This is a genomic window from Nitrospira sp. Nam80, assembly GCF_965152575.1.
Genome location: NZ_OZ224216.1, coordinates 114,422 through 345,107 on the forward strand (window position 1 = coordinate 114,422; position 230,686 = coordinate 345,107).

Annotated in this window: 209 protein-coding genes, 1 tRNA gene and 5 pseudogenes (1 of these 215 only partly in view); 130 read left to right on the top strand and 85 right to left on the bottom strand. The window is 57.9% G+C overall.

What is annotated here, in order from left to right; genetic code table 11:
* The 7 genes and pseudogenes from ACWGXE_RS00550 to ACWGXE_RS00580 form a co-directional block, all read left to right on the top strand.
* Window positions 1-27: the 3' portion of a MoaD/ThiS family protein gene (locus ACWGXE_RS00550; protein ID WP_447600441.1), read on the top strand. Its footprint begins 270 nt before the window's first position; 27 of the gene's 297 nt are visible here — the last part of the coding sequence; its start codon lies beyond the left edge, outside the window; the stop codon is at window positions 25-27.
* Between the two features lie 415 nt (window positions 28-442).
* Window positions 443-1,054, top strand: coding sequence for a DUF1579 domain-containing protein (locus tag ACWGXE_RS00555; RefSeq protein WP_447600442.1), 612 nt, complete (start codon window positions 443-445; stop codon window positions 1,052-1,054).
* A 96-nt stretch (window positions 1,055-1,150) separates the two neighbouring features.
* A complete protein-coding gene (locus ACWGXE_RS00560; RefSeq protein WP_447600444.1) occupies window positions 1,151-1,285 on the top strand; it encodes a hypothetical protein in 135 nt (44 codons plus the stop codon).
* Window positions 1,286-1,569: 284 nt separating this feature from the next.
* The gene (locus ACWGXE_RS00565) at window positions 1,570-2,484 is read left to right on the top strand and encodes an SDR family oxidoreductase (protein ID WP_447600446.1); all 915 of its coding nucleotides are present in this window, start codon (window positions 1,570-1,572) and stop codon (window positions 2,482-2,484) included.
* Window positions 2,485-2,636: 152 nt separating this feature from the next.
* On the top strand, window positions 2,637-3,086 hold the full coding sequence (locus ACWGXE_RS00570; RefSeq protein WP_447600447.1) for a hypothetical protein: 450 nt from the start codon (window positions 2,637-2,639) through the stop codon (window positions 3,084-3,086).
* A 3-nt stretch (window positions 3,087-3,089) separates the two neighbouring features.
* Window positions 3,090-3,719, top strand: a complete 630-nt coding sequence (locus tag ACWGXE_RS00575; protein WP_447600449.1) for a DNA-3-methyladenine glycosylase I — start codon at window positions 3,090-3,092, stop codon at window positions 3,717-3,719.
* Window positions 3,720-3,851: 132 nt separating this feature from the next.
* Window positions 3,852-3,956: pseudogene (locus ACWGXE_RS00580) on the top strand (DUF7002 family protein); the annotation flags it as partial.
* 282 nt (window positions 3,957-4,238) lie between these two features.
* Here the strand turns inward: ACWGXE_RS00580 and ACWGXE_RS00585 are convergent.
* From ACWGXE_RS00585 to ACWGXE_RS00595, 3 genes are all read right to left on the bottom strand, one after another.
* Window positions 4,239-4,964, bottom strand: coding sequence for an endonuclease/exonuclease/phosphatase family protein (locus ACWGXE_RS00585; protein WP_447600451.1), 726 nt, complete (start codon window positions 4,962-4,964; stop codon window positions 4,239-4,241).
* A 75-nt stretch (window positions 4,965-5,039) separates the two neighbouring features.
* Window positions 5,040-5,345, bottom strand: coding sequence for a hypothetical protein (locus ACWGXE_RS00590; RefSeq protein ID WP_447600452.1), 306 nt, complete (start codon window positions 5,343-5,345; stop codon window positions 5,040-5,042).
* Between the two features lie 11 nt (window positions 5,346-5,356).
* Window positions 5,357-6,115 (bottom strand): toll/interleukin-1 receptor domain-containing protein, encoded by a 759-nt coding sequence (locus ACWGXE_RS00595; protein WP_447600453.1) that lies wholly within the window; start codon window positions 6,113-6,115, stop codon window positions 5,357-5,359.
* 224 nt (window positions 6,116-6,339) lie between these two features.
* Between ACWGXE_RS00595 and ACWGXE_RS00600 the strand changes: the two genes are divergently transcribed.
* From ACWGXE_RS00600 to ACWGXE_RS00645, 10 genes are all read left to right on the top strand, one after another.
* Complete coding sequence (locus tag ACWGXE_RS00600; RefSeq protein ID WP_447600454.1) at window positions 6,340-7,974, top strand: hypothetical protein; 1,635 nt, start codon at window positions 6,340-6,342, stop codon at window positions 7,972-7,974.
* Window positions 7,975-8,174: 200 nt separating this feature from the next.
* On the top strand, window positions 8,175-8,303 hold the full coding sequence (locus ACWGXE_RS00605; RefSeq protein ID WP_447600456.1) for a hypothetical protein: 129 nt from the start codon (window positions 8,175-8,177) through the stop codon (window positions 8,301-8,303).
* Window positions 8,304-8,448: 145 nt separating this feature from the next.
* A complete protein-coding gene (trxA, locus tag ACWGXE_RS00610) occupies window positions 8,449-8,895 on the top strand; it encodes a thioredoxin (protein ID WP_447600457.1) in 447 nt (148 codons plus the stop codon).
* A gap of 187 nt (window positions 8,896-9,082) precedes the next feature.
* On the top strand, window positions 9,083-10,555 hold the full coding sequence (locus ACWGXE_RS00615; RefSeq protein ID WP_447600459.1) for a protein adenylyltransferase SelO: 1,473 nt from the start codon (window positions 9,083-9,085) through the stop codon (window positions 10,553-10,555).
* Window positions 10,556-10,801: 246 nt separating this feature from the next.
* Complete coding sequence (locus tag ACWGXE_RS00620) at window positions 10,802-14,110, top strand: hypothetical protein (RefSeq protein WP_447600461.1); 3,309 nt, start codon at window positions 10,802-10,804, stop codon at window positions 14,108-14,110.
* 245 nt (window positions 14,111-14,355) lie between these two features.
* Entirely contained in the window at window positions 14,356-15,072 is a 717-nt protein-coding gene (locus ACWGXE_RS00625) for an alpha/beta hydrolase (protein WP_447600462.1), read from the top strand.
* Between the two features lie 73 nt (window positions 15,073-15,145).
* Complete coding sequence (locus tag ACWGXE_RS00630; RefSeq protein WP_447600463.1) at window positions 15,146-15,967, top strand: alpha/beta hydrolase; 822 nt, start codon at window positions 15,146-15,148, stop codon at window positions 15,965-15,967.
* 11 nt (window positions 15,968-15,978) lie between these two features.
* A complete protein-coding gene (locus tag ACWGXE_RS00635) occupies window positions 15,979-16,149 on the top strand; it encodes a hypothetical protein (RefSeq protein ID WP_447600464.1) in 171 nt (56 codons plus the stop codon).
* Between the two features lie 104 nt (window positions 16,150-16,253).
* Window positions 16,254-16,517 carry an AbrB/MazE/SpoVT family DNA-binding domain-containing protein gene (locus ACWGXE_RS00640; protein WP_447600466.1) on the top strand — a complete coding sequence of 88 codons (264 nt, stop codon included), beginning with the start codon at window positions 16,254-16,256 and terminating at the stop codon, window positions 16,515-16,517.
* On the top strand, window positions 16,507-16,959 hold the full coding sequence (locus tag ACWGXE_RS00645) for a PIN domain-containing protein (RefSeq protein WP_447600468.1): 453 nt from the start codon (window positions 16,507-16,509) through the stop codon (window positions 16,957-16,959). Before ACWGXE_RS00640 ends, ACWGXE_RS00645 begins: the two co-directional genes overlap by 11 nt.
* A 59-nt stretch (window positions 16,960-17,018) precedes the next feature.
* Here the strand turns inward: ACWGXE_RS00645 and ACWGXE_RS00650 are convergent, their stop codons facing one another.
* Together ACWGXE_RS00650 and ACWGXE_RS00655 are read right to left on the bottom strand one after the other, a co-directional pair.
* Window positions 17,019-17,426, bottom strand: coding sequence for a WD40 repeat domain-containing protein (locus tag ACWGXE_RS00650; RefSeq protein WP_447603831.1), 408 nt, complete (start codon window positions 17,424-17,426; stop codon window positions 17,019-17,021).
* Window positions 17,427-17,669: 243 nt separating this feature from the next.
* Window positions 17,670-18,407 (bottom strand): lipid-binding SYLF domain-containing protein, encoded by a 738-nt coding sequence (locus ACWGXE_RS00655; RefSeq protein WP_447600469.1) that lies wholly within the window; start codon window positions 18,405-18,407, stop codon window positions 17,670-17,672.
* Between the two features lie 244 nt (window positions 18,408-18,651).
* Between ACWGXE_RS00655 and ACWGXE_RS00660 the strand changes: the two genes are divergently transcribed.
* On the top strand, window positions 18,652-19,455 hold the full coding sequence (locus ACWGXE_RS00660) for a HugZ family pyridoxamine 5'-phosphate oxidase (protein WP_447600470.1): 804 nt from the start codon (window positions 18,652-18,654) through the stop codon (window positions 19,453-19,455).
* Window positions 19,456-19,534: 79 nt separating this feature from the next.
* Window positions 19,535-21,220 (top strand): energy-dependent translational throttle protein EttA, encoded by a 1,686-nt coding sequence (gene ettA / locus ACWGXE_RS00665; RefSeq protein ID WP_447600472.1) that lies wholly within the window; start codon window positions 19,535-19,537, stop codon window positions 21,218-21,220.
* Between the two features lie 66 nt (window positions 21,221-21,286).
* Here ettA and ACWGXE_RS00670 read toward each other — a convergent pair whose 3' ends face one another.
* Window positions 21,287-22,321, bottom strand: a complete 1,035-nt coding sequence (locus ACWGXE_RS00670; protein ID WP_447600474.1) for an IS481 family transposase — start codon at window positions 22,319-22,321, stop codon at window positions 21,287-21,289.
* An 83-nt stretch (window positions 22,322-22,404) separates the two neighbouring features.
* Window positions 22,405-26,370: an NB-ARC domain-containing protein gene (locus ACWGXE_RS00675; protein WP_447600475.1), complete on the bottom strand. Its 3,966-nt coding sequence runs from the start codon at window positions 26,368-26,370 to the stop codon at window positions 22,405-22,407.
* Between the two features lie 757 nt (window positions 26,371-27,127).
* Here ACWGXE_RS00675 and ACWGXE_RS00680 point away from each other — a divergent pair.
* The 4 genes from ACWGXE_RS00680 (at window position 27,128) to ACWGXE_RS00695 (ending at window position 30,741) form a co-directional block, all read left to right on the top strand.
* Complete coding sequence (locus ACWGXE_RS00680; RefSeq protein WP_447600477.1) at window positions 27,128-27,970, top strand: hypothetical protein; 843 nt, start codon at window positions 27,128-27,130, stop codon at window positions 27,968-27,970.
* A gap of 168 nt (window positions 27,971-28,138) precedes the next feature.
* Complete coding sequence (locus tag ACWGXE_RS00685) at window positions 28,139-28,795, top strand: SDR family oxidoreductase (protein WP_447600479.1); 657 nt, start codon at window positions 28,139-28,141, stop codon at window positions 28,793-28,795.
* Window positions 28,796-29,063: 268 nt separating this feature from the next.
* Window positions 29,064-29,939: an SDR family oxidoreductase gene (locus tag ACWGXE_RS00690; RefSeq protein WP_447600481.1), complete on the top strand. Its 876-nt coding sequence runs from the start codon at window positions 29,064-29,066 to the stop codon at window positions 29,937-29,939.
* Between the two features lie 4 nt (window positions 29,940-29,943).
* Window positions 29,944-30,741, top strand: coding sequence for a DUF1295 domain-containing protein (locus ACWGXE_RS00695; protein ID WP_447600483.1), 798 nt, complete (start codon window positions 29,944-29,946; stop codon window positions 30,739-30,741).
* 48 nt (window positions 30,742-30,789) lie between these two features.
* On the opposite strand, the gene ACWGXE_RS00700 is transcribed toward ACWGXE_RS00695, so the two are convergent.
* Entirely contained in the window at window positions 30,790-31,014 is a 225-nt protein-coding gene (locus tag ACWGXE_RS00700; RefSeq protein WP_447600485.1) for a tetratricopeptide repeat protein, read from the bottom strand.
* Window positions 31,011-31,316, bottom strand: coding sequence for a transcriptional regulator (locus tag ACWGXE_RS00705; RefSeq protein ID WP_447600486.1), 306 nt, complete (start codon window positions 31,314-31,316; stop codon window positions 31,011-31,013). The genes ACWGXE_RS00700 and ACWGXE_RS00705 overlap by 4 nt, the downstream gene beginning before the upstream one ends.
* Before the next feature lie 156 nt (window positions 31,317-31,472).
* Between ACWGXE_RS00705 and hpnR the strand changes: the two genes are divergently transcribed.
* The 9 genes from hpnR to ACWGXE_RS00750 all read left to right on the top strand — a co-directional run bounded on the left by hpnR (window position 31,473) and on the right by ACWGXE_RS00750 (window position 40,119).
* Complete coding sequence (gene hpnR / locus ACWGXE_RS00710) at window positions 31,473-33,017, top strand: hopanoid C-3 methylase HpnR (RefSeq protein WP_447600487.1); 1,545 nt, start codon at window positions 31,473-31,475, stop codon at window positions 33,015-33,017.
* A 51-nt stretch (window positions 33,018-33,068) separates the two neighbouring features.
* Window positions 33,069-34,526: a TldD/PmbA family protein gene (locus ACWGXE_RS00715; protein ID WP_447600489.1), complete on the top strand. Its 1,458-nt coding sequence runs from the start codon at window positions 33,069-33,071 to the stop codon at window positions 34,524-34,526.
* A complete protein-coding gene (locus tag ACWGXE_RS00720) occupies window positions 34,523-35,869 on the top strand; it encodes a TldD/PmbA family protein (protein WP_447600491.1) in 1,347 nt (448 codons plus the stop codon). The genes ACWGXE_RS00715 and ACWGXE_RS00720 overlap by 4 nt, the downstream gene beginning before the upstream one ends.
* A gap of 211 nt (window positions 35,870-36,080) precedes the next feature.
* Window positions 36,081-36,665 (top strand): hypothetical protein, encoded by a 585-nt coding sequence (locus tag ACWGXE_RS00725; RefSeq protein ID WP_447600492.1) that lies wholly within the window; start codon window positions 36,081-36,083, stop codon window positions 36,663-36,665.
* 127 nt (window positions 36,666-36,792) lie between these two features.
* On the top strand, window positions 36,793-37,191 hold the full coding sequence (locus ACWGXE_RS00730) for a secondary thiamine-phosphate synthase enzyme YjbQ (protein ID WP_447600493.1): 399 nt from the start codon (window positions 36,793-36,795) through the stop codon (window positions 37,189-37,191).
* Window positions 37,192-37,328: 137 nt separating this feature from the next.
* Window positions 37,329-38,189 (top strand): M48 family metallopeptidase, encoded by an 861-nt coding sequence (locus ACWGXE_RS00735; RefSeq protein WP_447600495.1) that lies wholly within the window; start codon window positions 37,329-37,331, stop codon window positions 38,187-38,189.
* Between the two features lie 84 nt (window positions 38,190-38,273).
* Entirely contained in the window at window positions 38,274-38,759 is a 486-nt protein-coding gene (locus ACWGXE_RS00740) for a gluconokinase (RefSeq protein ID WP_447600497.1), read from the top strand.
* A gap of 51 nt (window positions 38,760-38,810) precedes the next feature.
* Window positions 38,811-39,440, top strand: coding sequence for a peptide-methionine (S)-S-oxide reductase MsrA (gene msrA / locus ACWGXE_RS00745; protein ID WP_447600499.1), 630 nt, complete (start codon window positions 38,811-38,813; stop codon window positions 39,438-39,440).
* 196 nt (window positions 39,441-39,636) lie between these two features.
* Window positions 39,637-40,119: a lytic transglycosylase domain-containing protein gene (locus ACWGXE_RS00750; RefSeq protein WP_447600501.1), complete on the top strand. Its 483-nt coding sequence runs from the start codon at window positions 39,637-39,639 to the stop codon at window positions 40,117-40,119.
* Between the two features lie 141 nt (window positions 40,120-40,260).
* On the opposite strand, the gene ACWGXE_RS00755 is transcribed toward ACWGXE_RS00750, so the two are convergent.
* Together ACWGXE_RS00755 and ACWGXE_RS00760 are read right to left on the bottom strand one after the other, a co-directional pair.
* Window positions 40,261-41,607, bottom strand: a complete 1,347-nt coding sequence (locus ACWGXE_RS00755) for an APC family permease (protein WP_447600502.1) — start codon at window positions 41,605-41,607, stop codon at window positions 40,261-40,263.
* A complete protein-coding gene (locus ACWGXE_RS00760) occupies window positions 41,604-42,164 on the bottom strand; it encodes a class I SAM-dependent methyltransferase (protein ID WP_447600503.1) in 561 nt (186 codons plus the stop codon). Before ACWGXE_RS00760 ends, ACWGXE_RS00755 begins: the two co-directional genes overlap by 4 nt.
* Window positions 42,165-42,305: 141 nt before the next feature.
* Here ACWGXE_RS00760 and ACWGXE_RS00765 point away from each other — a divergent pair, with 141 nt between their 5' ends.
* A complete protein-coding gene (locus ACWGXE_RS00765; RefSeq protein ID WP_447600505.1) occupies window positions 42,306-43,466 on the top strand; it encodes a pyridoxal phosphate-dependent aminotransferase in 1,161 nt (386 codons plus the stop codon).
* A 208-nt stretch (window positions 43,467-43,674) separates the two neighbouring features.
* Complete coding sequence (locus ACWGXE_RS00770; protein WP_447600506.1) at window positions 43,675-44,181, top strand: hypothetical protein; 507 nt, start codon at window positions 43,675-43,677, stop codon at window positions 44,179-44,181.
* 14 nt (window positions 44,182-44,195) lie between these two features.
* Here ACWGXE_RS00770 and ACWGXE_RS00775 read toward each other — a convergent pair whose 3' ends face one another.
* The gene (locus ACWGXE_RS00775; protein WP_447600507.1) at window positions 44,196-45,074 is read right to left on the bottom strand and encodes an NAD(P)-dependent oxidoreductase; all 879 of its coding nucleotides are present in this window, start codon (window positions 45,072-45,074) and stop codon (window positions 44,196-44,198) included.
* Between the two features lie 10 nt (window positions 45,075-45,084).
* Entirely contained in the window at window positions 45,085-45,888 is an 804-nt protein-coding gene (locus ACWGXE_RS00780) for a 3'(2'),5'-bisphosphate nucleotidase CysQ (protein WP_447600509.1), read from the bottom strand.
* 142 nt (window positions 45,889-46,030) lie between these two features.
* Between ACWGXE_RS00780 and corA the strand changes: the two genes are divergently transcribed.
* Window positions 46,031-47,089, top strand: a complete 1,059-nt coding sequence (gene corA, locus ACWGXE_RS00785; protein ID WP_447600511.1) for a magnesium/cobalt transporter CorA — start codon at window positions 46,031-46,033, stop codon at window positions 47,087-47,089.
* A 19-nt stretch (window positions 47,090-47,108) separates the two neighbouring features.
* Here the strand turns inward: corA and ACWGXE_RS00790 are convergent, their stop codons facing one another.
* The 3 genes from ACWGXE_RS00790 to leuC all read right to left on the bottom strand — a co-directional run bounded on the left by ACWGXE_RS00790 (window position 47,109) and on the right by leuC (window position 49,617).
* Window positions 47,109-47,456 carry a hypothetical protein gene (locus ACWGXE_RS00790; protein ID WP_447600512.1) on the bottom strand — a complete coding sequence of 116 codons (348 nt, stop codon included), beginning with the start codon at window positions 47,454-47,456 and terminating at the stop codon, window positions 47,109-47,111.
* Between the two features lie 50 nt (window positions 47,457-47,506).
* Window positions 47,507-48,124, bottom strand: a complete 618-nt coding sequence (gene leuD / locus ACWGXE_RS00795) for a 3-isopropylmalate dehydratase small subunit (RefSeq protein ID WP_447600514.1) — start codon at window positions 48,122-48,124, stop codon at window positions 47,507-47,509.
* Between the two features lie 89 nt (window positions 48,125-48,213).
* Window positions 48,214-49,617, bottom strand: coding sequence for a 3-isopropylmalate dehydratase large subunit (leuC, locus tag ACWGXE_RS00800; protein WP_447600516.1), 1,404 nt, complete (start codon window positions 49,615-49,617; stop codon window positions 48,214-48,216).
* Between the two features lie 145 nt (window positions 49,618-49,762).
* On the opposite strand from leuC, the gene ACWGXE_RS00805 reads away from it, so the two are divergent.
* From ACWGXE_RS00805 to ACWGXE_RS00815, 3 genes are all read left to right on the top strand, one after another.
* The gene (locus ACWGXE_RS00805) at window positions 49,763-49,954 is read left to right on the top strand and encodes a hypothetical protein (protein WP_447600517.1); all 192 of its coding nucleotides are present in this window, start codon (window positions 49,763-49,765) and stop codon (window positions 49,952-49,954) included.
* Window positions 49,955-50,081: 127 nt separating this feature from the next.
* The gene (locus tag ACWGXE_RS00810) at window positions 50,082-50,546 is read left to right on the top strand and encodes a hypothetical protein (protein WP_447600519.1); all 465 of its coding nucleotides are present in this window, start codon (window positions 50,082-50,084) and stop codon (window positions 50,544-50,546) included.
* Between the two features lie 96 nt (window positions 50,547-50,642).
* Window positions 50,643-51,113 (top strand): MEKHLA domain-containing protein, encoded by a 471-nt coding sequence (locus tag ACWGXE_RS00815; RefSeq protein WP_447600521.1) that lies wholly within the window; start codon window positions 50,643-50,645, stop codon window positions 51,111-51,113.
* On the opposite strand, the gene ACWGXE_RS00820 is transcribed toward ACWGXE_RS00815, so the two are convergent.
* Window positions 51,093-51,311, bottom strand: a complete 219-nt coding sequence (locus ACWGXE_RS00820) for a DUF1653 domain-containing protein (protein ID WP_447600523.1) — start codon at window positions 51,309-51,311, stop codon at window positions 51,093-51,095. The genes ACWGXE_RS00815 and ACWGXE_RS00820 overlap by 21 nt on opposite strands.
* A 258-nt stretch (window positions 51,312-51,569) precedes the next feature.
* Between ACWGXE_RS00820 and ACWGXE_RS00825 the strand changes: the two genes are divergently transcribed.
* From ACWGXE_RS00825 to xth, 6 genes are all read left to right on the top strand, one after another.
* Entirely contained in the window at window positions 51,570-52,256 is a 687-nt protein-coding gene (locus ACWGXE_RS00825; protein ID WP_447600525.1) for a tetratricopeptide repeat protein, read from the top strand.
* A gap of 82 nt (window positions 52,257-52,338) precedes the next feature.
* Entirely contained in the window at window positions 52,339-52,557 is a 219-nt protein-coding gene (locus ACWGXE_RS00830) for a hypothetical protein (RefSeq protein ID WP_447600527.1), read from the top strand.
* Between the two features lie 27 nt (window positions 52,558-52,584).
* Complete coding sequence (locus tag ACWGXE_RS00835; protein ID WP_447600529.1) at window positions 52,585-53,031, top strand: hypothetical protein; 447 nt, start codon at window positions 52,585-52,587, stop codon at window positions 53,029-53,031.
* A gap of 11 nt (window positions 53,032-53,042) precedes the next feature.
* Window positions 53,043-53,873: a mechanosensitive ion channel domain-containing protein gene (locus ACWGXE_RS00840; protein ID WP_447600530.1), complete on the top strand. Its 831-nt coding sequence runs from the start codon at window positions 53,043-53,045 to the stop codon at window positions 53,871-53,873.
* A 157-nt stretch (window positions 53,874-54,030) separates the two neighbouring features.
* The gene (locus ACWGXE_RS00845; protein WP_447600532.1) at window positions 54,031-54,408 is read left to right on the top strand and encodes a hypothetical protein; all 378 of its coding nucleotides are present in this window, start codon (window positions 54,031-54,033) and stop codon (window positions 54,406-54,408) included.
* 178 nt (window positions 54,409-54,586) lie between these two features.
* On the top strand, window positions 54,587-55,360 hold the full coding sequence (gene xth / locus ACWGXE_RS00850; RefSeq protein WP_447600534.1) for an exodeoxyribonuclease III: 774 nt from the start codon (window positions 54,587-54,589) through the stop codon (window positions 55,358-55,360).
* Between the two features lie 53 nt (window positions 55,361-55,413).
* On the opposite strand, the gene ACWGXE_RS00855 is transcribed toward xth, so the two are convergent.
* The 4 genes from ACWGXE_RS00855 to ACWGXE_RS00870 all read right to left on the bottom strand — a co-directional run bounded on the left by ACWGXE_RS00855 (window position 55,414) and on the right by ACWGXE_RS00870 (window position 61,086).
* On the bottom strand, window positions 55,414-55,596 hold the full coding sequence (locus ACWGXE_RS00855) for a hypothetical protein (protein ID WP_447600536.1): 183 nt from the start codon (window positions 55,594-55,596) through the stop codon (window positions 55,414-55,416).
* A 225-nt stretch (window positions 55,597-55,821) separates the two neighbouring features.
* Window positions 55,822-56,151: a P-II family nitrogen regulator gene (locus tag ACWGXE_RS00860; protein WP_447600537.1), complete on the bottom strand. Its 330-nt coding sequence runs from the start codon at window positions 56,149-56,151 to the stop codon at window positions 55,822-55,824.
* Window positions 56,114-59,383, bottom strand: a complete 3,270-nt coding sequence (locus tag ACWGXE_RS00865) for a DUF2309 domain-containing protein (RefSeq protein WP_447600538.1) — start codon at window positions 59,381-59,383, stop codon at window positions 56,114-56,116. The genes ACWGXE_RS00860 and ACWGXE_RS00865 overlap by 38 nt, the downstream gene beginning before the upstream one ends.
* Entirely contained in the window at window positions 59,380-61,086 is a 1,707-nt protein-coding gene (locus ACWGXE_RS00870) for a proton-conducting transporter transmembrane domain-containing protein (RefSeq protein ID WP_447600539.1), read from the bottom strand. Before ACWGXE_RS00870 ends, ACWGXE_RS00865 begins: the two co-directional genes overlap by 4 nt.
* 229 nt (window positions 61,087-61,315) lie before the next feature.
* Here ACWGXE_RS00870 and ACWGXE_RS00875 point away from each other — a divergent pair, with 229 nt between their 5' ends.
* The 5 genes from ACWGXE_RS00875 (at window position 61,316) to ACWGXE_RS00895 (ending at window position 70,503) form a co-directional block, all read left to right on the top strand.
* Complete coding sequence (locus ACWGXE_RS00875) at window positions 61,316-62,578, top strand: NAD(P)/FAD-dependent oxidoreductase (protein ID WP_447600541.1); 1,263 nt, start codon at window positions 61,316-61,318, stop codon at window positions 62,576-62,578.
* A 379-nt stretch (window positions 62,579-62,957) separates the two neighbouring features.
* Window positions 62,958-66,395 carry a molybdopterin-dependent oxidoreductase gene (locus ACWGXE_RS00880; protein WP_447600542.1) on the top strand — a complete coding sequence of 1,146 codons (3,438 nt, stop codon included), beginning with the start codon at window positions 62,958-62,960 and terminating at the stop codon, window positions 66,393-66,395.
* A 102-nt stretch (window positions 66,396-66,497) separates the two neighbouring features.
* Complete coding sequence (locus ACWGXE_RS00885) at window positions 66,498-67,787, top strand: 4Fe-4S dicluster domain-containing protein (RefSeq protein WP_447600543.1); 1,290 nt, start codon at window positions 66,498-66,500, stop codon at window positions 67,785-67,787.
* A gap of 304 nt (window positions 67,788-68,091) precedes the next feature.
* A complete protein-coding gene (locus tag ACWGXE_RS00890; RefSeq protein WP_447600544.1) occupies window positions 68,092-68,736 on the top strand; it encodes a CHASE3 domain-containing protein in 645 nt (214 codons plus the stop codon).
* Between the two features lie 234 nt (window positions 68,737-68,970).
* Entirely contained in the window at window positions 68,971-70,503 is a 1,533-nt protein-coding gene (locus ACWGXE_RS00895) for a sigma 54-interacting transcriptional regulator (RefSeq protein ID WP_447600545.1), read from the top strand.
* Here ACWGXE_RS00895 and ACWGXE_RS00900 read toward each other — a convergent pair.
* Complete coding sequence (locus ACWGXE_RS00900; protein ID WP_447600546.1) at window positions 70,493-70,621, bottom strand: hypothetical protein; 129 nt, start codon at window positions 70,619-70,621, stop codon at window positions 70,493-70,495. The two genes, ACWGXE_RS00895 and ACWGXE_RS00900, sit on opposite strands and share 11 nt — an antisense overlap.
* A gap of 162 nt (window positions 70,622-70,783) precedes the next feature.
* Here ACWGXE_RS00900 and ACWGXE_RS00905 point away from each other — a divergent pair, with 162 nt between their 5' ends.
* The 13 genes and pseudogenes from ACWGXE_RS00905 to ACWGXE_RS00965 all read left to right on the top strand — a co-directional run bounded on the left by ACWGXE_RS00905 (window position 70,784) and on the right by ACWGXE_RS00965 (window position 82,855).
* Window positions 70,784-72,814, top strand: a complete 2,031-nt coding sequence (locus ACWGXE_RS00905) for a sensor histidine kinase (protein WP_447600547.1) — start codon at window positions 70,784-70,786, stop codon at window positions 72,812-72,814.
* Window positions 72,793-74,202 carry a sigma-54-dependent transcriptional regulator gene (locus ACWGXE_RS00910; protein ID WP_447600549.1) on the top strand — a complete coding sequence of 470 codons (1,410 nt, stop codon included), beginning with the start codon at window positions 72,793-72,795 and terminating at the stop codon, window positions 74,200-74,202. The genes ACWGXE_RS00905 and ACWGXE_RS00910 overlap by 22 nt, the downstream gene beginning before the upstream one ends.
* Before the next feature lie 906 nt (window positions 74,203-75,108).
* A pseudogene (locus tag ACWGXE_RS00915) lies at window positions 75,109-75,201 on the top strand (tyrosine-type recombinase/integrase); the annotation flags it as partial.
* Window positions 75,202-75,557: 356 nt separating this feature from the next.
* A pseudogene (locus ACWGXE_RS00920) lies at window positions 75,558-76,712 on the top strand (IS3 family transposase).
* 60 nt (window positions 76,713-76,772) lie between these two features.
* Window positions 76,773-77,567, top strand: coding sequence for a hypothetical protein (locus ACWGXE_RS00925; RefSeq protein WP_447600551.1), 795 nt, complete (start codon window positions 76,773-76,775; stop codon window positions 77,565-77,567).
* A 38-nt stretch (window positions 77,568-77,605) separates the two neighbouring features.
* The gene (locus ACWGXE_RS00930) at window positions 77,606-78,061 is read left to right on the top strand and encodes a hypothetical protein (protein ID WP_447600552.1); all 456 of its coding nucleotides are present in this window, start codon (window positions 77,606-77,608) and stop codon (window positions 78,059-78,061) included.
* Window positions 78,062-78,164: 103 nt separating this feature from the next.
* Entirely contained in the window at window positions 78,165-79,307 is a 1,143-nt protein-coding gene (locus ACWGXE_RS00935; RefSeq protein ID WP_447600554.1) for a toll/interleukin-1 receptor domain-containing protein, read from the top strand.
* 121 nt (window positions 79,308-79,428) lie between these two features.
* The gene (locus tag ACWGXE_RS00940; protein WP_447600556.1) at window positions 79,429-79,686 is read left to right on the top strand and encodes a hypothetical protein; all 258 of its coding nucleotides are present in this window, start codon (window positions 79,429-79,431) and stop codon (window positions 79,684-79,686) included.
* A 295-nt stretch (window positions 79,687-79,981) separates the two neighbouring features.
* Window positions 79,982-80,203 carry a CopG family ribbon-helix-helix protein gene (locus ACWGXE_RS00945; RefSeq protein WP_447600557.1) on the top strand — a complete coding sequence of 74 codons (222 nt, stop codon included), beginning with the start codon at window positions 79,982-79,984 and terminating at the stop codon, window positions 80,201-80,203.
* Complete coding sequence (locus ACWGXE_RS00950; RefSeq protein WP_447600559.1) at window positions 80,200-80,598, top strand: putative toxin-antitoxin system toxin component, PIN family; 399 nt, start codon at window positions 80,200-80,202, stop codon at window positions 80,596-80,598. Before ACWGXE_RS00945 ends, ACWGXE_RS00950 begins: the two co-directional genes overlap by 4 nt.
* A gap of 424 nt (window positions 80,599-81,022) precedes the next feature.
* Window positions 81,023-81,742: an AbiU2 domain-containing protein gene (locus tag ACWGXE_RS00955; RefSeq protein ID WP_447600561.1), complete on the top strand. Its 720-nt coding sequence runs from the start codon at window positions 81,023-81,025 to the stop codon at window positions 81,740-81,742.
* 46 nt (window positions 81,743-81,788) lie between these two features.
* Entirely contained in the window at window positions 81,789-82,301 is a 513-nt protein-coding gene (locus tag ACWGXE_RS00960) for a hypothetical protein (protein WP_447600563.1), read from the top strand.
* 164 nt (window positions 82,302-82,465) lie between these two features.
* The gene (locus ACWGXE_RS00965; RefSeq protein ID WP_447600565.1) at window positions 82,466-82,855 is read left to right on the top strand and encodes a YybH family protein; all 390 of its coding nucleotides are present in this window, start codon (window positions 82,466-82,468) and stop codon (window positions 82,853-82,855) included.
* A 111-nt stretch (window positions 82,856-82,966) separates the two neighbouring features.
* Here the strand turns inward: ACWGXE_RS00965 and ACWGXE_RS00970 are convergent, their stop codons facing one another.
* On the bottom strand, window positions 82,967-83,995 hold the full coding sequence (locus tag ACWGXE_RS00970) for an LLM class flavin-dependent oxidoreductase (protein WP_447600567.1): 1,029 nt from the start codon (window positions 83,993-83,995) through the stop codon (window positions 82,967-82,969).
* 1,036 nt (window positions 83,996-85,031) lie between these two features.
* Here ACWGXE_RS00970 and ACWGXE_RS00975 point away from each other — a divergent pair.
* The 4 genes from ACWGXE_RS00975 to ACWGXE_RS00990 all read left to right on the top strand — a co-directional run bounded on the left by ACWGXE_RS00975 (window position 85,032) and on the right by ACWGXE_RS00990 (window position 96,902).
* Window positions 85,032-89,912 (top strand): multicopper oxidase domain-containing protein, encoded by a 4,881-nt coding sequence (locus ACWGXE_RS00975; RefSeq protein WP_447600569.1) that lies wholly within the window; start codon window positions 85,032-85,034, stop codon window positions 89,910-89,912.
* Window positions 89,913-90,362: 450 nt separating this feature from the next.
* On the top strand, window positions 90,363-91,532 hold the full coding sequence (locus ACWGXE_RS00980; protein ID WP_447600571.1) for an SGNH/GDSL hydrolase family protein: 1,170 nt from the start codon (window positions 90,363-90,365) through the stop codon (window positions 91,530-91,532).
* A gap of 505 nt (window positions 91,533-92,037) precedes the next feature.
* A complete protein-coding gene (locus tag ACWGXE_RS00985; protein WP_447600573.1) occupies window positions 92,038-94,986 on the top strand; it encodes a caspase family protein in 2,949 nt (982 codons plus the stop codon).
* Entirely contained in the window at window positions 94,983-96,902 is a 1,920-nt protein-coding gene (locus tag ACWGXE_RS00990; protein ID WP_447600574.1) for a peptidase M4, read from the top strand. The genes ACWGXE_RS00985 and ACWGXE_RS00990 overlap by 4 nt, the downstream gene beginning before the upstream one ends.
* Window positions 96,903-96,908: 6 nt before the next feature.
* On the opposite strand, the gene ACWGXE_RS00995 is transcribed toward ACWGXE_RS00990, so the two are convergent.
* Window positions 96,909-97,316, bottom strand: coding sequence for a cupredoxin domain-containing protein (locus ACWGXE_RS00995; RefSeq protein WP_447600575.1), 408 nt, complete (start codon window positions 97,314-97,316; stop codon window positions 96,909-96,911).
* 337 nt (window positions 97,317-97,653) lie between these two features.
* On the opposite strand from ACWGXE_RS00995, the gene ACWGXE_RS01000 reads away from it, so the two are divergent.
* The 4 genes from ACWGXE_RS01000 (at window position 97,654) to ACWGXE_RS01015 (ending at window position 100,346) form a co-directional block, all read left to right on the top strand.
* On the top strand, window positions 97,654-98,097 hold the full coding sequence (locus ACWGXE_RS01000) for a PilZ domain-containing protein (protein ID WP_447600576.1): 444 nt from the start codon (window positions 97,654-97,656) through the stop codon (window positions 98,095-98,097).
* A gap of 67 nt (window positions 98,098-98,164) precedes the next feature.
* On the top strand, window positions 98,165-98,764 hold the full coding sequence (locus ACWGXE_RS01005; RefSeq protein WP_447600578.1) for a LemA family protein: 600 nt from the start codon (window positions 98,165-98,167) through the stop codon (window positions 98,762-98,764).
* Window positions 98,765-98,788: 24 nt separating this feature from the next.
* Window positions 98,789-99,697 carry a TPM domain-containing protein gene (locus tag ACWGXE_RS01010; RefSeq protein ID WP_447600580.1) on the top strand — a complete coding sequence of 303 codons (909 nt, stop codon included), beginning with the start codon at window positions 98,789-98,791 and terminating at the stop codon, window positions 99,695-99,697.
* Entirely contained in the window at window positions 99,684-100,346 is a 663-nt protein-coding gene (locus tag ACWGXE_RS01015) for a TPM domain-containing protein (protein WP_447600582.1), read from the top strand. Before ACWGXE_RS01010 ends, ACWGXE_RS01015 begins: the two co-directional genes overlap by 14 nt.
* A gap of 428 nt (window positions 100,347-100,774) precedes the next feature.
* On the opposite strand, the gene ACWGXE_RS01020 is transcribed toward ACWGXE_RS01015, so the two are convergent.
* Window positions 100,775-101,314 carry a DUF3015 domain-containing protein gene (locus tag ACWGXE_RS01020; protein ID WP_447600583.1) on the bottom strand — a complete coding sequence of 180 codons (540 nt, stop codon included), beginning with the start codon at window positions 101,312-101,314 and terminating at the stop codon, window positions 100,775-100,777.
* A 193-nt stretch (window positions 101,315-101,507) separates the two neighbouring features.
* Between ACWGXE_RS01020 and murJ the strand changes: the two genes are divergently transcribed.
* From murJ to ACWGXE_RS01050, 6 genes are all read left to right on the top strand, one after another.
* Window positions 101,508-103,136: a murein biosynthesis integral membrane protein MurJ gene (murJ, locus tag ACWGXE_RS01025; protein WP_447600585.1), complete on the top strand. Its 1,629-nt coding sequence runs from the start codon at window positions 101,508-101,510 to the stop codon at window positions 103,134-103,136.
* A gap of 1 nt (window position 103,137) precedes the next feature.
* A complete protein-coding gene (locus ACWGXE_RS01030; protein WP_447600586.1) occupies window positions 103,138-103,644 on the top strand; it encodes a methylated-DNA--[protein]-cysteine S-methyltransferase in 507 nt (168 codons plus the stop codon).
* A gap of 90 nt (window positions 103,645-103,734) precedes the next feature.
* Window positions 103,735-104,208 carry a D-aminoacyl-tRNA deacylase gene (gene dtd / locus ACWGXE_RS01035; protein WP_447600588.1) on the top strand — a complete coding sequence of 158 codons (474 nt, stop codon included), beginning with the start codon at window positions 103,735-103,737 and terminating at the stop codon, window positions 104,206-104,208.
* A gap of 111 nt (window positions 104,209-104,319) precedes the next feature.
* A complete protein-coding gene (locus ACWGXE_RS01040) occupies window positions 104,320-104,886 on the top strand; it encodes a hypothetical protein (protein WP_447600589.1) in 567 nt (188 codons plus the stop codon).
* 50 nt (window positions 104,887-104,936) lie between these two features.
* Window positions 104,937-105,815, top strand: coding sequence for an isoaspartyl peptidase/L-asparaginase family protein (locus ACWGXE_RS01045; RefSeq protein WP_447600590.1), 879 nt, complete (start codon window positions 104,937-104,939; stop codon window positions 105,813-105,815).
* A 131-nt stretch (window positions 105,816-105,946) separates the two neighbouring features.
* A complete protein-coding gene (locus ACWGXE_RS01050; RefSeq protein ID WP_447600592.1) occupies window positions 105,947-106,378 on the top strand; it encodes a VOC family protein in 432 nt (143 codons plus the stop codon).
* A 151-nt stretch (window positions 106,379-106,529) separates the two neighbouring features.
* On the opposite strand, the gene mtgA is transcribed toward ACWGXE_RS01050, so the two are convergent.
* Complete coding sequence (gene mtgA, locus ACWGXE_RS01055) at window positions 106,530-107,270, bottom strand: monofunctional biosynthetic peptidoglycan transglycosylase (protein ID WP_447600594.1); 741 nt, start codon at window positions 107,268-107,270, stop codon at window positions 106,530-106,532.
* An 83-nt stretch (window positions 107,271-107,353) separates the two neighbouring features.
* Here mtgA and yihA point away from each other — a divergent pair, with 83 nt between their 5' ends.
* Window positions 107,354-107,956, top strand: a complete 603-nt coding sequence (gene yihA, locus ACWGXE_RS01060) for a ribosome biogenesis GTP-binding protein YihA/YsxC (RefSeq protein ID WP_447600596.1) — start codon at window positions 107,354-107,356, stop codon at window positions 107,954-107,956.
* Here yihA and ACWGXE_RS01065 read toward each other — a convergent pair.
* The 4 genes from ACWGXE_RS01065 to rfaE2 all read right to left on the bottom strand — a co-directional run bounded on the left by ACWGXE_RS01065 (window position 107,946) and on the right by rfaE2 (window position 113,996).
* Window positions 107,946-108,914, bottom strand: a complete 969-nt coding sequence (locus ACWGXE_RS01065; RefSeq protein WP_447600597.1) for a peptidylprolyl isomerase — start codon at window positions 108,912-108,914, stop codon at window positions 107,946-107,948. The two genes, yihA and ACWGXE_RS01065, sit on opposite strands and share 11 nt — an antisense overlap.
* Window positions 108,915-109,074: 160 nt before the next feature.
* Window positions 109,075-109,998: a peptidylprolyl isomerase gene (locus ACWGXE_RS01070; RefSeq protein WP_447600598.1), complete on the bottom strand. Its 924-nt coding sequence runs from the start codon at window positions 109,996-109,998 to the stop codon at window positions 109,075-109,077.
* A 22-nt stretch (window positions 109,999-110,020) separates the two neighbouring features.
* The gene (mfd, locus tag ACWGXE_RS01075) at window positions 110,021-113,449 is read right to left on the bottom strand and encodes a transcription-repair coupling factor (RefSeq protein WP_447600600.1); all 3,429 of its coding nucleotides are present in this window, start codon (window positions 113,447-113,449) and stop codon (window positions 110,021-110,023) included.
* A 46-nt stretch (window positions 113,450-113,495) separates the two neighbouring features.
* Window positions 113,496-113,996, bottom strand: coding sequence for a D-glycero-beta-D-manno-heptose 1-phosphate adenylyltransferase (gene rfaE2 / locus ACWGXE_RS01080; protein ID WP_447600601.1), 501 nt, complete (start codon window positions 113,994-113,996; stop codon window positions 113,496-113,498).
* Between the two features lie 116 nt (window positions 113,997-114,112).
* On the opposite strand from rfaE2, the gene ACWGXE_RS01085 reads away from it, so the two are divergent.
* Window positions 114,113-114,517: a response regulator gene (locus ACWGXE_RS01085; protein WP_447600602.1), complete on the top strand. Its 405-nt coding sequence runs from the start codon at window positions 114,113-114,115 to the stop codon at window positions 114,515-114,517.
* Between the two features lie 6 nt (window positions 114,518-114,523).
* Here ACWGXE_RS01085 and dinB read toward each other — a convergent pair whose 3' ends face one another.
* The 6 genes from dinB to ACWGXE_RS01115 all read right to left on the bottom strand — a co-directional run bounded on the left by dinB (window position 114,524) and on the right by ACWGXE_RS01115 (window position 119,956).
* On the bottom strand, window positions 114,524-115,687 hold the full coding sequence (gene dinB, locus ACWGXE_RS01090) for a DNA polymerase IV (RefSeq protein ID WP_447600603.1): 1,164 nt from the start codon (window positions 115,685-115,687) through the stop codon (window positions 114,524-114,526).
* 28 nt (window positions 115,688-115,715) lie between these two features.
* Window positions 115,716-116,429 carry a SprT-like domain-containing protein gene (locus ACWGXE_RS01095; protein ID WP_447600605.1) on the bottom strand — a complete coding sequence of 238 codons (714 nt, stop codon included), beginning with the start codon at window positions 116,427-116,429 and terminating at the stop codon, window positions 115,716-115,718.
* Between the two features lie 6 nt (window positions 116,430-116,435).
* Window positions 116,436-117,368, bottom strand: a complete 933-nt coding sequence (locus ACWGXE_RS01100; protein WP_447600607.1) for a hypothetical protein — start codon at window positions 117,366-117,368, stop codon at window positions 116,436-116,438.
* Between the two features lie 55 nt (window positions 117,369-117,423).
* Complete coding sequence (locus ACWGXE_RS01105; protein WP_447600609.1) at window positions 117,424-117,996, bottom strand: D-sedoheptulose-7-phosphate isomerase; 573 nt, start codon at window positions 117,994-117,996, stop codon at window positions 117,424-117,426.
* Between the two features lie 575 nt (window positions 117,997-118,571).
* Window positions 118,572-119,507, bottom strand: a complete 936-nt coding sequence (locus ACWGXE_RS01110; RefSeq protein WP_447600611.1) for an SPFH domain-containing protein — start codon at window positions 119,505-119,507, stop codon at window positions 118,572-118,574.
* A gap of 14 nt (window positions 119,508-119,521) precedes the next feature.
* The gene (locus ACWGXE_RS01115; RefSeq protein WP_447600613.1) at window positions 119,522-119,956 is read right to left on the bottom strand and encodes an NfeD family protein; all 435 of its coding nucleotides are present in this window, start codon (window positions 119,954-119,956) and stop codon (window positions 119,522-119,524) included.
* 133 nt (window positions 119,957-120,089) lie between these two features.
* Between ACWGXE_RS01115 and ACWGXE_RS01120 the strand changes: the two genes are divergently transcribed.
* Window positions 120,090-121,352, top strand: coding sequence for a TIGR02710 family CRISPR-associated CARF protein (locus ACWGXE_RS01120; protein WP_447600615.1), 1,263 nt, complete (start codon window positions 120,090-120,092; stop codon window positions 121,350-121,352).
* A 6-nt stretch (window positions 121,353-121,358) separates the two neighbouring features.
* Window positions 121,359-121,757, top strand: a complete 399-nt coding sequence (locus ACWGXE_RS01125; protein ID WP_447600617.1) for an acyl-CoA thioesterase — start codon at window positions 121,359-121,361, stop codon at window positions 121,755-121,757.
* Window positions 121,758-121,883: 126 nt separating this feature from the next.
* On the opposite strand, the gene ACWGXE_RS01130 is transcribed toward ACWGXE_RS01125, so the two are convergent.
* The 4 genes from ACWGXE_RS01130 to ACWGXE_RS01145 all read right to left on the bottom strand — a co-directional run bounded on the left by ACWGXE_RS01130 (window position 121,884) and on the right by ACWGXE_RS01145 (window position 125,151).
* Window positions 121,884-122,132 carry a hypothetical protein gene (locus ACWGXE_RS01130; RefSeq protein WP_447600619.1) on the bottom strand — a complete coding sequence of 83 codons (249 nt, stop codon included), beginning with the start codon at window positions 122,130-122,132 and terminating at the stop codon, window positions 121,884-121,886.
* A 262-nt stretch (window positions 122,133-122,394) separates the two neighbouring features.
* Window positions 122,395-122,661, bottom strand: coding sequence for a hypothetical protein (locus ACWGXE_RS01135; RefSeq protein ID WP_447600621.1), 267 nt, complete (start codon window positions 122,659-122,661; stop codon window positions 122,395-122,397).
* A 740-nt stretch (window positions 122,662-123,401) separates the two neighbouring features.
* Window positions 123,402-124,238, bottom strand: a complete 837-nt coding sequence (locus ACWGXE_RS01140; protein ID WP_447600623.1) for a hypothetical protein — start codon at window positions 124,236-124,238, stop codon at window positions 123,402-123,404.
* Entirely contained in the window at window positions 124,204-125,151 is a 948-nt protein-coding gene (locus ACWGXE_RS01145; protein WP_447600625.1) for a S8 family peptidase, read from the bottom strand. Before ACWGXE_RS01145 ends, ACWGXE_RS01140 begins: the two co-directional genes overlap by 35 nt.
* Window positions 125,152-125,231: 80 nt before the next feature.
* On the opposite strand from ACWGXE_RS01145, the gene ACWGXE_RS01150 reads away from it, so the two are divergent.
* Complete coding sequence (locus ACWGXE_RS01150) at window positions 125,232-125,465, top strand: hypothetical protein (RefSeq protein WP_447600627.1); 234 nt, start codon at window positions 125,232-125,234, stop codon at window positions 125,463-125,465.
* Here the strand turns inward: ACWGXE_RS01150 and ACWGXE_RS01155 are convergent.
* Window positions 125,458-125,958, bottom strand: coding sequence for a hypothetical protein (locus tag ACWGXE_RS01155; RefSeq protein WP_447600628.1), 501 nt, complete (start codon window positions 125,956-125,958; stop codon window positions 125,458-125,460). The two genes, ACWGXE_RS01150 and ACWGXE_RS01155, sit on opposite strands and share 8 nt — an antisense overlap.
* Window positions 125,959-126,293: 335 nt before the next feature.
* On the opposite strand from ACWGXE_RS01155, the gene ACWGXE_RS01160 reads away from it, so the two are divergent.
* Window positions 126,294-127,121: an IS1 family transposase gene (locus ACWGXE_RS01160; protein ID WP_447600630.1), complete on the top strand. Its 828-nt coding sequence runs from the start codon at window positions 126,294-126,296 to the stop codon at window positions 127,119-127,121.
* A 670-nt stretch (window positions 127,122-127,791) separates the two neighbouring features.
* On the opposite strand, the gene ACWGXE_RS01165 is transcribed toward ACWGXE_RS01160, so the two are convergent.
* From ACWGXE_RS01165 to ACWGXE_RS01190, 6 genes are all read right to left on the bottom strand, one after another.
* Window positions 127,792-128,754 (bottom strand): hypothetical protein, encoded by a 963-nt coding sequence (locus tag ACWGXE_RS01165; RefSeq protein WP_447600632.1) that lies wholly within the window; start codon window positions 128,752-128,754, stop codon window positions 127,792-127,794.
* 485 nt (window positions 128,755-129,239) lie between these two features.
* Entirely contained in the window at window positions 129,240-131,255 is a 2,016-nt protein-coding gene (locus ACWGXE_RS01170) for an alpha amylase C-terminal domain-containing protein (protein WP_447600634.1), read from the bottom strand.
* 290 nt (window positions 131,256-131,545) lie between these two features.
* On the bottom strand, window positions 131,546-132,229 hold the full coding sequence (locus ACWGXE_RS01175; RefSeq protein WP_447600635.1) for a class I SAM-dependent methyltransferase: 684 nt from the start codon (window positions 132,227-132,229) through the stop codon (window positions 131,546-131,548).
* A gap of 232 nt (window positions 132,230-132,461) precedes the next feature.
* Window positions 132,462-132,938, bottom strand: a complete 477-nt coding sequence (locus ACWGXE_RS01180) for a type 1 glutamine amidotransferase (RefSeq protein WP_447600637.1) — start codon at window positions 132,936-132,938, stop codon at window positions 132,462-132,464.
* A gap of 224 nt (window positions 132,939-133,162) precedes the next feature.
* A complete protein-coding gene (locus ACWGXE_RS01185; RefSeq protein WP_447600639.1) occupies window positions 133,163-134,542 on the bottom strand; it encodes an FAD-dependent oxidoreductase in 1,380 nt (459 codons plus the stop codon).
* A 60-nt stretch (window positions 134,543-134,602) separates the two neighbouring features.
* Window positions 134,603-134,923: a thermonuclease family protein gene (locus ACWGXE_RS01190; protein WP_447600641.1), complete on the bottom strand. Its 321-nt coding sequence runs from the start codon at window positions 134,921-134,923 to the stop codon at window positions 134,603-134,605.
* Between the two features lie 856 nt (window positions 134,924-135,779).
* On the opposite strand from ACWGXE_RS01190, the gene ACWGXE_RS01195 reads away from it, so the two are divergent.
* Complete coding sequence (locus ACWGXE_RS01195; protein ID WP_447600643.1) at window positions 135,780-136,010, top strand: hypothetical protein; 231 nt, start codon at window positions 135,780-135,782, stop codon at window positions 136,008-136,010.
* Between the two features lie 138 nt (window positions 136,011-136,148).
* On the opposite strand, the gene hemL is transcribed toward ACWGXE_RS01195, so the two are convergent.
* The 4 genes from hemL to ACWGXE_RS01215 all read right to left on the bottom strand — a co-directional run bounded on the left by hemL (window position 136,149) and on the right by ACWGXE_RS01215 (window position 139,334).
* Window positions 136,149-137,432 carry a glutamate-1-semialdehyde 2,1-aminomutase gene (gene hemL / locus ACWGXE_RS01200; protein ID WP_447600645.1) on the bottom strand — a complete coding sequence of 428 codons (1,284 nt, stop codon included), beginning with the start codon at window positions 137,430-137,432 and terminating at the stop codon, window positions 136,149-136,151.
* Between the two features lie 472 nt (window positions 137,433-137,904).
* Complete coding sequence (locus ACWGXE_RS01205; RefSeq protein ID WP_447600647.1) at window positions 137,905-138,315, bottom strand: YidB family protein; 411 nt, start codon at window positions 138,313-138,315, stop codon at window positions 137,905-137,907.
* Between the two features lie 14 nt (window positions 138,316-138,329).
* Window positions 138,330-138,866: a barstar family protein gene (locus ACWGXE_RS01210; protein ID WP_447600648.1), complete on the bottom strand. Its 537-nt coding sequence runs from the start codon at window positions 138,864-138,866 to the stop codon at window positions 138,330-138,332.
* A 9-nt stretch (window positions 138,867-138,875) separates the two neighbouring features.
* Window positions 138,876-139,334 (bottom strand): ribonuclease domain-containing protein, encoded by a 459-nt coding sequence (locus ACWGXE_RS01215; protein ID WP_447600649.1) that lies wholly within the window; start codon window positions 139,332-139,334, stop codon window positions 138,876-138,878.
* 543 nt (window positions 139,335-139,877) lie between these two features.
* Here ACWGXE_RS01215 and ACWGXE_RS01220 point away from each other — a divergent pair.
* Window positions 139,878-140,219: a hypothetical protein gene (locus tag ACWGXE_RS01220; protein WP_447600650.1), complete on the top strand. Its 342-nt coding sequence runs from the start codon at window positions 139,878-139,880 to the stop codon at window positions 140,217-140,219.
* Window positions 140,220-140,271: 52 nt separating this feature from the next.
* On the opposite strand, the gene ACWGXE_RS01225 is transcribed toward ACWGXE_RS01220, so the two are convergent.
* Entirely contained in the window at window positions 140,272-142,617 is a 2,346-nt protein-coding gene (locus tag ACWGXE_RS01225) for a 6-phosphofructokinase (protein WP_447600652.1), read from the bottom strand.
* Window positions 142,618-142,854: 237 nt separating this feature from the next.
* Here ACWGXE_RS01225 and pyk point away from each other — a divergent pair, with 237 nt between their 5' ends.
* The 18 genes from pyk to ACWGXE_RS01315 all read left to right on the top strand — a co-directional run bounded on the left by pyk (window position 142,855) and on the right by ACWGXE_RS01315 (window position 163,334).
* On the top strand, window positions 142,855-144,312 hold the full coding sequence (gene pyk, locus ACWGXE_RS01230; protein WP_447600654.1) for a pyruvate kinase: 1,458 nt from the start codon (window positions 142,855-142,857) through the stop codon (window positions 144,310-144,312).
* Window positions 144,299-144,919 carry a hypothetical protein gene (locus ACWGXE_RS01235; protein ID WP_447600655.1) on the top strand — a complete coding sequence of 207 codons (621 nt, stop codon included), beginning with the start codon at window positions 144,299-144,301 and terminating at the stop codon, window positions 144,917-144,919. The genes pyk and ACWGXE_RS01235 overlap by 14 nt, the downstream gene beginning before the upstream one ends.
* Window positions 144,916-145,569, top strand: a complete 654-nt coding sequence (locus ACWGXE_RS01240) for an HAD family hydrolase (RefSeq protein ID WP_447600657.1) — start codon at window positions 144,916-144,918, stop codon at window positions 145,567-145,569. Before ACWGXE_RS01235 ends, ACWGXE_RS01240 begins: the two co-directional genes overlap by 4 nt.
* Window positions 145,566-147,146: a M16 family metallopeptidase gene (locus ACWGXE_RS01245; RefSeq protein ID WP_447600659.1), complete on the top strand. Its 1,581-nt coding sequence runs from the start codon at window positions 145,566-145,568 to the stop codon at window positions 147,144-147,146. Before ACWGXE_RS01240 ends, ACWGXE_RS01245 begins: the two co-directional genes overlap by 4 nt.
* A 26-nt stretch (window positions 147,147-147,172) precedes the next feature.
* The gene (locus ACWGXE_RS01250; RefSeq protein ID WP_447600661.1) at window positions 147,173-148,678 is read left to right on the top strand and encodes a M16 family metallopeptidase; all 1,506 of its coding nucleotides are present in this window, start codon (window positions 147,173-147,175) and stop codon (window positions 148,676-148,678) included.
* 530 nt (window positions 148,679-149,208) lie between these two features.
* Window positions 149,209-149,715, top strand: a complete 507-nt coding sequence (locus ACWGXE_RS01255) for a macro domain-containing protein (RefSeq protein ID WP_447600663.1) — start codon at window positions 149,209-149,211, stop codon at window positions 149,713-149,715.
* 142 nt (window positions 149,716-149,857) lie between these two features.
* Complete coding sequence (locus ACWGXE_RS01260; RefSeq protein WP_447600665.1) at window positions 149,858-150,700, top strand: MBL fold metallo-hydrolase; 843 nt, start codon at window positions 149,858-149,860, stop codon at window positions 150,698-150,700.
* Window positions 150,701-150,712: 12 nt separating this feature from the next.
* Complete coding sequence (locus ACWGXE_RS01265) at window positions 150,713-151,729, top strand: site-2 protease family protein (protein ID WP_447600667.1); 1,017 nt, start codon at window positions 150,713-150,715, stop codon at window positions 151,727-151,729.
* A 169-nt stretch (window positions 151,730-151,898) separates the two neighbouring features.
* Window positions 151,899-152,471, top strand: coding sequence for a zinc ribbon domain-containing protein (locus tag ACWGXE_RS01270; RefSeq protein ID WP_447600669.1), 573 nt, complete (start codon window positions 151,899-151,901; stop codon window positions 152,469-152,471).
* A 164-nt stretch (window positions 152,472-152,635) separates the two neighbouring features.
* Window positions 152,636-153,115, top strand: coding sequence for an Lcl C-terminal domain-containing protein (locus ACWGXE_RS01275; RefSeq protein WP_447600670.1), 480 nt, complete (start codon window positions 152,636-152,638; stop codon window positions 153,113-153,115).
* Between the two features lie 250 nt (window positions 153,116-153,365).
* Window positions 153,366-154,586 (top strand): outer membrane beta-barrel protein, encoded by a 1,221-nt coding sequence (locus ACWGXE_RS01280; RefSeq protein WP_447600672.1) that lies wholly within the window; start codon window positions 153,366-153,368, stop codon window positions 154,584-154,586.
* A 288-nt stretch (window positions 154,587-154,874) separates the two neighbouring features.
* On the top strand, window positions 154,875-154,955 hold the full coding sequence (kdpF, locus tag ACWGXE_RS01285; protein ID WP_447603833.1) for a K(+)-transporting ATPase subunit F: 81 nt from the start codon (window positions 154,875-154,877) through the stop codon (window positions 154,953-154,955).
* The gene (gene kdpA / locus ACWGXE_RS01290; protein ID WP_447600674.1) at window positions 154,955-156,724 is read left to right on the top strand and encodes a potassium-transporting ATPase subunit KdpA; all 1,770 of its coding nucleotides are present in this window, start codon (window positions 154,955-154,957) and stop codon (window positions 156,722-156,724) included. Before kdpF ends, kdpA begins: the two co-directional genes overlap by 1 nt.
* 17 nt (window positions 156,725-156,741) lie before the next feature.
* Complete coding sequence (gene kdpB, locus ACWGXE_RS01295; protein ID WP_447603834.1) at window positions 156,742-158,865, top strand: potassium-transporting ATPase subunit KdpB; 2,124 nt, start codon at window positions 156,742-156,744, stop codon at window positions 158,863-158,865.
* A 57-nt stretch (window positions 158,866-158,922) separates the two neighbouring features.
* Window positions 158,923-159,495, top strand: coding sequence for a potassium-transporting ATPase subunit KdpC (gene kdpC / locus ACWGXE_RS01300; protein WP_447600675.1), 573 nt, complete (start codon window positions 158,923-158,925; stop codon window positions 159,493-159,495).
* A gap of 30 nt (window positions 159,496-159,525) precedes the next feature.
* Window positions 159,526-159,795: a hypothetical protein gene (locus ACWGXE_RS01305; protein WP_447600677.1), complete on the top strand. Its 270-nt coding sequence runs from the start codon at window positions 159,526-159,528 to the stop codon at window positions 159,793-159,795.
* Between the two features lie 107 nt (window positions 159,796-159,902).
* The gene (locus ACWGXE_RS01310; RefSeq protein WP_447600679.1) at window positions 159,903-162,608 is read left to right on the top strand and encodes a DUF4118 domain-containing protein; all 2,706 of its coding nucleotides are present in this window, start codon (window positions 159,903-159,905) and stop codon (window positions 162,606-162,608) included.
* Between the two features lie 27 nt (window positions 162,609-162,635).
* Complete coding sequence (locus tag ACWGXE_RS01315; protein WP_447600681.1) at window positions 162,636-163,334, top strand: response regulator; 699 nt, start codon at window positions 162,636-162,638, stop codon at window positions 163,332-163,334.
* A gap of 33 nt (window positions 163,335-163,367) precedes the next feature.
* Here the strand turns inward: ACWGXE_RS01315 and ACWGXE_RS01320 are convergent, their stop codons facing one another.
* From ACWGXE_RS01320 to ACWGXE_RS01330, 3 genes are all read right to left on the bottom strand, one after another.
* On the bottom strand, window positions 163,368-164,105 hold the full coding sequence (locus ACWGXE_RS01320; protein WP_447600683.1) for a hypothetical protein: 738 nt from the start codon (window positions 164,103-164,105) through the stop codon (window positions 163,368-163,370).
* A 62-nt stretch (window positions 164,106-164,167) separates the two neighbouring features.
* Window positions 164,168-165,088 (bottom strand): NAD(P)-dependent oxidoreductase, encoded by a 921-nt coding sequence (locus tag ACWGXE_RS01325; RefSeq protein ID WP_447600685.1) that lies wholly within the window; start codon window positions 165,086-165,088, stop codon window positions 164,168-164,170.
* A 12-nt stretch (window positions 165,089-165,100) separates the two neighbouring features.
* Window positions 165,101-165,562, bottom strand: coding sequence for an OB-fold nucleic acid binding domain-containing protein (locus ACWGXE_RS01330; protein ID WP_447600687.1), 462 nt, complete (start codon window positions 165,560-165,562; stop codon window positions 165,101-165,103).
* Window positions 165,563-165,986: 424 nt separating this feature from the next.
* Between ACWGXE_RS01330 and ACWGXE_RS01335 the strand changes: the two genes are divergently transcribed.
* Window positions 165,987-167,357: a M20/M25/M40 family metallo-hydrolase gene (locus tag ACWGXE_RS01335; RefSeq protein ID WP_447600689.1), complete on the top strand. Its 1,371-nt coding sequence runs from the start codon at window positions 165,987-165,989 to the stop codon at window positions 167,355-167,357.
* 542 nt (window positions 167,358-167,899) lie between these two features.
* Here the strand turns inward: ACWGXE_RS01335 and ACWGXE_RS01340 are convergent.
* The 3 genes from ACWGXE_RS01340 to ACWGXE_RS01350 are packed head-to-tail and all read right to left on the bottom strand — an operon-like array spanning window position 167,900 to window position 168,697.
* Window positions 167,900-168,160 (bottom strand): DNA adenine methylase, encoded by a 261-nt coding sequence (locus ACWGXE_RS01340; protein ID WP_447603835.1) that lies wholly within the window; start codon window positions 168,158-168,160, stop codon window positions 167,900-167,902.
* On the bottom strand, window positions 168,058-168,456 hold the full coding sequence (locus ACWGXE_RS01345; protein ID WP_447600690.1) for a PIN domain-containing protein: 399 nt from the start codon (window positions 168,454-168,456) through the stop codon (window positions 168,058-168,060). The genes ACWGXE_RS01340 and ACWGXE_RS01345 overlap by 103 nt, the downstream gene beginning before the upstream one ends.
* Window positions 168,434-168,697, bottom strand: a complete 264-nt coding sequence (locus ACWGXE_RS01350; protein ID WP_447600692.1) for an AbrB/MazE/SpoVT family DNA-binding domain-containing protein — start codon at window positions 168,695-168,697, stop codon at window positions 168,434-168,436. Before ACWGXE_RS01350 ends, ACWGXE_RS01345 begins: the two co-directional genes overlap by 23 nt.
* A gap of 326 nt (window positions 168,698-169,023) precedes the next feature.
* Between ACWGXE_RS01350 and zwf the strand changes: the two genes are divergently transcribed.
* Window positions 169,024-170,487, top strand: coding sequence for a glucose-6-phosphate dehydrogenase (gene zwf / locus ACWGXE_RS01355; RefSeq protein WP_447600694.1), 1,464 nt, complete (start codon window positions 169,024-169,026; stop codon window positions 170,485-170,487).
* 40 nt (window positions 170,488-170,527) lie between these two features.
* On the opposite strand, the gene ACWGXE_RS01360 is transcribed toward zwf, so the two are convergent.
* The 5 genes from ACWGXE_RS01360 to ACWGXE_RS01380 form a co-directional block, all read right to left on the bottom strand.
* Entirely contained in the window at window positions 170,528-172,045 is a 1,518-nt protein-coding gene (locus ACWGXE_RS01360) for a trypsin-like peptidase domain-containing protein (RefSeq protein ID WP_447600695.1), read from the bottom strand.
* Between the two features lie 425 nt (window positions 172,046-172,470).
* Window positions 172,471-173,517 carry an NAD(P)-dependent alcohol dehydrogenase gene (locus ACWGXE_RS01365; RefSeq protein ID WP_447600697.1) on the bottom strand — a complete coding sequence of 349 codons (1,047 nt, stop codon included), beginning with the start codon at window positions 173,515-173,517 and terminating at the stop codon, window positions 172,471-172,473.
* A 109-nt stretch (window positions 173,518-173,626) separates the two neighbouring features.
* Window positions 173,627-174,979: a glycosyltransferase family 4 protein gene (locus tag ACWGXE_RS01370; RefSeq protein ID WP_447600699.1), complete on the bottom strand. Its 1,353-nt coding sequence runs from the start codon at window positions 174,977-174,979 to the stop codon at window positions 173,627-173,629.
* A 175-nt stretch (window positions 174,980-175,154) separates the two neighbouring features.
* Complete coding sequence (locus tag ACWGXE_RS01375; protein ID WP_447600701.1) at window positions 175,155-176,147, bottom strand: glycosyltransferase family 2 protein; 993 nt, start codon at window positions 176,145-176,147, stop codon at window positions 175,155-175,157.
* Window positions 176,148-176,185: 38 nt separating this feature from the next.
* Window positions 176,186-177,481 carry an ABC transporter ATP-binding protein gene (locus tag ACWGXE_RS01380; protein ID WP_447600703.1) on the bottom strand — a complete coding sequence of 432 codons (1,296 nt, stop codon included), beginning with the start codon at window positions 177,479-177,481 and terminating at the stop codon, window positions 176,186-176,188.
* 25 nt (window positions 177,482-177,506) lie between these two features.
* Here ACWGXE_RS01380 and ACWGXE_RS01385 point away from each other — a divergent pair, with 25 nt between their 5' ends.
* Window positions 177,507-177,716: a hypothetical protein gene (locus ACWGXE_RS01385; protein WP_447600704.1), complete on the top strand. Its 210-nt coding sequence runs from the start codon at window positions 177,507-177,509 to the stop codon at window positions 177,714-177,716.
* On the opposite strand, the gene ACWGXE_RS01390 is transcribed toward ACWGXE_RS01385, so the two are convergent.
* From ACWGXE_RS01390 to der, 9 genes are all read right to left on the bottom strand, one after another.
* Window positions 177,705-178,652 (bottom strand): glutathione S-transferase family protein, encoded by a 948-nt coding sequence (locus tag ACWGXE_RS01390; protein ID WP_447600706.1) that lies wholly within the window; start codon window positions 178,650-178,652, stop codon window positions 177,705-177,707. The genes ACWGXE_RS01385 and ACWGXE_RS01390 overlap by 12 nt on opposite strands.
* Before the next feature lie 28 nt (window positions 178,653-178,680).
* Window positions 178,681-180,384 (bottom strand): hypothetical protein, encoded by a 1,704-nt coding sequence (locus ACWGXE_RS01395; protein ID WP_447600708.1) that lies wholly within the window; start codon window positions 180,382-180,384, stop codon window positions 178,681-178,683.
* Window positions 180,385-180,476: 92 nt separating this feature from the next.
* The gene (locus ACWGXE_RS01400; protein ID WP_447600710.1) at window positions 180,477-180,875 is read right to left on the bottom strand and encodes a c-type cytochrome; all 399 of its coding nucleotides are present in this window, start codon (window positions 180,873-180,875) and stop codon (window positions 180,477-180,479) included.
* Window positions 180,876-180,880: 5 nt separating this feature from the next.
* Entirely contained in the window at window positions 180,881-181,297 is a 417-nt protein-coding gene (locus ACWGXE_RS01405; RefSeq protein ID WP_447600712.1) for a cupredoxin domain-containing protein, read from the bottom strand.
* Window positions 181,298-181,373: 76 nt separating this feature from the next.
* Complete coding sequence (locus ACWGXE_RS01410) at window positions 181,374-181,670, bottom strand: anti-sigma factor family protein (protein WP_447600714.1); 297 nt, start codon at window positions 181,668-181,670, stop codon at window positions 181,374-181,376.
* Window positions 181,671-181,706: 36 nt separating this feature from the next.
* Complete coding sequence (locus ACWGXE_RS01415) at window positions 181,707-182,309, bottom strand: RNA polymerase sigma factor (RefSeq protein WP_447600716.1); 603 nt, start codon at window positions 182,307-182,309, stop codon at window positions 181,707-181,709.
* Between the two features lie 131 nt (window positions 182,310-182,440).
* Entirely contained in the window at window positions 182,441-183,493 is a 1,053-nt protein-coding gene (locus tag ACWGXE_RS01420) for a hypothetical protein (RefSeq protein ID WP_447600717.1), read from the bottom strand.
* A 105-nt stretch (window positions 183,494-183,598) separates the two neighbouring features.
* Window positions 183,599-183,937, bottom strand: coding sequence for a hypothetical protein (locus ACWGXE_RS01425; protein ID WP_447600719.1), 339 nt, complete (start codon window positions 183,935-183,937; stop codon window positions 183,599-183,601).
* Between the two features lie 304 nt (window positions 183,938-184,241).
* On the bottom strand, window positions 184,242-185,612 hold the full coding sequence (gene der / locus ACWGXE_RS01430; protein ID WP_447600721.1) for a ribosome biogenesis GTPase Der: 1,371 nt from the start codon (window positions 185,610-185,612) through the stop codon (window positions 184,242-184,244).
* 14 nt (window positions 185,613-185,626) lie between these two features.
* Between der and ACWGXE_RS01435 the strand changes: the two genes are divergently transcribed.
* The 4 genes from ACWGXE_RS01435 (at window position 185,627) to holA (ending at window position 190,689) form a co-directional block, all read left to right on the top strand.
* Entirely contained in the window at window positions 185,627-186,394 is a 768-nt protein-coding gene (locus ACWGXE_RS01435) for an HAD family hydrolase (protein WP_447600723.1), read from the top strand.
* A gap of 70 nt (window positions 186,395-186,464) precedes the next feature.
* On the top strand, window positions 186,465-188,900 hold the full coding sequence (leuS, locus tag ACWGXE_RS01440) for a leucine--tRNA ligase (protein WP_447600724.1): 2,436 nt from the start codon (window positions 186,465-186,467) through the stop codon (window positions 188,898-188,900).
* A 4-nt stretch (window positions 188,901-188,904) separates the two neighbouring features.
* Window positions 188,905-189,564 carry an LPS assembly lipoprotein LptE gene (gene lptE / locus ACWGXE_RS01445; protein WP_447600726.1) on the top strand — a complete coding sequence of 220 codons (660 nt, stop codon included), beginning with the start codon at window positions 188,905-188,907 and terminating at the stop codon, window positions 189,562-189,564.
* A gap of 18 nt (window positions 189,565-189,582) precedes the next feature.
* Window positions 189,583-190,689: a DNA polymerase III subunit delta gene (gene holA / locus ACWGXE_RS01450; RefSeq protein WP_447600728.1), complete on the top strand. Its 1,107-nt coding sequence runs from the start codon at window positions 189,583-189,585 to the stop codon at window positions 190,687-190,689.
* On the opposite strand, the gene rpsT is transcribed toward holA, so the two are convergent.
* Entirely contained in the window at window positions 190,670-190,948 is a 279-nt protein-coding gene (rpsT, locus tag ACWGXE_RS01455) for a 30S ribosomal protein S20 (RefSeq protein WP_447600729.1), read from the bottom strand. The genes holA and rpsT overlap by 20 nt on opposite strands.
* A gap of 129 nt (window positions 190,949-191,077) precedes the next feature.
* Here rpsT and pyrF point away from each other — a divergent pair, with 129 nt between their 5' ends.
* Both pyrF and ACWGXE_RS01465 read left to right on the top strand, forming a co-directional pair.
* Complete coding sequence (gene pyrF / locus ACWGXE_RS01460) at window positions 191,078-191,800, top strand: orotidine-5'-phosphate decarboxylase (protein WP_447600731.1); 723 nt, start codon at window positions 191,078-191,080, stop codon at window positions 191,798-191,800.
* A gap of 135 nt (window positions 191,801-191,935) precedes the next feature.
* Window positions 191,936-192,012 (top strand) — tRNA-His (locus tag ACWGXE_RS01465).
* A 221-nt stretch (window positions 192,013-192,233) separates the two neighbouring features.
* On the opposite strand, the pseudogene ACWGXE_RS01470 reads toward ACWGXE_RS01465, so the two are convergent.
* Together ACWGXE_RS01470 and ACWGXE_RS01475 are read right to left on the bottom strand one after the other, a co-directional pair.
* Window positions 192,234-192,359: pseudogene (locus ACWGXE_RS01470) on the bottom strand (hypothetical protein); the annotation flags it as partial.
* A gap of 112 nt (window positions 192,360-192,471) precedes the next feature.
* Window positions 192,472-192,636: a hypothetical protein gene (locus ACWGXE_RS01475; protein ID WP_447600732.1), complete on the bottom strand. Its 165-nt coding sequence runs from the start codon at window positions 192,634-192,636 to the stop codon at window positions 192,472-192,474.
* 248 nt (window positions 192,637-192,884) lie between these two features.
* On the opposite strand from ACWGXE_RS01475, the gene ACWGXE_RS01480 reads away from it, so the two are divergent.
* Window positions 192,885-194,384 (top strand): HD domain-containing phosphohydrolase, encoded by a 1,500-nt coding sequence (locus ACWGXE_RS01480; protein WP_447600734.1) that lies wholly within the window; start codon window positions 192,885-192,887, stop codon window positions 194,382-194,384.
* A gap of 59 nt (window positions 194,385-194,443) precedes the next feature.
* Here the strand turns inward: ACWGXE_RS01480 and ACWGXE_RS01485 are convergent, their stop codons facing one another.
* From ACWGXE_RS01485 to ACWGXE_RS01495, 3 genes are all read right to left on the bottom strand, one after another.
* Window positions 194,444-196,585 (bottom strand): CHASE2 domain-containing protein, encoded by a 2,142-nt coding sequence (locus tag ACWGXE_RS01485; RefSeq protein WP_447600736.1) that lies wholly within the window; start codon window positions 196,583-196,585, stop codon window positions 194,444-194,446.
* 230 nt (window positions 196,586-196,815) lie between these two features.
* On the bottom strand, window positions 196,816-198,195 hold the full coding sequence (locus ACWGXE_RS01490) for a FecR domain-containing protein (protein ID WP_447600738.1): 1,380 nt from the start codon (window positions 198,193-198,195) through the stop codon (window positions 196,816-196,818).
* A 418-nt stretch (window positions 198,196-198,613) separates the two neighbouring features.
* The gene (locus ACWGXE_RS01495) at window positions 198,614-200,212 is read right to left on the bottom strand and encodes a tetratricopeptide repeat protein (protein WP_447600740.1); all 1,599 of its coding nucleotides are present in this window, start codon (window positions 200,210-200,212) and stop codon (window positions 198,614-198,616) included.
* 646 nt (window positions 200,213-200,858) lie between these two features.
* Between ACWGXE_RS01495 and ACWGXE_RS01500 the strand changes: the two genes are divergently transcribed.
* The gene (locus tag ACWGXE_RS01500) at window positions 200,859-201,242 is read left to right on the top strand and encodes a hypothetical protein (RefSeq protein ID WP_447600742.1); all 384 of its coding nucleotides are present in this window, start codon (window positions 200,859-200,861) and stop codon (window positions 201,240-201,242) included.
* A gap of 102 nt (window positions 201,243-201,344) precedes the next feature.
* On the opposite strand, the gene ACWGXE_RS01505 is transcribed toward ACWGXE_RS01500, so the two are convergent.
* Window positions 201,345-202,670 (bottom strand): hypothetical protein, encoded by a 1,326-nt coding sequence (locus ACWGXE_RS01505; protein ID WP_447600744.1) that lies wholly within the window; start codon window positions 202,668-202,670, stop codon window positions 201,345-201,347.
* 327 nt (window positions 202,671-202,997) lie between these two features.
* On the opposite strand from ACWGXE_RS01505, the gene ACWGXE_RS01510 reads away from it, so the two are divergent.
* Together ACWGXE_RS01510 and ACWGXE_RS01515 are read left to right on the top strand one after the other, a co-directional pair.
* Window positions 202,998-206,684: a filamentous hemagglutinin N-terminal domain-containing protein gene (locus ACWGXE_RS01510; protein WP_447600745.1), complete on the top strand. Its 3,687-nt coding sequence runs from the start codon at window positions 202,998-203,000 to the stop codon at window positions 206,682-206,684.
* Between the two features lie 57 nt (window positions 206,685-206,741).
* Complete coding sequence (locus ACWGXE_RS01515; RefSeq protein WP_447600747.1) at window positions 206,742-208,520, top strand: ShlB/FhaC/HecB family hemolysin secretion/activation protein; 1,779 nt, start codon at window positions 206,742-206,744, stop codon at window positions 208,518-208,520.
* Window positions 208,521-208,547: 27 nt separating this feature from the next.
* On the opposite strand, the gene ACWGXE_RS01520 is transcribed toward ACWGXE_RS01515, so the two are convergent.
* Window positions 208,548-210,938 (bottom strand): CHAT domain-containing protein, encoded by a 2,391-nt coding sequence (locus tag ACWGXE_RS01520; RefSeq protein WP_447600749.1) that lies wholly within the window; start codon window positions 210,936-210,938, stop codon window positions 208,548-208,550.
* Window positions 210,939-211,146: 208 nt separating this feature from the next.
* Here ACWGXE_RS01520 and ACWGXE_RS01525 point away from each other — a divergent pair, with 208 nt between their 5' ends.
* The 6 genes from ACWGXE_RS01525 (at window position 211,147) to ACWGXE_RS01550 (ending at window position 216,129) form a co-directional block, all read left to right on the top strand.
* Window positions 211,147-211,491 carry a PilZ domain-containing protein gene (locus ACWGXE_RS01525; RefSeq protein ID WP_447600751.1) on the top strand — a complete coding sequence of 115 codons (345 nt, stop codon included), beginning with the start codon at window positions 211,147-211,149 and terminating at the stop codon, window positions 211,489-211,491.
* A gap of 226 nt (window positions 211,492-211,717) precedes the next feature.
* Window positions 211,718-212,083 (top strand): PilZ domain-containing protein, encoded by a 366-nt coding sequence (locus tag ACWGXE_RS01530; protein ID WP_447600753.1) that lies wholly within the window; start codon window positions 211,718-211,720, stop codon window positions 212,081-212,083.
* 226 nt (window positions 212,084-212,309) lie between these two features.
* Window positions 212,310-213,608 (top strand): glycosyltransferase, encoded by a 1,299-nt coding sequence (locus ACWGXE_RS01535; RefSeq protein ID WP_447600754.1) that lies wholly within the window; start codon window positions 212,310-212,312, stop codon window positions 213,606-213,608.
* Window positions 213,609-213,653: 45 nt separating this feature from the next.
* Window positions 213,654-214,361: a mechanosensitive ion channel family protein gene (locus ACWGXE_RS01540; RefSeq protein WP_447600755.1), complete on the top strand. Its 708-nt coding sequence runs from the start codon at window positions 213,654-213,656 to the stop codon at window positions 214,359-214,361.
* An 11-nt stretch (window positions 214,362-214,372) separates the two neighbouring features.
* The gene (locus tag ACWGXE_RS01545; protein WP_447600757.1) at window positions 214,373-214,621 is read left to right on the top strand and encodes a hypothetical protein; all 249 of its coding nucleotides are present in this window, start codon (window positions 214,373-214,375) and stop codon (window positions 214,619-214,621) included.
* Between the two features lie 167 nt (window positions 214,622-214,788).
* Entirely contained in the window at window positions 214,789-216,129 is a 1,341-nt protein-coding gene (locus ACWGXE_RS01550; protein WP_447600759.1) for a sodium:proton antiporter, read from the top strand.
* Between the two features lie 411 nt (window positions 216,130-216,540).
* On the opposite strand, the gene ACWGXE_RS01555 is transcribed toward ACWGXE_RS01550, so the two are convergent.
* On the bottom strand, window positions 216,541-217,497 hold the full coding sequence (locus tag ACWGXE_RS01555) for an HAD-IIB family hydrolase (RefSeq protein ID WP_447600761.1): 957 nt from the start codon (window positions 217,495-217,497) through the stop codon (window positions 216,541-216,543).
* Window positions 217,498-217,745: 248 nt separating this feature from the next.
* Between ACWGXE_RS01555 and ACWGXE_RS01560 the strand changes: the two genes are divergently transcribed.
* The 4 genes from ACWGXE_RS01560 (at window position 217,746) to ACWGXE_RS01575 (ending at window position 223,512) form a co-directional block, all read left to right on the top strand.
* The gene (locus ACWGXE_RS01560; protein WP_447600762.1) at window positions 217,746-221,897 is read left to right on the top strand and encodes a tetratricopeptide repeat protein; all 4,152 of its coding nucleotides are present in this window, start codon (window positions 217,746-217,748) and stop codon (window positions 221,895-221,897) included.
* Between the two features lie 287 nt (window positions 221,898-222,184).
* On the top strand, window positions 222,185-222,667 hold the full coding sequence (locus tag ACWGXE_RS01565) for an RNA polymerase sigma factor (RefSeq protein ID WP_447603837.1): 483 nt from the start codon (window positions 222,185-222,187) through the stop codon (window positions 222,665-222,667).
* Entirely contained in the window at window positions 222,664-223,014 is a 351-nt protein-coding gene (locus tag ACWGXE_RS01570; protein ID WP_447600764.1) for a hypothetical protein, read from the top strand. The genes ACWGXE_RS01565 and ACWGXE_RS01570 overlap by 4 nt, the downstream gene beginning before the upstream one ends.
* Window positions 223,015-223,020: 6 nt before the next feature.
* Entirely contained in the window at window positions 223,021-223,512 is a 492-nt protein-coding gene (locus tag ACWGXE_RS01575) for a DUF3106 domain-containing protein (protein WP_447600766.1), read from the top strand.
* 72 nt (window positions 223,513-223,584) lie between these two features.
* Here ACWGXE_RS01575 and ACWGXE_RS01580 read toward each other — a convergent pair whose 3' ends face one another.
* Window positions 223,585-225,294, bottom strand: a complete 1,710-nt coding sequence (locus ACWGXE_RS01580) for an ArnT family glycosyltransferase (RefSeq protein ID WP_447600768.1) — start codon at window positions 225,292-225,294, stop codon at window positions 223,585-223,587.
* Window positions 225,295-225,812: 518 nt separating this feature from the next.
* Between ACWGXE_RS01580 and ACWGXE_RS01585 the strand changes: the two genes are divergently transcribed.
* On the top strand, window positions 225,813-226,076 hold the full coding sequence (locus ACWGXE_RS01585; protein ID WP_447600770.1) for a hypothetical protein: 264 nt from the start codon (window positions 225,813-225,815) through the stop codon (window positions 226,074-226,076).
* Window positions 226,067-226,240 (top strand): hypothetical protein, encoded by a 174-nt coding sequence (locus ACWGXE_RS01590; protein ID WP_447600771.1) that lies wholly within the window; start codon window positions 226,067-226,069, stop codon window positions 226,238-226,240. The genes ACWGXE_RS01585 and ACWGXE_RS01590 overlap by 10 nt, the downstream gene beginning before the upstream one ends.
* Here ACWGXE_RS01590 and ACWGXE_RS01595 read toward each other — a convergent pair.
* A pseudogene (locus ACWGXE_RS01595) lies at window positions 226,237-226,443 on the bottom strand (polyphosphate kinase 2); the annotation flags it as partial. The gene ACWGXE_RS01590 and the pseudogene ACWGXE_RS01595 sit on opposite strands and share 4 nt — an antisense overlap.
* A gap of 32 nt (window positions 226,444-226,475) precedes the next feature.
* Here ACWGXE_RS01595 and ACWGXE_RS01600 point away from each other — a divergent pair.
* The gene (locus ACWGXE_RS01600) at window positions 226,476-226,805 is read left to right on the top strand and encodes a PqiC family protein (protein WP_447600773.1); all 330 of its coding nucleotides are present in this window, start codon (window positions 226,476-226,478) and stop codon (window positions 226,803-226,805) included.
* Between the two features lie 37 nt (window positions 226,806-226,842).
* On the opposite strand, the gene atpG is transcribed toward ACWGXE_RS01600, so the two are convergent.
* Complete coding sequence (gene atpG, locus ACWGXE_RS01605; protein ID WP_447600775.1) at window positions 226,843-227,739, bottom strand: ATP synthase F1 subunit gamma; 897 nt, start codon at window positions 227,737-227,739, stop codon at window positions 226,843-226,845.
* 370 nt (window positions 227,740-228,109) lie between these two features.
* Between atpG and ACWGXE_RS01610 the strand changes: the two genes are divergently transcribed.
* Both ACWGXE_RS01610 and pgi read left to right on the top strand, forming a co-directional pair.
* Entirely contained in the window at window positions 228,110-228,709 is a 600-nt protein-coding gene (locus ACWGXE_RS01610; RefSeq protein ID WP_447600777.1) for a histidine phosphatase family protein, read from the top strand.
* A gap of 88 nt (window positions 228,710-228,797) precedes the next feature.
* The gene (pgi, locus tag ACWGXE_RS01615; RefSeq protein ID WP_447600779.1) at window positions 228,798-230,438 is read left to right on the top strand and encodes a glucose-6-phosphate isomerase; all 1,641 of its coding nucleotides are present in this window, start codon (window positions 228,798-228,800) and stop codon (window positions 230,436-230,438) included.
* On the opposite strand, the gene ACWGXE_RS01620 is transcribed toward pgi, so the two are convergent.
* Entirely contained in the window at window positions 230,414-230,587 is a 174-nt protein-coding gene (locus ACWGXE_RS01620; RefSeq protein WP_447600780.1) for a hypothetical protein, read from the bottom strand. The genes pgi and ACWGXE_RS01620 overlap by 25 nt on opposite strands.
* Window positions 230,588-230,686 lie beyond the last annotated feature (99 nt).

Genomic DNA, 230,686 nt, shown 5'->3' on the forward strand with positions numbered 1-230,686 from the left:
ATCGTCGGAGCCATGGCTGGCGGCTAGCATAAAGCAGATGGCTTATCGCCGATGGCCGATAGCACGAAGATGCAAAGACATAGGCATGGAAGAATGTTTCACGAATGACACATTCGTCCAGCAACCTTTGGGCGGCCAAAGGATCAGCCAAGGAGCAAGATATGGCCAGTGCAAACGAAAGCCTTCTCAACAAAGCGCACTCTCTTTTGTACGTTGAGACTTTGAGCGAAGCGAGAACAAAGCTGGAGAGATTTTTTCAACATCCTATCAGAGAATACGGTTCCCATGTCTGAGGTCGGAGGATCCGTAGTCGCCTGGAGCGATGTTGAAATCTACGCGAAGAATTTCCTGTCCGCGGGTAGAAGAGCAAGTCACGAAGACAATTGGCGGAACATGGATAGGCCCCGAGAATAACTTGGTTGCCAATCACAAGGAGGCATCTATGCGTGTCACAAGCATCACACTGACCTGTCTGTTTCTGATCATGAACGCAGTTCCGGTATCGGCAAAAGAGAAGAAGTCGGAAAAGCAGATGGATCCCCAGGCGATGATGGAGGAGTACAAGAAACTCGCCACACCCGGCGAGCCCCATAAACAGCTGGCGAGCCTGGCTGGAAGTTGGGCCACAACAACCAAGGAATGGATGGAACCGGGGAAACCGCCGATGGAGTCCACCGGTTCGGTTGAAATGAAGACTTTATTAGACGGGCGGTTCCTTCAGCAGGAATTTTCCGGCAACATGATGGGACAACCCTACAACGGAATAGGGACTACCGGATACGACAACCTTCGCAAGCGCTACGTCTCGACCTGGATGGACTCCATGGGCACAGGGATCTTCACGATGGAGGGCACGGCCAGCCCCGACGGCAAGACGATCACGCTGAAGGGCCAGCACGCCGAGTTGGGCGGAGGACAGATGTCGCATCGCGCGGTCTGGAAGTTGATAGATGCGAATACGCAAATCTTTGAGATGTATGGCTCACACGGCCACGGCAAAGAACAGGGCAAGGAAATGAAGATGATGGAGATTACGTATACCAGGAAGCAGTAGGCGGACGGCACGCACAGAGGAGGTTTCGCGTCGCCGTCTATGTCGACGGATTTGTATTGCCGGTTCCCAAAAAGAAATCTCAAGGCGTATCGCCAAATGGCACAAAAGGCGGGGAAAATCCGGCGAGCGCACGGCGCGTCGGACTACAAGGAATGCGCGGAAGATGATTTCGATGTGAATTCGGCGTGCCGTTTTCACGCCACATCAAGCTCAGGCCAGGGGAGACCGTAGTCTTTGCGAGGCGGCGGCCTATTACACCCGCCCAAGCGCGCCAAGACGCGGTCTTTCCCGAGGCGATCGGGTCAACGCCAAGGTGATGAAGGCCCCGCTTGAGCCTCAAAAATATTGTTGAGGCTGGTAAAGGTGAGCCCTCCCCCGATGACATCAAAATTGACAACTGGAATTAGACAGACCTCCATAGCCGCGTTGATTCACAAGGCCACGGTGTTCTTTGTCGGACGCATGAAATTGATGAGGGTTCCCTTTCCATCAGCCATGAAGGCGACGTTAGAGAAATGAGTCAAGCCCTGAAAGGCAGAGTCGCTCTGGTCGCAGGAGGAACGCGGGGCGCGGGTCGAGGAATCGCAATCGAACTGGGCGCCGCAGGCGCGACGGTCTATGTGACCGGGCGGACAACCCGCGACCAACTATCCGAATATGCTCGTCCGGAAACCATAGAGGAAACGGCGGAGCTTGTGTCGGCGTCCGGCGGCGTAGGTCTAGCGGTTCGGATCGATCATCTGGTCGCCGCCGAGGTTGAGGGGTTGGTCCATCGCATCCGAACCGAGCAGGGTCGCCTCGACGTGATCGTGAATGATATTTGGGGCGGAGAGAACCTCAAGGAATGGGACACACCGGTCTGGAAGCATAATATCGAAAACGGCTTACGCATGCTGAGGCTCGGCATTGAGACACATCTGATCACGGCGCATCATGCCCTGCCGCTGATGATCGAGCGACCAGGGGGGCTGCTTGTCGAGGTGACGGACGGGACGGCCGAGTATAACGAGCAACATTACAGGATCAACCCGTTCTATGACCTTGCCAAGGTTGCGGTGACGCGTATGGCGTGGGCGCACGCTAAAGACCTGGCGCCGCACGGCGCGACCTCGGTTTCCATCACGCCGGGCTGGTTGCGTTCGGAGATCATGCTGGAAGCGTTTGGCGTGACCGAAGGAAACTGGCGGGATGCAGTATCAACGGTGCCGCACTTCGTGATTTCCGAGACTCCCCGGTTCATCGGCCGCGCCGTGGCGGCCCTGGCGGCTGATCCGGACCACTCACGCTGGAATGGACAATCGCTTTCCAGCGGTCAACTGGCGCAGGTCTATCGCTTTACCGACCTCGACGGGTCCCGTCCCGATGCCTGGCGGTACATGCGGGAAGTGGTGGATGCGGGAAAACCGGCTGGCGCCGAAGGGTATCGATAGAACTCGCTAGGACTTGCATCCCATCTACACTACAGCCTGGCGGAATCCATCATGTTTCCTCGCCGTTTCTTTCTCGTTCGGATACAATCCGCGAGCCAATGGTCCAGAACCCCGTGACGGACCCGTGTTCCTTAACCTTACTCAAGGAGAAAATGATGAAGAAGATCATCATGTGTTTAGTTCTTGCTATCCTGAACGGGGCTCCCGCATGGGCGGACATGGATGAGGCGCTGGAAGCTCAGGAACAAGCCAAGCGCAAGGCGATCGAGGCGGAGCAGAAACGCAAGGATGCAGAAGTCAAAGCGTTGAAGTCCAAAACCGAAATGACCGCCAAGCGGCAGTTTCTCGGGAAAGAGGCCGAGGGCAAGACTGATGCCGAGGTGCTTCGTCTCTACGAGAGAAAGCTCGCCAACATGCAGCAGGCGCCGAAAGGACTCGACGCACTGGGACGCCAGATGCAAACGAAGGAGATAGAAACCCGCTCCGAGCGGGATAGGGCCGTCAAGGACATGTATGGAAAATCGTTGAAGGAGCTGGAAAACATGTCCGATGACGACGCGGATGCGCTTGCCAAGGAACTCGAAAAGAAATACGGTCGATAGGAAATGCAAAAGAAGCCCAATAGTCGCCGTTGTCCGTGGGTCGATCTCAGCAAACCGGATTACGTCGCGTATCATGACGACGAATGGGGGGTGCCGGTTCATGACGATCGGCTGCTGTTTGAGTTTTTGATCCTGGAAGGCGCGCAAGCGGGATTGAGCTGGTACACGGTCCTCAGAAAGCGAGAGAATTATCGCGCGGCGTTCGACCATTTCGATCCCGAAAAGGTGGCCAGGTACGGCGAGCGCAAGATGCAAGAGTTGTTAGGAAATGCGGGAATCATCCGAAACAAAGCCAAGATCTTGGCGGCCGTCAATAATGCGCGCAAGTTTTTAGAGGTCCAAGAGGAGTGTGGTAGCTTCGACGCGTATAGTTGGAAGTTCGTCGACGGCAAGCCGATTGTGCATCAGATCAAGCATTTGAAAGGGTGTCCGGCGACCAGTCGCGAGTCCGACGCGATGAGCAAGGATCTCCGCCGTCGGGGTTTTCAATTCGTGGGATCGACGATTTGCTATGCGCATATGCAGGCGACGGGGATGGTGAATGACCATGTCCTCACCTGTTCGAGAAGGCAGGAAATCATTCAAGCGTATTCAACCCCACCATCGCGACGAGTCAAGACGCCGGGAAAGTGACCTGAAGCTTCCGGCTCATATCTTTCACCTTGCCGAAGAAGCGAACGTCCGGTCGATTCAACAGCAGGGGTTACTCAGCACAAGCATGGCGAAGAACGCGCTCAGTTCGAACGACGGCAGCGTCCGGTACATATCAGCCTACCGAACGGCGTGCACCTTCGTGATCGACAACCGATGCCTTCGCACGCGCTGAGGCGTTGTCTGATCGGCATGGACCCAGCAGGCTGGTATGGATTGATCAATTCCAAAGTGTTCTTTTGGCTGGTCACGGATCGATTGAACCGGCAAAGGCGGGCCTGTGATCCACGGGCGATCGGGTGCGATCCCGCTCGGGGCACAGGCTGTGTGGAGTTCGCAGCGCAGGGACTCGGCAACCTCCGGCTGCTGGGATTAATCATGGGTAGGGCCGAGATCAGCGCTTTCTTTCGCGCCAAGCTTCTTGGAAGAAGTTCGGATCGTTCAGCCTTGGAGAAGAGATCCATAGAGCATGTGTCAAGTATGCCTCAGCACGAAAGGGATTCAAAACACCGTGAAATCGAAATCCGCCCAGACGAGATGATGGTCCGACGCTTCTTCCGATGTTTTGGTCACCGTGTCGAACGGCTTCCATGTCTTTGGATGATACGACCCGCGTCGTTCGATTCCTGTATCGCACAGTTTGGCTTGTAACTGCGGCGACATGATCAGATAGTCGATCTTGTGATTAGGCAGACCGGTCTCATAGGTCCCTGGTCTGTCCTTGGGATAGTTGGGATGTGACTGAACGTCTTGAAATCCATCGCTGAACAGCGAGGGTAATGCCGGGCTGGTCGGCGAATCGTTGAAATCACCGCCCAGCAAGACAAACGGCGATCGGAATAATGCGCCGAGCCCAATGGCATGGGCTCTGTCCGCTTGTGCTTTCCGCCGCTGTTGCGTCGCGTTATCGTCGCCGTTGCGCTTCGATTTCAGATGATTGGGAATGAGGACCAAACGATCTCCGGTGGGGAGCATAATATCGTACTCCGGACAATCGCGGGAGAAGAGCCGTTTGCCGTCGGACCCCGGATCGTCCACGTGGCTTCGAATCTCGACGATGGGATACCGGCTCAGAATGCCGACGTCGATGCCCCGCGAATCATTTCCATCGACGACCATGGAGTGCGGATACGAAAATTGGAATTGCGCGCCCAGCACCTGACCATTGAATCGGTCCAGGGTCACGCGGTTTTCGACTTCCACGCAGATCAGGATGTCGGGCCGCACCGCGTCGATTACACGGGCCGTGTTGGACGTGGCTTTCCAATAGATATCCTCGCGGCGCAGTTCGAACCATCCGACTCAGTCGTTGCGGCCGCCGGCGACGACTTCCACCGGGCCGTTTTGAGGATCGCGAAACAGCTGCCCGCGAATCTTTTGGAGTTGCACGAGCGCGTTCTTCGGTGGGTCCAGATAATGCCATTTGTACGTGTCGGTGAGTTGGAGCAGCGTGGCCTTGTCGTTTGCCTCATACACGTCCTTCGCGACGATGTTGTTGGCGGTCGCATAGTCGTCGATCGCCTGCCGGGCTTTGAGTTCATTGTCTTGATTCATCGCGACCGGGCGGGTGAAGAGGTTCTCCATATTAAAAGTCGCCACTCGTATCATTATGCCCTCCTTCAGCTCCTTGCTCCGATATCGCGCGCCAGCCTGCTCCGGAGGGCGCTGCACAATTCCCGCACCGCATCGTAGTGCTCGTCCGTAATGACGCCTGAAGACTGTTCGGAGAAAATCGCCGTCAGAGAGTCCTGCAGAGCGGCGTAAGCCGTGTGTGCGCTTCGGGATAGGAACATGCCTCCGCCCTGATGAAAATACCAGTCCCGCAACGCTTGACTGAATTCACGGAGAGCCTGGTACGTCACATCCCGGGACCGCGGCCATTTCGGCAGAAGCTTGGTCAGTGTCCAAAGGTTCCGATAGGTCGCGATCCGTTCGCGTTGGAGCTCCGCGGTCGGTGGAACTTCCGATGGCTCTAGGTCCTTGTGCTCCAAGAGCGCAGAGGCTCCGGCGGCAACCTCCGCCGCGATGTTTCCGTAAGGATAGAGGATCGTGACGGCACGCAGGTACGCATCGATCCTCGAATCGAGCGTCGGGCTGACCATGACAGGGAGAATTCTTCCGGAGGGATTCTTCCACTTGTTCCTCGCGAAGCCAAGCTCGGTGAGGGCATAGGCGCCTCTCGCCAGCGACTGTGGAGAGATGAGAAAGACGAACAGGTCGCAATTCTCGACGGCCTTCTGGATGGTCCTATCATATTCGACGCCGGCCCTGAGGCTGGATCGATCGAAAAAGACCTCGTATCCGCGAACCGACAAGGAGGCGCTGATTCCCTCTGCAATCGGGCGTTGTTCATGAGCGTAGGACAGGAAGATCGTCATGGGATCTTTGTGCCGAGGCTATGACATGGTTCGTCTTGAAGTCGGCGTGGCCAGCGGTGTAGCCTTGACCTTGGTCGGTCGGAACTTTAGCCAGGGTCACGCCAAATAGCAATCAACTTCCCACCTCGATTAATTCCCCGGCTTCATCCCGCTCATACCTGCCGCTGACGACAGACGTCTCAATCGGGACCCGGATGACAAACCGGTAAGGATATGAACCAGCCATGCTGACAGCGCTTCACCACTGGATCGATCGTAATATTCTCGAACTCGCCCGCGAATTCCGGCTGTCCTACCTGCCGCCGCTCATGGTGTACATGGCCTACGGCATTTCCGGTTTGACCGGCATCGTCGGCACGTTTTTCGTCAAAGACTATTTGGGGCTATCGGCCGCCTTTCTCGCGGCGCTCGGGTTCTGGGCTGGGATTCCATGGGCACTCAAAATGCCGTTGGGCCATCTCGTCGATTTGTTGTGGCGGTGGAAAGGCTGGCTGGTCGGGATCGGAGCCGCGTTGCTTGCGGCGAGCCTTGCGATCATGGCGGCCTTGATCGGAAATCGGGAAGGTATGACAGCGATTATGTCGGCCGAAGCCTGGTTTGTGCTCAGCGCGTTGCTGGCACCGGTCGGCTATGTCCTTCAGGATACGGTGGCCGATGCGATGACCGTGGAAGCCGTGCCGCTGGTGGACGATCAGGGACGGCCGTTTCCGCCGGCGACACGCAAACTCATGCATACGACCATGCAGACCCTTGGGCGCGTGGCCATCATCGGCGGCGGCATCCTGGTCGCGATCGTGAATCTGTACCTGTTCACCGGCGTAGAAGGACTTCCGCAGGCGGAGGTCGTCCGAATTTATAAACGGGTCTATCTGATGGCGTTGGTCATCCCGGTGGTGTCGGTGCTGGGAGTGATCGTAGCCTTTTTGATTCGGCAACGGGATGCCGGCCGGCTCAGGCGGCAGGGATTCACGGCGGCGCAAGTAAGGCAGATGATGAACGCGCACGGGAATCCGGCCGAGCCGACCAAGCCGAATTGGTTGATCCTCGGCGGCAGTTTCGTCTTTGTGCTGTTTACCCTGACGGTCGGGCTGGGCGGGTTCCCGTACAGCGAAGAGATCGTCTTCATCGGTTCGCTCGGGATTGTGAGCTTTCTTGTTTTCCGCCTCACGACGGAACTCGAGCCGGACATGCGCTTCACCTTGATCGGGACGGCCATCGTTATTTTTCTGTTTCGGGCCACTCCGGGGCCCGGACCAGGCTCCACCTGGTGGATGATCGACAAGCTGGGCTTCGATCAGCACTTCCTGTCGGTGTTGTCGTTGATCGGAAGCACGCTCACGCTGGCCGGGATGTTTGTCTTTCGCCGGTTTATGGCCGAGCGGTCGATCGCCTATGTGGTGGGATTCCTCACCGTCGTGGGCACGATCCTCTCCATCCCGATCGTCAGCATGTATTATGGACTGCATGAGTGGACCGCGAGGATGACCGGTGGTGTCGTCGATGCGCGGTTTATCGCCTTGATCGACACTGCGCTGGAATCGCCGCTCGGTCAGATTTCGATGATCCCGATGCTCGCTTGGATCGCCAATTCCGCCCCGGCGAACTTGAAGGCCACATACTTTGCGGTGATGGCCTCGTTCACGAACCTGGCGCTCTCTCTCAGCCAACTGGGCACCAAATATCTCAATCAGATCTTTGTCGTGACGCGGGAAGTGAAGGATCCGGTGAGCGGGGTGGTGCAGGCGCCGGAAGACTATAGTGAACTCGGCATGCTGCTCATCGTTCAACTGCTCCTGAGTCTCATCTTGCCGTTTTTGGCCATCCTGTTCGCGAGGGTGACGCGCTTCAAGAGCGCGTAACAGGATAGGCTGCGTGGCTTCACCATGGAGCGGCATGATCCCAACTCGTTCAGGAGTATCGCCGACAAATTCCACATGGCGAGTGCATTGAGCGGGAGATTCAATATACCCAGCCCGGTACTGGGAGTTTGCTACGGTCTTTGTCTCCTGTACCATAGAAGAAGGCATGCGACAGTCGTCGGCACGGAAAGGAGGATTCTATGATTATGATGGCGAGCCTGTTGTTGGTGGGCGGGGTTCTGGGCCTCGGCGTGCTGTTTTTGGGAAGGCGTCGCAAACCGGACAGTCGGTATCGGACCGGCGCACAGGATCCTTACCGCACGTCGTAAGGCCGGTTGCTGCCTCTGCACGCGCCTGGTTCAAGCAGCCTGCGCTGCGTGAGGTGACTGCGACGACGCTGTTTCAAGAGAGCGAATCAGAATCGTGCGGCGTAACTAAGAAGCCGATCACGCTCTGACTCGAGGAGTGGCAATTATGTCCGACATGTCGTTGATCCGCTGTTCCTCTTGCGGTGCCATGAACCGTGTGCCGCAGGCGAAAATCCATCAGGGCCTCCATCCGACTTGTGGCTCATGCAAAGCGCCGCTGCCGGCCGGCTATAAGCCGGTGACGGTGACGGATGCCAATTTCGCGTCGATGGTCGAACGTTCGCCGCTGCCCGTGTTGGTTGACATGTGGGCGGAATGGTGCGGACCGTGCCGGATGGTGGGACCGGTGATCGATGAGTTGGCGGGAACGATGGCCGGCCGGGTTCGAGTCGCGAAGCTCAACGTGGATGAAAATCCGGCCACGGCTTCGCGATTCGGCGTCCAGAGTATCCCGACACTCTTGGTCTTCAAAGAAGGTCGGGAGGTCGATCGCATCGTCGGGGCACAGCCCAAGCCGGAGATCGTGCGGCGCCTGGAACAAGTTATCGATTGAACCTCGCTCGCCGCTGTAGATGCCGTCGTGGCTGTTCTCTTCTTCCGAATTCCCCGGTGCCGCTCGTATCCGAACGCGCAGCCGGCATGTTTTCCCTCGCATGTGAGAGCCTCCGTTGCACCGGACGCGGCAGCATATCGGCCCCTTGGTCTGGCGGGAACGCTCGAAGTCGTGGTACACAACAAACATGAATCTTCGCGCACTGGAAGACTTGTCTTTCGATAACACGTACGCCCGGCTGCCCGAGGCGTTTTATGCCAAGCTCAACCCCACGCCCTTTTCCGAGCCGCCGTATCTGGTGAGTTTCAATCCCGCCGCCGCCGCCCTCATCGATCTGGATCCGAACGAAGCCAAGCGACCGGAATTTGCCGGGCTGTTTGGCGGAAGCCTGCTCGTGCCGGGGATGGAGCCGCTGGCGATGCTCTACTCGGGCCACCAGTTCGGCGTCTATGTCCCGCAGCTCGGTGACGGCCGGGCGATTCTCTTAGGAGAGATCCGGAATCAGCGTGAAGAGCGATGGGACCTTCATCTGAAAGGCGCGGGGATGACGCCTTTCTCCCGCGACGGGGACGGCCGGTCGGTCCTACGCTCGGCGATTCGGGAATATCTCTGTAGTGAAGCGATGCACGGCCTGGGCATTCCGACGACCAGAGCCCTATGCATTATCGGAAGCGACGAAAAGATCTACAGGGAGCAGATCGAAACCGCGGCAACCATCGTCCGCATGGCGCCCTCGCATGTGCGGTTCGGCACGTTTGAGATCTTTTATTATCGAAAGCAGCACGAACTTCTGCAGCGGTTGGCCGACTATACGATCGAGTTGCATTTTCCCGCTCTCATCCAAACAGCCGACAGGTACGTTCAATTTTTTGCCGAGGTTGTCAGGCGGACGGCCGAATTGGTCGCCAAGTGGCAGGCGGTCGGGTGGGCGCATGGCGTGCTCAATACCGACAACATGTCGATTCTCGGTGTCACGCTTGACTATGGGCCGTACGGATTCATGGATGATTATGATGCGGGCTTCATCTGCAATCATTCCGATTATAACGGCCGCTACGCCTTCAACCAGCAGCCGTACATCGGGCTCTGGAACTTGAGTTGCCTCGCCCAGGCCTTGTTGCCCTTGGCGCCGAAGGAGGAGCTCAAAGCCGCGCTGGATTCCTACATGCCGGCCTACGATCGGCATTATCGGAAACTGATGTGCGCGAAGCTGGGATGGCAGGAGGAACAGATGCAAGATGATGAGTTAATTCGTGACCTGTTAGGGCTGATGCAAGGAAGCCGCGTGGATTACACGAGATTTTTTCGTGAACTAGGTACGTTCTGTTCCGAGGTCGGCGCGCGGCAAGCCCTCCGCGATTGGTTTTTGGATCCGGTGCGGTTCGATGCCTGGGGCACGCGGTATGGCGAGCGATTGAGGAATGAGAACAGCCGCGATGATGAACGGCGGCAACGCATGAATCGGGTGAATCCGAAGTACGTCCTGCGCAATTATCTGGCTCAAAGCGCGATCGAGAAAGCGCAACAAAAGGATTTCTCCGAAATCGACCGGCTGCTGACTCTTCTCCAAGAACCCTTCACCGAACATCCCGGCATGGAAGCTTACGCCGCCGCTCCGCCCAATTGGGGCAAACACATCGTTGTCAGCTGCTCGTCGTAGCCGCAGGCCAGCCGTTTCCCGAGTGAGAGCACATCCCGTCCCTCCCGATGACTCCTTCTTTCCGTTATCTATTTGGATACGCGATCGTATCTAAGCAGATACAATCGACCGTTATTCCACCGAGGATTCCGTTCCTAAGGCCCAATAGGTGGGGCTCATTACGAAATACGGCCATATGGCACGTAACATGCTCAAAAATTATCGCGCAGGATAGGGGATGGCACGTCATCTTCTGTAGGTGAGCCGGTGGCCTTGAAGGGGGATGATTCCAAGTTCTCGATTGCCACGACGGTGACGCTGGCGTTGGCAGTCGCGGCACTGGTGCTGGTGAAGGAACCACTAAAGAGCTCCAGGCCTATAGGCGCGGGCATTGAGCAGAACGGCGCATCGGATACACTACAGGTGCGTGCACGGCTCTGGGAGGATCCTTTCGCCGCTGTACTGAAAGATCTCGAGGCACGGAAGAAAAACGAGATAACCATCTCAGTAGAGGGAGGACTACCGGGGCTACAACAAGATGTTGTGCCGCATCAGGCCGTTGCTGAAAAGATAGCGATCAAAGCTGAGTTAAGACAATCCAAAGTCGGCGGCCTGCGCCAGTTGAGAGACGAACTGTTCGACCATGCCAACCGGGGCACAACCATTACAACGCTCATCGTGATGACGGCAGGAGGCTTTTATATCGACGAGAACGAATCAAGAATCGCCGACCGCTACGCCATCGAAGCGGCGCTCCATGTCGGCTGCTTTGCGCCGGTGGAGACTACACTCCTCCGTTACTTCACATGGCAGTTTAATAGAAAAAGTTCCGTTACAGTCCCCTACGAATGGCATAGCCGGAGGAAACTATGCAGAACCAATGATGAGGGGCGCGCCGACAGCGTCCTTGTACTGTGGGTGAGAGCAGAGGACTACGGTGGAAAAGTGATGGAAGGTCTCCAAGAACTCATGTACCAGTTGCAGTGTAAGCCCGACCAACGAGGAGACAATTGCGTCTCAGCGCTACGTCAGTCCATCAAGGATGCAAGCCTTCACACAAAACTCTGCGTAGGCACTTCCGTGATTCAAAGGAAACAGTCTTCGACGAACGACCCTTGTACTAAGGTCCGCTTCAGAATTGTTGGTCCAAGATATTCCTCAGAATTTCAGACCATTCTTGCGGAAGCCCAGCGAAAGAGATTCGTCCATGGCCCCATTCAGCCGTTGTTATGGTCTTTTGAAAACGGGGAACACACGCCAATCGAGTGGTATTCACCCTGGGCAACGGCCATGCCGGGTTTACTTACATATGAGCTAAAAAATCAAGCTGGTCCCAAATGCGACTCATATAAAGAGTGCGAAACGGCGTTTAATAACCTGTTATTGGAAGCGGGTATTGATCTACGTTATCGGATCGACAACGACTATGTGCTGTTTGAAGAATTGTTTCACGAACTTGATCGGAGATGGATCACGGTCGGCAAGGATCCCATTGTGCTTATCGGAGAATGGGACTCCTTCTATGCCAGGGCGTTGCCCATTACTTTCAGCGCGGCCGCCTGCCGGCACATCACACGTGAGAAGCCGGCAACGCAAGGGTCGACCTGGATTGCGCTCATCAATTTCCTGGGCTTCTCCAGTGAAAAGGAATCTGAAGAATTCAATATGCTCAAGAGGAAGTGCACGAAAAGTAAGGACCCAATGGATGCTGTGATGAGAGGTGACATCCCGTCAGAGAAGCAATTGCACATCAAACGGTACAGCTATCTCAGCGGTCTGGACGGAGAATCGCTGGAGGATCAACAAAAGAGGCCGAGGTCAAAGGATGATGACAAGGGCAAAGAGAAACCGGATAACGGAAAAATGAAGCTTCGTGATATCGCGTTCTATGAGAAGCCGGAGGGAACCTCACAGCTGGATTATGTCAGGAGACTCGCCTGGCGGATCAAGTCGTCGGAGAAAGGGGATGATGCAAAGGTCAAGGCCATCGGCATTCTGGGGCGGGATCCCTATGACGCCCTTTTGATCTTACAGGCGATGCGAGAACAGTTCCCGACAGTCCTATTCTTTACCACTGATCTCTATGCAAGATACTTTCATGAGGGTGAACAGAAATGGGCTCGCAATCTACTTGTCGTGTCCCACTTCGGATTGCAATTAGAAAAGGAACTTCAGCAGAGCATCCCTCCCTTCCGCAACTCTTACCAAACCTCGACATTCCTTGCGGTGCTCAGGTCGATAGGCCATGGAGCGAGTGCCGAACGCGGTGAACCAATCCCACCTCGCGTGTTCGAGATCGGCCGGCATGGGGCAGTGGATCTTAGTGCGACCAACTCCTCGGAAACGGGTGAGAAGGTCCATCCGTTGAGAGACGACGTTGTGCCAGGGGAAAACAAGATCCGTTTCCCAGCTCGGATCTGGATACTGTGGATTCCTCTTCTAGTCCTCTTAGGGGGATTCGTTTGGAGCTATGGAAGGTTGTGGAATTGGCTAATCGCGAAACAGGCCGGCAGCAAAGAACGAATCTACAAAACATTGTTCGGAGCAGCGATTGTAATGTTGCCAGTCCTATGTCTTTTTTTTCTACCAGGGATTGTTCACAGGGTGAACTATGCCGAAGACGAGCCCTTTTCCTGGTCGGATGGCGTGAGTGTTTGGCCAACGGAACTACTGAGGTTGCTGGTAGGCGTCCTTTGCATCTGGTTTATGGTCAAGGGAGCAGCGGATCTTCGGGAGAATACGAAGACCTTGAAGAAGAGATTCAGCGGGCTGGCCGATACTGGACATGAGCACGGCTTTTGGTCAAATTTCGCCTGGGTATTTCATGGCACGCGACAAGGTACCTTACTAACTATTGCTGAGCTCTGGACGCGATATTGCGGGGCTCATCGCTGCAAGCAGCGCGCGGGCCGAATCGCCCTTTTGATTGTGCTCTATCTGTTGATGGTGTTTCCTATCTGGCTCTTCATGAACGATGGGGACGCCGGCTTGTTCGTTCCCTGCAGAGGAACTTTCAGTTGCGGCATTGATACGGCTGCCCTGTTTATCAGTGTATCCGGTTTGCTCATCCTAAACTTCTATGTGTTCGATTCTGCCTTACTCTGTGCCAGGTGGATCACTGAAATGCCTCACGCTTTAGGGGGCACCCCACTTTCTGCAGTGCGTTTGATTGTGGAGAGGACCAGAATCATCAATCGACGTATACTTTATCCTTTCATAGCGTTGTTCATCATGGTTGCGGCTCGTAGTCACTATTTTGATGATTGGGACTTTCCGCCCCCATTAATCGTTGCCCTAGGATTTAACAGCTTACTCGCTCTCGGAAGCGCCAGCATACTTTACTTGGTAGCGCTGAAATCTCGAAGAGTTCTGGTGGAGAGTCTTGAAACGGAATCTATGTCGCTTATCGCGCAGGGATCGACTCAAGATCAGCGAAGTGACCGCATTCGAAAGGTGATCGACGAAATCGCTTCCATCCAGCAGGGAGCATTCGTGCCTTTGTATCAGCAGCCGGTAGTTCAGGCGACGCTCGTGGCCGCGCTTGCCTTCCTTCAATACTGGGTTTTGGGACAGTAATTGAGGGGACTGCGTCAGCCGGTGGCAGCATCATACCCAGCGCTTGGCAAAGCAGTGCGATCCATGCGCCGGGCGAGACAAGCGCCCCCATTAGGAAGTTCGCTCCGTACCACTCGCAATTATCAATTGCATGCACATGCTCATGACAAAGGCGCGGGCCGGCTACTTGAGAAATTTCAACGGCCGCCGTACAAGAGAGGTCGGCAAGCTTGGCACACAAATCTTCTACCGGCGGCTGATCCGACATGCGACAGGACAAACTCGGCGGGCTCACCGTTCGGATGACGGGCGGAGTCGATGGCCGCGGCGGCGGGACTGGGCCGGCGGTCGTGCTGTTGCATGGATACGGTGCGCCCGGTGATGATTTGGTCGTCCTGAGCGACTATCTCGATGCTCCGCCAGGCACGCGGTTCTTCTTTCCTGAAGCGCCACTTCCCATGCCGCTGGGGTATGGCAATGCGCGGGCTTGGTGGATGATCGATATGGCGCGGATTCAGGCCGACCGCGCGGCCGGTCGCATTCGTGACATGTCGGGCGAAATCCCACGAGGCCTCATCGAGGCGCGTGAGCGGGTTGCGCCATTCTTGGACGACCTGCAGCGCAAGATCGGGGCCGATCCTAAGCACACGATCCTCGGCGGCTTTTCGCAAGGCGCGATGCTCTCGTGCGACGCGCTCTTGCGCAGCGATCGGGCCTATGCCGGGCTGATTCAGCTCTCCGGCACCTTGCTCGCCAAGCAGGAATGGGAACCGCTTCTCCTCAAACGGAAGAGCCTGCCAGTCTTTCAAAGCCACGGCACACAGGATCCGATTCTTCCCTATGTCATGGCCGAACGCCTTCGCGATGAGTTTGTGCGGACCGGGCTCAAAGTGGAGTGGCTGCCGTTTCGCGGCGGGCATGAGATTCCTGAGCCGGTGCTGAGAAAGCTTGGACAGTTCCTTCAGTTGCATTTAAGGCGGTGAAGCGTTTGCACAAGCCGTAACCGCCGGCGGGTGGTGTGGAGTATGAAGCTCTGTATTCTAAGCCGAGACTGCTATGACTGAGACGCAGCCATTCGAACTGGAAGGCGCCGATGGGAAGTTGATCTGCGGCGACCAATTGGAAGGAACCGGCCGGCAGATTCTTTTCATTACCGGGTTTTTGTCCAGACGGTGGGGGAACAAGAGCAAAGCGCTGGTGCAATGGTGCCGGGAAAAAGGCTGGGGATTTTGCTGTTACGATGTGCGTGGATTCGGCGATTCGGAAGGCACGTTCACCGATTACACGTTGTCCGACTGGATCGACGACGCGCGGGCGGTCGTGAGGAGCCTAGGAGCTTATGTAACCAGGGCCGCTGCCATGCCCGAACTCACCCACCCACCCCGGCAGGGTCGAGACCCTGCCGTTCCCGGAGTCACCATCGTCGGCAATTCGCTTGGAAGTTGGATCGGCTGGCTCATGGCGCAGGAATTTGAGATGGTTGAAGAGACGATCCTCATCGCGCCGGCTTTCAACATGATGGCTGAGCGGGCCAAGCAAATTCCGAATGAACGCCGGCATGCCTGGCATACGGCCGGCTGGATGCCCTGGGACGATGACGCATTGCACAAAGACTGGCCGCTGTCGTGGAAATGGGTCGAGGAAAGCGAGCAGTACTGGGGGCAGACCTTTTCGCAGTTACGCCGCGTCAAGACGACGATTTTGCATGGCCTGCAGGATACGGTGATCCAACCGGCCGGCAGTTGGCGCTTTGTGGAAGAAGTGTTGCGGCGGGATCCGGCATTTCCGATTGAACTGCTGCTCAAGACCGGCGACCACCGGCTAAGCAAACCGGAACATTTGGAAGCCTTACGCCAGCTGGTGGTGAGGGAAGGGTAAAGGAAAGCGGCATGCTGGTCTTGATTCATAAGGAATGCGGCGGCCCGGCCCTAGAAGCTGATGCGGCTGTCGGGGAAGTCTGCGCGATCCCGGTGGACCGCTTTCCGTTCGCCTGTTTCAGTTGTCTCGAAGAAATTACCGACGAATCGGAAGTGCGGCTTTCGGAGGATCTGGGGATCTGAATAATCGATGCTTGACCGGCACACCGCTTGATAGGTGACGAGATCAGCGCTATACTGAAAATCCGAAAATATCAGAAACGACACATCGCCCAAAGGAGGGTTTTGTGCCAACCGTCAAAGTATGGGGGAGGGGACAGCTGACGATTCCCGCTTCCATTAGAAAAGAACTTAACCTGGAGGAAGACGCTTCACTGACGGTTGTGAAAGTCGGGGATGTATTGCTGCTTACACCACGCAAGCTCATCGGAGATGCCATCGCAAAGAAGGCCGCACGGGCTATGAAGCAGGCCGGGCTGAAATTGGACGATCTGTTGGCGGACCTCAAAAAACAGCGGGAACGGTACAACCGGGAACGGAATGGAGCGTAAGCGATGGCGAGTCTTTCTGGACACCAGTGCCTTGATTGCAGGAGTCGTGTCTCCGACCGGCGCGGCGCGCGAGGTTCTGCGGTTAAGCGAAGCGAGGGTCATAGAACTGGTCGTATCCAGGCAGGTTCTTGTTGAAGCGGATCGGAATTTGACAGCGAAACTTCCCACGTTGGTGGATGACTATCACCTGCTGCTTCGTAATCTGTCTCCAGTAGTCGTCGAAGATCCTTCCCATGAGGCGGCTCAAGACGCCGCCCGAGTGATTCATCGGAACGATGTACCGATTCTGGCGGCAGCCAAGATCGCAACGGTGGATTATCTTGTCACGTGGAATACGCGCGACTTCCTGACAGATCGGGTCCGCGATTGGGCCTCGTTCCCGGTGCTGACCCCTGGTGAATTCCTTCGAACATTCCGCGTCGCTCTCAACAGAGAGGGGTAAGTTTCCGCTCCTGTTGATCGATAAGGGGCGAACCTTCATGCAGACTTGTCTAATGCTTGCTACATCTTCAACCCGATTACTGAAGCAATATCTGTCATAATTGAAGACTGTGCGCACACGTCCTCGCCCTTGCGCCCGCTTAGAATCACAGAGGTTTTCACATCCTCCTCCGTTATAAGGCGTGCACCGAGCTTCTTATCACACGCCGCCTGGATTTGCTCTTGGCCCTTGTACTGAGTTAGCCATCTGACATCCCAAAGTCGCGCAGTCCGGTCCCACGATGCCGTCACTACGCGCTGCCCATTTGAACTAAAGGCCGCAGAGGCCACGGAATCTTCGTGCTTGAGGCTGCCAAGTTTTGTTCCAGTGTTTACGTCCCAGACCCGCGAGGTTTTTTGGCGATGCAGCGACGATGTGCGCTGCGTTAGGGCTGAAGGGAGCGGAGCTTGTATAATTCGAAAGCCCATCAAGTTGGGTCAGGCTCTTCCCGTACTGGCGTCCCAAAGCAGAACGGTACCGTACAATGCCTCGGTTGTAAGCAGCTGATGCTCTTCCAACAGGTTATCGAGCCCATAGGCGTTTTTCAAACCTGGGAATGAGTCATGGCCTTGCTTCGATTGAGGATTTGTTCGTGCGATTAGGCTAACTTGGCGAGTGCGCAATCTTCATCTGCCTCAGAGGGTTTGTTTGTCTGGTCTTGACTTCAGGCATCATTGCTTTGCTTGCTTCCCGCTCACCGCTTTCTCGATCGCTTCGCGCAGCCGCTCGGAATAGGGGTTCTGCACGTCGCGCCGGATGATGATGTCGGTCGGCGTGACGGGTTTGCCATAGTAGGCGCTGTTCCATTCGTCTTTTGCCTTGAGGACGGCGCCATCGAGCGAGATGCCCGCAAACAACCCCTTCGCCCTGACGAACGACAAGAGGTCTGCACTGAGGTTCGGCGTCGTCGCTCCGGCGACACCGGCTCCCACCGGCCCGACCGCCACCGAGCCGTCTGCGCCCAGCTTGAAATTGCCCAGCAGCAATGACTCGACACCCTTTTGAGAAAGGATCAGCAGCACCACCTCGGCCGCTTCCGCCCCGAATTGAAAGCCGAAACTGCCGGCCCCCATCACAAAAAAGGCCGGTTCGCTCCACGCATCCGTTTTCTCCTCCCGCGCCATGAGGATCCCGCTTCCGCCGGCTGCGCCGAAGAAGAAGGCGCCTTTGAGGTATTGCGGGACAATGAACAGACCTTTGGCATCTGCAATGTGATCACGGAACCACGTCATGTTGGGATCGGCCACGAAATTATTGAGGGTCATGCGGGCCCGATCGATCAGATCTTGAGCCTCGCGATCGTCCACGGCCCACACCGCGGCCGCAGGTAAACAGGATAGCAGGATGCCCACCAGGCAGACCAGGACGGCAATCCGAACCATCGACCAGGCGTGAATGCGGCGCATCATAGAAGTTCTCCGTGTAACAAACAGGTAAATCTCATCGCCGGCTGACATGCGATTGACGTTCCGCACGAAGGCCGTATGTTCCATCGATTCATTCCTTCCTTCTGTCTACCGAAGTCATCTGTCTTGTGCAATCCGATCTTCACGCGCTCGATCGATTCCGTGGACGAGCCGCTCAGTGGAAATTCAGGCGGCATCCAGAGTAAGGTTGGTACCCGGCGATAAAAAAACCGACGAGAGGAATATTGTGTCATCAAGACAGCATAACAGCGGACCGGATTCCGACGGACGCGTCGTCCCCGAACCGACTCACGCCGAACGAGCCCGGACATTAGTCTATCTGCAGCGGACAGCGAGCCTATCGACATTGTCGCGCAAGCAGCCGGGCTGGCCGTTCGGCTCGGTGATGCCCTACGCGGTCGATGAACGAGGGCGGCCGATTTTTCTGATCAGCACGATGGCGATGCACACGCAGAACTTGCTGAGTGATCAGCGTGCCAGCCTGCTGGTCACGCCTTCGGAAGTCAGCGGCGATCCGTTGGGAGCTGCGAGAGTGACGCTCATGGGATTGACCGCCAAGGTCTCAAAGGAGGAGGTCGGTTCGGTCCGCGACCTCTATCTGGCTCGACATGCCAATGCCTCCTATTGGGTGGATTTCACCGACTTCAGCTTCTTCCGCATGACGATCGGCGAGGTGTATTTCGTCGGAGGCTTCGGATCGATGGGCTGGGTCGCGGCGGAGGACTATGCAAATGCGGAGGTCGATCCGCTCGCGGAGGAGGCCCCGGCGCTTATCCGGGAAATAAATACGGAGCAAGTCGAGCGGCTATTGCTGCTTGCCCGGGTCTTCGCGAAGGTAGAGCCGCAACAGGTAACCGTGACCGCCCTGGATCGACTGGGTTTTCATCTCCGGGTCAAGACTGCCGATCGGATGCAGGGAGGCCGTGTCGCCTTTCCAAGCCCGGTGCGTAATGCGGAGGAAGCAAGAGCGCAGCTGGCAAGCATGGCAAGTGGGGCGGAGCAAGGCGTTCAGGTTCTGCATTCACTGTAGCCCGACTTCTTCACGATGCGGACTTGTTGCCCACTCGTATCGATTACTACCACTTCTATGATTGAGACAAAGGAACCGTATGGCGACGAATGATAAGCAAGTGATTTTCTCCTTGGTCGGTGTCGGCAAGGTCTATCCGCCGAAGAAACAGGTCTTGCGGGACATCTACCTTGGGTTTTATTACGGCGCGAAGATCGGCGTGCTTGGGTTGAACGGTGCGGGCAAGAGTTCGCTGTTAAAGATCATCGCCGGGGTCGATCAGAACTATGTGGGCGAGGTGACGAGATCGAAAGGCTACAGCGTTGGTCTCCTGGAACAGGAGCCGCAACTCGATAAAGACAAGACGGTCAAAGAGGTAGTAGAGGAAGGCCGCCATGAAATCATCGGCCTGCTGAAAGAGTACGAGGCGGTCAGCAATAAACTCGGCGAGAATGTATCGCCCGATGAGATGGAAAAGCTGCTCGACAAGCAGAGTCAATTACAGGAGAGGATCGAAGCGGCGAACGGCTGGGAATTGGAAAATGAGCTGGAAATCGCCATGGATGCGCTCCGTTGCCCGCCGCCGGATGCGAAGATCGAGGTCTTGTCCGGAGGAGAGCGGCGCCGCGTCGCGCTCTGCCGGTTGTTGATCCAGGAACCGGACATTCTGCTTTTGGATGAGCCGACCAATCACCTGGATGCGGAATCGGTGCAATGGCTCGAGCAGCACCTGCAGGAGTACAAGGGCACCGTCATCGCCGTCACGCACGATCGGTATTTTCTCGATAACGTCGCCGGCTGGATCTTAGAGTTGGACCGCGGCCACGGCATTCCCTTTCAGGGCAATTATTCTTCCTGGCTCGATCAGAAGAAGGAGCGGTTGGAAAAGGAAGAGAAGGCTGAATCAAAATTGCGCAAAACGCTCGAGCACGAGCTCGAGTGGATTCGGATGTCGCCAAAGGCCAGACAGTCAAAAGGAAAAGCCAGGCTGACGCGTTACGAGGAACTGGTCAATCAGAAGCAGGAGCAGCGAGCGGAAGACCTGGAAATTTTTATTCCGCCCGGGCCGCGGCTGGGCGATGTGGTCGTGGAAGCGAGCGGGATCGGCAAGTCCTATGGAGAGCGTGTCCTGTTCGATGAGCTGAGTTTCAATCTGCCGCGAGGCGGAATCGTCGGCGTGATCGGCCCGAACGGTGCGGGCAAGACCACGCTGTTCCGGATGATCGTTGGCAAGGAGAAGCCGGACACCGGCGCCATCAAGGTCGGCGAGACCGTCAAGTTGGGATATGTCGATCAGGATCGCACGTTGGACGGGACCAAGACAGTGTATGAAATCATCTCCGGCGGTCAGGACACCATCAAGCTAGGCAAGGCCGAAGTCAACGCACGCGCCTATTGCGCCCGATTTAACTTCAGCGGGACCGACCAGCAGAAGAAGGTGAAGGACCTGTCGGGTGGAGAGCGGAACCGCGTGCATCTTGCGCGCATGCTAAAGGAAGGCGCCAATCTGATTCTGCTCGATGAGCCGACCAACGATCTCGATGTCAATACGCTGCGAGCACTCGAAGAAGGTCTCGAAAACTTCGGGGGCTGCGCGATGGTCAGCAGTCACGACCGCTGGTTTCTCGACCGGATCGCCACGCACATTTTGGCGTTCGAAGGCGAGAGCCGGGTCGTCTGGTACGAAGGCAACTACAGCGAGTACGACGCCGATCACAGGCGGCGCTTGGGGAAAGACGCCGAACGCCCGCATCGGATCCGGTATCGGAAACTGACGAGGGGGTGAAGCAGAATAGGTAATTAAGTGTATAACTCAAGACTTCATCTGACAGACAGCGAGTCCTCACCGGGTTTAGGCCGCTAACATTTTCTCCTTGGCCAGCGGCACACTGTCGACGAAGGTGTGCATGGGCGTCTTGCCATAGCACCAGCGGCCCTGATGAGGGCGCTGCTCGTTGTACTCCTGTATCCATGCATCCAGGTCGGCCTGGAGTTCCTCCAGCGTCCGATAGATCTTCTTCCGGAACGCTACGCGGTAGAACTCGTTCAACATCGTTTTGTGGAACCGCTCACAGATCCCGTTGGTCTGGGGATGCCGCGTCTTGGTGCGCGTGTGATCAATGTTCTCCACGGCAAGGTACAATTCGTACTCATGGCGCTCCGGCGCGCCACAGTATTCCGTGCCACGATCGGTGAGCACACGGTTCAGCGGAATGTCGTGCTGCTCGAAAAACGGCAAGACTCGGTCATTGAGCAATTCCGCGGCCGTCACCGGCGTCTTTCGGTCGTATAGCTTGGCAAAGCCGACTTTGCTGTAGGTATCGATGAAGGTCTGTTGATAGATCCGGCCCACGCCCTTCAACGTCCCGACGTAGAACGTGTCCTGCGCGCCGCAGTAGCCGGGACATGCGCTCTCGAATTCCCCGTGCGCTTCTTTATCCGCGGTGGCCTTCTCGAGCGCCACCACTTGCGCATCGGTGAGCACCAGACCTTCTTGCGCCACCTTCGCTTCCAGCGCCTTCAATCGTTTCCGCATCGTTTCGAGATCATGGCGGAGCCAGATGCATCGCACGCCCGCCGGGGAAATCGTCAGGGCCTGCTTGCGCAGTTCATTGGCCACGCGGGCCTGCCCCCAAGCCGGCTGCTCAATGGCCATCTGCACAATCACCTGCTCCACTTCAGGCGCCACCCGATTCTTGAGGAGGGGTTTCTGTCGCGAAATCTCTTGGAGGGCGGCCTCGCCGCCCCTGTCGTAGAGTTCTTTGAACCGATAGAAACTATCTCGGCTATACCCCATCAGCTGACAGGCTTTGGAGACATTACCGAGCTGCTTCGCCAGTTCCAACACGCCGACTTTGGCCTTGATGATCTTCTGCTCCGTCGTCATTGTCCTCGCTCCTTTCGAAAGAGGGAGGACTCTACCTGACTGTCAGTTTAAGTTCTAGCTTTCACAAATTAAGTTTGCATCGGTCAGGCGCTTTTTAGACCGCGCAACTCGAACACGTAAAGGCCCTTCGTTCCCGCCGTTACGATCCGCCGGCCGTCTGGAAACCAGGCCACCGATGACAGAGAATCATCGACGCGGATTACCATAAACGACTCACGCTCTATGGCGTGCCAGACGTGCAGTGTGCCATCGTAGTTGCCGGATACGATCCATTTTCCCTGTGGGTCGATTGCACAACACCTAGTCGAGCCCGTCTCCAACATACCTAAACAGACGCCGACGGAGACATCCCAGAGCCGCAGAGTGCCATTGTGACCCGAAACTATCCAATTGCCATTGGGATCGACTTCACAGCATTCTATCCAGGCATAGCCGCTTTTTTCGGGAACCTCAGTATTAATAAGGTCCCGCCTAGCCTTGCCGGTAGCGACATCCCATAGACGTAAAGTTACGTCGTACTTAGCTGTGCCGCCCGACGCAGCAACAACCCACTTTCCCCAAGGATCTACCGTGCAACAGATCAGCGCGTCCGTGTGCCGAAGGACATGAAGTGGCAATCCGGTAACTACATCCCACAATCTCAAGGTGCGATCGTTGCTGCCTGACACAATCCACTTTCCTTGCGGATCGATTGCACAGCACGTGATTTCTTCTGTATGTCCTTCGAGCCTACGTACCAGCGCTCCTGTGGCCAGTTCCCATACACAGAGTGTGTGGTCGTCGCTACCCGAGACAATCCATTTGCCCTGCGGACCAATTGCACAGTAGCGGACTCTGTCTGTATGCCCTTCGAGGATGTGAAGTATTAGACCTGAGCTGGCATCCCATAGACGCACGGTGTAATCATCGCTACCTGAAATGATCCACCGACCCTTGGGATCGACCGCACAATACCGGACGGTACCAGTATGGCCTTTGAGAGTACGAATGATGTGGCCAGAGCCGGCATCCCTAAGTCGAATAGTTCCATCGTCGGAACCTGTGGCGATCCACTTGCTTTCTGGGTCAACCGTGAAGCAGCGTATCTCGTATCCGTCACTGTCTAGTGTACGAAAGGACTCTCCGACGGTAGCATCCCATAGCCTAAGACTTCCGCCACCATCACCCGAGATGATCCATTTTCCCTGCGAATCGGCGGCGCAGCATTCGACATCGTGCGTATGGCCTTTAAGAATGCGGAGTTCTTGGCCGGTGGCGACATCCCAAAGGCGCAAGGTGCAATCGCCACCGCCTGACACGATCCATTTTCTCTGCGGATCGACCGCGCAACACAAAACCGAATCCGTATGTCCTTGGAGAATGTGGGTTAGGGTGCCCTGGACGATGTCCCAAATGCGCAGCGTGTGATCGTAGCTACCGGAAACGATCCATTTACCCTGCGAATCGACGGCGCAGCACGTCACAGCAGCCGTGTGGCCTTCGAAGGTATGGATTAACGTGCAACTTGAAACATCCCAAAGTCGCAGCGTGCCGTCGTAGGCACCTGAAACGAGCCATTTTCCCTGGGGGTCAACCGCGCAACACCAAATGGAGGTCTTGTGCGCTTCGAAGCTGTGAAGGACTTCGCCGCTGGCGGCATCCCAAAGCCGAAGACTGCCGTCCTTAGCACCTGAGACAATCGTCGTGCAATTAGGATGGAGAGCACAGCTCTCGGCGTGCCCACGATCACCTTTGATCCTATGGACGGCTGTGCAACTAACGGTATTCCTTAGCACCAACATGCCGTCATAAGTTGCACAGACAATAGACCTTCCTCCCGGATCGCACGCCCAATCCCTAAAGTTGCTATCGTCTTTAAGAGTTCGGAGGAGCGTGCCGGTGTCGGCATCCCAAACTTGAAAGGTACCGTCAAGACAACCTGAGACAATCGACTTTCCCGCAGGATCGAACGTGCAACATTTAACTCTATCCGTATGGCCTTCAAGAGTACGGATTAGTGAAGAATGTGGCCGATCAGGCATAGGCCAAAGCGGTTTTAAGAAGGGTATGTCGACGCTGGACTCGAATCGGTCTGCTATGGATGTCAAAGCCGAATCGTCGCGAAGTCGCATATACAGCGTGCGTAAGACATCTTCGCTTCGCGAAAACCCAGTGAGCAAATGACCCGATTGAGCTAGGTTTCGCCCAAGGGCTTCGATCGCTACACCGCCCGTCGAGCTAATAGCCATCTCCAAATCGCGTTCCACTGAGAATGCCTTGAAGAGATAGATCTTCTTCGCGAGGTAGTGGACATCTTCCACAACCTGCCGCAGTTCATCGGAGCAACCAGCTTCAATCAGATGATAGGCAAGGTATGACCACATGTATTGATCTTCGGCGGGCAACTGAGACCAAGAACTTGGCGTTCTCGTCGTTCCATTACTCAGGTCATCTCGGTACGCTTGAAGGAACTGAGCATGGAGATTCGGTAAGTCTTCTACAATGAGCCGCAGAAAGTCTTGTTGGAGGTCGTGAAAGATGAGACTAACCTCGCGTTGACCCTGTCCAGTATAGACCAGCCCTTTTCGTTCGTAGGTGTTCAGCAGGCTTTTGACTTGTATTGCGTCGAGGCCTCCAGTCTGATGCCAGAGCTTATGGACGGTCCGTTCGGGGATGACCGTATCTTCCGGAAAGATCGCAAGTTCGAGATACCGTCGGCGCGCGTCAGGGGGCAAAGCATCGACGCTGCATCGCATGGATTTGAAGATGCTGCCATACGGATGGTCGAGGAATTCAAGATGTCCGCGTGCCAGGGCATCTCGCAGGTCCTCCCAAGCCATTCCGTCTCGCACTCGCGCGCCTGCGAGTGCGAGAGCCAGTGGAATCCGGCCGCAATGTTCGGCAACCTCTTGGGCGGCCAGCGGAAGAGATGCATGGTCCCAACCGGACCATTGGGCGAGCAATTCCAGCGCTAGGTCTTTGCTAACACGATCCAGTCGTTCCTCGTGTGCGCCGAGGGCAGTGAGGAGCGTGGCATCCCGGGTTGTGATCAGCAGCTTGGAGCCGGCGTCCAGTGCATCGAAGGCCAGCGCGTCGTCATATCGCCAGAGATCGTCCAGCACTACCAGACAGCATTTTCCTTCAAACAGCTCCTTTAACAATTTCTTGCAAGGTTCCAGGCCGGTGAGGTCGGTTCCCTTTCCACTCAGGTCTGTAATCAGACTATCCTGCAACCCAAGAATGTCAGGCGTTTGACCCACAGTGATCCAATAGATTCCATCAGGAAAGGCCCGCCGAACTTCATCGTCATTCACCAGCGCGATCGCTAGCACTGACTTGCCAATACCGCCTTGTCCATGGAGGCCAAATTTTGATGCTGCGCCAGATATGCCGAAGGATCTGGTGCTTAGGGCGAGCAAGGCCCCTTTGAGCCGATTTAGTTCTTCAGTCCTTGGGATAAAATGCGGTCGTTGTGGAGGGACCCCATGCAATTTACCAATTTGCTTATCGGTGACTGTTCTCTCGGTGACGCCCGGCACATGACTACGGCCAAGATCTACTTGTCTTTCGGCGGCCGGGGAAACCGGAGCAACGGGGAGAGGAAAAGCCGTCACCAGTGTGTCGACTATCTTGACCAGAGCATTGTTTCGCATTTCCTCATCCGGGATTAGCCCCAATGGCTCCTCAGTCCCCCTGGCCCACTGGTACTTCGATAACTTCATCAACGTGGGACTCTTTGGAACCGAGCTGATCGGCACGCAGAATAGGACTGCATCGTCCCTTTCCGTCGCATTAAGAATTGCCGGCAGTTCGACATCCATGATGAAGTCGGATGCAAGAAAATTTGGACTAATCAGTAGCACGGCGATTTTCGTTCGATCCAGGGCTTCGTCGATCTTTCTTTCCCAGCGATCACCGACTTGAATGTAGGGATCGATCCAGACGGTTATCTGTTTTTCTCTTATGAATGGCTTCAGGAGTATTTGGAGCCGGTCGAGCCACTGCTTGTCTTGGTGGCTATAACTTATAAAGATCAGGTCGCGTTGGGGGGCAGTGGTGAGACTATTCATCGTCGCCCGCTGATTGAGACTGAACTGATATGGCAGCAGGATAATGTGTCAATACGTCATTTACAAGATAAGGAAGGATGCCAGGAAGGGACGTTAGGTAGAAGTAATCCATGTATCTTTTGTTTCAACGCTAGATCTGGAGGTTGAACTACAGCGGAGTACGATGCGGACCACAAGCGATAGCTCGTCAAGGGCTCCAAGCGCCCCACCGTATTGAGGCGTGACCATCCAGAACCTTTGTCCCCCTGACTCTCGACGCATCGCTGTAAATCTTGAGTGTTGTCCGACGATGGGGAGCTGAGCGCCGACTTCACCGGAAGAGCGAGGTGTTCATCGAGGTCTTGCCGAGGAGGAAAGCCGGAACTGACCACGGCACTGTGGTCGCTCGTGACCACAGCCACCGGGAATTCCGGAAGGTTTCCGCTTGGCAAGACCCGAAAAGGCCGCTCTGAGAGGTGTGGAGGCGGACAGCTTCACCGTCGCAAGGCGACAAACACTAGGATTCCCTTGAGCGAGGTGTTTTGCGATTTAATCGTGATCCTGACTGACGCAATACTTATGATCCGTAAATTTTAATCTTCAGTCGCAATTTTTTGCTTGAACGATCCTGCCTCGATCTCTATAGTGCCGACATCCATTACATCGACGGATGCAGTCACTTGCTGGTGGGCGTATTACCGCGCGCTGGTTTGTGTATTCCCCCCTGAGGGTCTATCCGCCGTTCCAATCGATCACTCTATCGAGAAGAAGGTATTTGGTGCCCGACATTTCAGTTCCCAGATGGCTGACTCGCCTTTCAATGGAGTCCCCGTTCCGATTATTGACCAAAGGACTGCTGGCTTGGTTGCCGATATCAGTGGGAACCAGAGAATTGTGGGCGATTTCCCCGAGGCCCGCGTATCTCTCCGGGCTCGTCACGGGCGCCTGGCTGGCGCGTGAGCAGGACATCCCTGCCATTACCGCCATTGAATTTGGAGTCGCCGGCGGCGAGGGGCTATTGGCGCTCCAGGAGGAAGCGGCGGCGGTCGAACGAGAAAGCGGCGTGACAATCAACGTGGTGGGCTTCGACAGTGGAAGAGGATTGCCCGAAATGACCGGCGACTACCGCGATCATCCTGATTACTGGAAAGAGGGGGATTTCCCGCTCGACGAACAGGCCTTACGGGCCAAGTTGTCGTCCCGCACCAGGCTCCTCTTCGGCGATGTACGGGAGCATGTGCCGGAATTCGTGGCTCATATCCAGGAGGCGCCCATCGGATTCATTTCCTTTGATCTTGATCTCTATTCTTCCACGGTGCATGCATTGCAGTTACTCTCACATCGCAACCGGTGGATGTTGTCCAAGGTGCCTCTGTACTTCGACGACGTCGAAGAGATTCTCGTCAGCCACCGGTTTGCCGGAGAATTATTGGCCATCGAGGAGTTTAACGAGTCCTCGTCGGCGGTCAAGATCGATCGGTGGCGGGGTATCAGGGCGAATCGACCGTTTCCGGAGGAGCCGTTCTTGGAGCGAATGTACGTCGCCTACGATTTGGAAGCCATCAGCGGCACGCGCCTGGAACGGAACCGGCGCCTGCTTCCCTTGCAAGCCAGTCACTGAGTTCTCGCCTCTTACTCTGACACTCTATCTGCCCAAGACTTCGAGGGTGGAACCCCGTCGGCCTGGAAGCGGCCAAAGAACGACATCGGACCGGGAGTTGCGCGAGCGTGCAGGTTGCCTTATTTTGATACGACCCATGAGTCATTGTCCGGGATACATCGGAATCGCATGAAGCCACGGTGCCTCTTTGTGACCGGCGCGAGCGGGTACGTCGGGAGTCGACTCGTTCCTCGCTTGCTGGAACGGGGGTATGAGGTGCGTGCATTGACGCGAAGGGAATCGAGGGGAAAGTTGCCGGCCGGCTGTCACGTCATCGAAGGGAATCCCTTGGATCACGGCACCTTCGCCGATCAGGTGCATGGAGCCGATACGTTCGTTCAACTTGTAGGAGTCCCGAAACCTGCGCCATGGAAAGGGCCGGCTTTTCGCGCCATCGACCTGATTTCCGCACGGGCCTCCATCGCGGCGGCCACGTCTGCGGCTGTGCGCCATTTTGTCTATGTCAATGTCGCGCATCCGGCGCCGGTCATGAAAGCCTACATCGCGGTCCGTCGAACGTGTGAAGAGGCGATCCGTAACTCTTGTTTGCCGGCCACCTTTCTGAGGCCATGGTATATCCTCGGTCCCGGCCATCAATGGCCGCGTATCCTGATGCCGGCCTATAGGATGATGAGACTGTTTCCTTCCACGAGAGACGCGGCGGCACGTTTGGGCCTTGTCACCATTGACGAGATGCTTGCCGCGCTCGTATGGGTGATTGAACATCCGCCTTCGGAAGTGCGGATCATAGATGTGCCTGAGATTCGCCGGCTGGCAGGATGCTGAAAAGGTCTCTATCTCACCCGCCCGCCGTTGAGCGCCGAGACGCACATGTCACCGGACTTTGTCTCGAAAGACATAGCCGCCTCACCGATGTGTACAGACATGGCTCGCTTTATTCAGCGCGCCATGCACCAGCTGCGGCCGATCTGTGGAGAGGCGCGTTTGACGCGGCGGAGCTGGGTGGGGGTAGGAACAATGGCTTCTTGATCATCCTGCGACATTTCCGGGATAAGACCATGGATTTGACCGCAGTATTGGCAAAGCGCTCCGTATGAAACCGCTCATGCTGGTCACGGGGGCAGGGGGCCTGATCGGCAGCTATCTGGTACGGTCGGCGCCGCGATGGGCGCCTCGTTGGCGGGTTCATGGAGTGACGCGACAGGAGGCGGATCTCACCAACCGCGAACAAGTGGATGCGCTCTGGAAGCGGCTGGCGCCGCAAGCCGTCATCCATTGTGCGGCGCTGAGCCGCACGAGTCAGTGCGAAGCCGATCCGGTCCTCGCGCACCGAATCAATGTCGAGGCAACGCAACAACTGGCGAAGCTGGCTGGCGACAAACCACTCGTCTTCCTCTCGAGCGATCAAGTCTTTGACGGCACAAGAGGCTGTTATGTCGAAACCGATGAAGTCAGTCCATTGAATGTCTACGGCCGAACCAAAGCGGAAGCCGAACGGGTCGTTTTGCGGAATCCTTTCCATACCGCCATGCGGGTCGCGTTGACCGCCGGCCGCTCGGACACCGGCGATCGTAGTTTCGTCGAGGACATGCGGAAAGCTGGCCGGGAAGGACAACCGATCACGTTATTTACCGATGAATATCGTTGTCCGCTTCCAGCTGGGGCCGTCGCGCGGGCCATCTGGGAACTGGTGGATCGCGAGCGGCCGGGTCTCTATCATTTGGGAGGCGCTGAGCGATTGTCGCGGTGGGAGATCGGGGACGTGTTGTTACGTTGGTATCCCGAGTTGTCCTCCTATCTCAAGCCCGGTACCTTGCAAGCCTACGCCGGGCCGCCTCGTCCGGCGGATCTCTCCATGAGCAGCAGCAAGCTTCAAATTCTGTTGTCCTTTCCATTGCCCGGCCTGAGAGCCTGGGTTGCGTCGCGCCGGTGTCCGGACGCAGACCCATGGGATTACGGAGTAAGCTAAGCCGGTGAACGACCCGCTGCTCTTGCTGATCCACGCATGGCTGACTTCGGCTGTGCTCATGCTCGTCCTCTGGATGATTCAGCGACTTCGTCCGAACGCTTCCATCGCGGATGTCGGATGGTGTGCGGGATTGATCGGCGCGGTTGTCTGGTATGCGCTGACGGTGGAGGGAAACGTTGCGCGCCGTATAGTGGTGGCCTTGATGATCGGGCTGTATGCGGCGCGGCTCGGAACGCATATCCTGTTCGATCGAATTATCGGTAAGCAGGAAGATGCGCGATATCGGATCATGCGCCGGCGATGGGGAGGACATGAACCGGCGCTCATGTTCGCGTATTTTCAGATGCAGGCGGCCGCCATCGCCCTCTTTTCGCTGCCTCCGCTCATCATCATGCAAAATCCTCGTCCGGCGTTCAGCCTGTGGGAACTGTGCGGGCTGTTGCTATGGGCCATCGCCGTGAGCGGAGAAGCGATCGCGGATGGGCAATTGGCGGCGTTTCGAAAACAGCCATGGAATAAGGACCGGGTCTGCCGCGCGGGATTATGGCGATACTCGCGGCATCCCAACTATTTTTTTGAATGGCTCCATTGGTGGAGCTATGTGATCATGGCGTTCGCGCTGCCTGCAGGCAACTGGTGGGCCACACTGATCGGCCCGCTTGTCATGGGGTGGGCACTGGTGAAAATCACCGGCATTCCGCCGGCAGAAGCGCAAGCTTTGGCGACCCGCGGCGAGGATTATCGCATTTATCAGCGGACGACGAGCGCGTTCATCCCCTGGCCGCCGCGAGCGAACAGATAATCAAAGCCAATCCGGCCAATCACCAGGCGACTATTCCCGTCGTTGCCGTTAGTGGGTCTTAAGTTCATCGAGGCGGGCCCGAGCGGTTACTGCCGCCTGGCTATCCGGGTACAGGCGAATAATATCCTCGTACAATTGTTTGGCATGGGCGACATTATTCTGACGTTCTTCCAGTTGAGCCGTCTCCAACCACTGCGCCGATTGATCGGCGCCGCAAGCCGATGAGATCAACGCAAGCATCAAGAGCCCGCATCCAATCGCTCGCACGGTCATGCTCCCGTGATCCCGAACCTGGGGGCCGTGATCGATTCGCTTCGGCAGCGCGGGCAGCGACTCGGTCTCGTCAGGCGGGTCCGGTCTTTGAACTCAAAATTGCATTGCCGGCATGTCGATGGCTCGATCAGGAAGCGGCGCGCCGCATCGCGGCCGACCGTCTTCACGATGTGCGACAGGTGCTCTTCGACCTGACGTTCCGGGATCCCGATCATCTGCGCCAGTTGAAACGACGACAGTTTGGTTCCCGTGATCAATTGCATGATGCGTTGCCTGGGCGTGAGGTCCTTCGCGGCCTGCATGGCGAATCGTACGCCATTCTGCCGGCCAATAAAAGTGGTCAAAGCGCGGCCGCGGCTCGTTCGGACTTGATCAAGTCATACGGGTCTGCCACGATCTCACCTCGTCCTGTGGTTTATCCTTAATAGAGGCGGACATTTCATCGAAAGGAGCAGCTCATGAAACTTCTTGCGGTCCACCCGGGTCCGCTCATGTATACCAAGATCTACTTGCGTCTTGAACCCTTGGGCCTTGAGTTGGTCGCGCAGGCCGCGCGTCACGCAGGCCACGAGGTGCGGATACTCGATTTGCAGGTGGAGCAGCATAGCGATTTTCACCGGATGGTGGCGGAATGGCAGCCGGATGTGATTGCGTTTTCCTGCAACTACCTCGCCAATGTGCCGGAGATTGTGGATTTGGCGAAGGCCGTGAAGGAGCGACACCGGCACTGCTTCATTCTCGTCGGCGGGCATAGTGCGTCTTTTGTGGCGGCCGACATGCTGGCGCATGCCGAAGGAGCGATCGACTGCATCTTGCGCGGTGAAGGAGAGGCCTCCATCGAGCGGCTGTTGTCGGCGATTGAACATGACCCGGCTTCAATCACCCTGGTTCCGGGAGTGGTCACGCCGGACGGTGAAGGGCCCGCGCCGCAATTGCTGCATAGTCTCGATGACATAAGTCCCGCGCGGGAGTTGGTGCGGCACCGGCATAAATATTTTCTCGGCGTGCTGGATCCCTGCGCCTCGGTCGAATTTGCCCGCGGCTGCCCCTGGGATTGTTCGTTCTGCAGCGCCTGGACATTTTACGGCCGCAGTTATCGGGCGGTGAGCCCGGAGCGGGCGGTCGAGGACGTGGCCCGGATTCGCGAGTCCGGAATCTTTATCGTGGACGACGTGGCTTTCATCCAGGCGAAACATGGATTGTCCATCGGGGAAGCCATCGCCAAGCGGGGCATCAAGAAGCAGTATTATCTCGAAACGCGCGGGGACGTCTTGCTGCGGAACAAGGAGGTGTTTCGCTTCTGGAAACAGCTGGGATTGAGATACATTTTTCTCGGCATCGAAGCGATCGATGAAGAGGGACTCCAGATGCACCGGAAGCGCACCTCGGTCGGCAAGAATTTTGAGGCGTTGGAGTTTGCCCGGTCGCTCGGCCTGACGGTGGCCATCAATCTAATCGCGGATCCCGACTGGGACCGGCGGCGGTTCAGCATTGTCCGTGAGTGGTGCCTCGATATTCCCGAAATCGTGACTGTGAGCGTCAATACTCCCTATCCGGGGACCGAATCGTGGCACACCGAATCGCGCCGGATTACCACGCGGGATTATCGGTTATTTGATATTCAGCATGCCGTGCTCCCGACCAGGCTGCCATTGCCGGAGTTTTATGAGGAACTGGTCAAGACTCAGCAGGTCCTCAATCATAAGCATCTGGGATGGGCCGCGCTGAAATCCACCGCCACCATCGCTGCGGGCCATCTGCTCCGCGGGCAGACCAATTTTGTGAAGATGTTATGGAAATTCAACAGCGTTTATAATCCGAAGCTTCAACTGGCCGATCATCAGAGTCCGCCGCGCTACGAAATGACCGCGGCTCCGCCTCCGCAGAAGCGCATCGACCCCCAGTTGCTGTATATTCTTCCCGCGAAGGGGCGACAGGGGCGCGCATTGGATGACGCGACCGAAGCGTTTGTGGACCGATCTCGGACCGGTACGGCGGGGTGACGGACGGCCGGTTTGGCAACGACCTCTCGACTGGCGATATACTGCACTCTCATGAGCGGACCACAGTGGGCTGAATTGGCGGACGTGGCGTTGGCGCGGTTGCGGCAAGCCGGCGCGGATTATGGCGACGTCCGAATTCTCGACACGATGACCCAGTCGATCCGGGGCGAGGATCGGCGCATTGCCGGCATCCGGGAAGGGAACAGTCGAGGCATCGGCGTGCGCGTCTTATACAAGGGCGCATGGGGATTCGCCGCCACCTCGATCCTGTCGCTCGAAGAAATTCCACGAATTGCGGATCTTGCGGTGGAGATCGCCAAAGGCTCCGCCTCGCTCGCGATCGACAAAATCCATCCTGCGCCAGAGCCCGTGCATCGTGACACCGTCGTCACCGCCTGTCGCGTCGATCCTTTTGCCGTGCCGTTGGAAGACAAGACGAGCTTGCTGTTGGAGTTGATGGAGGCGGTTCACCGCCAACCCGGCATCGTGCGAAGCAGCGCCAATCTCTGGGCGCAGCGGGATCGGAAGCTGTTCGTTTCGACGGAAGGAACGCATCTCGAGTTTGACCTTCTGGCGCTGCAAGGGGAATTTTCCGCCACCGCGGTGCAGGACGGGCGGTTCGCCACCCGCAGCTTCAATTCCCCCCATCTCCGCATGGGATATGAGCTCATCTGCGATCGGGATTGGCTTGCTGAAGCTCCCCGCGTCGCGGCGGAAGCGGTGGAGAAGGTTCGGGCGCCGGCAGTCGAGGCGGGACGATATGATTTGGTGCTTGATCCCGAACATCTGTCGCTCACGATACATGAATCCTGCGGGCATCCCAGCGAACTGGATCGGGCGTTGGGCTATGAAGCCAACTATGCGGGAACCAGTTTTCTGACACCGGATCATCTGGGGACGTTTCGGTATGGGTCGGCTCATGTGAATCTGATTGCCGACAATACCGAGCCCGAGACGCTCGCCGCCACCGGATACGACGACGACGGGGTCGCCTGCCAGAAATGGGACATTGTGCGGGATGGGATATTTGTCGGATATTGCACGAACCGTGAAGTCGCGCCGGTCATCGGCGAGACCCGCTCGCGCGGCTCGAACCGAGCCGACAGTTGGGCCAGTATACCGATCGTGCGGATCGCCAATATCGGTCTGGCTCCGGGCTCATCAACCTTGGACGGACTGCTGGCGGACGTGAAGCGAGGGATTTATATCGAAGGACACGGGTCATACAGCATCGACCAGCGCCGGTATAATTTCCAGTTCGGCGGCGACGCCTTCTGGCTGATCCGTAACGGCAAACGGACCCATATGTTGCGCGACGTGATCTACCATGGGATCACCCCGGACTTCTGGAAGAGTTGCGACGGGGTCGCCGATCGGGCCCATCGGCGCCGGTTCGGATTCATCACCTGCGGAAAAGGCCAGCCGGGCCAGTCGGGCTGGATGACACACGCGGCCTCGCATGCGCGGTTTCGCGACGTCGATGTGATCCGGGGTCAAGCTCAGCCATGAAATTGCCGGAATCGAAGACCTGGCCCAAGATAACCGGATGGGACGAATTCCACTTTTTGAGCGACCTTGTCCTCGAACATTCAACCGCCGACGATACGTTCATCGCGTTGGGTGATCAGCATGGCGGGACCACCCGTTTTGCCAATAATCAGATCGTTCAGAACGTCGATACGCGGCGCGTTTCGCTTGCGGTCACGGTGGCCTTCGGTCGTCGTCGTGGCACGGCGACCACGACGGATCTCACGGCCGGATCGGTTCAGGACACGCTCAAACGAGCCGAACGGATTGCTCGTGTCTCACCGGACGATCCGGAATATATAGCTCCGGTGGGACCGAAGCAGTATCTCTCGCTGCCCACGGCCAGGCCGGAAACGGCGGCCGCGGGACCGGCGCGGCGACTGGATTACACCAGGGAAGCGATCAGCCAGTGCAAAATGGAAAATTTGAATTCAGCCGGGACTGTCTCTTCCTCGGTGGCCGCGGTGGGAGCCGCGGCGAGTTCCGGACTCTTCGCCTATGAACAACGAACCGAGGCCCGGTTCAGCCTCACGGTGCAAGCGGGTGAAGCGAGCGGATGGGCTGCTGCCGCTCACCGGTCAATCGATCACTTAAAAATCCAGGAACGGACATTGACGGCGATCGATAAAGCCAAGCGGGGCGCCGATGAGCCCAAGGAACTGGACGCAGGGCGCTACACCGTGATCTTGGAACCGGCGGCCGTTGCCGGGCTTCTGACCTGGCTCATGTGGATGCTGGACGCCAAGTCCTTGTACAAGGGCACGAGTCCCTTTGTCGGAAAGCTGGGCGAGCGCATCCTCGATCGGCGATTGACGCTTCGGAATCAGCCCGAGCATACCGATCTGTTCGGCACCGGCTTCACCACGGAAGGCCTTCCGGTATTCGATTCAATCTGGATCGACGGCGGGGTCCTTAAACAGCTGATGTACGACCGGTTCACCGCACGGCAACATCAGGTCGAACCGATCGCGACATTGGAATCGCCGTGCCTGTCAGGAGAGCGTCCGGCAGGCGCCAGAGTGTCCGACTTGGTACGGACGACGCAACGAGGGATTCTCGTCACTAATTTCTGGTACATCCGCACGGTGAACCCGATCGATCTGACGTTGACCGGCATGACGAGGGATGGAACCTTTCTCATCGAGAACGGAGAAATCGTCGCCGCCGTCAGAAATTTCCGATTTCACGAGAGCCCACTGCGCGCGTTCAACCAAATTGATGCCTTTACCATTCCGGCGGAAGCCGTGACGTCGGAAACCGGGAAAGTCTTGGTGCCCGCCATGAGGATTCGTGACTTCAACTTCTCCAGCGTGACGAAATTTTGAGATGGAGGGGCTGAAAAAAGATGGTTTTCGGCATTGACTAGGGCCTTCTGGTGGGAGTAAGGAAAAGGAAGGGGCCGCTGTGGAAGCTATTGCTATGACCAGGAAGCAGCATAAATTACAAGTAAAACCTGTCAAGCTATTATGCCTCGTGCCTTCTGAGCAGCAAAAGCAGGCGCCGAACCCGTTCGAGCCCTCACCGATGCGGTTGGCCATGAGGAGGGTCGCGGTCGCGCTGGAGGACTGGACCGAGCGTTTTGAAAGCTGGTGCGATCGCAAAAAGCCTGTCGAGGCCGCCGTGCCGTTATCCCTTACGCAACGGGTTCAACACTTGATCGGCTGGTCAGGCGCGTCGTCGAAGAGCGTGGCCGTGCGGGAGCAGTCGGTCGTACCTGAACGAGGGTTGGAATCAGCGATGGGCGACGTCATTTTTCGAATCAGGGACCGAGCCGGCCATGTCCAGCGTGCCCTGATGGCGCAAGCCAGGGAACTGAAGGAATGGATGGCCCACCATAGCCAGGCCACGCAGGCGGAACTAAACGGTCTGCGTTCTCAGGTCGCCACTCAGGAAACGCAACTGGAACACCTTCAGACCCAATTGAAAGACCTTCGCGCGCTGGTGTCGTCCCAACAGCAGGTATTGGTCTATATGGGAAAGGAGCTTGATTCGGTCCAGGGAGCCAAAGACCAGGTCAAGGCCCTGCCGGCCAGTCGGCCGGCGAATCGTTCCAAGAAGACTGCAAAATCCAAGCGCCGGGCGCCTGCCGAAGCGGGACAGGCCCCGTACCTGAACGCCTGATCTTCTTCCGTTGGCGCTCGACTGCCTGGTTCATCTTCTGCTCCATCCTCTTCCATCACGCCGGCATTTTCCGCGGAGTCTTGTCTAAGCCAGGGCCCATTGTGTGTCTCGGAGCGGAGCGCTTCCTATGAGTCATTTGTTGCAGGTGACCACGACCCGTACCAAAGAAGCTGTGGACTTGACCGAGCGGGTCACTGACGCCGTTGCAGCGGCAGGGGTTCAAGAAGGTTTCTGCCTGCTGTTTGTCGCCCACACGACGGCGGCTTTGACAACCGGTGAAGTCGGGGAGGGAACCGAGGAGGATCTTCTTGAAGTGGTTGAGCAGGTCATCCCGCGCATTCGCTTTCGCCACGCACATAATCCATCGCATGCATGGTCGCACATGGCGTCGTCGCTTCTGGGGCCTTCGTTGACGGTCCCGGTGTCACGAGGTCGCCTCATGCTCGGCACGTGGCAATCCATCCTCCTGATTGAACTGGACGGTCCACGCCGCCGGGACGTTCATCTGCAATTGATACCGGCCTGACTTTCATGCAGAGCGGATTCGGCTTTTGAGCCGCCCGTGGGAAATATGCAAGAATGCCGTTTGCCGGAATGGGGAGCCAAGATTGCTGCGTAAGCGGGTTGGAGAAAAAAACCATCGATAGTGGAGGGTATTCGGACATGGGTCATGGACTACTCGCACGGCTGCGTGTGACCGGCTTGGTGCTGTTGGCCGTGAGCGCGACGGCCTGCACCACCAACCCGTACACCGGTCGCTGGCAGCTGATGGCAATCCCCGCCAGCTACGAGACTTCGATGGGCGAACAATCCTATGCGCAGGTGCTCCACGACCCGAAGAATCCGATCAGTCATAATCCTCGTGAAGTGGAGCCGGTCACTCGAGTGGCGGAGCGGATTATTGAAGTGGCCAAGCGATCGAAGTACGCGGAGGCAGCCCAAAGTTATAAGTGGGAAGTCAGCGTCATCAAATCCGATCAAACCGCGAATGCCTTTGCCCTCCCAGGCGGAAAAATTGCCGTCTACACCGGTCTTTTCCCATTTGCAAAGAATGAAGCGGGCCTGGCTGCCGTGATGGGACATGAAGTAGTGCACGCCTTAGCCAGGCATGGCGGGGAACGGATGAGCCAGAGTATTGGGACGCAAGTGCTCATGATCGGCGCGGCCATCGGCCTCGGAAGTTCAGGCATGGGCTCCACGACCAGCCAATTGGCGATGCAAGCGCTCGGTCTCGGGGCCCAGGTGGGTGTCTTATTGCCGTTCAGCCGGAAACATGAGTCGGAAGCCGACTATATCGGGCTGCTCTTTGCGGCCGAAGCCGGATATGATCCCCAGGAAGCCGTCCGTGTGTGGGAACGGATGGAATCGGCAGGAGGGCAGCAACCATCTGAGTTCATGTCTACTCATCCCAGTCATGGGACCCGCATCAAACAGTTGACGGAATGGATGCCGGAGGCTCTGGCCCTCTATGAATCGGCTCCGAAAGCCCCTGTGTCGGATTTGCCTCCCATCAGCCATCGCTGACGCTGTTTCCGGTTCCACTGTCTCTTCATCGGCTTGGTCCGACCGGCCTAGACCTCCAACCGCCGGCTTGGCGCGCGAAACACCATGATCATTATTGTGATGGGGGTATCAGGGTCCGGTAAGACCACCATCGGGATACAACTGGCCAAGGCGCTGAACTGGCGCTTCGTCGATGCCGATGATTTCCATTCGGCGGCCAATATCGACAAAATGCGGCGGGGTATTCCTCTTACCGACCAGGATCGGAAATCGTGGCTATGGGCGCTGCGGTCTCAGATCGGCGAATGGCTCAAGCAGGATCATCAAGTGGTGCTGGCCTGCAGCGCCTTAAAAGCCTGGTATCGCCATGAACTGATGGTAGATCCATCCCGAATGCGCGTGGTGTACCTCAAAGGGACATACGAACTGATCGCGACGCGGCTTGCCCGGCGTAAGGGGCATTTTATGCGGCCGGAATTGCTGGCGAGCCAGTTTAATTCGTTGGAAGAGCCGGATGACGCGCTCATTGTGGACATCGCGCGACCCCCTCGAGACATTGTCCGAGAGATCAGAAAGCACTTGGCTATATAGCGTAAGATGAGGACGGTGAGTTCGACCCAGTGCAAAAGGGAGGAGCCTCGCATGAAAATCATTGCCCGGATCTGCTTGTATTTGGCCATTTCCTCTGGCGCGCTTGTCATGGTCAGCCCCGGGGTGAGCCGGGGGGCGGAGCCGACCGTTCCTGCCAAGGCGTTCTTTGCCGGCGGCTGTTTCTGGTGCATGGAAGAGGCCTTTGAGAAGGTTGATGGCGTCATATCCGTAGTGTCGGGCTACATGGGAGGAGATCTGGCGAACCCCACCTATGAACAAGTGTCGGCGGGAGAGACCGGACACGCGGAATCAGTGGAAGTCCTGTACGATCCCGCCAGAGTGAATTATGCCAAATTGCTCGATGAGTTCTGGCGCAATGTGGATCCGCTGACGCCCGATGCCCAGTTTTGTGACCGTGGGTCCCAATATCGGTCCGTGGTTTTTTATCTCAATGATGAGGAGAAGCGGATGGCGGAAGAATCCAAACAGGCGATCGAGCAATCGAAACGGTTTACGCAACCGGTTGTGACGCAGGTGGTGAAAGTGTCCGTATTCTATCCGGCCGAGGATTACCACCAGGACTTCTACAAAAAGAATCCGATTCGCTACAAATTTTATAAGTACACCTGCGGCCGGGCGCAACGACTGGAGGAGCTGTGGGGAGGGCCTTCCAAAGGTTAAAGAACAACAATCGTTCTTTGGATGCAGTGAAGGAGTGATCTGCGAAAATTGAGAAATATTTTGCCGGTTTCCGAGCTTTGTTCCATCTTGGTGAAGTCATTTCACTCCGATGAGAGCTTACGGCGGGAATATGCTGAAGCGACCCGACATTTCATGTGCGGTCCGATGGTCGCCCCTCCTTGGCGCGTGTGGAATCATGATGGCCATGCTGGCGCTCTATCCGTCGCTCGTCTGGTTCGACCGGCCCCTGCTGTTATCCCCGTCCGCGGGCCCCGAGGAGCGCATCAGTCGGTTCATTGCGAACTATGCGAAGCATTATCGTCTGGAGCCGGCTCTTCTACGTGCCGTCATCAAGGTTGAGTCCGACTTCAATCCCACCGCGGTCTCGTCGAAGGGTGCGAGAGGACTGATGCAACTGATGCCCCCGACCGTCGCGGCGCTGAATGTTGTGGATCCCTTCAATCCCGACGAAAATATTCGAGCCGGCGCCGGAGAGTTGCGGCGCCTGCTCAATCGATTCGACGGCAATGTGGCGTTGGCACTGGCTGCCTACCATGCCGGTGAGGCCCGAATCGGTCCGCATATCAGCGTGCCGCCGTTTCGCTCGACGGAGAGATACGTGGGAAAAGTCCTCTGGTATTACCACATGTTCATGGATGGGGAGAAGGAACGCGGGTGAGAAACCGCCTGATCTACCGCCAGCCACTCATTTAAAAATACTTCACAGGGACTTTTTCAAAGGTAGCAGGTACGTCTCATTGCGTATGCATCGGAGGAGGCCCCTCGCAGGGATGGGGCCGCATTCCGTGATTTTTGATGACTAACGGCCGCCGGATGGGGCCGACCTGCCCGCCTTTGAGAACAAGCCATAGGCGATTGCTCCAGCCACAATGGTGGCGACGCCCATGAGCGCCTCGTTCGGCCGCGTGACGGCAATCGTCGCGATCATCACCAGCATCACCAGTATAAACGCCAGCGGAATGACCGGATACCAAGGCGTTCGGTAAGGGCGGGCCAATTTCGGATAGCGGTATCGGAGAATAAAGACCGCTCCCACGGTGAGTGCGGTGAATAGCGCCAACACCGATCCCCCAAACACAACCAGTTGCTCAAACGTGCCGGTAATTATCAAGAGGGACGCCCAGAGGCTTTGAAGGATGATGGCTCGCGCCGGCGCGCCGGTTCGGCCATCAATATGTGAAAAGAAGCTCAGAAACATACCGTCTCGCGCCATGGCCCAGTACACCCGCGGGCCGGCCCAGATCATGGCGCTCACTCCGCCGGTGATCGAAATGCAGAGCAGCCATGCGAGGAATCTCGCTCCTTCCGGGCCCCAGAGAGCCGCGGCGGCTTTTTCCGCGACGGGCAAGAGGGGCGGTTCTCCGAGAACCGTGACCGGCAGCGCAAAGAAATAGATCAGGTTGATCAGGAGGTAAAGGACGGCGACAAAGACGGTGCCGCGGACGATAATTTTCGGGAGGGCACGGGGGGGATCGACCAGTTCAGCGGCCACGTATCCTACTACGTTCCAGCCGAGATAGGTATAGAAGACGAAAACCAGGGCGACTGCGCTCGAGCTGAAGGACGGATGCGTGTGTTCCGCCCGAACGGACAAGTGGCCCCAATTTCCCGTTCCAAATAGAAGACCGCCAAGGATAATGGCCAACAACGCGGCCACCTTGGTCGTCGTCAGCAAGCGCTGGACCCATCCGCCGGTCGACACTCCCTGAACATGGACTGCAGTCAAAATCCACACGAGCGCCAGCGCGGGAATGACGGGGGATACGTCGCTTTCGATCAATCCCGGGATCGCGCGCACCGCGTAAGCCGAGAAGCTGACCGACGAGGCGGCGATCGCCGCCCCGAAACCCACGGTGAAGGAAATCCAACCGCTTAAGAATCCGACCAGCGGGCCGTAGGCATGCCGGAGATAGACGTAGTCGCCTCCGGCTTGCGGCAATGAGGCTCCGAGTTCACTATAGGAAAAGGCACCTGCCAAGGCGACCAGTGCGCCCACGATCCAAAGGCCGAGGATAAACAGCGGATCCCCAAGGTCTCTCGCCAGATAGCCGGTGACGGTGAAAATGCCGCCGCCGATGACGTTGCTGACAAGCAGGCAAGCGGCTGTAAACCACCCGATTCGCGTTCCGGTCCGGCGATCGTTCACGGGGTCGCGATCGCGAAGACTTGAAAATGTTCCGAGGTCATCTCTTCACGGACGGTTTCCTTGGCCGCCGCATGCCCGAACAGCCAAAACCAGCCCCTCGGCTTGAGATCGATGATCGCAATACGTCCGCCCTGCCGCAAATGTCTTGCGAGGGAACTCGTATTACACGGAAAGATCGAATCCGTACTGTTCTGCGGCAGATTGGCCGCGTCGGGAGAGGCGAGTATCAATTGAATATTCGAGGGGAGCCCGCCCTTCTGTGCACCCTCTTGTTCGACGAAGCGGAGGCTCTCCTCGTCGATGTCGACCACATAGACCTGTCCGGCCGGGCCTGTCGCCTCCGCCAATGGGAAGGTCCAATATCCAGCTCCTGCGCCGAGACCAGCGATCCGGGCGCCGGGGTCTATCGTGAGGGATTTGATCACGGCCGTAGGCTGTTGCCATTCATCCCGCGCCGGGTCGTTCATGCTGCGGTCGATGGCCTCGGTGCAGGCATTTGTGGTCAGAGAGATTGCGATGAGCAGCAGGAGACGGGCTTGCGGGATCAGCGGCATCATGATACTCCTCGATTTCATAGAGCAGGGATCGACGATTCTAGGCATGAACCAAGGGCGGCACAAGAGCCGCCACGGCGCCGGTTCATTTTTGTCTGACAGTCCGTTGTAGCGCATGACGACCGGTCGAAGGAGAAAGACGCGATGGCCGATAAGGTAAATCCCCGGATGGCTCAGCTGGCTCAATCGGAGATCAGAGCGATGACCCAGGCCTGTGCTCGAGTGCAAGGCATCAATATGGCTCAAGGCGTCTGTGATACCGGAGTTCCCCCTGTCGTCTCACAGGAAGCGCAACGGGCCATCGACCTAGGAATCAACAGCTACACCCGTTTCGACGGCTTGGCCGAGCTCCGCACGGCGCTCGCGCAAAAACTGTCGGACTACAATGGGCTCACGGTTGACCCCGAAACGGAGATTACGGTGAGTTGCGGCGCAACCGGGTCCTTCCATTGCGTCTGCTTGGCGTTCCTGAGCCCCGGCGACGAGGTCATCGTCTTCGAACCATATTATGCCTATCACATCAGCGCGATCACCGCGGTTGAGGCAATCCCTCGTATCCTTCGCATGCGAGCGCCCCATTGGACGTGGTTGCAGGAGGACCTGGAAGGAGCCGTGACGGCCCGAACGAGGGCAATCGTAGTCAATACCCCAGGGAACCCATCGGGAAAAGTATTTGGGCGCGGTGAATTGGAGCGGATTGCCGAGGTCGCGCAACGGCATGATCTCCTGGTCATCACCGACGAGATCTATGAATATTTTTTATTTGACGGCCGCCGGCATGTCAGCATGGCGACCCTTCCCGGCATGAGGGACCGCACGATTACCATCGGAGGATACTCGAAGACCTATAGCATTACGGGATGGCGGATCGGCTACAGCGTGGCCGCGCCTCAATCAGCTCAGTTGATTGGTGCGATGAATGACCTGGTCTATGTCTGCGCCCCCGCGCCGCTGCAGTATGGAGTAGCCAGAGGTATTCGAGAACTGCCGCCCTCCTTTTATGATGATCTTGCCCGAGAGTATCAAGAAAAGAGGGACCGGTTTTGCCACTCGCTGCAAAAGGCGGGTTTGATTCCTTCCGTGCCGGAAGGAGCATATTATGTCCTGGCCGACGTCTCTCGGCTCCCCGGCGCAACCGGCAAGGAACGAGCAATGCACCTGCTCGAGACCAGCGGGGTGGCCGGGGTCCCAGGCGAGGCGTTTTTTGCCGGGTCTGATGGCCACCGGTTTCTTCGCTTTTGTTTTGCAAAAACCGACACGGATTTAGCGGAAGCATGCCGGCGTTTGGAACGAGTCCGACAATGACTGGATTGCTTCGCTGTTTCAACTACTTAGCAGCCATACCTGCCTTCCTCTAATACCTCTCTCGTCCGAATTTCCGAAGCTAGGAGTATACGCAGGCTTGTCGTCTAGCCTCCGGCATGTTATCAAAATAGTATGTGCTGGTATCACGATTGCATCATTTCAGCGAGGCCGGCACAGAGTCCTTTCCATAAGACAAAGAGGAGTTTCGATGAAAAAACGCATGACCAGGCAGGCCTTTTTAGAACGCACTCGGCGATCCATCGGCTTAACGTTAATCACGGTACTGTTTGCTGCTTGCGGTCACGGGCAGCTTGCGTCGTTGCCCAAACAACCGGCTTCGCGAATCACCGATCCGGCGGACGTGCGCGATCCTCATGTCTTGGCCGGGGAATGGGAATATGAGGAAGGTGGCGTGATTGTCTCCCTTGTGCTGGACGAGGAGGGCAACGGAGAGTATCCCTTCAAAGGTGGCCGATTTGAAACAGGCGCCTTGTGGGATCATACGTGGACCGGCAAATGGTCGCAGCGGGAAAATGACCGAGAAGGCGAATTTGAAGTAACGCTGGCACCCGACTATTCCGAAGGTGACGGTCGATGGTGGTACACGCGGATTGAGCACGATACGAACCCTGCCAAGCCGGGAGGGCGATTCAAGGTGATCCGCGTACAGGGCAATGCCGATTCGGATGATCGGCATACCTCATTGGTTCGGTAATCGATGACGGCGGGCTAGGATGGCGACGTACGGGGTCCACGTGGATGAATGGCTTCGTAGAGGGCTGAATAATCCATGTCCCCCAACCCTTTATCAATCGTCTCGGACAGAAGCGGAACGACCGCCTTGAGAGGGCCGGTCGATAACCCGTACGCTTTCGCTTCATCGAGAATGAGGCGGACATCTTTCAGCAGATGTCTCGTGGAGAAATTGGGATTGCGGTAATCTCTCTCCAGGAGGCGGGGAAGTTTCTTGTCATAGGTCGGTGCAAAGAGGGCGCTGTTCCGCAGCACCTGCATGAACAGCTCCACGTTAATGTCCTCGCGTTGAATTAGGCCAAGACTGAGCGAGAAGGCCGCCGTTTCCGCCGCAATCAGTTGATTCAGGGCCAGTTTGAAGGCTGCCGCTTTCCCAACCGGTCCCACATACACAGGGGAACGGGTCAAGGGACGAAAGACTTCGCCCAGCCGATCGAGCTGGTTGTTCGTGCCGGCGAATAGGATGAGAAGCTCTCCGTTCTTCGCTTCGTTCACACTCCCCAATACCGGTGCTTCGCAGTACTCGCCGCCCCTTTCTACTATGGCCTGCTCGAACGATCGGCTTTCGGCCGGTGCGATCGTCCCCATTTGAATCACCGTTCGTCCGGCCAGCTTTGGGCCGTGGTGGCTAAGAAGCATGGATTGGATGGCCGGTGCGTCCGCCAGCAGCAGGATGATCGCGTCAGACCCGCTCACCGCATCTTCGCTCGAGCCGGCAATCGAGATGCCCACTTGCGCCAGCGGCTCGGTTTTCGATCGCGTGCGGTTATAGACGGTGACCGGTAGACCGCTGGCATGGAGGCGTTGCGCCACCGCCCTTCCTAAAACGCCTGCTCCGAGGATAGCTACCCGCATGTTGCACCTCTTATCCCTTGCTTGAGGGCATCGGTGGAGTCAATGAACTGAGAATGGTACGAAGTGATGGATGGATGCCTCGGCCTGTCGCGAGGATGCCATGGAGCCTGGTATCCGGTTGATTGAACCGGACACGCCGTCCGGGGATATCGGTAATGGTTCCTCCATTTTCTTCGATCAGCAAATCTCCTGCCGCGACATCCCATTCATTGCCGCCTTCCAGCATGACCGCCGCCGCGGCTCGGCCTGCCGCGACATTGGCCAGCGCATAGGCAATCGATCCCACCGGCTTGCACTGCGCCCGATGCAAAATCGACTGAAACCGGCCTTGTCGCAGATCCGATGGATTGACGAGCACTAGCGGAAGCCCATTCTGAGCTCGTGCCACGCTTGGTTCCGTGGTCTTCGGAGTGCATTCGATCCCCCGGCCTCGTATCGCAGTGAACAATTCGCCCGTTGATGGGTTGAGGATAGCCGCGACGATCGGGTATCCGTTTTCGATCAATGCGGCGGAAATGCAGAATTCCGGAAGCTTTTTAATGTACGCGCGCGTCCCATCGATAGGGTCCAGAACCCACACTCGTTTTCGGTTCAATCGATCGAGGTCATCCGGCCGTTCTTCAGACAGCCAGCCATCGTCTGGAAAATGACGGCCGACCGCTTCATGAATCATTCGATCGACCAGCCAATCCGCCGTCGTGACGGGAGAATGATCGGCTTTTGTATGGACCGACAAACCCTCGCCGGCCAGGTCAAGCGCTTGCCGGCCGGCCTGTTTCATGGCCTCGACGAGGATCTGTAGTTCCCGTTCCATCGGATTCCTATTCCCAATCTGCCGACTTCACCGTTCTCTTGTACCTTATCAGGTATTGTCGCCCCAGCAAAATCGACCCCGGTATGGCGCATGAGAATAGTCTTGACCATGCCTAGGCGGCCGCGCTAAAGGAGGCGCCATTATGAAATTGGTTCAAAAGCGCTCGCGGAAGGCCGGTCTGCCTCCCGGGACTCTTGTACACATCGGTGAAAAAAAGTCCGAGACGGTAAAAATCACCGTGTTCGATTACGATGACAGCCATTTTCAAGAACGCCAGGTCGCCAAGGCGGAGGATGTCCCGATCGCGCCGGATCCCTGTGTGACATGGGTGGATGTCGGCGGTGTGCACAAAATCGAGGTACTGGAATCGTTCGGGAAGTTGTTCGGCCTCCATTCGCTTCTGCTGGAAGACATCGCCAATACCGATCAACGGCCGAAACTGGACGACTACGGCAGCTACGGCTATGTCGTGTTGAAGATGCTCTACGAAGGCGGACGCCGGGGAGACATCATGGTGGAGCAGGTGAGTCTGGTATACGGGGAGAATTTCCTGCTGTCATTTCAAGAAAACGGCGGGGATGTGTTCCAGGCGGTGAAAGACCGCTTGCGCTCGGGGAAGGGGCGCTTGCGCCATGCGGGCTCCGATTATTTACTCTATGCCTTGATCGATTCGATCGTCGATCGGTACTTTGTGGTGCTGGAAACGGCGGGGGAGAGGATTGAAGCGCTACAGGATCTCGTGGTTTCCAATCCCCAGCCGGAAACGTTGCGCGAGATTCATGCGCTCAAGCGGCAGCTCTTGTTCCTCCGGCGGTCGGTCTGGCCGCTGCGGGACGTGATCAATAATCTCTCGCGGGCCGAAGGCCACTTTTTGCAGGGATCGACGAAAGTGTTTTTTCGCGATGTCTACGATCATCTGGTGCAGATCGTCGATACAATCGAAAGCTTGCGGGAAATGGTGTCGTCGATGTTGGAAATATATCTGTCGAGCGTCAGCAATCGCCTGAATGCCGTCATGAAAGTCCTCACCATCATTACGACGATTTTCATGCCATTGAGCTTCATCGCCAGCATCTACGGGATGAACTTCGAGCATATGCCCGAATTGAAGTCCAGTTGGGGCTATCCCGCCGTGCTGCTGACTATGGGTGCGATCGGGACCGCGATGTTGTTCTTTTTCAAGCGGAAGAATTGGTTATAGAAGGGCGCCGGTCATGATCTCATTCCACAATCTCGACGCGGTCGACGAAATAGGTGGTTTCGCCGAAACAGGTCGTCGGGATGTACCGGTATTCCTTATAGTGAAGCACAACCCGTTTTCCCATTTGACCGTCCAATTGCCGGGCCACCGCGTCATCCCACACGCTGAAATCCCACAATAACGGAGCCACGCCGGGCACGGTCGTCATGGCAAGCTCTCCTTCGTGGGTTTTGCAGACCCAGCCTTTGCGCGAGAATTTTTGTAAGTATCCTGCCCGCTCGCCGTCGGAATAACTCCAGTTGAACACCACGATCAGATAGGCGGCAATGCCAAAGAACAACAGAACAACCAACAGCCTAAGCTTCATGGTACACGCGCACGAACGCTTCGCTACGATTCATCGTTCCTCCTGAAGAGTTACAAATCACGAAACAGCCACGGCGCCTCGGCTTTGCGGCGCCGTTCGTATGCCGCAATGGCATCCTGGTGCTGCAAGGTCAATCCGACCGCATCCAAGCCGCGATACAGGCAATCTTTCCGGAACGGATCGATATCAAAATGATAGACCGCGCCGCCGGGGGTGGTGACCGTCTGAGCTCCGAGGTCTACCGTCAGTGTGGATCCTTCCGTCGCATTGAGGCCGCCGAAGAGCGCCTGCACTTCCTCATGGGTGAGGACGACCGGGAGAATGCCGTTCTGGAGGCAGTTATTGAAAAAAATATCTGCGAAGCTGGGCGCAATGATGCAGCGAAAACCTTGATCCAGCAAGGCCCAGGGGGCATGTTCTCGCGACGAGCCGCACCCGAAATTATCGCGGGTCAATAGAATGGTCGCGTGTTGGTATCGAGGTTGGTTCAAGAAAAATGTGGGGTCAGGCGAGCCGGCATTGGTCTTTCGCCAGTCATAAAACAGGCCTTCCCGCAGTCCGGTCCGCTTGATGGTCTTCAGAAACTGCTTGGGGATGATTTGATCGGTATCGACATTGAGCCGGTCCAGCGGGGCGACCAGCCCGGTTAATGTTGTAAAAGGCTGCATGTCTAGTTTTCCATGTTATCAGTTGACCAGTGGGTCATTGAATCTTGAAATCCCGGTGTTGCGATGACTCACTGATGCAGTCGTCGCTTTCAGCTCCAGTGCCGGATGTCCACAAAATGTCCCTCGATGGCCGCGGCCACGGCCATGGCCGGAGAGACGAGATGGGTCCGTCCCCCGGCTCCCTGGCGGCCCTCGAAGTTGCGATTACTGGTCGAGGCGCAACGCTCCCCCGGTTGAAGCACATCGGCGTTCATCGCCAGACACATGCTGCACCCGGCCTCCCGCCATTCGAAACCCGACTCTTTAAAAATCCGGTCGAGTCCTTCCTCCTCCGCTTGCTGCTTGACCAAGCCCGAGCCGGGGACGACCATCGCGTGGACGCCCTGCGCCACCTTCTTGCCCTTGGCAAAGCCGGCGGCCAGCCGCAGGTCTTCGATACGGGAATTAGTACAGGATCCGATAAAGACTTTGTCGATCGAAATCTCAGTCAGCGGAGTGCCGGGCGTAAGTCCCATATACGCGAGCGCCCGTTCGGTCGCATGGCGGAGTTTGTCATCCTTCATCTCGCGCGGATCGGGGACCGTTCCATCGACGCCGGTCACCATGCCGGGGCTCGTGCCCCAGGTGACCTGAGGCGCAATCATGTCGGCCCTGAATTCGACGACCGTATCATAGGCCGCGCCCGCATCGGTTGAAAGTTGGCCCCACGCACGCACCGCTTGCTCCCAATGGGCGCCTGTTGGAGCCATGGGGCGGCCCTTGATATAGGAGACGGTGGTGTCATCGGGCGCCACCATGCCGGCTCGCGCTCCCCCTTCAATCGACATGTTGCACAGAGTCATGCGGCCTTCCATCGTCAGGGCGCGGATCGCCGGCCCGGTGTACTCGATCACATGGCCCGTGCCGCCGGCGGTGCCGATCTTTCCGATGATGGCCAGAATAATATCCTTGGCTGAGCAGCGGTCGGACAGAGTTCCGACTACGCGAACCTCCATGGTCTTCGGACGTCTCTGTAGAAGGCATTGCGTCGCCAAGACATGTTCGACTTCGCTGGTTCCAATCCCGAAAGCCAAGGCCCCGAAGGCTCCATGCGTCGATGTATGCGAGTCACCGCATACGATCGTCATGCCGGGAAGGGTAAAGCCCTGTTCCGGTCCGATGATATGCACGACCCCCTGCCTGACGTCATGCATACCGAAAAAGGTGATGCCGGCTTCGGCGCAATTTTCTTCCAACGTTTGAATCTGCTTCGCACTGATCGGATCGGCAATCCCGAATTTCCGGTCGGTCGTAGGCACATTATGATCGGGAACGGCGAGCACGGCACCCGGCCGGCGGAGCTTGCGGCCCGCTATCTTGAGTCCTTCGAAGGCCTGAGGGGAGGTGACTTCGTGCACCAGATGCCGATCAATATAGAGCAGCGTCGTCCCATCCGGTTCTTCCCGTACGATATGCTGCTCCCAAATCTTGTCGAATAGCGTTTTTCCGGCCATACAGAGGCTCCTTGCTCTAACGTCCCGTCTCCATTACGGTCCATCGATTGAAGGGAAGTCGTATTATACATGCTTCACCGGACGATCGCACCTGAGGGCGAGCCGTCACGCTTCAGATTTGGCCGGCGGCAGCCGATAGAAGGACATGGACGATGGATCCGTCGAAATCAACCGCATGACCATTCCCCGCTGGACGATCAAGCGGGATCCACGAGCCACCGCTTGCGCCGGCTGCGGTTCCATTATCGTCAAGGTCACGGCGGAATGGCGCCAAGTCTCATTTTGTACATGCCGGCTTATCGAGTACCGAGTCCTGCCGAAAACCCGTCACGGTTGAGGACCGATCAGCTTCGCATCGGTGCCGTGAAATGAGGAGATCTCTCATGCTCCGGTATGCTTATGCAATCGTCATGGTCTTCGTAACAATTTCAGCTGGATCTACAGCAGAGGCGGGCGAGCACTCAATGCGCCTGAAGTCTGCCTACAACCTCACATGGATCAAGTCCCATTCTCGACCGTGCGAACCGGCGGATCTGCCCGGCATCTGGCGCCTTCTCACCTACGACAGTCCTCGTCGGTTCAAAAATCCTCATGCCCCGTATTTGCAACCGCACCAGCTGTTTCAGTTTACCAGTAACGGCGGAATGAGATCAGTCCATTCCTCTATTCCCATCCGGGACAATCCGGTACAGGTCTTTCAGGGAAGTCCCTCGGACATGGCCTATTCGCTTGAGCCTCACGGACTGCTGTTGGTGCAGGCTCATGGGACGGCCGAAACCAAAGAGAGCTGGCAATGTGTCGCAATCATGCATGATCGGTACGATGGACAGCGCCATCCGGCGATGAAGCGAGGCGATATCCTGATGAAGCTGATCGGAACACGCGGGCAGATTTTGTTCGTGCGCCAGCTGCGAAAAGAGCCTGCCTAAATCCGCCTTGCCTCTGAAACCCGCACATGGTACGCAGTAAGTGACGCTATCGCTCAACTGTTCTGACCGGTGGTGGTATGACTGGTGGTGGTATGAATGGATGAGATACCTATTTGGACTCGCCCGTCCGTGGCGGCATGGTGCCGGACTCTTCTCGCGAGCTATTGGCATTGGACCGGTTCAGAACTGATCGCGCCGTCTGCCGATAGTGCTCGCCGGATACAAGCCCTCTTTTTCGCTCCTTTTGTTCTGGTCTCCCATGGGATCGAAGAGGATCCCGTCCTGAATTACGGCAACCGGATGGCGCTGGACCTGTGGGAGATGTCATGGGAGGAGCTGACCGCCACGCCCTCCCGCCTGACGGCAGAGCCGATCAATCGGATGGAACGGGAACAGATACTCGAGCGAGCCAGGAGCCGCGGGCACATCGCGGATTATCGCGGGGTACGCATCTCCAAGTCGGGACGGCGGTTCCTGATCGAGCACGCGGTGGTGTGGAACGTCATTGATATGGCCGGCCGCCGCTTGGGTCAGGCGGCAACTTTTTCAAAGTGGACCTTCCTGTAAGAATTGAAATCGGGACACCGCCTGCCCGTCGATGATAACGTTTTCGGCGAACATCTCCTTCGGTCTGATCCACCATCCTCCTGCTCCGTATAACTGGCGATAGACCACGAATTCCTCCTCTGTCTCGGAATGCCTGGCCAGCCCTAGGACTTCGTATTCTCCACCTTTGTAGTGCCGATAGCGACCTGGTTTGATCATGGTGTATTCTCTCCGTGGCTCACTATAGCGGAGGCAGAATGAGGGAACAATCAAGAGGAGACCGACGGGCTTCCTGGGATTGCCGGGCCTCGGAGACGGTCAAACTTTTTCAGAACGCAGACGGTCCATCCCGACTCGGGGGATTGGCCCGTGAATTAATGGACGCGATGTATTATCGTGAAATGGCGCCGCCCACCGGCGTTTGCGAAGGTTCATCAGCTGTTCGGTGGAAGCGAGCAGTGAGCAACTGATCCTGTCATGACGCTTCGAAGAGAGGGTCGCGTCATAGCATGGATACTGGCCTTGTGCGTCGGATGCAGTCAGCCGACGTGGGAGGCGACCATGCAGGCCGGTGAGACGGCGATGCAGCGCGGGCAGTACGCCGAGGCCGAACGGATCTTTGCGGTTGCGGTGACCAGGGCCGAAGAGGCCGGCCGGAAGGACCGGCGGGTCGCGGTGAGTTTGTCGCGATTGGCCCAAGCCTACTCGTCGCAGGGCAAGTATGTGGAGGCCGAACCGGTCTATCTCCGGGCGCTTGAGATTTATCAGGAAGTGCATGGAGAACGTCACTTGGATGTGGCCGCGACGCTGAACAATCTTGGCGTCATTCATCGCATGCATGGCCAGTATGCCGACGCGGAGCGGCTCTTGACACGAGCCGTGCACCTCAAAGAAGAGGTTCTTGGAAAAGATCATCTGGATGTGGCGCTGGGGCTCAATAATCTGGCGACAGTGTATGTTGCGCAGGGTCAGTACAGTCAGGCGGCGCCCTTATTTCAGCGAGCGCTCGCAATCCGTGAAACCCGGCTTGGTCCCGACCATGCTGATGTCGCCAAGACTCTCGAAGAGTATGCGGCGTTGCTGCGCAAGGCCAATCAGTCTGCCGAGGCGGCCGACCTGGAGCTGCGCGCCAAGACCATTCGCGCCAAGCTACGGTCCGGATAGCGCCATGCCGAATCACCGGTTGAACCGGTCTTGAAGTCCGGTGTAGCGTAGATGGCCTTGCCCGTATGAGACACACTGATCCATGTCTGATCTACGAACCAAGGCCCTGATCGGTCGGTCAGTTGGGATCATGTCAATCGCGCTCGGCTTCGTGAGCGGTATCTATGGGCTCGAGCATACCGAAACCGTGTGGCTGCGCACGGCGCTTGGGCTGCTGGTGACGGGTATGCTGGCGCAAGGTTATGCCATGTATTGTTCGATTAGATGGATGCGTGAGAAGCCGGATGCCGGCTCGCAGTAGCGATCCGATCGATGGATATCAATGAATGTGAACCTCCATATCTTGCGGATGGTCTGGTTCGCGTTGCTGGTTTGCGCAATCGTGGCCGCGGGATGCGTCGGACCATGGCGGGATCGCTACCTTGACCGTGGTGTCAAGAAGCTCACCCAACGTGACATCACGGAGCGATTCGGCCCGCCGCACACGGCGAAGACGCCCGCATTGGGTGGAGATACGGTCTGGACCTACCGCTTTCCCATGAGTGATAAGGAGCTTCACCCATGGAATCCCGGCAACCTGACCACCGGCCCCAAGACTAGAAGCACTCCTTCGCCGTCGCCGTTTGGCAAGAGTCTGCCCGGAGGCGAAGAAAATTATCGGGAGCCTTTGTACTGTTATCGCTACACGTTGGCGTTCGATGAAGCGAAGGTGCTGAAGAATTGGAAGCGCGAGGATTGTGTGCCGAGACCCAGCGATGATGGTTCCACCCCCTGAGCGGAGTCCGCATGGCAAATATGTTCCCGGCCGTTGATCCCGCCCTTCTCTACGACATTCTCAAGACATTGCTGTTGCTGGCGGTGGTCCTGGCCTTTCGGACCATGCTGGTCCGCTCGGTCTCTAAGAGTCCCACGTTGACCCTTGAGGCCAAGCGCCGGTGGGTCGTCGCGATTCGCAATACGGCCGCGCTCGGTTTCCTGGCCGGCTTGGTGTTCATGTGGCTCCACGAGCTCCAAGCCTTCGCGGTTTCCATCGTCGCGATTGCTGCCGCCCTGGTCCTTGCCACCAAAGAGTTGATTCTCTGTTGGAGCGGGGCCGCATTGCGGGTCGGGGGTAAAGTGTATTCGGTGGGAGATCGGATTCAAATCGGCGGGTATCGCGGCGTGGTGCTCGATCATGATGCATTTGCGACCAAACTGCTCGAGATCGGGCCCGGCGTAACCTCTCATCTCTATACCGGACGCATCGTGGTGTTTCCCAACAGTCTGTTGTTTACCAATGGCCTCGTGAAAGAAAATCCGCCTCAGGATCATGGACTCTACGTCCTCAATGTTCCCCTGAGAAGCGAGGACGACTGGCAAGCGGCCGAACACACGCTGCTCGAAGCGGCGCAAATCGAGTGCGCGCCGTTTTTGGAAGAAGTGAACCGCCAGATGAAATTGTTGGAGCAGAGAAACTTATTGGAAGCACCGTCACCTGAGCCCCGGGTGACCATTCAACTGCTGGAGCCCGGCCGCGTGCATCTCGTCCTCCGCTATCCCGCTCCCGACCGCGGGCGCTCGCGCGTGGAACAGGCGATCATCCGCCGTTATCTTCGCGCGGCGAAAGACCTGCCCTGACCCCTTCGCCTGACTGAAAGCTCCGAAGGCCGGCCTGTGTCCGGCTGTCGCCCACTCCGCTTCTGCGAGGAAACGACAAACGATTGGCAGAATCGGCTTTTCGCGGTAGGTATGAAGATCGGTCGAGTCGTAGGTATTCACTCAAGGAGGTTTGCCGATGAAACAAGTTGTTGGGGCGGTCGCATTCGCCGGTTTGATGGGTCTCGCTTGCATGGCGTCTGCAAGCGAGGTCGGCCAGATGAAGGAAGAGTTCACCAGTGATATGGGCCGTATGGCGGACGATATGTCCGCGGCCAAGGAAGAGGCGCGACATGAAATGAACGAGACAAAAGACCGGATGAAATCGGAGGTGAAGGCCGGCAAGGAGAAGGCGAAGGCGAAACATAAACAGATGAAGAGTGACGCGAAGGCCAAAATGAAAGCGAAGAAGGAAAAGGTCCGTGCCAAGTCCAAGCAATTGAAGGATGCCGGCGAAGGAGCGGCGCACGAAGCCGACGGGATGGCGCAAGACTTTATGAACACGAAGCCGAACTGACCAACAGTACCTCGGATCCCCCTCTTCATAACCAGGCGCGGCCCGCAATCGGATCGTCCGATCGCGGGCCCCGCAGCAATCACCAGCCCCGCTGGCTCGTCTCAACGAGCAGGTTTTCTCTATCGTTCGCCTTGTTGCTGCCGGCACGGTCTGTTAAAATTCGCCGCCTGCATTGCTCATGAAGATCGCCACATTTAACGTCAATTCGCTTCGCAAGCGCGTTCAGATCGTGCTCGATTGGTTGGAACGTCACCAACCCGATGTCCTGTGCCTGCAGGAGACGAAAGTACAGGACAGTGAGTTCCCGCTTCTCGCATTCGCGTCATCCGGCTATGACATCACGTTTCGAGGGATGAAATCGCACAATGGGGTGGCGGTGCTGAGCCGCACCAAGCCGGATGCGGTGTTTTATGGGTTTGACGACGGAGGGGAACCGGACGATGCGCGCTTGATGCGGGTAGTCATCCAGGGCATTCCGATCGTGAATAGCTACGTTCCGCAGGGATTTGAGATCGTGTCACCGAAATACCGATATAAGCTGGCCTGGTACGATCGACTAAGGCAGTACTTTGATAAGCACCTGTCTCCGAAGGAGCCGGCGATCTGGTGTGGAGACATGAACGTGGCCCCACGGCCCATTGATGTCCACAGCCCGGAGAAACATCTCAAGCATGTTTGTTACCACGAAGACGCGCGCAAGGCCTATGAATCGACCGTTGCGTGGGGCTTCGCCGATGTCTTCTGCAAACTGTACCCGGATCGCCAGCAATACACATTTTGGGACTACCGCGCACCCAGCTCACTTGATGCCAACAAGGGCTGGCGCATCGATCATATTCTCGCGACTCCCCCTCTCGCCGAACGATGCACGGCGGTCGAGGTCGATCTTGAGCCGCGCCGGGCAAACGAGCCGAGCGATCATACATTTTTGTGGGCGGAATTCAAAATATAACAAAACGGCGGAGCGCGGCTGTCGACCTCGCTCCGGCCGCCTGAAAATGCTCGTCATCCCAATGTCTCGACCGGTTCCATCATGAACCGCTCGCTGATCTTTCCTGCTCTCCTATTCTGTTCGATAAGAGGGTCTACGATGGACCCGCAATTGATGCAGCGCCAGACGAATGTTTCCGGCGTGAAATCGGGTCGCCATTCATTCACCATCAATCCCTTGCATCGCCCGCATGTCATGGCTCCCACCTCCTTTTAGGATTGTGCTCTGATCCGTTCAGCCTTCCATGCGAGCGAAGGATAACAACGCGACATTAAAAAGGAGTTAATGGAAGGTTAAAAAGAACTAATGTACGGGAGGACCGCTTTCGCACTCCGGCCGGCACGCCGACCGCCTTTCGAAACGCAATAGCAGAAAGCGAGGTGGGGATTGTTCGGCAAGCGGGATAGTATCTTCGCGGCGCGTCACTTGGCGACGAAACGCTCCCGGCGGCTGACCGCCACATCGGTGACGAACATTGCGCCGGAATGCCGGTTGAAGAGCGGGCCGAGACCGGCCAGGATTGGCTCCACCTTCGCTTCCGGCACCACAGTGAACACGACGACCTGGCTGCTCATATCATTGAAGAGTAAATGACCTTCGTGATAGCCGTGGTGCCCTTTGCCGGACACGTTATTGATGATCGTGTAGCCTGTGGCTCCCGTTCGATCAAGCAGGTCAGTGACAAATTTCAGTTGATCGCCCTGCACGACGATCTTAATTTCTTTCATCGGGTGCAGTCTCAATTCGATCATGGTTGCGTCCTCCTGAATTCTCCGGTTTCCATCCGGTGGTGGCGTCATAACGATAGAAGCGCTTGTCTTGCGGATCGAGCGCCAAAAGCGTCATCCATCCCAAATTGAACAATTGCTCGAGGAGTGGATGCCGATTGATGATCTCCTCGATCCGCCGGCGCGGCGCCTCGATCACCGCGAGCAATCTCACTGGTTCGTGATAGGGAAGGGCGCCGTTGAATACGGTCTGGGCCGGCAGGCCGATCCGCAGGTCGCTCCACACGCCGGTCATGACTCCGACGCGACCGACCACGTTGTGATAGATCTTGCTGCCGCTCCCGTAGACCTCGTTGTCGACTGTAGAAAAATAATGCTCCATGTTGATCCATTGCGCGACCACCAACGGTGCCGTCATGATGGTCTCCAAGAGCTTCCCGGTGGCATCCTGCCGATGATCGTACGAATGAAGAAAGGATCGGCCTCGGAGGTTCACTCGTTGCGTCAGGGTCCGCCGGCCGATGATGATCACGCTGTTCTTCGAGAGGCCCCATTCCGGTCGAACCTCGGCCCAATCTTCGCTTCGACGCAGCAGCGCGCGCCTTGCAGTTGACGGCTCGCCCGGCTCCATGTGCGGTTCAAGCAGCCGGCTTCGCTCCAGCGCGGTCTGGGTGCCGGCCCGGTCCAGATCCGCCAAGAGGCGTTGCAGATCCTTGCGATGCGTCGCCGGGACATCCTCCAGATCGACGACACTCACCCGGTCCGTCGTCGTATCGTGCTCGGCTGCCAGAAACTGAGTATCATGCGGAATCGTAATCCCGCGTCTCTGCAGCAGATCGCGCACGGCGGGCCTATTGGCCATCGCGGCCATGGCCCGGGCGTTCGGCAGACCATGATTGCCTCCACAGGCGCCGCAATCGAGAGCCGACTCGAACGGATTGTTTTGCGAGGTGCTGCCGTGGGCGCAGAAGAGCACCACACGCGCGAAATTCGAGGTGAGCCCCATCAAGCGCAGCGCCGCTTCCACGAAATAGGCTTGCTCGGTCACGGCAAAGCCGGTCTGGGTGATTCTCTCAAGGCGCGCCGAAATCCCTCGGGGGCTGATTTGGTGCTGTTCCCGCAATTCCTCATAGAACGCCTGTTCGGCTTCCGGCGTCAGGTTTAATGGCTTCGCGACATCGCCGGTGCTCTCCTCGGCCTGGCCAATTGCTTTGCGGCGAATGGTTTCCAACAAGGCGGGTGAGAGGGCGGCGCCGGAAAGCCCGAATCGTTGGCGCACCAGCTCGCGGATGACGGCCTGCTGTTCCGCCGCGACCATATCCTCGGCTTCGGTGCGGGTGATCTTGTCCACCGTCAACGTGGTGGCGATGGGCGGCAGCAACCAGTTCTTCAAGCGTTTCCAGACTGATTGATACCAGCGCGGCAGCAAGGTCCGGCCGAACAAGGGAACGCCGAAGAACCAGCCCAGCGCTTCCACCATGACATAAGGAGTAGCGACGTTTTCCTTTAAGTCATGCAGCAGGGTGTGGGCCGCCTCAGTCACTTGAGCGGCGGTTTTGTGCCGCTCCGCGAGTGCCCCGTGATAACTGCGTGGAATTTCCCGGACGTGGTTCTTAGGTTTGAGCAGGACCGGACAATGGGCAACGGCATGCCCGGCATTGAAGGAACGGTAGTCGACCGGCACTCCGAAAAATCCGGCGAGTCCCAGCGTTTCGTATCCGCCCAAATGTTCCAGGTGACGACGAAATACTTCCGACCGGACGTCGATGCAGAACACCACCTGGCTCAGCGGTCTGGAGGCAGGGGTTTCATTTTGTGTGGCGGCCTCCGCGGCGATCGAGGCGGATGTAAGTTCCTCGAGTATCTGCCGCCGGTAGGCCGCCTCAAATGCTTTGAGCCAGATGGGCCCATGCTGCGAGGGCGGAAAAGCGTCCAGCCATTCCAGCAGGGTGCGGACATCGGATGGGGTGGTGGAGTCAATGGCGGACTGGTCAACGTCAAGAAACCGGGCGAGGCGTATGAGCGCCCGGGCCGCTGCGCGAGTTCGTGAGGCGGCCTTGCGCTCGCGCTGGAGTGAATCGTACCGGCGGCCGAGCTCTTCCCAGATTCTATGGTCGTGGCGATCGTTAGAGTGTAGAAGCTTGCGCACTTCCGCGCCGATGGCGTCCGTCAGCTGCCCGGCCACCCATGCCTGACGCAAGCGGCAGGCGTAAGGATGTCGAGCCATATAGGTTTTGATTGCGTTGTCATGGCCAGCGAAGCCCAGGTCAGATCGGCAAGCGGCTTCGACCAGGTGACGCTCATAGAAGAGGCGGACCGCCAGGTATTTCACCAGGTCGACGCGAAATGCCTGTTGCCAGGGATGGCCGGGCTGTTGCGCCCGCCATTTGATATAGCCGGTCCACCCCGGTAGCGCGGCCAAGTGCCGCGTCAGATACGGCTCCCAAGCCTCTTTTGGGATCCCCATACCCGTCAGGCTATCGAGGACCGCGTCTTCCGATCGGTCCGACAACGAGCGAATGATGGCGGCCGCCCCTTGGATGCCGTTCAGCCAAAATGTGAGGTCATGCTGAGCCAGCATTTTCCAGGCTCGGTAGAACGTCTGTTCTCGGTGGGGCATGGTCCAACTCGTTTCGCCCTCATCCAAGAATGCGCTGCACCACTTCACCATCTCCCGATTGATTGTGTCGACAATGGTCGTACCTATGGTGCGGTCGCACCATCTGCTGAGCGGTTCATGAACCGGCGGCTCGTCGGCATTGGACGGTTGCAACAGGGATGTTGATCCGGATGGTCCAGGTGCGGACGGCGATTCCAACCAGGAATGGACCCGTTGAGTCACGTCGGCATCTTCTCCCGTCCCACGATGTTCCGCATCAGGCTCTTCATCGGTCACGCCATGGATCATCGAGACCGTGAGGACATCCGCATGGCGCAGAGGTCGCCCTGCGAAGCTGACCTGTTTATCGAGAACAAGCGGGTCCAGGGCGTGTCGCACATCCTGTTCCGTGATGCGCCCACTGTGAACGTGACGCCGATACTCGTCGTTGCCGAGATAGCCGCGCCCACCGAACAGTTCTCGACCCTGCTGCACTGCTTGCTCGAAAGATAAGGACTCCAATCCATGCAGCGGGTTGTGATGAATGAATGTTCGCATCGGCCAATACTGCGCAATGGCGTTTCCGGCCAATTGCACATAGGAGCGCAGCTCCATCCGCTGCGCTTCGGTGAATTTCTCAGGGCCAGGTTGCGTCATGACGATATCGAGTTATGTCCGTGAGAGCGGTAATGAGAAGCAACGGTCGGGCGCCGCCGGCGAACGGCGCGCATGAAATCCTCCACGTACAGGGCGTTGAGGAAGAGGACATAGAGCCGGGTCTGGAGCGGTTCGAGCCAGCTCGGAAGCAACAAGCGCACGCCGCGCGCTTTGCCGTAGAGAACGACCCACACGGAAATCACCAGCAACGTCGAGCAGGCGACAAACATATCGAACAATCCCTGATTCCAGGCGGCTGACTGAAAATACGCGGCCGCCACCCCGGGCGCCGGATAGAGAAAATGGGTGAACGATTCGCCGGCCCAGAGGTACGTCAGTCCAATCAACGCCAAGGCGGCCACCATCGTGGCTGAAAGTTTCCATGATGCGACGGCGTTGAGCCGGTAGAGACTGAAAATAGCCTGCGACGATGTGACCCAAGCGAAAAACAGAAAAATCAGGGCGCCCTGCGCTTCGAACAGAGGGATATTCACGAGGCCGTGCGCCATCAACATAATGAGCAGCGGCAATACCAGCGTGATCGCGAGGCCGGTGGCCCACGGCATGAACGCAAATCCGGCCGCTTCTCGAGCGGGATGCCGGCCGGGAAGCCTGAAATCTGCCCGCGCCTTATGGATGCCGGCGCCCGAATTGAGGAACAGGGTGGCCTTGAACAACCCATGCGCGGCGAGATGAAATATCGCCAGGCCGAATGCGCCGAGCCCGCATTCCATTACCATATAGCCCATCTGTCCCATGGTGGAGTACACGAGCGTTCGCTTGATGCTGGGCTGGGTCAACATGGTCGATGCGCCGATCAATACGGTCACTGCTCCGACTACGAATAACACGTAGAGTGCGTCGGGAGCCAGGCCATACAGCGGTGCCAACCGGTTCACGAGAAATCCGCCGGCATTCACGATGCCGGCATGGAGCATGGCGGACACGGGCGTCGGGGCTTCGATCGTTCCCGACAGCCACACATGGAACGGAAACTGGGCGGACTTCGTCATCACGGTCATGACGAGCACCAGGGTCACGCCAGTAATGGCGTCGCTCTCCCACCATGTGCCGCTCCCCCATACAGGCCTCGCGGGCATGTCGTTGATGGTTTGGAATAAGCGGGTGAGGTCGAGTGTGCCGAATGTGATATAGACGAGCACGATCGCGAGAAGTAGTGCGGCATCGCCGATTCCCTGGACATAGAGAACACTGCGCCCTGCTTGGCGCGCAGCAACGCTTACTTTGTTAAACGATAACAGCGCCATCAGCAGCCACGTCACGGTGTGCCAACAGGCGAACAACCAGAACAGATTGCCGCTGGTGACTAAACTGAGCAGGACGAACGTAAGCAGACTCAAGAGGCTGAAAAATTTCTTATAATCCGGATCGCCTTGCATGTAGCGCTTCGAATAGATGTGAATCACGAGGCTCACGCCGGTGATCAAGACCATCATGACCCCAGCGAGTCGATCCACCAAAATAGCGGGGGTAAAGGGAGCAGGAAGCGCCGAAAGGCTCAACAGTTCAGGTCCCGCGTGCACCACCTCGTACAGCGTTCCAATGGCGGCGGCTGCGGAAACCGCCATCGCCCAGATACCGGTCTTCACGGTTCGCTCAGCGGCGGAGGAATCGGACAAGGCGATGAGCGCGGCGGCAACAAGCGGCGAACCGATTGCGAGCATGATGAACATTGTAAGCATGGACGATAGGCTCCGATATGTCGCTCGTGCAAGGAGCAACGAGAACTATTCCAACGCTGGAGAGCCGTACCAAATATCGATGGCCGGCTTCCAGCCCATAATACCCATAATAATTGAACGAACCATCCCGCCATATCAAGTGCTTCCCACGGCAAAGGACCCCGGATTCCCCTGCGTGCTCATGATCCCGCGTCCCGCGTATGGCAGCGCTGCAACATCGAGATAAACCATGTCGGATATCGCCATAATCGGAGCCGGTGCCGCCGGACTTGCCGCGGCGATATTTGCAGCTGAACAAGGGAACGGGCTGACTGTTCATCTTCTGGACGGCGCGAAATCGATCGGGGCCAAGATCCTGATCTCAGGAGGCGGGCGTTGCAACGTGACCCACGATATCGTCACGCCGGAGGATTTTCACGGGAACCGGCATATCATTCGCAACGTACTTGCGGCCTTCGATGCGGAATCGGCTCGTCGATGGCTTGCGTCGTTGGGCGTGGAGCTCAAGCGGGAGGAGTCGGGAAAGATGTTTCCTGCCACCGACAAGGCGCGAACTGTGCTCAATGCGCTGGTAGGTCGATGCCAGAATCTAGGGGTGGTGCTCTATACAGGACATCGGGTCACGCGTCTGTTGTATCGGGAAATGGGGGAGGATGCCGGCGGCCGGCCGCGCTTCGAGATTTATCATGAGCAGGGTATGCTAAGGGCGAAGCGCGTCATCCTAGCCACCGGCGGCCGGTCTCTCCCAAGAAGCGGAAGCGATGGTTTCGGGTACGATTTGGCTCGCGCGCTGGGCCATCAGGTCACGCCGACCGTTCCGGCTTTGGTCCCGCTGATGCTGAGAGGGTCTCTGTTTCATCAGGAACTCTCCGGGTTGTCGTTGGAGGTGGAATTGACGACCATCGTGCAAGGCCGGGCCGTGGACCGGCGCAGCGGCAGTCTGCTCTGGACCCATTTCGGCATCAGCGGCCCGGTGGTGATGGATGCGAGCCGTTTCTGGACACTCGCCCGCCGGCAAGGGCAAGGGATGGAGGCGACCCTGTATGCCAATTTCCTGCCCGGGCAGAACCAAGACCGAGCGCGGTCCTGGTTGTTGGCAGAGGCCGCGCGGCAGCCCCGCCGGTCGTTAGTGAAGATGTTGGCGCAACGCATGCCGGAACGTATGGCCGGGGTCCTGTGCCGCTTTGCCGGATGCGATCCGCATAGGAGCATCGCGCTCCTCCCGCGCGCCGATCGGGAACGCTTGCTTCCGGTGTTGACGAAGTTCCAGTTTCCCGTTCAATGCGACCGCGGATGGAATTACGCCGAAGTCACGGCCGGCGGGGTGCCGCTCGAAGAAATCAGTTTTCGAACGATGGAATCCAAGCTGGTTTCGGGACTGTATCTGGTTGGTGAGATCCTGGACTGCGACGGTCGGATCGGCGGGTTCAACTTTCAATGGGCCTGGGCCACGGGATATCTGGCCGGCCGTGCCGCGGCGGAATATACGTAGTTCTTCGGTTTGGTGCGGCGGACGGCTTCATCATTCCTTCATCCGTTCTTCTTCATTTCTTCATCTTTATCGTCGTTTGCCGTCGGCTGAATGCTCGCCACGTGCCGCCACGCGGACCGTGAGATCTCGCGATCGTCGCGGTTTTATCGCGACCGTTCGCTGTTTTTAAGATGAGTGTAGTTTCGCACAGCGCGCACCGATTTCATCAACTCCGCCAACTGGCGCGCAGTTATGGAGCGAAAGCCCTATGGAGATGAGTGAGTTGCCCGAGGTATGAGGGTTGCTTTGATCCGGGCGGGCCATAATCAGACGAGTGTGGCCAAGGAGGTTTTTTACTTCATCAAACCTATTCCGTTCATTGTAAGGAGGAGGGAACGCTATGCTTTTGTCTCGTCGACAATTCATGAAGGCTTCGGCCGGAACGATTGCGGCGGCGGCCATCGCGGATCGGGCTTTAGCCCTGACCGCGTTGCAACCGGTCGTTGAAGTCGGCAACCCGCTGGGTGAGTACCCGGACCGGTCCTGGGAGCGTGTCTACCATGACCAGTATCGCTACGACTCATCCTTCACCTGGTGTTGCTCGCCGAACGACACGCACGCCTGCCGGATTCGAGCCTTCGTCCGAAACGGCGTGGTGATGCGCGTCGAGCAGAATTATGACCATCAGACCTACGAAGACCTGTACGGCAACCGCGGGACCTTCGCCCACAACCCGCGCATGTGCTTGAAGGGTTTCACCTTCCATCGCCGCGTGTATGGACCGTATCGGCTGAAGGGCCCCTTGATGCGTAAGGCCTGGAAGCAGTGGATGGACGATGGATCGCCGGAACTGACGCCGGAAACCAAACGGAAATACAAGTTCGACAGCCGGTTCCTGGACGACATGGTCCGCGTGTCCTGGGATACGGCGTTCACCTATTTGGCCAAAGCGCTGGTCGTGATCGGAACCCGATACAGCGGCGAGGCCGGAGCCCGTCGCTTGCGGGAGCAGGGCTATGCGCCGGAAATGATCGAGATGATGAAGGGCGCCGGGGTGCGCTGCTTCAAGCACCGCGCCGGCATGCCGATCTTGGGCTTACTCGGCAAGCATGGCAACACCCGTTTCAATAACTGCATTCTTCCTCTCCTGGATAGCTGGATTCGGAAAGTCAACCCGGACCAAGCGCAGGGAGGACGTTACTGGAATAACTATACCTGGCACGGCGATCAAGATCCTTCGCAGCCGTGGTGGAACGGCACGCAGAACTGCGACATCGATCTCAACGACATGCGGTTCTCGAAGCTGAACACCAGCTGGGGCAAGAACTTCGTCGAAAACAAGATGCCGGAGGCGCACTGGAAGCTCGAGTGTATGGAGCGGGGCGCCAGGCTCGTCGTCATTACGCCGGAATACAATCCGACGGCGTCGCGAGCGGATTATTGGATCCCGGTGCGGCCGGAGACCGACGGAGCATTGTTCCTCGGAGCGAGCCGGATCATCATCGACGAGAACATGCAGGACATCGATTTTATCAAGCAGTTCACGGACCTGCCGTTGCTTGTACGGACCGACACGCTGCAGTATCTGGATCCTCGGGATGTGATGAAGGATTTCCAGTTCAATGATTTTTCAAAGAGCTATTCCGGCCGCGTGCAAGGGTTGAAGCCGGAACAAATCGCCGCATTGGGCGGGATGATGGTGTGGGACTCGAACAAGCAGCAGGCGGTTGCGATCCACCGAGAGCAGGTCGGATTCCACTATCAGAATTCCGGCATCGACGCAGCCCTGACCGGCACCTATCGGGTGAAGCTCCTCAATGGCCGGGAAGTCGACGTGATGCCGATCTATCAGCTCTATTTGATCCACTTGCAGGACTACGATCTGGACACGGTGCACCAGATTAATCGATCCCCCAAGGATTTGATTGTTCGCTGGGCTCGCGATTCGGGCAGCATCAAGCCGGCCGCGATCCATAACGGCGAAGGTGTCTGCCACTATTTCCATATGACGCAGATGGGTCGAGCGGCCGCGCTCGTCATGATTCTGACCGGCAATGTCGGCAAGTTCGGCACGGGCTGCCACACCTGGTCCGGGAACTACAAGGTGGGAATCTGGAATGCCACGCCGTGGTCCGGCTCCGGCGCCGCGGTGCATTTGGCGGAGGATCCCTGGAACATGAACCTGGATCCCAACATCCACGGCAAGGAAATCAAATATCGGAAATTCTATTATGGCGAAGAGCCGGGGTATTGGAACCACGGCGACACCGCACTTATCGTAAACACGCCGAAATACGGCCGCAAGGTGTTTACCGGCAAGACTCACATGCCGACACCGAGCAAAGTACGGTGGGTGGTGAACGTCAACATTCTCAATAACTCGAAGCACCATTACGACATGGTGAAGAACGTCGATCCAAATATCGAGTGCCTGGTTACCCAGGATATCGAGATGACGTCCGACGTGAACCATGCCGACATTGCCTTTGCCTGCAACAGCTGGATGGAGTTCACCTATCCGGAGATGACCGCCACGGTGTCGAACCCGTGGGTGCAGCTCTGGAAAGGCGGAATCCGCCCGTTGTACGACACCAGAAACGATCTCGATACCTTCGCGGGCGTCGCAGCCCGGTTGGCCGACGTGACCGGTGTCACGAAAATGAAAGATACGTTCCATTTCGTGTACCAGAACCGAGTGGACGTGTACGCGCAGCGCGTGCTCGATACCTCCAGCACGTTCTACGGCTACAGCGCGGACGTGATGCTGAAGTCGGAAAAGGGCTGGATGGTGATGGGGCGCACCTATCCGCGTCACCCGCTCTGGGAAGAAGTTAACGAGAGCAAGCCGCAATGGACGCGGTCCGGCCGGCTGGAAACCTATCGCATCGAGCCGGAAGCGATCGAATACGGCGAGAATTTCATCGTGCACCGGGAAGGCCCCGAGGCCACGCCCTATCTGCCGAATGCGATTCTCACCACGAACCCGTACGTCCGGCCGGATGACTACGGGATTCCGATCACGGCGCAGCACCATGACGACAAGACGGTGCGCAACATCAAATTGCCGTGGGCGGAAGTGAAGCAATACTCCAATCCGTTGTGGGAGAAGGGCTACCAGTTCTACTGCGTGACGCCCAAGACCCGGCATCGGGTGCACAGCCAGTGGTCGGTGAACGACTGGGTGCAGATTTACGAGTCGAACTTCGGCGATCCGTATCGGATGGACAAACGGACGCCGGGCGTCGGCGAGCACCAGCTCAACATCAATCCGCAGGCGGCGAAAGACCGCGGCATCAACGACGGCGACTACGTCTATGTGGACGGCAACCCGGTGGACCGGCCGTATCGCGGCTGGAGGCCGTCGGATCCGTTCTATAAAGTGGCGCGGTTGATGATCCGTACGAAATACAATCCGTCCTACCCGTACCACGTGACGATGGCGAAGCACGCCCCGTTCGTGTCGACGGCGAAGTCGGTGAAGGGGCACGAGACCAGACCGGACGGCCGCGCGATTGCCGTCGATACCGGATATCAGGCGAACTTCCGGTACGGCGCCCAGCAGTCGTTTACGCGGAGCTGGTTGATGCCGATGCACCAGACCGACTCGTTGCCCGGTAAACAGGCCAACGCCTTGAAGTTCAAGTGGGGATTCGAGATCGATCACCATGCGGTCAATACGGTCCCGAAGGAATGCTTGATCCGTATCACCAAGGCGGAAGACGGCGGCATCGGCGCCCGTGGTCCATGGGAGCCGGTCCGCACCGGGTTTACGCCGGGTCAGGAGAATGAATTCATGCTCAAGTGGCTCAAAGGCGAGCACATCAAGATTAAAGTCTAATAACCCGTGAGGGGTTAGGTGGTCGGGGTGAGGGGTTTGGAGTAGGTTGCTTCAGATCCTTCACCTCACGTCTCACGCCTCACGCCTTACGGAGGTTACGACATGCCTGAAGTTTATAACTGGCAACTGGGCCGGAAGATGCTGTACCCGTACGAGGAGCGGCATCCGAAATGGCAGTTTGCCTTTGTGTTCAATATCAATCGGTGTTTGGCCTGTCAGACCTGTTCGATGGCGGACAAGTCGACCTGGCTGTTCTCGAAGGGCCAGGAGTACATGTGGTGGAACAACGTGGAGACCAAGCCGTACGGCGGGTATCCCCAGTTCTACGACGTGAAGATCACGCAGTTGATCGAGCAAGTGAACCCGGGCGGGCAGGTGTGGAACGTGCGGGTGGGCCGCAAGCACCATGCGCCCTACGGGGTGTTCGAAGGGATGACGATTTTCGACGCGGGGGCCAAAGTGGGCCAGGCGGCGATCGGCTACATCCCAACGGACCAGGAATGGCGGTTCGTCAACATCTATGAAGACACGGCGACCTCGATGCGGGCCTTGGTGGAAGGCGTCGACAAGTCGGGCTTCAGCCGAGATGAGCCGTGGAAACTCTCCGGCAGCAGCTTGCCGGAGCATGAGACGTTCTTCTTCTATCTGCAGCGGATCTGCAATCACTGCACGTATCCGGGCTGTCTGGCGGCGTGCCCGCGGAAGGCGATCTACAAGCGGCCGGAAGACGGGATCGTGTTGATCGACCAGAACCGCTGCCGCGGGTACAAGAAGTGCGTGGAGCAGTGCCCGTTCAAGAAGCCGATGTACCGGGGGACGACCCGGGTGTCGGAGAAGTGCATTGCCTGCTATCCGCGGATCGAAGGGAAGGATCCGTTGACGGGCGGGGAGCCGATGGAAACGCGCTGCATGGCGGCCTGCGTCGGGAAGATCCGGATGCAGAGCCTGGTGCGGATCGGCGAAGACGGCCTCTGGGCGGAGGATCGGTGGCATCCGTTGTACTACGCGATTCGCGTGGAGCAGGTGGCCTTGCCGTTGTATCCGCAGTGGGGCACGGAGCCGAACGGCTTCTACATTCCGCCGCGGCACAGCCCGCGGGGCTACGCGCGGCAGATGTTCGGGCCGGGCGTGGACAATGCGATCGAGAAGTACCTGGTGCCGAGCCGGGAGTTGTTGGCCGTGCTCCAACTCTGGAGAGCGAGCCAGCAGATCATCTTCCGGTACGACGTCATTCCAGGCCCGAAGGTGTTCGAGACCCAGATTCACGGGAAGCGATTCGAGATGTTCAACGATACCGTGCTGGGCTTCAACAAGTCGGGGAAGGAAGTGGCGCGTATTCAGGTCGAAGAGCCGATCTACATCAGACCGGCCGAACGGGTGAACTGGTTGTAAGAGCGCTGGTGAGGCGGGAGGGGATCGCCCCTCCCGCCATGCCAGGCCGTTCGAAGTCTTTGCGGTACATAACGAACTGATTCCTTCCAAGAAAGTACTTTCGCGTTCACTAATCAGCAGTCTTCGCGAGAGCAAGAGCGATTTGTAGAAGCCGCCGGCAGTCAGCGGGCGCGTCAGACAAGAACGCGTCGGCAGCGATCGGCGATAATGTGGCAACCATGCCGGCAGCCGGGGTTCCGGTTAAGGTGTGGGCCGATAATGGCTGATTGACCGGTCCCCCCTGTATAACTTGGAACACTCTCGTATGCGGAAGTTGTACGCGACCTATGCCCTGGCGGCATTGGCGCCAGTGGCGCTCTTTATCCTGATTCAGATTCCGCTCGTCTGGCACTGGCACAGCATCCATCAAGCGCAGCAACAGCGAACTCAGATCAAAGAGGAAGTCCTGCGGTTGCAGGCGCTGACCGCGGATATCGAAAACGGGTTCCGCGGGTATGTCCTGACGAAGCAATCGGCCTTCCTGCACCCGGTGGTGTATGGCGAAGCCAAGGTGCAGGGGGTGTTGGATCATTTGCTGGACCTGACAAAGGATCTTCCGAATCTCCTGGCACGCGTGAAGGTCTTGCAGGAGCGAGTTCACGAGCTTATCGATGCCAAACGGCGATTGACCAAGCAGATGGACAGCGGCGAGCAGGAAGCCGTGATGTCGTATATCCGGTTTGGCGACGGATTGGCGTTGGCCAAGACCATCGAGAAAGCAATGGAGGACCTCGAGGTCAGGATCGAAGGGGAATTTTCCCGCTTTGATATGGAAGAAACCACGTTGAAGGAACGTATGCTACAGAAACTGCTCATCGCCGATGCCGGCATGCTCGTGCTGGGAATATTCGTCACACGATTGATTTTTCGGGCCGCCATCGAAAAGACGAGCCTGGCTCCGTCCAAGTAGACCCATGCCGACGACATTACACGAGAGGCGTTCAGATCTCATCCCTCCGGTGGATTTACGACGTGAATCTTTTCGCTCAATAAGGGCGAAACGTCTTGCGCCCGCCATTTAGAGTCCCGTAAGCTAGAAGCTCACACGTCAATCTGCGCCGATAAGCCAGGCCTGCCAGGCGGAAGTATCGCTGTGGGTGGGTAGGGCAACGGTGACGTCCAATGTGCATACAGGATGGGGACTGTGAAGGGTATCGAAGACAATTACCGGGCCTTGCTGGCGGTGACGAATGTTCTCAATCAGCAGCGCGACACGGACAGTCTGTGGCGGGCGATCACCGAGCAGCTCCGACAGGTAGTGCCGTGGGAGCGGGCGGGGATTACCCTGTATGACCCTGACTCGGACTCGTTCCGATTCTATGCACTTGAAACCAGCCTGCCGATGCGGGTGCTCCAGCGTGACGCCGTCATTCCGCATGCAGGCAGCGCGGTCGGATGGGTGTACGATCACCGACAGGTCCATATTCGCCCGCACTTGAGCGCGGAGCGAACATTTCTCGAAGATGATTTGTATTTCGAGGAGGGATTGGGCCGCATGATCAATCTGCCGCTCCTGGTCGGCGAGACTTGTCTGGGGACGCTCAATATCGGCAGCATTCAAGATGGAGAACCAGATCCGGGCGATGTGGAGTTTCTGGGCCAGGTTGCCAAACAGATCGCCCTTGCCATCGACCACGTGCGGGCGTACGAGCAAATTGATCGGCTCCGCCAACAGCTGGTCCGTGAGAACGAATATCTTGTCCAGGAAATCAAACAGACCCATAATTTCGGCGCGATGGTCGGGAAGGGGCTGGCCTTTCGGAAAGCGCTGAACCGGGCCGAAGCCGTTGGTCCGACCTCCACGACCGTTCTGATCACCGGCGAAACCGGAACCGGCAAGGAATTACTGGCCCGGGCCATTCATGAGCTGAGCCCGCGGCGACACAAACCGTTCGTCCGGGTGAACTGCGCCGCGCTTCCGATGGGCTTGGTGGAAAGCGAGCTGTTCGGCCATGAACGAGGCGCGTTCACCGGCGCCGATCAACGTCGCTGCGGCCGATTTGAATTGGCTCACGGCGGCACGTTGTTCCTTGATGAGATCGGCGAGATGCCGCTCGATGCGCAGGTCAAGCTGCTGCGCGTTCTCGAAGACGGCCTCATTGACCGGGTGGGCGGCATGCAGTCCATTCCGGTGGATGTCCGTGTCCTCGCCGCCACGAACGCCGATTTGATCGCGGCATCGAGCGAGGGCCGCTTCCGTTCGGATCTGTACTATCGACTGCATGTCTTCCCGATCGTGCTGCCGCCCCTGAGGGAGCGACCCGAGGATATCCCATTGCTGGTGAGGCATTTTCTCGAACAATACCGGCTGAAGCTGAAGCGCCCGCCTCTGGCGCTAAGTCACGAATCAATGACCAGGCTCTGCCGGTATTCGTGGCCAGGCAACGTGCGGGAGCTGCAGAACGTGATCGAGCGCGCCGTCATTCTCGCCCGGTCTTCCACCGTGGAAGTGGAGGCGGACCTTGTCGGACATTCGGATTCCGAAGGGCAGGGCGAGGCTCCAGTCAATCTCGTGGAAATGGAACGCCAGCATATCCTGTCTGTGCTGAAGCGGACGCATTGGCGGATCTACGGCCCGCACGGGGCTGCCGCTCAATTGGGCGTCAATCCCAGTACGTTGCGCAGTCGCCTGAAAAAACTCGGCCTGTCCAGGCCCACCAAACAGCTCATCTTTTAGAGTTCGTGCCGCCGGCGTGGCCGATCACGATGGCTCGTGGCCAGTCACGGACCACGCCGTGAGCCGGCAATGTCCTCTGGTCGGCCACGAGCGCGATCCGGCCTGAATTCAACCGCATGCAGCCATTCTCCTCCGTCCGGCCTGTTTATTGCTGTCTTCTTCACGAGAGGCCCGGTCGCCACGTCGGGACTCCTTATTCCCGCGAGAGGCTCTTGCGTTCTCAAGTAGAGTTTTCTTCGGTTGGTTGTTTAGAATGAGGCCTCCTCCAACGGAAGAGGCCGTGGCAATCCGTACCATCAAAGGCCGCATCGTCTGGGCGATCGTGATTGTCGGGTGCATACCGCTCCTGATTGCGCTGATGTTGGCCTACATGTCCGGGATGCGCTCCCTGCGCGATGTGATCGGCGGAAATCTCCAGGCCGTTGCGGTTCAGGCGGCCGATCGGGTGACGATGCTGGTCCAAAGCGAAATCCAAGGAGTTCGTCTCCTGGGTTCGGCGCCGCTTCGTGTCCGCCAACCGGTCGAGACTGCCAATCGCTCCTATCCGTCGGATCGGACCAACGCGCAGCACCTCATCGATGAGCGAATGCAGCTCTGGGAGAAAGGCACCGGCAGTGCCCGCAAGCTCTTAAATTCGGAACTATCCAGATTTCTCCTGGAAACAAAAGTGCGTGACGGGGACAAGGTGGTCGGGCTGCTGATCACCGACCAGCACGGGGCGTTGGTCGCGGCAAGTTCCGAACCGGATCATTATTACTTCGGCGAGGAGCCGTGGTGGAAGCGAATCCAGGCCGGTGGAACGGATCAGATCTATGTCAGCGGCCTGATTCCCGCGCAGGAGGGGTCGTTCCGAACGCCGGAAGAAACGATGGATGTTGCCGTGCCGATCCTCGATGACCGCCAGCATGCGGTGATCGGCGCCGTCAAAGCTTCATACCGCTTTGATACACTGTTCGGGATGATCAAACAGATCCGGATCGGCCAGACGGGCCATGCCATGCTGTTCGATGCGGCCGGGAATCCGCTCGTCTGCCCGATTCTTCCTCGCCAAGCGCACCGCATTCCCGGACAATTGATGGCTATGATTGTATCTACTGAGCCTGGGTGGGGCATTGCCGATGACGATGGTCATGGAGGAACCGATACGGTGGTGGGGTATGCTCCGGTCTCCGGCATTGCATTGCCCGAAAACCCCTGGCACATTTTTGTGAGGCAGCAGCCGGTTGAAAGCTATGCTCCCATCCGAGATCAACTACGGAATCTGGCCGGCATCGGACTGGTCATGGTGGTGTTATTATGGACGATGGGCCGCTACGTGGCGACCAGGATCGCCCGCCCGATCCAGATTCTGCAAACGGGAGTGGAGGCGATCAGCCAGGGAACCTATGACCGTCCGCTCAATATCCGGACGGGCGATGAGTTCGAAGATCTGGCCGCGGCGGTACACCGAACGGCGGATCGGCTGAAGGCTTCCCGATCGGAATTGGAAGCGCTCAATGCGGATCTCGCCCGCCGGGTCGAGGAAAAAACCGCCGAGGTGACGCAGCATCTGAAAAAGCTTCAGTTCGCGGAGCGTCTGGCCACGCTCGGCAAAGTGGCGGGCGGCATCGCGCACGAAATCAACAACCCGCTCGGCATCATCCTGAATCGCATTGAGTGCATCGAGACGGACGCGGCCCATCTGGACCTGCCGGAAGATTTGCGGCGGGACCTGCTGGCAATCCGGTCGCAGGCCGACCGCATCTCACGGGTCACGAAAAGCATGTTGGCGTCGTCCCGGGGGGCGGCGACGATTTTAAAACTGATCGACGTGAATTGCGTGCTCCGGTCTTGCATCGAGGCCGTGAAGGAACGAGCCGCCGCAAAAGGGGTCGGCGTTGAGACGATTTTGGCGCCGGATCTGCCTCCGATCATGGGTGACCGCGATCGGCTCGAAACCGTCATGCTCAACCTGATGAACAATGCGCTCGATGCGGCCGGGGAGGGAGCGCCGCCGAGCCTCGTCACGATTCGGTCCGAGCAAACAGCGGGCCGAGACGGAGACTGGGTCACGGTGACGGTCAGCGACTCGGGGCCCGGCATTCCGGAGGACCAGCTCGGGCGAATCTTCGATCCATTTTTTACCACGAAGGCGGAGGGCCACGGGACCGGAATGGGATTATTCTTGAGTTATGGGATCGTCGCCGATCATCGCGGGCGGCTGGAGATCACGAACGGCCCGCGCGGCGCCGTGGCGTCGGTCTTTCTTCCCGCGCTGGCGCCGGTATCTGGGTCACAACAGGAGGTCGGATGGGAACAGGCAAGATATTGATCGTCGATGACGAAGTCGACGCGTTGGACAATTGCCGTCGCATGTTGAGCCGTCTGGGACATGAATGTGTGACCGAGAGTGATCCGCTCCGTGCTGTGCAGCGGATTCAATATGAGCGTCCCGACCTGATTCTCACCGACCTCCGGATGCCGGGTCTCGACGGGATGGGGGTGTTGGCCGAGGCCAAAAAAGTCGATCCCGCCATCAAGGTCGTGCTGCTGACCGCCTATGCGACCGTGCAGACCGCCGTGGATTCGATGCGGCAAGGCGCGCTGGATTACATCCTGAAGCCGTATACAAGCAAGGATCTGGAAGAGATCGCCAGGCGGGCGTTCGGCGAATCGGGCCAAACCGGCGAACGGCTCTCCGGCTGGGACGATCCTCATCGAGAGCCATCGTCCGCGGAGGCGAGCAACGCGGCCGGGCTTATGCTCGGGCAGAGCCGCGCGATTCTGGAAGTGAAAGAGCTCATCGCCAAGGTGGCCAGGACGGACGCCAATATTCTCATCTACGGCGAAAGCGGGACCGGCAAAGAACTGGCGGCGCGGGCGATCCACGATCAAAGTGAGCGGGCCGGCCGGCCCTTTGTGCCGGTCGATTGTGTCGCGTTGCCCGATACCTTGCTTGAATCGGAATTGTTCGGGCACGAGAAAGGCGCCTTCACCGGTGCGCACGCCGCCAAACCGGGACTCTTCGAGGTGGCCGACGGGGGGACGGTCTTTTTGGATGAAGTAAGCGGGATGAGCCCGACCTTGCAATCGCGCCTGTTGCGCGTGCTGCAGGAACGGCATGTTCGGCGGGTCGGCGGGACGCGCTATGCCGATATCGACGTTCGGGTCATTGCCGCATCCAACCGTGATCTCGAAGAGGCCTGTCGCGAAAAACAGTTCCGAGAAGATCTGTATTATCGTCTGAACGTCATTCCGATCGTGCTGCCCCCGCTTCGGGAACGCGAGGGAGATGTGGAGCTATTGGCCCGAGCCTTTCTGCAACGCTTTACCGCCCGCGGCGGGACCGATTTCGATCGCGCGCCGGTATTCGATTCGGCCGCGATGGCGCTTCTGAAGGAGTATGCCTGGCCCGGCAATGTTCGGGAACTCCACAATGTCATTGAGCGGACGGCTGCGCTGGCGGACGGGCCGATCATCTGCGTGGATCATCTTCCGGAGCGGATCATGGCGGCGCGCACCGATGAATCGAACGGCCAGGAAACGGCCTCCTACAAGCAGGCCAAGCAGGAAGTCGTGCGGTCCTTCGAGCGCAATTTTCTGCTCGAGCTGCTCAAACGCCATGACTGGCACATGTCCAATGCGGCCCAGGAAGCCGGCGTGGACCGCAAGACCATTGAACGCATGGTGAAGCGCCATAGTCTTCGAGAACCACGGTAGGCTCGGATCGGTCCACGGTTATCCGTTGATCTCTTCCTACGTCCCCTCTTCTGTTGCATCAGGGTCATGTCGCTGTCACATCAATGTCGGACAGACTGCTAACACCAGAGCCGTGCGTGTCGTTTCTGCGCGTGCTCGCCGAATTGCTGTAGAGAGATTGGGCCTTGGCTGACGAAGGGCAATCGGCGAGCGGCCGCGTCGGTACAGTGCGGCCTCGCCGCGCTGCTATAGAAAGGATGACCCTTGGCTGACGAACGGCGCGCCCAGCCGGTGTGGCCGCGATGCGATGGATGCTGAATGGTGAGTTCTGCCTGCTCAGCGCTATGACTCGACCGCACGTAAGCAATGATTGCCGCTGTCGTGCGTGCGCTGCTCCCCACCTCTCAGAACGACCCTTCCGGGCTTGACCGAGCGGAATATCCTGCCGGCTCACCGACTCGCCGGCGTCCGCAAGCGTGACGCTCATTATTCTTCGCGTCGCGGACCCTTCTGGAATTCTCTCAGCTGCGATCACATGATCGCAGTGCTTCAGTCAGTTCCAGCTTTCCTTCTCGGCCAAGCCTCGGTGGGTCCCCGTTCCTTCGGTGAAGGTCGCACGCCGCACGGCAGCGTCCCGGCCAGTAAATGAACAGAGGTTTCCTCTTCGCGCGATTCGCGACGCACGACTCACCATCCATTTTTTTCTAATACTGAATGAGGCGCCACGGCCACACCTCTGCGCGCATCCGTTCCAGCCAAGACAAGAGAAGGCGTGAAAACTGGCTGCCACTACTTCCAGTCCCGCCGCAAGAGTAAATGATGTAAGGAATGATTTCAGGCTGAGAACAGTCCGCTGCTATCCGCGCTTAGGAACAGCGCTGTGGCAGAGAAGTCTTGTGAAATCATTCCTGTCACCATTTAACCGACGGTCACAAGGACGTGACGACCACGATGATCTATACGCATGTCCTGAATCGACGTGGCCGTGGAGCCTGCAGCCCTGTGGACCGGTTGGGGTGAGCCAATGCTTGCGCCTCCGCCACCCGGAATAGGCTGTGGGCCAATAGGGTGATAGGCTGCGGAAGCCACGGTCTTTTTGATATGCACGATGCTTGACAGAGATTTCATAAGTGAGGATAGTGTCGGCGATTTTGGTTCACCGTGGGCCAAGGCGCACTATCCGGATAGGCCGCCAGGCCGGAGATCCACGTCGCAGCTCACTTAATAGTTATGTCTCTAGACGGCTCAACGCGCGCCTAAGGCTTGCATGAACGCTTACATCTTTGTGTCCTATAGCCGTGACGAGGGTTCTACGGGTTCTGCCCCGATTTTACGGACACCTGACTTAAGGTCCATAATGGGCCAGGAGGGGTGTCATGGGAGCACGACGGAAGTTTTCATCGGAGTACAAGCGAGAAGCGGTGGCGATGCTTGACGTACCCGGGGTGACGGTGAGTCAAATCGCCGCCGACCTGGGCATTAGGGCCCAATGTGTTGGGTCGATGGCGGCGTGAGCTACGCCGTCAGCCCCAGCAGGCCTTTGGGGGCAATGGACGCGCTCGGGATCACGAGCTGAGCCAGTTGCGGCGGGAGTTGGCTCGGGTCACGAAGGAGCGGGATTTTTTGCGCGAAGCGGCAGCGTTCTTCGCGAGAGCGTCGACATGAAGTTTCGGATGATCCAGCGATGCCGCGCCGCCTTTCCCATCCGATTGATGTGCCGGTGTTTACGGGTATCAGCCAGTGGGTATGACGGCTGGGCGACGCGCCCGCCGAGTGCCCGGGCTCAGGAGAACGCCCGCCTCTTGCGGCGCATGCGCGCCTTGCATACGGAGCATGATGGTGTGATCGGCAGTCCGCGGATGTGGGAGGAGCTGCGCTATGCGGGCGAGCGGTGTGGCCGGCACCGAGTGGCCCGCATGATGCGTCGGGCTGGCTTGCAAGGCGTGCCGCAGCGGCGACGTTGGCGCACCAAGCCGTCGGGGATACCGCCGGCCGGCACGCGCAATCTTGTGGAACGCGACTTCACGGCCACGGCACCCAATACTAAGTGGGTCACCGACATCACCTACATTTCCACGGCCGAACACTGGTTGTATCTCTGTATCGTGGTGGATTTATATTCGGACGTGGTCGTGGGCTGGTCGATGAATTCGCGGCAGGATCGCCACTTGGTGCTGCAGGCGGTGTTGATGGCGGTGTGGCAGCGGCCAGGCAGGACACCGGTCATTTTGCATTCAGACCGTGGCTGTCAATTTACGTCAGACGAGTACCAGCAATTCTTGGCGGCGCACCATATCACCTGCAGCATGAGCGCCATCGGCAGCTGTGCCGACAACGCGGCGGCGGAAAGTTTCTTTGGTCTCCTCAAACGCGAGCGGGTCAATCGGCGGCAGTACCGGACGCGAGCCGAGGCGCGAGCCGATGTCTTTGACTACATCGAACGCTGGCACAATCCGCGGCAGCGACGGAGACTGGCGGTTCAACAGCAGGGGGAGAAACTCTTAACTGAACTGTCCGTGAAAACGGGGTAGAACCCAATCGAAAGTAAAGACGGAGCGTTGGGAGTTGCGTGTACGAATCGAGGGTGTGGCGTGTATCTCGACAATGACTCGCTCATTGATCTGGCCAAGGGAGATAGCACTCGCCGCGATCGGTTCGTATCGGCAATCAAGAAGAAAGGGTCCCTTCTCTTTTCGTTTACGAATGCCTTTGAACTTGCCGGGCCGCAGGGCCGGTCGGCAGAAGTAGTGCGGGCCTTTCTTGATTCCCTGGGTCAATACTGGATGCCGCTAGCGATGAATGTGTATAAAGTCATGGAGAAGGAGCAAAGCGGCGATGGAAGCTCGCCAGCGTTCTCCGAGATCTTCTTGAAAGGATATTTCCAGAGTCGGCTTCAGCAAGTCAGCGACACAATCGGTGGTCTATTAGGAATCTCGGCCGAATCCTTCTTCCGCTTAGGCTCAGTCGTTGGATGGATTCAGGACAATAGAGATCATGTGCGTCAGCAGGCGACAGAAATCGACGGGATGTTTCGCGATCTTCTCGGCCGACTAGTGCTGCAGGGGCGCAACGACACCCTGCCCAAGGAGTTGGCGGCGCTGCCTGATTATTCGGAACAGCATCCGGCACGATTTGCATTCTTCCAGCTTCAGCGCGTCATTTGGAACGAGGCCAGAGCCTATCGATTGAAGGCAAATGATGGGATCGATTTTTGTCATGCAGTCGTCGCCTCCTCGTACGGAAGCATCATCACCTTGGACAAACACTGGAAGCGGCGTATTCTGGAAATACCAAGGCCTCATTGCCTCGCCAGAACATTTTACCGTGCCGAATTGGATCAGCTTGTCGACGAGTTTGAAGCGTTGGAGCCGGTTAACATCGGCTAGAGCCGACGGCGCGAAGGACAGGGACGGAGTTAGACGGCATGGAAAGCACTATGCAATTCGAAGAACCATCGCTTACCCATAAGCAGATCCAAGCTGAGGTGTTGAAGCGGCTCGAGAAGTACAAGAAGCTCAACTTCTTCGAGCAGTTTGCGATGTTCATGGGACTAGCCCAAGTCTTTGAGATAAGCCTTAAGCAACTTCTTCATCGCAGATACGGCGTGGAGTTTGAGAAGCTCGAACGGGCCACTCTCGGTCAGGTGACAGGCCAACTAAGAGATCGTGGTCTTCGCCCAGACTTCATTGCGCTACTTGAGAGCGTTGTGGGCTATCGCAATCACATCGCCCATTCTCTTCTTGCCAACCAAATCATGCTCCAGTCCTTAGGCGCCGGTGATGCTCGCTTCGAGCGTCGAGAACTTGAGAAAGGCATTTTTGAGCTGGAGCAACTTTGGTTTCTTTTTGAGTGGACGGAAGAGCCCAATGCTTGGGGCTAAGGGCTTGCCGTCTAACAATTCATTTCATTCAAGCTGATGCCGCTTCGCGGGTCGGCTTAATTCAGGTGTTAAACCACGATGAATCAAAGGACAGGCGCACCAAATGATTGACCGACTTCTCTTCCGGGTGATCCACTGGGGATCAAAAAGAACGGATGGGGTACGTGTGTTTCTTAGCTATGCTCACGAGGACGAGCAGGCGGTGTCGGGCCTGGCCTCAGACCTCCGGTTCAACGGTGTTGAGGTGTGGTTCGCTCCAAAGCACTTGAAGCCGGGAGAGCGTCTTTCAAGCAGGATTCAAAAGGCAATCAAACAAGCTGACTTCGTTCTTCTCGCGGTAACGTCTCGATCACGAAACTCGTTGTGGGTGGCCAGCGAGATCGAATTCGCCTTGCGCCAAGAACCACGGGGGCTGACGGTCGTACCGCTTTACCTGACGAGCCGAGCGGTCCCAGAGCAGCTAGCCGACCACAAAGCCATCGATATCAGGAGGTTCGTCTACAAGGCCGGTCTCCGTGAGCTGCTCGACCAGCTTTACGGGAGGCTTCCCGCCGGCCGGACGCCCTTGGGCGAATTTGAACGTTTCGTCGCTTCGTTGCCGGTCTTCGACGACGAGATCCAGAAGGCTGTCGACTCGTACGTCTTCGAACGTGCGGTGATGGCACGCAATCCGACCCTGTACAGCAGCAAACACCACACAGATGAGCTCGCCAACAGGCTTGATGCCTGCAAGAGGCTACTCACAGAACGAAATTACGGCGACTACAACACGGACCGCATCCTTGAGACATTGTCTAGGGGAGTTGTTCCTCCTGCGCTTCAAGACTCGGAGCTACAACAGCTAAAGGAGTGGCTGAGACTGGGACACCCCGAGACGCTGGCTCTGGCCGCAACGTTGTACGAGAGTCGGTTTGTACGGTGGCCAAGTTGTCGACGCATTCTCAAAAGTGACATACAGCATCAGATTAGGGCTTGGGTATCCCGCGGCGAGATTCCTGACGCGTCGGCGCCAACCACAGAATGGCTGATTGACAGGCTAGTTGAAGAGCGACTTATTCGACCGTTTCGAAAGGACGACTACATTAGCGAGCCGACCGAGGATTTTCAAGAGTTTCATTGGGAACCGAGGCTCACGAGCGTTGGCAAGGCTGCCTACCTCTATGAGCGAGATCATCCCGATCGTCCGCATGCCAATTACCCGATTGGTCGATATCCGGGTAGTTCGCCGAGCCACCAGTCTGCATGAAGGTACGTGTCACGACTTGACCTAACCAAAGCAATGCAGCGGACCGGCAAAGCCAGCTGCTGATTGCTGACGTTAGACCGCATGGGAGCAAACAACTAGGCCGATCGAACAGGATTAGACGGTGAAGATCGATATTGACAAGCTTACGGAGAAAGAGCTCATCAATCTCAACCATCGAGCTGTAGCGCGTGTGCGCTTCCTTCGCGACATGCGGGCGCACGCCGAAATGCTGGACTTCAAGATCGGTGATCGCGTCACGTTTCAACCCGATGACCGACCTGTCATGGTCGGCATTCTTACGCGCTACAACAAGAAAACCGTCACGGTGATTACTAGAGGACGGTCAGCATTGGAACGTTTCGCCCGGTCTCCTCCGTAAGGCGAGTAATTCCGAGAAATCCGGCAATGCGGTTCCGAATGTCATTCCTCTCAACAAAAGGTGGAGCCCATGGGGGCTAACCCGGGTGGAAGGAAGCGGTGCGCGCTCGGCTCATCACGGCCGGACGGCAGTGGGGTGCTGGTGGAGGCGCGGAACGTTTCTCCACAAACACGCGGCGCTGCCTGACGAATCGCTTTCCCTATGGGATCATATATCAGATGCACGTGGCAAAGCTCTCGCTGTCAACATCGACCCATGGTTGCGCGATCTCTTCGAATGTGTTACATGGTAACACATGAAGACATCTACGGTTACGATCCGCCTCGACGCCAAGATCCAGCGCGAACTGGATCGCCTGAGCCGCCAACTGGGCCGCAGCCGCAGCGACATCGTACGCGATGCGGTACGGCGTCAAATCGCTCTCCTCCGGTTTGAGCGGTCGCGCAGGGCTCTCCTCCCCCTTGCCGAGGCGCAGGGTATTCTCACCGATGAGGAGGTGTTCCACATCGTGTCGTGAAAGTTTTCCTCGATACCAATGTGTTGGTAAGCGCGTACACAACGCGCGGCATCTGTGCCGACCTGCTCCGCTACATCCTGGCTGAGCATGAGCTGCTGACCGGCGAGGTGAATCTGGTCGAGCTTCGTAGAGTGTTACGGGATCGGTTCCACGCCCCACCAGTCCTGATCGCCACCGTCGAGGCGGAACTCCGCGATCAAATGATTGTTCCGAAGCCCGCGAAGCCTTCACCGCTTCCCATTCGCGATCCTGATGACCGTTGGGTGCTTGCGTCGGCGGTCGATGGCAATGCCGATCTGCTGGTCACGGGAGACCGAGACCTCTTGGCGGTCGCACGTCAGGCTCCGCTCGCCATCGTCGATCCACGCGGCTGCTGGGATCGCTTCCGCGAATAGCGTGTCGTTCCGTGTGATGACGGCGCCGGCAATGCGGGCTTCCTCCAGGGCCACCCATAGATTGATCCCAGGACCAAGGAGCAAGGACGCCATCGCGTGGATGAATCATTGGCGCAGAAAGCCTTGAGTGCCGCCGTCGCGAGGGCCGGACTCACCCAAACGGGCCACCTGCCATACCTTCCGGCACTCCTATGCCACGCATCTGCTCGAAAGCGGCTCCGACACTCGCACGATTTAGGAGTTCTTGGGCCATCGCGACGTCAAAACGACGATGATCTACACCCATGTGCTGCATCGAGGGCCGGCAAGTATCCGCAGTCTCTGGATGAGATGTGAACCCATTCACGTGGCTGTTATCCCGATCCGCATAAGAACCCATAACGCACGGGCATACGGTTGCAACTCATGGAAATAGGCGTATAGTTTGCGAACGTTCGTCGCGTGTTATGCGGATAAACTGTCGGTTCCCGTGCTTACGCGGATCGGCCTAAACATTGTTATGCGTAACAACGCTGAGCATCGCCGCGAAGTCGTGATTGCGTTCTGCGAGGAGTGCGTATGGGCCAGGTCCATACGCACGCATTTCAAAATTCTCTTCGAATCAGGAAAGTGGCGCCACGACCTTCTGGCGGAGGTCGCAAGCACGTTCTTCGGCGACCTGAACGCAATGTTTATCGAGTATTTGCTGCTACAGCAGTGCAAGCTCACTGATCCAGCTTCGTCAGGAAAGGACAAAGACACCCTGACGACCGATTACATTCTGACCCTCGACTGGCGCCCCGAGACCGCCGCGCTGCTCGAGGATGCCAATGAGTATCTGATGAGGTTTCGGGCGAAGGTCGTTGATGCGCGCCGTAAGCTTGTCGCACACTCCGATCTGAAGTCCAGAATGAGCTTGACCGCGCTGGGAAACCTTCACCGAAGAGGAGGAATCGACATCTGGAGCCAATTGCAGCGCTTCGTCGATGCCGCTCATGGGGAGGCAGTCGGCGGCCCATTCGAAATCACTGCGGCGATGCCCGATGGTGATGCCGCACGCCTTGTTCACAGTCTTATCGACGCGGTCGACTACAGCGATCTCGTCGGACAAGAAAGCAACTTCATTGGTCGTCGCTACGAAAAGAGACGGTACAAAGACGCATAACAACCAGATGCAGTGGACATGTCAAAGTGTAGGCATGTGAGGCATCGTGACAGCACCGCTCGGCGCATATCTCGATACCTGTGTGGTCAGTGGTCTTGCGAGGGAGGACCTGCCAGACGTGGAGCTCGCGGCTCAGGATCAGATCTTGGATGCCCAGAAACGACGTCTTATCTCACTCGTAACATCACGAGTGACAAAGGAGGAAATCGAAAAGATCCCTCAATCTTATAGACGGAAGCATCAAACGATCTACAACCTCTTGGCGGATATTCCCGTAGCCAAGGCGTTCCGCAGAAATAAACCCTGGAGCCTTCTACCCTGGGACCTTGGAGTGAGACTGCAGCCGATGCTGGCGCAACTCATTACCACACTGCCCGACGAGGCGGACGCTCGGCACATCTACCAGGCGGCGCAGAACGGGGTTCAGTACTTCGTGACCACAGACTACAGAACAATCTTGGCTCATCGGGCTAAGATCGAGCGAATCGCAGGGATCAAGGCAGCTAGTCCGCGGGAGTTTGCCGCAATCATGTCAAACGTGGACCCAACACATGCCTAACCTCGCGTCCGAGCGGACGACCGTAAGCGCGCTTCGCTTGCTTGCGGTGCCATCCTCGCTGCGCTCGTCGGGCACCGCTGAACGCGAACGTTAGGTAAAATTGGAATGCGTAGATCCCTAAGGCTCGAAACGCCATAAGCACCGATCAGTCAGGAGGTATCCCCATGAATAGCGATGTCCGGATGCAAATCGAAGCGGCGAACGCCCAGTTCGTGACCGCATTCAAACGCGGTGACGCGACCTCCATGGCCAACCTCTATACCGCAGCGGCCCAATTGCTTCCGGCAAACAGCGATTTCGTTCGTGGCACGGCGGCCATCCGGACGTTTTGGCAGAGCGTGCTCGGCATGGGCCTCAAGGGCGCGACCCTGGAAACGATTGAGCTGGAGGCCCACGGCGATACGGCGATCGAAGTGGGGCGATACCGCCTTTTCGCTGCCGGCGACGCCGTTGCTGACCAGGGCAAGTACATCGTCATCTGGAAGAACGACAACGGCAAGTGGAAGCTGCATCGCGATATCTGGACGACCAGCCAATCGCCTCCGGCATCGTGAAGAATGAATGGTGTCAGGAATGGTTTCAGGCGCGGAACAGTCGGCTGCTATCCGCGGTTAGGGACAGTGAAATTATTCCAGACATCATTTGGCCCGCGACGATAGATCCATTCATGCACCAAAGCATGACCCGGTCGCGGGATGCGCTGGTTGATCCCACGTAGAGATGAGGTCTGCCACGATTTCATACGACCGAAGCCGGGCGGCATGGTCATAGATCGCCGAAGCGATGAACACTTCGTCCACATTCGTGTGTTCGAAGAATTGCTTCAAACCAAGGCGTACGGTTTCATGCGATCCGACGAATGAATAGGTGAGCATGTCGGAAGCCTGCGCCTTCTCCGTCGGCGTCCAGTAGGTTTCGATGTCACCGATGGGCGGCTGGAGCCGGCCTGGCGTGCCACGGAACAAATTGGTGAACTGCTGTTGTGCGGAGGTAAAGAGCCGGTGCGCTTCCGCATCGCTGTCGGCGGCAACGACGTTGATACCCGCAGCCGCGTAGGGCCGATCCAGTTGTTTCGAAGGTTTGAACCCATTGCGATAGGCCTGCAGCGCCTGCATCAACGCAGCCGGAGAGAAATGAGAGGCAAATGCGTAAGGAAGCCCGAGTATGGCGGCAAGCTGTGCACCGAACAACGTCGATCCGAGGATCCAGAGCGGCACGTTGAGGCCCGCGCCCGGCACCGCTTGAACCGCCTGACCTTCCTGAACCGGCCCGAAGAACGCCTGCAGTTCCAGTACGTCCTGAGGAAAACTGTCGCCGCTTGCCGGATTGCGCCGCAATGCCCGCGCGGTACGCTGGTCGGTCCCTGGTGCGCGGCCCAGGCCGAGATCGATCCGCCCCGGGAACAGCGATTCCAATGTGCCGAATTGCTCGGCCACCATCAGCGGCGCATGGTTCCGTAGCATGATGCCGCCCGCCCCGACGCGGATGCTGCGCGTGCCCGTGGCGACATGCCCGATCACGACCGCCGTCGCCGCGCTGGCAATGCCGATCAGGTTGTGATGCTCAGCGAGCCAAAAGCGATGATAGCCCCAGCGCTCGGCATGCTGTGCCAGATCCAGTGAATTCCTGAATGCGTCAGCCGGGGTGTTGCCTGTCGAAACGAACGCCAGGTCAAGAATGGAGAAAAGAGCCATATCCATATCCTTCGTGTTAATTGGAAACCGACAAGCCAGCCGTACGGGGCGTCCTGTCTAGACGACATCCTACGGCCGGCCGCGTAGCTGCACCCGTAGCCGCGGTTTCAGTATCAGGACGTGCCCCTACTGCAGAGCGCGATGCGACTGATGAACGAATAGCATTGCGATTCCTCAACGCCTCGATCGCATCCCTGCGCGATGTGCTCGGCCGGCCGATCAAGCAGCCCAGATCGCCGGCGGCGCCGCGCGGGCATACGTCGGGGCTTGCGAGAAAGCCGCAGGTCGGTTCAGTGACGAGGAGTGGACGGACGGACCTCTTACCGGCGCCACGACAATTACTTTATCTGAACATCGGCCTGAAATCGATCACCGCGGCATTTTATCAACCTTCGCAAAACGAGCAACTGAGTTGCAACCAAGCGTTGGCCTAACCGGTTGAACTCCGGGTTCTGAGTTAACAAAATTGTTTCTTTTCCGTACCGGGCTTTCATCTGAAACAATCGAGCGATTGTTTCAGTAACCTCACAATCGTTGTTCAACAGCCTGCTAAACAGAACTCGCCTCAAATCCGAGAATCGTCACATTCGGCGACGCGGAATTGTCCGGTTATCCAGCCACGTCAGTCGTGTAACGGGGCGTCCGCGCCCCATGCAGGGGGCGTCGTCATCCCATCTGATATTTCACTAGGGACAGGGCCAACCGCTCTTCACCGCTTATGACATGGGGCGACAAGATCCCCTTTCTCCATGTTGTGGTTGGATCAAGATCGATTGACTGTCTGAATTTCAAGGCTTTTTGCATGACTGCTTGTATTCGATGAAGGAATGAAATTTGCGAGCGCTCTGTAGCCTCTCATTCTATTTGATGAGCCAAGATCTTTGTGGAATACGACTGTCCGGTGGGGAACTAGGGAAAAAGATGGATCGGCCTCCTGACGGTTCCCGTTCCGCTCACGCGGCCCCACCGGACTCCATTACATACATCAGCAAGCGACGACATCATTTTTATTACGTCTCACGAGGAGGTCTGCGTAATGCAAGCAGTGAAAGGCCGGGGTAATCCCAAAGCAAGGAGACAGTGTACAAAGAGATGGCGGAATGCTTTGAGCATGGCGGCGGCGGTCGCGCTGGTCTTGGGAGCGGGGCAGTCGGGATGGGGTGCGCCGGCCGGCAATCAGGCGCATCAGCATGAGCTACCGGCCTGGGCCGAGCAGCTCAAAGGCCAAACCATCATCGAGGACGTTCAGGAAGGCCATGCCGAGCGAACGGCCATGATGGAACACCAGCATCAACGCGTAATGGATAAAATCAATGAGCAGATGACGCGCGATGTCGAGGCGCAGCGAGGCGAGGGCTACTTTAACAACATTAATATGATGCACCAGTACGGCGCCGGTAATCAGGACATCCTGCTGATGTCCAATTCCGGCGTGGAGCCGGTGTCCACGTCGGGTGGACGCTGCCCTGCCGCCGCACCGGTGAGACAGTATGATATTTCCGCGATCGACGTCGAAATCTCGCTGAATATGTGGCTCGATTTCTACCCCGGCTACATGTACGTGCTCACCGAGAATATCGACAAGGTTCGCGAGGAAGAAGCGAAGAATAAAGAAGCCCGTGATAAAGAAGGGTATGATCCCGGTGCCGTCAGGAATGGTATCCAGGATCAATGGATTCAACCCCTTGTGATTCGGGGAAACCAGGGTGATTGCGTCAAGATCACGCTTCGCAATCAACTGGAGGGCGGCGAGGAAGTCAGCCTCAATATTCACGGTTCCAGCATGATTGTGGCCGGCACTGGCCAGCCCGCGACGACGACCAATCCGGACAGCATCGCAGCCCAAGGCAAGGCGGTAGATCTTGAATGGTACATTCCGCCGACCCAACAGGAAGGAGGCCGCCAGTTCCATTCCTACAGCAATGATCGTGAATTGACCGTCATGGGCCTGTTCGGCACTTTTGTGATCGAGCCCAAGGGCTCCGAGTATCTCGACCCGCTGGGAACCGGCGAGCCGACACCGATGAAGAGCGGCTGGCAGGCCATCATCAAGAATGGAACGGGGCCGGATTTCCGCGAGTTCGTGCTGATCTATCACGAGGTCGGCGATGAAGCGTTCCGGCCATTGAATAAGAAAGGCGACTTCATTCCGCAGCGGGATCCGTTGACCGACGTCTACCGGCCGGTGGCGCGCGCTCTGAACTATCGCAGTGAGCCGTTCGGCGTCGATAACATGCAAACACAACACGAGTACTTCGGTTTTGAGGATGAGTCGATGGCCTACAGCGCCTACACGTTTGGCGATCCGGCCACGACGATTCCGCGCAGCTATCTGGGCGACCCGGCCAAATTCCGGCTGGTGCACGGAGGCTCCGAAGTGTTCCATTCGCACCATCCGCACGGCGGGTCGATCCGCTGGCCGCGGAGCCCGCGGGCCATCGATGAAATGCCCTTGTGGCATGCGGCCAAGAACGGGCCGGTGAAGTATCCGGTGATCCGGATGAAGTCGGACCGCGTTGACGTCGAGGTCATCGGTCCGTCCGAGACGATGGATCTGGAGACCGAGTGCGGGTCCGGATTGTGCCAGCAGTTGGCGGGGGACTTCTTATTCCACTGCCACGTTGCGCACCATTACATCGCGGGCATGTGGGGTTATTGGCGGGTGTACAACACCTTGCAGCAGGCCGAGCATCACAACGACGTGATGCCGGATCTTCGTGAATTGCCCGATCGGCAGGGCCGCATCAAGACGGGCATCACGTCCGATGAGTTGATCGGCAAGACGGTGGATTGGTTCGGCAAGGAATTCAAGATCATCGATAAGGGCAAGACCGACTGGAAGGCCGACCCGGCCGTGGTGACGGTGAAGGACTGGGTCGAAATGCAGCTTCCCCCGCAGGGGAGGCCGGGTCAGAAAGACGATGAGAAGGGGCAGACCCTTGCCTACGACGCCAGCGTTCTGGATTGGAACTGGCAGGGCAATCGCGCCATGACCGAACGGGAGAACACCGTGCCGAATCCACGGTATCAATCGACCCAACCTGGAAAGCGGCTCCCGATTGTCTTTGAGGCAGCCACGGGCAAGGTCGCGTGGCCTCATTTGAAGCCGCACTTCGGGCGGCGTGTGCCGTTCTCGCAGAATCATAATCCATCGCCGTGGCTTGACATGATCCATCTCGACGAGGATGGCTTGCCGAGCTCCTATCCGGCAAAGCCGGGCGAGAACGGCCGTTGGAGCATGTGTCCTGAGAACGCGGGGTCCAAGAAGTACAACGTGCACTTCATCCAGACGCCGATAACGTTGGCCGACAAGCAGGGTGATACGCCGGCCGTTGTGGACAAAGGCGGCCTGCTCTACGTGTTGCACGAGGAAGAGGCCCAGGTCCGCAAGGCCGACATCAAGTATCCGCTGGTGGTGCGGGCGAATATTTATGATTGCGTCGACTGGATGTTGACCAGCGAATGGGAGGACGACGACCACGTCAACTTCCACGCGTCCAAAATCAACACCCATTGGCATTTCCTGCAGTTCGACAATCAGTCGTCGGACGGCGTGATCACCGGCTTCTCGTATGAGCAGTCGGTGCGCCCGTTCACGATGCTCGATAAGAAGATCAACAAGGGGTTGCCGCTGCCGATGAACACCGTGTTCACGAAGGCGGCTAAGAAAGGCGAGCGCGTCATCACTTTGAAGAATGCGGCGCAATACCAGCCCAATGTGGAGCTTTTGATCGGCGCGGATAACGTCGGCGGGAACGAAATCGGGCGGGTCAAGTCCGTCAAGGGCAATCAGATCACGCTCTACCGGCCGTTGAAGCACGATCATCCGGTGAAGGATATCGTGACGGTTGAGTTCGTCCGCCAGCGGTTCTGGGTGGATTCCGATGTCGGGACGGTGTTCTGGCATGACCATGCCTTAGGCCGAGTGACTTGGCCGCATGGAGGCTTCGGGACCATCATTATCGAGCCGGTGGGATCCACCTATCATGATCCCAAGACGGGAAAGCAAATCCGGAGCGGACCTATCGCGGACATCCGGACTGCGGAGCCGGTCGGCTACGGCGTGAACGGCAGCTTCCGGGAACTCATGGTGCAGCTGAACGACAGCGTGCCCCATACCGTGAACATCGTAACGGAAGGTAATCCTCCGGGTCAGCCCATTGAAGTGGCGCTTGAGGCGGGGAAGACAGTCTCGTTCCCCATGCCGGAGAACATTCCGATGACACCGATGGGCTTCCTCAACGGAGGAACGCACACAACCGGCGGCGGTTTGAATTTCAAGGCCGAGCCGATCTCCGGCCGCTTGAAAGCCAATCCGGACCCATCCAAGCTTTTCAGCAGCGCCGTCCACGGCGATCCTTATACGCCGATGGTGCGCGCTTACCTGGGCGATACGGTGGTGTTCCGGTTGCTCCAGACCATGGCCAATGAGACGATGGTCTGGACCTTGTCGGGGCATACGTATCTGACGGAACGTTATGCGGGCGATGCAAACCGGAAGAACTCGATCCATATCGGCATCGCGGAGCGCTACGACCTCGTGGTGCCGCAAGCGGGTGGACCGAGACTCCAGCCGGGTGACTACATTCACTTCAACGGGCGGGGGTCGAAGTTTTCCGAAGGCGCCTGGGGGATTATGCGGGTGTTGGACAAGGAAGTTCCGGACCTCCAGAAGCTCCCGGCCGGCTATAGCCGCCGGAACGAAATTCCGAAGCCGCTCTCGGTCTGTCCGGCGGAGGCGCCGGTGAAGAGCTTCAACGTCGTGGCGCTGGACTATCCATCCATGAAGTTGAACCCGAAAGCGCCGGATGCCATCGAAGTGGATTTCGAGCGTACGATTAAAATGGTGAATCCCGACGCCAAGATTTACGCGTTGGAAGAAGAAGCCTCGACCGTGGCATCGGGCGCCCAGCCCATGCCGTTGACCTTGCGGGCGAATGTGGGCGACTGCCTCAAGGTCAAGCTGACAAACAAGATGAAAGAAGGCCGGGCGTCGTTTTCGGCTCTGGGGTTGGCCTTCGATCCCAAGGATTCATTGGGCGCCAATGTCGGCAACAATCCCGGCGAACAGACGGTGGCGCCTGGAGAGAGCCGGACCTACACCTATTACGCCGATCCCTTCCTCGGCGAGACCGCCTCGTTGGTGTGGGATTGGGGCAACGTGATGGTGAACCCGCGCAGCGGCCTCTACGGAGCGCTGGTGATCGGGCCGAAGGGAGCGAAGTACCGGGATCCCAAGACCGGCGCGGATGTTTCCACCAAGAACAGCTGGGTGGCGGATGTCATCGTTGACCGCACGATTCCAGGATATGAGAATCGGACGAACTATCGCGATGTCGCGTTGTTCTTCCAGGACGAAGACAACATCATCGGGACCAGCTTCATGCCCTATGTGCAAAACACGGCGGGGCTGACCGCGGTTAATTATCGGGCCGAGCCGTATAAGTTCCGAGAGGAGACCGGTTGCTCGCTGGGCAAGGTGTTCCAGCCTTGCGTCGTCGATAAGCCGGAGGACCCCGCCACGCCGATCATCGAAGCGCACGCCGGCGATCCCGTGCGGATTCACGTGTTCGGCGCCAGCAACGAACAAAACGGCATGTTCAGCGTGGAGAAGCATGAATGGCCGATCGAACCTTTCATGCGCGGTGCTGATCAGATCAGTGTCGTCGAGTTCAGTGGGTCGGAATACTTGGACGCGTTCCTTCCGTCGGCCGGCGGTCACTTCCGCATGCCGGGCGACTATGTCTGGAGCAACCAGCGGTTGCCGTACTCGCAGTCCGGCCAGTGGGGGTACCTCCGGGTCCTTCCGCCGAACGATGGCCGGATCAAACCGCTGACGGGCGCGCAAGCAGGCTCTCAGCAGGCTTCCGAACCGGCCGAGCAGGGAGGCCAAGCGATCTCTGTCTCGGCTCGGTAGAGTGCATCGAGCTATCGACCTGCGGTAAGCAGACGGGGGAAGTCTCGACGAGAGGCTTCCCCCGTTTCATATCCGGGGCCTACGTAACGGTGTCAATCACGTTCACCATGCGGCGCGAACCTTGAGCGGATTGCTCCCATTGGTGATGAGCGGTTCCGCTCGGAACGGCGGTGGCTGTACCGGTTCTCAACCGACGAGTGGCTGAGCGTACGGCGGCATAATTTCTTAAGCTTTCGTAAGAATCGAATCGCTCTCTGAATCGACACGAGAGGCCGTTCCCCGCGGCCTTGAAATTGCGTGCGAGTACACGGCGGTGTAGTGTGACGCCGCACCGCCATCAACTCGTGACCCTTTCCGCATCATGTCGGGGATCCGACCGGACGAATCAGCGCGTTTGTTCCGACCGTGAGCAGCGTATGTACTCCGTGATTGTACGATCCGGTTTGTCGTATGCCGGGCATGCTTGACGAAAGTGGAAGCCTCTCGCAGATTCCGACCGGAGCGTCGGCGCCTCTTTCGAATCAGAGACGATTCACCGTCTGTGTCGCCGCCGGGGGAATCGTGCTGGTCGGCCTCATGGCCGTCTCCTTCCTGTTCGTCTGTGCATGGGAACTAAAATTGGAGGCCGACCATGCCCGTGAATGGGAGATCCAATCCAAGCAAATTAGGCCGCACTATACCTGGCAGTTCGTGACTCACGACGGCTTTCGAGTCAGTCACGAACACAGAGGACCGCTGAAGTTGGCATTACATCCCTTTGCCGTCTATTCCAATCTTCCCGATCACCACACACCATATTTCAGGATCAATCGAATGGGGTTTCGCGGCCCGGAGACTGAACTCGTGCATGGTCCGAGGCAAAGAATCGTCGTCGTCGGCGGATCGACCGCGTTCGGGACCGGCCTGGATCAGGACAGTGAGACATTCGCCAGCCAACTCGGAGACTTGCTGAACGCCGAGGTCATCAACGGCGCCGTCATCGGGCACAGTTCCGGCCAGGAATTGGCTTATCTCTTGATGAACCTGGTCGATCTGCAGCCTGATCTGGTGCTGGCCTTGGACGGATGGAACGACTATTCGAAACGAAAGGAACTCAAAGACAGGCGGCTCTTGGGAACGAATGGATTCGAACAAATTGAGGGTCGACTCCGGAGGCTGGCGGACCAGAGAAATGCGTCTCTGTTAAAGCGGGCCGGTTATCTCCCGCAGCTGCTCTTCCCCAGGGTCACCGCTCGATTGAGCGAGTCCAAACTGGGGATCTGGACAGGCATGAGGGCGCCGGAAGAAGCGCGATGGCTTCCTGTGGAAGCGGCGGCCGAAACCTATGTCGCAAACATCGTCAAAATGAACAAACTGGCCGCTGCGTTCCACTATCGATTTCTATGCATGATCCAACCGGAAGTCGGAAGTCATGCGGATTACCAGCTATTCCGGGATACTGTGAAAGCGGCGTTCAAGCGTCATGAAGTTCCTTTCGTGGACTTGCAGGAAATGGGCATTATTACAGACGACATGTTTCTGGACGTAGTGCACGTGAATGCCGCTGGCCATAGGACGATGGCCGAGGTCGCAGCCGAAAAGATTGCTCATGATCGCATGTTGCACGTCGAAGCCAGGTAAGAAGTGCGCCCGCCCTCACAAAGACGTAACCGCTGTCTCTCCTCATGCGTTCCAAGCCGCGTCTCGTATTCGTCCGTAATCTCCGGCGCCGACCAAGGATAAGGTTGTAGACGTTCTCGGCAGATGCGGGAGACCGTACCCTTACGGATACAGGTGTATCCATATGGATAACGGCCACCCTCCCCGGTGCAACGATGAATTCACTCTAAGTATGCAATTTATCAGTAAAGGTGCCTTGCCCGATGCGTGATGCGGTTCGGTATTGAAGTTGCTTGCGCAGGATCTGTCCGGCATTGCTCTGTCTCCTGCTTTATCCGTGCATCGTTTCGCCATGAAACCATTCCACCCTTTCGGGTCTGCACCGAAGCATCTGGAAGTCTTCAGTTGGCGCTCTAACGTGGATTGCGAACGGCCGATTCGGGCCGGCATGAATCCTTATTGACGGCATAGATTCCGGCGGCGATGGGTCATACCCAGCGACTCACCAGATTTGCAGGAGGTTACTATGGCGCGCTCCTTTCAACAATTCACCGCAGACGAATTTTCCGATCTCTTGGCCCAATTTCCCTTTACCCGGCTGATCAACGCCGTTCATCTCCATCACACATGGCGACCGAGGCATAGGGACTACAAAGGCCTTGAGACGATCGTCTCCATGTGGCGCTATCATACCGAGGAAAAAGGTTGGTCGGACATCGCGCAGCATCTGACAGTCGCGCCCGACGGCACGCTCTGGACGGGGCGGAATTGGAATGTTCCGCCGGCGAGCGCGGCCGGGCACAATGGGACCGCAGGGTTCGGTCCATTTATGATTGAGATGATCGGAGATTTCGACACCGGGCAGGATCGTCTCGAAGGCAATCAGCGAGAAGCCGTGCTGCACGTGATCGCCCACCTCCTCAACCGGTTCGGGCTATCAGTCGAAGCTGTTCGGTTCCACAATCAGATGTCGCATAAAAGCTGTCCGGGATCTTCGATGAATCATCGTTCCTTTCTTGACGAAGTTCAAGGACGCCTAACTGAATCAGCCCGAGCAACGGAGGCACCCCAGGGCATGCGATCTCCGGCCGATCGTCCCTTCGGGAACGAAACGTTGCTGATTCATGAGGCGCTTGAGGCGTCCGGCGTGCCGGCCCGCACGGCGGATTCCTGGGACGCCGAGCCGTCGGAGGAAGGCGATCGCTATGATACGTTTGTCGCGGCCGCCAGAGGTCGAGCGATTGCACGGGGCGGCGGGGATGGAGCCGGTCGATTAACACCCGATATCCTTCACAAACTGCGCGAGCACGTCGTGAATCTCAAGCAGGGACAGTTCTCGACAGACGGACTCTTCCAAACCCGGCGTGCGGATGTCGATGCGATGTTTGGCGAGCACCTTCCGAAGTGGTTGGACCAGCACCAAGGTGAGACCAACAGGATTGTCTTTTACGCGCATGGCGGGCTGACGTCAGAAGCGGACGGGCTCTGGATAGCCTACCAGCAGTTGGAGTGGTGGAAAGCCAACGGCGTCTATCCGATCCATTTTGTGTGGGAGACCGGCTTTCTGGAAACCCTGAAACAATTGCTGGCGCGATCCGGTCGGGAAGTACCGAGGGCTGTTCCGCGGGATTTCTGGGATTTTACATTGGATCCGGCCATTGAGGCCTTTTGCCATGCGTTCGGCGGGGTGACGATCTGGTCGGGGATGAAGCGAAGCGCAGAGCGGTCGGTCGCTTCTGACGGGGGCGCTCTCTATGTGGCGCAAAAGCTGAAGGATTTGTGCCGCAGCCGGGGCGACCAGCTTGAGTTACACGCCGTCGGCCATAGCGCCGGATCGATTTTCCATTCGCATTTTGTGCCGGCCGCCTTGAACCTGGGGACGTCTCCATTTACCTCCATGCATTTCCTCGCACCGGCGATAACAGTCGATGCCTTTCTTGGCCAATTGGCTGGTCGCGTCGGCCAAGATATTAAGAACTTGGTCGTCTTCACGATGAATCAAGATCTGGAAAAGGCTGATCATTGCGCCAACGTGTATCACAAGTCCCTTCTGTACCTGATTCACCATGCGCTCGAGCCGGACAAAAGGACGCCGATTCTCGGATTAGAGACCTCATTGCGCGACAATGACCGGTTAAGGAAACTGTTCGGGCTGGACGGCACGGCGCCATCGCACGGAGAAATCATCTGGTCGAAGACTTTGGCCACAACGGGACGGAGCGCCAGCACATCGATCAGCCACGGCGGCTTCGACAATGATGCGCCGACGATGAACAGTGTCGTCAGACGAATCATCAACCGGAATGATACCGATCCACTGGCCAAAGACTTTCCACTGGAGGCCACCCGCGCCGCCCGTGATATCTGGGCGGGCGTCATGGAGAAGCCGATCGAAGTCCAAGAGATGACGCGCCCGGCGCGGCAGGCTCCGCCGTTTGATCCTGTGGGCTCCCAGCGAATCATGCCGGCCGCCGCGACATTGCAGGCCCGTATGGACCAGAATGCGGTAAATGGCAGACGGGGAGGCAGGCGGCGAGCGTTGTGTATCGGAATCGATCGCTATCCGACTGCGCCTTTAGCCGGCTGTGTGGCCGATGCGCGGGAATGGGCGGACACGTTACGACAACTGGGATTTGAAGAGCCGGTATTGCTGCTCAACGAGGAGGCGACCAGGCAAGCCATATTGGACGCCTTGAAAGAGCTGATTGCCGCCGGCTCGCCGGGTGACGTGGTGGTATTTCAGTACGCCGGACATGGAACACAGCTCCCAGACGAGGATGGGGACGATGAAACGGGACAGGATCAAGCGATCTGTTCGTACGATTTTGCCGACGGGCGGTTTGTGATCGATGATGACGTTGCGGCCGTCTTCCGTACCATCCCGGAGGGGCTCAATGTGACCTGCTTCATCGATTGTTGCCATTCCGGGACTATCACGCGCTTTGCGGTCGGTGGGCCGCAGGGTGACGGAGGCGGCGATCGGCGGCGCCGATTTCTTCCCGCGACCCCGGCCATGAAACGCGCCCATCTGGAGTTCCGTCGCGGGATGGGCCGCACACGGACAGCCGGGCAGCGCGGCCCGGAAACCATGCGCGAGGTGACGTTCTCAGCCTGTCTGCCGTCGGAGGTCGCTTACGAGAGCGACGGGCACGGTGATTTCACTGTTCGTGCAACAAAAATCTTGCGCGCCGGCATCGCCGGATTGACACATGAACAATTTCAGGATCAGGTAACGCGAGCCTTCGGATCAATGCCACAGCAACATCCCACGCTTGATTGCGCGCCATCCGCCGGGGCATCGGTGTTGCTCCAGCCGCTGGAGAGAACGGCGCCGGCCAAACCGGCCGAAGTGCACAAGAGTAACGGCAAGTTACCGGCGATAGCCGCGAACGGCTCAATCACCGTTGAATTGGAGACCTTCGCCCACATCATGAAAGCTCTGACCACGTTGTTGGAGGAAAAGGTCAAGTCATGACGGACCGGCTGGAAAGAATCGTTCCGTCCACACCTCCGGCAAGCGCAGCGATTGCGCAAAGCCAGGAGGACCGCCCTGACGTAGCCGAAGAAACCGCACGCTTTGGGCAGGTTCGTTTTGAGATCGGCGACGGCGTGCACCATGGCGCACATATCCGTCCGTATCAGAGACAGAAAGGCGACCCACTCTTTCGCCCGCTGAGAATCTATACCTTGGATCCATCCACTTCTCGCCTGGATGGGGCTATTGCGCAGATCAACGTTCCGTATGAGTCGCTCCAACCGGGACCCAAGGGCGCGGTTCTCGAAGTCGATAACTTCGACGGTGCGGCGAAGGTCCGCTATCGCCCGGTCGACCTGAACGATCCGTTTCTTCTGATGAAGGACGGACGGGATCCGTCGCCATCCGATCCCATGTTCCATCAGGAAATGTGCTACGCGGTGTGCAGTACGGTGTACGGAGCCTTCAAGTCCGCGCTCGGACGAGATCTGCCATGGGGATTCGATACCGGCGGACAGCATCGCGAGAGGCTGCTCATTCGCCCCCATGCATTCGATGGAAAGAACGCCTTTTACGATAAAGAACAGGGCGAGCTTTCCTTCGGCTATTACAAAGCGAGTGACAAGGTCACCGGCCGCAACCTTCCAGGCGGCTGGGTTTTCACCTGCCTCTCCCATGACATCGTGGCACATGAAATGACTCACGCCGTTCTCGATGGCCTGCGGGCACACTTTACCCATCCCACCGGTCCCGATGTCGTGGCGTTTCATGAAGCATTTGCCGACCTCGTCGCGATTTTCCAACACTTCGGCTACAAGGAAGTGGTAGAAGCCGCCATCCGGCAGTCGCAAGGGGAAATGCGCCGAGCCAACCTCCTCGGAGCGCTCGCCGAGCAGTTCGGGCATACCACGGGATCCGATCAGCCGCTCCGCACGGCGATCGACGTCGTCGATGGTTCGCGGCCGCCGTCCTATCAAAACGCGGGGGATGAGCCCCATCGCCTCGGATCCGTTCTGGCGTCGGCGGTCTTTGAAGCCTTCACAACCATCTTCAAAAGAAAGACCGAACGCTATTTCCGATTGGCCTCGGGGGGGCGCGGGATTCTGCCGCCGGGGGAGCTTCCGGCGGACTTGAAAGAGATTCTCGCCAAGGAGGCCAGCCAACTCGCCGGACAATTCTTGAATATCTGCATCCGCGCGATTGATTATTGCCCGCCGGTCGATCTGTGGTTCGGTGATTTTCTGCGTGCCGTGATCACGGCAGATTCCGAATTGGTCGCGGATGATCCCTGGGCCTATCGAGAAGCCTGGATCGATGCGTTTCGCCGCAGGGGCATCTATCCACGTCATGTTTCAAGCTTGTCGGAAGACGCGCTGGTGTGGCGACCGACGAGCAGGCCGATTCCGAAAATCAAAAAGTTAAGTTTTGCTGAGCTGAGGTTCTCAGGGGATCCCGGCCATGCCGCAGATGGGCATGAATTGCGCCAACAGGCGACGGCGCTCGCGAAGGAAGTCTGCAAGCGCGAGCATTTGAGGCTCTTCGGGTTGGCCGAACCGGGCGAATATCAGGGCGATACCATCGAGCCGCCGTGCGTGCAATCCATCCGATCGTCGAGACGAGCCGGACCAGACGGTCAGATCGCGTTTGATCTGGTGGCGGAGATCACGCAACGCCGGCGCGTGCGGGACCGGAAGACCGGAATGGCATTTGATTTTTACGGAGGCGCCACCGTGATCCTTGGTCCGGATGGGGATGTGCGCTATGCGATCTTAAAGAATGTGTTATCCGAAGAACGACTGAATCGCCAGCGGGCATTCATGGCCGGTGAAGCGGGGCGGCATTACTGGCGGCGCGATGGCAAGGCCCTTGTGCCGGAGAAACAATTATTCAAATTGGTCCACGATACAGAGGCGTGACCGGTCCTATTCCACGATAAACATGCCTGCCATCCCGGAATGTCCCTTCACCTTACAGAAGAATAGGTAAGTTCCCGGCGAAAGCCGGAGCATGAGTTCCATGCGCCGGCCCGGAGCGATACGGAGGCGGCCCGGCTCCGCCGGTTGGCCCGCAATGGTGAGGGACTCGATGACAGCCGAGCGATCTGCGAAGAAAGGGCTTTCGAATTCATGCGCTTCCCGTCCTTCATTGTAGAGCGTGAGATGGATCGGTCGCGAACTCGTCAAATGAATGGTATCAGGGGTGAATCGAAAATCCTGCGCGGTTATGCGTACCGGCTGAGCATCTCCATCGCAGCCGGACGAACAGGCGAACGCCAAGATCAGCATGGCGAACGGCAATCTCGATCCGGCAGAGGGATGTCGAATCTTCATGAGCGGCATTCTTATCGGCTTCCCGCGGCGGGCGCAAGCCTGACCGGGAGTCCGCCCTTCCCTCACGGCCGCTTCCGGACCCGCACTTAATTCCCTGCTCTGTTCCGGGTAAATCTGGTATTGATCCGAAGAAACTACTATCATGAGATGTTTCCTGCCGACCGGGGGCCGGCCGCGTGATTCATCATGAATCTGCTATGGCTATGGCGGCATGACTGTGGTCGTCCCACAATTAGGAATCCGTATATGATTAGCTCGGGAGAGTATAGCGGATGAACCATGATGCATGGGGATCATGGCCAGGCCGCTGACGTGCCCTCATTGTGGAAAAGATCGCATGCTCCGCGCTCGCTGCAGGACGCTCCCCGAGCGCTTGGCTTATCTGGCATTCTACTCACCGTTCCATTGCCAGTCCTGCAGCCATCGTTTCCTGGCCTCCCGCCTCGGGCGTTCCTCATCGATGCAATTTGTCGATCGGAGACAGCATCTGCGGATTCCGGTACGCCTGTTTCTGTCTTTCTCGGGCGGCCGTATTAAGGGGGAGGGCACCGTGCTCGACATCTCCATGGGCGGCTGTATGATCCAAAGCGATGCCCCCGTCCATGTCGATGATATTTTCTACCTGCAAATCGCGCTGGGAGAGCATGAGCCTCCGCTGGAGGTGGCCGCCATGGTGCGGTCGGTCGGCTCCCGAGGCATTGCCTTCAAGTTTCTCCGAGCGGCCCAGGAAAATAAACGACTCATGGCCTTCGTGCAGGTTAGAAGCGGCGGCCATGAGTAGAAGGTCTGAGTGTCCGCGCCGTGAGTGCTCAAAACCTTCACAATGATACCGGCAAGGAGGAATCGCGATGAAGCCGACTCGATCCGTTGTCTTCGCTCTCATGGTCGTGGTCTTCGTACCGGCGCTATCCGGCTGTGGCTATAACGATCTGCAAGGGCTCGACGAGGATACGAAAGCCGCCTGGAGTGAAGTCGTGAACCAGTATCAGCGGCGGGCCGATCTCATTCCGAATCTGGTCAATACGGTCAAGGGGTATGCCGCCCACGAGCGTGAGACGCTGGAGAGCGTGGTCAAGGCCCGGGCTCAGGCGACCAGCGTACAAGTGACTCCGGAAACCTTGCGTGATCCGGCCGCCTTCGAGCAATTTCAAAAAGCGCAGCAATCGCTCTCTTCCGCGCTCGGTCGGCTCATTGCCGTGGCGGAGAACTATCCCAACCTGAAGGCCGATCAGAACTTCCGTGATCTGCAGAGTCAACTAGAAGGCACGGAAAACCGGATTGCCGTGGCCCGCAAGCGCTATATCGACCGGGTAGCGGAATTCAATAAGATGGTCCGGTTCTTTCCCACCAATCTGACCGCCAAATTTCTCCTGCATATGGAGGAAAAGCCGAACTTCACCGTAGCGGATGAAAAGGCGGTGGCCAAGCCGCCGGAAGTGAAGTTCTAAATCCATCACTCCCCTGGGATCGCCATGCGGGCCGAAAGCCGACCAGCGTCTGCGGTACTCGTCGGGTGGGTGCTGTACGGATTGCTGATGTTACCGCCCCTGGCGCACGCGCTGGAGGTGCCGCCGCTTACCGGCCGTGTCGTCGATTTGGCCCAGATCCTGTCTCCCCCAACCGCCGCCCAATTATCCGAGCGCCTTCAGGCGCATGAAGCGAAGACGACGAACCAAGTCGCCGTGCTGATCGTGCCGTCATTGGAAGGCGAGCCCCTGTTCGATTTCTCGCACCGAGTGGCCACGACCTGGAAACTGGGACAGAAAGGGACCGACAACGGCGTGTTGCTCTTGGTCGCGATTAAAGACCGAAAGGTCCGCATTGAGGTCGGCTATGGCCTCGAAGGAGCTCTCACCGACGCACGTTCAGCCCAAATCATCCGCAACGAAATCGTCCCGCGTTTCCGAGCCGGCGATTATGCCGGAGGCGTTACTGCCGGCGTGGATGCGATATTGAAGACGGTCGAAGGGACCTACCAGGCGCCTGAACGCCCGGCCGGTCCGGCCCAGCTCGATGATCGAATCGGTGGTGTGTTGTTCGCGGTGATCATTGGAGTGATCATCGGCCTGGGCTTGTCCCGGGTGCATCGCTTCTTGGGTGCGGCGGCGGGAGGCGGCATCTCGTTTCTTGCGGCGCCCTGGCTCGCGCCGGCTCTCATGGCTGGATTGGCCAGTCTCGCCCTTGTCACCCTGTTCGGTTCGTTGTCGCAGGCGTCGGGCCGACGACGGCATGGCGGGTTTCCGGCAGACGACTGGATCTCATACAGCAGTCGAGGTGGCGGTTGGGGACAGGGCGGGTTCGGAGGTTCGTTTGGCGGATCAGGCGGATTTTCCGGCGGTGGGGGCGATTTTGGCGGAGGGGGGGCCAGTGGAGACTGGTGAGCGCTTGCATCTGACTCAGGAAGAACGGGCCCGCGTGCAACAGGCGGTTGCGGCAGCCGAAAGACTGACCAGTGCCGAGATTGTGCCGATGATCGTCATGCGGTCCGGCCTCTATCGAGATGCTCGGTACCGCGCCGCCTTGACTACGGCAGGCGCGGTGCTGACGACGCTGCTCACAGTGGAAGCAGCCTGGCTCCCGTGGGGCTGGCATGCGGCCAATTCGGCGTGGCTCCTCCTCGCGACTCTGATCGCGTATGGGATCGGTCACTGGCTCGGACGTCTTGACCCGATCATTCGATTGTTCACTCCGGCCGACCGCATGCGCCATAAAGTCAAGCTGCGAGCGGAACGGGCGTTCGCTCAACATGGCCTGTCGCGGACGCGCGACCGCAACGGCCTCTTGATCATGATTTCGCTGTTGGAACACCAGGTCTATGTGCTGGCCGATCAACCCTTGTTCGATCTGGCGCCGGCCGGCTTGTGGGATCAGATTGTGCTGGAGATCGTGGGGCCAGTGAAAACCGGTGATGTCATCGGCGGCCTCTGCCGGGGCATTGAACGGGCCGGTGTCCTATTGGCGCAATATTGCCCGCCGAGACCCGGCGATAATCCCAACGAACTGCCGGATGAATTGATACAGGGGCCGTGAGATGGCTTCTCTGCAACTCACCTCCAGCTAACTCAGACTAACAAGACCCAGCCTGGTTTGCGGGAAGTCCAAAACTTTGATGGAGTAGGATGGAATGAGTTGGGGGGGGATGGCGTTGAGCACATTAGGGAATTCAGGAGTTCAGGGTTATCTTGGAAAGGCCCCATCCTCGATCAACACCCCAGGCGATCTGCTGCTCTACGTCTTTCGCCAAAACAGAGATGAAGAGATCTATCCAATCAGATGAACCCCGAGGACGTTCACTTCCCCTACCACTTTCTGTGTACAGCGTTTGTTAGGGTGCTCGTACACGCAGGCTGATGCTTCTTCCCCCTCAGACGGGACTTCGATGAGAGTGTTGTTTGTCAGACGATCAGGAGCTATTGCCAGTATGCTCCCCGAAATTTTAGTCACGAAAACCCGCCGGGCTACTTCATCTCTCCAAACGATGGATCGCTGGCGAACGACGCCTTGGCAAGGACCGGGTCCTGGGCCATCGCTGCTTGGAGTGCTTGGAGCATCGCCAGCGGAGTGGCTTTGCCCGATTCCATCAATGTCGTGAATTGTTCCTGGACCAGCGCAAAGAACGCCGCCTGATCTTTCTCGGCAACTCCAAGCAGGGTGGCAAGGGACGCCAGATGCTCTCCTTGTCCCTGCGCCATCTCCTGCCCCAGACTCTCGAACGAGGCGGCCGCGAGACTGACGTGCTTATTCTTCATGACGACGCCGTCATTCGTGCAGCCGGATGTTCCTGACGAGATGCCGAAGGTCTGACTGCCGAACGTTCCGTTCGTCGTCGCCATCATGACTTGAGGCGCGATTTGCTTCTGGCTCGCATAATCCATCCAGGCCAGTTTGCCCAGCCCGCAGCCCGGCCCATTGTCCGGATTGCCGGCTGCTTGCGCGACCGTCACAGAGAACAAGACACAGCTACATGCCAGTGAAGTCCACACGGTCGATCGAACCATAACGTTGTCCTCCTGCAATGATAGAGATGTTGCTGAGAATCCGCCAAGCTTTCCCCCACATGGAGCCAGGCAGCGGGCGATTGCCGGGCCGCGAAAAGTTTTGGACCAGTCCCAAGAGTAGCGCAGCCTGATATGGCGTCAAGCGAACGAGAGAAATGGACTGCCGATAACCATTCCGCTACAATCCGCTTCGATGAGTGATCCCGCCGCGGCGCCGGCTGTTCCGACCAAAACTCAAGAAGAAAACCATTCGGTTGTCCGGGCTGCTGGCCTGATCGGCGTGGCCACGTTTTCCAGCCGTGTCCTCGGTTTCGTCCGCGATATGGTCTTGGCCCGGTTGTTCGGCGCGACACCCGCCGCCGATGCGTTCTTCGTCGCCTATCGCATTCCGAACCTCCTCCGCGAATTGTTCGCTGAAGGGTCCATGTCCTCCGCCTTCATTCCCGTCTTCACCGAATATCAAACCTTGAAAACCAAACGCGACGCTTGGGAACTGGCAAGCGCCACCTTCACGACCTTGCTGACAATCGTCACGGCTATTACGCTGGTGGGCATTGTCGCCTCGCCGGGAATCGTCTGGCTGATGGCACCGGGCTTTCATGATGAGCCGCAGAAGCTCGCGCTGACCACCGTCCTCACCCGGGTCATGTTTCCCTATCTCTTGTTCATCAGCCTGGCCGCGTTGGCCATGGGCATCCTGAACTCGATGCGGGCGTTCGCCGCGCCGGCCTTTTCGCCGGTCTTCTTCAACATTTTTATCATCGGTTGCGCCCTATTTCTTTCGCCTCAATTGCCCGATCCGATCATCGGCGTGGCGATCGGGGTCGTGGCGGGTGGTGCCGCACAGTTTGCGATGCAATTGCCCGGATTGAAGTGGCGCGGGATGCTGTTCGGCTGGCGCTTTCAGCCGGCTCATCCCGGCGTGAAGCGGATCGGCCTGCTGATGGTGCCATCGTTGCTCGGACTGTCCGTGACGCAGATCAATATTACCGTGAGCACAATCCTCGCTTCATTCTTTGCCGGGGGGCCCACCTATCTGTTTTACGGCATGCGGCTCATTCAGTTTCCGTTGGGTATTTTCGGCGTGGCGCTGGCCACCGCCATCTTGCCGACCCTTTCTGCCCAGGCGGCGCGCGGCGCGTTGGATGAGTTGCGGACGACATTGGGATTCGGGCTCCGGATGATCTTGTTCATCATTCTGCCGGCCATGTTGGGATTGATCTTGTTGCGACAGCCGATCGTGCATTTGTTCTTTGAGCACGGCTCGTTCACGAAGACCGATACGATGGAAACGGCCACGGCGGTCCTCTGCTATGCCGCCGGCCTTTGGGCCTTTGCCGGGGTGCGGATCATCGTGGCTGCCTTCTACTCACTCCAAGATACGAAGACCCCGGCCTATACCGCCGCGGCGGCCGTTGTCGCCAATATCCTGTTCTCGCTGTTACTGATGGGGCCATTAGGTGCGCCGGGACTGGCATTGGCCACGGCGCTGGCCTCGATGCTGAATGGAACGATTCTCGTCGCCGCATTGAACCGCCGGTTGGGGAGCGTGGATTGGCTTGCGGTCGGACGATCGGCTGGGAGGGTCCTGCTGGCCTGTGCGCCGGTCGCCCTGGCCTGTTGGTGGGTGGCGAGCGCTCAGATGTGGGCGCAGGAGGGCCAATGGCTGTTGAAGTCCGTGATGCTGTGTGCAGGCATCGCTGTGAGTGTGACGGGATACGTGGGTATGCATGTCCTGTTGAAATCGGACGAGCTTGATGTCTTCTTGGGGATGGTGAAACGGAAACTCGGGCGAGTGGCTGGTAGGGTCGGAGGTCGATGATATGCAGGAAGAAAACACCGCCGTTTTTCGGACACAGTGGGGTTGGGTTGAGCTGACCGCGTCGGAGAAGGGCATCACATCGATTGTGCTGCTGCGTTCGCCCCGGTCGGGAGGAAAGAACGGGCGGCCCGCGACGAAAGACTGTGAATCGAACGGAGCGGCGAAGTCGATGCTGGATGAAGCCAAGGCGCAATTGATTGAATACCTGGCCGGCGGACGGCGGGACTTCTCCATGCCGGTAGATATGTCGGCCGGTACCCCGTTTCAACGGCGAGTGTGGCGGGTGATTCTTCGTATTCCCTATGGCCGGGTGCGGTCCTATCAATGGGTCGCAACGCGGGTCGGAGGAAAGCAGTATGCGCGGGCGGTCGGCATGGCTTTGGGGGCGAATCCGGTTCCGATCGTCGTTCCGTGCCATCGAATCATCTCGCATGATGGATCGCTGGGCGGATTCGGCTGCGGCCTGCCCATGAAGCGAAGGCTCCTGAAATTGGAGGGAACACTGTGAACGTACGATTTGGTGAGTTGGTGAGTTAGTGAAGTCTACACTTTGCAAAATCACGAAATCACGAAATCGCACTGTAGGGGGAGCCGTTACATGAAAGCCGTCCTTCAGCGGGTGACTCGTGCGTCGGTCGAAGTGGACGGAACCATTGTCGGACGGATCGGAAGCGGTCTGGTGGTTTTGCTTGGTGTGGCAAGAGGGGACGACGAACCGGATGCGCAATATATCGCCGACAAGGTCCATTCGCTGCGAATCTTCGGCGACGAGGCCGGGAAAATGAATCGGTCGGTTGCTGACAGTCAGGGAGCGGTGCTGCTCATTTCCCAATTTACGCTAGTCGGAGATACGACCAAGGGACGCCGGCCGGATTTTGGTGACGCCGCGGCGCCGGACGAAGCGCGGGCTCTCTACGAACGAGTCGAATCAGCGCTTCGGAGAAGGGGGCTTTCGGTTGAAACCGGCCGCTTCGGCGCCTATATGAAGGTGGATCTGGTGAACGATGGACCGGTCACATTCCTGCTGGACAGTCGTCGGATCGGCCGCTTCGAATCGAGCCCTCAAGTCTAATGGGGTTCGAACCGAGAACGCTACTGGAATAAAAGACGGGGTTCAGGCACCCTGCTATTGTCTGATATACTGCATTGAGTTATGTAGTTACCGACCCCGGAGGAGATGGACATGGGAAACGCGATCCCCCCGAACCATCCACTTCGCCAGCTTTTCGGGACCTTGACCGAGAAGAGCTTTTCGGAGCATTTGGGATGGCCGGATCTCAAGGTCAGTGATTACATTTCCAACTTGCTCGTCGAGTTCACCCACACCGACCAGCTCTATAGAATACAGGACAAGCACGGAAAGACCATCGACACCGTGGTCGGCCTGCTGTTTGAATCGGAAATCCTGCTCGACGCGCATTCACTGGGCCGGGAGCAGGAGGTCCACCGGCACATCGGTGACTTCACCCTCTTCATGGCCGGGCTGTTCCCGGAGTACCTGCGCCGTTTGAAAAGCGCGAGCATGATTTATCATAAGGATTTTCTGGTGGATTACGTAAAGACCGGCAAACGGTCCTATGGTATTGTCGCCACCTGCCGCTCATCGGATGCCGATCTGGAGTCCCCGCTGTTCCGCAAGCTGTCGGAGAACTTTGAGCTCTGCGTGACGGCGTTGGGCTTTGTCCGAAGCGATTTGGACCGGATGCAGGATCCCTCCTACCGCAAAGTGAAGAAGCTTCTCTTAAATTGAAACCGCCTCGCCCCATTCTTTTGGTACATGGAGGCGCGGGACGGCGTCCGATGTCGGCCGGGCAAGCCCGCTGTCTCGAACAGGCGCTCCTGGACGGCCATCGGCTGCTCGACGCGGGAATGCCGGCCATTCATGTGGTCGAGACGGCTATCCGGGTGTTGGAAGCGTCGGGCCTGTTCAATGCGGGACTCGGTTCCAATCGGCAATTGGACCACGCGCAACGGATGGATGCGTCGATCATGGACGGCCGAACGTTGAAGGGCGGAGGCGTCGCTTCCATTGAGCAGATGCTGCATCCCATCACGGCGGCGCGGCTCGTCATGGAACGGACGCCGCATGTTTTGCTGGTCGGTATACCGGCCACGAGATTTGCGCGCTACTTTCGCGTTGAGCGGCTGCCTCGGCAGAGAGCCACGCGCCGCCGGCCCAGCGGCCGGCGGCGCGCTGCTGCCGCGGCGGCCGTCGTGAAATTGTACCGGGACATGGCCCGCTCGGCGCGCATGCGGAAGGCAAGCGGGAAGGAAACCGTGGGGGCGGTGGCCCTGGACATGAGCGGGTCCGTGGCGGCCGGCGCCTCGACCGGCGGGGTTGATATCATGCTGCCGGGTCGCGTGGGGGACACGCCGCTCCTCGGGTGCGGCGTTTATGCGGACAATGAATCCGGCGCGGTCTCGATGACCGGATTGGGAGAGAGCATCATCCGCGTTAGCGCCGCAAAGGACGTCGCCTGCCTGCTCGAACAGGGACGGACGCCCCGGTATGCGGCTGATGCGGCGCTGAATCGGCTGGTTCGGCGGACCGGCGGATCGGCAGGCACGCTCGTGCTCTCGCCATCCGGTTCGTTCGCCATCCGGCATGTCACGCCCCGGATGTCCGCGGGCTACTGGAACGGCATCGGCACGCCGACCGTCCGCGATCGCTTCAGCTGACCCGGAATTCTGCCTCGCAACAGAGGATTCCGTGAACCGACTCCCCGCCATTGCTCAGCGAACGATGGTATGGTATTCCAAACAGAAATCGGAGGGCGGCCAACTGTCCCTGGATCGATGTCGAGCCTGGCATGATCATTTTTCACCTGGCGTTTCCTGTCACGAGCTTGGAAGAAGCCAAGCGTTTTTACGTCGAGGGACTCGGCTGTGTCTTGGGGCGCGAATCTGGCACAGCGGTGACGTTGGGATTGGCGGGCCATCAATTGGTGGCGCATCTCATCAAAGGTTCGGCGATCCCGCAGAAAGGCGTATATCCCCGTCACTTCGGCCTGATTTTTACCCGGGAGGCGGATTGGCAAGCGATGGCCGACCGCGCCAAAGCCAACAAACTGAAATTCTATCAGCAGCCCCGCCGCCGGTTCGCCGGAACCAGGATCGAACACCTGACATTCTTTCTGGAAGATCCCTCTCAGAACCTGCTTGAGTTCAAATATTACGTGCATGAAACGGCTATCTTAGGCGAACGGGACTTCCTCGAAGTCGGCGATACGGAGGCTCAATAGCCGTCGTTCGTCGCTCAAGGCACAGGGCGCTCGCTCGATGAAGTACGATTTCGTGATTTGGTAATTTCGTGAAGGTCCACGACGCGAAGTCATACTTTGTCGCGGGAACGTTTCATGAGATAGGAACCTGAGAGATACGAGCGGCGGTGGCCTACCGCCGCATTGAGACCGGCCGCCGGCCGTCGCCCCGTTCGATACGATGCAGGATATGTTGCTGGCGGTTTCGAAGGTATTTCGTCATGCGCATCGGATCATATCGCCGGGGAGAAGGAAGGATCGCGGCCAATAGCGCCGCCTCTTCCATGTTCAACTCGGAGGCCGATTTCCCGAAGTGATGTCGAGATGCCGCCTCGGCTCCGAAAATGCCGTGTCCCCATTCCGCGACATTCAAGTAAAGTTCCAGGATACGGCGTTTGGTCAACTCATGTTCCAATGAACGAGTGATGAGCGCCTCTCTGGCCTTCCGGAGCAGCGAGCGTTCGGATGACAAATAGAGATTCTTGGCCAGTTGCTGCGTGATGGTGCTGCCTCCGCGCTTGAACTCTCCCGCCTCCAGATTATAGACCGCGGCATCCTTGATTCCCTCCCAGTCGAAGCCCTCGTGTTCGAAGAACGACGCATCTTCCGTCGCCACTACCGCCCGCTGCAAATAGGGCGAGATCCGGGACATGGAGACCCAGATCCATTGGGATTTCAAATTCTTCCCCTGTTCGCGCGCCTGGGCGCGGCGCTCTTCGATCAGTGCGGTCTCCGTGGGGTTGTGTTTGGCGAGCCATGACACGTCGGGCAGCGTCGCCAACCAATACAAACCCAGCAGGGCGGACGGAAGGAGAATTAGGATCGTAATCCAGAAGAGAGTCCGGGCGAACGGACTGCCGGTTGACTTCCTCATCGCGCCCCTCTATCAAGGATCAAGTCAAGCCGGCGCATCTCATTATCCATGAATCGTGAACGGAACCGTTCCCAGTTGACCGTATGAAAATCCTGACCGCGGAGTTTATCAAAAGTTGCCGGACACCAGAACAATTTCCCGCCGATCGGCTCTTGGAGATCGCCTTTGTCGGCCGCTCGAACGTGGGCAAGTCCTCGCTCATCAACTCGCTGCTTCACCGCAGAAGCCTGGCCAAGGTCAGTAAGACGCCGGGAAAGACCCAGGCGGTGAATTTTTTTCTCATCACCACGTCGGACCCGTCGGCCTCACGGTTTTACCTGGTCGATCTGCCGGGGTATGGGTATGCCAAAGTCGCCAAATCGGTTCGGGCGGCATGGGGCCCGTTGCTGGAAGGGTATGTGGCGGAAAGCGCGGGGCTCAAAGCCGTCGTGCTGCTGGTAGAATCCAGGGTCATCGCGCCGCAAGACATTATGACGGTTGAGTGGCTCCAAGCCATCGGCCGCCCGGTGATCCTGGCGCTTACGAAGGTGGATAAGTTGCGCCGCAATGAACGCCGGGGCGCCTTGGAGCGAGCGCGGTCGGCGTTGGGCTTGGGGGCGGACATTCCGATCGTGCCCTATTCCGCCGAAACCCATGAGGGACGAGACGCATTATGGGGCGCAATCCGCGTTCGGCTCAAAATTTGATGTCGATAAAGGCCTTATTCTTGAGATCGGCCATCCAGGTTTGGTACTGGTCTTCGCTTTTCTGCTGAAACACCAGTGATCTGATTTCCGCTTGAACTTCTTCATAGGGCCGGAACTGGCGAGGCTTCTTGTCATCTACGCGAATGATATGGAAGCCGTCCGGACTTTCAATGAGGTTAGTCACGCCGCCGATCGGCAGAGGAGCCAGGGCCTGCTCGATGGCCGGCAATAATTCTCCCTGCCGGACCAAACCCAAGCGTCCTCCGCGGGCCGCATTCGGGCCTTCAGAAAAGCGAAGAGCTAAATCTTCGAAATTGTCGCCCTGTTTGAGCGCCGCGACGATGGCTTCGCCTCTTCCCTGCGCCGTGCCGATATCGTCGGGACCCCGCGGCCGGATGAGGATTTGGCTCAATTGGTATTCTTCAGGATAGGCGAACCGTTCTTGATGTTCCTGGTAATAGCGCCTCATATCGGAGTCCGCGACCATGACGACGCTCCTCACCTCCCGATCGACCACCCGGAGCAACAATAATTCTTCCTTGATGGTCGTGTGCGAGCCGGATCCCAGTCTCTTGTCTCCCTGCTTCTTGAGTTCCTCCACGGCTTGCGAGACTTCCTGATCGGTCACCTCGATGCCTTTGGTTTTCGCAGCTTGCAGCTGCAGTCGGCGTTCGATCATTTTCGTCAACGCCACATATTCGGCGACTTTGAGCCGGCGTTCGAGATCGTCGCCACGATAGCGTTGCCGGATTCGCTCCTGTTCCGAAATGAGTTCGCGTTTGATCTCGGATAACATGATCAAGTCCGAGTTCACGATCGCGACAATCCGGTCTTCGAGCTTGGCGTAAACAGCGGGGGGAGCCGGCAGGATCGCCATCAGCCACAACAGCAGTCCGGCAGCGGCCCCGTAGCGGGCGATGCCACGCGCGGCGTCGGTTGAGGTAAACGGAGGGCTCATGGGACCACAGCGTGAGATCATGAAACCACGTCAATGCATCACGGCACGAATCGGAAGGAATTGTACACCAATCGGCCGGTGCCGTGCGGAAGTGATCCGTGGCGCGTGGAACGGGGCAGCTCGAAGGAGACCACAGGGTGATACGAGGAGGAAACGAGGCTCACGGAATTGAACGAGTTTGGACCGTCTCATCGGTGACATAACGCGACGCGTCGGCAAGCCGGATCGTCGCCCCGGCTTTCAATTCGGAGAACATATCGTCGAGCCGTTTCCGGCGCTTCTCCGCAAGAAGCTCCTGCCGCAGCCGTTCTCTGGTGGCCTGGTCGGCCTGAAGAATTTCCGGCTCCAACGGGCTTACTTTGATCAAATAATAGCCCCGGTCGGTCTTCATCGGCTCGCTGATGAGTCCCGGCTTCAGGGCTTGCACGATCTCATCCAGATCCGGTTCGACCAGGCCTTTCCGGTAGGGACCGAGATCTCCCCCTTTGGCGCGACTCTTTTCATCCACGGAATAGCGCATCGCGAACTTCGCGAAATTGCCTCCCGACTCCACCTGCCGCTTCAAATCCTTTGCCGCGTAGATGTTCGGCAGCACCATGACCGAGACCTGCACTTTGGGATTGGCCAATAACTGATCGGCATGTTTCAAAAAATAGGCATCCACCTCATCCTTCGACACCTCGACCTTGGTCTTGATGCGATCTTTCAGCACTTCGTCCAGGATGAGTTGCTCCTTATAGCGCTGCGTCTTCTCCCGGATCTCGTCGGACTGATCGAGACCTTGCCTGCGGGCCTCCTGCATCAGCAATTCGCGCATGATTAGTTCATCCAGAAACCGGCGCTTGCCGCCCTCTTTTTCGTAGCGTGCGCGAGTCGCCTGGGAGAGTTCGTTCCAGTGGACGTCGAACTCGGGTTGGGTGATCGCACGGCCGTTGATCATGGCCACGACCGGGTCTTCCTGCAAGGGCTCGGTACAACCGGCTGACAACGCAGTGGAGGCACATAACAAGGCAAAGATCAGCGAGAAGGTCGGACGAGGCGAACGACGGTCAATGTCGGACAAGTTCCCAGGCAGGCCGCTCATATTGAATTGGGTCTCGGGGTGATTAAGGAAGCCGTTTATTTGGACTTGCTTTGGTCGTATCACAGACTTGGAGGGTTTGCAAGATTGCGTTGAGTTCCGGAAAGAGCAATCCCCAGTCTTCATGCGGCATCTGGACTTGGAACGAAAGCGGAGACAAAAACCGCAATCGTTTCTTGTATTGGTCCATGAGTCGGTGGACGGCCGTCTCGGGAATCTTTGCTTTGGGATCGAACGTGATCACGACGGAGTCCGGCTGCACGACGACGGAATGCAGCCGGAGTTGCTTGGCCAAGAGACGGATCTGCATGACTTCGAACAGCCGCTCGACCGCGTCCGGCGGATCGCCATAACGATCCTGCACCTCGCCGTGGAGCAGGGCCAAATCGCCCAACTGTACGCAGGAGGACAAGCGCTTGTAGAGAGAGAGGCGTTGGTGGCTGTCGGCCACATAGGTTTCCGGAATGAAGGCGGATACGTTCAACTGCAGCGTCGGGTCCGGCTCTTCCTCGACCAATTGTCCCTTCAGCCTCTGCACGGCTTGCTCGACCATTTGCAGATACAGATCCAGGCCGATCGCGGCGATGTGTCCGGATTGCTGTTTTCCCAGTAGATTCCCCGCTCCGCGAATCTCCAGATCGGCGGCGGCGATACGGAAGCCGGACCCCAGTTCGGTGAATTGTTGGATCGCGGTCAGCCGCTTCTGCGCGTCCTCGGTGAGCTGTCCTTCATCAGGAATCAAAAAATAGGCGAAGGCTTGGTCGCCGCCCCGGCCGACGCGGCCTCGCAGCTGATAGAGCTGCGCCAGCCCGAACATGTCGGCGCGATTGACGATAATGGTATTGGCGCTGGGCACATCGAGGCCGGATTGGATGATGGCCGAAGCGATCAGCACGTCGGCCTCGCGATGAAAGAATTTCAGCATCACCGATTCCAGCAATTTGGCATCCATCTGGCCATGGGCCATGACCATGCGAGCTTCCGGCACCAGTTCCTGCAACCAGGCGCCGATGCGTTCCATGGTCTCGACGCGGTTGTGGACGAAATAGGTTTGGCCGCCTCGGCCGAGCTCGCGCAAAATGGCTTCCCGGATCATCTTGTCGTTGGACCGAATGACCTGCGTGCGGATGGCGAGCCGTCCCGGCGGCGGCGTGTCAATAATAGAAAGATCCCGGACATTGGCCATTGCCATCTGCAAGGTCCGGGGAATCGGCGTGGCAGTCAACGTCAACACGTCGACCTGCGTGCGCAGTTGTTTCAATCGTTCCTTATGCCGGACGCCGAACCATTGTTCCTCGTCGATGATCACCAAGCCAAGGTTGCGAAAGACCACGTCCTTCTGCAGCAGGCGATGGGTGCCGATCACGACATCGACCGCTCCGGACGCCGCGTCCTTCAGAATCGCCTTGGATTCCTTCGGAGATTGGAAGCGGGAGAGCAGCGCGACCTTGGCCGGGAAAGGCGCGAAGCGCTCGGCGAAATTGTCGTAATGCTGATGGGCGAGGAGGGTCGTGGGGACCAACACCGCGACCTGGCGATTCTCCTCGATCGCCTTGAACGCCGCACGCATGGCGACTTCGGTTTTTCCATAGCCGACGTCCCCGCAGACCAGCCGGTCCATCGGCCTGGTGGATTCCATGTCCCGCTTGATCTCCTCGATCGCCTTGATCTGGTCCGGTGTTTCCTCATACTCAAAGGCCGCCTCGAACTCGTGGAGCATCGTGCTGTCTTTACCATAGGAAGACCGGTGGACGAGTTCTCGATTCGCGTACAAATCGACCAGCTCGTGCGCCATCTCCTCGATGTCCTTTTTCACGCGGGCGGTTGTCTTGGCCCAGCTGGTCCCGCCCAGCCGGTCCAACCGCGGCACATGCGATTCCGCCCCGGTATAGCGTTGCACCTGGTTGAGACGGTCCAACGGCACATAGAGCTTATCGGTGCCGGCGAATTCCAGAATGAGGAAATCGCTGTCGAATCCCTGAACCGATAGCCGCTGGAGCCCGCGATATTTGGCGATGCCGTGCTGAACATGGACGACGTAATCGCCGACATTGAGATCTTCCAGCGACGATAGAAACGTGGCGGCTTTGGACTTGGCCGGCGGCTTATGGCGAGTGCCCTTGGCAAACAGTTCTTCCTCGGTCAGGACGACCATCCGGAGGTCTTGCGAAATAAACCCTGCCGAGAGGCCTCCGCCCAAAATGGAGTAGGGTATCCGTTGCGAACCGGACTCTGTCCAAACAGCCGGTTGCCACTGCACGGCTGGCAAATCATGCTCCGAAAAGAGAGCCAGCAATCGTCCGATTTGCCCTTGGCTGCGGGCGACAATGAAGACCGGGCCGTTGCCACGGAGCCGTTCCAGGATTTCCAGCGTCTGGGTAAAGGTGATCCCACGCAGGCCCAAGCCGACACTGGCCGGCGTCTGGGTGGGAACGGCCAGGACCGGTTGCCATGAATCATCCGGAGCAGCCACCGGTTCGAGCGCCACAGCGGGATTGTCCGCGGTCTGCTCTCTAAGAGTTTCCCACGTCACGTACAACCGGTCGGGAGTCGGATAGGGATCGGACGCCGTGCGGTCCTCGTGCCGCAGGTATCCCTCATTGATGCCGGCCCAACATCCCGCCGCCTCGTCCTGGAGCGACGACGGCTGATCCAGCGCCAGGACGGGTTGGTCCTCAAAATAATCGAGCAACGTGTCCATATGGGTATAGACAGACGGCGCGCGCCATTCGGCATCGGGAGGCAAGGGCTGGAGCGCGTCAGAACTGCCTTCCGGCCGAATCAGCTCCCGGGCCGGGAGAAAGGATGCTTCGCGGATGCGGTCCGTGGATTTCTGTGTCGCCGGGTCAAAAAATCGAAGCGACTCGACCGTATCTCCCAAAAACTCGACGCGAAGAGGTTCCGCATAGGCGGTTGAAAAGATATCGACAATGCCGCCTCTGATACTGAATTGTCCGGGTATTTCGACGACGGTGCTGCGTTGATAGCCCAGCCGCAGCAGTCCCGACACGAGAGCCTCCCGTTCCATTGAAGCGGCCGATCTCAGTTGGAATGTGGCGGAGCTGAAAATATCGACCGGAATCACGCGTTGGATCACGGCCGGAACGGAAGTCACGAGCAGGGTGCGGCCTCCGTGACACAGCTGATGTAAAGTCCTCATGCGCCGGGCGATGAGTTCCACGTTCGGCGCGGTCGATTCGTAGGGCAAGGTTTCCCACTTGGGAAAAAAGACCAGCTGATGGGCGGGGATCCCGAACAGTTGATGGAAGAAGCGGAGATCGTCGTAGAGCCGCTCGGCGGACTCATTCGTGCCGGTCAGGATAAGCCAGGACCGGTTTTCCAGCGCGCCTGCCGGTCGCGAATGGGCCAGCAACGTAAGAGCCAATGAACCGGTCGATCCATGGATGCCGGCAAGACAGGGCTTCTCGCCGCCTCGTTGGAGAGACTCCGACACAGGAGTCAACCATGTGGTCAAATATGCAGGGACGGACGGCACGGGATTACGATTTGGCGGTTCGTATTTTTTGAATGAGTGTCGTGGTCGAGATACCCGGCACCAACGGGATCGTGCGGACCGTCCCGCCCCGGGCCTCCACCATGGCGCGGCCGATGATGCGATCCAAAGGCCAATCGCCTCCTTTGACCAGCACGTCCGGTTGTAATTGGTCGATGAGCCCGGCCGGGTCCGGTTCCTCGAAGATTACCACATAGTCGACGCAAGCCAGCGCCGCCACAACTTCAGCCCGTTGATGAGCCGGGACGATCGGCCGATCGCCGCCTTTGTCGAGCGATTTGACCGACCTATCACTGTTCACGCCGACCACCAGGAGATCGCCCAGAGAACGTGCGGCTTCCAAGTAGCGGGTATGGCCGACGTGCATGAGATCGAAACAACCGTTGGTGAACACGATCTTGTGTCCCCGTTGCCGATGGTCCGCCAGCAACGATGCCAACGCCTCTCTGGTTTTGATTTTATCTGCTGCGGCGGTTGAGACCTTCATAGTTGCATCTTATGAGGACGAGTCGTTCCGAATCAATGACCGCATGGGCCGCACTCCCTTGCCTGACACACGCAACGCGGCTACACTTTGTCGGTGTCGGAAGGATAAGAGAACCGATGTCCAGCGCAACCGTCTTGATCGTCGACGATGACGCCAATGTTCGGCAGGGCGTCAGGCTCATCCTCACCAAGGCGGGATACAGCGTCATTGAGGCCGGCGATGGGCAAGAGGCGATCGCCATGCTCGACAGTGGAGTCGAGTCGGTGCTCTCGGTCATCCTCGTGGATCTCCAGATGCCTCATGTCAATGGAGCAGAGGTCATTCAATATCTTCAATCCCATTGTCCCACGGTGCCCTTCATCATCCTGACGGCCGACCGCGACTTTCTGCTGACCGAAATTCTCGCCAAGCGGGGTGTCTGCGACTATCTCATCAAACCGGTGGCACGAGACAAGCTGCTGGAATCGGTTCGCGTGGCGGTGCATCTGCATCAACTGCGGAAGCAGCAGCAACCGAGATAAGGGATTTCAGGAATCGTCCGACTTGTCGGGTAAGGCTCCCAGGCGGACGACGTTCATCCCGTGTTTGGCAATGAGCCGGTCCAGGGTCGCGACTGCCTTCTCTCGCCGCTGATCGAACAGGCTTTCCATAGCCGGGACGAGATGAGTGAGGCCCAGTCCGATCAAGCGATACTGAAGCGGCGGAGCGATCAACGAGCCTAAGGCCGCGCTGATGTGCGGCCACATGGCAGGATCATAATTCAACGGAGCGGGAAACTGCCGCTGCCTGGTGTGAATTTTGAATCGGCTGTCTTTGAGCTTGATGGTGAAGGCGGCGCTGGTCAGCCCCTGCACCCGCAGGTCGTGCGCTAACGCAGCAAGAAATCCCCGCAATACTCCCTCTAAGAATGTCCGGTCGCCGGTATCGTGATCGAACGTCGTTTCGTGGCTCATGCTCTTTGCCTCTCGGTCCGCCACCACCGGATCATGATCGATACCGCGAGCGAGTTCTTGAAGCGCTGAAAGTCTGCCGCCGAAGAGATGTCGCAAAGGCGCGTCCAAGCGGGGGTCGAGCAGGTCCGCGATCAGTTTGACACCGATCCGATCGAGAGTCTCCACGGATTTGGGACCGATGCCCGGCATGGAGCGGACGGGCAAGGGGCCCAAAAACATGGCTTCCTCTCCGGGCGCAATGATCGCCAGTCCATCCGGCTTGTGCGTATCGGCGGCGATCTTGGCCACGGTCTTTCCCGTGGCGACGCCTGCCGTACAGGTCAAGCCGGTCGCTCGCCGAATAGCCTCTTTTAAGCTGCGGGCCAGTCGTTCCGGATCGGGTTGGTGTATTTGGAGATCGGTCGTATCCGCATAGAATTCGTCGATGCTCGTCCATTCGGTGGCTGGAAAGAGGCGGCCGGTCACCGCCTGCATTTGGTGATGCAGCTTCGTATAGAGAGCCCGGTCGGGTGGGACGAGCATGAGGTTGGGACAGAGTCGCCGAGCCTGGACGGTCGGCATGGCAGACCGAACGCCAAAACGACGGGCCTCGTAGCTGGCGGCCATGACGATGCCGCGTGGAGCCTGGCCTCCGACTGCCACGGGCTTTCCGCTGAGTGAGGGATCGGCGAGGACAGCGGCCGACGCGTACATGGCGTCGATATCGCCGAAGAGTATCTGTCGGGGCCAGCGGGGCATGGAAACACGTCCAAGAGACTGGAAAGGGTTAGGACGTAAAATCCAAAGTCAACTGATGGAACGGGCTCGTCCGGCCTCGTTCCGCTTGTCGCTGCTGCGGCTTCGAAAAGTGACGGCTCGGCACCCAGTGTCTCACTTCCTTCAACGGGCCCCGGCAGGCGCCGCATTGGTGCCGGCGTGGTTGTATCGTCCGGCGCTGGCGCCGGTACAGATATCCGCACCGTTGGCAGCGCCAGACATAGCGGGCGAACGAGTCGACTTCCCTGTTCAGTGAATGGTACACGGTGATTCCCAGCCCGTCTTGATTCATGCGATGCATCATCCGCCGGAACTCGGCGTCGTGATTCGGCCGCCGTTTCAGGATGTCATACTGCCATTGATGGATCATTTCATGGGCCAGCGTGCTGATCAATTCTCTATTCCCGAGCGGGCGGCTCTCGGACAGCTTTCGGAAGAGCGGTAGAGAAAGGCGAATCACTCGGCGATTCTCATGAGCCGACCCTTCGCCGGTGACACGGGTCCGGGGACCGGAGCGGCTGAAAAAGACGCCCATTGAAGCGGTTAACCGGGGACTCCAGAGAATCGGGATGGGAGGAAGCGCATGGCGAAAGTACCGCCCATTGAGGTCCGCCCATGTGGTCTGGAGGTATTCGGTGGTAAACTGTGCAATCGGCGCGCTCATGGCGAGAATGTGATTCGTGAGCTTATCGGAATGATGGGGCGCAGTGAAGGCGGCGGCCACGGCATCTCAAGACCGAGGCAAGGCTTCCAGAACGGCGGCGGCGAGAAGCGGGACCATAATCTCATGGTGGCCCGTCAGCGCATAGCCTTTGCCGCCTTTCTGGGTGGGGCGGCGCACGACGTTCGTCAGCGGGCGATAATGCGAGAGAAAATCCATGTTCACGGTCGTGATGTCGCGCAGCTCATGGCCCAGGTTCCGTCCCAATGAGACGGTCTTCAAAAAGACCTCGGGCAAAATGACGGCCGAGCCGACATTGACATAGACCCCGCCTTCCATCTCGGCCACGACTGCCGCCAAGCGACGAAAATCCATTAATGAACAAGCGCCGATCGCCGCGCCGTCGGCGGAGGGATGCATGTGGATGATGTCTGTACCGAGCGCCACATGAACGGTGACGGGAATCCCAAGGCGGGCGCCGGTCGCCAGCAGGCTCGTGGCCCGATACGGGAATTGCGCCTTATGGCTTAGGATGTAGTGACCCAATGTTTCCCCCAGGCCTTGTCCCGCCTTCATTCCCTGGACGATGGCCTCGTTGATCATCCGTCCCGTCTCCTCCGCCATGCCGAAGCGGCCCGAGTCGATCTCGGCGTCCACTTCCTCGGACGTGTGCCCCATCAACGCCAATTCAAAGTCATGGATGATCACGGCGCCGTTCATGGCAAGGGCCGATACGATGCCCCGTTCCATGAGATGGACGATGACGGGTCCGAGTCCGACCTTGACGACATGCGCCCCCATTCCGAAGATGACCGGCCGGCGCCGGCGGTGCGCGCGAACAATCGCCTGCACCACTTCGCGGAGCGACTTGACCGCCAGGATATCCGGAAGAGAGTCCAGAAAAGCTTTGAAGGAGCCGCCGCGCTTCCAGACTTGCGCGAGATCGCCGAGTTGGACTTTGCTGTGGCGGCGCTGGAGCGGATAGGTCTTGAGACGAGACACGTCGACGGGCTTGGGAAGACTGGGACTGATCTGGGACCGGGTAGGTCGGGTAGGCCTATTTCGCAAAGACGTGGTCCTCGATCAACTCGCAGAGCACATGGCCCAATGTCGCATGACTCTCCTGGATACGCGCGGTTACGGTGGACGGCACGATGAAGGCATAATCCACCAATGAAACAAGCTTGCCTCCTGTGCCGCCGGTCCAGGCGATCGTGATCAGCCCGGCCTCGCGTGCCGCCGCCACGCCTTTGAGCACGTTCGGCGAATTGCCGCTTGTGCTGATGCCGATCGCAATGTCGCCTTTCCGCCCGTGGGCCAGGACCTGACGGGCAAAGATTTCGTCATATCCATAATCATTGGCGATGCAGGTAATGGCCGCCATATCCGTGGCGAGCGCGAGGGCCGGCAACGGCGCGCGGTCGCGGTGGTAGCGGCCGACGAATTCCGCGGCGATGTGCGAGGCGTCGGTGGAACTGCCGCCATTGCCGAACAAGAGAACTTTGTATCCGTCGCGGACGGCGCGGCCGATCACCTGAGCGACCTGCGCGATTTGAGCCGCATGGGCGCGGGCGAATTGCCGTTTGATTTCCGCGCTGTCGTCGAACACTTGGATGATGCGGTCGGACATGGAGCGAATTGTAGGGAAGCAAGAAAGGGGTGTCAAACGGTCGTCATGATAAGGAAGGCCAGAACGCCCGCCCTTCGCTTACGCCAGAGCCATTTTGGTCCGCCGTAAGCCTCCCCTCTGCGTAGCTGCGGAACTCGTTCCGTTCTGAGCGTTTGCTCGAACGGAACTTCAAACAGTCCTCGCCACCCGCCCGAGCGGGACACGCCGGTTCGGCAACGCCGGAGCACAAAATGGCTCCGATGCACGCTCAGGCGCTCCGGCCTTCTCCGTAATCAAGGTGGAAGTCCGCCGTCTTGACATTCAAGTAGAACTGAGCGGCAAGTCGGGCCCCACCCCCTCCGGCGGTCGGCGCCAATGTTTCCCATCCGGCCTTTGACGATCGCGCACCTGTTTGTCATACCGGGTATAGGTTGGGCAACACCGGGTCACAAAATGGCTCTAATGCCCGCTTCAGCGATCTGGCCTTCCGGTGAAGTCGGTGCGGAACCCTCCTGCCGCGTTCGCATCGCAGACACTGGGTACGAGAACAAGAGACCTGCAACGGTTAGTTGTGTCCCATCCACTTTGACGAGATATTATTTGCCCGGTGGCGGCGGTGAACGTTTGGCGATCATGTTCATCGCCAGAGCCAGCATGGAGCCGACGTCGGCGACGTTGGCCGGCAAGACCAGTGTGTTGTTGGTTTTGGCCAGTTCGCCGAATTTGCCGATGTATTGTTCCGCGACGCGCAATTGGACCGCCTCGTAGCCGCCCGGGACCTGCGTGGACTCGGCGACCTTCCGGAGCCCTTCCGCTGTCGCAGTCGCGATGGCGGTGATGGCCGCCGCCGCTCCTTCCGCCTCGTTGATCTGTTGCTGCTTCTTGGCTTCCGAAGCTTTGATCACCTGCTGTTTTTCGCCCTCGGCCTGATTGATCGCCGCATCCCGTTCGCCTTCGGAAGTCAGGATCACGGCCCGCTTCTCCCGCTCGGCCCTCATCTGCTTTTCCATGGCATTGAGGACATCTTTCGGCGGCGTGATGTTTTTGATCTCATAGCGCAGGACCTTGATGCCCCAGGGTTCGGAGGCCTTGTCCAATTCGTTGACGACCTGCGTGTTGATATTGGTCCGTTCTTCGAAGGTGCGATCCAATTCGATTTTACCGACTTCGCTGCGAAGAGCCGTCTGAGCCAGCTGCGTGATCGCGAATCGATGGTCGTTGATCCCATAGGAGGCGCGTTGCGGGTCGAGGATCTTGAGATAGATGATGCCATCTATCGAGACCTGAACATTGTCGCGCGTGATACAGATTTGCTCGGGGATATCAATCGCGGTTTCCTTGAGCGAGTGTTTGTATTGAACGCTATCGATAAACGGTACGAGGATGTGGAATCCAGCGCCCAACGTCCGTGAATAACGCCCTAATCGTTCCACGACATAGGCGCTCTGCTGAGGAACGATGCGCGCGGTCTTGGCGATGACGAGCAGCACGAGAAACGACAGAATAATGACGACCAATAATCCACCGGACATAGCGCTGTCCTCCATTATTCTCGTTCGATCTGCAGGGTGAGGCCTTCAACCTGTATAACACGACCGCGTTGTCCTTTCGTCAATGGGACTGTACCGGTGTTCTTGACGTTCCACACCGTGCCCCGCAATTCCGCTTTCCCGTACGCGCCCGGCGCAAGATCTTCCTGAATCAAGGCCATCTCTCCAATCACCCCGTCCGCCACGTCTTCTTTCGGCTGCGTTACTTCGGTCAGGCGGCGGAGGGGATTGCGAAAGAGCAGCAAAGAGATGATTGAGAGAACGGAAAACAGAAGCCATTGAGCCCACTCGGCGGCCACGATGTGAAAGCCGGCCGCCGCGCCGACGACGAGCGCGGCCAAGCCGAAAAACAAAATATAGAATCCGCCCGGCGTCATGATTTCGATGCCAAGCAAGATGAGTCCCAAGAAGAGCCACAACCACCAGATCATTGCGCATGCTCCACGGTATGCCGTCCGATCCAAAAGTTGCTCGTAAAAGTCTAGGCGTCTTTGCGTAGATCGTCAAGGACAGGTCGCCGACCCGCATTGAAGTGCCGCCGAGCGGGTGCTATAGTCCGTCGATATGCCCGCCGATACGACAGTGAAAGCGCTGCTGCTCGCATTGACCGATGCTCCGGATCTGGCCGTGTATGTGATCAACCGGCTGAACCCGGAGTTGCTCTGCTTCTTCGCACCGGAAACCATGAAATACCATATCGAGCAGTCGGTGCAACCCAAGATCCAACAGATGCCCAAACGTTGGGACTGCATTGTGACTCCCAATGCCGCCGACGTCATCACCTGTCATCAAACGCTTTCCCGCACAATCCATGATCTCTTCCGGACGTGGGAGGTGCAATCGGGTGAGGTGGTGGTCGATTTGACCGGCGCGACACCGGCGATGGCGGCTGCGTTGGCTTCCACGACCCTTCCATGGACCTCGCGCCTGGTCACGCTCACCGATGTTCAGGTGGACCGTCAGGCGGACGACAGCGCCATTATCATCGAAGGACGGCAGAAGACCTGGCTCCAGGGCAACCCATGGGACGAAGCGGCCCAGTTTGCCAGACGCGAAGCGTGCGACTCCTTCAATCGCGGAGCGTTCCGCTCGGCGCGACTTCTATTCCACAATTTGGAAATGCGCGTCAGCGGCGGACAGAAACCACTGTATCGCGCTCTCGCTGATTTGTCCGACGGCTATGGTTTATGGGACCAACTGCAATATCGCCTCGCCTGGGAGAAGATAAAGGGGGCACTGAAGGCGCTCGACATGGCATCGTTGTGGGGCGGGCCTCCGGGGCTTAAGGCGTTGCTGCCGGCGATCAAGACGAACAGTGCATTCCTGGAAAAGCTCGTGCTGGATCCTGCGGAGGTCAAAGAGCTGGTCGGGCCGGACTTGCTGGCCCATGCTCATCGACGCGCGCAGACGCATCATGATGGCGAGGGGGCCATGGTGGTGCTCATACGGGCCCTGGAAGCATTGGCGCAGCGACAACTGTTCAAACAATATAGCGTCAAGACCTGGGATGTGCGGCCCGAGCAATTGCCGCAGGCCTTACAGGAAACCTGCCGGAGCTGTTATCTGGACGATGTGGACGGGAAGTATAAGCTACCATTGCAGAGCCAGTTCCGCGCGCTCGCCGGCTTAGGCGACCAGATGGGGCAGGTCTTCTTACGAGAGTGGCCGAAAATGAAGCCCTTGTTGGATGCGGCGAATCATGCCGTTCTTGGCCACGGATTTGAACCGATCAAGATGGAGCGATTCCACCAGCTCTACGATATCGTCCTGAAGTTGACCGGCGTGACGGAACCCTCGCTGCCGAAGTTTCCTATCCTCAGCCTCTAAGAGCCGATGCAGATTCGTATTTACTATGAAGACACCGATTGCGGCGGGGTCGTCTACTACGCCAATTATTTGAAATACTTTGAACGGGCGAGGACCCATTTTCTGGAGGAGCGCGGGCTGTCGGTCGTCGGCCTCATTGAACAGGGGACGCAGTTCTTGGTCGTCCATGCGGAGATCGATTATCGTTCACCGGGCCGGTATGGCGAGACCCTGGAGATCGAGACCAAGTTGTCGGAGATCGGACAAGCCTCGCTCACGTTCGGCCATGTGATCCGCGAACGAATCAGTCAACGGATCATCGTCGAGGGCTCGGCCAAGCTGGTCACGGTCGACGATCAACTGAAGGTGAAGCGGCTCGACCAGACTTTGGTTGCCGTGCTGCAAGCACCGCCGGCGAGGAGTTAATGGATAAATTAGGAACGTGGCTGGCCGTCGCCGGCGTGGTAATCGGCTTCATCGTGCTGGCGTGGCTGTTGTTTTCGGATAACAGCAGCGAGAAGAAAAAGAAGAAGCCGTGATCGGCTGCCGGCTTCACTCGCTGATCTCCACGTCGTAAAATTCCTTGGTCGGGTCATCGACTATCGAGAGCAGCGTGCAACGCTCCCGCAGTTTCTGGTTCGCGGGATCGTGCGGGATACCGCTGTAAGTGTTCTCCCAAGTTGAGATCGCCGCCCGCCGCTTGGACAAGTCGCCGATTATCCTGGGAAGGAATGCGTCGAGCACATCACCGTCCGGCGTCCCGTTATGGCTTCCGTGATGACTGACCTTGAGAAAATCCACCGGTTCATCTAATCCAACACCGCGACACGGCGCTGATCGGACCGTCGAGGAAGAAGTCTTCTTGCTCAATAACGTAAGGTTCAGTTGTCTCGATGTCTTTAAAATCCGTGACTTCAGGGTCTTTTACCATTACGGGAACTCTAACTCTTATCGTTGCTTACCTCTCTTTTCAGGACGATCGGTGTGCGAGGCCGGGCGCGTTGGATCTAGAGCTATCGGGCGGTGAAGTTGTCACGGCCTTCCCATAGGGTACCTGCCCGACTCACGCGGCCGCGATGGCCGAAGCCACGGCGTCGACGACCTGCGCGTTATGGACGTTTTCGTGGTCCCTGATGAAGTGAGTCGTGTTGAGGTTGTGTATTTGTCCGTTCGTCAGACTATGAGGTTTGTTCACATCGAGCAGCGATCCATCCACGGCCTCGGGAGTCTTCTGGGCGCCGTTCCGACCGATGCCGCCGTACTTGTCGTTCTTGTCGCCGATGCCGGCCGCAACCTGCCCGGCGAGCAGTGATGCGATGGGATAGGCCAAGCCGACGGCCTTGCCATTGTCCGTGCAGGTAATGATGGTCGGCCCCGAGACCGCCTGGCCGGTGAGTACGAGCCGGAATGCGCCGTCGCTTGCCCCTCTTGAGTGGGCTTCTTGGGACTCTGCTCATTGTCGATCGGCGGATTGGTATGCACGGCAGGCGCTGATGTTGCGCCGGCTGGAGAGGCGGACGGTTGGGTGGGTGGAGGCGCCGGCTGAGTACTTCCGTTCTCAGGTTTTGGTGACGCCATGCGCTTTCTTCTTCGTGACGTTGGTTTTTGATTGTCGTCCGGGCATACGACTGCTCCTCGAATGGGACGCGCGTACCCATGCCGGGAATCATACGACCCGACGTTTGCAAGCTCGAAAACGCTGAACCGGCCGGCATAATATCCGGGTCAGATGGTTAAGCAGGTCAACGGATCGACTGGTAGTGGCCAGTTTGCCATCAGAAGCACTGAAGTCTGTCATTCCCGCGGAAGCAGGAATTCAGTCAAGGCCCTTCTCCTTAAGCGTTTAACCTTGATCAAGGAGTGGATGCCAGCCTTCGCGGGCATGACGCAAAAGGAAAACTGACCCATTACCGAGCGACTGGATCATCGGATCGCACAGATAATGCGTGCATTCTTTCTCGATGAGCAGGGAGTCCTCGCTTGGACTTGTCTTCAATCTCTGGGCGAGGGTTCCACGTGGGCCTGTGAAGCGGTGCCACCGTCCGGCCACCTCCTCTAAGAGAGAACGCCCTAGACAGCGGCGTTCTGTCCGATCACCAACTGGTCGATCCAGCCTCCGAGCGAGGCCCAGCTGCTCCAACCGTTGTTCGGCGCGGTTTGCCAGATGTGCCACAAGGCCTTGTCGGCGCCACGCGCGAAGACTTCGATCCGCCCGTCGGCATTCTGTCCGGTGTCCACGAGATCGATCCAGCCGCCGAGCGAGGCCCAGCCGCCCCAGCCGGTGTTGGGCGCCGTTTGCCAGATATGCCAGAGAGCGTGATCTGACCCGATCACGAATACTTCGAGACGGCCGTCGGCATTGCGGCCAGCCACCGGCCTATCGACCCAACCGCCCATGGAAACCCACGTGCTCCAGCCGTTATTGGGTGCGGTTTGCCAGATGTGATAGAGGCTTCCGTTGGAACCGCGGGCGAAGATTTCGAGGCGACCGTCGGCATTCTGTCCGACGCAAAGCTGGTCGATCCAGCCGCCGAGCGACGCCCAGCCGCTCCAGCCGTTGTTGGGCGCCGTTTGCCAGATATGCCAGAGAGCATGATCTGAGCCGATCACGAACACTTCGAGACGGCCGTCGGCATTGCGGCCGACCACCGGCCTATCGACCCAACCGCCCAATGAGGCCCAGCCGCTCCAGCCATTGTTAGGGGCTGTTTGCCAGATATGCCAGAGTACTTTGTCGGAGCCTCGCGCAAAGATTTCGAGCCGTCCATCGGCGTTCTGCCCGACGCAGAGCCGATCGATCCAACCACCAAGAGACGCCCAGTTGCTCCATCCACTATTGGGCGCGACTTGCCACTTATGCCAGAGAGCTTGATCACTGCCGATGACAAAGACCTTCCAGCCGGCCATCCGCGTTACGAGTCACCACCGGCTGGTTCACCCAGCCGCCCAACGAGGCCCAGGTGCTCCAGCCGTTGTTGGGCGCGGTCTGCCACTTGTGCCAGAGTGCTTTGTCAGAACCTCGGGCAAAGACCTCCAGTCGTCCCCCCGTCCTCCGCAGCGCCTCGCGCACGGCTGCTTCGGCATTGAGGAAGGTGCCGACCGGTTTGCCGGGGGCCGTGACGACGGCCGTCCCGGTTGTATTCAGTATGGTTCGAATCTGTTCATGCGTCAGGTTGGGGTTCACATCCAACATCAATGCGACGGTGCCGGCCACTTTGGGAGTTGCCCCTGAGGTCCCGCCGAATCCGTTGCGGTAGGCATTGTCCGCGGTGTTATTGCACGTGAGATCGTGGGAGCTATCCCCGGGCGCGCAGACCACGACCGGCGCGCCGAAGTTGCTGAACGATGCGCGCCGATTTTCCGTGGCGTGATATTCCGTCGCTCCTACAAGGATCGATCCGGTCGGGGGAATCGGATTGCCCTGATCGTCGATGCCGGCGTCCCGATTGCCGTTCCCGGCGGCCACGCAGACCACCACTCCGTGCGCGATGGCCGTCCGGATCGCCGCATTGACCGACGGCACCATCTCGTAATTGCCGAATGAACCGGTTTGCACTTCCAGGATGATCACCTTGCGCATCCCGCCGCTGTCGGTCGTGCGCACCCAATCGATGGCCCGAGCCCACGCATTCCCCCCGAGAAACGGTCCTGGACCGCTGTCGGCCTGGACCGGCCAAATGGTCGCTTCATAGGCGATCCCAGCGATGCCCAAGTCGTTGTCCGCCCCGCCGGCCAAGCCGGTCACGCCGGTGCCGTGATACACGTAGCCGCCGGTGGAGACATTGGTACCGCCGTCGTAGGCGTTGTAGGCGTGAGTCAAGTCAAAGCGAGGCGCGGTAGTGGGTCAGTTTGAATTTCTCTGATCTTGCTTATGCTTAACCGGTCATGTATGCTCGGTACATGGCTAAAAAGAAAAAACCATCCACCGATATCAACGTCACCGCGTTTGAGATCCTACAGGCTGCAACCGGGCAATCGCCAGCCGAATTAGGAAACAAAAATCCCGCCGCAGTGGCTTTAGGCCGATTGGGCGGGCTGAAGGGCGGGAAGGCGAGAGCTAATAAGCTATCGAAGAAGCGAAGGGCAGAGATCGCGCTCAAGGCGGCTAAGGCTCGCTGGAAGCATCCTAGCTAGCCACTTGGCTTGGTAGGACATCCTTCTCTACTTCCTCGGCGGAAGGCTCCGGCTCCATCCCTAGATTGGCGTTCTTGGCACGCTTGAGCCCAGGCCCCCACGAGGAAAGCCCCCATTTGTCCTTAACCTTGGTGATCTCTGAAGAGACATCACGCGCCTTACTGTTAAGGATCGTCGAAACTGTCTTCCTGAAGTCCTGAGATTGGTGAACGATTCCGCCATCTTCCAGAGCCGTTACTATTTCAGCCGTGGTTTTTAGCTCACCCACAAGACGGAGATAATGTTCGGCGGCCTCTACCGCTCCCATCTTTGAAAAGGTATTAGATGCCAGCTTTTGACCGGAATGTGCCTTAACCATGCTTGTTCCTGCCGCATGGCCCTCAACTTCCCCAAACATCATCATCTTTATTCCGGCGATAGACGCTTCTATCGCGGCCTTTTTGGCCTCCAGGTCGGCTAGGACCGCTCTATAATCAATATGCTGAGCGCTCATGGTGATTGCCTCCAGTATAAGGACTATGCTATAGTCCTAAAACAAACGGTGGCGTAAGGGGGCGGGTTTCCCCGCCCCCATTGCCCTTGCAAGGGGCCTTAAACTAACATTTATGCCACCGCCTTTCAGTGGGGCGGCTTCGGGTTCCTGCCAGGGATAAGCCCGAAGTCGCCTTCTTGTTTTCTGACCCCCAATACTTACACCATTTCAACTGGGCGAGTCAAGTAGCAGTTGCGTGCCACTGGGCATAGCCCCATTCGTCCCCCAATGCGAATCACTTATTGACAATGCTTGAGCGTTCAAGTAATATGCGCTCCATCAGTACGGAGGACGCCATGAACAAGCTGAGCACAAAAGAGCGAGCCGCAATTATTGCCGCGCTGGTTGAGGGTAATAGCATCCGCGCTACATGCCGGATGACTGGGGCCGCGAAAGGAACCGTGCTCAAGCTGCTTGCGGATCTCGGGAAAGCCTGTGAGAAATATCAGGATGAGAGATTGAGAAATCTGCCCTGCAAGCGCGTTCAATGCGATGAGATTTGGTCATTCTGTTACGCGAAAGAAAAGAATGTTCCCGAGGAATTTAAGAACAAGTTGGGCTTCGGTGATGTTTGGACCTGGACGGCGATATGTGCGGATACCAAGCTGATTGCTTCATGGCTGGTTGGAGAACGAAATACAGCCTACGCCATGAAGTTCATTGATGACCTGGCCTCACGCCTTGCTCATCGCGTTCAACTCACGACAGACGGTCACAAGCCCTATTTGCGAGCCGTGGAAAATGCGTTTGGCAGTGAGATTGATTACGCGATGCTCGAAAAGCTGTATGCGGCTCCGTCTCAGGAAGGTGCGACCCGTTACAGTCCGGCGCAGTGCTGCGGCACCCGTACCCATAAAATCATGGGCAATCCCGAACCCGAACACGTCTCTACCAGCTACGCCGAACGGCAGAACCTGACCATGCGCATGAGCATGCGACGGTTTACCAGGCTAACCAATGCCTTCTCAAAGAAAGTGGATAATACGAGGGCTGCGGTAGCCCTACATTTCATGCACTACAACTTTTGCCGAGTGCATCAAACGCTACGGGTGACACCGGCCATGGAGGCGGGAATAGCGGATCATGTCTGGAATATTGAGGAAATCGCTCGGCTTTTAGACTAAAAGCTCATAGAATCAGAGGGCTTCCATTTGGCCTTTAAAAAGAGCTATACTTTCAGCAAGCCTCGATACAGTTCGGGGTTCTTCGCTTATCAAAATTATATGAAACCCTGTATCAAGCCGACTAATCTCGTACTTCGCTGTTATGCAGAGGAGGAAAAGGATGGTACTTGGTTTGCCATTTGCCTTGATTTAAACGTCTATGCGCGAGGAGATAATTTCTCGGAGGTTCGCTCAAAACTCAATCAGTTAATTCGTTCATATGTACGGGAGGCAGTTGAGAAGGATGCGGAATATGTTAGCGACTTACTCCCAAGACGTGCTCCGGTATATTTCTGGCTACGGTATGCGTTGATTGTAGCAATGGGCCATATTCACCGCCTAGCATCTCGACAAGAGTTTAAAGTTCCCGTCCCGCTGGTTCCTGCCTTCTAGTGCCATTCAAGCCACTGCCCTGCCGAGTAGTTTCCTGCGTACTTACCAAGCTTCAATTCACTAACTGCGGATGCGCGTCCGGCACCTCACATGAACAGTGGAAGCGGATAGTGAATGGTCGTATGTACAAGGTGACTGTAGATTGCCATCATGGGGTCGTGCGAGCACTAGACGTTAAGAGCATAATAGGGCAAGCCGGAATATCTAAGCGTGAATTTTGGGCACTCGTAGCGCAGTGCTAAATCTCGCCATTAAATTCAAACTGACCCACTACCCGAGGCGCGAGATCTTGGTGGGTCGTGCGATATCCCCAGTCAATGTCGGCGATCACGACTCCATTGCCTGACCCCATGCTCCAGGCCTGATTGATCCGGCAACGAAAGATGTACCACTGATTTTCCAGGCCGGTGGCAGGATTCAGCACGACCTGATCCGTCGTGCCAATAAGCGGCTCGTTCAACGGAGTCTGAGGCGGAATGGCCTTGGGCACGGCCACCGCGCGCTCGACTTCCGGCAACGCGGCCAGCTCATGAGCGATGCGTTGCGTGTCGGCCTCTGCTGGAAAATGTAAGGTGACGAAGTTGGCCAGATTGGGGACCGTGACCCCTTGCAGGTGCGCCGTCGTCTGCGCGGCATCTGCGCTTTGCGCGGAAATTTGAAAAGTGGACTCGGCCCGATCAAGTCGATATCGTTGCAGCACTTCGTAGAGCCCTGAGAGATTGGCACCCATATCACTCATAATCGCGGATGGCGCGTCGGCAGCGGCTGGAGCGACGTGAGGTTTGATGCCCTCTCGGAACTCCACCTCGACGAGTCCCGGTTCAAGAAACGCCGACGCGGGATTCGCGCTGGCATCAGACGGCGGGAAACGGCCAGCGTCCGATCCGCCTCCGCCCATGCCGCCGGTCGGCATCCCGCCCATATGTGAAGCCGGTTCCCCCATGCTGCCCATCGGCATGTCGGCGGCCGATGCCCCGGGTTCGCGCATATGGCCGGTCGGCATCTCGCGTCCCGAGCGAGTCGATTCGCTCATGCCGGGAGCCGGCATGCTGCCGGTCGAAGCCTGGCCGGCCGTGCCCGACAGCATCTCGTTTGGGAACCCGTCGCCCCCGGTTTCTTCCGGCGCCGCTCGTCGGCCGGGCATGTCTTTCTTTTCCATCCCTTTCATTTCTTTCCTTTCCGGATTTGGGTCCTTAGCCATATGCCGTTCTCCTTTGCTGAAGCGCTGAATGATGAAGTGGAGTGTGCGCTCTCCCGGGACACACGAAAGTTATGTGGTTACGCGGCGAGGTCGCGAGCGCCATCTTCAGACAGAGGCAGCAAGGTATGTGCCGATAAGCGGTTCAACCGCCTTTACTTAATTTTGGCCGAGATAGGAATGGAAGGATGTTCCAGAACGCGAGCGCCCGGAGGGCAACTGTATCTAAAAAGAAAGCGGGCTTTATCGAAAAAGATACGCTAATAGGCCACTCCATTTGAAACGGTTCAACGCACTCATGACCGATTGTGGTTTCGGCGGAACTCCAGTGGGAGGCCGCTCGAGCCGTAAGTGCCCCGAGCGTCAAGTGAGCTGCTGACGCCTTGTGTTATCTGGGCCTGATCAGTCGATGGAATTGAAGGAGGAGGCCGCTGATTACCGCCTCTTCAACGATGGTATCCGGCCTCGGCCTGCTAATCTCCATCCTGCTAATCACCATGGTCTCTGGCAAAAACCAGGATGCTATTGGCGGGAATGACGATGAAGGCCGAGGACGGCAATCCATGCCTGCCGTCCCCGCCCGCAAAGACCCCGCCCCGATTCCCTGCCGTCCAAGGATTGACCCAGTTTTCATACACGTCGCTGTTGAAAACTTCGAGCCAGGGGCCGGCTTGAGGAAATCCCACGTCGTAAGACCAGAACGTTGATTCGTTCAAACTGCAGATCACGACCACATCCCGGCCGGCTCCTTCGATCCAGCGATGAAAAGCGATGATTCTGTTGTCCTCATGGACATGAAAGACGTTGATGGATTCGCCCCGCAATGCCGGGTACCGCCGGCGAAGCCAGATCAATTCCTTCATAAACTGGAAGTAGTCTTTCATGGTCTTGTTTGAGGCAAGTCCCTCCCAGTAGATCAAATGTCCCGGATGTGCCTGTTCATTGTCGCTCCAAAACTTGTCCTCCAAGAATTCCTGCCCCATGAACAACATCGGTATGCCGGGTGCCGTCAGCAGAAAGCCCGCGGCAACCCGCGAGCGGCTGGTCGCGTACCAGGAATGCGGATTGTTGAAGTCGGCCAATTTCGGGATGCGGGGTTGTCGATCTCCATGCTCGACGTCAATGACATCGTGGCTCTCGATGTATTCCACCACCTGCCATCGAAACGGGAAGTTGAACACCCCGTGCTGCAGCCGATCCGCCAGTTCTCCGAGTTGAACGTGAGCGTTGCGGCCGCCTGCAGCTTGAGCGATCATGCGACGAAGAGTCTCGCGCAGGCCATCGTGCCAGGTGGCGTCGAATCCCAATCCTCGCGGGGGGGACACCACGCCCTTGAAGCGGTCGCCGAGCCAGAATTCCGCAACATGCACCTTCCGGCGATCAACTTCGCGCGCCTTGTCCGCCAGTCTCTGGGCGAAGAACCATCCGCCGTGTTGGTCAATGACCGTCACCTGATCGTAGCGGATCCCGTCGACCTTGTATTCCTCGAGGAAGAACCTGGCGTTGGTGATGAGAAAGCCCTGAACATCTCTCGTGGGATGGTTGTCTCCCCCTTCCCAAAATGCGAAGACCGGGCCCGTGTGCTCTTGATCCGTAAAGTAAAGGCTGTCGTTGGGATTACCGCGCGGCATTTCATCGAAGAACCATAACCCGCTGGTCTGGTCTTTCACCGCGCTGCCGGCATGGTTGTACACCACGTCAAACAGCACAGCCAGCCCGTAGAGATGGCAGACATCGATCAAGACTTTCAGTTGATTGATGGACGGCCGGACTTCGGCGAGCTGCAGCTCCCGGGCGCCGCGGCTGCGCAGGAGTCTGTTGACCTTCGTGAGATAATGAGCCAGCTCTGCGGCATCGGCCTCTCCATAATCCATTTCGGGCGAGAAGAGATCGATCCCATCGTACCCCCGGCTGATCGGACTCGCGAACTCATGGATCGGCAGCAGCTCGATCGCATTGATTCCCATGTTCCTCAGATGTTCCACGCGGTCCAACACATCCAGGTATTGGCCGCCTCGCGTCGAGCGCCGATCACGGTTTGCCTGGTCCACGGCGAAGAACGTGCCGATGTGCAGCTCGTAGATGATCAGATCATTGAATGCCGGGGGCCGAAACTCCCGCACTCGCCATTGATAACTGTTCGGATCGCGGACGATGCAGTTACAGGAGGGATATTGCAACGTGCCGGGGTGTGATTCGGGACTGGTCAATTCCCGCGCATACGGATCTCGCTTAAAGTTTTTTCGCGTCTGGTCGCCGACCACGTAAAAAAGATATTGGTCGCCGTCCTGAACCCCGCGGACAAAGCCGGCCCAGTAACCTCGATCATATTTCTTCAACAGCATGTCCGGATTCTCTTTGTCCCACATATCGGCCGTGCCGAATCGCCCGTTGAGGTAGACCGCCTGCGCTCGTGGCGCCCACACGCGAAAGGTGGCGCCATCCGCCACCAGGTTCGCTCCCATTTTGGTGTTCTGCGAGATGTGATCTTGTGTGACTTTCATAGAGTCCTCTTGAATGATGAAGTTTGAGCGGATGTGTCAGCAAAACATGTGCCCCTCGTGGGCTGAAGGGCTTGATCCTTAATCCAGGCCTGAATACTGAACACCGCTCCGGAAGCGAACTGTATCTGAAAAAGGAATCCGTGTTATCGAAAAGGATACGATTTGACCGCTACGGTGAGTCGGGGCCTGCACGGCGCACTGGTCTGGAGGAGCGGGTTGCTAGACCCCTTCGAGTTTAGAGCCGGAGGCCCAGTCGTGAAACGTCTCGGCAGGTCGCTTGTCTGTAAAGCCTATTGCAGCCCCGCAATCGCGAACAGCTGCCGCTGCTTGTTATAGATAGACCAACCCAACGCGGCCGCATGAAACAATGCCGGGGAGAGCCGCCACAGCAATTGCCGTTTCGGCGGCCAGGCGTGATTGATGACGCGCACTTCGTCTACTCGCAAGCCGCAGGAACTCAACAGATTGCCCAGCAACTGCGGCGTCCAGGTCTGGAGGTGCATGTGGACGTCGCCGGAACGATAGTGTCGATTCATACTTGCCCGCCAGTCATCCAGCGGAAGCAGCAAGAGCAGCCGGCTGTCCCGATTCCTTAATTTCTCCTTCAATTCCAGGACCGCCTGGCGCGGATGCGGCACATGCTCCAGCGCATGGCTGCTGATGACTTTGTCGAATGTGCCGGGGACCTCTTCGATCGACCCATGGATCTCGATGCCGAGTTGCCGCCCATTCTCGCGCGCATGCGGGTTCACTTCGACCCCGACTTTTCGTTTGGCATCGAGCACCTTCAGCAGAAATCCGCCCCCACATCCGAAGTCCAACACCTCATCGGTCGGAGAGATATACGGCCGCCACAGGTGCTTGTTGTACAGCGCCTGCGTCACGCCGTCCTCGCCTTGCCAGGCAAAATACCTGCGCCCCTTGTCGCCGAGGTAATGGCTGATGACACCGTAGCCGGGAGTCTTAGGTTCCATGCTTCTATGAATTCGCCGGGAAGGTGGCTGGATCTTTGGCGCTGCTACAACAATGAGCCGCACCGCAGTGTGTTGCCTACGGACCAATCTGCGGGATTCGAACGGTCTAGTCAAGGCACGATGCTGTCGGGCCGATTGCGTCGCTTGGAAAAGAGGAATTGCCCGGTGGGGCAGAAGGGGGGCAGATCACTTTGGCATGCCTGAATTGGTGGGACCTCCGGTGTCCGGATGATCACCCTGTCGTCCGGACAAGATGGTTGAGCAAGTCATTCATCAACGAATTAGCGGCCGCATAGGTTTCGGCGGGAACCGCGCGGATCTGGGCTTCTGACTGCACATACGGCCCCGGGAGCATCTCGTGCCGGGAATGTTCGATCAGCATGGCTGCGCCCTCCGGCGTCGTTTCGAGATGAAACTGGAGGCCGACGACGTTGCGGCCGAGCTGAAATCCTTCGTTGTAGCAGGCGGGACTGCCAGCGAGCCGAGTTGCCTCTTTAGGCAACTCGAACATTTCGCCGTGCCAGTGGAACACGGTGCATTCCGCCGGGAATTGAAAGCAGTGATCGGGCGCCTTCTCGGCTTGGATCGGAAGCCAGCCAATCTCTTTTAATGGGTTGGGGTAGACACGTGCGCCAAGGCTGCTCGCGATCAATTGAGCGCCAAGACAAATACCCAGCACCGGAATGCCACGGGTAATCGCATCACGCAAAAATTGTTTCTCCGCCTTGAGCCAAGGCAACCGACGTCTGAGCGCGATTCTATTGCCGCTATGCTGAGACTCGGATGAAGGGCAACCCTGCAGCCTTGTCAAAAAACCATTTACGCCAACATGCCTGCCATGTGTATGGACGTTGCCTTATTCTTTGCCATTGATCATGGGATGTTGACATATTCATAGCCCACCGCGATGGGAATTCACGAGACCTAAGCAAGTCAGGCGGCCACTCCCGCCTCGGACCGCATGGCGCACCAGGGCGAGCCTGTACCTCGCGGAGTCGATCGCGCGAGCACACGCCAGAGTATGTGCGGGGACATAAGTGAAACGGGCGGCGCAAATAGATTCAGAACATCGAAAAATTGTCGGCAGACGACCGGATCTTCCGAAGCGACCGCGTGGACGCGCTCCAAGTACCGGTTCACGAAACGGTAACCGGGCGGGCGCTTCCCTTCGACTTGCGGAAAACGAAGATCCTCGGCCGTAGCGATGAGCCAGGGGATGTCGATGATCCTTTTCGCCCGCCGATAGAACCGCGATGCCAGGTCGTCAAGACCATTCAGTAGGCTTTCCTCGAGTGCTACGGCTTCAAGCGCCGCCACCGACATGCCCTGCCCATAGATTGGGTTAAAATGGCATAGCGCGTCGCCCACGACGAGAAAGCCCTTCGGAAAAATCCGCATACCCTCATATAGCCGCCGTTGATAGGCGGGGAATCTATAGCTTGTGACCCGGCTCAGCGGTCGTGCCGTGCGTATGAGATCATGCACCGCTGAAACCGGCAGGCTCTCGGCGAACTTCAGCCATTCCTGCTCATCTGTCGGCGGATAGTCTCCCATCGTACCGACCAATGTGACGATCCACCGGTCGCCTTCAGCGGCAAGCACAGCGGCATACCTGGTGTCTTGAGGCGGAGTACCCGATACGACTCCTCCGGATGAGCCGAAGAACTCACCCGCTCGGCGCTCGCAGGTGCGGGTTGCGTATCCTACGTTGACTTTCAGGACAAGCGTCTCCGCTTGCTCGAAGCCCCACCGCTCCAGCCATCTGGCCGACCGTGACCCTTTCCCGGTGGCATCGACAACGAGATCTCCGGCCAGTTGCTCCTCGTCATTGCGATCCCGGCGTCGCACGATGAGTCCGGTTACTTGTCCGGCTCGTCCATCGAAGACTGGTGCTATCCCTTCGGCCCCCTCGAGAAAGATTACGTTCGGAAGTAATTTCACCCGTCGGCGAATGGCTGACTCCAAACCAGGTCGGCTCACAGTAATCCCGCGAAGGCCGCAATCAAAGCGCAACTTCCAATGCCCATACTGAAACCACAGAAAATTTCCCGTGACATCGCTGAAGGGAGCGCCGAGCCTGTTCAACTCCTCCATCATGCCCGGGAAATATCGATCCATCACTCGGTAGCCGCTGGCCAACAGCCCATGGGCATGCGCAGACTGCGGGACACCGGGGCGCGCCTCCGCCCCATCCGGCAACCGATCACGATCCACCACGATCACGCGAGTAAAATGCCCGCTCAGCGCGCGTGCCGCAAGCAATCCGCTGATGCTGGCTCCGAGCACGATGGCTGTTGAATAGCGGTTATTCACTGTGCGTTTCCGGGTTTGCCGGGGGTTAATGAGGGAGCGCCTGGTGACACGAGGCGTCGTTTACCCCCGTTTTGCGAATCCCTCCGCCGTCATGATGTCGGCGACGTTCCGGTCGCCGATGAAGACATCGGCCAGCATGCGGCCATAGACGTCCTGCCCGTGCGGGATGATATTGATATTGCCCTGACTCAGAAGCTCGGCGAGCCGCTGTTGCGCTTCAAGTCCACCAGACTCGGACAGTTCGGGGGCGTTCATGCCGCGCAAGCGAATCCGTTCGGTGCCGTATCGAATGGTGTCGCCGTCCACTGCCTGGACCTCCCAACTTTCAAAGTGTCGTGCCATGAGGCCAAGGCGGGTCAGCGCTCGACGAGGCAATTGCACCGATTGCCTTCGAATGCCTGCCGGCTTGAACTTCAAATGCCTTCCGTTCTTGAGTCTCGTGTATCGAGAACCTTGATGGCGGGGAGGACGATGAAATCCTCTGCTCCCGGGCCTCGGTTTGGTCTTATCGGGAGTCAATACTCTACAGCCTTCGCAATGAGGGGTAAGGGAGGAAAAAGTGGATCCGGACGGAACTGACGGAACATACGTGGGAAGGGATGAGATTGGCTCCGTTGGCTGCAGAGCTTCTGCCTGTGTGAAAAACGTCGGAATAATAAAACCAATCGCAATGAGGCACAGTATCCGATCCTTCATGCTGGTGACCCCGCAACATTTGGAAGCAGCACCATGGTGTTGAGCAGGTTGCATGCCATCGCACGTCGGCACGTGCTGTTCGGTCGCTATTCAGCCCCTTCTAGGGGTTTATCGCTTCTATCGCCTGTATTTTTGCGGGATGAGCGCAATCTCTATGAGATCGACAAAAACCGTCATCATTGCGATGTGTATCTATCCGGATACCATTCGATCCCAATTGGATACAGAGGTAGCCGGAGGCATCTCATGTCCGCTGGAGTATCGAGGCTCGGTGCACTCCGGTCCATACGAACGGGCGATGGCCGCTGATCCTACGAGCCGGGTGATTTGCACAAGGCCTCGCGCTCATGCCTTGACTTCCCGGAAACCTGCATGCTGAAATCGATTTTCTGGTCACAAGAGCGAATGGCTGATGGCAAGAAACCAAACCCAATGGCTCATGACAACCGATTATCCACACTACCTTTCGGATTCTATGTTTCATAGCTATTTGCTATCGGCTATCAGCCATCAGCTCTGAGCACTCACGGAGGAACTCATCATGGACATGTTTGGAAAGGTCGGATTGGTCGAGGTGCCGATTCTGATCGCTCCCGATCAAAAGGCTTGGATGGATAAAATGATCAAGGAAGGCCGGATTGCCGTCCCCCCAGGCGGAACGTTGGAAAAGGGCTCGCTCTATTCCATGTTCATTCGCATGCTGCTCCACAACGCGATGGAAGAGCAGAAGCGGCAGGAAGCGTTGGAAATGGATGACGAGGACGATGAATGAGATATGGCATCATGAAGTACGATTTCGTGATCTTGTGATTGCGCGAAGTTGAAAACTTCGCCAAATCGCCGAGTCACAGATGCTACTTCGGCGCAAGGCGCTTCACGAGCGCTGAGATTCGAGAACGATTGAGGGCTTCTACAGCTGCTTGAAGGCCGCATGGGCGGCTTCGATGGTACGGTCGATGTCGTCCGCGGTATGGGCGGTAGAAAGAAAGGCGGCTTCAAATTGCGAGGGGGCCAGGTAAACGCCGCTTTCGAGCATGGCATGAAAGAATTTCGCATAGGTCTGGGTCTCTGATTGTTTTGCGGTTTTCCAGTCCGTGACCGGCCCTTTGTGAAAAAATGAACACATCATTGAACCGACCCGTGTCTGGGTGAGGGGCAACCCGGCCTTGCGGGCGCCTTTGCCGATCCCGTCGCTCAGGGCGGCCGAACCCTCCTCCAACTTCCGGTACACTCCCGGAGCCTTCAACCGTTTCAAGGTTTCGATTCCGGCCGTCACGGCCAACGGGTTGCCGGACAATGTGCCTGCTTGATAGACCGAGCCTGACGGCGAAATCATCCGCATGATTTCTTTGTAGCCGCCATAGGCGCCGACCGGTAATCCACCACCGATGATTTTGCCGAGGACCGTCAGATCGGGCGTGATGCCGTAGAGCGTCTGAGCGCCGCCGTACTGCACGCGGAATCCCGAAATCACTTCATCAAAAATCAGCACGATGCCGCTCTCCTCCGTCAGCTTGCGGAGTTTCAGGAGAAACTCCGGCTCCGGCGGGATCACGCCCATGTTGCCGGCGATGGGTTCCACGATCAGGCAGGCAATCCGCTTGTAATGGGTGCGGATGAGCGCCTCCGCGGCGCGATAGTCATTATAGGGAGCGGTCAGGGTATGGCGCGTGAAATCTTCCGGTACGCCCGGTGAATCAGGAATGCCCAAGGTGGCGAGCCCCGATCCCGCTTTCGCGAGGAGGTAGTCGCTGTGGCCGTGATAACAGCCTTCAAACTTCAGGACTCCGTCGCGCTTGGTGAAGGCGCGCGCTACTCGAATGGCGCTCATGACGGCTTCTGTGCCGGAACTGACGAGCCGGACCATCTCCATCGATGGCAAAGCGTCCCGGATCATCAACGCCAGTTCCACTTCCAGTTCCGTCGGTGCGCCGTAACTCGTGCCCTGCGTGGCGGCCTGTTGAATAGCCTTGACGATCGGCGCGCAGGCATGGCCGAGGATCATCGGACCCCAGGACAGCACATAATCGATGTAACGATTGCCGTCCACATCATAGAGGTGCGAGCCCTTGGCCCGTTTGATGAACCGGGGATGGCCGCCGACGGAGCGGAAAGCCCGGACCGGACTATTGACTCCGCCGGGAATCACTTGCCGTGCCGCCTCAAAGAGCTGCTGCGATCGTTCGAGTTTCATTGGAGCGCGGCAACCTAGCATGCACCTTGTGTAGCGTCAAGACCGGAAAGACGGCCCCCCGCCGCGTCGCTTGCCTACATTTGTGACGAGAGGCCGGTGAATTGCCGGTTACCCTTAATGGAGACCATTGATTTGATTCATGACGGCCCGGACTTGCCCATGGCGCAAGTCTTGCCGGCGTAAATCCAAGCTCGTTGTCAAAGCGAATGAGGGATAAGTGAAAGTTATCTGCACGTGGTGTATCAGGGAAGGCATGCGGGGTTTTCTTCGAGAGAAGGCTCCGTTCGATGATCCAAGTGAAAACGCACGGCCTATGCGAGGCGCATTTTCAGCGACTCCGGTCGACAACGGCGCCGGCAGACACACTGAAGTGCGGTGCTTTCGCACACTGGCCCGGTGGATGTCGGCTCCGTTCATCCGAGACTTAGAGACCGCCCGCCGAAAACGGCAATGGAGCGCAGAATAGAGCGGCTCAGGCCGGCTTGCTTTTCAGAAGATTCAGTCCCTGCTCCAGAACCCCGCCGGCGGGAACTTTTCCGTCAGGCGTCAATTTGTCGATGAGCCCGGGAAGCAGGCTGGCCAGTTGGCTGCTTGCGGCGTCCGAACTCAGGCCGGCCTTGGAGGCCAACTGGCTGACGAGATCGGAACCCAGCCCCTGCTTGACTTGATCGGGAGAGATGGGAAGGTTCTGTCCAGTGCCGACCCATGAGTTGACGATGTCGGGGAGCCCGTTGCGTTGAAAGGATTGGATGAGACCTTCCAATCCGCCGATCTGGCTGTTCTTATCGAGCAAATTCAAAATCGCCTTCAGTAAAGGGCTGGCATTTCCGCCGCCCAACATCCCGCCCGCCGCTTGTCCCAATTGATCAAGTAAACCCATCATCGCCTCCTGGGTATTTAGCGGGTCTTCAGTCTGGAGGGCCCGCTTCGTTTTGAATCACCGGCTGGGTGGTCCGTCGCAAGCGCCGGAACCAGCCAGTTCTTCCGTCTGTGTTTGTGCTTTTCTGAGACCGCCAGCACCGTATGGAACGGAGTACCTTCGCCGGCGACCGCGCCGGATCGCTTGCTGCTCCAGGCTTCGCCGGCCTCGGAAAGGATCTCGATGAAGGTTTCGTAATCGTCTTCGTCGTCCAGTTTCGTGAGGACCTGATCTGCCTCGGTAACCATGATGACGTAGCCGCGAGCGGGCAACCAATCGAGGTCGGCCAGACACTCCTCCAGCGCGTCCCAGTTATGACCGAAGTAATCGGGAAACGAGAGGGCGCGCGCGAATTCCGCGAGCAGGCCTGATTTCGTTTTGCATTTGGCTCCGGAGACGATCCTCACCGCAAAATTCGCCGGCATGTGTTGGGCGAGGTCGAGCCTCCGGCCGTCCTGCACAATGAGGAGATGGGCCCAGGGTCTTTTGGTCGATTGTAATGCGGCAAAGCTCATGCCTCCGCCTCAGTTCATCGGGATGAATGTCCGGTAATGGTCATCCGTGTAATAGGCTTTTCCCGTTCGCCGCTCGACGACAATACGCTCCGCGTCACGATTCCTCCCGGCCCGCTTCGGGTTGACGTCATATTCTCGATACTCCCCGCGAGGGAGCCTCCGTTCACGATTCTGAAAGATTCGGCCGCCTACATAGCCGGGAGGCGGCTCACCGTGTCGATTCTGGATCGCCTTCAGAACGGCATGCGCCTTCGCGGGCGCCTGCGGCAATGCGGAGGGAACATGGGCCTCTGGCGGGCCGGTAATGCCGTCCGGTGCAAGGACCGGCGGAACGTCAGCCGCCGGCTCACCATCGATTGTTTGCGCTGGAAGAACGCGTTCAGCGCCGATCCCCGGGCCGACATCTACGCTCGCGACGAGCGAGACGAGGGAGAAGAGAACGATAAGGATGGACGCTCGCGATGTCATCGTAGCGGGATGAATAAATCGTCCGCCCGAGAAAACGGTAGCATGGGGCTCCGCTAAGGTCAAAACAAACCTTTTGGTTCCATTAGTCTTTGGCCTCACGCCGGCGCTCGCGTCTCCCGCCGTTATCCATTTCGATACACGAAGTCTCTATTACGATACAGAGGGCATCGCGGCAGCGCCTGATGAGTGAACGAGAGAAAGTTGCCTCCGGCTCGTAATTCCAGTCGGGATCAGGAGAAAGAATGCTGGCGTGAGCGGTACGCTTGCCGAGTGTTTGCGATGGCACCGGCGTTGCAGTGTGTCGGTGGCGGACTGACAAAAACAATCGGTGTGGGAAAAAGGAGAGCGCGATGCTTCATAACCGGCTGCCGAACGTACGGCAACGGGTTTGCTTCACGAGTCGGTTGGGCCGGGCAGCCGCTACCATCTCAGTCGGATGGAAGCCATGCAGATCATGAAGCCATGGCGCATCGAAAGGAATCTCTGCGACCGAAACTGAACCTGCTGAGAAGTATGTACAACCTCACGATCGGAGGTGCAGCCATGAAAGCTCTGAGTGTTATCACCCTCGCGGCATCCTTAGTGCTGATAGTGTTGACCAGCCCGCCGTACTCTCAACCGGATCAGGTGAATTTCGTCAACAATGATGGTCCGTCTTGGGTGAATCCCGACGGGGCTCATGGCCTCATTGTGAGCGCACTTGATGAGTCTTCGCGTAAGAGGCGGGAGCATGTATGGGTCAATCCCGACGGGGTCCGTGGAACCGATAACAGCCTTGTTGGACTATCACCGGCAAGAGACTATTCCTGGGTGAATCCGGATGGTTCGACCGGGCATTTGAGTCCGGCCCATGCCAATGCAAGCCGGTCGGAGATTGCCTTTTGAAGAGCCGGCGCAACCTTGCAAGGAGGGCTCGTTCGCCTCAACCCTCTCTTTGCTAGGATCGGCCTTGCGTCAACTCAAATCCGTGCATACGGGTGAACAATCCCCAATCGAATTGCTTGGGGGCCACGGCATGAAGCGGAATCATCTCAATATTGTCCTGATCGCGATAGGCGACCATGCAGCCCACGATCGTATCCGGCTGTTCCACGAGCCGGCGCACCGTTTCATAAGCCAGATGCTGGGCGATGGCTTTATCTTCGGGAGTAGGTGGGGCGCCGCGCAGCGTATGGCCGAGAATCGTTGCTTTCGTCGCCTGCGTCAGCGGGTAATGGTCCGGTTGTCCGCGCCGTTGCGGCCAGCGCGCGATGGTATTCGCCACAAAATCCACCAATCCATGAACTCCTCCCTCACGGTGATGCCGGTGGGGCGTCCGCTCCGCCACCACGAATAAGTGACTCTTATTCGGCACTCCCAACGTCCGTTTCAACGTTCCGAGAATGATATCGTCGATATAGGCGTTCGGATCGGGATGCTCGTTCACGAGAATGCCCTCTGCTCTGGCTTGATAGGCGCATGCCAGCGCGAGGTGGCCCGATCCGGCGCCCATGACTTCCACAAAAAAGACGCTGCCCATCGCGGCGCTCGTGGCCTTGAGCGATTCGATGGATTGATTCGCCAGTGCAACGGCCGAATGGAAGCCCAGGGAGGTCGTCCCGGCGATATTGTTATCGATGGTGCCGGGCAGGCCGACGACCTGCATGCCGAACGTTTCATAAATGGCCCGTGCGCCGCGCAGGCTGCCGTCGCCGCCCAGCACGATCACCGCGCCGTTCTCCGCGTAGCGCTCCAGATTCCGCATGGCGGCCTGTTGAACATGCTCTTCCTTGAAATCCTCGAAGCGGCTGCTGCCGATGGGGCTACTGGCATGGCTGCTCATGCCGCGAGTGTCTTGTTCGGTAACGGCGTCAATCCAATCATTGGCCAGACCGAGAAAGCCATGACGGACAAACAGCACGTCGAGTCCAAAGCGATTGCCGGTTACGCGTAATTCCTTCAAGGCCGCGCCGGCTCCGGCGAAGTCCCCGCCGGACACCAAGGCGATCAACCGCTTGATGCGATGCGGCTTGAGCGTCACCCGATCCTTTCGTGCACGTTCCACGGTGATCCAGGCCTCGCGCGCAATCCGCTCGCTCTCCAGAAGTCCAACCGCGGTGGAATACCCGGAGAGCTGCCCGTTCTCGAACACCAACAGCACGACATTGTCTTGTCCTTCCTTGTATTCCCCGAACTCGGTAAAAGCCTCGCGGAACGGCCGTGGATCGAGATAGATCCTGAGCGCGCGCAGCGTGGAGCTATGGGTGTACAGGCACAGCACCTTGCCGGGCTGAGATCGGCCGAGCCGGTGGATGCCGTCGATGACGTCGATGTACAGATCGAAGAAGGAGTGTCCGCCGGGATAACTATAGAAGGGATGTTTGATGAGCCGCTTGGCCGTTTTTGCATCGACACCAAAGGCCTGAGCCGCGGCGTCGGCTTCCGCCTGTTTCTCCAAGCCGGTCACCCATCCGAAGTCCTGTGACTCCAGCGCGATTTCAATGTCGGGACGCACGCAGCCGGTATCGGCCTTCTCCGGCAACAGGGCCTGGGTGATCCGGCGGCAGAGTTGTTCGGTATTGGGACTGCTGCTGATCAGATGGGTGAACGAGCAAGGATCCAGATAGTTGTGCAGATGGAGGTAGCCCAGCTGTTGGCCCACGACTCCGACCATCTGCGCCAGCGCGCGGCCGACCGCGTCCGCGCGGGGGACGCCGCGTTCCTCGTCCAGGACATTGGGCAGGCGGCGTCCGACGCGATGGGTCTTGCTTTCAACTCGTGAGACACCATGGCGCATCGTGAAGAACAGGGTCCGATCCGCGAGATCACGCGGCAGCAGCCAGAAACGATCGTCGCCGAGGTCCAGCACGATGCGGCCCTCGGCCAACTGTGGCGTCAACTGCGCGCGGGGCACGATGGCGACGGGGCGGCGATGCATCGGCTTCTGCACCGCGCCGATCGGCGCGCGGTACAGCGGCGCCAGTTCTCCACGGGCGAGCAACATATTCCACGCGGCATAGAAGACCAATTCATCGCCACCGCAGCTGTCGGCGATCAAGGCCGCACGCGCGGAACGATAGGCGTCGGCACCAGGAAGACCGGCTTGTGCCACCTGCACGAAGCGGCGGATGGCATCCATGGCGTCTTCGGCTCGCCGCACACGATCCGATGACGGCGCCGGAGAAGGTGGAAGCGCGATCCCACCGCTCGAAACCCGTTGGGCGAGCTGCGTTCCATACGCAAGGAGTCGTTCGATCGTGACAAAGTCCAATTTATCAGTCGATGTCTCTCCTACGCTCTCCATGGTCACCTCATTGCTTCATGGTCAATGGTCGCCCGGTTGGCTTCCGAAGCGCGGCATGCGTCGATCGATTGATCATCGTGTATCGCGAAGGACATGCTCTTTTGCGACCTGGATGGACGTTTGTTAGAATGGCCTACCAGCCCGAGTCGCGATGCAGTCATAAAACCGTCGCCGGGTGTCCGCGCATGGCCTACAAGATGGTGTGCGGGAGGGATCTTGTCAAGAGAGCCGTTTGGCATGCGGAAGGCGAAAATCGTCTGCACGATCGGACCGGCCAGCGATCAACCGGCCCTGTTGGACCAGTTGATCCAGAGCGGAATGGATGCGGCCCGGTTGAATTTTTCCCATGGTGACCATGCGTCCCATGCTCACGCCATTCAGGCCGTCCGTGAGGCGGCCGAACAGCGGCGCACCGCTGTCGCCGTCATCCAGGACCTGCAAGGCCCGCGGATTCGCGTCGGGGAGATCCCGGGTGACGGCATCGACGTGAGCGCGGGACAATCCGTGCGCCTGCAGACCGTCCTTCTGCGATCCGGCGGTCAGATCGGCATGCAGGCTGAGGCGCCGGCCGGCGGCATGGTCGACATTCCCGTCACCTATCAGCATCTGACCAAGGATGTGCAGCCCGGCGCCCGAATTCTAATTGATGACGGGTTGGTGGAGTTGCGGGCGGCTCGCATCTCGGGCGGCGCGGTCGAGTGTACGGTGGTGACGGGAGGCCGGGTGCGTTCTCAGAAAGGCATCAATCTACCCGGCACTCGTGTCAGCGCTCCCACGCTGACGGAAAAGGACCGGGAGGATCTCCGGTTCGGGCTGGCGCAGGGTGTGGACTACGTTGCGCTCTCGTTTGTTCGGGACGCCGCCGACGTCGCGGCAGCGAAACGATTGATCGTCGAGTATGGCGGGCCGGCGGTACCGGTCATTGCCAAGATCGAACGACCGGAAGCGGTTGTAAATTTAGAGGCCATCCTCGACGAAGCTGATGGATTGATGATTGCCCGCGGAGACCTCGGCGTGGAAATGGGGCCGGAAGCGGTCCCGGTACTGCAGAAGCGCATCATCGCCCGCGCGAATCGCCGCCGCCGGCTGGTGATCACCGCGACGCAGATGTTGGAATCGATGACCCACAATAAGCGCCCCACCAGAGCCGAAGCATCGGATGTGGCGAATGCCGTCTTCGATGGGACGGATGCCGTGATGCTGTCGGCGGAAACCGCCATCGGGCGCCATCCGGCCGACGTCGTCCGCGTCATGGACCGCATCGTCCGGGCAGCCGAGGAAGGGACGGAGCCGGAATTTGTGCGCCGCTCCGATATTGAAAAAGGCATGGTCTCGTTTCCGGAGGCGATTTCGACCTCCGCTGCATCGGCTGCGGCCGCCATCGGGGCCAATGCCATCGTCGTGTTCAGTGAAACGGGATTGACCGCGCGACTGGTTTCGAAGCAGCGACCGCTCGCGCCGATCATCGCCTTTAGTCCCTTTGAACGGACTCGCCGGCTGATGGCCCTTTACTGGGGCGTGATGCCTCATACCATGCGACGGATCGAGCAGACGGATGCGAGGGTGGATGAGGCTGAACGGCGCTTGAAGGAGGAAGGATTGGTCAAACCCGGCGAACGAATCGTGATTCTCTCGGGCACGAGAGTCAGCGAGCCGGGCGGAACGAATTTGATGAAACTGCATGAAGTCAGGTAGCGCGACACGGGCGGTGGAACTCGGCGACCGACATCCGGGCCGATCGCGGAACCGGGACATTGCATGGATGGCATGGGGCGTCACGGCGATGGTCGTGTGGTGGTCGGCTTTCGCGGGGCACGCAGCCGGCCAGACGAACGCGATTACCCACTCGCCGGCGGAGGTAGTCCAGAAATACTTGATGCTCGACAACAAGGGGGCGCGGCTTGATGCGGGGTCATTCGACACACTGGCGGCCTATGTCGGATGGAATGAGGAGCCGTCCTGGGGCAAAATCATCGTCATCAATGGATTTTCGGTTCCGGATGATTACCGCAAATGGGACATCATCAATTCGCTGGAAGTCATCATCCCGGTTGAATTCAAGGTTCTCGGGGCGGTCTATCTCGACACCGCCGGGTTTGTCGCCGAGCCCTCCGTGGAGCAGGTTCGGGTCCGGGTCAAGATATTGAACAGCCGGTGGAGGATCATGGAGCCGATGTTCCCGCCGCATGTGGGGCAGCGCCGCATGATCAATTTTGTGCGCCAGGCCATGCAGGAGGAGACCCAAGAGACCCGCCGCGCGACCCTGGCCGCATTGCAGAACGAGTTACGAAAGGTCAAATGATGAAAAAGAAAGCAGCCGTGGATCTGCTGATTTTTGATCTCGATGGGACGCTGATCGAATCGAAATGGGACATTGCGGATTCGGTCAATCTGACGCTGCGCGATCTCGAGTTGCCCGAGCGCTCGCAGGAGGAGATCTTTGGATTCGTGGGAGACGGCGTGAAGCGGTTGTTGCGCCTGGCGGTGGGTGAAGAGAATCCGGAGAAGTACGAGCAGGCGTTGCAGGTGTTTCGCCGGCACTATTTGCAGCATTGCCTGGACCGCACGCAGTTCTATCCGGGCATCGAAGGCATGCTGATGTATTTCGGACACAAGCAGAAGGCGGTGGCTACAAATAAGTCCATCGAGTACACCAACGTCATCCTGAACGGCTTGGGACCTCAACATTTTACATTCGTTGTGGGAGGGGATAACGGCTTCGGTCTGAAGCCGGATCCGGGCATGTTGCTTCATATCATGGAGAAGCTGGGTGTCTCCCAGGAACGGACCGTGCTGGTCGGCGACAGCACGAACGACATCAACGGCGGCCACAATGCGGGTATCCGAGTCTGTGCGGTCGGATACGGGATGGGGAACAGGGAAAAGATGGCGGCTTGCCGGCCTGATTGGTTTATTGAACGACCGGAAGAGTTGATGGAGTTATTCACATGAAGCCTTTGCGACGAAACCAGTGGTCCGTATGGATCGTGATTCTGCCGTTTATCCTCTCGTGGTCGGACGGATGGGCCAATGCGCCAAGCCTGGCCGACCGGGTGATTGAACATCGGCTTGCCAACGGCATGACGGTGTTGATGGTGGAGCGACATCAAACGCCCGTCGTGTCGATCAATTTGACGTTTGGGGTCGGCGGGATGAACGAGCAGGTCGGACAGACGGGCCTGGCCCATCTGTATGAGCATATGGCGTTTAAGGGAACGAGAACGGTCGGCACGAAGGATTATGAAAAGGAGCAGGCGGTGCTCGAAGAGCTGCATCGCGTCGGCGCGGAATTGGAGCGGTATGACAGAGAAGCCGTTTCAGGGAGGTCCGGGACGGATGCCTCCGGCGCACAGTTGAAGAGTGAACGCGAGGCGCTGCAGCAACGGTTCAAGGAGCTCCAAGACAAGGCCGGCGAGTATGTACTGGGTAATGAAATGGCGCTGCTCTATCAACGTCACGGCGCGGTCGGCTTGAACGCCTCGACCGGCAAAGATATCACTCGCTACATTATCAATCTGCCGGCGAATCGGTTGCCGCTCTGGGCGGCCTTGGAGGCAGACCGGATGGCCCACCCGGTGTTGCGCGAGTTCTACAAGGAGCGCGGTGTCGTCATGGAAGAGCGCCGGCTGCGGACCGACGACAGTCCAACGGGTCTTTTGTATGAGGCATTTACCTCCACGGCATTTCAGGCCCATCCTTATGGAGTGCCGACGATCGGCTGGGCGTCCGATATCCAATCGTTGACGCCGGAGGCGGCGCATGAATTTTTCAAGACTTATTACGGGCCCAATAACGCGACCGTGGCGGTCGTGGGAGACATCAATCCAACGGAAGTCGTCACCTTGATGGAGCAAACATTCGGAAAGATTCCCGCGGCCCCCGCGCCGCCGCCCATCGTGACCCGGGAGCCGACTCAACGAGGAGAACGCCGGGTGGAGATTGAATTCGAGGCGGAGCCGTCGCTAGCTATCGGCTATCACAAGCCGGGCTTGGGCCATCCGGATGATTTCGTCTTCGATGTCATCGATTCGGTCCTCACCGAGGGCACGACGTCCCGGCTGTACGGCAAACTCGTCAAGGAGAAGCGGCTGGCCGTGTCGGTTATGTCGGATACAAATTTTCCCGGCGTGCGCGCTCCCAATCTATTCGTGATCGCCGCGACTCCGCGCGCTCCCCATACCACGGAAGAAGTCGAGGCGGCGATTTTGGACGAGGTGGAACGGCTGAAGACCGAGCCGGTCTCGGCAAAAGAGTTGGAAAAAGTGCTGCACAATCTCGATGCAGACCTGGTGCGATCGCTCCGCTCCAACAGCGGCCTCGCGTCGCAGTTATCGTTTTATCAAACCGTAGCGGGAAACTGGCGCTACATCGTGCAGGCGCGCGACCGCATTGCGGCGGTCACGGCCGATGATGTGCAGCGGGTGGCGAAGCAATATCTCACCCGCGCGAATCGGACGGTCGGCGTGCTCGTTAAGAAGCCGGCTGAACGGAAGCTCGCTGCCGGCCGGATCGGTGAGGTGCAGCCATGAACCAAGCGGAATGTGAGGTGGTAAGCGTGAAACGTGAGGTGAGAAGTCGAGCGACGGTACCTTTCAGGCACCGAGCGAAGCGGGCGAAACGTTTAGTTGCCGGCCTCTTGACGGTGTTATTGCTGATGGTGGTGGCCGTGCAGGCGCCGATTCTCTTGGCCGGAGAACTTACGACGAGTGATCCAAGGCAGATGCGGTTCCCCACGGTGGAATTCAATCCGCCCGAGCCGGAGCGCTTGGTGCTCGACAACGGGATGGTGGTGTATCTGCTGGAGGATCACGAATTGCCGCTGATTACACTCAATGCGATGATCCGGACCGGGACGTGGCTGGATCCGGCGGACAAGGTGGGGCTCGCGGCTTTGACAGGCGCGCTCATGCGAACGGGCGGGTCGGCGCGCATGCCCGCCGACGAGGTCGATGATGAACTCGAACGAACGGCGGCCACCATTTCGATTTCATTCGGAAAAGAATCGGGATCCGCCTCGCTCGATGTCCTGAAGAAGGATTTCCCGCGCGGGCTGCAGATCTTTGCCGATCTCCTGCGGACCCCGGCGTTCGAAGCGAATCGGGTGGAATTGGCCCGATTGCAAGCCATCGAAGGCATCCGCCGGCGTCAAGACAATCCGGGGTCGGTGGCCGCGAGAGAATTTGCGAAGTTGCTGTATGGTCCGACTCATCCCAGCGCGCGCGAAGGAACTGTGGAGTCCGTCAAGGCGATCACGCGCGATGATCTCGTGGCGTTTCACCGGACGACGGTGCAGCCGAATGGCATTATTCTAGGCGTAACCGGAGATTTTGATAAGACCACCGTGCTGGCGATGCTGCGCGAGGTGTTCGGCGATTGGCCGAAAGGGGCCGTGCCGATTCTCAGCATTCCGGATGTGGCTCCCGGCGAAGCGGCGGCGGCCGCCGTCCGGTTTATCAGCAAAGATACATCACAAACGCATGTGCGCATGGGCCATCTGTCGATCAAAGAGACCGATCCCGATTATGTGGCGCTCGCGATTGTCAACGATATTCTGGGAGGCGGCTCCTTCCGAAGCCGGCTCTTTAACGATGTCAGAACGAAACGGGGCCTGGCCTACTCGGTGGGCAGCACGTTCCGCGCCGGCTCACACGATCAAGGGGTGTGGTATGTGCGGGCCGAGACCAAGCTGCCTTCAACACAGGAGGTGGTAAATCGGTTCGTCGCGAACATCGAGCGGTTGCGCCAGGAACCGGTCGCCGACGCGGAATTGGATGAGGCAAAAGAAGCCTATGTCAATTCCTTCGTCTTCTCGTTCACGAGCGCGGCGAGCATTGTCAGCCGCTTCATGGATCTGGAATACGACGGGTTGCCGAAAGATTGGTTGCAACAGATCCGCGACAAAGTCGTGAAGCTGACAAAAGAAGATATCTTGCGGGCGGCCCAGAAGCATTTGCATCCCGAACGCCTGCGTCTGCTGGCCGTCGGGTCCGGCGAGACGCTCCAGAAGGTGCTGGCGAGTTTCGGGGACGTGAAAGAGATTAAGCTGGCGCCTGAAGGATGAAGGGGAGGGCGACTGACGAACGGCGGGCAGCTCCGCCGTCGCCATGATCCGATGAAGTGCAGTGGCTATTCGGATAGGTGGATGATTTGAACGCGGGCTCCTATAAGGCTGCGACCAGGTCGCAATGCCGTCGCCCGCTCTCGCATTCTTTCGCTGGACTGTGAGTCGCGCCATGGCGAGCGGCTCCGTGCCCATCCGTTCCAGCCGCGGGTCTGATGTGTCGAAAAACACAGATCTTGATTGACCGCGAACGACTACAGTATCCCAATCGTAATTGCTGTGTTGAAACTCTTTAAAGACTAGAACATAGGACGTTTTGGTTCATACAATGTGAATCACCGAGGATACAGACACTTATGGCGGGTGCGAATACACTGGTTATGATTTCACGAAGAATCCGTTATTGAATGAAGCGTATGCAGCTGCCAACGCTCCTGAGCTGATCTGATTATGAGATAGGAAAGGTTTTACGGAGTGATGCAGACCACGCGTCGCAGGGAGGCGCATTGGGTAATGTACGAGCCGCGCGTATGAACAAACGGTCCATCTCAATTAGTATTACCCATGGCAGCATCCTCGACGTCGAGGCTGACGCTATCGTCAATGCGGCGAATAGTTCCGGTATTATGGGCGGTGGGGTGGCCGGGGTGATCAAGCGAGCGGCCGGTCAAGGAGTGGAAGATGAGGCCCGGCGCCGGGCGCCGATTGCGGTAGGAAATGCGGTTCTCACATCAGGCGGCGCGACGAAATTCAGAGGCGTTATCCATGCACCGACGATGCTGCAGCCGGGGATGCGAATCCCCGCTGCAAACGTAGGGTCGGCGACGAAAGGGGCGTTGATCGAAGCCGATGCACATGGCTTGGAGTCGATCGCATTGCCCGGCATGGGCACAGGCGTCGGAGGCGTCCCCCATCGCGATGCCGCGGCGACGATGATCCGGGAGATCAAATCTTATTCGCCTCGCTCTCTCAAATTGGTTATTCTGGCGGATGTCGACGAGGCGATGGTGGAAGCATGGCGTGCTCAATTGAAGTAGACTCGTCGCTCGTCGTTCGTATCTCGTACGGAAGGAAGAAAGAATGGAACTGACGTCCATTGTTCGTCGCATCAGGGCTTCAAGGGCTGCAACACGTTCATCTTGACGCTTCACGAGACGCGACTCACGCTTCACGGCAATCATGGCGTTGGAAGACGACTTCAGCGATATCATCAAGAAATCTCGGACCGGGCAGCAGCGGTCGGTGACGGACCTGTCCCGACTGACTGGGCTGTCTGAGTCCGAGATCATGAATCTTGAGCGCGGTCACGCTCCTCAGCATCGGGAACAGGTTACCGCCTTGGCGAAGGGCCTCGGGCTCCGCCCGGGTCCTCTGGAGGAAATTGCGGCCGGCTCATGGAGACCACGTACTGTGCCGGCCGTGCCGGGCCTGGACATCATTATTGGGTCGATCGGCGGGTATGAGGTCAAAGGTTATGTGCTGCATAATGGGGGCGACGCCGTCATCATCGATACCGGGTACGATCCGAAGGCGATGCTCGAATTACTGGCTCGCCGCCGGCTGCGTTTGCGAGGCGTCTGCTTGACACACGGCCATGCGGATCACGCCGAAGGAATCAAGGATATTCTGGCTGCCTGGCCAGTTCCCGTGTATTTAGGTCCGGCCGATCTCGATTTGCTTGATTGGACGCCTCAGAGCGATGTGTTGAATGTTCCAAACGATGGACAGAAGATCCAGGTCGGCGACTTCACAGTCACCTTCATGACCACACCGGGCCATACGCCCGGCGGCATTTGTTATCGCGTCGATCAAGCCGAACACCCGCTCTGTTTTGTGGGAGATACGCTTTTTGCCGGATCGATCGGCCGTTCGAATCCGGCAACTCTCTACGACACCCATCTGGAATCCGTCCGTCATCGTGTGTTGAAATTACCGGATGAGATGTTGCTCTTTCCGGGGCACGGGCCGGCCACTACAGTTCGTGAAGAATTGGCTCACAATCCCTTCGTCAAGCAGATATAAGGCGGGTGGCGTATGAGCAGCGTCGAGCCAGACGAGCAACGAACGGGCTCGGCGGCTGACGGAGCCTTCTCACTCTTATCTCCCGGTGAGCCGGTGCGCCCCCTCCTTGATCCCGCTCCAGCACGGCCGGCAGAGGAGACTGAAGCCGACGACGAATCCGTACGTTCGTGGTTTTCCGAGTTCGGCCTGCCGATTGGGCTTTTCGTCTTGACCGTCTTCACCACGCTTTGGGCGGGCGCGTATCAGACCAAGACCACGCTGTTTCAGGGCCCCTGGAAATTCTTGACCGATGATCCGTCCGTATTGTGGAAGGGAATTCCTTTTTCGGCCACGCTCCTCGCCATTTTAGTGACCCACGAATTCGGGCACTATCTGCTGTCCCGCATTCATCGAACACCGGCCTCGCTCCCGCTTTTTATCCCGGGTTTTCCGCAATTGGTCGGGACGTTCGGTGCGATCATCCGCATGCGAGGGCCGATCAGCAATCGGAAGGCGCTGTTCGACATCGGAGTCGCCGGACCATTGGCCGGGTTCATCGTGGCGGTGATCGCGCTGGCCGTCGGACTGCACTGGTCGGAAGTGGTGCTCGATTCCGGTATCACGGATACGTTTCGGCTGGGACCGTCGCTGCTGTTGGACGCCTTTATCTGGCTCTTCATCGGTCCGGTTCCGTACGGCCACGTCATCGACCTGCATCCGATCGCCGCCGCCGCCTGGTTCGGGCTCTTTATTACCTCGCTCAATCTCATTCCCATCGGTCAACTCGACGGAGGCCATGTCGCGTACGCGCTCTGGGGGGAGCGCCAGAAGACCGTGGCCTTTGCGCTTCTTCCGCTTCTGATCTTTCTCGGCTTCACCGGCTGGCCCGGATGGTTCGTGTGGATTGCGATGGCGGGACTGTTCGGGTTCGGCCATCCTCCGATCCTGGATCCTGAGGCGCTCTTGGGCCGTCGCCGAGTCTGGCTCGGCCGCTTCACCGTTGTGATCTTCATTTTAACTTTCTCGCCGATTCCCATCACGGTACGCTAGCCTTGGACTCTCTGATCGGTGCCGGCGAAGCGCACGGTCCAGGCTGCGCGCCGGCCATCTTCGCGTGCATCAATGAATCAGTAAACCGAGTGCCTCTTCTATGGACCGACCGTCATACACCCGAATGCACCGCCGCTCCACGAAATCGGCAAGCCGGCTGATATCGCTCATGTCCCGGCCCCCATGGGAAGATGATGCGGTCAACCCGTTTTTCTTCGCGGGACGCTGCCTGCTATTCATCCTGCTTGCCGTGTGGGGATGGATTTTTATGATCACCCCCCTCGAATTGAATTATGCCGGGAAATCCGTGCTTCATCTGGTGAATCTGCCATTCCACGAGGCGGGGCATGTGTTTTTCATCCCATTTGGGCGGTTCATGACGGTGCTCGGCGGCACTCTGGGGCAGATTGTAATGCCGCTCATCTGCGGAGGAACGCTCTTGCTGAAGACCCGTGACGCCTTCGGTGCATCCGTTGCGCTCTGGTGGACCGCCGAGAATTTCATGGATATCGCACCCTACATCAATGATGCGCGGGCACTGGAACTCATGCTGCTCGGCGACGTGACGGGACAGGATGTCGAGGGACATGATTGGGAGTATCTTCTCGGTTCGCTTGGTTGGCTGCGCTACGATCATCTGCTGGCTCATCTTGCGCAGTGGGTGGGCATCAGCGTGATGGCGCTCGCGTTACTCTGGAGCGTTTTGGTCCTGGCCCGGCAATATCGAAGCCTCGGTCGATAGCCAAATACCGCGGACTCAAGCCTAGTTCCGGCTGATCGATCATCGAATCCCGGACATCGTGGCCTCTTGAAAAAACCTGCTACGTGGTGCACGCTAACCCACGCCGGAAGACGAGGGTCTAGCTATGAGTTCGGAGTTCTATGTTATGAGGAGCCGCTTACCTGATGGAGCAGGCTAGAGGCGCTTGGTCTCTGTTCGGCGTAATTCTGTGTCTGGTCGCGTGGCCGCATGAGAGCCGAGCGGTGGACGACTCAGCGCAGCGATTCACGATTGTCTTGGACGGCCAAGCGGTCTTGGACCGAAAGACCGGTCTTACCTGGGAGCAGGAACCGGATCGAATCCATGACGTCTGGGAGGCTTCCATCGCGCGTTGTGCGGCGAAATCCGTGGGGGGACGGCAAGGCTGGCATGCTCCATCGGTAGATGAGCTCAAGACGTTGATCGATCCCGACCAACAGGATCCCTCTTTGCCGCCGGGCCATCCATTTTCCAATATCAAATCCGAAATCTATTGGACGGCAACTCCTCATCCGAACGACGACATGGTCGCCTGGCAGGTGAGTTTTTTCAGCGGCGAGCCGGTTACCGATCAGAAATCCGGGACCCGTCGCATGTGGTGTGTGCTTCACCAACCGCCTCACTGAAGGACATTCACGATCATCACGTCCCGCCTGGCGACCACCATTATCTACAGAGCGTCCTGCGAAACCGCTTCTCGAGACGGCCGCCTGGTTCAGCCCCGCTCACGTCCATGCCGTTTTTACATTTTTTTAATGCATTTAGCATGCGGTTTAATACTGTCCTGATTCCTTGATTGGTACTGTGTCCGTGAGCGAGGGGAAGAAAGTACGTTGCCACATGATCGCCGGTCTTGACTGAAAGGATCGCATAGTGATGAGGCGGCTGGTACGGATCATCTTATTGGCGGCGGCTGGAGTGATATGCATGCAGCCGGCGGCCTCGGCGCAAGAGATGCCGGGACCCAGGCCGCAGCCGCAGCCCCGTGGAATGGAGCAAGAGGCGGGACATGCGCCGTTAACCGGACAGCCGGCGGGCACATCACCTGATTGGCATTACGGCGGGTTTGTGGATACCGCCTACGCGCTGGATTTCAATTTTCCCGCCAACCATCTGTTTCGGAATCGGAGCACGACGCCCCGGGTCAACGAACTCGATATGAACATGGCCGCCGCTTACATCAGGAAGGACGCGCTGCCGCAGTCGCGCTGGGGCGCCGAACTCACGGTCCATGGAGGGCAGGATGCGAAGGATTTCGGATTCGACGTGAACAAGCCCAAGGTGGAAGGTTCCGATGCATTGCGGCACTTCGGCCGGGCCAACGTGTCCTATCTGGCGCCGGTGGGTAACGGCCTGATGCTGCAGGCTGGCCTGTTCAACAGTCTGATCGGCTACGATTCCCTCTATGCGAAGGACAATTTCTCGTATACCCGTCCGTGGGGCGGCGATTATACGCCCTATCTGATGTTCGGCGCGAACGCGAGCTATGCGTTCAACGAGCGATGGACCGGGACGTTTTTCATCATCAATGAATATTTTCATCTTCAGAATACCAACAGCCTTCCCAGTTACGGCGGTCAGGTACTCTATAAGCCGACCTCCGAATGGTCGTTTAAGGAAACCATCTACTACGGCCCGGACCAGGCCAATACCTCGATGGAGTTCTGGCGATTGTTCTCCGACAGTATTGCCGAATGGAAAGGCGAGGTGCTGACGATTGCCGCGGAATATCAAGCCGGTACTGAGGTGCTCGCAGTGCCCGGCTCGCCCCGCGTGTTTTGGATGGCGGCCCAGTTGCCGATGCACTGGCAGGCAGGACTGTGGGGATTCACTGTCCGGCCCGAGGTGTATTGGGATCGCAATGGAAACATGACGGGCTTCCAGCAACTGATCCGGGCGGTCACGACGACGCTCGAATATCGGATCCCTTACAAATGGACCAATACGATCATGGAGCTGGAGTATCGGTATGACGAGTCCACCGGTCCCGGCGGAGGCTTTTTCAAAGGCAATGAAATCAGGCCCGGCGTCATCGGCTTGACTCCTGCGCAGCATATGGTGATCGCCGCGGTCATCGTGACGTTCGATTCCCCCTGACCTAGAGCCCACAGTATCCATAAACGCTTCTACTTCAACCTGCCTCGGTCTCGGCGCTGCGCGCTCCCGTTTCCCCTCGCATCTTGCCGGTTTCGCCAGAACCGTCATGACGAATGTGGGCTAGAATTTATGCCGTCTTTATACGGCATGGAGTAGATTGGGGGCAGGACGTGTGAAGAGTTCGATATGGATCTGTTGTTTGTCGCGTTCACGATTCTGTTTTTCGCGCTCTCCGGATGGCTGATCTCGTCTCTGGGGAAGCTCTGACCAATCGGTGACGGCATTGCCATGGTCGTACTGGGAGCGGTCATTTCGATCGGATTGCTAACGTATCTTTTGGCGGCGCTGTTGAAGCCGGAGTGGTTCTGATGACGGCCAACGGATGGCTGCAAATCGGCCTATTTTTTGCGGTGCTGATGGCCTTGGTGAAGCCGCTCGGCTGGTACATGGCGCGCGTGTATGAAGGAAAGCCGTGCGGATTGGATCTGGTGCTCGGCCCGTGCGAGCGAGCCCTGTATCGCTTCTCCGGCATCCGTTCGCAAGACGAAATGGATTGGAAGGCCTATGGGACTGCGATGTTGCTGTTCAATGGGCTCGGCCTGGCGGCGCTCTACACGCTGCAACGGGTCCAATCATTCTTGCCGCTGAACCCCGCCGGGCTCAGCGCCGTCGGACCGGACCTCGCCTTCAATACCGCGGTCAGCTTTGCCACCAATACCAACTGGCAAGCCTACGGCGGCGAGACGACGTTGAGCTATCTCACGCAAATGATCGGGCTCACCGTGCAGAACTTTCTCTCCGCCGCGACAGGGATGGCGGTTCTGATTGCTCTGATTCGAGGGTTGGCGCGGAGGAATGCCGGCACGATCGGGAATTTCTGGGTCGATCTGACACGCACCGTTCTCTATGTTTTGCTTCCGCTCTCGCTTGTGCTGGCGCCGGTGCTCGTCTCACAGGGGACGATTCAGACCTTCGGACGCTATCAATCCATTTCGCTGGTCCAGCCGTTTGACTATGACAAGCCGGTGAGCGGCACCGACGGTCAGAGGACACGGCTTGCCGAGCAAGTCCTCGCAGTCGGTCCTGCCGCCTCCCAGATTGCCGTCAAGCATCTCGGCACGAACGGAGGAGGCTTCTTCAACGCAAATGCCGCGCATCCGTTTGAGAGTCCGACGCCGTTCACCGATTTTCTTCTTATTCTGGCCGAAGCCATTATTGCCGCATCTCTGACTCATACATTCGGCATCATGGTCGGAGACAGGCGGCAAGGCTGGACCCTCCTTTCGGCGATGATGATCGTGCTGGGGGTCTGTGCAGCCGGCGCCTATTGGGCTGAATCCGCCGGCAATCCGATCATTGCGGCACAGGGCGTGGACGAAGGCGCCGATTCCGCGAAGCCGGGCGGCAATATGGAGGGGAAGGAAGCGCGATTCGGCATTGCCCGATCTGCACTCTTCGCCGCCATTACGACCGCCACATCGACCGGCGCGGTCGATGCCATGCATGACTCATTGACTCCGCTAGGCGGGTTGGTCCCATTATTTCTCATGCAATTCGGAGAAGTCATCTTGGGCGGTGTCGGATCCGGCCTCTACGGCATGATTGTGTTCGCGATCATTGCGGTGTTCATCGCCGGCTTGATGGTGGGACGGACCCCTGAATATCTGGGCAAGAAGATCGAGCCGTATGAAATGAAGATGGCCTCGCTGGTGATTCTGATTATGCCGATTCTGGTGTTGGGACTGACGGCCTTGGCCATGTCGCTTGATGCCGGCACGTCTGCGATTCTCAATCCGGGACCGCATGGCCTGAGCGAGGTGCTCTATGCCTATACCTCGCAGGGCAACAACAACGGCAGTGCCTTCGGCGGACTGAATGCCAACACTCTCTTTTACAACCTCACCGGCGGATTGGCCATGTTGGTCTCCCGGTTCTGGACGGCGGTGCCGGTTCTCGCGCTGGCCGGTTCAATGGCTCGAAAGAAATCCGTGCCGCCCGGGCCTGGGACCTTGCCGACCCACACTGCGCTGTTCGTCGTCTTGCTGATCAGCGTGGTCATTATGGTGGGGGCGTTGACGTTCGTGCCGGCGTTGGCGCTCGGGCCGATCGTCGAGCATTTGCAACTGATGAATCAGTGACCAAGGCAGCCAGGATGATGAACGTGACCGTGCACTCCACAGAGAAAACGCGATCACTGGTCGAGGCCTCGTTGATCCGTCAGGCGGTCAAGGACTCCTTCTCGAAACTCGCTCTCCGGCATCAGGTCAAGAACCCGGTGATGTTTGTCGTCCTCGTATGCAGCGTGCTGACGACGCTCTTGTTCATTCAATCGCTGATCGGTCAAGGTGAGGCAAGCCCCGGGTTCATTCTTGGTATTGCGAGTTGGCTCTGGTTCACCGTGCTCTTTGCCAATTTTGCGGAGGCCATGGCAGAAGGGCGTGGCAAGGCTCAGGCGCAATCGCTGCGGAATGCGCGCCGGGACTTGAGCGCCAAGAAGCTTGGTGCGGTTCAGCCGGGAAACGACTACCGCGCGGCAGCCGGCTCCATATTCCAACGTCACGGCGTCTTCAGTGCGGTAGCTGCCGGAGCTCTGAGGAAGGATGACGTCGTGTTGGTCGAGGCCGGCGATTTTATCCCGGCGGACGGTGAGGTCCTTGACGGGATCGCGTCGGTGGATGAAAGCGCGATCACGGGCGAAAGCGCTCCTGTCATTCGTGAGACTGGGGATCGCAGCGCGGTAACCGGAGGGACCAGAATGCTCTCCGATTGGCTCATCGTGCGTGTCACGGCAAGTCCCGGCGAAAGCTTCCTCGACCGCATGATTGCGCTGGTGGAAGGAGCGAAGCGCCAGAAGACGCCGAATGAGATTGCGCTCAACATTCTCCTCGCCGCGATGACCATTATGTTCCTCCTTGCCACGGTCACGCTGCTGCCGTTCTCGCTCTATAGCGTCCAAGCGGCCGGCCAGGGTTCGCCGGTGACGGTAACGGTGCTGGTCGCATTGCTGGTCTGCCTTATTCCCACCACCATCGGCGCGCTGTTGTCCGCCATCGGGATCGCCGGCATGGATCGCATGGTCCAAGCCAATGTGATCGCCATGTCGGGAAAAGCGGTGGAAGCAGCCGGCGATGTCGACGTCCTGCTGCTCGATAAGACCGGCACGATTACGCTCGGGAACCGTCAGGCGACGGCCTTTGTCCCCGCCGGCGGAATCCAAGAGACCACATTGGCCGATGCCGCGCAGTTGGCGTCACTTGCCGATGAGACGCCGGAGGGGCGGAGCATCGTGGTCTTGGCCAAGGAGCGGTATGGATTGCGGGGACGCGACATTCAAGCGATGGGGGCCGTCTTCATCCCGTTTACCGCGCAGACTCGAATGAGCGGCGTCGACTTCAATGGACGGCACATTCGCAAAGGGGCAGGCGAAGCGATTGAGCGCTATGTCATGGATTTGGGCGGCGAGTTTCCGTCGAGCGTGCGAACCGCCGTTGAGTCGATCGCGACACAAGGCGGCACCCCGCTGGTGGTGGCGGAAGGCAAAGAGGTGCTTGGTGTGATCCATCTGAAGGATATCGTGAAAGGGGGAATCAAAGAGCGATTTGCAGAACTCCGGCGCATGGGCATCAAAACGGTGATGATCACCGGCGACAATCAGCAAACGGCCGCGGCGATTGCGGCGGAAGCGGGCGTGGATGATTTTCTCGCGCAGGCGACGCCTGAAGAGAAGCTCACGTTGATCCGAGATCTTCAAGCAGGCGGCCGTTTGGTCGCCATGACGGGCGACGGCACGAACGATGCGCCGGCCCTTGCCCAAGCCGATGTCGCAGTGGCGATGAACAGCGGTACCCAGGCAGCGAAGGAAGCCGGCAACCTCGTGGATCTCGATTCAAATCCGACCAAGCTGATTGAGATAGTGGAAATCGGCAAGCAACTGTTGATGACCCGCGGCGCATTGACGACGTTCAGTATCGCCAATGATGTGGCGAAGTATTTTGCGATCATCCCAGCCGCCTTTGCGACTACCTATCCCGTGCTCGGTACATTGAATGTCATGCATCTGGCGACGCCGCAAAGCGCGGTTCTGTCTGCCGTCATCTTCAACGCATTGATCATTATCGCCCTCATTCCGTTGGCTTTGAAGGGCATCCAATATCGGGCCGTTGGTGCGGATCTCTTGTTGCGGCGGCACCTGCTGGTCTACGGGCTGGGCGGCATCGTTGTGCCGTTCATCGGCATCAAAGTGATCGATATGATTCTGGTGGCGCTTCACCTGGTATGAGATGGGGCTCTCTGTCCCTTCATCACCTTGAGCAATCGCAGACGGAAGAGGGACGATATGAAGGAACAACTCAAACCGGCGGTGCTGATGCTCGTCGTTCTCATGGTCCTGACCGGCCTCGTCTATCCGTTAACGGTGACCGGCCTGGCGCAACTCCTGTTTCCCCATCAGGCGAACGGGAGCCTGATCGTGCGAAACGGCAAGGTAGTCGGATCGGAGTTGATCGGGCAATACTTCGATGCACCCCAATATTTTTGGGGACGGCCGTCCGCCACCTCGCCGTTTCCGTACAACGCCGCCGCTTCCTCCGGCTCGAATCTCGGGCCGACCAATCCGGCGCTGGCGGAGGCGATCAAGGTCCGTATCGCCGCCCTGAAAGCGGCAGATCCGGGGAACGAGGCTCCAATCCCGGTCGATCTCGTCACGGCTTCGGCAAGCGGGCTGGATCCCCACATCAGCCCCTCTTCCGCGGCCTATCAAGCAGGCCGTGTGGCCCGCGCCCGCGGGTTGGGACAGGATGTTGTGTGGCAGCTTATCACGCAACATACCGAAGGCCGGCAATTGGGATTCCTTGGCGAGCAGCGGGTCAATGTGCTGCTCTTGAATCTTGCGCTCGATAAGATAAGATGAGGACTGAGCGGGGCTAAGGATTGGTGTCCAATGTCGCGATTGGTTCATGATTCCTCACCAGAGTTGCAAGAAGCCGGATTCAGCCGCCGGCTGGCCTGGCGACGAATCGTTCTGGAAGTGATCGGTATCGGATTGGTCGTGGCCGGGTTAATGGTGAGTTGGCCGCCTGCTGACGATCCTGCTCTGCCTGCCACCAGACCGTTTCTCGTTCTCGTCGGGCTGCTTCTGTTTTCAGCCGGCGTGGCATTGGAATTTCGCCCTGCGCGCCACGGACGTCCATACACCGATCGTGACCATTAATCCGCAGTAGGTGAGCCGCTTCGAAGCGTCCGGTTGACCCTGTACCCTCTCTTGCCTAGAATCGAAACCATCTGATACGAATAATTGATCGGCTGCTGGAAAAACCGATGGCTTACGCACGACCCGACCCCGACACACTCTTGAAACGCATCAAAGACGAAGAGTCCCGCCAAGCCCGCGGCAAGCTGAAAATTTTCTTCGGCGCCACAGCCGGTGTGGGGAAAACCTACGCCATGCTCGAAGCGGCACATGAACAACGACGCGACGGGGTCGATGTCGTAATCGGCTGGGTGGAAACCCATGGGCGGGCGGAAACGGAAGCGCTGGTGGATGGGTTGCCCAGGCTGTCTCCCCGGGAAGTCGCCTACGGAGGCGGGACGCTTCAGGATTTCGATTTGGACGCGGCGCTGGCTCGACATCCTCAGCTGGTCCTCATGGATGAATTAGCCCATACGAACGCGCCCGGGTCCCGGCATCCCAAGCGCTGGCAGGATGTATTGGAGCTCCTGCAGGTCGGGATCAATGTGTACACGACGGTGAACGTTCAGCATATCGAAGGACTCAACGACACCGTCGCCCAGATTACCGGCGTGCGGGTCGGCGAAACCGTGCCCGATTCTGTTCTTGAACAGGCGGACGATGTGGAGCTGATCGATCTCCCGCCCGATGATCTCCTTCAGCGGCTCAAAGACGGCAAAGTTTATATGCCCGAACAGGCGCGGCATGCGCTCAAGCATTTCTTTCGGAAGGGCAATCTCATTGCGTTGCGCGAAATGGCCTTGCGCACAACGGCCGAGCGGGTCGATCAACAGATGGAGGTGTACCGGCGGGACCATGCGGTCACCGCCGCCTGGCCGGCCGCTGAGACCATCATGGTCTGCGTCAATCTCAAGCCCCGCGGCCCGATGCTGGTCCGCGCGGCGAAGAAGATGGCGACCGGGCTCCACGCCAAGTGGATTGCGGTTTATGTCCAGACCTCCAAACACCTTCGCCTGCCCGATGCGGAACGGACCGCCGGGATCGAGACGCTTCGCGTCGCGGAACGGATGGGAGCGGAGACGGTCACCTTGACGGGAGACGATGTGAGTCGGCAACTCCTGGTCTATGCGCGGAGTCGGAACGTTACCAAAATTATCGTCGGGAAGCCGCTCCGGTCCCGGTGGAAGGAATGGATCTTCGGCTCCGTGGTGGATGATCTGGTCCGAGGCAGCGGGGATATGGATATTTACGTCATCACCGGCGAAGGCGGCCCCGGCCGGCCGATGATCAGAACACTGCTTCAGCGGACCAGCGCCCGCCGTTATTATGCGTATGCTTCGGCCGTCGTCTTGGCCTGCAGCGCGCTCAGTTGGCTGATGGCGCCTCATTTCGGGCAGGCTAATCTCATCATGGTCTATTTATTCGGGGTGGCCCTGGTCGCGACCCGCTGGGGCCGCGGACCGTCCGCGTTGGCTTCGTTGCTCAGCGTGGCGGCGTTCGATTTCTTCTTCATTCCGCCCCGTTTTTCCTTCGCGGTGACCGATATTCAATATCTGCTGACGTTTGCGGTGATGCTGGTGGTGGCGTTGCTGATCAGCCGCCTGGCGGCCCATAAGAGCCAGCAGGCCGAAGCGGCTAGAGTTCGCGAACAGAGAACCGCGGCTCTCTATGCGATGAGCCGTGATCTGGCCACTCAGCGAGGAATGGACAAGCTGGCCTCCGTCGCGTCCCGGCACATCCATGAAGTATTTGATTGCCAAGTGGCGGTCTTTCTCCCGGATGTAAACGGCCGGGTGCACGTCCATCGTTGCGACGCGTTGCATTTTGATTTGGATCCCAAGGAAGCGGGGATTTCCCAATGGGTCTTCGATCACCGAGAACCGGCTGGACATGGGACGAATACCTTGCCCGGGTCGGATTCCTTGTACTTGCCTTTGATCGGGTCACAGGGTCCGGTCGGGGTGTTGGGCGTGCGGTCGTCAAAACCCGATGTCCTGGTCGGCCCCGAGCAACTTCATTTGTTGGAAACGTTCGCGAACCAGATGGCCTTGGCTCTGGAGCGGGCAAAATTGGCGGAAGAAACACAGGAAGCGCATGTCCAAACAGAGACGGAACGGATGCGAAACGCCGTGCTGAGCTCGGTCTCCCACGATTTGCGGACGCCGCTCGCGACGATCATTGGAGCGACCAGCGGTTTGCTGAGAGAGACCGGTTCCTCTGACCCGGCCGGCCAGCGGGAATTGATCCGATCCGTGCGAGACGAGGCGGCGCGTTTGGATCGGCTCTTGAAGAACTTGCTGGATATGACGAGGCTTGAAGCCGGGGCCATGCAGCTTCACAAGGATTGGCATGCGCTGGACGAGGTGGTGGGGGCCGCTTTGACGCGCGTGGAGCCAAGACTGGGGTCTCACCGCGTCACGACGTCTCTGTCTCCGTCTCTTCCGTTGGTCCGGGTCGACGGCGTGCTGATCGAACAAGTCCTGATCAATCTCCTGGAGAACGCCGCCAAGTATGCTCCGGCGTCCACCCCGATCGACCTGGCCGCACGCGTGAAGGACAGTGCGATCATGATAGAGGTAGCCGATAGAGGTCCGGGCATTCCCGCCGGCGAAGAAGGGAAGATCTTCGATAAATTTTACCGTGTCCATCCTCAGCGGGAAGGTGGAGTGGGCTTGGGATTGACGATTTGTCGGGGCATCGTTGAAGCCCACGGCGGGCGCATTTGGGTGGACGCCCGTCCAGGCGGCGGCTCAGTCTTCCGATTCACCCTCGCATTGGAGAAAGAGCAGCCGGCGATATTACCTGAACGAGTTGAAGCCTCGCCGGTGGTATAGAGCATCCCCCGTCCTTGGCCGATCGCTATGAGCCATGAAAGCTCCGTCCTGTTGATTGAAGACGAACCGGAGATCCGGCGGTTTCTGCTCAATACGCTCCCGCACCATGGGTACCACTTATATGAGGCCGCCTCGGGAGGGGAAGGCCTTGCTCAGGCTCAGGCGAGAAATCCCGATTTGGTTCTCGTGGATCTGGGACTGCCGGACATGGACGGATTGGAGGTGATCAGGAAACTGCGGGAATGGGCGCAGATGCCCGTTATTGTCCTGTCGGCGCGCGGGCAAGAGCAGGTCAAGGTCACGGCGTTGGACGGCGGCGCCGATGACTACATGACGAAGCCGTTCGGTGTCGAGGAACTGTTGGCGCGGCTGCGCACAGCCTTGCGCCATGCAGCGAAATCACAGGTCGAATCCGGCGAAGGAGACGGTTTCGCCAGCGGGGATTTGAAAATCGATCTGCTCCGTCGCCATGTCTACGTCGGCGAGAAGGAAATCCACCTGACACCGATCGAATATAAATTGCTCACGATCCTGGCGAAACATGCGGGGCTGGTCATGACGCATCGCCAACTCTTAAAAGAGGTCTGGGGCCCGCTGCATGTGGAGGAGTCGCAATACCTGCGGGTCTACATGCGGCAACTGCGGCATAAATTGGAAAAGGACCCGGCGCGGCCGACGTATTTGCTGACGGAGTTGGGAGTGGGATATCGGTTACATATCGTCTGAACGGGTGGCTTTTGCGAAGGCTTCCCCGTACGACTATCCGCTGCTGGTTCCCGCCGATGAACGGCGGTGGAATTTTTCACTCATCAGCCGCAAGAGATCGGCGGTATGCTTGCCGAACGATTCCACGGCTGCCTCTTTTGCACGCGCCACTACTTCTCTATCCTCCAATGAAGCAGCCGGCCCGACCGATTGCGCCGTGCCCTCCGCGGTTTGCGTGCCGTAGAGATAGCCGGTGCGTACGTCCCACACCGTGCCTTCAATCATGAACAGGGCATCGCTATGGGTGCCCGGCGCCAGATAGGCGCCGAGGATCGTCGCATACCAGGCGGCATATCGATTGTTGTATCGATCGACGGCGGCCACGCCGTTCACGATCAAGAGGACATCGGCATTGTATCGGGCGGCCGCCAGCCTGATGTCCCGATTCAACGTGCCTTGAACCGTGGAATCGGCAAGCACAAACGCCGCTTTCACGATGCCTTCCTCCGTGAGAGGCCGCAAATTGCTTAAAAGGCTTTCCTTATCCGGGCTCAACCAGTTTGCTTTCTGGGCGGACGCCTGGAACGGCGCTTGATCCGTGGTCAAGTACAGGGCCAGCCGAAACGGCGACGGCAGGTTCGGTTGTAAGTCCAAGACCGCGGCGATGTCGCGTTCCGTCACGACGTCGGGATCTGCATGCAAGAGGTTTGTCAGAGCCTGCCGGTCAAATCCTCGGCTGGCGGTGCAACTCGATACAGAAAAGAGCATTAGAAGGAGAAACAGAGCAATCATTGGATCCTCGACAATCGAATAGCTATGCGACTAGTCATGAAGACGGCTGATTCTCTTTGAGACTATTCTCGCGAAAGAGATTCGAGCGCGACGATCAAGGCCTGAGTGCCCGACCTGCCATGGCCCAGTTTTCGCACCGTTTGATATAAGCGATGGGCCACCTCAAGACCGGGCAGGGAGAGGCCCATGCGGTGCGATTCTTCCAATGCGATTGCCATATCTTTCAGGAAATGTTCCACGAAGAAACCCGGTGCAAAATCGCGCCGCAGGATTCTCGGCGCGAGGTGGTCCAAGGTCCAGCAACCGGCGGCGCCCCCGCGGAGCGATTCGAGCAACCGATCCGCCTCCAGGCCGGCCTTCGAACTACAGAGCAGCGCTTCACAAACTCCGATCATGGTTCCGGCGATCGTGATCTGATTGCAGAGTTTCGCTTGCTGGCCCAGCCCCGGTCCGCCCTGGTGAACGATTTTCTTCCCGAACAGCTCCAAGATCGGCATGACGGCTTGCACGGCCGCTTGATGCCCTCCAATCATGATCGACAACGACGCGTTCCGCGCCCCGACATCGCCTCCCGACACCGGCGCATCGATGGCCCAGGCTGCCCGTGCATCGGCTTCCGCCGCAATCTCTCGCGAGAGCGACGGTTCCGTCGTCGTCATATCGACGAGAATCATGCCGGGGCGAACGCCGGCTAAAAGACCTTGCTCGCCAAAATAGACGGCATGAACATCCTGAGGAAACCCTACCATGGTGAAGGCCACATCGGTTTCTTCGGCGACCGCCCGCGGGGACTCTGCCCATGTTGCTCCTTGTGCCAGAATGGAAGCGGCTTTGGCACGACTACGTGTATGAACCGTCGTCCGATATCCGGCCTGCTGCAGATGACGGCACAACGGCGCGCCCATGACGCCCGTGCCGATCCAGCCGACCCGGGTTTCGGATGGAACAGTAAGCTGAGGACTGTGAAACGACCGTTGGACCATTGCTGCGATGTCTCATTCGGGAAGCGGCGTGATTCTGGTCGCGACCGCTTGCACCGTTCCCTCTTGTTCGGTGGTGATCTTCAAGCCTTTCAAACTCAAGGAATAGCCGCCGTGGCTGGGGGTCTGAATGGTGGCCTCGACGAAGACTCGATCGCCGTCCTGCACATCCGGATCTTTCACGAGCGGCACGCCGCAGAGGCCGGGCACCGCGACGGCAATGACGCCGGTATCGTCCTCAAGCTGGAACAGATACGCGCCATAGCAGCGGGTGCCGGACGGCGTTTCATAGGGATCGAGCGCTTCGACCTGCCGCACGGTGCCTTGCAGGCCGGCGTGGTGCAGATGATAAGCGGAAGGATTGCCCAGAATATCTTGGACCTGCGTCGGCTCGATCGCCTGCGCCGTCGTTGGGATCAGAGCGAGACCGACAAGAGCCGCGACGACCCAGACGGTCGTTGGTACGAGAGATATCACGCCCGCATTGTAGCATTGTTTCGTGAGATCCTTGCATCGGTGAATGTCTTTCTCTGTTCATAACAGAGTCGCTATAATCGGGGACGCCAAGGCTATCGAGTTATGAGTTATGAATTCTGAGTTTTGAGTTCAGGCAGTTGATTGAACATTTTGAGGGGTACCGCGATGGAGCATCATGATGGGCTGTTGCTAGTGTCCTCTCCTTGAGGTTCAATCATATCGCATCGACAACTCCAAATCCGGTGATTCGATCCTGACTGAGATTATTAACGGAATCGCACACGCTCACGTTGCCATTGCGGACTGGTTCTTGAGTAAATCGCCCTTCGTCAATTAGTGATACATCAGCCATCATGAAAGTTCCTAATATGTGCGTCGAGGCGGCTACAATATAGAGCACCAGAAATAGGAAAAGAGAGACAAGATGAACCACGACAAGCTATTGAGCGCATACATTGAAAGTGTTCGCCCCCAGTTCGAAGACATGTTGGGGCAGGCGGTGGAGATTCCATCGATCAGCATGGATCCGGCCTATGCCAAGGACATCCGACGCATGGCCGAGCTGGCTGCGCAATATCTTCGAGATCTCGGTGCGGAGGCTTCAATAATTGAGACATCCGGCTATCCGATCGTCTCCGGGGGATGGACGACCGGAAACCATCATCCCACGGTGATGGTCTACAACCACATGGACGTGCAGCCGGCTCAGGAACCGGAATGGCGGCAAGCGCCGTTTTCTTTCCGCAAGGACAACGGCTTCTACCATGGACGGGGCGCCACCGACGATAAAGGTCCGGCTCTGACCGCGTTATTCGCAGCCAAGTATGCCGTTGAGCATGGGGTTCCGCTCAACGTTCGGTTCCTGTGGGAGCTGGAAGAGGAAAACGGAAGCCCGAGCTTTGCTGCGGCTCTCCGGGATCGCACCAATATTCTGCGTCCCGACTCCGTGGTGGTATCCGACACGATCTGGATTTCCAAAGACAGGCCGGCGGTGGCTTGTGGGTTGCGGGGCTTGGTGGGGGCAAGACTGACCTTACGGACCGGAGAAAAGGATGCTCACTCAGGATTGACGGGCGGCGCGGCGCGGAACCCGCTGGCTGAACTGGCGGAAATCGTGCATCGATGCGTCGATGCCGAAACCGGCCGAATCAAGATTCCCGGCTTCTATGACGACGTGGTGAGGCCGACGAAGGCGGAGGTGAAAAGTTTTCTCGCGTCGGGATTCAAGGTCGAGCGATTCATGAAGGCGTACGGATTTCAATCGCTGAGGACCAAAGATCCGGCTGACGTGTTGCAGCGGATTTGGGCCATGCCGACCTTTGAAGTCCATGGGATGGTCGGCGGCTATCACGGGCCCGGCGTGAAAACGATTGTGCCGGCTCACGGTGAATTGAAAATCAGCATGCGGCTTGTGCCGAATCAGACGCCGGCCAAGGCGTTTCGTTTGCTGGAGCGGTTCGTGAAGAAATGTAATCCGCGGGTGAAAGTGGAACGGGAGGGACGGCTGGAACCCTTCAAAGGAACCTTCGACGGCCCTTATGTCGAGGCGGTCAAGAACGCGGTACGGGCGGGATTCGGGAAGGATCCCGCGTTCATCCGTGAAGGCGGATCGATCGGCGCCGTGGTCAGCATGCAGCGGGCGTGGAAAACGCCGATTCTCTTTCTGGGCCTCAGTCTCCCTGAGCACGGCTATCATGCGCCGAATGAATATTACGATTGGGGACAGGCGGCCGGCGGCATGAAAGCCTTCGTCCATTATTTTAGGGAAGTGGCGAAAGTACGGCATCGCGGGTGACGAATGGCGCGCGGGCTCGGTTCGGTCGCCTGGACGGTGACTGCTGGTCCTGTGTGGGCTCGCTGTGCTGTTGGAGCTCGAACGAGAACCCTGCGGCTTCCCTATCCCTCACATCGGAATGTGGAGGTTTCCGATCCGAACACGCCTGATTCGAGGCCGGGCCTCGCTGGTTTTCCTCCCTCGCAAAGCAGTATCACCTCGCTCACAAGGTCGCCGGCACCACCGCCCAGGCGGATGAGAGGCTAGAAAACATGGCGTTATGTCGCCTTGCGGTCACTGATTCAGGGCATGAGCGAGCGGCTGCACCCTTTGGACATCCGATATGTGTGTGTCGGCTGACGAATAGTGCCGGGGCATGGTTGGACTGCCCGCTCCTATGAAGCCGCGACGAGGGTCGCGATGCCGTCGCAGCGCGAGACGACGTGAGTGTCCGAACACCATAACCGAAGCACGCTTGGTGGCTAGGCCATAGGCAGTCCGAGCAAGCCTCAGCTCATCAGAATGATGAAACAGTTTCGAATTATTCTTTAAGAATCCGTTGTTCAAATGGGTGGCGGATTTGTGTCAGACAGGACTGCCTGCTTCGGCTCAAGCGCAAAAAATAGCCCTCCACTGCCGACAAAAGGCTCATAGTACGTACTAAAAGTGGATGCCTCAACGGCAACTAAACTGCTTCGTAATTGTTTCAGGTGTAGTGCGCTTAAAGCCAGATGATCTTGATTTCGTTTTCGACGGCGTGAAACTCGGGGTCGCCCGTATAGACTTCGGCTTTGCTTTGCTTGGTTAGAGCGGCGGCGAAACAGTCTGCCAAAGACATTCTCTTGCTTGCCTTGATTTCGCCTGCGGCCTCCGCAAGTTCTTGTCCAACTGGCACAATCTCAATCGGTAGTCCAAGGAGTTTCGCACGAACTTCTCGCCACCGAGCCCCTCCGACCTTTCGTTCGATCATGTATCGGACCTCTGCCCAGTTTGGAGATGCTATGAGCAAGAGCTTATCGGATTCTGCAGCTTGTTCGAGCAGCGTCTTTACTGTTTCATGGCCCGCTTCTCCGAATAGAAAGGCAAGGACCGCATAACTATCGAGCACTGCGCTTTTCAAGTTTATTCTCCTCGCGTGCTTTATCTTTCTTACGTTCGGCTAAAAGCTCGTCAGTTACCAGGCTGCCGCTCTTCAGCATGCCGGCCAAGCTATGGATGTATTCCTTGGTGATCGGCTGAAACAAGATGTCGTTTCCTCGTTCCACAAAGCAGATCTTCGTTCCCGGCTTGATTCCCAGCTTGCGACGGATCCGCGCTGGAATGACTAGTTGTCCCTTCGTTGTGACATAAGCAGTTTCCATGGAGTCCTCCGTCGTTAACGTTAGCTTACCCTAATATAAAAAGTAAGGCAATAATGAACATGTAAGATGTAGTTATAGGCTCACCATCGAGAGCCTCGCTGCTGGACTTCGTGTTTCAATTCCCCGCGCGAACTTGATTGACATTCCGACGGCTGACGGCAACCTCCAACCATAGCCCGAGCCGCTTTCCCGCATTGACACAACGCCTGCTCCTCAGTAGCCTGTGGCTTACAGGTCGCGGCGGCCGGCGCGGCGCAGTCCCACCGGTTTAGACAGTCACCCATCTCAACAGCCGGCAGACGAAAGATGAAGGAATGATGGACACTATGCGCGATCAGACCGTAGAGCCGCATGTCTTCGTGATTCTCGGCGCGACCGGTGATCTAACGCGGCGCAAGTTGCTGCCGGCGCTCTATCATCTGCGAAACCATGGCGCCTTGGAGAAGAACAATACCATGATCATCGGTACGGCCTTGCCGGAGATGGGGGAGGACGGGTTTCGCCTCTGGGCCTATGAAGGATTACAGAAGGCCGGATGGCGGAACGAAAGGGATTTACACGCCTGGTGCGACTCATCTCTCTACTACCATTCATTGCGGAAAGGCACCCCTGAAGACTATGCGGCTTTGTCGGCCTATATCCGGTATGTCGAGAAAACACACGGCATGCCCGAGAATCGCGTCTTTTACCTGGCGTTGCCGCCTCAGACTGTGCCCGGTACGATCGAGTCTTTGGATGAAGCAGGCCTGTTGAAGGGGCATGGGTGGGTGCGCGTGGTGGTGGAAAAGCCTTTCGGGCATGATTTTCCCTCGTCGCGAACGCTCAATACATTGTTGCACCGGTATCTGGATGAAACCCAGATTTATCGCATCGACCATTACCTCGGCAAGGAGACCGTCCAGAACTTGCTCGCCTTCCGGTTCGCCAATCCGATCTTTGAATCGCTCTGGAATCGCAACAACATTGAGAACGTGCAAATCACGGTGGCAGAAGATCTTGGCGTCGAACATCGAGGATCATATTATCAAGAGGCGGGGGCCTTGCGTGATATGGTGCAGAATCACTTGACGCAACTCATGGCGGTCGTCGCGATGGAGGTGCCCTCGTCCTTCGACGCCGGCGCGATTCGAGCTGAAAAGCTGAAAGTTTTGCATTCCGTGGCTCCAGTCAGTCCTGCAGACTTGGTCTACGGACAATATACCGCCTGGCAAATCGCCGGACACTGCATCAAAGGTTATCGAGAGGAACCAGGAGTCCCGTCCGATTCCCTGACCGACACGTATGCTGCCTTGAAGGTCGATATCAATAATTGGCGTTGGAAAGGAGTCCCGTTCTATCTCAGAACGGGAAAACGGTTGCCGCGAAAACTCACGCAGATTGCCGTCATGTTTCGAGAGGCTCCCACTCAGGTGTTTTCTTCCTTAGAGCCGGGCAGCCTTGGACAAAATAAATTATTGATTACGCTGCAGCCCAGCGAGGGGTTCTCCCTATGCTTTTCGGTGAAATCCCCCGGCCGGCCGTTTCGCCTGACGGATCATGCCTTGCAATTCGACTATGAGACGGCTTTCGGGCAGCTTCCGGAAGCCTACGAGACCCTGTTGCGGGATGTGATGATCGGCGATCAGACCCTATTCGTCAGTGCGGAATTTACGGAATCCGCCTGGCGTTTGTACGATCCGCTGTTGAAGTGCGACAAGTCCGTGTATTTCTATACGGCCGCCACCTGGGGGCCTCGCGAAGCCGATGCGTTGCTGGAACGCTACGGCCATCACTGGCAACTGGGTTGGTAGTCGTCGGCGCCGGGCAGGCAACGCCGCTCCGGTTCGCCGGTCAGCGAGAAGATGGGGAAGCGGGGGCGGTATCCATCGAGTGCGTGGAATCGGCTGGTTCAACAGATGCCCGAAGTTGCGATGCGCGCTGGCGTATTTTCGTGAGGATGGGCAACTCATTCGAGGGCACCCGCTCGGCGCGCCGCAGATAATTATTCCACACATGCAACGCCGTTGAGTGCTGGCCTTGCTGTTCCAATTCCAGCCCCAGCCGGTAGGTGACAAAGGTCGAGGATGGCGGACATTGTGCCAGCTGTTTGAACGATTCCGCCGCTTCTGCTGTCCGGCCTTGTTCTTTGAGCACCACTCCTAATCCAAGAGAAGCCCGGACGAAACAGGCATCTTGATGGATCGCCGCTCGATACAGCCTTACGGCGGCATCCGCCATTTGCAACCGGCGACGGAGGTCGGCCGCATCGGTCAACAGCGCCGGATCATGCGGGGTGAGGACGAGGGCTCGGTCAAACAATATTCTGGCCCGTTCCAAGTCGTTCTTGCCGACAAAGGCAAGCGCAAGATCGCGCAGGACGTCCGGACGGTCAGAATCGAGCTGCAGGGCCGCTTCATAGTGGTGGATCGAGAGGTCGAGCAGTTCCGAATCGCCATGAAGCACGGAAGCCATGGCGTGCAGGAGATGGGCGGTCGCGGCGAAGGAGGCGGCTTGGCGGGCCGGCGTCGCATTCGTCGGACTACTCGGATTGAGCGTCCGTATCGCGCCTTCAGTAAAGGCGAGATGTGATTTCTCAAGCCAGGCCCGCAGCAAACTTGCCGGGATACAATAGCTCAACCCCGCCCGGAGCATGACCGTTCCAATCACTTCCCCCTGGTGGTTCTTGCTTCGTTCGAGATACGGGACGCTGTGCACCACCAGGCCGGCGATCTCGCCGGTCTCCGATAAGACCAACGGGCCTCCGCTGCTTCCGGCATTCATGAACCCCGTGATTTGGGCAAACGCAATAGGTTGCCCCGTCGTTCGTGATCGCCCCATCGCCTCGCCCGTAATCGTGACCGGAAAGACCGTCGGGTGAATCGTCAATCCCATCCGCAACACATCGGGGAGGCGGGGATAGCCGATTGCAATGGCGTTGTCCCCTTCTTCAGCCGGCTCTTTCACGATCGGAAGGAAGGTCGTAGGGCGCGGGATGGCGACCCGCAACGCCGCGAGATCCCAATCAGGCTCGACGGCTAGAATTTGCGGCTGCGTATCGACGTCCTGGTTTTGGCTATAGATGAAGAGTCTGGTGGCATCCTTGATCACATGGGCATTGGTGAGAATCACTCCATCCGCGGACACGAAGACGCCGCTGCCGAACGACAGGGACTGGGTATCGTCGTCGATCCCGACGATCAACGCAGTGGCGGCCTTGGCCTGCCGGTAGAGTTCACCGGACGTATGGGCGGACCCCCTTGCCGGTGTACAGAGGCACACCACACAGCTGAAGATTATGCCAGCCTTGAGATGCCATCCTTTCAGGATCGATCCCAGGTGGGGGAAAAGGAAAAACCCTGCAGCTTCCATTGGGGTCCACACCATATCAAAAACAGGCTGATGAAGTCTATCCATAAAGGCAGAGCACCGGTGCCGTGATTCGACTTCCGGTGGGGCCTTGTCGGATGACCAATTCCGTGAGCCCATGAATTCTGTATCGGCATCCGCCGCGAAACATTGAGCTGATGACGAATCACGCGGAGCTTCGTTGGAGCGACGTGAATATTCACCAAGTTTGCCTCGTGGCCCTTATCTTGTCCAGCGCTTCCGCAAGTTCAGCAGCCTTCGCGCTCACTGCTGCTGCTCTCCTCTCTTGCCTCCGCCGTGGAAGCCGATTGGACAGCGAGAATTCTTTGAGTATCGGATGGACGAAAAATACGGCGCGGCGGGGATATCTGGATGTCGCGTGCGGCACGGCTAGCCGTGCCGCACGCGGGCGCGAGAGGGGCGCACCTCTACCGCAAGGTCTTCATATCAATGACGAAACGATACCGAACGTCTCCACGCAGCATCCGCTCATAGGCCTCGTTCACCTGCTGAATCGGGATGACTTCCACGTCGGCAGGACAGTTCCGCTCGGCGCAGAAATCAAGCATGTCCTGCGTTTCCCGTATGCCGCCGATCATGGAGCCGACCAGTCTTCGGCGCTTGAGCAATAGAGGAAAGGCCCCGACGGACAGAGGGTGTTCCGGAGCTCCGACCAAAATGAGGGTTCCATCGGTCTTCAAGAGCTCCAGATACATGTCATAGTCGTGCGCAGCTGAGACAGTATCGATGATGGCATCAAAGCGGCTCTTGAGCCGCGCCATGGCCGCCTTATCCGAGGTCAGTTGAAATCGGTCGGCTCCCAAGCGCTTGGCATCCTGTTCCTTCCCTGTCGAGCGGCTGAAAATCGTGACCTCGGCGCCCAAGGCGGCGCCGATTTTCACGGCCATATGGCCGAGGCCGCCGAGGCCCACGACGCCGAGTTTGTCGCCTTTTCCCACCTCCCAATGCCGAAGCGGCGAATAGGTCGTGATGCCGGCGCACAACAACGGCGCAGCCCGCTCCGGCGCCAATCCCTGTGGAATCCGCACGACGTAATGTTGATCCACCACCAACTGATTCGAATAGCCGCCGTAAGTCGGTGTCGTGCCGTCTTTTTCCACGCTGTTGTAGGTGAACACGATGGGCCCATCGCAATATTGTTCTAAGCCCTTCCGGCACTGGTCGCAGGTCCGGCAAGAATCGACGAAACACCCGACTCCCACCCGTTCTCCCTCCCGCACCAGCGTCACGTCAGATCCGACTTGGACAGCGGTCCCGACAATCTCGTGGCCGGGAACCATTGGAAAAATAGCTCCGCCCCACTCGTCTCGAGCCTGATGCAAGTCTGAATGACAAATTCCGCAATACTCGATCCGGATCAGCACATCCTGCGCGCCGACTTCCCGGCGTGAAAAGGTAAAAGGCTCGAGCGGAGAGCGAGCAGTCTGTGCCGCATAGCCGCGAGTCGTCAGCATACGTGCCTCCAGTGAAAAATGGCTTCGGCCTGCCGCCCTATTGTGGAAAGGAAGCGAGGTGTCACGCAAGCGGGGATTGAGAAGAGACCGGCCGCGCCGGAGTCACCGTTTACGAGCCTTTCTCAACAAGTTCCTGATACAGCTCGTAGTACCGGATGGCCTGCCGCGCCAGAGAGTACCGGTGGACCGCGACCCGGCGGCAGTTCGCGCTGAACGTCAAACGCCGCTCCGTATTTTTCAACAGCTCCGTGATGGCCGTGCCCAAGGAAACGGCATCGGAGGGCGGAGCCAACAACCCCGTCTTCCCATGTTGAATCATGTCGGGAATGCCGCCGACGGCGAAGCCGACAACCGGGGTCCCGCAGGCCATTGATTCCAGAACCGTGTTCGGCAAATTATCCTGAAACGACGGAATCACAAACACGTCGGCTGCGCTATAGATGTTTGAGAGGAGGCGATCATTGCTGACATAGCCCAGATGAATCCACGGCACCCGGAGACCGGGAGGCGGATCGTTGTGTCCGACACAGACGACACAGACATTGGGTACTCGTTGCGAAAGGCGGTCCAGGGCTTCGACGAGGGTGCCAAACCCTTTTCGGTGAAGAGGCAGCCCGTCCGCCACAAAGAGAACGACTTTGGCCTTTTGGGGAATCCCGAACACATCGCGAGCACTCTGTTTGTTGCGTGGAGCGAAGTTTTCCAGGTCAACGCCGTTGGGAATTACGGATACGTCGAAATGGTTGAGCAGTGGACTGCGCTTCACTTCTTCGGCCAGCCAAGAACTGGGCGTGGCTATGTGCAAGCGGTCCGAGCCGATCCGCTCAAACAGCGTTTTCTTCCGATCCCAGATTTGAGCCGCCAGGTCATTGTCCTGTTGTGATTCAAGCTGCGGGCACTGATGGCATCGAGTCAGGTATCGGCCGCAGCCCAGATCGTAATGACAGCCTCCTGTGAAGGGATTCATGTCATGAAGTGTCCAGACCATCCGCATTCCTTCCGGCATGGATTCGAAGAAGGATGGATAATCAAGGAAGTCGACGACCCAATGCAGGTTCAAGATGTCGCAGGCGGGGAGTTGTGACACGACGTCCGTACCGTATTCGGACCGATCCACCCGGAACGGCTCGAATTCCTTCCCTTTCACACGGATGGAATCGCGCATCCGTCGTTGTATGTGTATGCGTCGAATCCGGCGTTCCACGCGACCGAAAACGCTGTTCGTGGGCTGGAATGCGATGACAGAATCGTCTTTCGTTCGCGCTTCCCGGACGAACATGGAGGATTGGATGCCTGCCTCCCGCAATCCGGCGTTCAAGCGATAAGCGGCGCGCGCTGCGCCGCCCGTGATGTCGAACGTGCTGAGATGCACCACCCTCAGCGATTGGTCGCCATGAACGGAAGTGACCTTGGTCTGATTCGATGTTTTATAGAACGGCGGCAATGCTTCTGCGTAGGGCATATCGAGCCCGGGGGTTCCTTGATCAGTCGAAAATAGCTGGGGAATGGGACATCATAGCGTGGAGTCGATGTTTTGGTACTCGGCCAAACCCTGGATTTGCTGGTATTTCTGTATCAAAATGCGACAAACATGGCATCGGTATCGCATTGGCAGCTGTGGATAATATGGCGGCTGTTTAATCCGAAAAGAACCATAGTTTTTCGCCGAGCCGGCGAGAGAAGGTTTTCCAACTTTTGAACGAAGGATGGGCGGCTTTAAACATCCACCACCTTTTGTACAGCCTTGTGAGGAGCCCTCGGTCGGATGTGGACGGCAGAATGACCTGTCGCTTGTAAATCAGGTCTGCCTTCGAGCTTTCGGCGAACATCGCCGGATGTTGTAGCGGAAACCGCATTGGCATCGCCCTGACATCCGCGCGAGGATCATGGCAGGTGTAGACGGTATGGGTCGCGTCCTCACCAAAGCCGATGTTGGTAATCATCGAGATGGTTGGTTGGATGGAAAACCCCCGCTGTCGCCAGCAGGCAAATACCCATTGATGGTCCCAGGTCCCAAGTTCGTGGCGATGAGCAAGGTCCAGCATGCGGCCCCATGAATTGGCGATGCTCGGATGCTTGACGATATCCAGCAACCAGCCCGTTTCTCTCAAAGCCGGCCATCCCTTGACGTCCACGTCGTAGTGTTGCCACGCTCTTCTCCATGTCGCCCAACCCCAGTTCGTCGCAAACCGCGAAAAATAATAACTGGAGGCCTTTGTACGCCGATCAACCGGAATGTTGAATCCGGCGATCTGCATCACTTGCGGATGGTGGCGGTATCGCTCGAGCAACTCCTCGCAGAATCGGAAAAACGTCGGATCGGGTAGACAGTCGTCTTCCAGAAGAATGGCTTCCTCCACCTGGTCAAAAACCCAGCTGATGCCGGTGGCCATCCGTTGGGTACAGCCCATATTATGGGGCGCCAAATTGGTGTGGACCCTGCAGGGCCAATCGATCTGTTCTACCACTCGCCTCGTCTTCGCGCATTGTTCCGCCTCTAGCGCGCGGCCGTCGCGAGGACCGTCGGCCACGATAAACAATTCCGGCGGCCGAGCCTCGGCGATCCGCGAGAACACGCGGGCCGTGGAATCAGGCCGATTGAAAATAAATAGTGCGACTGGAGTCTGCATGGGGAATTGCGGATAGGGCCCGGCAAGGAGTTCCCGGGCTATAGCTTCGTCGTGGGCACTCTTGGCGTGGAAGGGACCGTTTCCGTGACCTTCCAGTTGTATTTGACCAGGACACATTTACCTTGCCAGCCGGGAGGATAGGTCTTCCCTGTCCCGTAAAAGTCACCGTCTACCACGGACAAGAGCGCGGCATTGTGCACCCAATCCTGTATATCTCTATCGCTCTCGACAAAAGACATAATGTGGTAGACCCCGCCGGAAAGCGGCAACTCCGGCAGCGTGAAATCGATGAATCCTTCTCCCCGCAATTCCAGCGGCATGGAATCCACCAATTCCGTAGACATGAGAAAGAACGGCTCGCCGGTTTTATCGTGCACCGACAAGCCCACTCGACATTTCCGAAACACCATCCCTTCAACGCACCGGTAATGCCATCTGAAAATCGTATCGCGGCCGCAGATGGCGGAGGCCAGCGCCTTGCCGGTTGCGTCAAGCAGTTCAATGCCCGTCGCGATAATGTCACCTTTGCCCTGGCGATCGGTCCGCTCGCTGATTGGGATATTCAGGATGTCCGAGTTCATGCCGGCGTAAGTTTCGACCACCCGCTTCGCTTCGCCCAGTTGCGCAATCCGACCTTTTGACAATAAGAGCGCCCGCTGGCAGAAATTTTCGATGATCGGCAGGTTGTGGCTGACGATGAGGACGGTGCGCCCTCCTCGGCTCACTTGTTCCATTTTTCCTAGGCATTTTTGCTGAAAGGTTGAGTCGCCCACGGCCAAGACTTCATCAACGATAAGAATCTCCGGCTCCAGATGAGCGGCTACGGAAAACGCCAGTCGCACATACATGCCGCTGGAGTACCGCTTGACGGGCGTATCAAGGAACTCTCCTATTCCGGAGAATTCGATGATTTCGTCGAGCCGGCGCCGGATCTCCGCCCGCCGCATGCCCAGCATGGCGGCATTCAGGTAAATATTCTCCCGGCCCGTCAATTCCGGGTGAAAGCCGGTGCCGACCTCAAGCAACGATCCAACGCGCCCATAGATGTCCGCGGCTCCCCGGGTGGGCTCGGTGATCCGCGACAAAATCTTCAGCAGCGTACTCTTGCCCGCGCCGTTATGGCCGATGATCCCGAAGACTTCTCCCTGCGTGACCTCGAAAGAGATATCTTCCAGCGCCCAAAATGTCCGGGCGACGGGGCCGGGCCGTGCTCCGCGCTTGAACAGGCCGCGCATGCCATGGGCGACTTGATCGCGCAGGGTGTCATGGCGCGCCGCGATGCCGATTCGATATTCCTTGGAGAGATGATTGACGCGTATGGCGATGTCGTTCATTGGTGTATGAAAGATGGACCCTTGGATGCCTCGACGTCTTGCCGCGTCCGCAGTCCGAGCCTGCAAACTATGGGCGGTGAAGGCCGAGCGGATTTTCTGCAGGCTGGTTCAAGCCATATCACGTCTCGGCGGTGTGATCAATCGCGTGTTGCGCGGACGGGCCCTATGGAAGCGGATGCGCGGCGTTCCAGGATCGGCGGGAAGGGCGGATAGCCGGGAGCGATCAGTGGGATAGCCGGTCACGCCCGTGCGGAGTCCGGAGATCTTGGTCCGGCCCCAGCGGGACGATGCGCGTCGGATTGATGTCGCCATGCGTCATATAGTAGTGCCGCTTGATATGGTCGAAATTGACGGTCTCCGCGATCCCATCATATTGGTAGAGATCTCTCAGATAGCCGAAAAGATGGGGATAATCCGTGATGCGCCGCACATTGCATTTGAAGTGAACATAATAGACGGCATCGAAACGGACCAGCGTCACAAAGAGGCGCCAGTCGGTTTCCACGATCCGGTCCCCGAAGAGATACCGCCGGTCGGAAAGCCGATGGTCGAGAAAATCGAGCGTGTCGAAGAGGCGGCGGACGGCCCGCTCATAAGCCCGCTGGGATATGGCGAATCCGGCTCGATACACGCCGTTATTGACATCGTCGTAAATTCGGTCGTTCAACCGGTCGATGTCGTCTCGTAGTTCGGCGGGATAGAAGTCCGTGTCCATGCGTGCGAACTGATTGAACTCGCTGTTGAACATCCGCATGAGATCGTCGTCGGAATTGCTGACGATCCGGCGCGTCACCCGGTCCCATAGGACAGGCACCGTCACCCGCGCATGATAGGATGGATCCGTTGCGCGATAGGCGTCGGCCAGGTAGTGAAATCCATTGACGGGATCAATGGAATGGCCGGGTCCATCGCGGAAGGCCCAGCCCCGCTCGTCTCGAATCGGATCGACAGCGGTCAGGCCGATGCTGTCCTCCAGCCCTTTCAGTTTCCGGACGATGATTGTGCGATGGGCCCAGGGACAGGCCCATGAGACATACAAATGATACCGATTTTTCGCCGCCGGGTATTCCGATGATCCATCGGCCGTGACCCATTGACGAAACCGGTCGGCCTGCCGCTGAAATTCTCCGTCTGCTGTTTGCTCCAAGGGGAACTGCGGGTTGCCACTCATATCATGCCGTGATGTCGCTGTAGGACCGTTAGGATGATGACGCGGCCAGCAGCGGCTTAAAGGCTGGATCTGCATCGAGGACGGCTTTCAGTTGTTCGCTTCCCAGCACGTATTGCCAAGCGGCGGGAGTGGAATTCGGAATCTGGTCATACCATTGTTTCGCGTCCGTCAAATGCTCCAGCATGCCCTTATTATCCCGGTTCGGCATATAGAGCATGCTGTAGGCCATGGTGTAGGCCGCCATGAATTTATCAACCGGAAGCTCGGCGGTCTTATAGGCTTCGGAGGCATCTTCAAACGCCTTCTGAATTTCTGGATCATCCAATCGCCGGTTCCATGCCACCTGGTTGATGCGTGACCAGGCCAGTTCGATGAGCGCCTGCGCCCGGGCTGCCGCCCGTTCGCGCGGGATGTCGTTTACCAAGGCTTCATGCGTCGCAATGGCGGCCCGCTGGTCATTGTTCCAGCGATAGGCCGTTCCGAGATGCGTCCGGTTGTCAAGTTGCTCCGGTCTCGCTTTGGCCAGCCGTTCCATCGCCGGGATCATGCGATACAGCAAATCGGCCGTGGTGGGCTGTGAAAATCCTCCCATGACCATGCCGAGCGACAAGTCCGTTCTCGTCGTTTGAGCGTAGGTATTCCAATAGAACTCGTTCAGCACGGCGGCCAATGCGGGATCCTTAATGTGCAGATCCTGCGCCGTTTCGGCCTGCTTTAAGATCGCTTCGTACAGATGCCGGGACAGCACCATAAGGGCTTCCGGTTGGTTGGGGTCAATCAGCAGGACCCGGTTGAGCAGTGCGACGCGATCCCGAAGTTCCGGAAATGTTGCCGCTCGGGCGGCGGCCGCCACGAGGAGGCCCGGCCCATCGGCCGGCGTCCACCAGACCGGTGAGCCGGAAACTATCTGGCTTCGTTCGGTGGCGAAAGGAACCGCCTCTCGGAAGTCTTCGCCTTCCCGCAATGTCGTGACGGGAAGGTTGACAACCGCCTGATCCGAAGCAAACCCATGCCGCTTTAGCCCCGATACGACGACCCATTGCAGCGTCACGGCCCTCAGAGCCTGTTGGGGACGTCTGGTCGTACTCATGAATTGATACGACCCTGGGGCGTAAGCGACAGGCGAGGTCAATGGATCTTGATACGTGACGGTCATCCTAACCAACGTAGCGGGGACGGCAATCACGCGCCCGCCAGGACGAAGCCGAAACGAAACCGGCGGCAGCGTCGATGTTCCGGCCGGGTCGATATGTAAACCGGTTCCAGGAGGACTCAGGCCCAGCGAGTCCATGACGAACGCCGAAGCAGGGTAATGCTCAAGCCCTTCGCGGTAAAAGGCTAACTGGCCGTTGCTCGGCCACAGCACATCCATGCCGACGTCTTCCCGCTGGAGGATTGGGGCGTGAGCCGTCGAAAGTTGCTGCCAGCAGGATTCATACGAAGCATTTGCCTTGGAAGCATCCATTGATTTCGAGGAACCGGTGGAAGCCAGACGGTACTGACACGCGAAATCCATCCTTCCGAAGGTCGCATGATCTCCTTTGGCGACGGCCTCCGCGTACTGGACAGCCGTGGCAACGGCCGGTGCGACTTTGGCCGGTTTGGTCTCTTTGTGAGATTTCCCCGTGGGAGCAGCGGACAGATGTGTGGCGGACAAAAGAACACAGAGCACGAGAAGTAATGCCAAGCCCAAAGCCGGCAGCCGATAGGCGTGAGATTGAGCGGAATCCATAGCGTGAAAGCCTCCTGCGCAAGGCGAAAGTTGGTACTCTAACACGGTGTTCGCACGAGGCGAAAGGGGGTGTGCCGAGAACCTGGCGGTCTTTATTGGGCCGGAGGCGACGGGGTCAACGGCCGGCTGAAGTGGACCAGCGAGCGCACATAGAGAAGCACCTCTTCTATCTCAGGTTCCGTCAGTATGTCCTTCCATGCCGGCATGGCTGTACGCGGCTTGCCGTTTTGAATAATCCGCAATAGATCTCGGTCTGATTTTGCCGACGTCGCCGCCGACACCAAACTTCCCGGACGCGGCGAAAGAGACGGAGCCTTAGCTCCATCCCCGCGTCCCTCGATTCCATGGCATTCGAGGCAACGGGTTTGGTAAATGGCCTTTCCCCGTTCCGTCGCCACCGGCATCGCGGCCATAAGCGCCGACACGGCAAGGACGACGACACACAGCGCGATTGATTGAACGGCATATCGGCTGAAATTGCAGTGCATCATCCGGCTCATCTCACGTGAATCACGCCCTTCATGTCATGGCCGGGCATATCGCAGGAAAACGAATAGTCGCCGACCGGCGCGGGCACGAATCCGATTTCGGCGTGGCCCTCGGGAGGAACAATGAGCCGGCGAAATCCTGTCTCGTTGAATTCCGGAAACCCATTGCCGGTCACATTCATATTGATGCCTGCGAAAAGAGATTCCGGCACGAACGCGTGAAGGTCCGGATCATGATTACGCAGCACCAGCCGCACGGTTCGACCGGCCGGCAATAGAACCTCGGAAGGATTAAACCGGCGGCCTTCCATGTCGATCGTGATGACTTCTTTGGGAGGGTCTTCGGTCCGTGCGGTGCCGGGAACAACGGCCGCACCGGCGAGGGCCAGACTGAGAGCTGGAATCACGCTCCACATGTGCCGCATGCCTTACTATACTGCAAGGACCAGTCGGTGGACTACCGGGGTAGAGACAGCGAACGGAAGACAGAGGAGTGAAAAGTTAGGCTGGAGGAATTGATTTGAGGATGTGCCGTCTGATGGCTGCGCGGTCGGTGGCGGAGAGCGGGTGAGGTCGATGGTGCCGGCATAATATGATCGTCTGTCGTAAGGAGTCGAGAAACACCTCACAATTGGGACAGGCCCCGAGATGCGATCGGATCTCGGCGCAAATGTCGCCGGCTAATTCCTCGTCCAGATAGGCGGACAGTTTTTGAAGCACTTTGAGGCAGTGGCGCTTCCCGTGGTCGTGATGGATCGGATGACCGGTGCCCGGTTGGGTGGAGATTCTCGAAGACATGTCTCAAACCTTCCGACAGACTATATCAAATAAATTTCAATCTGTGTGAGTTTTTCCCGTTGAATCCTGAGTCAGTCCTTTGGCGCTCAGTTCCTTGCGGACGAAGAGCCTGGCTCGATGGAGGCGGGATTTCACCGCCCGTTCATTCAGCCGCATAATGCTTCCGACTTCTTTGGCGCTCAATCCCTCCATGTCCCGAAGCACCAGCACCATTCGATACTTAGGCGGCAGTCGCCCGATCGCATGATCGAGCATGCGGCGCAATTCCTTATTTTGGAGGGCTTGTTCGGGGCTGAGGCCCTCGACCGGAATTTGCAGCTGGAATTCGCCGTCGGAGGTGGGAATAAATTCTTCCAGCGAAAGCTCCCGATCAGGCTGCCCTTTTCGTTTACGGCGCATCCGCATGCACGCGTGCGAGGCGATCGTGTACAACCAGGTCGATACCTGGGCGTCGCCGCGAAAATCTTTGAAGCCGCGATACGCGTTCAGAAAAGTTTCCTGGACGATATCCCGCGCGGCCTCACTTTCCCCGCAGAGGCGGTGGGCAAAGCGATAGATAAGATCGACGTAGTCGCGGTAAATCCGATCGAAATCCGGTTCGGCTGCAGCGGAGGAAGAGGTGGACTGTGACGAGGACACTTGATCCGAGTGTCCCGATCGGCGGGTAGTCATGCGAGTTGAAGCGGAGTCTACGAGGGTCCTGAGGGGCTGTCAAGCGACGAGTGGTCCAGAAATTATCGATAGGATCGAAGATTCACAGGATTGAAGATTCAGTTGAGACGCCGAATCTCCACGATTTCGCCCTGCTGGTCCAATTCGACGGTAATCGGCGCGCCTTCTTTCACTGAAGCGAGAGAACTTTTACCGCGATGGTTGGCGGGAAACGCCTTGTCGCCCTCCGGGGTCCATAGCGTGACGGAATTCTTGTCCGAGGTGGCATAGGCCAGCCGACCGCTTAAAAAGCGCCGAACCGGCGCCGCTGAGTCTCCTTGATACAGGTCGATTGCGACATGATCACCGTGTATCCAGACCGTCATGTCCTGTCCCACCTTGGCATTCCGGACTCCGGTCTTCGCGCTGACAGTGACGACTCCCAGGGGAGTCTTGAGAAAGACAAAGGACGATTTCAGCTTGGATACGGTCCCGCGGAGCCGCATGCGCGTCTGCGAGTCGGCCCTGGGGGCCTGGCTGACCTGAAGGTCAAATTGCAGATCGTGCAGGCCTTTGACTGCGCCGGCTTGGCTGACCTCCAGCGCGATCGGGCTCTGAGGATCCCGCGGGATCTTGGCGCCGTATGCGCCGGGAGCAAAGACTTGATCCCCTTCAGGCGTCCAAAGAAGCAGATCCCTCTTTTCGCCGGACGCGTACCGAGGAATTCCCGAAAGATATCGGTGCACCAGCGATCCGGTCCCGCGCTCTCGAATGTCCACCGCCGTGTTGGAACCATTCACAGACAGGGTGATCTTGTGCGAGGTTTTCACATCACGGAGAGCTGTTTTGGAACTGAGCGACAGCAAGCCGATCGGGGTTTGGAGGAACACAATGCCCGGTTTGGATCTCCAGACCGAACCGGTGAGGCGTATGGACGGCGCAAGAGAATCTTCGCCCGGCCCCGAGTCTTCTGTCGGAGGCTCGGCGGATGACGTCGAACTTTCAACCGGGATGGATGCGGACTCGGCCGGCTCGGCAATATCTTGCCCGGGGGGAGCCGGCTCAGCGTACGCCGCCGGATAATAGGCCAAGGTGACGGCCAGCAAGAGGGGCAAGAGGCCTGCGGGTTCAGGAACGATGGGACGGATTCCGCGGCGAAGTCGTTCAGTCATGATCAGCGTAGCAATATCGATGGCGGTGTGCGATGGAACAACAACTCGGTTATTGGAGGCGGATGTCGCGGCAGGACTCCACGCACTCCTCTGCGAATAACATGATCAAATCGGTGAGTCAAGCGAAAGGCGAAGAGATGATGCCGCGAATGAGCCGGCCGACGGCTGCATGGTAAGCAGAATACGCGATTGCTGTCGCCGAGCTTTATCAGGCAGGCCGAAACCGCGGAGAAGGAACTCCTGGCCGGATACATGGAGGATCTGCTTCGCTTCGAACTGAGTCCATTCTTCCGCGGCAATCCGCTTTTCAAGATGGATCAAGACTTGCCCGGCAAACTGCAGTAGGGAAGGAGGCAATTGAAGGGCCGCCTCTCCGGCTGGCATCGGCGGCGAATCGACCGAGAGCAGGCCGACAAGTTCGACGGCTGCTTGATTGGCATGCAAGATTCCTCCTGTCATAGACAGCACAATTATGCCGGAAGGTTCCGGTACGGGTTGAGCTGCGGGTAGATCCGCGTATTGATACGTGCTCAACATGCAGATGGCTCCTCTCTATGAAGCGGGCGCGTGTCCATAATGCCTTGTCACTCAGCATGATCGGAAGCAAAAGATACGCCAGGCGGCATTGCAATCAGAGCGTTGAAAATACCGCGGCTTCTCGTTCAAGCGTTCGCGAAGAAACAGATCGCTGTATCTAAAATGTACCCAGCTGTGTCAAAAGCGTATCTGTTCGGTAAGGCGGACGAAATTATTTTCGCCGGGCGAGGAGGCGGATCGGCGTGCCGGAAAATCGATACTCTTCCCGGAGCCGATTCTCCAAATAACGGAGGTACGCGGCGGTCATATCTTCCGGATGGCCCACGAAGAGAACAAAGACCGGCGGCCTCGTGGCGACTTGCGTGATGAATGCCGATTTTGCAGACTTGCCCGGTTTGCCTTTTCGGGCCGGAAGCGGATGGTCGGTGAGCACTGCTTGAAAGAGATTGTTCAATGTGCCGGTCGGAATGCGTTTGGTGAAGGACGCGACCACTTGATCGATCAGGGTATAGAGCCCGCGCAAACAATCCGGCTTGAGCGCGGAGGTAAAAAGGACGGGGGCCCAAGTGAGAAACGGGAACTTTCGGCGCAGCGTGCGCTTGTAGGCTTCCCTGGCGTCGATATCACCTTCTTTGAGATCCCACTTGTTGACGATCAGGATACAGGCGCGCCCTTGCCGCAGAATGAGCCCGGCGATCTTGGTGTCTTGTTCGGTGACCCCTTCCTCGGCGTCCAGCAGCAGCACGCCGACATCGGACCGTCCAATCGCCCGCAATGAGCGCGCGACGCTATGGCCTTCAATGCCCCGTTCGACGCGGCCGCGTCGCCGAATGCCGGCCGTGTCCGTAAAGAGATAGCGACGTCCCTGGTAGGTGGCGATCGAATCCACGCTGTCCCGCGTGGTCCCCGGCACATTGCTGACCACGACTCGCTCTTGTCCCAGCACCGTGTTGATCAGGGTCGATTTGCCGACGTTCGGCCGTCCGACGATAGCGATCCGGGGGATGGTGACGGGACTTTCTTCGTCCGGCATATCCGGCAGATACGCGAACAGGGCATCCAGTAGGTCCGCCACCCCCAAGCCATGTTCAGCGGAAATGGGATACAGCTCCTCATGCCCGAGTCGATAAAAATCCGCGATCAACGGCTCAACCTTCGGTGTATCAATCTTGTTGATGGCATACAGCACCGGCTTGGCCGTGCCACGCAATGTCCGAACGACTTCTTCGTCTGCCGGAGTCAACCCGGTGCGGCCATCCAGGACCAGAATCAGCAAATCGGCTTCCGCGATGGCGATTTCCGATTGACGGCGAATCAGAGCCAGCATCCCGTCGGTTGCCGTCGGGTCGAGGCCTCCGGTATCCACCAAGCGAAATCGCCGATTTCGATAGGCCGTGTCCGCGTAGTTCCGATCGCGCGTGACGCCCGGCACGTCGTCAACGATTGCCGTGCGGGCACCGAGAATGCGGTTGAACAGCGTGGACTTTCCCACATTCGGCCGCCCGATGATGGCGACCGTCCGCAGTCCCGACGTGTCGGGCGAAAGCGTCCCAGCCTGTATGGATGGTTTTGCGCGTGGCATGTGAAGGAGATGTAGTGGACCGTATCATAGGGTTTTCGGCAAAGACAACCGCTCGTGTTCGCGGAGAATCTTCGTTATACTTCGTATCCATGTCGCGTCACGCCTCACGTCCTACCCCTCACGTCTTCGATTGGGACCACATCGACGATGTGCTCTTGGATATGGACGGGACCTTGTTGGATCGGAATTTCGACAATGTGTTGTTCGAGGAGGCGCTGCCGAGGCGGTATGCCGAACGGGAAGCTCTGCCGTTTGAAGAGGCGCGCGACTCGTTGATGGCCATGTATCGATCGGTGGAAGGACAATTGGCATGGACGGATCTTGACTATTGGAGCGAGCGCGTCGGCATCGATGTGGTGGCCCTGCACAAGGAACTCGACTACCTGATTGATTTTCTTCCCGACGCACGGGAATTTCTGGGACGGCTTCGTCAATCCGGCAAGCGGGTGACCATCCTGACCAATGCGCATCGGGCGGGCGTGGAAATCAAGGCGGCGAAAACCGGGCTGGACCGGTATGTCGATCGCATTGTCGATGCCTTCGAGGTCGGCTATCTCAAAATGCATGATAAATACTGGCCGACGTGCCAACGCCTGGTTGGATTCGATCCGCGGCGGTCCCTCTATATAGATGATGATGAGCAATGCCTGGCCGCCGCTGAACAGTTCGGGGTCGGTCGAATTTTTCACCGCTCGAAATCCAGTTCCCAGCTGCCGGCCGAACCGTCCGCGAGGTTTCCGTCTTTGGATCATTTCGGGACCTTGATGAACCGCCTACCCTGATTCCTCTCGTCTGTGCTAGAGTCCTTGCTCTTTGACATCATTGGAGCGGCTCCGACATGGAACGAAAGCGATGAGCAAGACCTACGACCATTACGCCATTGAAGCGAAATGGCAAACCTATTGGGATGAAGCCCACACCTTTCGCGCGAGCGAAGATCCGAACCGCCCCAAATATTATTGTTTGGACATGTTTCCCTATCCATCCGGATCGGGTCTGCATGTCGGTCATCTCGAAGGTTATACGGCGACCGACATCGTGTCCCGCTACAAGCGAATGCGGGGGTACAACGTGCTGCACCCTATGGGGTGGGACGCGTTCGGCTTGCCGGCGGAACAGTATGCGGTCAAAACGGGAATCCATCCGGCGCTCACAACCGCGCAGAACATCGCCACCTTCAAGCGACAGATGAAGCGCGCGGGTCTTTCCTATGATTGGGAGAGAGAACTCAGCACGACGGACCCGGACTATTACCGGTGGACGCAGTGGATTTTTCTCAAGCTGTTCGAGCGGGGGCTTGCGTATGTCGCGGAAGTGCCGGTCAATTGGTGCCCGGCGTTGGGCACCGTTCTGGCGAACGAAGAAATCGTCGACGGGCGGAGTGAAGTCGGCGGCTTCGAGGTCATTCGAAAACCCATGCGCCAATGGGTTCTGAAGATCACCGCCTATGCCGACCGCCTCTTGGAAGATCTTGCCTTAGTCGAGTGGCCGGCCAGTACGCTGGAGATGCAAAAAAATTGGATCGGCCGGTCGATCGGCGCCGAAGTGGAATTCCGGCTCGCCGGCCTGAATGGCAGCCTGCGTATCTTTACGACCAGACCGGATACGCTGTTTGGCGCGACCTATATGGTGCTGGCGCCCGAGCATCCGCTGGTCGAGGTTTTGACTGCGCCGGAACAACGAGAGGCTGTGCGCGCGTACCGAGAAGCTGCGGCGCGGAAGAGCGATCTCCAGCGACAGGAGTTGGACAAGGACAAGACGGGTGTGTTTACCGGCGGCTATGCCGTCAACCCCGTGAACAGCGAACCGTTGCCGGTCTGGATCGCCGACTATGTGCTGATGACCTACGGCACGGGCGCCATCATGGCGGTGCCCGGACATGACGAACGGGATTGGGAATTTGCCCGCCGGTATGACTTGCCGATCCGCGAAGTGATCTCCGGCGGAGATGTAGACAAGCAGGCCTTCACGGAGACCGAGCAGGGCACGGTCGTGCATTCGACGACTCCGGACGGGTCTTTCTCTATCGACGGCTTGAGCCCTACGGATGCCATTCCAAAGATCACTGCCTGGCTGGAGTCCCGCGGCCAAGGCGCGAAGGCCGTCAACTACAAGTTGCGGGACTGGCTGTTCGCGCGCCAACGTTATTGGGGAGAGCCGTTTCCTATCGTCTGGGTCGACGGCGAGCCGCGTCCGCTTCCGGAGGAGCAGCTTCCTCTGCGGCTCCCCGAAACAAGCCAATTCAAGCCGTCGGGGACGGGCGAGAGTCCGCTCGCGAATTTAGAGGACTGGGTCCGGACGGCGGATCCCGCAACCGGCAAGCCGGCCCGCCGGGAGACCAATACCATGCCGCAGTGGGCCGGGTCCTGTTGGTACTACCTGCGGTTCATCGATCCGACGAATAAGCATGCACTTGTAGGGCCCGCGAAGGAACGCTATTGGATGCCGGTCGATCTCTACGTCGGCGGCAGTGAACACGCGGTGCTGCACCTTCTCTATAGCCGCTTTTGGCATAAGGTCTTGTATGACGCGGGTGTGGCCAGTACGCCCGAGCCGTTCAAGAAGTTGGTGCACCAGGGCATCGTCCTTGGCGAGGACAATCAAAAGATGTCCAAATCCCGCGGCAATGTGGTGAACCCCGATGAGATGATGGATAAGTTCGGGGCCGATGCCGTGCGGTTATACGAAATGTTTATGGGTCCGCTTGAAGCCATGAAGCCTTGGAGCACAAGGGGCGTGGAAGGCATCACGCGGTTTCTGGATCGCGTCTGGCGATTGGTCGTGAGCGAGGACGGCGCACTGAATGCGGCGGTGGCAGACGAACCTCCGCAGACAGAGCACCTGCGGCTGCTTCACCGGACGATCAAGAAGATCACGGATGACCTGGATGAGCTGCGCTTCAATACTGCAATCGCGCAAATGATGGTGTTCACCAACGAGATGACCAAATTGGATCGGCGCCCCAAGGCGCTGCTCGAATCGTTCGTGCTGCTGCTGGCTCCTTTCGCGCCGCATATCGGCGAGGAGCTCTGGGAACGGCTGGGCTATGTCCCCAGCGTCGCGCACCAGTCCTGGCCCTCGTATGATCCCGCCCTCATCGCCAGTGATCGAATGATTATTCCGATCCAGGTGAACGGAAAGCTTCGGGGAAAGATCGACGTGGAGGCGACGGCCTCGCGGGACCAGATCGAAGCGGAGGCTCGGGAACAGGTTCAGGAGTGGATTCTCGGCAAACAGCTCAAGAAAGTCATTTACGTCGAGAACAAATTGATCAATTTCGTGGTGTGAGGTCATGCGGCAAGGAACCTACTTGGTCCTTCTATTATTTACCGTTTGTGTTATGACGATGAACATCGTCGGGTGCGGTTATCAGTTTCGGGTCCAGGGCGCCGGCCCTACCGTAGGTGGCGCTGATCCGGCCGCGACGGCGGCCGGGCCTCCGCCTCGCATGGCGATTCGAACGTTCGACAACAGAACGTTCGAAGCCAACCTCGAAATCAAGCTCACGAATTATATCCGTCGGGAGTTTTCCGGTGGAACCGGCACTCAAATTGTCGGAGAATCCGAACCGGCCGATCTTCTGATGACGGGGCAGGTGCTTGGCATTCTGCTGCCGACCTTGAGCTTTGATCAGACGACGACCTTCGAAAGCCGCGTTGAACTGCTGATCGCCGTCAGGATCCTGAACATGCGCACGAAAAATACCGTTTGGACCCAAATCGTGAAGGGACAATCGGAGTTTTTCATCACGCAGGACCTCCAGTTCAATCGCGTCCTACAAAATCGGGCCTTGGAGCAAGCCAGCCGCTTTGTCGCCGAGGATGTCGCCTCTCGATATCTGGTCTTCCTCGAAAGCGGCCAGTTGGAGGCGGCGATGCGGCGGGCTCCACAAGAGCCGGCCCGCGACCGGCCGGGCGATCTCTCATCAGACCGGGATCGGATGACCAATTGAGCGCGGAAGAGACGGCGCATGGGACTCCTTGTCAAAAGCCTTGAGCTGGAAGCCAAAATACAGATTCATTCTCCGGCGCCCGTTTACGCGGTGATCGGAGAAGAAGATTATCTGCGGGACCACGCGGTCGGCATTCTGAAGCGGGCCGTTCTCGGTGAAGGGCAGGACGCAGGTTTCAATTATGATGTCTTTCATGGCGATGAAGACGCTGCGGACCAAGTCTTGAGTTGCGCGATGGAGATTCCGGTCTTTGCGTCCCGCCGTTTCGTGGTGCTGAAGCAGGCGGACAAATGGCCGGCCCGTGAGACAGAGAAGTCCCTCCCGTATTTGAGCGCGCCGCATGAGTCCGCGACGCTGGTATTTGCCGCGGCGAAGCTGGATCGGCGTCTGAAGTGGACGCAGACGCTGATGCAAAAGGCCGTCGTGGTCGATTGCGATCCGTTGCAGGATCGCCAGATCGCGGCGTGGATCGGCCAAGAAGCGGCCTCGCTTGGGATGACCATGCGAGAGGACGCAGTCCAGGCTTTGAAGGAGTCGGCCGGATCACTGTACGCGCTGCGCCGAGAGCTCGAAAAGCTCGCGGCCTATGTGCCGGCCGGTCGTGCGGTCACGGTCGAAGACGTGCAGGTGCTGAGGGGCACCGAACCGGGCGCATCCGTCTTCGATCTCACCATGGCGATCGGGGCCGGGGCTCAAGGCCGTGCCTTGACAATTTTGGCCAGAAACATAGAGGCGGGGGAAGCGCCATTGCGCATTCTCGGCGCATTGGTGTGGCAATACCGGCGTTTATGGAAGGTCAAGGGTTCGGTGCAGCAGGGAGCGCGGGCGGCCGAAGCGGGGCGCGCGCTGCGAATGGACCCAGGCAAGGCGGCGGCGTTGCTGTCGCAATTCAGCGACTCGCATATGACGCAGGCATTCCGGCTATTCATGGAATCCGATTCGAAATTAAAGGGCGGAAGCAGCGGCTCTCCGAAACGGGTCTTGGAAGATTTGCTCCTTCGGCTGTGCCGTAAACCGAAAGCGCCGGAGAAACCGCGGCCCGGCCTAACCGGCAGCGCAGCAAGGAAACCGGGTGGGGATAAGACTGTGTCGAATGTCAGAACAGTCAGGAGTGTGAAGCGGTGATCCCGTTGACTCGCCGGGTCAGGCGGGAGATCCGTCTGGATGCGGTGTTCGGCTTCAAGACGCCCTTCGTCACGGCCTTTGCCAGCGCGGCCGTTGCTTCCCGGAGTGAGGTCTTCGCGTCGTCCGCCTTTTTGGCGCCGAGAGCCTCATGGACTTTCTTCACCACGCTCTTGACCGCGCTCAATGTGCCCCGGTTTCGCTGCCGGCGCCGTTCCGACTGGCGCGCTCGCTTGATTGTGGATTTATGTATTACGGGCATGGCACATCTCCTCTGTTTAAAAAGCGAGCTTTTATCATACGGGATGAGAAATGGTCAAGTAGATCCCTGTGACGGATCGATCCCGGAGCAGGAACTATATGTCATTGCGGATAGGAGTGTCGGGACTCGATGTCGCTAATTGATGCCAAGGATCGCCTCATCTTTGCCCTCGACGTTCCTTCAGCGGCCGAGGCCGACCGATTGCTCGAACGGCTGGGCGGACAGATTCGATTCGTGAAGGTCGGCCTTGAACTGTTTACAGTCGCCGGCCCCGACATGGTGAACAGGCTTGTCGCGCGCGGCCTTCGAGTCTTTTTGGACCTGAAGTTTTTGGATATCGAGGAGACGGTGCGGCGCGCGACCGCTCGCGTGGCCGATATGGGTGTAGCCTTCCTGACCGTGCACGCCAACCGCAAGGCCTTGATTGCGGCGGTGCAGGGGAGAGGAGATGTTCAACTTCGATTGCTCGCTGTCACGGTGCTGACGAATTTCGACAGTCAGGATCTGCGAGATATGGGCATCCAGCGCAGCGTGGAAGATCTGGTCACCGCCCGCGCCGCGCTGGCGTCCGAGGTGGGTTGTGACGGAGTCGTGGCGTCGGGAGAAGAGCCGGAAGCGATTCGCGCCAAAGTCGGACCGGATTTGCTTATTGTGACGCCCGGTGTGCGTCCGCTTGGGAAAGGCACCGACGATCACGCCCGCGTTACGACCCCGTCTCAAACCATTGCGGCCGGCGCTGATTATCTGGTGGTGGGACGGCCGATCCGTGATGCCGCCGATCCGGCCGCCGCCGCCTCCGCGATCCTTGCCGAGATGCAGGCCGCGTTCGATCATCGCGCGACCGGACATTGATCCGTATTTTCAAAAAAAGATCCATTAAACATTCGCCGCCGGGTCGAACGACGAATCATGTCGCGGAACGGGTTGCTGCATCGATCGGTACTTTGCTAAGATCGTTTTTCTTTCCTTGCTGCAGCAAGCCGAGTGGTGAGTGTAGCTCAGGTGGTTAGAGCGCCGGATTGTGGATCCGGAGGTCGCGGGTTCGAAACCCGTCACTCACCCCAGTTCCCTTCTTCATAACTACTGGATACTCCAACGGATCCGACGAGTGCGGCATTATGACCGGTTGCATTGGTTGCACCGGGGTTGCAGATTCGGCCTCGAAAGGCACCTTGTCCACAGGCGTATCCAGCCGGTCGACCGCCTGCTTATTGCCACTCGGGAAGAGATGCCCGTAGAGATCCACGGTGATCTTGATTGAAGAATGGCCCATCTGGTCCTTGACGTAGACCGGGTCTTCTCCGTTCTGCAGAAGCGGCGAAGCGAAAGTGTAGCGAAGATCGTGAAACCAAACTTTTCGAAGCCTTGGTTGCTCGGTAAGCCATAAAACACTCGATCTCGTATGTTGCATGGATGGAGTAGCACGCCAAGTTCGCTACAGAAAACCCAAACTGGCGTTTCCTTCCATCCTCTGGCCGCGACCTCGATCTGATGTTCAGTATGCAGGTCTTTCAGCGTCTGCATCAGTTCCCGAGACATGTCGACGCGCCGGCTCTCTCACCGCTCTTCGGGGTGGTCACCCGCCGATGGGTATAGTTTCGCCGCACCTCGATGAACCGGCCCTGCCAATCGATGTCCCGCCACTGAAGCGCCAATAAATTCGTCCGTCCGTAAGCCTCTTTCCGCACCAGATCTTGCCGCCGACGCGATGTTGGGCAGCGGAGACATCCTGTCAACCATAGAATCGCGAGGATCGCGAAGCCAACGGAAAGACATTGGCCAGGAGGAGCCGTGTAGGTGCTAGACCGAGATGCCACAATCATGAAAATACCACCATTGCGGCGAGTACGCTTTCACGTGCAATAAGCGGGTGCTGTGCTACAGTCCACATAAGGCAGTTCGGAGACGAGACCAGAGATTGGACTGGATAGACATCGTGAAGGATTCTAAACTCCGACAGTTCCAGGAAATCAGCGCGCTTCTGAACTCAAGCCTGCACCCGGCGGAAATCCGGAAACGAGCGATCGAAGCAGCCACTCTTCTCATGGAAGCCGAGGCGGGCTCTCTCTTGTTATTGGACGAGGCCGGGGGTGAGCTCTATTTCGAGGTCGCCCACGGCGAGAAGGGTGCTGCCGTCCGTGAAATTCGCCTCAAGCTGGGGGAGGGGATCGCGGGATCCGTGGCGCAAACAGGACAACCCGTCATAGTTAATGATGTCCAACGTGATCCCCGTTTCTTCCGCAGCGCGGATCGCCGGAGCGGATTCACGACCCGTAACATGGTGTGCGCACCGCTTAAAATGCATGGGAAAGTGATCGGGGTGCTTCAGGCCATCAACCGGAAAGACGGAGGGCTGTTCGATACGGACGATCTACACAATTTCGTGGCTCTTGGTCATCAAGTGAGCATCGCGATCGAGAATGCCCGTCTCTACGATGAAATAAGGCATCTCTTTGAAGGGTTCATCTCGGCAAGCGTTCAAGCCATTGAGAGTCGCGACCCCACAACGAGCGGCCATAGCAATCGGGTTGCCTCGCTGACATGCCGGCTTGCGGAAGTGGTGACCCGAACGGACTCGGGTCCGTACGGCGGCTGCGGATTCGACGAGGAGCAGATGAAAGAGATCCGGTACGCGGCTTTGCTGCATGATTTCGGCAAGGTCGGTGTCCGCGAGCACATCCTCGTGAAGGCCCGCAAACTGTATCCTGGGGAACTAGCTCTGGTGAAAGCACGCTTCGACTTCATCAAGCGAACGCTGGAGACCGAGATGCTCAGGCAGAAGGTCGCCATTCTGCAACGAAAGACTCGAACGGGAACGGCACGGCTCTTATCTGATCTCAATAGAAACTTTCTCCACCGCCTGCAAGACATTGACGATGCCTTCTTATTCATTGTGAAGTGCAATCAGCCGAACGTGACCCCCAAGGATGGATTCGACCGGTTGCACGACATTGCGAAGCAGGAGTACGAATCTTTCGACGGCTCCCGCCCGTATCTGAGCGCCGACGAGGTGATCGCACTCTCATTACCGATCGGCAGTTTGACCTCTGACGAACGGAGCGAAATTGAAAGCCATGTAACCCACACATTCAACTTTCTCTCGAAAATTCCGTGGACGTCTTCCTTGCGGAACATTCCCGCGCTCGCCTATAGCCATCACGAAAAGCTGGACGGCACGGGGTATCCTCGGAAGCTGGTCGCAAGCCAGATTCCTGTTCAATCGCGCATGATGACGATCTGCGACATCTATGACGCGCTGACGGCCTCGGATCGTCCTTACAAGCCCGCGGTGCTGGCCTCAAAAGCTCTGGACATCTTGGAAGTCTACGCGAAAGATGGAAAGATCGACGCCGCCCTCCTGGATCTGTTCATCGACGCGAAGGTATATCAAGCCACCCAGGGAACCGATCGAAGTCCAAGATCGGTCTGTGCCTGACGGATATCTGTCGGTATGCAAGCTTGCCAGACCAATCGCGTAGATTTCAGCACCATTGGTCACTTGTGATCCATGTCGGTCGACAAAGCAGGCATTTCTTCGATCCGGGACTGTTCACCCAGCGCCAGCGACTTAACCGTATAGGCGCCGACTGGCTCTTCCCTTCCTGTTACCCTAACAGTCCCCAGCTTGCGCAACATCACATGTCCCAACCGCCCGCGATTGTCAGGTCGCTCTTCAACCGTCATCATCTCTTTAAGACGCGCGGCCGTGTATTCCGTTACGACGATGGAAGCTCCAAACTTCCTGGTTAATCCTTGGAAGCGGGAGGCAAGGTTGACTTGGTCGCCGATCATTGTATAGTCGACTTTCTTCCCTTCGGCGCCGATGTTGCCAACCACTGCGATACCTGTATTGATACCGATACCGTTGTCCAGCAAGACCTTCCCTTCGGCCGTCCACTTCTCACGCAACTCATTTAGACGCTTGCGCATGTGCAGGGCACATTTAATGGCAAGCTCGGCGTGATCCGATTGGTCGAGCGGCGCACCCCAGAAGACGACAATTGCATCTCCCACGAATTTGTCGAGCGTCCCGTGCCAGCGGAAGACGACCTCCGTCATGGCCTTCAGGTACTCGTTGAGTTGCGCGACTACCTCCTCCGCAGAATGTTTCTCGCTGAACGACGTAAAGTCAATGATGTCGGCGAAGAGCATGGTCAGCTCCCTTCGTTGTCCGCCGAGGGCGGCCCTCGACGGCGAAGCGATCAACTCTTCGACAATCCGAGGGCTCACATAGCTTGAGAACATTCTCCGGATCTCTTTGGCCTGTTTCTCCTTGGTCGCGAAATTGACAATCGTCAAAGCCATGAACGTACAGGCGATCGTCAGCATCGGGTTGAGAAGGGGAAGCCAGATGTTATGAGCCGCAAAGACGTACTGCGTGATTGCAGCATAGCATACGGATACCGTGACGACGAGCGCAGTTCCCGGCAAGGCCCGTAGCCTCTGGAGGCAGAACGTGACAGTCAATCCACAGAGAAGAATCATGCCAAGCTCAAGGGGGCCAAACCACAGGCTTCTCCGAATAAACCGCTGATGGATAACATTCTCGACGACCGTGGCGTTCTTTTCTACGCCGGCGAAGTTCGCCGAGAATGGAGTGATATGATGGTCGTATGTGGCCAAGGCTGCCGTTCCTACCAAGACGACCTTATCCTTGAAGGCTTCCGGCATGATTCGACGATGAATGACATCGGTGGCCGAGATAAAAGGAAAACTTCCCTCGCGCCCTGCAAAATTAATGAACATGCGGGCTTTCTGATCCGTGACAATGACACGATCGCCGAGATGCACGCCTTCGCCAAGGATCAATGACATACGGTCCTTTGGCAAGTCCAGGAAGATCCGGGAAATCTCTAAGGCGAAGGATGGATAATAGGAATCCTCATAGCGAAGAGCGAGATACTCGGCTCGTGTCGTGCCGTCCAGGTCGGGTAGGCTTGACACATGTCCAAGACCGACAGCCTGGGCGGCAAAAGCTTCGAGCGGAAGAAGCGCATCGGTCGCCCGATACGGTTCCATGGCGTCGCTCTCGGCCGACTGCCTGACCAGCATGAACTCGCTGCGCCTGATGACCGGCGCGATGCCCGTCCTATGCGGAAGTTCTTGCTGGATCGAGGAGCGGTCTCGCACGAAAAAAGGAAACCCCAACACGACGTTCCGAGCATCACGCACACTCTTGACGAAAGACGCATCAGAGTCGGCTGCTCCGAGCCGGCGTTCCAATAGGCCAAGCCAAGCCGCTGGTAAGGACGACGCCGTTTTGACCTTTGCAATGAGCTCCTGGAGATCGCGTGAAGCTTCGGCAATTTCTGGTTCCGCATAGATGATGTCGACGCCGATGACTTTCGCTCCTTGGGCCGCAATTGCGGTGACCAGTCGAGCTTGGGTGTTTCTTGACCATGGCCACCGGCCCAGCTCCCTCAAACTTTTGTCGTCGATCACTACCAGGACAATTTCCTCGCCGAGTGGACGTTCGCCGCGGAGTCTGAACCGATAATCTAGTGAGATATTCTCGAGCCTGGTGAGGAAAGTCAGATCGAACCATCCCAACACCAACATCAACGTAGTGATGCTTAAGCCGAGAATGTTCCCAATTCGATGAATGGCGATTGTTCTGTTGAGCCAACGATGGGCCATATGCGTCCAATTCTTTCCATCGTTCGGAGGAAGCGGCCCCGATGATCCACATATCTCACGGTTTAGGGAAGAGGACAAGAAGAATTGGTCACAGCGCCCCGGCGGCGTAGAGACACGCAATCATTGATCGTAGCAAGAGAATGAAGAGTACTCAGAAATCCGCCGTACCGGACTTCTAGGTACCTCGTGGGATAATGCCTGGAAGGAGAATGCGGGGGTGGTTCCTCTGTTTATTTGATGGGAAGACCAAGGGCGCCCGTGACCCCAGAGATGACGGCCGGCGGTGTCACGGGAAGGACTGGAGTGGCGGCAGCGACCGGCATGGTCGAAGCGACCGGAGGAAGTATTGGAACCGCGGATATCACAGGCGCAATCACTGTTGTGACTGGAGCAACGGGGGTAGCCACCACCGCCGTAATGGGACTAACTACAGCGGACACTACGGGCGTGACGGGAGCCAGAACGGTGGACACGACAGGCGTCACCGGAGCTACCACGGTGGACACCAGTGACGTGACTGGAGCGAGAGCCGATGTCACCGCAGTAAGAGTCGATGCCACCGGCGCGAAAGTCGACGAAAGGGTCGACGTCGTCGCCGCGGCGAGAGAAGGCACTGATCCATCCGGAGCAGCAGAGGATTCCAGTATGATCTGTCCGAGTGCGGGACTGGTCGTACCAGCAATGGTCATTACGGTGCCTGTGGCAGCGGTTGGAGATATCGGCAGGACAGGGAATATCGCCCGAACTATCTCAATAGCCGACTCCGGCTTGGGCATGTCCTTTAACACTGTCCCCTCGATGGCCTGCACCACCCGGATGAGCCTTTCAACCGATTGATCGACGAGATTGATGGTAGTTCCCATTGTAGAATTAACCATCTCGCCAGTTTTCCCGATCACATTTTCGGGTTTTCCATCTATCGGCGGAGGCGTGGTTCCTTCAGCTGCTGTCAGCTCCCCCGTGAAACCAGCCCCGAAAGCAGGACGACCGTTTTCCTTCGAACCCGCATCATAGATCGCCGGCGGGGTAGGGTGCCCCTCTAAGCCCACCACTGAATATTCGCCTGGAGCCACTGTCACAGTTATTCCCCCGGCTGTAAAATCCACGCGCCCGGATTCTCCTATATTCGCGATACCGGTTGTGCCATGCTCGGTCCAGACCACAAAGTAGGTGCCTCTAGCTGCCGCCACCGCCGTCGGAGTATGAATCTCAAATTTGGAACCGGCGCCCTTGAATACCTTAGAGACCAGCGCGCGTAGCTTGCCTTGGATGAGATTCACAACCATGCGACGCTGATTCTGATCCGGATTGTAAATGTGTTCGGTGATTTCCACCCTGCTGTTCTCTCCTACCGTCAGAACGGAGTCGTCTTCGAAGAAGGCCTTCGTTCGAGATTCGTCGTGCGTCTCGATCACATCCTTGAACAGAATCTCATCATGTAACTTGACGGGTTGCACGCGGGCGGCGCCTGGATGGGTGACGTTCACTGTACCCAGCACGGCGGTAAACACGCCAATTTCGTCCTGTGGAAGCGAGCCCCCTTGCGCTTGTGCCGCGGTAGCGCAGCAGCAGAAGCCTGTCAAAATAATTGAGAGAATCGGTTGTTTCATGACACACCTCATGTGATCCCAAAATCTCGCCAACTGCGAACTGTCACGCTCGCGCGGCAGATGTCGCCTCTGAACTCAGCACGAAGTGGACCCGTCCGGCTGGGCTTCCAGAGGACTCCCATGAGGTTGCAACTATGCGAGTCATAAGAGATAGTTTAGTCACCAACCGCTTCACCACCTTTCGTAGCAGCAACAGCCAACTCAAAGGTAGGGGAAGTGAGTGCCGTGTTCTGTCTCTGTCGTGGTCAAATTGCGGCAGCGTGTCAGTCGACTAAAGCCAGGCCCGGTTCATGAGGAAGACGGTGAAGCCGATACGTCAGCCTGGCAGGAACATTGGTCCGCCCTGGATCAAAGGGGAAGAGTCTTTTCGTTCGGAGAGCGTCAGAGAAAGGAAGGACTCACAGGATTGTCGTACGGCCTAGAAATGGGCGTTGAGGGTCACCGAATACACGTTCCGGGCATAGTCGAACAGGTTCACGTTCGACTGATCTCGGGTGTAGTTATACTCCAGAGCGATTGAGAGATTGTCGGTGACGTTACGACTCAGCGTTCCGGTAAAAAATAAGATCTCGTCCAATCGACGGGTCGTTCCCGAAGGCGAGAAGGAACTGGGATTGTCGTAGTCTTGTCGATAGTAGTCGAAGGCCAGATTCAGTCTCACGGTCATGACAGGCGGGAGGCTAAGACCGGCCGCCAGACGATGCGCACGATAGGCCCAGTCGGCGTTGGTCTGATTTCCCACGACAGCGGACGCGGGGGACCCGCCCCCGGTCCGATCGGTGTCGTAGGCGTAGCCGATCCGCACGTGACCCGCTCCGTTCGCAAAGTAGACATATTGAGTCACCCCTGCGAGCCAGTTTTTCCCATCTCGAAAGGAGTTTGCCGTAAAGCGTCCATGTTGAAAGTCTTTGTCCTGATACCGAAACTGAAACAGGGTAAATTTATTCCCGCCCTCTGCAATCGTGAAAGTCGGTTGAATAGCATGTGCAATGAGATAGGGAGACCGCCCGACCTTGACATAGTCATATATATACTGAAGCCGGGTTGTCGTGGGCCCCAATTGGTGTTGGACGAAAAAAGAAGGGCTGTGGTCTTCCACATCGAATGCGCTTAGTGTGTGATGAAAGCTTTGATAGAAACCATACGTCGCGCCCACCGTCCACGCATTGGTCTGGATCCCTCGAATCTCCCCGCGAAGGTAGAACGCGGTCCGGTAGTCGTCCTTCTGTGAAATTCCGGTTTGTCCTCCAGGCGGCTGGGTGCCGAGCGGAAGGAGCACTACGTTGCTGTCATATTGCCCGCTGGCGCTCATGCTGAGGTCCCAGGCTCGTTCCCTTTTTGAGACGCTGCGCTGTTGGTTGAGAATTTCTTTGGCGGATCGAGCCAAGTCGGAGTCCGGCTCGCTTAGGGCAATGGCTGCCTCAAAATCCTTCTGGGCCTCCTCCACAAGGCCCCGCTGATAATGTCCAACCCCTGTGTAATATCGAACGCTCGGCGTCAGGTCTGGGCTGAGCGCCATGGCGCGAGAGAACAACGCCTGGGACTCGGCGTAGGCGCTGAGCTGTTGAGTGACGAAGCCCTTGAAGTAATAGATCAGAGGGTTGTCGGCCGACACCTGCTCCGCGGCGGTGAGAGCGGTCAAGGCTTCCTGATACTTCCGGAGCCCGGTTTGAGCCATTCCCAAGCCCAGGAAGGCTCGCGCCGATTGCGGTTGATGCCCGAGAGACTCTCGAAACACCGTTTCAGCGCCTTGGTAGTTCTTTAGTCGCAGCATAGTCTGTCCCAGATAATCCAGAGCATCGACGTCGCCCGGTCTCGCGCTCAGGGCTTGCTGAAACAGTTCTCCCGCCTTCTCATAGCGGCCCCTGCTGAATTCAAGGATGCCCTTGGACATCTTAAAATCGTAGGTTTCCGTCCCAGAGAGCTCTTGCGCGTGTGATGTGAGCGTGCACGTAGCGAGGTACATGGTGAGAAGCATGACGAAGTGGAAGTGCGCACGCCATACACGCTTCATCATGACGACATCCTAAGGATGACACAAGGCGCCCATACAGCGGATTTGTTCACCGTACCGGCCTTGCCCTAGTCCCTTTATCGGGCACTGCTCAGCAGACTATCAGAGGATGGAGGGGTGTCAACGAATGGATTGAAACTGACTAAAGGGACGGTACTTAGATACTGAGAGCACTGGGAATCAGCGATTTCGCGACGACTTGTTATGGACAATGAAGCCTACCGAGCCGTGGGCCGGTGTGAGAACCCAACATGCTGAAGGCCCGGGACCTTGACATTGTCTGTGATATGGCTCTGGCAGCTAGTGGTCGTTGTGGATTCGGCAGGGTATCGGTCTGTCTTTGTGTGCGAACGGTATTCTTCTGTCTGCCGTCGTGGATTCGCTATCTGCTGTCCTGTGCGTCTTGTCGATCACATTCGGGTCCACCGTGTCTGCGGGACAAGGAATTTCTGATACCGGGGGTGGGTTCATACGAAAGAATCCACATCTGGAACCTCTTCCCGCATCCATCCCCGGACGGTTTACGCGCGTGGAACACGGAATTTGAACGACGCATCCGCGACTTGAGCCTTTTCGACCATGTGGAGGCCACCGTACGGGGCCGTGTCCTCGTCGTGAATGCCAAACAGAAGTCACGCTTTCTCCTATCGTGAGCTTCACCACCGGGCCCAACGTAAAAGATTTGAACGCCACGGCCGCTTGGTGGAATAGAATTTTTGCGACACAGGCACACTGGCTGGCCGGTCAATTCGATTACAGCCAGCGCGGCGCCAACGCGGAGGGCCGGCTCTCCCGGCATGCCTCCCAACCGGATCGTTATGCAAAAGAACTGAAAGCGTTCTATTACTCGAACGGCATTCGTTTCGTGAAGCGACAACCAGGTGGCAAGGGAGCCGACTTGGAGCAGAATTGGAAATCAAGTATCCTTACCGCGAACTCATTGACTATCAGACCCTGGCACAATCTCCCAACGGGTATTTTGTCGGCCTTGCGCCGGAATTGGCATGGGACGAATACCATGGGCACGATTTGATGCCCAGGGTATCGGATAACGCTGGATTTACGTCCGGGTACTTTTTAGGTTGCAATCAACAGCGCCATGAGAAGCGCCTCCTCGCAGCAGCGCTCTTCCCTTTTATTTCGGCTCGATGAGCGCGAGGGCGCCATGCCGGACGCAAGGCCTCCATGCGAGACCATGCTCTTCGGATTGTCGCTTTAAGAAAGAGAAGAGTTCTTGAGCGGCGAGTTCCTGGCCGGCATCGTTAAAGTGCATGTCACCGTGCGGCATGTACAGAGGTGTATCGCTGCCGGCGTAGTGTTGTTGAAATGAGGGCAGGAGATCCCAGCACGTCAAGGAATGCTCATGGCAGAACTTTGAAATGCGCCGGTTGGGATAGGCCATGTCAAATTTTTCCGTATCGAGAAAATAAAACTTTAGGAACAGGCTCCATTCGCGGCTGGAAGCTTGGAGGCGCGTAGGAAAAAGAACCATGGCGAACTGCTGCGAACGCTTGGCGACCGCGCGTGCGAATTCGTCGGCGACCGTAAGAAATGTGCGATATTGATCTTCGATTTGAGGAAGAGGGGGGATGTAGAACAGTCCGAGGGATGTGCTGAAGTCCTGCATGTCGACGTGTCGCCGCTCGTCAGACGACGGGTATGTCGCGGCGGGCACTGCGTATCCCGTCCATTTGGGAAAGAAATCATGTGCCCATGTCCGGAGTCTGCTCTCGATTCTTTTGAGCAGAAGGAATTGCTCTCGCGGCAAATAGGCGTTCTCGGGAAACCAGTCCTGGACTCCTTTCGTGTGAGGGCCTCCCTGTTGATAGCGAAGGACTGTGTTCCCGAAGTTGTCTTTATCCGGCTTGAATGTGGACTGATAGGGATGCCAGGTTAAATCGTTGCCGAGCGTCACGCCCAGAAGCACGAGATCGGCGTGATAGCGGTAGCCAAATTCTTGGAAGTAATACCAGGCATTGGTAGGATTGTTGTGTCCGGAAATCATGACCTCATAATTATCAAATCGATCATTACAAGCCTCGCGGTTCAGAAGCTCTTCCAGCACGTAGCCGACCGTGCGGTTCTGGCTGGTTCGCATGCCATCCACGTAAGAATCACCAAGAAATAAAATTCTGAAGGTGCGAGGAGGGACCGCATAGGCAAACTCACGACCATTCCGAAACCCCTTGGAGTTCGTAATGATCCGGACCGGGTGTCCGAGTGTCTCCCCTTTCATCCATCCATTCAAATTCGGACGGAGATGTCCACCTTCGTGATTTGGATCGAAGTTCCGGGGACTGAAATTGAGGATATCTCCGTAGTCTCCATAGAAAGGAGAGGGAACATTGTGATCATCGGCAACGATTGCGATGATCGACCGCAGGATAGCAAAAGTCGCCGCACCGACCATGAAGAGAAACACTAGGTAAAGGACGGTCCAGCGTGTTCTTCGATTAGACATGACTGGCTGAGGCGTTGTCGTTCATGCCCTCCGTATCTTATGCGGTGCATCGACAGCGCTATTTTTTAACATACATGGCATGGCCAGTACATAGGTCCGGTGACGCGAATGGGCCGGTATTCGAGTTTTTCGAGGTCCGGTGGAAACATCTGCGGACAGCACTGAGGAGATGATGCAAATGCACGTATTTAAGCTGAGGACTGATATAACATCGATGCACCCTTCCAATTTGCGCGCGTGCCTTGGTATCCCGAGCTGAAGAAAGGTCTTGACAGATCTCCACGGAAGCTCTTACATGCTTAACCATAGGTCATCTCGGCGGTCACGATGCTGAGCGAGCCGACCATCCTACCCTCCTGTCCCGGGTGGTTCCCATCCCGGAGTGAAAGATCTGCCCTTGAAGACCGCGTAGTCGGAGCGAGCAGTCCTCTCGGCCGGTATCGAAGGCTGCACGTCATTCTCGATCCGCTGAGGCGAGCAGTCCTCTCCTGTGTGGTTGCATTTTCGTTCGGTCTCTTGGGGGAAGGAATAGGAGCCTGTCAAATCGTCCGTGATGGCAGCCTGGGACAGACACCGGGAGCGCTGTCCGGGCCGCAGTACACGATTGACGTGCAAAACGCCGCCCAACAGATTCGCGGAAATAATCTCTTTCATAGCTTCAGTGACTTCAACGTCAATACCGGCCAGACGGCGACCTTTACCGGCCCGATCACCATTGCGAACATTATCAACCGGGTCACGGGGCACAATTTCTCCACGATCGACGGCGCGCTCAATTCACGAGCCGCGATGCCCAACGCTAATCTATTCTTGATGAATCCCAACGGCATCATGCTCGGGCCGAACGCGAGCTTTAACATCGGCGGTTCGATTCATCTGACGACGGCGGATGTGGTGCGGATGGGCGACGGGGCGCAGTTCTTCGCCAACCTGGCGAAGCAGAGCACGTTATCCAGTGCGCCCGTGGTGGCGTTTGGATTCTTAGGGGACCGACCGCCGGGACCCATCACGGTGCAGGCGGGGCCGTCCATTACCGTCGACGAGGGCAAAGCCGTATCTCTCATCGGCGGCGATGTCTCTGTCAGCGGCCGGACTATCGCGGCGCCCGGCGGACAGATCACCGTCGCCGCCGCAAGCGGACCCGGAGAGCAAAGTATTGCCGGGATGTCGCCCACTCTCGCGGGATCGTCGCCCGGTCTCGTTCCGACTTCCGGTCAAGGCACGATTCATCTGGATTCTGGGACCATGTTACAGACCAGTTCAAGCACTGGTCACGCCGGTCCGATTTTTATCAGAGGCGGGAAGCTGATCATGGAGCACGCCTCCCTTGAGGCGACGACAGGGGGGAACTCGCCGAGTTCCCCGAACGCGATAGGTTCGTCACCGGGCAACATCATGATTCAAGTCGAGACAGTGAGCCTGAGCAACGGAACGAACATTACCACGTCTACGAGTGGCGCCGGGAAGGCCGGTGACATCGCCTTTGAGGCGGCCACCTTGCGCAGTAACGTGGGAATCGATGGTATGCCTCTCACCGGCGCGGCGCCGGTGACCATCACAAGTAATAGTACGGGACAGGGAGGGGCGGGAACAATTACCATCACAGGGCCAGAAGGCCGGCCTGCCGATGTTGTGTCGTTGAGTAATACAGAGATCGTAGCCAACGTAACGGATGACACCGTTCCAACCATTGCCCCATCTCTCATAGGAGAGCAAGTGGAGACCTCAGCCCCCAAGTACGCTCGCACCGTGCCTCCGCCAACGATCAATATTGCAGCGCAGGAGCTCACACTGGCCAATGGTACGACTATCCAAGCGGATACCACCGGAGGGGCAGACGCGGGAGCAATTACTCTGAGTGCCGACACGTTTAAAACGCGGCCGGGTCCGGATGGACGTGTTTTTATTTCAAGCACCAGCAACTGTGGTGAGGGGTGTCTGGGTGGACAGGCCGGGGATATCACTATTCGAGGTCTTCAGGATGCCGATCATGCCGTCACGCGAAAATACGCATTCGTCCTCACCCCGGAGGTGAAGGGCACGGAGATCTATGTCTATCATCTTGCACGAAATATGGACCTTCAAGGGACGGATATCTATTCGAAGGCCTTAGGAAACGCACCCGGTGGAAAGGTTCTCCTCCGCGCCCAGGGAGTGGTCTTGCTCACAGATTCAAATCTTTCCGTGGAGACGCAAGATTTCAATCTTGATGGCCTTAAACCCAACGGCGAACCTGCCCGATATCAGGGCTTGAGCCAAATCGACATCATTGCGTCGGATCTGGTGATGAAAGACAGCTCGATAAAGGCCGACGCCCTCGTTTCGGACATGGGCTCATGTCCGTTATGCAAAGGCACAGGACCAACCGCTGGAGAGATTTGGCTACGGGTGGGGAATTCATTTACAGCCGAGAATACGTCCATTACCAATACCAGCCGCGGACGAGCCCAGGCCGGCATTACAAAAATCATCAAGGATCATTACTTTTCTGAAGGGGCTCTGTGGGACACCCGGTATCCCGATACACCCACCCAGACGGTAAAGCTCACGAACTCCGAGGTGACTGTCGAAGCCAAACACGAAGGCTTACCGGGTTACCTCAGAATCAGAGCCGATCAAATCATCCTTGACCACTCAATCGTGAATTCTCAAGTAAATAATGTGACGAACGTTCCGAATAAACAAGGACAATTGCTGGATGTCGAAGGAGCAGGCCAGGAAGGGCTTGTTATTAACGATGGTAGAACCGTTCAGGGAATTCTCCTCATGTCCGCCAAAAAACTGGATATCACCGGTGGTGGGATCGTTGCTCCAACGCAAGGCAATCGCATTGGGAATCGAATTGAATTGTACGCTGATGAATTGACTGCCCGGCCAGGGACCAGACCTGGTGGAACGATTGCGGAGCCACGCATACTAAATCCGACAGATCCCACGCGAGTGGTCATCTCCAGCAGCAGTACCGGAAGAGGAGGTGCGGGTCTGATCAGTATTGCGGGGCAAAGACCTCCGTCTCCAGGAGAGGTAATCGGTCCGCCGTCGGCGTCAATCCGCTTGGCGGGAACCGATGTGTTGACCGATACGAGGAGTGTCGGCCGTAGCGGCAAGATTGAACTTCGCGCGAGCGGACCGATTGAGCTGACGGACGCTTCCGTCTTTGCCAGATCCGGGACGAGTGATGGTGGAACCGTTGAAGTCGTATCGTCGGGTCCGATTGTGATGAATGACAGTCGTCTGGGCACCTCCTCTACCGGCGGCTTGGGAGGATCGATCACCGTCCGAGGATCCAACATCGACCTGGCGAACCGCTCACATATTACCGCCGAATCTCATGGCGCGAAAGATGCGGGAAAGATTCAACTGATTTCTGAAAATAATATCTCCGTGACGAACTCCACGATTTCGACGGAGGCGCTGAAGGCGTCGGGCGGCGATATCAAATTGACGGCGCCCAATTCCGTCACGCTGAAGGACAGCACGCTGACCGCGTCGGTAGCCGGCGGCAATGAAACCACGGGAGGCAAGATCGACATCGACCCTCAGTACGTCGTCATTCAAAACAGTCAGATTCTGGCGAAAGCCGCGGACGGGAATGGAGGACGAATTGCCATCGAGGCGTCAAAAGCCGTTCTGATCGACCCCGGCAGCAGACTGGATGCGACCAGCTCAAAAGGGGTTAACGGCCAAATCCTGATTCAATCTCCCATTCAGCAGCTGGCGGGAGCCATTGCCCCCCTGCCGCAGGCGTTCGCGGTGGCGACGAACTTGTACGGCCAACGCTGCGCCGCGCAGAAGGGCGGGCAATTTAGTAGCTTTGTCCCAGGCGCGCGAGATGGCATTCCGCCGCAACCGGGTGATCTAATCGCAAGTCCGCTCTTCGTGGAGTCGATTGGTGTAACCGCAGATACGGGCCGGCAGGCGCCTATGACCCTCGCTGCAGCCCGGCTCGGCCTCCCCGATTTCGAGCCGGTATCTCCAATCTTCCTTTCCGCCTCGGGGGGATGCCGGTCCTAACGCCATTACTCGTTGTACCGGCAGGGAAATGCGTGTCCGGCATGAGAGTTTGAGCGCATGACCGAATCAGGGACAAGTTGGCTCGCCACCGGCTTGCTTCTGAAAGTCCTATTGCAGGCGGTATTGTTTCTCTCTCCTCTGCTGGCCGGTGTCGGGTCCGCCCAAATCGGGCTGCCGCCCGTGATCGATCCATCGGGCCGGTCGGGCTTGCCTCCTCCGGTAGAACGGCAGGAGCCCCTGCGGCCCGAATCCCCTCCAACCGAGATTCTTCCTCCGGTGCAGCCGGCCCCAGATCGGGAAGAACAGAAGGGCCCTATACTGCGGGTGTTTGTGAAGCGCATCGACGTCATCGGAAGTACCGTGCTCTCCCACGCGCAACTGAATGAATTGACTGCGCCGTACGAGAACCGAGAGGTGACGACCGAAGACTTGGAGGAATTGCGCAGAGCCATCACGCTGGCATACGTCGAACGGGGGTATCCGAATTCAGGCGCCGTGCTTCCTGATCAAGAGGTGACAGACGGAACGATCACGATGCAGGCGATTGAAGGGCGGCTGAGTGAGATCAGGATCCATGGCGCCAAACACTTTCGCCCCTCCTACCTCAGCGACCGCATCGCACTGAACGCGGGGCCGCCCTTCAACATGAATCCGCTCCGGGACAAGCTTCAGATCCTCCTGCAGGACGATCGGCTGGAACGATTGAACGCGGAACTCAAGCCTGGGTCGGTGCTCGGCGAGGCTGTCCTAGATGTGGCCGTGAAAGAGGCGAATCCCTTCAGGGCTTTTGTCGAATACAATAACTTTATCAATCCCACGGTGGGTGAAAATCAGTTGAAAGGCACGGTCGCGCACAACAATGTGACCGGGCGAGGAGACGTGCTGAGCGTCAGCTTCGGCGCGTCGGCGCAGGCAAGCCCTTATCATGTCGGCGTGTTTCCCGGCGTCAACGCGACCTATGCCGTTCCGCTCACAAAATATGATACGACATTCCTTGCAGGCTATCGATTCTTTAAGTTCACGGTGGTGGAGGATCCGTTTCGGCCTCTTAATATTCAAAGCGAGACGCAGATCTTCACGTTGTCGCTTCGCCAGCCGGTCTATCGCACGCTGAACGATGAAGTGGCGCTCGCGATCGTCGGCGAATATGAACAGAATGCCAACGTCATCGGCGGCAATATTCCGTTTGATTTTGTCAACGGCATGAAAGACGGATTCGGCAACGTCGCCGCCTTGCGCTTCATACAGGAATGGACCCATCGGACGACCCACTCGGTGTTTGCCGTACGGTCGCGGTTCACCGCCGGACTCGATGTGCTCGGCGCGACGGTCAATGGAATGCCGGGAGCGGCGGACGGCCAGTTTGTGTCGTGGCTGGGCCAAGCGGAATGGCTCAAGCGATTTGAATCGACCCGCATTGAACTGGTGAATTTCCTCAATATGCAGTGGGCCGACGACCATGTGTTTCCGCTTGAACAAATCGCAGTTGGCGGCCGGTACAGCGTGCGGGGCTATCGTGAGAATACGCTCCTGCGCGACAACGGCTTCATTTACCAATTTGAGACCCGTTTTCCCGTCTGGAGCTCGGCCGAGGGATTTCCATACGTACAGTTCTGCCCGTTCGCCGATGTCGGGCATTCGTGGTTCGCCAAAGGAGCAAACCCATCTCCGGAAACGCTGGCCAGCATCGGGGCCGGATTGCGATTCAACCTTGCCACGATCGCCAATCTTAACGTCTATTGGGGACGGCGCCTTGTGACTGCCCACGTCTCCAACCCCCACAGCAGCATGCAGGATGAAGGAGTGCACATTCAGTTTGTGTTGAATCTCATGTAAACCGGATTGCGGGCGGACTCGATGCCGTTATAGCCAATTATTGATGAGCAGGAACGGCGCCCAGAGGCTCGGATGGGCATGGTCGGGATTCTTCAGGAGGGCGAGTTGGGCTTGTTGCAAGGCCGCTGCTTTGGAAACGGCCGGGTTCTGCAAATTTTTGTAGAACTCTCCTATGAGCTCGGCGGTCGCTTCGTCCTCGATAAACCAGAGGGTGGCGAGGGCGCTTTTTGCGCCGGCTTTGACGGCCATCCCGGCTAACCCCAATGCTGCTCGGTCATCCCCCGCCGCGGTTTCGCAAGCGCTGAGCGTGAGCAATTCGAGCGGGGCCGTTCGAAACTCGAACAAGCCCACGAGCGCGCTGAGCCGATCCATCGTGATGCGGTCGTCAAACGTCAAAATGAAACTCTTTGTTCCATCACTTTCCACGCGTCCATGCGACGCGATGTGAATAATGTTGTAGGGTTGTTCTTTCAAACCCTTTTCGACTTGAACCGTTCTGAATTCATCGTTGAGCAACTGTGTGCCGCCATAGATCGACTGCACCGCGCTGAGTTCTTGGGCGACATAGGGCAACGGAGGAAAACCCTGCACGGCCTCGGTCAGACCTACGGAAAACACGTGAACCCGCTTGCGGTTGAGCGGTCTGGAGTCGGTCAAGGTCAATCCCGGTGTCGTCGCGATGGCGTAGCGTTCAATCAGGAATTGCGTGCCGTCATGTAATGGGGCCATAGGAATCGTGCGCAGGGGACCATCCGGCACGAAGACCAAAGTGGTGATGCCGCCGGCTGCGAGGTCGGCTTCCATAGGCCTGATCAGCCGATCATAGAACTTTTGGGCGTGGGGCAAATAGGCGTTGCTGGTGCGTTTCTCGAGCGCGAGCCTGAACGCGCGAATTTCTTGAGTCAACCGCCCGCTGGGAATCGGCACGATGAATTGCTTCATCTCGGTGGGCAGACTCACGAGCAATTCGAGACGATCCGGTAGAATAATGGGATAGACGATGGCGGTGGTTTTGGATTGTTGCGCCACGTCCGTGCTGCGTGAGCGGGCTGTGGCGACGCATTCATCTCGAAAATAATCCTGAAGTTCGGCAGCCTTGTATAGTTCCACCGTGTCCTGCGCCTGCTTAAGCAGACGCTGGCGCGCATTCTGATCGGGCGTCGAGGACGCGCGTTGGAGCAATACATCCGAAAGCTCGAAAAATAAATTTCCTGTCGTTTCGCGGAATGAGAATTGGCGGTTCCGGCTGCCCATGAGAAATTCGGATCGAATCGGCTGAAGATTTTCGATGGCTCGTTGATAAGCGAGGATCGCCTCGTCGGTCCGTCCGTTCGAACGCATCAGACGAGCGACCTGCCAGTCCCATCGGTAGAGCGATTCAGGAGACCGGATCTTTTGCGCCGCGAGCACCGCCCGTCTGGTCAAGTCGAGTGCTTCATCGGTCCGACCGACCATCTCGTACACATGTCCCAGGTAGCCCCAACCGTACGATTCGCTTCGCAAATCCCCTATTCTGGCGGCGATCTGAATCGCGTTCCAATAGGATCCGGCCGCATGTCTCAGTGTGTCGGCGTCGAGACCCGCTTTCTCTTCAGACGGAGATACTGAGAGTGGCGGAAGGTGCAACAAGTCTTCGTAGGCCTCGCCGAGGGTGAGCCAGGCATTGGCCGCATCGTATGAATCCGGCGCTGAGGCAATCTCCTGTCCGGCGAGTTGGAGGGTGACCTTCGCGGACGGAAGCGAACCGCCCTGAATGCCGGCTCGTGCGGAATTGATCAGGGCGATGATCATCAACGCCGGTTGGTTGGACGCTTTCGCGAGCCTCGACGATTCTGTATAGGCATCGATGGCGGGAGAGAACCGCTTCTCGGCCGTGAGGATGTTCCCTTGATCATTGAGGAGTGCGGCGGTGAGGGCCGGGTGGCTGAACTCTTCGGCTAAGGCGAGTGCTTCGTTGATCAACTGTAAGGCTTGCTCGTTCTCGCCGAGGGCAAACAATACAGTGCTGAGTCGTCCCTTGATTGTCGCGGTAAGCATGCCGTCATCGATTTGTGCGGCCAACCTGCCGGCCTGAGTCAACATCGCTCCCGCTTCCTTGTAATGTCCGGTCTGGTGAAGCGCTTGCGCGACACTGACTTGCGCCTTAATCAGCTCCGGTATGGAGCCCTGTTCTTCGTACAACCGGGCCGCTTCCATCCAGTATTGCAACGCGTGCGCGAAGCCTCCCTGCCGATAGGAGGACTGGCCTAGCTCCATGAGTCGATCGGCCGGCACAGCCTCTTCGGCAAGGCCGTTCGACAGAAAACACAGGCTTAAGCAGACGGCCATGATCGCAAGGATGCGAGCGCCGTACCGCCTGCCGTCCACCGGTTGCAACGGGTTCTTACGCGGGAGGATGAGCCGCATCACGGATGTCACGGCGACACCTCGTTAGGGTCATGCAAGGTAGGAATGGAATCAGCCTGATTATTGTAATAAGTCGATAAAAAAGCTGCAATGGGCATTCGCGACGGGTCTCGCGCATCGACGGCCGGGACAAATGAGATCTTCCTTGCCATCAAGGCGAAGTCCGATAGACTGCTGTGAAGGCCCGGCTAATTGTTCTTTTTTACGAGGTTCGGATGTCATGACCAAACAATATCGCCCCCGCGCGCACTCGCGAATTCCGGTCAGTTGCTTCTTGTATTATCTCGGCGAGGGCATAGTCGGAACAGGAAAAGTGTGTGACCTCTCGGTAAAAGGCTGGCGCATCGAAGGAGATAAACCGGTCACGATTGGTATGAAACTGACTCTCCGCGTCTTTCTTCCCGACGAACCCAAGGCCATCGATGTAGATGGAGCCACGGTTCAATGGGTCCAAGGCAGCAGCTTCGGCCTGGAGAATCTGAAAATTGCAGCGCCCGCGCTGATCCGTATTACAAAGTTTGTCGAATCCATGGCCGACCTACCCGGCTCCGCCCACGTCGCATAGTCGGAAAATTCAAAGACCTTCCTCACCGCCCCTCCCGCGCACGTCGAAACCTGCGCTTTCCCGCTCTCACCCACCTGCCCCGAAGGGGTTTTATCTCACCCACCGCCCACCGATTGTCGCGCAATCGATAACGTGAGACGCCTTCCGGTCACCCCGCTTTCGGGTACTACCGGGCAAAGTCCTCGTTTCATATTCTGCCCGGCGCCGTCCCCAGGAGCTTTCACTCATGGATCAGACTGTTCGGCCGCGGTTTATCGTCGAGTGCACCAGTTCCCGTGTCGAGGACGGGGCGGTAATTTGGAATGGACGAGTCCTTGATCTTTCCATTCCCGGCTGGTCGCGCTTGGGGCTGAAAGGAATCATGACGGGAGACTATCTCCAACTCCATCTCCATCTTCCCGGCCAGCGGGACCCTCTTTCTGTGCCGCTCGCGACGGTGCGGTGGATTCACCAATCCCGTTTCGCGGTAGCCCCGATTCTCATGGACGCGGACGACCAATTGCGGTTGAGCCGGTTCGTGATCGAGCAATCCAACGGCGGCTCTCTTTCCGACGGGTGCCATGATCATATCGTCATTGCCGAGTGCTCGTAAGACCTCCAGCGCTTCGCAGGCCGTTTCTTCTTCATTCCGCTCAGAAAATCTCACTCCACAGTCTAGATCCTATTGTCCCCGGCCGATCAGGCGTATTTGTCCATTCCCTTGACATCGCTACGGCGGATAGTGTCTCTTGCAGGTGTTGAATCCGCATCCAACCGAATCGGTCCTGCCGGTCAAGATAGGACATGCCGAGAGACAGGAATAGAAGAAGGTCACAGTCGTGACGGTCGACTCCGATTCCACAGCCGCCACCCCGCTGACAGCCGAAACTGAAGCCCAAGTGGTGCAGTTGGCGGAGACGGATATTCTCGTCGGGATTCCGAGCTTCAACAATGTGGAGACGATCGGGCATGTGGTCCGGGCAGTGAGCGCCGGATTGGCCAAATATTTCCCGGAGGCGCGCTCGGTGCTGGTCAATTCCGACGGGGGCTCGACCGACGGCACCCAGCAAGTTGTTGCCCAGGCGGTGGTTGACTTGAAGACGATGTTCGTCGGTGATCAACAGAGTCCCCTGCACAAGATCATCACTCCGTATCACGGAATCCCCGGGAAGGGCAGCGCTTTTCGAACCATCTTCGAAATCGCCCGGCGTCTGAACGCCAAGGCCTGTGCCGTGGTGGATTCCGATTTGCGCAGCATCACCCCGGAATGGCTCGAGCTCTTGATTAGCCCGGTGTTGGAACAGGGCTATGATTATGTGGCGCCGTACTACCTGCGCCATAAATACGACGGGACGATAACGAACAGCATTGTTTATCCCCTGACGAGAGCGCTCTACGGCCATCGCATCCGGCAACCGATCGGCGGCGACTTCGGCTTTTCCGGACCTCTGGCCCGGCATTACCTCGACAAACATGTGTGGGAGTCGGAAGTGGCCCGGTTTGGAATCGATATCTGGATGACGACGGAAGCCATCGCGAGCGGCGGGAGGGTCTGTCAAAGCTTTCTCGGCGCCAAAATCCATAATCCCAAGGATCCGGCCGCGGACTTGTCTGCGATGCTCGTGCAGGTGCTGGGAGCCGTGTTCGCGCTTATGGAAGAGCATCATTCCGTCTGGTCGAAGCTCGAAGGCTCCAATCCGGTGAGCCTGTTCGGGTTCCAGTATGAGGTCGGCGTGGAGCCGGTCAATGTCAACGTGGACCGGATGATCAGCAGCTTTCGCCAGGGATTGACCGATCTCGCTCCGATTTGGGAGCAGATCCTTGCGCCGGCGACGCTCGGCAGCCTGCAACCACTGGGCGCGTGCGCTCTTCAAGAGTTTCGGATCGCGGACTCTCTGTGGGCGAGAATCGTCTATGATGCGGCCGTCGCTTACCATAACGGCGTCATGCCTCGGGAACATCTCCTAAAAGCCTTTACCCCGCTGTACCTCGGACGGACTGCGTCATTTGTGTTGGATACGCAGGGATTGACGTCGGCCGAGGCTGAAGGAAGAATCGAGATGCTGTGCCACGCGTTCGAGAAGGACAAGCCCTATCTCTTGGCGCGGTGGCCTCCACAGACGGCGATGTCCAAATAGTTCGCGCCGGCGAGCAACCGGACATGTCGAGCCGGGGAGGGAACGATGCAAGAATTTTGGGAAAAAGGACTGTTGGATCCGCTGGCGGTATTGGCGCGGCAGGTGTTGGCTGTCCTGCCCAATGTGCTGGCGATGTCAATTATCTTTGTGGCCGGATTGATCGTGGCCTGGACTGCCAGCCAGACGTTGGAACGGCTGTTGAGAGTCGTCGGGCTGGACCGCCTGTCCGATCGCCTTGGGGTTACGAGCGCCCTTCTGCGCGGCGGCGTCAAGACCGATCCTTCCCGGTTGGTCGGACAAGCCGCGTACTGGATCGTTATGATTTTTGCCACGGTCGGGGCAATGGGAGCGCTGAACCTCCAACCGATCAACGATGTGGCCAAGTCTTTCCTCGCGTATGTTCCTCACCTGGTCACCGCAGCTCTCATCCTCATTGCCGGTTGGTTGTTATCCAATTTTGTCTCGCAGGCGGTCTTAATTGCCGCCGTCAATGCAGGGCTCCCGCCGGCTCGTCTTGTGGCGGCCTGTTCGCGATGGGGAATCCAGTTGTTGGCGGTGGCGATGGCGCTCGAGCAATTGGGAATTGCTCAAAACATCGTGGTCGTCGGGTTTGGCATCACCTTGGGAGGCATCGTCTTGGCCGGCGCGATTGCGTTCGGGTTGGGCGCGAAAGACTTGGCCAAGGATTATATTGAACGGGGCTTGTCGATCCGATCCAGGGATCGCGCTCCTGACGACCTGCGACATTTGTAGGGATACCGCACATGGGCGCAGGAAAGGGGGACGGCTTCATGGAAAACTCGATTGAGGAGGCGGACAGCGAGGCAAGCCGCGGTCTCTGGTTGGGAGGAGAAGCCGTCGTCCGGCGGTATCCTCGCAAACGGGACTTGAGCTTTCGTCTGACCCACAGTATCACGGGCCTTCTGGCGTTGGCTCTTGGTCTCGGCTGCGCCGGGGGGGTATGGTTTGGCTATCAGTTATGCGCCAGAAAGAACCGGAGATCACGAGGCTGAATCCACGCTATCTCGTCGCGTCCATGGTCAAGCTCCTGTTTCTAGATTCTTCACGTCCGAACCGATGGCGCGTATGACCGTTTCCCTCGACGCGAAAGCCTTCCGGATATTCGTGCCGATCCTTTCCCCGACATGATGCGGCGCCGGCCTCCGGGCGACGATCCCTCATGAGCGATACGGCCCTCGCGCTCGTGATTTTCGGCACCTCCTATCTCGCGATCATCACGGAGCGGATTCACAAAACGATTGTCGCCCTGTGCGGTGCCGCTCTGATGATCGGCGCAGGTGTCCTGACTCAGGAGGAGGCCTTCCACTCCCATGAGTTCGGCATCGACTACAACGTCATTTTTCTTCTGATCGGCATGATGGTCATCGTCAACATCACCGGAAAAACCGGATTGTTTGAATGGCTGGCGACCTGGGCCGCCAAACGCGCCAAGGCCCGCCCGTTTCGCATGCTGGCCTTTCTCTGCGTCATTACCGCGGTATTGTCCGCTTTTTTGGATAACGTCACGACCGTGTTGTTGATGGCGCCGGTTACGCTGGAGGTCTCGAAACGGCTGGAACTTAATCCGGTGAACTTTCTGGTGGGCGAGGCGCTTTCGTCGAACATCGGAGGGACCGCCACACTCATCGGCGATCCCCCGAATATCATGATCGGCAGTAAAGCGGACTTGAGCTATATGGACTTTGTCCTCATGCTGGGTCCTCCCGTCCTTGTCATCATGCTCGCATTCTTGGGAGCCCTCTGGTTGATCGGCGGCCGATCGATGCGAGTCTCACCGCGCTCGGCCACCAGGCTTCTGGGGATGAACGAAGACGAGGCGATCAAAGACCGAATGCTGCTGATGAAGTGCCTGTGGTTGTTAGGGGCGACCACGGTCGCGTTTGTCTTTCATCAATTCATTCACCTTGAACCCGCCACGATCGCCTTACTGGCGGCGAGCCTGTTCATGCTGGTCGGAGAGGGGCATCGTCCGGCGGACGATGAGCGGGATTTAACCTATCTTGCCGAAGTCGAATGGAAGACGATTTTCTTCTTTATCGGGCTCTTCATTCTCGTGGGCGGGCTGGTGAAGGTCGGCGCCATAGGGTTCCTGGCGCAGCAATTGGTGGCTGTCACGCAAGGCAACGCGGCCGCCACGACGCTGGCGGTTCTCTGGGGGTCGGGCTTGCTGTCGGCGATTGTGGATAATATTCCGTATGTGGCCGCGATGAACCCGCTGATCGTGGATCTGGCGAGGACGGTCCATCCGGAGGTCGCGGATTACACCGAATTGGTGCACCAAGCCGACATCCTGCCTCTTTGGTGGGCATTGGCGCTGGGCGCATGCCTCGGCGGAAATGGAACCATGATCGGAGCCTCAGCAAACGTGGTCATCATCGACCTCGCCCGGCGTGCCGGGTATCACATTACCTTCTGGCGGTTCTTTGCCTTGGGCTTTCCCGTCACGATCGGATCACTGCTGCTCTCCTCCGCTTACCTCTGGCTACGGTTCTTCCTCTAGCCCGCATTATTCATGAACGTTTCTCCTGCAACCGCGTATACGCTGCTAGGATAAGCCTGGCCGTGAAGTCGGTGGCAAAAACCCTCTCCGCCGCGATTTATGCAACGCGGCGGGTCAAGCGAAGCTTGGTATGGCGGGCGGGCCCGCCGCTCGGTGGCTCCAGCCAGCTCACCGTCTCGCTGGCACGCACACACGTGGCGCTCGTTCTTCCTCGGCGGCGTCCACAAACGTGCCGCGCCTTATTCGGCGCGGCGTGGACCTCGCGGGGGTCTCCGCAGTTCCTCACGAACCGTCATGAATAATGCGGGCTAACGTCTCTACTCCGCACCAAGGAACCGCCTGAAGGTTGCGAAATGGCCGGTAGCCGATGGCGTGTTCAAGGGACGAGCCGATATTCGGCAAAGAAAGCGATCAGCCGGATGGAAGCAGATCGAGAACGGCTGCATTCCAGCCGGCCGGTCCAATGCCGGGCGCGCGAATCAGACCGGGAAGATCAACATCCGAATCATAGGCGCCGTCCGGTTTTTGAACGAGGACGGGGCGATCCACCACCTGCAGCATCGGCAGGTCATTCAAGCTATCACCGATCCCGATCGTCAGAATCTCATGGCCTCGTAGTTGCGCTAAGCGGCGATAAAGTTCGATGAGGCGAACGGTCGCCTGTCCCTTATCATTCGATCCCATGAGATGGTAGAAACGCCCGCCTTTGGTGCAGTTCAGTCCCTTCGCTTCCGCCTTGGCTTGTAGTTGCTGCAAGGTGATCTCTCTTCCGGTCACGAGAAAGGGCTCGTCGAATTCCCGCTGTTTCGCCAGTCGAGCATCGGCCGGTGAAAGACCTGTATATCTCGCGATCTCATCCATCGTCATATCGCCGAATCCATGCAGCCGGCAGGATAGATGCCGGTCGATTTCCTTCAACGCCGCCCGCAAGCCGGCATACGGCGTTCCGATTTCGATGACCCGATAGGGGCCGCATGAAACGGAGTCTTCGACGGAAAAGGGAAAATACCCGTCGGGAATGAAGACGGCGCCTCCATTTTCGACAACGAAGGGGGTTGGGAGTCGCAGCCGGGTCCTCAGAGGTTCCATTTCCGCCCGCGTTTTGCTCGAAACGAACACAAGTTGCGTTGGGGACTCGAAGACCTTGCGGAGAGCCGCATCCGCTGCGTCGTAGGAATAGGTCGCCGCGTCAAGCAAGCTGCCGTCGAGATCTGAAAAGATGATGTAATCCGTCTTCTTCAAGCGCATAGGATGGGGCAGTATATGAAACTGCGGCCATTCGGGGAAGGACGACGTGGGATCCTTTCCGCCGCGGCGGCATCGAGCCTTGAACTGAGCCATGAGTTGACACACAGGAAGAAGGGTCATGCGTTTTTTGTGCCGTCCTGTCCAAAATTGAATCAAGAGACCTCCGTAGGATCTACGAGAAAATCGGCGATAAGGCTCGTTTTCTGTGGCAAAATTAATGCGTCTTTCCTACAGAGGATGGAGGCATCTGATTTGCACTGGGACCGTGAGTTTTCTGCTTTGCGCGTGTTTTTAGGAACCTCGGCGTCGGCGTTCTCGGACCAGGACAGCCGGCCTACGGAACCCTCTCAATCTGCTAAGGTTACATTGTGCGATTTGATAAGAAGTCCTCCTCAAAAACCGATAAGAAAAACCTTCCCAAAGCTCATAAGAAAGGGGTCGTCGGCTATAACAAAAAAACGGCGTTGCTCGAAGAAGCCATTACCCACATGAATGCGGGAAAGTATGGCCGCTCGTCCGCCGTGTTGAAGGAACTGCTGGCTCTCGATCCGCTGAATACTGAAGCCCGCCGCCTTTTTGCCACCCTGCACCTGCGTCTCGGCAGTTTGATCAGCGCGAGGACCGCATTCGAATCGCTGGCTCGCGAAGCCCTTGAACGGCAGGATTTTTGGCTGGCCGAATCCCTGTTGCGGGAGTATCTCAGTGCGGGACCCCGCTGTGTACCGTTCCTCGATATGTTGGGGCAGTTGTATGAAGCCAAGGGCGACTCAATGGCTGCGGTCGGAGAATATGGAAAGGCCGTCGATGTTCTGATTGAAGATCCCGATGCGGAGAATCCCGCGCGCGCCGTGGAGTTGTTTCAGAAAATCCAATCTCTCGCACCGGGAAGCCCGACCGCCTTCCGGCTGGCGCCATTGTTCGATTCCAGCACGGGACAATTGCTCGTCCGTCCAGTACCGTCGAATCACGGCGCTCCACCCGACACCAGCCTGCCGGTGATGGATCCGCTGCCAGAATCCATCGGTGAACGAGCTCCCTCCTTCTCGCTTGCCTTGGATCCTCCGGAGCCGCCCGCTGCGCAGACCGACGTGCCGGACATACCTGTTCTCTCGCCGGAGGTCGCCGCGCCGGAGAAATTATCCGAAGACATAGCTAGTGAGTTGTCGCTTGAACCGATCGTGAACCAACGAGAAGAGCCGGCGGAGGGGCATACTGAGAACGAGCATCCGGCTTCGACAGGACCACAAGTCGCCGAATCATCCCTTACGAGCCCGGTGACAGAACTCTCCGCTTCCGATGTAAATGCACCCTTTAAGCTGGTTGATGAAATATCCGGGTCCACTGCCGAGCAGATTGCGGGCGAACGCACCCACGATCTAGAGACCACTCTCGATGCGACCGGCTTCTCACTCCAACAGGAGGCTGTGTTGCCCGATTCGATTCAGGCGCTCACGGCGCCGGACCTCTCCTTGCGCGAGGTGACGAATCCCATTGCGGAACCGCCGCCAGCTCCGCTACCCATGCCGTGGGATCAAGTTCAGGACACGACCCTTTCGATTCCCCGACCGACCGATGATGAAATGCAGGGCGCCACGACGCACGACCTCGATGTCGCCCCGCCTATCGATCCTGCAACCCCTGTGGACGATCAGCCCATGCTTCCTGTGTCTTCCGAGAACTTCCTCTCTTCAATGTCGTGGGAAGAGATACTCGCTGCTGTCGAAAGTGGTTCTTCGTCTGCCCCCGTCGAAGCGCCGATTACGCCGGCGTCGGACGATGCATCCGTGTCCGGCGAACAGCTCAATCCGACCGAGATCGCCCGGGAACAGGTTCAGGTGCCCGCCATTGTCGATGAGCTGTCTTGGGATGCGCCGGATGCCGCGCCGGCCACGATCACCGAACCGGTGGCAGATTCGCAGAATCTTCCAGTCCCGATGCCGTGGGAACAAGTGGAGGCGGAGGCGGTTCCAATCCTGCAGCATGACCAGGAGCCTGAATATGGTGTCGTACCCGAAACCACACTGACACCGTTCGTCGATGACACAATGTCTTCGTTCTCATCCGATACTCTGGTGCTTCCGGATGCCGTCCCGGTTTCAATGCCGGAGGGCACAGAGACGCTCTTGCCGGCGACTCCGATGCCTCCGCCCGCCGCAGAGGCATCCGATCCCTTGCCTGCCGCTGAAGAATCGTCTTGTTCCGCGCTCCTCGCGTCCGAGCCCCCCGCTATCGAACAACCTACGGCAGGATACGGCGGGAGCCGACCGCGTGAGTCCTCTCGGGACGAGGAGGCGGCTGCGGTGATTGATGATCCCATTGTCATTGCCGGTGAACAGTCCCCGACCTTCGATGCGCTCAAGAAAAGAGTCCCCGAGGCCGCTGTTCCGGCCGGGACTCCAGTTCTTGGGGAAAGCGCGGCAATGCCTGAGCCGTCCGAAAATCGAGGGCCGGCTCAGGAAGAGCCTGCATCACTACCCGCCCAATCGATTCGAATCGAGTCACAATCCGAGGGACCATCGACTCAGGGTGCCGCGATTGGAGGCGACGCCGAAGCCGGAGCCGCCCGCCGGGAGAATTTGGACTTCCACTCTGAAGCGCCATTCACCAATGTCGAACAAACAGCCGCGGTGCCGGATCAATCGTTCCCGGTGGAGACGCCCAATGTCGCCACCGAACCAGCCGTCGCCGCCGAGCCTGCCGTCGCCGCCGAGCCTGCACCCGAGCCGGCAACCACCGGCGACATTAAGATTCTGTGGGACAATCAGACGCTGCAACCGGCGCCGGGACAGGCCGGATCCAATCTGTTCACGCGTTGGCTGCGGCGATCGAAGGGGACGGAGGAATCCGACGATCACGCCTCGGCCGGTAGCCAGACGTTGGGCGAGACGGTGACTTCTCCTCCATCGGACGCATCGAATGGTGCTCCGGAGCTTTCGACGGCCGGCGCACGAGCCGCCACTGTGTCTGCCATCGACGTGTTGTTTGATCATTCCGATCGATCGATCCCGGAGTGGAGAGAGGCGCCGGCTCATAAACACAAAGAACGGAAGCCCATTGCCGGCCGGGTTTATAATCGCCTTCGATCGCGGACTGTCCTATTTATCGGAACCTGTTTCTCGACGACCCGGTCCATAACGATCACCCTCATCTCTCTTGCTGTGGTAACGGTTGCGCTTGGGATCGTGAGTCTTGGAGCGGCCGGACTCGCGTGGATCCTGATGGAGCAGCGGCCGAATACCGCCTTCTACAATCTCAGCGGAAGGCCTCAGCGGGCATTGCAGGATACCAGTACCAATGGATATTTGGCGCTGCTGGGCTTCGATAGGGGAAATGGTCGGGATCCGGCCCAGATCGGTTTCGAACGAAAATTCGAATCGGCCGACCTCGTCATGACCGGCATCTGCCTCACGGGTGGCGGCCAACGAATTGAAAACACCGGCTCGTCCGACGAAAAGAAATTGGCTGCTTGGCAAAGGGAGCCGGACCCGGCAGCCCAATTCCGCGCGCAGGCTGCCGGCGTACGGGCCTTGGTAGAGCAATCCGACCAATCAATGACGCGGTACGGGCAATGGTTGAAGATGCCGTTCGAAGATTGGGGGTTTGGAGAGCCGATCAGTCCGAATTGTCCGTTCCTGCTCCACGTGCATCGCCTGTATGTGGCGGAGGGATTTGCACAGGATCTGGAGCCGGGAATCCAACGGCTCGAAGCAGATCTCGCCGTGTGGCGAACCATCCTGGCTCAAGCGAGGACGCTGCCGGTCAAAATGCTGGCCGCCGATGCCGTCACCGATGACGCGGCGATTGTGAGCGGGTTGCTGGCGCGGCCGGATCTAGACGAGAAGGTTCTCGACCGCCTCGGCAAATTAGCTCGGCCATTGGATCAGGTGGAGCAATCCCTCCGCTGGCCGATGCAAAGCGAATTGACCATCGCTGCAAACCATCATGATCTGATGCCGGTGCAGGATTCGCCTGTCGGCCGGCCCGCGTATGTCTCGCTGGTATCCATGATGCCGCTGCCGAAACAACGGCGACTGAATCTGTACGCGGATTACTATGAGGCATCCAGCAAGGCGGCTTCGGAGGGACGATTCGCCAGCTTCCCGAAACGGGCGGCCTTCATCCGTTCTCCGGCAGAAAGTTGGGCCGACTACGTAACGAACCCCATCGAGAACATTGCAGGCGTGCCCCCTCTTCCGGATTGGGAGACCTATGGAGGCCGGATGTTTGAAGTGGAAGCGCGTCTACGCTTGGCGGCTCTTCTGGCATGGATCAGACGGAGCCCGCCTGAACAGGATGTCCCCACGCGAATGGCCAAGGCGGGTCAATCACTATACGATCCGTTTACCGGCTTTCCCATGCTGGTCAACCGCAAGAAAGGGTTGATCTACAGTGTCGGACAAGACGGCAAGGATGACGATGGACAGGCCGGCCTGGATATTGCCGTCCAGCTGCCCACTACGCCGGGCGGCTCGTCGCAGGAAGGGAAGCGAGGAACTTCCGCATCTAAATTTCGCTCCTAATACGCTTGAACATCCGTTCCTCTTGCCCCCTTCCTTGACTCTGTTGATTGAATGAAACCATTGCCGAATCGGCCGGTCAACCGGGCCGCCTGTCACACGTTCTTTATACTAGGACGGCGGACACCGATCTCCGGAGTGATGTGTCCTCATACATGGTGTTCAATTCTAAGGCGCAATCGATTACCGTTCGGCCCGGCAAGTCCTGTCTGAACGGGAGGGTGAGCATCCTGAATCAGGCCCAGGCACTCGATCGATTTTTGGCGACGGTTGAACGCCGAGCGTTGCGCATGGCGCAAGTCGCGACGGGGAATAATGAAGAGGCATTGGATCTGGTCCAAGATGCGATGTTCAAGCTGGTGCAACGCTATGCGGATCGTGACGGATCCGAATGGGGCCCCCTGTTTCATTGCATTTTGCAGAGCCGAATTCGCGATTGGTATCGGCGCACACGAGTCCGCAATCGATGGAGAGAATGGTTCGGCAAACCGCGACACGATGACAACGATGCCCAAGATCCGCTGGAAACCGTGGCCGATCCGCAGGCGGCACCCGACGAGGAATTGAAGAGAAAGCGGGCTTGCACCGCCCTGGATGCGGCACTCCGCACATTGCCGTTGCGCCAGCAGCAGGCCTTCCTTCTGCGGGCTTGGGAAGAATTGGATGTCGCTCAAACGGCCGCGGCCATGAAATGTTCAGAGGGCAGCGTCAAGACCCATTTTTTTCGCGCCGTGCGGGCTCTTCGAAAACAGTTAGGAGATCATTGGCCATGAGCGACATACGATCATCGGAAGATGACTTGTTTCTTGTTCAAGCCAAACAGGCGCTGGACCAGAGCCTCGATCAGTTGGACGCGCGGCTGGCCGGTCGCCTTCAGCGTGCCAGGCGGGAGGTATTGGAAAGCTCGATGAACCGCCGGCCGTGGGGAAGATGGGCCGGGGTTGCTGTCGCATCAATCGGCCTGCTGACCGTCGTGTTCCTCGCGAACCAGCGGGACATCGAGAACCATGGCCAACCGATGCTGGAAGACATCGAGCTGATGACTTCGCCGGAGAACGTGGAGCTGTCTGAAGACTTGGAATTCTATGACTGGTTGGCTGAATCAACCACCAACGGATAATCACCAATGAGTCTGCCGTGGATTCTTCTTGGTCTGCTGTTGTGCGCCGAGCCCCTCTGGGCTCAGACGGAGTCACCCGGGATGCCATGGAGCCAACTCAGTCCGGCCGATCAGCAGCTCCTCGAGCGATTCCGCGACAAATGGGATCGGATGCCTGCGCAGAAGCAGAAGCGCCTGCTCAACGGGGCCAAGCGATGGGGTACGATGACGCAGGATGAACGGCAGGAGGCCACAAGGCGGTTTCAGCAATGGCGCCAATTGCCGCCGGAAGAGCGGCAGTCTCGCCGCGAGCGGTTTCAACAGTTTCGGAAACTCCCCCCCGAGCAGCAGGAGTCGATCCGGCGTGCGCAGCGCTGGTTCAAGTCGCTGCCGCCGGAGGAGCGTCGCGAGCTCAAAGAGAAATGGAAGAGCCTGACTCAGGAAGAACGGGACGCCTTACGCAAAGAATTGCAGAGCCGGACGGGAGAACAGCGCACCGGGCCATCGACTGATCGTTGAAGGCCCGTCTTGGCCCGAGGCATCGAATCACTGATATGAAGGCCCAAGATTCCCCCCCCAGGATATCCGCCACTATCTCAATCGGTTTAGAGAGTCGGTCTCAGCAATCCGGCTTTCTTCAACCCGTGCGGACAGCAGATACACGTTCTTGCTCCTCCACTGGGGAAATTCCTGCAACAGGGTCACGTTCACATCTTTTCTCTCGCTGAGTTCTCTATAGCCGTGTTTGTCCGCCACAAACAGCACCTTGCCCTCCGCGCGAAGGCGTTCCATAAATGAGTGAGTGGAAGGGATCCAGGGAAGAGCCGGTTCAACGTTCAGATAATAGATCAGGTCTTCATTATTGGGCCATCCATTGGTGTACAAGTGCACCGGATCGGCGCTGTGCTGCGCCAGTAATTTGATCTGCTGACTTGCATCGCGGGCGGAGTTCGTGGCGTCAATGGCGGGCATGATGAGGTGCACGACACCCACGACGAAAAGAATGGAAGAGGCTCCCAGCGCGGTGGCGCCGATCGACATGTTCAGCCGCGTCGCGGCATACAACAACGCAAGCGCAAGTGCCGCCATGCCGAGCACGAACCACAGAGGAAAGAGATCACTGGGTATGTTCCATTTGCGGTGAAGCAAGCCCGGTCCGAACGTCACCGCCAAAAGATAGAGGACCCCGAGAACGCCCAACAGGAGTGAAAGAACCCGGGCTGCCGCCCGCTTTTCGATCGCCAGAACCCCAACCTGCCGGCAACAATACCCGACGACCAGTCCCAATGCCGGCACCATTGGAATCAAATAACTTTCACGCTTCAAGGGAGACAGGCTGAACATGAGGAGAAATCCTAAGAACCAGGTCAGCACAAAAATGCGGGCGGGCCGTGGCGTGGAGGAATCCTTCGCAACCAGCAGCAATAGTCCGACGGGGAGCACCGCGGACCAGGGAAAGAAGTCGAACCACATGACCCCCAGATACCAGTAGACAGGATGTCCGCCGGAAGGCGCTGTGAGCGAAACAATGGATGATTTGCTCAACAAAGAATGGCCTCCCCATTCAATTTGCGCCAAGAAGACATAGGCCGTCAAAGTCACGAAGTACAAGAGTAGCCCCGCCCAGAACGACCGTGTTTTCAGCGGTTCGAAATCCTTCACGATAACGAGGAATCCCACGATTACCAGCAAGGGAAGCGCCAGGCCGTGAAGCCCTTTCGTCATGGTCGCCAATGCCATGGGGATGAAGCACAAGGCATACCAGCGTGGCCCGGCTTTCTGAAAGTATGCGCGAACCCAGCACAGCAAGGCGAGCGTGATAAAAAACGCCAGCATGGAATCAAACAGAACCCGGCGACCGTACCAAAGAAACACATGCGTCGTTGCCGTAACCAATGCCGCCCAAAAGGCCGCCGTGCTTGAAAACAGCGCGAGGCCGAGGCCATAGGTCAAGGCCATCGTGCCGGCGCAGAACAGTGCGCCTGGCAACCGGAGGGCGATTTCGCTTTCGCCGAACAACGCGGTTGAGAGCGCGAGGACCCAAAAGAAAAACGGCGACTTGTTCGCGTAAGCCTCGCCGACATACGTCAAATGGATATAATCTCCACGCTTCACCATCTCATGCGCGATGTGGGCATACAGGCCTTCGCTGCCCTCGAACAGCGACAGCCCGAGGTTATGAAAAAACGCGAGCCATGCCACTGGGATGAGAATGATCGCATGCAGCCACCGGCTGCGCGCCCAGACTTCCCAGTTCAGTGAAAAAAGAGACGCGCTATCTTTGAAGGCAAGATTGAGCACTTAGTCCGTACTTCCTTCCCGCACGTTGATTTTGAATGGCAGCCGGTGATTCAATTCCAGGCCTGCCAATGTTTTGTCTCTTCATGAGGATGTCAATGGAACGGCCGGCCGGTGACGCTTCATTGCCAGATGAAATATGTACAACAACGGCCGGCAACTGGAAATGAAGCGAAGAACATCAGACGAGCTGTAGGCAATCGGCGGGATGCGAACCCTCGTGACATCGGGCGCCATCATAAACGTTTTAGAATGCCGGAGAAACTGTAAAAACTGATAGGCTGATATGAGCTGCGAGCCTGGCGCAATCGCTCTGTTTAGTTCGCCCGGATGGTCAGAATCGGCTGCTGGATCTTCTTGCCGGTCTCGCTCAATGTGAACAGGACGGTTAAAAACGTAAAGATCCGCTTGGACCGAAAATCCCGGTCATCCACCCAATACCAGTGATCACGATATTTTTACCTGCGTAAATGCATCTTCCGGCCGATCGGTGCCGCTTCGAATCGTCACGAATGGAGGCAGTGCCGGTTGACCCTCAGGCATCGCCGGCATGGGTCCTATTGTACGATGTTGCTCGACGTGTTCCGGGGCACGGCCAGGAGCGAGGCCAGTTCAACGAGACCCGGTATGACGGATCTGAACCGGACCGGACCGGACTCCTGAATAATCAGCTAACACGCAAAAGAATCGAGACCGCGGTCGAGCGGGAACTGACGAAGAAAGGCCTGACGCAAGTCGGTTTGAAGCAGCACCCGGACCTTTCGTTCACTATTGGATGGGGGTAAAGGATAAGCAAAGGCCGGAGGCGGCCGGTCCTGCGATGGGAGCCTATGGATGGCATGGCCGGTATGGTTATGGCGCGGGCTATGGCGGTGTCACGACCTATGAATACAGAGAAGGGAGGTTGATCATGGATTTGATTGAATCGACGAAGAACGAATTGGGATGAGCCATGCAGTTGAGGCGCGCACGTTTCTTGTCGTCCGAATGGACGATATACCAGGGTGCATGTTTCATGTCCGTCGCCTCCAGCATGCGGTCGCGGGCACGCGAGTAGTCGTACCACTTTTCGCGTGAGGGCAGATCCCTGGGACTGAGCTTCCACTGGCGCAACGGGTCATCGAGACGGGCCTGAAAACGCCGCTCCTGTTCCTTGTGTTGGTCACCTCGAGTCAGTACTGCGGGTGATTGCAGAGAATCTCTCACGGTTGCTCGGCACGAAACAGGTGTCGGTCTATCCTCAGAGCGCCGGTGATCAGGCCGAATATCGCGTCTTAGTGGACGTTCAACGATTCGAATCGGCGCTCGGCGGCCGGGTGTTAATCGACGCGCTTTGGACCGTCAGTCATGACTCGGAGGGTCAGGGCTCTTTGAAGAGGGGCCGCTCCAGCGTGGAAGAGACAGCCAACGGGCAGAACTACGAGGCGCTTGCGGCAGCGCATAGCCGCGGCCTCGTCAGGATCAGCCGCGATATTGCGGATGCCATTCGTTCCTCTGCCTTAACCAAGAACTGAACGGTGTATCTGACCAGCGCTCCGTTCGCCCGCGCGGCTATTTCAGGGCTTCGGCGCCGCCCACGATGTCCATCAGTTCCTTGGTGATCGCCGCCTGCCTGGTCTTATTGTAGTAAATCGTCAGTTTCTTAATGAGTTCGCCGGCGTTCCGTGTGGCGCCGTCCATGGCCGCCATGCGGGCCCCCTGTTCGGCCGCCGATGATTCGAGCAGAATGCGGTACGCTTGGACGTGGAAATTACGGTGGAGGAGATCCGCAAGCAGTTGGTCCTCGTTCGGCTCATAGAGGTAGGCCCCGGGGGTGGCATCGCTGGGTTGATCCACTTCATTGAGGTCGGAGATCTCAACGACCCAGTCGATCGGAAGAAGCCGTTCCACGACGACCCGTTGCTGAATGACGGATTTGAACTCGTTGTAGATGACGTAGACCGCATCGATTTGACCGGCGACATAATCGTCGATGGCTCGAAGCTCAGAACCCAATAACATTCCATGCTCGAAGGTCAACTTCTCGAAGATGTCCACGACCTCTCGGCGCACCTTCCAGGCGCGTCTCCGAAAAAAATCGCGGCCCTTCCGTCCGATCACGGCGACTTCGACCTGTTTGCCATGGGCCTGGAATTCCTTTAATGTCGCCGCCGCCGTCCGGAGGATGTTCGCATTGAAGGCGCCGCATAACCCTCGATCACTCGTCACGACGGCGACGACGATGCGGTTGCCCTCCCGCTTCCGGAGCAGGGGATGCGCATCACGATTGACACGCCGGCTGAGGTTGCGAATCGCATCGCGCATTTTATGAGCGTAGGGCCTCGCCGCGAGGATGCGGTCCTGCATGCGTTTCAACTTCGAGGCAGCCACCATTTTCATGGCTTTCGTGATTTTTTGCGTTTTTTTGATGGAATCGATCTTCCGTCTGACAGATTGAAGACTTGGCATGTCAGTTACCCCGATTGGTTCATGAACGAAGAGGCCGCAGCATGCTCTCTCCGGGCAGGCGAATTCGGAAGGTTAGCACACCATAGACTATTCACGTCAAGAGAAGGGCTCGGCTGGCCCGTTGCGCCACGGTTGTCAGTCGCAGAGCGGCGTCTTTCTGCAAGTCGCCTGTGATGATGAAACGGATTTGACTGTGCCGGGACAGACATATACGTTTAGTATCGTGAAAGCTGCCCAGGCGCGCGGCGATTTCCTGGTCTTGGGCGGAACGGGACCGGCGGGTACTCCGCGTCCACCTCGGTCAAGACGTTGCGGCCGGCCTCGTCCAACTCGAGGAAACTCTCAATCAGGCATTGGAAGAGAGGATACCATGAGCGATAATCTTCCCATCGTTTACCTGGCCAGACATGGTGAGACTGCCTGGACTCTGTCGGGCCAGCATACGGGGCTGACCGATTTGCCGCTGACCGAGCACGGCGAACTCATCGCTCGGCGGCTTGGAGAACGGCTGAAAGGATTGAAGTTCGGCGCGGTGTTCACCAGTCCATTGCAGCGCGCACGCCGGACCTGCGAATTGGCCGGCTTCGAAGGAGTGGCCGAAGTTGATCGAGATTTGGTCGAATGGGATTATGGCCAATATGAGGGGCGGCGCACGGCCGAGATTCGGGCGGAGCGCCCGGACTGGGAACTGTTCCGCGATGGCTGTCCGGGAGGGGAATCGCCGCAGCAGGTCAGCGTGCGCGCCGACCGCGTCGTGCGCCGAACGCGCGCCGTGACGGGCGACGTCCTGCTCTTTACGAGTGGGCACTTCCTCCGGGTCTTCGCCACCCGGTGGCTCGGGCTTGAGTCAGCGATCAATTGTAAGTTTTTCGTGCTGAGCACGGCGAGCCTGAGCGCGGTGGGCTACGAACATAACGTTTCTCGGCCGGTGATCCGATTGTGGAATGAGACGCGTCACGTCGATCTCTAATCCGCCGCATCGGGCTGGATCAGCCTGCCGTGAAACAGATCGAAAAGTGCTCGGCATAGAAACATTGGACTGACGAAAGGACGACACAATGCCTCAGCCTATCGAACCGCTTCTCGAGCGAAAGGCCTGGAAGGTCCTCCACGCCCATCAGAAAGAAATCCAAGGCGTCCATCTTCGGCGGCTCTTCGCCGACGATGCCCGGCGTGGTGTTCGACTGACCGCCGAGGCAGCGGGGATTTTTTTGGATTACTCGAAGAATCGGGTTACGGACGAAACGCTCAGCCTTCTCCTTCAACTCGCGAATGAATCCGGCTTGCGAGCGCGGATCGACGCAATGTTTCGCGGAGACAAGATCAATATCACCGAGAACCGGGCCGTCCTCCACATCGCCCTACGCGCCCCGAAGAGTGCCTCGATCATTGTTGACGGTGAAAATGTGGTGCCGAAGGTGCACGCGGTGCTCGATAAGATGACCGATTTTTCCAATCGCGTCCGGAACGGTTCGTGGAAAGGCCACACGGGTAAACGCATTCGGAACGTGGTCAATATCGGCATCGGCGGGTCCGATCTTGGGCCGGTCATGGCCTATGAGGCGCTCAAGCACTACAGCGAGCGCACGATGACGTTCCGCTTCGTTTCCAACATCGACGGGACCGATTTTGCCGAAGCGGTATATGATCTCGATCCGGCGGAAACGCTGTTCATCGTATCATCGAAGACCTTCACCACGCTGGAAACGATGACGAATGCGCAGACCGCACGCGCCTGGTTGCTCGCAGGCATAGGCGGCGACGGCGCGGCGGTCGCGAAGCACTTTGTCGCGGTGTCCACGAATGCGGCGGAGGTCAAGAAGTTCGGGATCGACACCGCCAACATGTTTGAGTTTTGGGATTGGGTTGGCGGACGCTATTCCATGTGTTCGGCCATCGGCCTGTCAACGATGTTGGCCGTCGGCCCGGAACATTTCCGCGCCATGTTGAGCGGGTTTCATGATATGGACGAGCACTTCCGTTCCGCGCCGTTCGAGCGCAACTTACCGGTGCTCATGGGTTTGCTCGCGCTCTGGTATAACAATTTCTTCGGGGCGCAGACAGTCGCGGTCCTGCCGTATGACCAGTACTTGAAGAGATTTCCGGCCTATCTCCAGCAATTGACAATGGAGAGCAACGGCAAGCACGTGACGCTCGACGGCACGGAAGTGTCCTACGATACCGGCGTCATTTACTGGGGCGAACCGGGAACGAACGGCCAGCACTCGTTCTATCAGATGATCCATCAGGGAACCAGGCTCATTCCGTGCGATTTTATCGCGTTTCACCAATCGCTCAATCCACTCGGCCGGCACCACGATCTGCTCATGGCGAATGTCTTCGCTCAAGCCGAGGCCCTCGCCTTCGGCAAGACGAGAGAAGAGGTCAAAAAAGAGGGAACGCCGGACTGGCTGGTGCCGCACCGCGTGTTTGAAGGCAATCGCCCATCCAACACGATCCTGGCCGAACGGCTCACGCCCGACATTCTGGGCAAGCTGCTCGCGCTCTATGAGCACTCGGTATTTACTCAAGGCACGATTTGGAACATCGACCCGTTCGACCAATGGGGCGTCGAACTAGGCAAGGTGTTGGCTCAACGGATCGTCCCGGAGCTCGAGAACCCGACGGAGCCGTCGCTCAATCACGATAGTTCGACGAACGATCTGATCCGACGCTACCGCGCAAAGGCTCGTGCGTGATGTTGTGCGAGGCGCGTCGCATTCCCCCCCAGCGCCGCGCCGAACATCATGGCGACAAACACCGGAATCGTATCGGCGGGCCAGTCGGTAAAGTGAGCACCGAGCGCGACTTCGGGCACCGCCGCGGCAGCGACTAGGTATCCCTTCACCGAATGGGAGACTCCCGATCGCATCGATGGGAATTGCCGCCAAATCCGGACTGACACTGGTCCCTGCCGGCAATAGGAACTGGCGAATCGGGCGCGGTG

Excerpts from the sequence above, each read along its gene's own strand:
- ACWGXE_RS00555 (WP_447600442.1), top strand. The coding sequence starts at position 443 with ATGCGTGTCACAAGCATCACACTGACCTGTCTGTTTCTGATCATGAAC.
- ACWGXE_RS00560 (WP_447600444.1), top strand. The coding sequence starts at position 1,151 with ATGGCACAAAAGGCGGGGAAAATCCGGCGAGCGCACGGCGCGTCGGAC.
- ACWGXE_RS00565 (WP_447600446.1), top strand. The coding sequence starts at position 1,570 with ATGAGTCAAGCCCTGAAAGGCAGAGTCGCTCTGGTCGCAGGAGGAACG.
- ACWGXE_RS00570 (WP_447600447.1), top strand. The coding sequence starts at position 2,637 with ATGATGAAGAAGATCATCATGTGTTTAGTTCTTGCTATCCTGAACGGG.
- ACWGXE_RS00575 (WP_447600449.1), top strand. The coding sequence starts at position 3,090 with ATGCAAAAGAAGCCCAATAGTCGCCGTTGTCCGTGGGTCGATCTCAGC.
- ACWGXE_RS00590 (WP_447600452.1), bottom strand. The coding sequence starts at position 5,345 with ATGATACGAGTGGCGACTTTTAATATGGAGAACCTCTTCACCCGCCCG.
- ACWGXE_RS00595 (WP_447600453.1), bottom strand. The coding sequence starts at position 6,115 with ATGACGATCTTCCTGTCCTACGCTCATGAACAACGCCCGATTGCAGAG.
- ACWGXE_RS00600 (WP_447600454.1), top strand. The coding sequence starts at position 6,340 with ATGCTGACAGCGCTTCACCACTGGATCGATCGTAATATTCTCGAACTC.
- ACWGXE_RS00605 (WP_447600456.1), top strand. The coding sequence starts at position 8,175 with ATGATTATGATGGCGAGCCTGTTGTTGGTGGGCGGGGTTCTGGGCCTC.
- trxA (WP_447600457.1), top strand. The coding sequence starts at position 8,449 with ATGTCCGACATGTCGTTGATCCGCTGTTCCTCTTGCGGTGCCATGAAC.
- ACWGXE_RS00615 (WP_447600459.1), top strand. The coding sequence starts at position 9,083 with ATGAATCTTCGCGCACTGGAAGACTTGTCTTTCGATAACACGTACGCC.
- ACWGXE_RS00625 (WP_447600462.1), top strand. The coding sequence starts at position 14,356 with ATGCGACAGGACAAACTCGGCGGGCTCACCGTTCGGATGACGGGCGGA.
- ACWGXE_RS00630 (WP_447600463.1), top strand. The coding sequence starts at position 15,146 with ATGACTGAGACGCAGCCATTCGAACTGGAAGGCGCCGATGGGAAGTTG.
- ACWGXE_RS00635 (WP_447600464.1), top strand. The coding sequence starts at position 15,979 with ATGCTGGTCTTGATTCATAAGGAATGCGGCGGCCCGGCCCTAGAAGCT.
- ACWGXE_RS00645 (WP_447600468.1), top strand. The coding sequence starts at position 16,507 with ATGGAGCGTAAGCGATGGCGAGTCTTTCTGGACACCAGTGCCTTGATT.
- ACWGXE_RS00650 (WP_447603831.1), bottom strand. The coding sequence starts at position 17,426 with ATGGGCTTTCGAATTATACAAGCTCCGCTCCCTTCAGCCCTAACGCAG.
- ACWGXE_RS00655 (WP_447600469.1), bottom strand. The coding sequence starts at position 18,407 with ATGATGCGCCGCATTCACGCCTGGTCGATGGTTCGGATTGCCGTCCTG.
- ettA (WP_447600472.1), top strand. The coding sequence starts at position 19,535 with ATGGCGACGAATGATAAGCAAGTGATTTTCTCCTTGGTCGGTGTCGGC.
- ACWGXE_RS00670 (WP_447600474.1), bottom strand. The coding sequence starts at position 22,321 with ATGACGACGGAGCAGAAGATCATCAAGGCCAAAGTCGGCGTGTTGGAA.
- ACWGXE_RS00675 (WP_447600475.1), bottom strand. The coding sequence starts at position 26,370 with ATGAATAGTCTCACCACTGCCCCCCAACGCGACCTGATCTTTATAAGT.
- ACWGXE_RS00685 (WP_447600479.1), top strand. The coding sequence starts at position 28,139 with ATGAAGCCACGGTGCCTCTTTGTGACCGGCGCGAGCGGGTACGTCGGG.
- ACWGXE_RS00690 (WP_447600481.1), top strand. The coding sequence starts at position 29,064 with ATGAAACCGCTCATGCTGGTCACGGGGGCAGGGGGCCTGATCGGCAGC.
- ACWGXE_RS00700 (WP_447600485.1), bottom strand. The coding sequence starts at position 31,014 with ATGACCGTGCGAGCGATTGGATGCGGGCTCTTGATGCTTGCGTTGATC.
- ACWGXE_RS00705 (WP_447600486.1), bottom strand. The coding sequence starts at position 31,316 with ATGCAGGCCGCGAAGGACCTCACGCCCAGGCAACGCATCATGCAATTG.
- hpnR (WP_447600487.1), top strand. The coding sequence starts at position 31,473 with ATGAAACTTCTTGCGGTCCACCCGGGTCCGCTCATGTATACCAAGATC.
- ACWGXE_RS00715 (WP_447600489.1), top strand. The coding sequence starts at position 33,069 with ATGAGCGGACCACAGTGGGCTGAATTGGCGGACGTGGCGTTGGCGCGG.
- ACWGXE_RS00720 (WP_447600491.1), top strand. The coding sequence starts at position 34,523 with ATGAAATTGCCGGAATCGAAGACCTGGCCCAAGATAACCGGATGGGAC.
- ACWGXE_RS00725 (WP_447600492.1), top strand. The coding sequence starts at position 36,081 with ATGAGGAGGGTCGCGGTCGCGCTGGAGGACTGGACCGAGCGTTTTGAA.
- ACWGXE_RS00730 (WP_447600493.1), top strand. The coding sequence starts at position 36,793 with ATGAGTCATTTGTTGCAGGTGACCACGACCCGTACCAAAGAAGCTGTG.
- ACWGXE_RS00735 (WP_447600495.1), top strand. The coding sequence starts at position 37,329 with ATGGGTCATGGACTACTCGCACGGCTGCGTGTGACCGGCTTGGTGCTG.
- ACWGXE_RS00740 (WP_447600497.1), top strand. The coding sequence starts at position 38,274 with ATGATCATTATTGTGATGGGGGTATCAGGGTCCGGTAAGACCACCATC.
- msrA (WP_447600499.1), top strand. The coding sequence starts at position 38,811 with ATGAAAATCATTGCCCGGATCTGCTTGTATTTGGCCATTTCCTCTGGC.
- ACWGXE_RS00750 (WP_447600501.1), top strand. The coding sequence starts at position 39,637 with ATGATGGCCATGCTGGCGCTCTATCCGTCGCTCGTCTGGTTCGACCGG.
- ACWGXE_RS00760 (WP_447600503.1), bottom strand. The coding sequence starts at position 42,164 with ATGATGCCGCTGATCCCGCAAGCCCGTCTCCTGCTGCTCATCGCAATC.
- ACWGXE_RS00765 (WP_447600505.1), top strand. The coding sequence starts at position 42,306 with ATGGCCGATAAGGTAAATCCCCGGATGGCTCAGCTGGCTCAATCGGAG.
- ACWGXE_RS00770 (WP_447600506.1), top strand. The coding sequence starts at position 43,675 with ATGAAAAAACGCATGACCAGGCAGGCCTTTTTAGAACGCACTCGGCGA.
- ACWGXE_RS00775 (WP_447600507.1), bottom strand. The coding sequence starts at position 45,074 with ATGCGGGTAGCTATCCTCGGAGCAGGCGTTTTAGGAAGGGCGGTGGCG.
- ACWGXE_RS00780 (WP_447600509.1), bottom strand. The coding sequence starts at position 45,888 with ATGGAACGGGAACTACAGATCCTCGTCGAGGCCATGAAACAGGCCGGC.
- corA (WP_447600511.1), top strand. The coding sequence starts at position 46,031 with ATGAAATTGGTTCAAAAGCGCTCGCGGAAGGCCGGTCTGCCTCCCGGG.
- ACWGXE_RS00790 (WP_447600512.1), bottom strand. The coding sequence starts at position 47,456 with ATGAAGCTTAGGCTGTTGGTTGTTCTGTTGTTCTTTGGCATTGCCGCC.
- leuD (WP_447600514.1), bottom strand. The coding sequence starts at position 48,124 with ATGCAGCCTTTTACAACATTAACCGGGCTGGTCGCCCCGCTGGACCGG.
- leuC (WP_447600516.1), bottom strand. The coding sequence starts at position 49,617 with ATGGCCGGAAAAACGCTATTCGACAAGATTTGGGAGCAGCATATCGTA.
- ACWGXE_RS00805 (WP_447600517.1), top strand. The coding sequence starts at position 49,763 with ATGGACGATGGATCCGTCGAAATCAACCGCATGACCATTCCCCGCTGG.
- ACWGXE_RS00810 (WP_447600519.1), top strand. The coding sequence starts at position 50,082 with ATGCGCCTGAAGTCTGCCTACAACCTCACATGGATCAAGTCCCATTCT.
- ACWGXE_RS00815 (WP_447600521.1), top strand. The coding sequence starts at position 50,643 with ATGGATGAGATACCTATTTGGACTCGCCCGTCCGTGGCGGCATGGTGC.
- ACWGXE_RS00820 (WP_447600523.1), bottom strand. The coding sequence starts at position 51,311 with ATGATCAAACCAGGTCGCTATCGGCACTACAAAGGTGGAGAATACGAA.
- ACWGXE_RS00825 (WP_447600525.1), top strand. The coding sequence starts at position 51,570 with ATGACGCTTCGAAGAGAGGGTCGCGTCATAGCATGGATACTGGCCTTG.
- ACWGXE_RS00830 (WP_447600527.1), top strand. The coding sequence starts at position 52,339 with ATGTCTGATCTACGAACCAAGGCCCTGATCGGTCGGTCAGTTGGGATC.
- ACWGXE_RS00840 (WP_447600530.1), top strand. The coding sequence starts at position 53,043 with ATGGCAAATATGTTCCCGGCCGTTGATCCCGCCCTTCTCTACGACATT.
- ACWGXE_RS00845 (WP_447600532.1), top strand. The coding sequence starts at position 54,031 with ATGAAACAAGTTGTTGGGGCGGTCGCATTCGCCGGTTTGATGGGTCTC.
- xth (WP_447600534.1), top strand. The coding sequence starts at position 54,587 with ATGAAGATCGCCACATTTAACGTCAATTCGCTTCGCAAGCGCGTTCAG.
- ACWGXE_RS00855 (WP_447600536.1), bottom strand. The coding sequence starts at position 55,596 with ATGACATGCGGGCGATGCAAGGGATTGATGGTGAATGAATGGCGACCC.
- ACWGXE_RS00860 (WP_447600537.1), bottom strand. The coding sequence starts at position 56,151 with ATGATCGAATTGAGACTGCACCCGATGAAAGAAATTAAGATCGTCGTG.
- ACWGXE_RS00865 (WP_447600538.1), bottom strand. The coding sequence starts at position 59,383 with ATGACGCAACCTGGCCCTGAGAAATTCACCGAAGCGCAGCGGATGGAG.
- ACWGXE_RS00870 (WP_447600539.1), bottom strand. The coding sequence starts at position 61,086 with ATGCTTACAATGTTCATCATGCTCGCAATCGGTTCGCCGCTTGTTGCC.
- ACWGXE_RS00875 (WP_447600541.1), top strand. The coding sequence starts at position 61,316 with ATGTCGGATATCGCCATAATCGGAGCCGGTGCCGCCGGACTTGCCGCG.
- ACWGXE_RS00880 (WP_447600542.1), top strand. The coding sequence starts at position 62,958 with ATGCTTTTGTCTCGTCGACAATTCATGAAGGCTTCGGCCGGAACGATT.
- ACWGXE_RS00885 (WP_447600543.1), top strand. The coding sequence starts at position 66,498 with ATGCCTGAAGTTTATAACTGGCAACTGGGCCGGAAGATGCTGTACCCG.
- ACWGXE_RS00890 (WP_447600544.1), top strand. The coding sequence starts at position 68,092 with ATGCGGAAGTTGTACGCGACCTATGCCCTGGCGGCATTGGCGCCAGTG.
- ACWGXE_RS00900 (WP_447600546.1), bottom strand. The coding sequence starts at position 70,621 with ATGCGGTTGAATTCAGGCCGGATCGCGCTCGTGGCCGACCAGAGGACA.
- ACWGXE_RS00910 (WP_447600549.1), top strand. The coding sequence starts at position 72,793 with ATGGGAACAGGCAAGATATTGATCGTCGATGACGAAGTCGACGCGTTG.
- ACWGXE_RS00930 (WP_447600552.1), top strand. The coding sequence starts at position 77,606 with ATGGAAAGCACTATGCAATTCGAAGAACCATCGCTTACCCATAAGCAG.
- ACWGXE_RS00935 (WP_447600554.1), top strand. The coding sequence starts at position 78,165 with ATGATTGACCGACTTCTCTTCCGGGTGATCCACTGGGGATCAAAAAGA.
- ACWGXE_RS00945 (WP_447600557.1), top strand. The coding sequence starts at position 79,982 with ATGAAGACATCTACGGTTACGATCCGCCTCGACGCCAAGATCCAGCGC.
- ACWGXE_RS00965 (WP_447600565.1), top strand. The coding sequence starts at position 82,466 with ATGAATAGCGATGTCCGGATGCAAATCGAAGCGGCGAACGCCCAGTTC.
- ACWGXE_RS00970 (WP_447600567.1), bottom strand. The coding sequence starts at position 83,995 with ATGGCTCTTTTCTCCATTCTTGACCTGGCGTTCGTTTCGACAGGCAAC.
- ACWGXE_RS00975 (WP_447600569.1), top strand. The coding sequence starts at position 85,032 with ATGCAAGCAGTGAAAGGCCGGGGTAATCCCAAAGCAAGGAGACAGTGT.
- ACWGXE_RS00980 (WP_447600571.1), top strand. The coding sequence starts at position 90,363 with ATGCCGGGCATGCTTGACGAAAGTGGAAGCCTCTCGCAGATTCCGACC.
- ACWGXE_RS00985 (WP_447600573.1), top strand. The coding sequence starts at position 92,038 with ATGGCGCGCTCCTTTCAACAATTCACCGCAGACGAATTTTCCGATCTC.
- ACWGXE_RS00990 (WP_447600574.1), top strand. The coding sequence starts at position 94,983 with ATGACGGACCGGCTGGAAAGAATCGTTCCGTCCACACCTCCGGCAAGC.
- ACWGXE_RS00995 (WP_447600575.1), bottom strand. The coding sequence starts at position 97,316 with ATGAAGATTCGACATCCCTCTGCCGGATCGAGATTGCCGTTCGCCATG.
- ACWGXE_RS01000 (WP_447600576.1), top strand. The coding sequence starts at position 97,654 with ATGCTCCGCGCTCGCTGCAGGACGCTCCCCGAGCGCTTGGCTTATCTG.
- ACWGXE_RS01005 (WP_447600578.1), top strand. The coding sequence starts at position 98,165 with ATGAAGCCGACTCGATCCGTTGTCTTCGCTCTCATGGTCGTGGTCTTC.
- ACWGXE_RS01010 (WP_447600580.1), top strand. The coding sequence starts at position 98,789 with ATGCGGGCCGAAAGCCGACCAGCGTCTGCGGTACTCGTCGGGTGGGTG.
- ACWGXE_RS01020 (WP_447600583.1), bottom strand. The coding sequence starts at position 101,314 with ATGGTTCGATCGACCGTGTGGACTTCACTGGCATGTAGCTGTGTCTTG.
- murJ (WP_447600585.1), top strand. The coding sequence starts at position 101,508 with ATGAGTGATCCCGCCGCGGCGCCGGCTGTTCCGACCAAAACTCAAGAA.
- ACWGXE_RS01030 (WP_447600586.1), top strand. The coding sequence starts at position 103,138 with ATGCAGGAAGAAAACACCGCCGTTTTTCGGACACAGTGGGGTTGGGTT.
- dtd (WP_447600588.1), top strand. The coding sequence starts at position 103,735 with ATGAAAGCCGTCCTTCAGCGGGTGACTCGTGCGTCGGTCGAAGTGGAC.
- ACWGXE_RS01040 (WP_447600589.1), top strand. The coding sequence starts at position 104,320 with ATGGGAAACGCGATCCCCCCGAACCATCCACTTCGCCAGCTTTTCGGG.
- ACWGXE_RS01045 (WP_447600590.1), top strand. The coding sequence starts at position 104,937 with ATGTCGGCCGGGCAAGCCCGCTGTCTCGAACAGGCGCTCCTGGACGGC.
- ACWGXE_RS01050 (WP_447600592.1), top strand. The coding sequence starts at position 105,947 with ATGATCATTTTTCACCTGGCGTTTCCTGTCACGAGCTTGGAAGAAGCC.
- mtgA (WP_447600594.1), bottom strand. The coding sequence starts at position 107,270 with ATGAGGAAGTCAACCGGCAGTCCGTTCGCCCGGACTCTCTTCTGGATT.
- yihA (WP_447600596.1), top strand. The coding sequence starts at position 107,354 with ATGAAAATCCTGACCGCGGAGTTTATCAAAAGTTGCCGGACACCAGAA.
- ACWGXE_RS01065 (WP_447600597.1), bottom strand. The coding sequence starts at position 108,914 with ATGAGCCCTCCGTTTACCTCAACCGACGCCGCGCGTGGCATCGCCCGC.
- ACWGXE_RS01070 (WP_447600598.1), bottom strand. The coding sequence starts at position 109,998 with ATGAGCGGCCTGCCTGGGAACTTGTCCGACATTGACCGTCGTTCGCCT.
- rfaE2 (WP_447600601.1), bottom strand. The coding sequence starts at position 113,996 with ATGAAGGTCTCAACCGCCGCAGCAGATAAAATCAAAACCAGAGAGGCG.
- ACWGXE_RS01085 (WP_447600602.1), top strand. The coding sequence starts at position 114,113 with ATGTCCAGCGCAACCGTCTTGATCGTCGACGATGACGCCAATGTTCGG.
- dinB (WP_447600603.1), bottom strand. The coding sequence starts at position 115,687 with ATGCCCCGCTGGCCCCGACAGATACTCTTCGGCGATATCGACGCCATG.
- ACWGXE_RS01105 (WP_447600609.1), bottom strand. The coding sequence starts at position 117,996 with ATGTCCGACCGCATCATCCAAGTGTTCGACGACAGCGCGGAAATCAAA.
- ACWGXE_RS01110 (WP_447600611.1), bottom strand. The coding sequence starts at position 119,507 with ATGTCCGGTGGATTATTGGTCGTCATTATTCTGTCGTTTCTCGTGCTG.
- ACWGXE_RS01115 (WP_447600613.1), bottom strand. The coding sequence starts at position 119,956 with ATGATCTGGTGGTTGTGGCTCTTCTTGGGACTCATCTTGCTTGGCATC.
- ACWGXE_RS01120 (WP_447600615.1), top strand. The coding sequence starts at position 120,090 with ATGCCCGCCGATACGACAGTGAAAGCGCTGCTGCTCGCATTGACCGAT.
- ACWGXE_RS01125 (WP_447600617.1), top strand. The coding sequence starts at position 121,359 with ATGCAGATTCGTATTTACTATGAAGACACCGATTGCGGCGGGGTCGTC.
- ACWGXE_RS01140 (WP_447600623.1), bottom strand. The coding sequence starts at position 124,238 with ATGGCCGGCTGGAAGGTCTTTGTCATCGGCAGTGATCAAGCTCTCTGG.
- ACWGXE_RS01150 (WP_447600627.1), top strand. The coding sequence starts at position 125,232 with ATGGCTAAAAAGAAAAAACCATCCACCGATATCAACGTCACCGCGTTT.
- ACWGXE_RS01155 (WP_447600628.1), bottom strand. The coding sequence starts at position 125,958 with ATGAGCGCTCAGCATATTGATTATAGAGCGGTCCTAGCCGACCTGGAG.
- ACWGXE_RS01160 (WP_447600630.1), top strand. The coding sequence starts at position 126,294 with ATGAACAAGCTGAGCACAAAAGAGCGAGCCGCAATTATTGCCGCGCTG.
- ACWGXE_RS01165 (WP_447600632.1), bottom strand. The coding sequence starts at position 128,754 with ATGGCTAAGGACCCAAATCCGGAAAGGAAAGAAATGAAAGGGATGGAA.
- ACWGXE_RS01170 (WP_447600634.1), bottom strand. The coding sequence starts at position 131,255 with ATGAAAGTCACACAAGATCACATCTCGCAGAACACCAAAATGGGAGCG.
- ACWGXE_RS01175 (WP_447600635.1), bottom strand. The coding sequence starts at position 132,229 with ATGGAACCTAAGACTCCCGGCTACGGTGTCATCAGCCATTACCTCGGC.
- ACWGXE_RS01195 (WP_447600643.1), top strand. The coding sequence starts at position 135,780 with ATGGACATGTTTGGAAAGGTCGGATTGGTCGAGGTGCCGATTCTGATC.
- hemL (WP_447600645.1), bottom strand. The coding sequence starts at position 137,432 with ATGAAACTCGAACGATCGCAGCAGCTCTTTGAGGCGGCACGGCAAGTG.
- ACWGXE_RS01205 (WP_447600647.1), bottom strand. The coding sequence starts at position 138,315 with ATGATGGGTTTACTTGATCAATTGGGACAAGCGGCGGGCGGGATGTTG.
- ACWGXE_RS01210 (WP_447600648.1), bottom strand. The coding sequence starts at position 138,866 with ATGAGCTTTGCCGCATTACAATCGACCAAAAGACCCTGGGCCCATCTC.
- ACWGXE_RS01215 (WP_447600649.1), bottom strand. The coding sequence starts at position 139,334 with ATGACATCGCGAGCGTCCATCCTTATCGTTCTCTTCTCCCTCGTCTCG.
- ACWGXE_RS01220 (WP_447600650.1), top strand. The coding sequence starts at position 139,878 with ATGAAAGCTCTGAGTGTTATCACCCTCGCGGCATCCTTAGTGCTGATA.
- ACWGXE_RS01225 (WP_447600652.1), bottom strand. The coding sequence starts at position 142,617 with ATGGAGAGCGTAGGAGAGACATCGACTGATAAATTGGACTTTGTCACG.
- pyk (WP_447600654.1), top strand. The coding sequence starts at position 142,855 with ATGCGGAAGGCGAAAATCGTCTGCACGATCGGACCGGCCAGCGATCAA.
- ACWGXE_RS01235 (WP_447600655.1), top strand. The coding sequence starts at position 144,299 with ATGAAGTCAGGTAGCGCGACACGGGCGGTGGAACTCGGCGACCGACAT.
- ACWGXE_RS01240 (WP_447600657.1), top strand. The coding sequence starts at position 144,916 with ATGATGAAAAAGAAAGCAGCCGTGGATCTGCTGATTTTTGATCTCGAT.
- ACWGXE_RS01245 (WP_447600659.1), top strand. The coding sequence starts at position 145,566 with ATGAAGCCTTTGCGACGAAACCAGTGGTCCGTATGGATCGTGATTCTG.
- ACWGXE_RS01255 (WP_447600663.1), top strand. The coding sequence starts at position 149,209 with ATGAACAAACGGTCCATCTCAATTAGTATTACCCATGGCAGCATCCTC.
- ACWGXE_RS01260 (WP_447600665.1), top strand. The coding sequence starts at position 149,858 with ATGGCGTTGGAAGACGACTTCAGCGATATCATCAAGAAATCTCGGACC.
- ACWGXE_RS01265 (WP_447600667.1), top strand. The coding sequence starts at position 150,713 with ATGAGCAGCGTCGAGCCAGACGAGCAACGAACGGGCTCGGCGGCTGAC.
- ACWGXE_RS01270 (WP_447600669.1), top strand. The coding sequence starts at position 151,899 with ATGTCCCGGCCCCCATGGGAAGATGATGCGGTCAACCCGTTTTTCTTC.
- ACWGXE_RS01275 (WP_447600670.1), top strand. The coding sequence starts at position 152,636 with ATGGAGCAGGCTAGAGGCGCTTGGTCTCTGTTCGGCGTAATTCTGTGT.
- ACWGXE_RS01280 (WP_447600672.1), top strand. The coding sequence starts at position 153,366 with ATGAGGCGGCTGGTACGGATCATCTTATTGGCGGCGGCTGGAGTGATA.
- kdpF (WP_447603833.1), top strand. The coding sequence starts at position 154,875 with ATGGTCGTACTGGGAGCGGTCATTTCGATCGGATTGCTAACGTATCTT.
- kdpA (WP_447600674.1), top strand. The coding sequence starts at position 154,955 with ATGACGGCCAACGGATGGCTGCAAATCGGCCTATTTTTTGCGGTGCTG.
- kdpB (WP_447603834.1), top strand. The coding sequence starts at position 156,742 with ATGAACGTGACCGTGCACTCCACAGAGAAAACGCGATCACTGGTCGAG.
- kdpC (WP_447600675.1), top strand. The coding sequence starts at position 158,923 with ATGAAGGAACAACTCAAACCGGCGGTGCTGATGCTCGTCGTTCTCATG.
- ACWGXE_RS01305 (WP_447600677.1), top strand. The coding sequence starts at position 159,526 with ATGTCGCGATTGGTTCATGATTCCTCACCAGAGTTGCAAGAAGCCGGA.
- ACWGXE_RS01310 (WP_447600679.1), top strand. The coding sequence starts at position 159,903 with ATGGCTTACGCACGACCCGACCCCGACACACTCTTGAAACGCATCAAA.
- ACWGXE_RS01315 (WP_447600681.1), top strand. The coding sequence starts at position 162,636 with ATGAGCCATGAAAGCTCCGTCCTGTTGATTGAAGACGAACCGGAGATC.
- ACWGXE_RS01320 (WP_447600683.1), bottom strand. The coding sequence starts at position 164,105 with ATGATTGCTCTGTTTCTCCTTCTAATGCTCTTTTCTGTATCGAGTTGC.
- ACWGXE_RS01325 (WP_447600685.1), bottom strand. The coding sequence starts at position 165,088 with ATGGTCCAACGGTCGTTTCACAGTCCTCAGCTTACTGTTCCATCCGAA.
- ACWGXE_RS01335 (WP_447600689.1), top strand. The coding sequence starts at position 165,987 with ATGAACCACGACAAGCTATTGAGCGCATACATTGAAAGTGTTCGCCCC.
- ACWGXE_RS01350 (WP_447600692.1), bottom strand. The coding sequence starts at position 168,697 with ATGGAAACTGCTTATGTCACAACGAAGGGACAACTAGTCATTCCAGCG.
- zwf (WP_447600694.1), top strand. The coding sequence starts at position 169,024 with ATGCGCGATCAGACCGTAGAGCCGCATGTCTTCGTGATTCTCGGCGCG.
- ACWGXE_RS01360 (WP_447600695.1), bottom strand. The coding sequence starts at position 172,045 with ATGGAAGCTGCAGGGTTTTTCCTTTTCCCCCACCTGGGATCGATCCTG.
- ACWGXE_RS01365 (WP_447600697.1), bottom strand. The coding sequence starts at position 173,517 with ATGCTGACGACTCGCGGCTATGCGGCACAGACTGCTCGCTCTCCGCTC.
- ACWGXE_RS01370 (WP_447600699.1), bottom strand. The coding sequence starts at position 174,979 with ATGCCCTACGCAGAAGCATTGCCGCCGTTCTATAAAACATCGAATCAG.
- ACWGXE_RS01375 (WP_447600701.1), bottom strand. The coding sequence starts at position 176,147 with ATGCAGACTCCAGTCGCACTATTTATTTTCAATCGGCCTGATTCCACG.
- ACWGXE_RS01380 (WP_447600703.1), bottom strand. The coding sequence starts at position 177,481 with ATGAACGACATCGCCATACGCGTCAATCATCTCTCCAAGGAATATCGA.
- ACWGXE_RS01385 (WP_447600704.1), top strand. The coding sequence starts at position 177,507 with ATGCCTCGACGTCTTGCCGCGTCCGCAGTCCGAGCCTGCAAACTATGG.
- ACWGXE_RS01390 (WP_447600706.1), bottom strand. The coding sequence starts at position 178,652 with ATGAGTGGCAACCCGCAGTTCCCCTTGGAGCAAACAGCAGACGGAGAA.
- ACWGXE_RS01395 (WP_447600708.1), bottom strand. The coding sequence starts at position 180,384 with ATGGATTCCGCTCAATCTCACGCCTATCGGCTGCCGGCTTTGGGCTTG.
- ACWGXE_RS01400 (WP_447600710.1), bottom strand. The coding sequence starts at position 180,875 with ATGATGCACTGCAATTTCAGCCGATATGCCGTTCAATCAATCGCGCTG.
- ACWGXE_RS01405 (WP_447600712.1), bottom strand. The coding sequence starts at position 181,297 with ATGCGGCACATGTGGAGCGTGATTCCAGCTCTCAGTCTGGCCCTCGCC.
- ACWGXE_RS01410 (WP_447600714.1), bottom strand. The coding sequence starts at position 181,670 with ATGTCTTCGAGAATCTCCACCCAACCGGGCACCGGTCATCCGATCCAT.
- ACWGXE_RS01420 (WP_447600717.1), bottom strand. The coding sequence starts at position 183,493 with ATGACTGAACGACTTCGCCGCGGAATCCGTCCCATCGTTCCTGAACCC.
- der (WP_447600721.1), bottom strand. The coding sequence starts at position 185,612 with ATGCCACGCGCAAAACCATCCATACAGGCTGGGACGCTTTCGCCCGAC.
- leuS (WP_447600724.1), top strand. The coding sequence starts at position 186,465 with ATGAGCAAGACCTACGACCATTACGCCATTGAAGCGAAATGGCAAACC.
- lptE (WP_447600726.1), top strand. The coding sequence starts at position 188,905 with ATGCGGCAAGGAACCTACTTGGTCCTTCTATTATTTACCGTTTGTGTT.
- holA (WP_447600728.1), top strand. The coding sequence starts at position 189,583 with ATGGGACTCCTTGTCAAAAGCCTTGAGCTGGAAGCCAAAATACAGATT.
- rpsT (WP_447600729.1), bottom strand. The coding sequence starts at position 190,948 with ATGCCCGTAATACATAAATCCACAATCAAGCGAGCGCGCCAGTCGGAA.
- pyrF (WP_447600731.1), top strand. The coding sequence starts at position 191,078 with ATGTCGCTAATTGATGCCAAGGATCGCCTCATCTTTGCCCTCGACGTT.
- ACWGXE_RS01485 (WP_447600736.1), bottom strand. The coding sequence starts at position 196,585 with ATGGCCCATCGTTGGCTCAACAGAACAATCGCCATTCATCGAATTGGG.
- ACWGXE_RS01490 (WP_447600738.1), bottom strand. The coding sequence starts at position 198,195 with ATGAAACAACCGATTCTCTCAATTATTTTGACAGGCTTCTGCTGCTGC.
- ACWGXE_RS01495 (WP_447600740.1), bottom strand. The coding sequence starts at position 200,212 with ATGATGAAGCGTGTATGGCGTGCGCACTTCCACTTCGTCATGCTTCTC.
- ACWGXE_RS01505 (WP_447600744.1), bottom strand. The coding sequence starts at position 202,670 with ATGTCTAATCGAAGAACACGCTGGACCGTCCTTTACCTAGTGTTTCTC.
- ACWGXE_RS01510 (WP_447600745.1), top strand. The coding sequence starts at position 202,998 with ATGCTGAGCGAGCCGACCATCCTACCCTCCTGTCCCGGGTGGTTCCCA.
- ACWGXE_RS01515 (WP_447600747.1), top strand. The coding sequence starts at position 206,742 with ATGACCGAATCAGGGACAAGTTGGCTCGCCACCGGCTTGCTTCTGAAA.
- ACWGXE_RS01525 (WP_447600751.1), top strand. The coding sequence starts at position 211,147 with ATGACCAAACAATATCGCCCCCGCGCGCACTCGCGAATTCCGGTCAGT.
- ACWGXE_RS01530 (WP_447600753.1), top strand. The coding sequence starts at position 211,718 with ATGGATCAGACTGTTCGGCCGCGGTTTATCGTCGAGTGCACCAGTTCC.
- ACWGXE_RS01540 (WP_447600755.1), top strand. The coding sequence starts at position 213,654 with ATGCAAGAATTTTGGGAAAAAGGACTGTTGGATCCGCTGGCGGTATTG.
- ACWGXE_RS01545 (WP_447600757.1), top strand. The coding sequence starts at position 214,373 with ATGGGCGCAGGAAAGGGGGACGGCTTCATGGAAAACTCGATTGAGGAG.
- ACWGXE_RS01550 (WP_447600759.1), top strand. The coding sequence starts at position 214,789 with ATGAGCGATACGGCCCTCGCGCTCGTGATTTTCGGCACCTCCTATCTC.
- ACWGXE_RS01555 (WP_447600761.1), bottom strand. The coding sequence starts at position 217,497 with ATGACCCTTCTTCCTGTGTGTCAACTCATGGCTCAGTTCAAGGCTCGA.
- ACWGXE_RS01565 (WP_447603837.1), top strand. The coding sequence starts at position 222,185 with ATGGCGCAAGTCGCGACGGGGAATAATGAAGAGGCATTGGATCTGGTC.
- ACWGXE_RS01570 (WP_447600764.1), top strand. The coding sequence starts at position 222,664 with ATGAGCGACATACGATCATCGGAAGATGACTTGTTTCTTGTTCAAGCC.
- ACWGXE_RS01575 (WP_447600766.1), top strand. The coding sequence starts at position 223,021 with ATGAGTCTGCCGTGGATTCTTCTTGGTCTGCTGTTGTGCGCCGAGCCC.
- ACWGXE_RS01590 (WP_447600771.1), top strand. The coding sequence starts at position 226,067 with ATGGGGGTAAAGGATAAGCAAAGGCCGGAGGCGGCCGGTCCTGCGATG.
- atpG (WP_447600775.1), bottom strand. The coding sequence starts at position 227,739 with ATGCCAAGTCTTCAATCTGTCAGACGGAAGATCGATTCCATCAAAAAA.
- ACWGXE_RS01610 (WP_447600777.1), top strand. The coding sequence starts at position 228,110 with ATGAGCGATAATCTTCCCATCGTTTACCTGGCCAGACATGGTGAGACT.
- pgi (WP_447600779.1), top strand. The coding sequence starts at position 228,798 with ATGCCTCAGCCTATCGAACCGCTTCTCGAGCGAAAGGCCTGGAAGGTC.